This is a genomic window from Paracoccus sp. MKU1, from assembly GCF_001447385.1.
In the GTDB taxonomy this organism is placed as follows: domain Bacteria; phylum Pseudomonadota; class Alphaproteobacteria; order Rhodobacterales; family Rhodobacteraceae; genus Paracoccus.
The window spans coordinates 1-192,982 of sequence record NZ_LLWQ01000220.1 but is presented as its reverse complement, the minus strand read 5'-3'; the positions used below and the strand labels follow the sequence as shown (position 1 = coordinate 192,982).

173 protein-coding genes, 2 tRNA genes, 1 other RNA gene and 3 pseudogenes are annotated in these 192,982 nt (G+C 67.6%); 74 read left to right on the top strand and 105 right to left on the bottom strand.

The features are described from left to right. From AQY21_RS25465 to argE, 4 genes are all read right to left on the bottom strand, one after another. The coding region (locus AQY21_RS25465; RefSeq protein WP_058100387.1) for an ABC transporter permease at window positions 1–979 on the bottom strand (979 nt) is incomplete at its 3' end. Window positions 980–1,088: 109 nt separating this feature from the next. Next, on the bottom strand, window positions 1,089–2,159 hold the full coding sequence (locus tag AQY21_RS25460) for an ABC transporter substrate-binding protein (RefSeq protein WP_058100373.1): 1,071 nt from the start codon (window positions 2,157–2,159) through the stop codon (window positions 1,089–1,091). Window positions 2,160–2,251: 92 nt separating this feature from the next. Then, on the bottom strand, window positions 2,252–3,388 hold the full coding sequence (locus tag AQY21_RS25455; protein ID WP_203416661.1) for an ABC transporter ATP-binding protein: 1,137 nt from the start codon (window positions 3,386–3,388) through the stop codon (window positions 2,252–2,254). Window positions 3,389–3,607: 219 nt separating this feature from the next. Then, window positions 3,608–4,762 carry an acetylornithine deacetylase gene (gene argE / locus AQY21_RS25450; protein WP_058100372.1) on the bottom strand — a complete coding sequence of 385 codons (1,155 nt, stop codon included), beginning with the start codon at window positions 4,760–4,762 and terminating at the stop codon, window positions 3,608–3,610. Between the two features lie 239 nt (window positions 4,763–5,001). Between argE and AQY21_RS25445 the strand changes: the two genes are divergently transcribed. The 4 genes from AQY21_RS25445 (at window position 5,002) to AQY21_RS25430 (ending at window position 8,686) form a co-directional block, all read left to right on the top strand. Then, window positions 5,002–6,273 carry an NAD(P)/FAD-dependent oxidoreductase gene (locus AQY21_RS25445; RefSeq protein ID WP_058100371.1) on the top strand — a complete coding sequence of 424 codons (1,272 nt, stop codon included), beginning with the start codon at window positions 5,002–5,004 and terminating at the stop codon, window positions 6,271–6,273. A 94-nt stretch (window positions 6,274–6,367) separates the two neighbouring features. Further along, window positions 6,368–6,784, top strand: a complete 417-nt coding sequence (locus AQY21_RS25440) for a RidA family protein (RefSeq protein ID WP_058100385.1) — start codon at window positions 6,368–6,370, stop codon at window positions 6,782–6,784. 4 nt (window positions 6,785–6,788) lie between these two features. Beyond that, window positions 6,789–7,463 carry a DUF1028 domain-containing protein gene (locus AQY21_RS25435; protein WP_058100370.1) on the top strand — a complete coding sequence of 225 codons (675 nt, stop codon included), beginning with the start codon at window positions 6,789–6,791 and terminating at the stop codon, window positions 7,461–7,463. A gap of 287 nt (window positions 7,464–7,750) precedes the next feature. Continuing rightward, on the top strand, window positions 7,751–8,686 hold the full coding sequence (locus tag AQY21_RS25430; RefSeq protein ID WP_058100369.1) for a LysR substrate-binding domain-containing protein: 936 nt from the start codon (window positions 7,751–7,753) through the stop codon (window positions 8,684–8,686). A gap of 50 nt (window positions 8,687–8,736) precedes the next feature. On the opposite strand, the gene AQY21_RS29115 is transcribed toward AQY21_RS25430, so the two are convergent. The 5 genes from AQY21_RS29115 to AQY21_RS25410 form a co-directional block, all read right to left on the bottom strand. After that, window positions 8,737–8,886 carry a hypothetical protein gene (locus tag AQY21_RS29115; RefSeq protein WP_161906118.1) on the bottom strand — a complete coding sequence of 50 codons (150 nt, stop codon included), beginning with the start codon at window positions 8,884–8,886 and terminating at the stop codon, window positions 8,737–8,739. 70 nt (window positions 8,887–8,956) lie between these two features. Continuing rightward, window positions 8,957–9,589 carry a response regulator transcription factor gene (locus tag AQY21_RS25425; RefSeq protein WP_065169989.1) on the bottom strand — a complete coding sequence of 211 codons (633 nt, stop codon included), beginning with the start codon at window positions 9,587–9,589 and terminating at the stop codon, window positions 8,957–8,959. Then, entirely contained in the window at window positions 9,543–10,967 is a 1,425-nt protein-coding gene (locus AQY21_RS25420) for a sensor histidine kinase KdpD (protein WP_058100368.1), read from the bottom strand. Before AQY21_RS25420 ends, AQY21_RS25425 begins: the two co-directional genes overlap by 47 nt. After that, a complete protein-coding gene (locus AQY21_RS25415) occupies window positions 10,967–11,377 on the bottom strand; it encodes a hypothetical protein (protein ID WP_238986902.1) in 411 nt (136 codons plus the stop codon). The genes AQY21_RS25420 and AQY21_RS25415 overlap by 1 nt, the downstream gene beginning before the upstream one ends. A gap of 487 nt (window positions 11,378–11,864) precedes the next feature. Beyond that, window positions 11,865–14,312: an FAD-dependent oxidoreductase gene (locus AQY21_RS25410; RefSeq protein WP_058100366.1), complete on the bottom strand. Its 2,448-nt coding sequence runs from the start codon at window positions 14,310–14,312 to the stop codon at window positions 11,865–11,867. 148 nt (window positions 14,313–14,460) lie between these two features. On the opposite strand from AQY21_RS25410, the gene AQY21_RS25405 reads away from it, so the two are divergent. Next, window positions 14,461–15,012 carry a helix-turn-helix domain-containing protein gene (locus tag AQY21_RS25405; RefSeq protein ID WP_058100365.1) on the top strand — a complete coding sequence of 184 codons (552 nt, stop codon included), beginning with the start codon at window positions 14,461–14,463 and terminating at the stop codon, window positions 15,010–15,012. A gap of 176 nt (window positions 15,013–15,188) precedes the next feature. After that, window positions 15,189–16,808, top strand: coding sequence for a peptidoglycan-binding domain-containing protein (locus tag AQY21_RS25400; RefSeq protein ID WP_058100383.1), 1,620 nt, complete (start codon window positions 15,189–15,191; stop codon window positions 16,806–16,808). Window positions 16,809–16,811: 3 nt separating this feature from the next. Here the strand turns inward: AQY21_RS25400 and AQY21_RS25395 are convergent, their stop codons facing one another. The 6 genes from AQY21_RS25395 to AQY21_RS25370 form a co-directional block, all read right to left on the bottom strand. Further along, window positions 16,812–18,047 (bottom strand): hypothetical protein, encoded by a 1,236-nt coding sequence (locus AQY21_RS25395; RefSeq protein ID WP_058100364.1) that lies wholly within the window; start codon window positions 18,045–18,047, stop codon window positions 16,812–16,814. Next, complete coding sequence (locus AQY21_RS25390; protein ID WP_058100363.1) at window positions 18,044–19,609, bottom strand: hypothetical protein; 1,566 nt, start codon at window positions 19,607–19,609, stop codon at window positions 18,044–18,046. Before AQY21_RS25390 ends, AQY21_RS25395 begins: the two co-directional genes overlap by 4 nt. 206 nt (window positions 19,610–19,815) lie before the next feature. Beyond that, the gene (locus AQY21_RS25385; protein ID WP_058100362.1) at window positions 19,816–20,652 is read right to left on the bottom strand and encodes a proline/glycine betaine ABC transporter permease; all 837 of its coding nucleotides are present in this window, start codon (window positions 20,650–20,652) and stop codon (window positions 19,816–19,818) included. Continuing rightward, window positions 20,649–21,497: a proline/glycine betaine ABC transporter permease gene (locus AQY21_RS25380; RefSeq protein ID WP_058100361.1), complete on the bottom strand. Its 849-nt coding sequence runs from the start codon at window positions 21,495–21,497 to the stop codon at window positions 20,649–20,651. The genes AQY21_RS25385 and AQY21_RS25380 overlap by 4 nt, the downstream gene beginning before the upstream one ends. 12 nt (window positions 21,498–21,509) lie before the next feature. Continuing rightward, entirely contained in the window at window positions 21,510–22,589 is a 1,080-nt protein-coding gene (locus AQY21_RS25375) for a glycine betaine/L-proline ABC transporter ATP-binding protein (RefSeq protein WP_058100360.1), read from the bottom strand. A gap of 75 nt (window positions 22,590–22,664) precedes the next feature. Continuing rightward, entirely contained in the window at window positions 22,665–23,468 is an 804-nt protein-coding gene (locus AQY21_RS25370) for a glycine betaine ABC transporter substrate-binding protein (protein WP_058100359.1), read from the bottom strand. Window positions 23,469–23,700: 232 nt separating this feature from the next. Between AQY21_RS25370 and AQY21_RS25365 the strand changes: the two genes are divergently transcribed. The 8 genes and pseudogenes from AQY21_RS25365 (at window position 23,701) to AQY21_RS25335 (ending at window position 31,013) form a co-directional block, all read left to right on the top strand. After that, the gene (locus AQY21_RS25365) at window positions 23,701–24,417 is read left to right on the top strand and encodes a GntR family transcriptional regulator (protein ID WP_058100358.1); all 717 of its coding nucleotides are present in this window, start codon (window positions 23,701–23,703) and stop codon (window positions 24,415–24,417) included. A 20-nt stretch (window positions 24,418–24,437) separates the two neighbouring features. Beyond that, window positions 24,438–25,914 (top strand): annotated as a pseudogene (locus AQY21_RS25360) (aldehyde dehydrogenase). Window positions 25,915–25,925: 11 nt separating this feature from the next. Then, window positions 25,926–26,816, top strand: coding sequence for a dihydrodipicolinate synthase family protein (locus tag AQY21_RS25355; protein WP_058100357.1), 891 nt, complete (start codon window positions 25,926–25,928; stop codon window positions 26,814–26,816). Then, entirely contained in the window at window positions 26,813–28,150 is a 1,338-nt protein-coding gene (locus AQY21_RS25350; RefSeq protein ID WP_058100356.1) for an FAD-binding oxidoreductase, read from the top strand. The genes AQY21_RS25355 and AQY21_RS25350 overlap by 4 nt, the downstream gene beginning before the upstream one ends. 79 nt (window positions 28,151–28,229) lie before the next feature. Next, window positions 28,230–29,231 (top strand): 4-hydroxyproline epimerase, encoded by a 1,002-nt coding sequence (locus AQY21_RS25345; protein WP_058100355.1) that lies wholly within the window; start codon window positions 28,230–28,232, stop codon window positions 29,229–29,231. 23 nt (window positions 29,232–29,254) lie between these two features. After that, window positions 29,255–29,563: pseudogene (locus AQY21_RS29955) on the top strand (proline racemase family protein); the annotation flags it as partial. Window positions 29,564–29,621: 58 nt separating this feature from the next. After that, on the top strand, window positions 29,622–30,272 hold the full coding sequence (locus AQY21_RS29950; RefSeq protein ID WP_238986901.1) for a proline racemase family protein: 651 nt from the start codon (window positions 29,622–29,624) through the stop codon (window positions 30,270–30,272). Window positions 30,273–30,497: 225 nt separating this feature from the next. Beyond that, window positions 30,498–31,013: a GNAT family N-acetyltransferase gene (locus AQY21_RS25335; RefSeq protein WP_058100354.1), complete on the top strand. Its 516-nt coding sequence runs from the start codon at window positions 30,498–30,500 to the stop codon at window positions 31,011–31,013. 340 nt (window positions 31,014–31,353) lie between these two features. On the opposite strand, the gene AQY21_RS25330 is transcribed toward AQY21_RS25335, so the two are convergent. After that, the gene (locus AQY21_RS25330; RefSeq protein ID WP_058100353.1) at window positions 31,354–32,250 is read right to left on the bottom strand and encodes a LysR family transcriptional regulator; all 897 of its coding nucleotides are present in this window, start codon (window positions 32,248–32,250) and stop codon (window positions 31,354–31,356) included. Window positions 32,251–32,439: 189 nt separating this feature from the next. Here AQY21_RS25330 and AQY21_RS25325 point away from each other — a divergent pair, with 189 nt between their 5' ends. From AQY21_RS25325 to AQY21_RS25305, 5 genes are all read left to right on the top strand, one after another. Next, window positions 32,440–33,162, top strand: coding sequence for an isochorismatase family protein (locus AQY21_RS25325; protein ID WP_058100352.1), 723 nt, complete (start codon window positions 32,440–32,442; stop codon window positions 33,160–33,162). A gap of 90 nt (window positions 33,163–33,252) precedes the next feature. Continuing rightward, complete coding sequence (locus AQY21_RS25320) at window positions 33,253–35,331, top strand: hydantoinase/oxoprolinase family protein (RefSeq protein WP_058100351.1); 2,079 nt, start codon at window positions 33,253–33,255, stop codon at window positions 35,329–35,331. A gap of 12 nt (window positions 35,332–35,343) precedes the next feature. Continuing rightward, window positions 35,344–37,128: a hydantoinase B/oxoprolinase family protein gene (locus AQY21_RS25315; RefSeq protein WP_058100382.1), complete on the top strand. Its 1,785-nt coding sequence runs from the start codon at window positions 35,344–35,346 to the stop codon at window positions 37,126–37,128. 101 nt (window positions 37,129–37,229) lie between these two features. Then, window positions 37,230–38,729 carry an NCS1 family transporter gene (locus AQY21_RS25310; protein ID WP_058100350.1) on the top strand — a complete coding sequence of 500 codons (1,500 nt, stop codon included), beginning with the start codon at window positions 37,230–37,232 and terminating at the stop codon, window positions 38,727–38,729. Between the two features lie 239 nt (window positions 38,730–38,968). Next, complete coding sequence (locus AQY21_RS25305) at window positions 38,969–39,475, top strand: cell wall hydrolase (protein ID WP_058100349.1); 507 nt, start codon at window positions 38,969–38,971, stop codon at window positions 39,473–39,475. A gap of 96 nt (window positions 39,476–39,571) precedes the next feature. Here the strand turns inward: AQY21_RS25305 and AQY21_RS25300 are convergent, their stop codons facing one another. From AQY21_RS25300 to AQY21_RS25275, 6 genes are all read right to left on the bottom strand, one after another. Continuing rightward, on the bottom strand, window positions 39,572–40,498 hold the full coding sequence (locus AQY21_RS25300) for a LysR family transcriptional regulator (protein ID WP_058100348.1): 927 nt from the start codon (window positions 40,496–40,498) through the stop codon (window positions 39,572–39,574). Window positions 40,499–40,559: 61 nt separating this feature from the next. Further along, window positions 40,560–41,381: a sugar phosphate isomerase/epimerase gene (locus tag AQY21_RS25295; RefSeq protein WP_058100347.1), complete on the bottom strand. Its 822-nt coding sequence runs from the start codon at window positions 41,379–41,381 to the stop codon at window positions 40,560–40,562. A 7-nt stretch (window positions 41,382–41,388) separates the two neighbouring features. After that, the gene (locus AQY21_RS25290; RefSeq protein ID WP_058100346.1) at window positions 41,389–42,000 is read right to left on the bottom strand and encodes an NIPSNAP family protein; all 612 of its coding nucleotides are present in this window, start codon (window positions 41,998–42,000) and stop codon (window positions 41,389–41,391) included. After that, window positions 41,997–43,730: an FAD-dependent oxidoreductase gene (locus tag AQY21_RS25285; RefSeq protein ID WP_058100345.1), complete on the bottom strand. Its 1,734-nt coding sequence runs from the start codon at window positions 43,728–43,730 to the stop codon at window positions 41,997–41,999. The genes AQY21_RS25290 and AQY21_RS25285 overlap by 4 nt, the downstream gene beginning before the upstream one ends. 38 nt (window positions 43,731–43,768) lie before the next feature. Further along, entirely contained in the window at window positions 43,769–44,605 is an 837-nt protein-coding gene (locus tag AQY21_RS25280) for an IclR family transcriptional regulator (protein ID WP_058100344.1), read from the bottom strand. Then, a complete protein-coding gene (locus AQY21_RS25275; protein WP_058100343.1) occupies window positions 44,602–45,696 on the bottom strand; it encodes a Gfo/Idh/MocA family protein in 1,095 nt (364 codons plus the stop codon). The genes AQY21_RS25280 and AQY21_RS25275 overlap by 4 nt, the downstream gene beginning before the upstream one ends. A gap of 259 nt (window positions 45,697–45,955) precedes the next feature. On the opposite strand from AQY21_RS25275, the gene AQY21_RS25270 reads away from it, so the two are divergent. The 6 genes from AQY21_RS25270 (at window position 45,956) to AQY21_RS25245 (ending at window position 51,474) form a co-directional block, all read left to right on the top strand. Further along, the gene (locus AQY21_RS25270) at window positions 45,956–46,771 is read left to right on the top strand and encodes a shikimate dehydrogenase (protein WP_058100342.1); all 816 of its coding nucleotides are present in this window, start codon (window positions 45,956–45,958) and stop codon (window positions 46,769–46,771) included. Between the two features lie 177 nt (window positions 46,772–46,948). Next, entirely contained in the window at window positions 46,949–48,076 is a 1,128-nt protein-coding gene (locus AQY21_RS25265) for an ABC transporter substrate-binding protein (RefSeq protein ID WP_058100341.1), read from the top strand. 84 nt (window positions 48,077–48,160) lie between these two features. Beyond that, a complete protein-coding gene (locus tag AQY21_RS25260) occupies window positions 48,161–49,036 on the top strand; it encodes a branched-chain amino acid ABC transporter permease (protein WP_028716557.1) in 876 nt (291 codons plus the stop codon). Then, a complete protein-coding gene (locus tag AQY21_RS25255; protein WP_058100340.1) occupies window positions 49,033–50,007 on the top strand; it encodes a branched-chain amino acid ABC transporter permease in 975 nt (324 codons plus the stop codon). Before AQY21_RS25260 ends, AQY21_RS25255 begins: the two co-directional genes overlap by 4 nt. After that, window positions 50,004–50,750, top strand: coding sequence for an ABC transporter ATP-binding protein (locus tag AQY21_RS25250; protein ID WP_058100339.1), 747 nt, complete (start codon window positions 50,004–50,006; stop codon window positions 50,748–50,750). Before AQY21_RS25255 ends, AQY21_RS25250 begins: the two co-directional genes overlap by 4 nt. Window position 50,751: 1 nt before the next feature. Beyond that, window positions 50,752–51,474 carry an ABC transporter ATP-binding protein gene (locus AQY21_RS25245; RefSeq protein ID WP_058100338.1) on the top strand — a complete coding sequence of 241 codons (723 nt, stop codon included), beginning with the start codon at window positions 50,752–50,754 and terminating at the stop codon, window positions 51,472–51,474. Window positions 51,475–51,486: 12 nt separating this feature from the next. Here the strand turns inward: AQY21_RS25245 and AQY21_RS25240 are convergent, their stop codons facing one another. After that, entirely contained in the window at window positions 51,487–51,687 is a 201-nt protein-coding gene (locus AQY21_RS25240) for a hypothetical protein (RefSeq protein ID WP_058100337.1), read from the bottom strand. Window positions 51,688–51,987: 300 nt separating this feature from the next. On the opposite strand from AQY21_RS25240, the gene AQY21_RS25235 reads away from it, so the two are divergent. After that, the gene (locus AQY21_RS25235) at window positions 51,988–53,868 is read left to right on the top strand and encodes a bifunctional sugar phosphate isomerase/epimerase/4-hydroxyphenylpyruvate dioxygenase family protein (protein WP_058100336.1); all 1,881 of its coding nucleotides are present in this window, start codon (window positions 51,988–51,990) and stop codon (window positions 53,866–53,868) included. Between the two features lie 159 nt (window positions 53,869–54,027). Here the strand turns inward: AQY21_RS25235 and AQY21_RS25230 are convergent, their stop codons facing one another. From AQY21_RS25230 to AQY21_RS25190, 10 genes are all read right to left on the bottom strand, one after another. Beyond that, window positions 54,028–55,314 (bottom strand): glycosyltransferase, encoded by a 1,287-nt coding sequence (locus AQY21_RS25230; RefSeq protein ID WP_082658261.1) that lies wholly within the window; start codon window positions 55,312–55,314, stop codon window positions 54,028–54,030. A 30-nt stretch (window positions 55,315–55,344) separates the two neighbouring features. Further along, the gene (locus AQY21_RS25225; RefSeq protein ID WP_058100335.1) at window positions 55,345–56,082 is read right to left on the bottom strand and encodes an HAD family hydrolase; all 738 of its coding nucleotides are present in this window, start codon (window positions 56,080–56,082) and stop codon (window positions 55,345–55,347) included. Continuing rightward, on the bottom strand, window positions 56,079–57,626 hold the full coding sequence (locus AQY21_RS25220) for a glycosyl hydrolase (protein WP_058100380.1): 1,548 nt from the start codon (window positions 57,624–57,626) through the stop codon (window positions 56,079–56,081). The genes AQY21_RS25225 and AQY21_RS25220 overlap by 4 nt, the downstream gene beginning before the upstream one ends. Before the next feature lie 819 nt (window positions 57,627–58,445). Beyond that, an RNA gene (rnpB, locus tag AQY21_RS25470) (RNase P RNA component class A) lies at window positions 58,446–58,813 on the bottom strand. A 99-nt stretch (window positions 58,814–58,912) separates the two neighbouring features. Further along, window positions 58,913–61,324 (bottom strand): ATP-dependent helicase, encoded by a 2,412-nt coding sequence (locus AQY21_RS25215; RefSeq protein ID WP_058100334.1) that lies wholly within the window; start codon window positions 61,322–61,324, stop codon window positions 58,913–58,915. A 46-nt stretch (window positions 61,325–61,370) separates the two neighbouring features. Next, entirely contained in the window at window positions 61,371–61,682 is a 312-nt protein-coding gene (locus tag AQY21_RS25210) for a hypothetical protein (protein ID WP_058100333.1), read from the bottom strand. Beyond that, window positions 61,683–62,648, bottom strand: a complete 966-nt coding sequence (folE2, locus tag AQY21_RS25205; protein ID WP_058100332.1) for a GTP cyclohydrolase FolE2 — start codon at window positions 62,646–62,648, stop codon at window positions 61,683–61,685. It abuts the gene before it with no gap. Between the two features lie 87 nt (window positions 62,649–62,735). Beyond that, entirely contained in the window at window positions 62,736–63,917 is a 1,182-nt protein-coding gene (gene metZ, locus AQY21_RS25200) for an O-succinylhomoserine sulfhydrylase (RefSeq protein ID WP_058100331.1), read from the bottom strand. A gap of 69 nt (window positions 63,918–63,986) precedes the next feature. Beyond that, on the bottom strand, window positions 63,987–64,592 hold the full coding sequence (locus tag AQY21_RS25195) for an inner membrane-spanning protein YciB (RefSeq protein WP_058100330.1): 606 nt from the start codon (window positions 64,590–64,592) through the stop codon (window positions 63,987–63,989). Between the two features lie 83 nt (window positions 64,593–64,675). Next, the gene (locus AQY21_RS25190) at window positions 64,676–65,719 is read right to left on the bottom strand and encodes a thioredoxin family protein (protein ID WP_238986900.1); all 1,044 of its coding nucleotides are present in this window, start codon (window positions 65,717–65,719) and stop codon (window positions 64,676–64,678) included. Window positions 65,720–65,991: 272 nt separating this feature from the next. On the opposite strand from AQY21_RS25190, the gene acnA reads away from it, so the two are divergent. Continuing rightward, the gene (gene acnA, locus AQY21_RS25185) at window positions 65,992–68,751 is read left to right on the top strand and encodes an aconitate hydratase AcnA (protein WP_058100328.1); all 2,760 of its coding nucleotides are present in this window, start codon (window positions 65,992–65,994) and stop codon (window positions 68,749–68,751) included. A 122-nt stretch (window positions 68,752–68,873) separates the two neighbouring features. Here the strand turns inward: acnA and AQY21_RS25180 are convergent, their stop codons facing one another. Both AQY21_RS25180 and rpsD read right to left on the bottom strand, forming a co-directional pair. After that, on the bottom strand, window positions 68,874–69,479 hold the full coding sequence (locus tag AQY21_RS25180) for a hypothetical protein (RefSeq protein WP_058100327.1): 606 nt from the start codon (window positions 69,477–69,479) through the stop codon (window positions 68,874–68,876). A gap of 204 nt (window positions 69,480–69,683) precedes the next feature. After that, window positions 69,684–70,304: a 30S ribosomal protein S4 gene (rpsD, locus tag AQY21_RS25175; protein WP_011750529.1), complete on the bottom strand. Its 621-nt coding sequence runs from the start codon at window positions 70,302–70,304 to the stop codon at window positions 69,684–69,686. Window positions 70,305–70,495: 191 nt separating this feature from the next. Here rpsD and AQY21_RS25170 point away from each other — a divergent pair, with 191 nt between their 5' ends. The 5 genes from AQY21_RS25170 (at window position 70,496) to AQY21_RS25150 (ending at window position 74,345) form a co-directional block, all read left to right on the top strand. After that, a complete protein-coding gene (locus tag AQY21_RS25170) occupies window positions 70,496–70,867 on the top strand; it encodes an iron-sulfur cluster assembly accessory protein (protein ID WP_058100326.1) in 372 nt (123 codons plus the stop codon). Between the two features lie 101 nt (window positions 70,868–70,968). Then, window positions 70,969–71,703, top strand: a complete 735-nt coding sequence (gene tpiA, locus AQY21_RS25165; protein WP_058100325.1) for a triose-phosphate isomerase — start codon at window positions 70,969–70,971, stop codon at window positions 71,701–71,703. A gap of 132 nt (window positions 71,704–71,835) precedes the next feature. Further along, complete coding sequence (locus AQY21_RS25160; RefSeq protein ID WP_058100324.1) at window positions 71,836–72,882, top strand: methionine ABC transporter ATP-binding protein; 1,047 nt, start codon at window positions 71,836–71,838, stop codon at window positions 72,880–72,882. Then, complete coding sequence (locus tag AQY21_RS25155; RefSeq protein WP_058100323.1) at window positions 72,872–73,546, top strand: methionine ABC transporter permease; 675 nt, start codon at window positions 72,872–72,874, stop codon at window positions 73,544–73,546. The genes AQY21_RS25160 and AQY21_RS25155 overlap by 11 nt, the downstream gene beginning before the upstream one ends. Window positions 73,547–73,565: 19 nt before the next feature. Then, entirely contained in the window at window positions 73,566–74,345 is a 780-nt protein-coding gene (locus AQY21_RS25150) for a MetQ/NlpA family ABC transporter substrate-binding protein (protein ID WP_058100322.1), read from the top strand. A gap of 107 nt (window positions 74,346–74,452) precedes the next feature. Here AQY21_RS25150 and AQY21_RS25145 read toward each other — a convergent pair whose 3' ends face one another. Then, on the bottom strand, window positions 74,453–75,955 hold the full coding sequence (locus AQY21_RS25145) for an acetyl-CoA hydrolase/transferase family protein (protein ID WP_058100321.1): 1,503 nt from the start codon (window positions 75,953–75,955) through the stop codon (window positions 74,453–74,455). 124 nt (window positions 75,956–76,079) lie between these two features. Beyond that, complete coding sequence (locus AQY21_RS25140) at window positions 76,080–76,505, bottom strand: DoxX family protein (protein ID WP_058100320.1); 426 nt, start codon at window positions 76,503–76,505, stop codon at window positions 76,080–76,082. A gap of 111 nt (window positions 76,506–76,616) precedes the next feature. Between AQY21_RS25140 and AQY21_RS25135 the strand changes: the two genes are divergently transcribed. After that, the gene (locus AQY21_RS25135) at window positions 76,617–77,528 is read left to right on the top strand and encodes a LysR family transcriptional regulator (protein ID WP_058100319.1); all 912 of its coding nucleotides are present in this window, start codon (window positions 76,617–76,619) and stop codon (window positions 77,526–77,528) included. On the opposite strand, the gene AQY21_RS25130 is transcribed toward AQY21_RS25135, so the two are convergent. The 10 genes from AQY21_RS25130 to coxB all read right to left on the bottom strand — a co-directional run bounded on the left by AQY21_RS25130 (window position 77,491) and on the right by coxB (window position 86,401). Beyond that, on the bottom strand, window positions 77,491–78,891 hold the full coding sequence (locus tag AQY21_RS25130; RefSeq protein WP_058100318.1) for an FAD-binding oxidoreductase: 1,401 nt from the start codon (window positions 78,889–78,891) through the stop codon (window positions 77,491–77,493). The genes AQY21_RS25135 and AQY21_RS25130 overlap by 38 nt on opposite strands. Continuing rightward, entirely contained in the window at window positions 78,891–79,472 is a 582-nt protein-coding gene (locus AQY21_RS25125) for a GNAT family N-acetyltransferase (protein ID WP_058100317.1), read from the bottom strand. Before AQY21_RS25125 ends, AQY21_RS25130 begins: the two co-directional genes overlap by 1 nt. Continuing rightward, the gene (locus AQY21_RS25120) at window positions 79,472–80,737 is read right to left on the bottom strand and encodes a pitrilysin family protein (RefSeq protein WP_082658260.1); all 1,266 of its coding nucleotides are present in this window, start codon (window positions 80,735–80,737) and stop codon (window positions 79,472–79,474) included. Before AQY21_RS25120 ends, AQY21_RS25125 begins: the two co-directional genes overlap by 1 nt. Further along, entirely contained in the window at window positions 80,734–82,122 is a 1,389-nt protein-coding gene (gene thrC, locus AQY21_RS25115; RefSeq protein ID WP_058100316.1) for a threonine synthase, read from the bottom strand. The genes AQY21_RS25120 and thrC overlap by 4 nt, the downstream gene beginning before the upstream one ends. Window positions 82,123–82,131: 9 nt before the next feature. Continuing rightward, a complete protein-coding gene (locus tag AQY21_RS25110) occupies window positions 82,132–82,803 on the bottom strand; it encodes an SURF1 family protein (RefSeq protein ID WP_058100315.1) in 672 nt (223 codons plus the stop codon). 65 nt (window positions 82,804–82,868) lie between these two features. Beyond that, entirely contained in the window at window positions 82,869–83,693 is an 825-nt protein-coding gene (locus tag AQY21_RS25105) for a cytochrome c oxidase subunit 3 (protein WP_058100314.1), read from the bottom strand. Window positions 83,694–83,727: 34 nt separating this feature from the next. Next, window positions 83,728–84,312, bottom strand: coding sequence for a cytochrome c oxidase assembly protein (locus AQY21_RS25100; protein ID WP_058100313.1), 585 nt, complete (start codon window positions 84,310–84,312; stop codon window positions 83,728–83,730). Continuing rightward, on the bottom strand, window positions 84,309–84,578 hold the full coding sequence (locus AQY21_RS25095) for a hypothetical protein (protein ID WP_058100312.1): 270 nt from the start codon (window positions 84,576–84,578) through the stop codon (window positions 84,309–84,311). The genes AQY21_RS25100 and AQY21_RS25095 overlap by 4 nt, the downstream gene beginning before the upstream one ends. Continuing rightward, a complete protein-coding gene (gene cyoE, locus AQY21_RS25090; protein WP_058100311.1) occupies window positions 84,578–85,495 on the bottom strand; it encodes a heme o synthase in 918 nt (305 codons plus the stop codon). Before cyoE ends, AQY21_RS25095 begins: the two co-directional genes overlap by 1 nt. Window positions 85,496–85,504: 9 nt before the next feature. Then, on the bottom strand, window positions 85,505–86,401 hold the full coding sequence (coxB, locus tag AQY21_RS25085) for a cytochrome c oxidase subunit II (RefSeq protein WP_058100310.1): 897 nt from the start codon (window positions 86,399–86,401) through the stop codon (window positions 85,505–85,507). Window positions 86,402–86,561: 160 nt separating this feature from the next. Here coxB and tldD point away from each other — a divergent pair, with 160 nt between their 5' ends. From tldD to AQY21_RS25070, 3 genes are all read left to right on the top strand, one after another. Further along, window positions 86,562–87,983 (top strand): metalloprotease TldD, encoded by a 1,422-nt coding sequence (gene tldD / locus AQY21_RS25080; protein ID WP_058100309.1) that lies wholly within the window; start codon window positions 86,562–86,564, stop codon window positions 87,981–87,983. A gap of 104 nt (window positions 87,984–88,087) precedes the next feature. Then, window positions 88,088–89,353 carry a DNA-processing protein DprA gene (gene dprA, locus AQY21_RS25075; RefSeq protein WP_065169988.1) on the top strand — a complete coding sequence of 422 codons (1,266 nt, stop codon included), beginning with the start codon at window positions 88,088–88,090 and terminating at the stop codon, window positions 89,351–89,353. A 135-nt stretch (window positions 89,354–89,488) separates the two neighbouring features. Beyond that, a complete protein-coding gene (locus AQY21_RS25070) occupies window positions 89,489–91,711 on the top strand; it encodes an OmpA family protein (protein ID WP_058100308.1) in 2,223 nt (740 codons plus the stop codon). A 755-nt stretch (window positions 91,712–92,466) separates the two neighbouring features. Here the strand turns inward: AQY21_RS25070 and phoB are convergent. The 7 genes from phoB to aroC form a co-directional block, all read right to left on the bottom strand. Further along, window positions 92,467–93,156, bottom strand: coding sequence for a phosphate regulon transcriptional regulator PhoB (gene phoB / locus AQY21_RS25060; RefSeq protein ID WP_058100306.1), 690 nt, complete (start codon window positions 93,154–93,156; stop codon window positions 92,467–92,469). Between the two features lie 3 nt (window positions 93,157–93,159). Next, window positions 93,160–93,870, bottom strand: coding sequence for a phosphate signaling complex protein PhoU (phoU, locus tag AQY21_RS25055; protein ID WP_058100305.1), 711 nt, complete (start codon window positions 93,868–93,870; stop codon window positions 93,160–93,162). A 17-nt stretch (window positions 93,871–93,887) separates the two neighbouring features. Continuing rightward, complete coding sequence (gene pstB, locus AQY21_RS25050; protein ID WP_058100304.1) at window positions 93,888–94,685, bottom strand: phosphate ABC transporter ATP-binding protein PstB; 798 nt, start codon at window positions 94,683–94,685, stop codon at window positions 93,888–93,890. Window positions 94,686–94,705: 20 nt separating this feature from the next. Further along, window positions 94,706–96,049 (bottom strand): phosphate ABC transporter permease PstA, encoded by a 1,344-nt coding sequence (pstA, locus tag AQY21_RS25045; protein WP_058100303.1) that lies wholly within the window; start codon window positions 96,047–96,049, stop codon window positions 94,706–94,708. Then, window positions 96,046–97,236 carry a phosphate ABC transporter permease subunit PstC gene (gene pstC, locus AQY21_RS25040; RefSeq protein WP_058100302.1) on the bottom strand — a complete coding sequence of 397 codons (1,191 nt, stop codon included), beginning with the start codon at window positions 97,234–97,236 and terminating at the stop codon, window positions 96,046–96,048. The genes pstA and pstC overlap by 4 nt, the downstream gene beginning before the upstream one ends. A 61-nt stretch (window positions 97,237–97,297) precedes the next feature. Beyond that, complete coding sequence (locus AQY21_RS25035) at window positions 97,298–98,326, bottom strand: substrate-binding domain-containing protein (protein ID WP_058100301.1); 1,029 nt, start codon at window positions 98,324–98,326, stop codon at window positions 97,298–97,300. 253 nt (window positions 98,327–98,579) lie between these two features. Continuing rightward, on the bottom strand, window positions 98,580–99,680 hold the full coding sequence (gene aroC / locus AQY21_RS25030) for a chorismate synthase (protein WP_058100300.1): 1,101 nt from the start codon (window positions 99,678–99,680) through the stop codon (window positions 98,580–98,582). A 765-nt stretch (window positions 99,681–100,445) separates the two neighbouring features. On the opposite strand from aroC, the gene AQY21_RS25025 reads away from it, so the two are divergent. After that, entirely contained in the window at window positions 100,446–101,909 is a 1,464-nt protein-coding gene (locus AQY21_RS25025; RefSeq protein ID WP_058100299.1) for an APC family permease, read from the top strand. A 196-nt stretch (window positions 101,910–102,105) separates the two neighbouring features. Here the strand turns inward: AQY21_RS25025 and AQY21_RS25020 are convergent, their stop codons facing one another. Together AQY21_RS25020 and AQY21_RS25015 are read right to left on the bottom strand one after the other, a co-directional pair. After that, on the bottom strand, window positions 102,106–102,879 hold the full coding sequence (locus AQY21_RS25020) for an RlmE family RNA methyltransferase (protein WP_058100298.1): 774 nt from the start codon (window positions 102,877–102,879) through the stop codon (window positions 102,106–102,108). Window position 102,880: 1 nt separating this feature from the next. Next, window positions 102,881–104,005, bottom strand: a complete 1,125-nt coding sequence (locus tag AQY21_RS25015; protein ID WP_058100297.1) for a Ppx/GppA phosphatase family protein — start codon at window positions 104,003–104,005, stop codon at window positions 102,881–102,883. Window positions 104,006–104,112: 107 nt separating this feature from the next. Here AQY21_RS25015 and AQY21_RS29455 point away from each other — a divergent pair, with 107 nt between their 5' ends. The 6 genes from AQY21_RS29455 (at window position 104,113) to AQY21_RS24990 (ending at window position 110,384) form a co-directional block, all read left to right on the top strand. Continuing rightward, entirely contained in the window at window positions 104,113–104,277 is a 165-nt protein-coding gene (locus AQY21_RS29455) for a hypothetical protein (protein ID WP_203416659.1), read from the top strand. After that, on the top strand, window positions 104,277–105,458 hold the full coding sequence (locus AQY21_RS25010; protein WP_058100296.1) for a VWA domain-containing protein: 1,182 nt from the start codon (window positions 104,277–104,279) through the stop codon (window positions 105,456–105,458). Before AQY21_RS29455 ends, AQY21_RS25010 begins: the two co-directional genes overlap by 1 nt. A gap of 27 nt (window positions 105,459–105,485) precedes the next feature. Beyond that, entirely contained in the window at window positions 105,486–106,172 is a 687-nt protein-coding gene (locus AQY21_RS25005; protein ID WP_058100295.1) for a M48 family metallopeptidase, read from the top strand. Between the two features lie 54 nt (window positions 106,173–106,226). Continuing rightward, window positions 106,227–107,426, top strand: coding sequence for a hypothetical protein (locus tag AQY21_RS25000; protein ID WP_058100294.1), 1,200 nt, complete (start codon window positions 106,227–106,229; stop codon window positions 107,424–107,426). Then, entirely contained in the window at window positions 107,423–108,778 is a 1,356-nt protein-coding gene (locus AQY21_RS24995) for a cytochrome P450 (RefSeq protein ID WP_058100293.1), read from the top strand. Before AQY21_RS25000 ends, AQY21_RS24995 begins: the two co-directional genes overlap by 4 nt. A 244-nt stretch (window positions 108,779–109,022) precedes the next feature. Next, complete coding sequence (locus AQY21_RS24990) at window positions 109,023–110,384, top strand: aminotransferase (protein WP_058100292.1); 1,362 nt, start codon at window positions 109,023–109,025, stop codon at window positions 110,382–110,384. Between the two features lie 15 nt (window positions 110,385–110,399). Here AQY21_RS24990 and AQY21_RS24985 read toward each other — a convergent pair whose 3' ends face one another. Then, the gene (locus AQY21_RS24985; RefSeq protein WP_058100291.1) at window positions 110,400–110,669 is read right to left on the bottom strand and encodes a DUF3572 domain-containing protein; all 270 of its coding nucleotides are present in this window, start codon (window positions 110,667–110,669) and stop codon (window positions 110,400–110,402) included. Between the two features lie 114 nt (window positions 110,670–110,783). Between AQY21_RS24985 and AQY21_RS24980 the strand changes: the two genes are divergently transcribed. The 3 genes from AQY21_RS24980 to AQY21_RS24970 all read left to right on the top strand — a co-directional run bounded on the left by AQY21_RS24980 (window position 110,784) and on the right by AQY21_RS24970 (window position 113,411). Continuing rightward, window positions 110,784–112,172, top strand: a complete 1,389-nt coding sequence (locus AQY21_RS24980) for a diguanylate cyclase (protein ID WP_058100290.1) — start codon at window positions 110,784–110,786, stop codon at window positions 112,170–112,172. 97 nt (window positions 112,173–112,269) lie between these two features. Next, window positions 112,270–112,689, top strand: coding sequence for a DUF983 domain-containing protein (locus AQY21_RS24975; RefSeq protein ID WP_058100289.1), 420 nt, complete (start codon window positions 112,270–112,272; stop codon window positions 112,687–112,689). 5 nt (window positions 112,690–112,694) lie between these two features. Continuing rightward, window positions 112,695–113,411 (top strand): DNA mismatch repair protein MutT, encoded by a 717-nt coding sequence (locus AQY21_RS24970; protein ID WP_058100288.1) that lies wholly within the window; start codon window positions 112,695–112,697, stop codon window positions 113,409–113,411. 20 nt (window positions 113,412–113,431) lie between these two features. Here the strand turns inward: AQY21_RS24970 and AQY21_RS24965 are convergent, their stop codons facing one another. The 7 genes from AQY21_RS24965 to AQY21_RS24935 all read right to left on the bottom strand — a co-directional run bounded on the left by AQY21_RS24965 (window position 113,432) and on the right by AQY21_RS24935 (window position 119,266). Beyond that, window positions 113,432–114,202 (bottom strand): enoyl-CoA hydratase-related protein, encoded by a 771-nt coding sequence (locus tag AQY21_RS24965; RefSeq protein WP_058100287.1) that lies wholly within the window; start codon window positions 114,200–114,202, stop codon window positions 113,432–113,434. Between the two features lie 69 nt (window positions 114,203–114,271). After that, window positions 114,272–114,724 (bottom strand): cytochrome c-type biogenesis protein, encoded by a 453-nt coding sequence (locus AQY21_RS24960; RefSeq protein ID WP_058100286.1) that lies wholly within the window; start codon window positions 114,722–114,724, stop codon window positions 114,272–114,274. A gap of 3 nt (window positions 114,725–114,727) precedes the next feature. Continuing rightward, entirely contained in the window at window positions 114,728–116,689 is a 1,962-nt protein-coding gene (locus AQY21_RS24955) for a heme lyase CcmF/NrfE family subunit (protein ID WP_058100285.1), read from the bottom strand. Between the two features lie 88 nt (window positions 116,690–116,777). Beyond that, the gene (locus AQY21_RS24950; RefSeq protein ID WP_058100284.1) at window positions 116,778–117,314 is read right to left on the bottom strand and encodes a holin family protein; all 537 of its coding nucleotides are present in this window, start codon (window positions 117,312–117,314) and stop codon (window positions 116,778–116,780) included. After that, entirely contained in the window at window positions 117,305–117,916 is a 612-nt protein-coding gene (locus AQY21_RS24945) for a holin-associated N-acetylmuramidase (protein WP_058100283.1), read from the bottom strand. Before AQY21_RS24945 ends, AQY21_RS24950 begins: the two co-directional genes overlap by 10 nt. Before the next feature lie 75 nt (window positions 117,917–117,991). Then, complete coding sequence (gene ccmE, locus AQY21_RS24940; RefSeq protein ID WP_058100282.1) at window positions 117,992–118,435, bottom strand: cytochrome c maturation protein CcmE; 444 nt, start codon at window positions 118,433–118,435, stop codon at window positions 117,992–117,994. Between the two features lie 18 nt (window positions 118,436–118,453). Further along, on the bottom strand, window positions 118,454–119,266 hold the full coding sequence (locus AQY21_RS24935) for a glutamate racemase (protein ID WP_058100281.1): 813 nt from the start codon (window positions 119,264–119,266) through the stop codon (window positions 118,454–118,456). A gap of 547 nt (window positions 119,267–119,813) precedes the next feature. Between AQY21_RS24935 and AQY21_RS24930 the strand changes: the two genes are divergently transcribed. Then, window positions 119,814–120,734, top strand: coding sequence for a LysR family transcriptional regulator (locus AQY21_RS24930; RefSeq protein WP_058100280.1), 921 nt, complete (start codon window positions 119,814–119,816; stop codon window positions 120,732–120,734). Window positions 120,735–121,039: 305 nt separating this feature from the next. Further along, window positions 121,040–123,211, top strand: a complete 2,172-nt coding sequence (gene purL, locus AQY21_RS24925) for a phosphoribosylformylglycinamidine synthase subunit PurL (RefSeq protein WP_058100279.1) — start codon at window positions 121,040–121,042, stop codon at window positions 123,209–123,211. A gap of 310 nt (window positions 123,212–123,521) precedes the next feature. Here the strand turns inward: purL and AQY21_RS24920 are convergent. The 10 genes from AQY21_RS24920 to coaBC all read right to left on the bottom strand — a co-directional run bounded on the left by AQY21_RS24920 (window position 123,522) and on the right by coaBC (window position 132,207). After that, a tRNA-Arg gene (locus AQY21_RS24920) sits at window positions 123,522–123,598 on the bottom strand. 46 nt (window positions 123,599–123,644) lie between these two features. Continuing rightward, entirely contained in the window at window positions 123,645–124,856 is a 1,212-nt protein-coding gene (locus AQY21_RS24915; RefSeq protein WP_058100278.1) for a cysteine desulfurase, read from the bottom strand. After that, a complete protein-coding gene (locus AQY21_RS24910; RefSeq protein WP_058100277.1) occupies window positions 124,853–125,440 on the bottom strand; it encodes a YIP1 family protein in 588 nt (195 codons plus the stop codon). Before AQY21_RS24910 ends, AQY21_RS24915 begins: the two co-directional genes overlap by 4 nt. Then, window positions 125,437–125,925, bottom strand: a complete 489-nt coding sequence (locus AQY21_RS24905; protein ID WP_058100276.1) for a hypothetical protein — start codon at window positions 125,923–125,925, stop codon at window positions 125,437–125,439. The genes AQY21_RS24910 and AQY21_RS24905 overlap by 4 nt, the downstream gene beginning before the upstream one ends. Beyond that, on the bottom strand, window positions 125,922–127,268 hold the full coding sequence (locus AQY21_RS24900; protein WP_152988338.1) for a SufD family Fe-S cluster assembly protein: 1,347 nt from the start codon (window positions 127,266–127,268) through the stop codon (window positions 125,922–125,924). Before AQY21_RS24900 ends, AQY21_RS24905 begins: the two co-directional genes overlap by 4 nt. Further along, on the bottom strand, window positions 127,268–128,023 hold the full coding sequence (sufC, locus tag AQY21_RS24895; protein WP_058100275.1) for a Fe-S cluster assembly ATPase SufC: 756 nt from the start codon (window positions 128,021–128,023) through the stop codon (window positions 127,268–127,270). Before sufC ends, AQY21_RS24900 begins: the two co-directional genes overlap by 1 nt. 9 nt (window positions 128,024–128,032) lie before the next feature. Continuing rightward, entirely contained in the window at window positions 128,033–128,344 is a 312-nt protein-coding gene (locus AQY21_RS24890; protein WP_058100274.1) for a heavy metal-binding domain-containing protein, read from the bottom strand. Continuing rightward, entirely contained in the window at window positions 128,341–129,867 is a 1,527-nt protein-coding gene (gene sufB, locus AQY21_RS24885) for a Fe-S cluster assembly protein SufB (protein ID WP_058100273.1), read from the bottom strand. The genes AQY21_RS24890 and sufB overlap by 4 nt, the downstream gene beginning before the upstream one ends. A gap of 1 nt (window position 129,868) precedes the next feature. After that, the gene (locus tag AQY21_RS24880; protein WP_058100272.1) at window positions 129,869–130,936 is read right to left on the bottom strand and encodes a cysteine desulfurase family protein; all 1,068 of its coding nucleotides are present in this window, start codon (window positions 130,934–130,936) and stop codon (window positions 129,869–129,871) included. Next, window positions 130,933–132,207, bottom strand: a complete 1,275-nt coding sequence (gene coaBC / locus AQY21_RS24875; protein WP_058100271.1) for a bifunctional phosphopantothenoylcysteine decarboxylase/phosphopantothenate--cysteine ligase CoaBC — start codon at window positions 132,205–132,207, stop codon at window positions 130,933–130,935. The genes AQY21_RS24880 and coaBC overlap by 4 nt, the downstream gene beginning before the upstream one ends. A gap of 133 nt (window positions 132,208–132,340) precedes the next feature. Here coaBC and AQY21_RS24870 point away from each other — a divergent pair, with 133 nt between their 5' ends. Beyond that, the gene (locus tag AQY21_RS24870) at window positions 132,341–133,855 is read left to right on the top strand and encodes a YifB family Mg chelatase-like AAA ATPase (protein ID WP_058100270.1); all 1,515 of its coding nucleotides are present in this window, start codon (window positions 132,341–132,343) and stop codon (window positions 133,853–133,855) included. 170 nt (window positions 133,856–134,025) lie between these two features. On the opposite strand, the gene gshB is transcribed toward AQY21_RS24870, so the two are convergent. The 5 genes from gshB to AQY21_RS24845 all read right to left on the bottom strand — a co-directional run bounded on the left by gshB (window position 134,026) and on the right by AQY21_RS24845 (window position 139,736). Continuing rightward, on the bottom strand, window positions 134,026–134,976 hold the full coding sequence (gshB, locus tag AQY21_RS24865) for a glutathione synthase (RefSeq protein ID WP_058100269.1): 951 nt from the start codon (window positions 134,974–134,976) through the stop codon (window positions 134,026–134,028). 575 nt (window positions 134,977–135,551) lie between these two features. Next, a tRNA-Thr gene (locus AQY21_RS24860) sits at window positions 135,552–135,627 on the bottom strand. Between the two features lie 52 nt (window positions 135,628–135,679). Then, entirely contained in the window at window positions 135,680–137,428 is a 1,749-nt protein-coding gene (locus AQY21_RS24855) for a heme biosynthesis protein HemY (protein WP_238986899.1), read from the bottom strand. A gap of 10 nt (window positions 137,429–137,438) precedes the next feature. Beyond that, the gene (locus tag AQY21_RS24850) at window positions 137,439–138,935 is read right to left on the bottom strand and encodes a hypothetical protein (RefSeq protein WP_058100267.1); all 1,497 of its coding nucleotides are present in this window, start codon (window positions 138,933–138,935) and stop codon (window positions 137,439–137,441) included. A gap of 126 nt (window positions 138,936–139,061) precedes the next feature. Beyond that, entirely contained in the window at window positions 139,062–139,736 is a 675-nt protein-coding gene (locus AQY21_RS24845; RefSeq protein WP_058100266.1) for a uroporphyrinogen-III synthase, read from the bottom strand. A 64-nt stretch (window positions 139,737–139,800) separates the two neighbouring features. Between AQY21_RS24845 and tsaD the strand changes: the two genes are divergently transcribed. Genes tsaD through AQY21_RS24820 form a run of 5 tightly spaced genes read left to right on the top strand, consistent with a single transcriptional unit; the run spans window position 139,801 to window position 144,364 of the window. Continuing rightward, window positions 139,801–140,871, top strand: coding sequence for a tRNA (adenosine(37)-N6)-threonylcarbamoyltransferase complex transferase subunit TsaD (gene tsaD / locus AQY21_RS24840; protein WP_058100265.1), 1,071 nt, complete (start codon window positions 139,801–139,803; stop codon window positions 140,869–140,871). After that, on the top strand, window positions 140,868–141,812 hold the full coding sequence (locus tag AQY21_RS24835; protein WP_058100264.1) for an NAD(P)H-dependent glycerol-3-phosphate dehydrogenase: 945 nt from the start codon (window positions 140,868–140,870) through the stop codon (window positions 141,810–141,812). The genes tsaD and AQY21_RS24835 overlap by 4 nt, the downstream gene beginning before the upstream one ends. Then, complete coding sequence (locus AQY21_RS24830) at window positions 141,812–142,084, top strand: YciI family protein (protein ID WP_058100263.1); 273 nt, start codon at window positions 141,812–141,814, stop codon at window positions 142,082–142,084. The genes AQY21_RS24835 and AQY21_RS24830 overlap by 1 nt, the downstream gene beginning before the upstream one ends. Then, on the top strand, window positions 142,084–142,509 hold the full coding sequence (locus tag AQY21_RS24825) for an EVE domain-containing protein (RefSeq protein WP_058100262.1): 426 nt from the start codon (window positions 142,084–142,086) through the stop codon (window positions 142,507–142,509). Before AQY21_RS24830 ends, AQY21_RS24825 begins: the two co-directional genes overlap by 1 nt. A gap of 43 nt (window positions 142,510–142,552) precedes the next feature. Then, window positions 142,553–144,364, top strand: a complete 1,812-nt coding sequence (locus AQY21_RS24820; protein ID WP_058100261.1) for an ABC transporter transmembrane domain-containing protein — start codon at window positions 142,553–142,555, stop codon at window positions 144,362–144,364. Window positions 144,365–144,496: 132 nt separating this feature from the next. Here the strand turns inward: AQY21_RS24820 and AQY21_RS24815 are convergent, their stop codons facing one another. Further along, window positions 144,497–144,865 carry a CAP domain-containing protein gene (locus AQY21_RS24815; protein WP_238986898.1) on the bottom strand — a complete coding sequence of 123 codons (369 nt, stop codon included), beginning with the start codon at window positions 144,863–144,865 and terminating at the stop codon, window positions 144,497–144,499. A gap of 305 nt (window positions 144,866–145,170) precedes the next feature. Here AQY21_RS24815 and lysM point away from each other — a divergent pair, with 305 nt between their 5' ends. The 3 genes from lysM to AQY21_RS24800 all read left to right on the top strand — a co-directional run bounded on the left by lysM (window position 145,171) and on the right by AQY21_RS24800 (window position 148,928). Beyond that, window positions 145,171–145,659, top strand: a complete 489-nt coding sequence (gene lysM / locus AQY21_RS24810) for a peptidoglycan-binding protein LysM (protein WP_058100260.1) — start codon at window positions 145,171–145,173, stop codon at window positions 145,657–145,659. 128 nt (window positions 145,660–145,787) lie between these two features. Further along, window positions 145,788–147,674 (top strand): acyl-CoA synthetase, encoded by a 1,887-nt coding sequence (locus AQY21_RS24805; protein ID WP_058100259.1) that lies wholly within the window; start codon window positions 145,788–145,790, stop codon window positions 147,672–147,674. Window positions 147,675–147,776: 102 nt separating this feature from the next. Beyond that, window positions 147,777–148,928 carry a glycosyltransferase 61 family protein gene (locus AQY21_RS24800; RefSeq protein ID WP_058100258.1) on the top strand — a complete coding sequence of 384 codons (1,152 nt, stop codon included), beginning with the start codon at window positions 147,777–147,779 and terminating at the stop codon, window positions 148,926–148,928. 35 nt (window positions 148,929–148,963) lie between these two features. Here the strand turns inward: AQY21_RS24800 and AQY21_RS24795 are convergent, their stop codons facing one another. From AQY21_RS24795 to rimO, 4 genes are all read right to left on the bottom strand, one after another. Further along, window positions 148,964–150,310: a glycosyltransferase 61 family protein gene (locus AQY21_RS24795; RefSeq protein WP_161906116.1), complete on the bottom strand. Its 1,347-nt coding sequence runs from the start codon at window positions 150,308–150,310 to the stop codon at window positions 148,964–148,966. Window positions 150,311–150,363: 53 nt separating this feature from the next. Then, on the bottom strand, window positions 150,364–152,019 hold the full coding sequence (ettA, locus tag AQY21_RS24790; protein WP_058100256.1) for an energy-dependent translational throttle protein EttA: 1,656 nt from the start codon (window positions 152,017–152,019) through the stop codon (window positions 150,364–150,366). A gap of 72 nt (window positions 152,020–152,091) precedes the next feature. Beyond that, window positions 152,092–152,949, bottom strand: a complete 858-nt coding sequence (locus AQY21_RS24785; protein WP_058100255.1) for a sulfotransferase — start codon at window positions 152,947–152,949, stop codon at window positions 152,092–152,094. A gap of 78 nt (window positions 152,950–153,027) precedes the next feature. Beyond that, window positions 153,028–154,395, bottom strand: a complete 1,368-nt coding sequence (gene rimO, locus AQY21_RS24780) for a 30S ribosomal protein S12 methylthiotransferase RimO (RefSeq protein ID WP_058100375.1) — start codon at window positions 154,393–154,395, stop codon at window positions 153,028–153,030. A gap of 106 nt (window positions 154,396–154,501) precedes the next feature. On the opposite strand from rimO, the gene AQY21_RS24775 reads away from it, so the two are divergent. Together AQY21_RS24775 and AQY21_RS24770 are read left to right on the top strand one after the other, a co-directional pair. Further along, window positions 154,502–154,969, top strand: a complete 468-nt coding sequence (locus AQY21_RS24775) for a hypothetical protein (protein ID WP_238986897.1) — start codon at window positions 154,502–154,504, stop codon at window positions 154,967–154,969. Between the two features lie 95 nt (window positions 154,970–155,064). After that, window positions 155,065–155,421: a hypothetical protein gene (locus tag AQY21_RS24770; protein WP_058100253.1), complete on the top strand. Its 357-nt coding sequence runs from the start codon at window positions 155,065–155,067 to the stop codon at window positions 155,419–155,421. 48 nt (window positions 155,422–155,469) lie between these two features. On the opposite strand, the gene AQY21_RS24765 is transcribed toward AQY21_RS24770, so the two are convergent. From AQY21_RS24765 to AQY21_RS24745, 5 genes are all read right to left on the bottom strand, one after another. After that, window positions 155,470–156,231, bottom strand: a complete 762-nt coding sequence (locus AQY21_RS24765; protein ID WP_058100252.1) for an ABC transporter permease — start codon at window positions 156,229–156,231, stop codon at window positions 155,470–155,472. Next, window positions 156,228–157,157 (bottom strand): ABC transporter ATP-binding protein, encoded by a 930-nt coding sequence (locus tag AQY21_RS24760; protein WP_058100251.1) that lies wholly within the window; start codon window positions 157,155–157,157, stop codon window positions 156,228–156,230. The genes AQY21_RS24765 and AQY21_RS24760 overlap by 4 nt, the downstream gene beginning before the upstream one ends. A 111-nt stretch (window positions 157,158–157,268) precedes the next feature. Further along, the gene (locus tag AQY21_RS24755) at window positions 157,269–158,048 is read right to left on the bottom strand and encodes a 1-acyl-sn-glycerol-3-phosphate acyltransferase (RefSeq protein WP_058100250.1); all 780 of its coding nucleotides are present in this window, start codon (window positions 158,046–158,048) and stop codon (window positions 157,269–157,271) included. After that, window positions 158,048–158,977 carry an ABC transporter permease gene (locus AQY21_RS24750; protein ID WP_058100249.1) on the bottom strand — a complete coding sequence of 310 codons (930 nt, stop codon included), beginning with the start codon at window positions 158,975–158,977 and terminating at the stop codon, window positions 158,048–158,050. The genes AQY21_RS24755 and AQY21_RS24750 overlap by 1 nt, the downstream gene beginning before the upstream one ends. Further along, window positions 158,974–159,648: a cell division ATP-binding protein FtsE gene (locus AQY21_RS24745; protein ID WP_058100248.1), complete on the bottom strand. Its 675-nt coding sequence runs from the start codon at window positions 159,646–159,648 to the stop codon at window positions 158,974–158,976. Before AQY21_RS24745 ends, AQY21_RS24750 begins: the two co-directional genes overlap by 4 nt. A 138-nt stretch (window positions 159,649–159,786) precedes the next feature. On the opposite strand from AQY21_RS24745, the gene AQY21_RS24740 reads away from it, so the two are divergent. Further along, entirely contained in the window at window positions 159,787–160,812 is a 1,026-nt protein-coding gene (locus tag AQY21_RS24740) for a zinc-ribbon domain-containing protein (protein WP_058100247.1), read from the top strand. Between the two features lie 102 nt (window positions 160,813–160,914). Here the strand turns inward: AQY21_RS24740 and AQY21_RS24735 are convergent, their stop codons facing one another. The 5 genes from AQY21_RS24735 to argH form a co-directional block, all read right to left on the bottom strand. Further along, the gene (locus AQY21_RS24735) at window positions 160,915–163,449 is read right to left on the bottom strand and encodes a DUF4175 domain-containing protein (RefSeq protein WP_058100246.1); all 2,535 of its coding nucleotides are present in this window, start codon (window positions 163,447–163,449) and stop codon (window positions 160,915–160,917) included. Window positions 163,450–163,539: 90 nt separating this feature from the next. Then, window positions 163,540–164,805, bottom strand: a complete 1,266-nt coding sequence (lysA, locus tag AQY21_RS24730) for a diaminopimelate decarboxylase (RefSeq protein ID WP_058100245.1) — start codon at window positions 164,803–164,805, stop codon at window positions 163,540–163,542. Then, the gene (locus AQY21_RS24725) at window positions 164,805–165,080 is read right to left on the bottom strand and encodes a DUF2834 domain-containing protein (protein WP_058100244.1); all 276 of its coding nucleotides are present in this window, start codon (window positions 165,078–165,080) and stop codon (window positions 164,805–164,807) included. Before AQY21_RS24725 ends, lysA begins: the two co-directional genes overlap by 1 nt. Then, window positions 165,061–165,228, bottom strand: coding sequence for a hypothetical protein (locus AQY21_RS29450; protein WP_203416655.1), 168 nt, complete (start codon window positions 165,226–165,228; stop codon window positions 165,061–165,063). The genes AQY21_RS24725 and AQY21_RS29450 overlap by 20 nt, the downstream gene beginning before the upstream one ends. Continuing rightward, complete coding sequence (gene argH / locus AQY21_RS24720; RefSeq protein WP_058100243.1) at window positions 165,225–166,634, bottom strand: argininosuccinate lyase; 1,410 nt, start codon at window positions 166,632–166,634, stop codon at window positions 165,225–165,227. Before argH ends, AQY21_RS29450 begins: the two co-directional genes overlap by 4 nt. Window positions 166,635–166,656: 22 nt before the next feature. Here argH and AQY21_RS24715 point away from each other — a divergent pair, with 22 nt between their 5' ends. Continuing rightward, window positions 166,657–167,211, top strand: coding sequence for a TlpA disulfide reductase family protein (locus AQY21_RS24715; RefSeq protein ID WP_058100242.1), 555 nt, complete (start codon window positions 166,657–166,659; stop codon window positions 167,209–167,211). Here the strand turns inward: AQY21_RS24715 and AQY21_RS24710 are convergent. Continuing rightward, window positions 167,189–167,764, bottom strand: a complete 576-nt coding sequence (locus AQY21_RS24710) for a DNA-3-methyladenine glycosylase I (protein WP_203416667.1) — start codon at window positions 167,762–167,764, stop codon at window positions 167,189–167,191. The two genes, AQY21_RS24715 and AQY21_RS24710, sit on opposite strands and share 23 nt — an antisense overlap. A gap of 101 nt (window positions 167,765–167,865) precedes the next feature. On the opposite strand from AQY21_RS24710, the gene AQY21_RS24705 reads away from it, so the two are divergent. The 3 genes from AQY21_RS24705 to AQY21_RS24690 all read left to right on the top strand — a co-directional run bounded on the left by AQY21_RS24705 (window position 167,866) and on the right by AQY21_RS24690 (window position 170,931). Next, window positions 167,866–168,660, top strand: coding sequence for an EAL domain-containing protein (locus AQY21_RS24705; RefSeq protein WP_058100240.1), 795 nt, complete (start codon window positions 167,866–167,868; stop codon window positions 168,658–168,660). A 282-nt stretch (window positions 168,661–168,942) separates the two neighbouring features. Further along, on the top strand, window positions 168,943–170,118 hold the full coding sequence (locus AQY21_RS24695; RefSeq protein WP_058100238.1) for an acetyl-CoA C-acetyltransferase: 1,176 nt from the start codon (window positions 168,943–168,945) through the stop codon (window positions 170,116–170,118). Between the two features lie 87 nt (window positions 170,119–170,205). Next, window positions 170,206–170,931: a beta-ketoacyl-ACP reductase gene (locus AQY21_RS24690; RefSeq protein WP_058100237.1), complete on the top strand. Its 726-nt coding sequence runs from the start codon at window positions 170,206–170,208 to the stop codon at window positions 170,929–170,931. A 112-nt stretch (window positions 170,932–171,043) separates the two neighbouring features. Here AQY21_RS24690 and AQY21_RS27230 read toward each other — a convergent pair whose 3' ends face one another. Genes AQY21_RS27230 through AQY21_RS24680 form a run of 3 tightly spaced genes read right to left on the bottom strand, consistent with a single transcriptional unit; the run spans window position 171,044 to window position 172,230 of the window. Next, window positions 171,044–171,208, bottom strand: a complete 165-nt coding sequence (locus AQY21_RS27230; protein WP_065169987.1) for a YdcH family protein — start codon at window positions 171,206–171,208, stop codon at window positions 171,044–171,046. Between the two features lie 58 nt (window positions 171,209–171,266). Continuing rightward, window positions 171,267–172,025 (bottom strand): tRNA1(Val) (adenine(37)-N6)-methyltransferase, encoded by a 759-nt coding sequence (locus AQY21_RS24685; RefSeq protein WP_058100236.1) that lies wholly within the window; start codon window positions 172,023–172,025, stop codon window positions 171,267–171,269. Continuing rightward, window positions 172,018–172,230 carry a DUF2007 domain-containing protein gene (locus AQY21_RS24680; protein ID WP_058100235.1) on the bottom strand — a complete coding sequence of 71 codons (213 nt, stop codon included), beginning with the start codon at window positions 172,228–172,230 and terminating at the stop codon, window positions 172,018–172,020. Before AQY21_RS24680 ends, AQY21_RS24685 begins: the two co-directional genes overlap by 8 nt. Before the next feature lie 75 nt (window positions 172,231–172,305). Here AQY21_RS24680 and AQY21_RS24675 point away from each other — a divergent pair, with 75 nt between their 5' ends. Continuing rightward, window positions 172,306–173,307 carry a polyprenyl synthetase family protein gene (locus AQY21_RS24675; protein WP_058100234.1) on the top strand — a complete coding sequence of 334 codons (1,002 nt, stop codon included), beginning with the start codon at window positions 172,306–172,308 and terminating at the stop codon, window positions 173,305–173,307. Between the two features lie 71 nt (window positions 173,308–173,378). Here AQY21_RS24675 and AQY21_RS24670 read toward each other — a convergent pair whose 3' ends face one another. After that, window positions 173,379–174,824: an ammonium transporter gene (locus AQY21_RS24670; protein WP_203416665.1), complete on the bottom strand. Its 1,446-nt coding sequence runs from the start codon at window positions 174,822–174,824 to the stop codon at window positions 173,379–173,381. A 259-nt stretch (window positions 174,825–175,083) separates the two neighbouring features. Between AQY21_RS24670 and AQY21_RS24665 the strand changes: the two genes are divergently transcribed. Further along, the gene (locus AQY21_RS24665) at window positions 175,084–177,435 is read left to right on the top strand and encodes a transglycosylase domain-containing protein (protein WP_058100232.1); all 2,352 of its coding nucleotides are present in this window, start codon (window positions 175,084–175,086) and stop codon (window positions 177,433–177,435) included. Between the two features lie 145 nt (window positions 177,436–177,580). Here the strand turns inward: AQY21_RS24665 and AQY21_RS24660 are convergent, their stop codons facing one another. Together AQY21_RS24660 and AQY21_RS24655 are read right to left on the bottom strand one after the other, a co-directional pair. Then, window positions 177,581–178,177, bottom strand: a complete 597-nt coding sequence (locus tag AQY21_RS24660) for a phospholipid-binding protein MlaC (RefSeq protein WP_058100231.1) — start codon at window positions 178,175–178,177, stop codon at window positions 177,581–177,583. Further along, on the bottom strand, window positions 178,167–178,898 hold the full coding sequence (locus AQY21_RS24655; protein ID WP_082658257.1) for a VacJ family lipoprotein: 732 nt from the start codon (window positions 178,896–178,898) through the stop codon (window positions 178,167–178,169). The genes AQY21_RS24660 and AQY21_RS24655 overlap by 11 nt, the downstream gene beginning before the upstream one ends. A 160-nt stretch (window positions 178,899–179,058) precedes the next feature. On the opposite strand from AQY21_RS24655, the gene AQY21_RS24650 reads away from it, so the two are divergent. Next, window positions 179,059–180,801, top strand: coding sequence for a type I secretion system permease/ATPase (locus AQY21_RS24650; protein ID WP_058100229.1), 1,743 nt, complete (start codon window positions 179,059–179,061; stop codon window positions 180,799–180,801). Further along, complete coding sequence (locus tag AQY21_RS24645; protein WP_082658256.1) at window positions 180,798–182,216, top strand: HlyD family type I secretion periplasmic adaptor subunit; 1,419 nt, start codon at window positions 180,798–180,800, stop codon at window positions 182,214–182,216. Before AQY21_RS24650 ends, AQY21_RS24645 begins: the two co-directional genes overlap by 4 nt. 159 nt (window positions 182,217–182,375) lie before the next feature. On the opposite strand, the gene argF is transcribed toward AQY21_RS24645, so the two are convergent. The 4 genes from argF to AQY21_RS24625 form a co-directional block, all read right to left on the bottom strand. Then, window positions 182,376–183,302: an ornithine carbamoyltransferase gene (gene argF, locus AQY21_RS24640; protein WP_058100228.1), complete on the bottom strand. Its 927-nt coding sequence runs from the start codon at window positions 183,300–183,302 to the stop codon at window positions 182,376–182,378. Window positions 183,303–183,399: 97 nt separating this feature from the next. After that, window positions 183,400–183,876 (bottom strand): GNAT family N-acetyltransferase, encoded by a 477-nt coding sequence (locus AQY21_RS24635; RefSeq protein WP_058100227.1) that lies wholly within the window; start codon window positions 183,874–183,876, stop codon window positions 183,400–183,402. After that, window positions 183,869–185,041 (bottom strand): aspartate aminotransferase family protein, encoded by a 1,173-nt coding sequence (locus tag AQY21_RS24630; protein WP_058100226.1) that lies wholly within the window; start codon window positions 185,039–185,041, stop codon window positions 183,869–183,871. The genes AQY21_RS24635 and AQY21_RS24630 overlap by 8 nt, the downstream gene beginning before the upstream one ends. A gap of 173 nt (window positions 185,042–185,214) precedes the next feature. After that, on the bottom strand, window positions 185,215–186,036 hold the full coding sequence (locus AQY21_RS24625; RefSeq protein ID WP_058100225.1) for an ABC transporter permease: 822 nt from the start codon (window positions 186,034–186,036) through the stop codon (window positions 185,215–185,217). A 131-nt stretch (window positions 186,037–186,167) separates the two neighbouring features. Between AQY21_RS24625 and AQY21_RS24620 the strand changes: the two genes are divergently transcribed. The 6 genes and pseudogenes from AQY21_RS24620 to AQY21_RS24595 form a co-directional block, all read left to right on the top strand. Beyond that, complete coding sequence (locus tag AQY21_RS24620) at window positions 186,168–186,779, top strand: GcrA family cell cycle regulator (protein ID WP_058100224.1); 612 nt, start codon at window positions 186,168–186,170, stop codon at window positions 186,777–186,779. Next, window positions 186,780–187,223 (top strand): NUDIX hydrolase, encoded by a 444-nt coding sequence (locus tag AQY21_RS24615; RefSeq protein WP_058100223.1) that lies wholly within the window; start codon window positions 186,780–186,782, stop codon window positions 187,221–187,223. Between the two features lie 54 nt (window positions 187,224–187,277). Beyond that, window positions 187,278–189,038 (top strand): methionine--tRNA ligase, encoded by a 1,761-nt coding sequence (gene metG / locus AQY21_RS24610; protein WP_369807842.1) that lies wholly within the window; start codon window positions 187,278–187,280, stop codon window positions 189,036–189,038. A gap of 294 nt (window positions 189,039–189,332) precedes the next feature. Beyond that, window positions 189,333–191,372 carry a TonB-dependent receptor domain-containing protein gene (locus AQY21_RS24605; RefSeq protein ID WP_238986896.1) on the top strand — a complete coding sequence of 680 codons (2,040 nt, stop codon included), beginning with the start codon at window positions 189,333–189,335 and terminating at the stop codon, window positions 191,370–191,372. Window positions 191,373–191,463: 91 nt separating this feature from the next. Further along, the gene (gene rocF / locus AQY21_RS24600) at window positions 191,464–192,384 is read left to right on the top strand and encodes an arginase (RefSeq protein WP_058100220.1); all 921 of its coding nucleotides are present in this window, start codon (window positions 191,464–191,466) and stop codon (window positions 192,382–192,384) included. 48 nt (window positions 192,385–192,432) lie between these two features. Continuing rightward, window positions 192,433–192,753 (top strand): annotated as a pseudogene (locus AQY21_RS24595) (IS5 family transposase); the annotation flags it as partial. Between the last annotated feature and the right edge of the window lie 229 nt (window positions 192,754–192,982).

Here is a 192,982-nt window from a genome sequence, read left to right as displayed (position 1 = left end):
AGCTGGGATTGATGGTGCGCATCACCGAATAGAGCGGCAGGATCATGAAGGGCAGCAGGATATGGGTCATGGCGATGATCGTGCCGGTCTGGTTGAAGATCATCTGCAGGCGCTGGTTGTTGCCGATCACCCCCAGCCAGACCAGCACGTCGTTGACCACGCCCTGCTGCTGCAACAGCACGATCCAGGCCGTGGTCCTGACCAGCAGCGAGGTCCAGAACGGCAGCAGCACCAGGATCATCAGCAGGTTCGACTGCCGCATCGGCAGGGTGGCCAGCAGATGCGCCACCGGAAAGCCCAGGAGGAAGGTGGTGGCGGTGATGACCAGCGACAGCCAGAAGGTGCGCAGGAACAGCTTGCCATAGATCTGCTGCTGCGCCGGGGCGGCGGTGATGTCGCCCTGCGCGTCCCGGGTGCGGTCCACCGCCGCGAGATAGAAATTCGCGGTATAGGGCGAGGCGGCCTCGCGCATCACCGACCACAGCCTGGGATCGCCCCATTTGGCGTCCATCTCCAGGATGGCCTCGCGATAGGGCGGCTCGATGCCGCCGCGGGCCTGGCGCCCGGCCGAGGTGAACAGCGAGCGCGTGCCCGGCATGTCGTAATTGATGCGGGTGCCGACCACGCCGATGCTGCGGGCCTGGGCGGCGGCGGTCAGGTCGGCGGCCAGCGCCGCCCAGGCCGCCTCGTCGGGCTCGGTGCCGCGCGGATTGTCGTGGAACCAGGCCGAGAGCTGCGGCATGTTGGCCGAGAACCCGTCGTTCTTGACCGAGCGCTGCAGCATCTGCCCGATCGGCACCACGAAGGTGACCAGGATGAACAGCAAGAGCGGCAGCACCAGGAAAAACGCCCGACGACGCGCCCGACGCGAACTCCGCGCAAGCGCAGACTTCAACGGACGGCCGTCCGATGTGGTAAGACCCGTTTGCCGCCGCCCCGCCGGAGCGAGCGCCGCGTCATTCGCCGAGATATCTGCCATATTGCTGCCTCTGCTTCGCTTCGAACGGGGCGGCGCGAGACCTGCGCCGCGCCCCCTTTGTCTTGGACGATGACCCCCTGCGCCGGCCGCCGGGGCCGGCGGCGACGGTTCAATCCGCAAGCCAGGTGCTGAACCGCTCGTTGATCTCGATGTCGCGATCGACCCAGAACTCGTAGGAAGAACGCAAGGCATTGGCGAGGTTGGCCTCTGCCGTGGGCATGTGCGGCGCCATCTCGGTCTTGTCGTCCTCGTAGAGCCCGACCAGCGGCAGCGAGGACTTGCGGGCCGGGCCATAGCTGATCCATTTCGTCTGATCGGCAAGGCGCTGGGTGTCGGTAGCGAACTTGATGTATTCCAGCGCCGTGTCCTTGTTCGGCGCACCCTTCGGGATCACGAACAGCTCGTATTCATAGACCTGCCCGTCCCAGACCATGGCAAAGGGCTTGTTCTCGGTGACCACGGCCGTGAACAGGCGGCCGTTATAGGCGGTGGTCATCGTCACCTCGCCATCGGCCAGCAATTGCGGCGGCTGGGCGCCCGCCTCCCACCAGACCACGTCGCGCTTGATGGTGTCGAGCTTGGCGAAGGCGCGGTCCAGGCCCTCCTCGGTCGCCAGGACGGCATAGACCTCTGCGGCGGGCACCCCGTCGGCCATCAGCGCCATTTCCAGATTGGCGCGGGCGCTCTTGCGCATTCCGCGCTTGCCGGGGAATTTCTCGATGTCGAAGAAATCGGCGATCGTGCTTGGCTTTTCGTCCGGGAACTTGGTCACGTCATAGCCATAGACGGTCGAAAACACCATCGAGCCGACCGCGCAGTCGGTAAGCGCCCCCGGCAGGAAATCCTCGGTCGCGGGCGTGCCGTCGGGCGCGGCCGGCAGGATCGCCGGGTCGATCTCCTCCAGCAACCCGTCGTCGCAGAGCCGGATCGCGTCGGTATATTCCACGTCGGCCACATCGACGCTGACATTGTTCGATTCCACCATCGACTTGATCGGGGCGGCTGGGTTGTCGGCCGCAAGCATCTTGACCGCGATGCCGGTCTTGGCGGCGAAGGGCCGGTTATAGGCCTCGACCTGCGATTTCTCATAGGCACCGCCCCAGCTCATGACGGTGATGTCGGCCTGCGCGGCGGATGCGGCCGCGGCAAGCGCGGTGGTCAGGATCAGCAATTTCTTCATCGTTGGGGACTCCCTGTTGGATTTCTGGCCGGTGGCCGCCTCTCGCGGCTCTTTCGGGCTGGTCTGCGGTCGATCCAGGCCAAGGATCGGCTTCAGATCGGATCGAGGGCGCGGGCATCCTCGGGATGCCAGCCGATCTCGATGGTCTCGCCGGGGATCAGCTTGCGCTGCCCCAGCGCGTTGCGGCACTTCATCACGAAGTCGCTGGTGCCCGCGACCTGCATGCGGATGCGGAGCACATCGCCCATATAGATCACCTCGAGCACCTGGGCAGAGATCCGGTGCGCGCCGGGCGGCATCATCTCGGGCTTGAACTCCACCCGCTCGGGGCGGATCGAGACCAGCGTCTTCTGCCCGCGCGCGCGGATGTTCACCGGGGTGGCGTCGATCAGCTCTCCTGTCGCCAGCCTCACCGTCGCTCTGGCGCCGTCGAAATCCTCGATGGTTCCAGACAGCGTGTTGTTTTCGCCGATGAATTGCGCGACGAAGCTGTTCTGCGGCCGCTCATACAGCTCGGCCGGCGGCGCGAGCTGCTGGATCCGCCCGTCGTTGAACACCGCCACCCGGTCGGACATGGTCAGCGCCTCGCCCTGGTCGTGGGTGACATAGACGACGGTGATGCCGATCTGGTCGTGCAGCCGCTTGATCTCGTATTGCATATGCTCGCGCAACTGCTTGTCCAGCGCGCCCAGCGGCTCGTCCATCAGCACCAGCTGGGGATCGAAGACCAGCGCCCGGGCCAGCGCGATCCGCTGCTGCTGGCCGCCGGAAAGCTGGGCGGGACGGCGGTTTGCGAAATGGCCCATCTGCACCATGTCCAGCGCCCGCATGATCCTGGCCTCGCGCTCGGCCTTGCCGAGCCCGCGCACCTTCAGCGGAAAGGCCAGGTTCTCGCCCACGCTCATATGCGGAAACAGCGCATAGTTCTGGAACACCATGCCGATGCCGCGCTTGTGCGGCGGCACCGAATTGATCGGCCGCCCGGCAAGCCGGATCTCGCCCGAGGTGGCGGTCTCGAACCCCGCCAGCATCATCAGGCTGGTGGTCTTGCCCGATCCCGAAGGTCCCAGCAGCGTCAGGAATTCGCCCTTGGCGATGGCCAGGTTCAGGTCCTTCACCACGAGGGTTTCCCCGTCGTAGCTTTTCTGGACGCGTTCAAAGGCGACGAACGCGTCGCTCGCGACGGCCGCGCCCGTCTTGATCCGGGCGGCTGCGGTAGCTTGGTTCAACTCTGGCTCCCTAGGTCTTGTCTGTGGCTGTCCCGACGGCAGAGCTGCGCCGGCATGGCCTCAAGCCCGGCCCGCGGCGCCGAATTGTCGGCCAACCATCCTGTTCGTTGCGTGTTCCAATCATCCGAAACGGCGGCGTCGCGTAAATTAAAGTTTTCCGCAACTTTGCTTCGGCGAATCCTAAGCCGCTGCGGCGTGCCGGGCCGGGGCCGGTCCGCATCACGCGCGAAGCTTGGCCAGCAACCCGTCCAGCATGCGGTCGCAGGCCGAAAGCTGCTGCACGGCCAGGAACTCGTCGGGCTTGTGGCCTTGCGCCTCCATGTCGCCGGGCCCGCAAACCACCGTCGGAATCCCCAGCGACAGGAAATACCCGGCCTCGGTGCCATAGGTGACCTTGATGCGCTGCGGATGGCCGCAGAGCCTGGCGACCTCCTCCACCGCCGGGTGGTCGGGCGCGATTTCCAGTCCCGGATAGGTGTTCGTCGTCGCGATGCGGATATCGGCCGCCGGGTCGGGGAATTGTCCAAGGATATCCCGGATCTCGGCCCGCAGCCGGCTTTGCAAATCGGGCAGCGCATCGTCCGGAAGGTGGCGGAACTCGAATTCGACGACGGCCCGGTCCGGGACGATGTTCAGCGCCGTGCCGCCCTGCAACCTGCCGGCATGGACGGTGGAATGGGGGATGTCATACGCGTCATCCGCAAGCGGCGATCCGGCGTATTCCGACTGGATGCGGCGCAGCGCGGCGATGAACTCGGCCGCGAGATGCAGCGCGTTGACATGGCGCGGCGCCAGCGAGGAATGCCCGGCCGTGCCGTGGCAGGTCGCGACCAGCGCCGCCTTGCCCTTGTGCCCGATGGCCGGCCGCATTCCGGTCGGCTCGCCCACGATGCAGAAGGCGGGCCGCCAGCCCAGGGCCTCGATGCCGGGCAGCATGTCGCGGATGCCGGCGCAGCCCAGCTCCTCGTCATAGGAAATCGCCAGCATGAGCGGTCGCGCCAGCTCCATTGCACCGGCGCGGCTGGCCGATGACAGCATTGCGGCCAGAAAGCCCTTCATGTCGGTGGTGCCCCGCCCGTAAAGGCTGTTCCCTTCCCTTGTCAGCCGGAACGGCGGCCGGCTCCAGCTCTGCCCGGTGACCGGAACGACATCGCTATGGGCCGAAAGCATCACCCCGCCCTGCCCCTCGCCCAGCCGGGCCATGAGCCCCGCCTTGGCCCCGTCCGGCGAAGGCAGGCGATGCGTGGCGAACCCGGCCTGCCGCAGATGGTGTTCGGCAAAATCGACCAAGGCGAGGTTGCTTTCGGCGCTGACGGTCGGAAAGGCGATCAGGCGCGCCAGCAGCGCCAGCGTCTCGGGATGCGGTTCGGTCATGTGCAACTCCTTCCGGGTGGTCCCGGACGGTTATGGCCGCTCGTCAGCGGGGCGAAATAAGCGTTTCCCGATCCATTGCTGCGGTCGAGCCTAATCGGTCCCGTCCCCGGCCAATTTAGGATCAGCCTAACCGTTGCTGCACGAAATCATAATTTTCGCCTTTTCGGCCTGACGGTAGACCGAGGGAAAGGCAAGGCCCGTGCTGCCAAAACCCCTGAAATCCACGGAAGGACGCAAGAATGTCAGTTGAGAAGATCGACACGCTGATTGTCGGCGCCGGTCAGGCCGGCGTGGCGATGAGCGAGCATCTGAGCGAGGCCGGTGTGCCGCATCTGGTCCTCGAACGCGGTCGGATCGCCGAACGCTGGCGTTCGGAACGCTGGGATGCCCTGGTCGCCAACGGCCCCGCCTGGCATGACCGCTTTCCCGGCATGGAGTTTCCGGGCGATCCCGACGGCTTCGTCGCCAAGGAGGACGTGGCGGATTACTTCGTGGCCTATGCCAGGAAGATCAACGCCCCGATCCGCTGCGGGGTCGAGGTGCGCGAGCTGCACCGGAACGCGGGCCGTGCCGGCTTCGCCGTCACCACCTCGCAGGGCGTGATCGAGGCCGAGCGCGTCGTCGCGGCCACCGGCCCGTTTCAGAAGCCGATCATTCCCCCGCTGATCCCCGACGCCGCCGGTCTCATGCAGATCCATTCCAGCGCCTATCGCAATCCGGGACAGTTGCCGGAGGGGGCGGTGCTGGTGATCGGAGCGGGCTCCTCGGGCGTGCAGATCGCCGATGAATTGCTGCGGGCGGGGCGCAAGGTCTATCTGTCGGTCGGTCCGCATGACCGGCCGCCGCGCGCCTATCGCGGCCGCGATTTCTGCTGGTGGCTGGGCGTGCTCGGCAAATGGGACATGGCCGCCCCGGCGCCGGGCACCGAGCATGTGACCATCGCCGTCAGCGGCGCGCGCGGCGGCGAGACGGTGGATTTCCGCCGCCTGGGCAATCAGGGCATGGTGCTGCTGGGCAGGACCGAAGCCTATCGCGACGGCCGCCTGCGCTTTGCCCCGGACCTGCGCCAGAACCTCGACCGGGGCGACGAGAACTACCTTTCCCTGCTGGACGAGGCCGATGCCTATATCCGGCGCAACGGCCTTGACCTGCCCGAGGAACCCGAAGCGCGCAGGCGCGAGCCCGACCCGGATTGCGTGACGGCGCCGATTCCGGACCTGGACCTTGCCGAAGCCGGGATCGCGACCGTCATCTGGGCCACCGGCTTTGCGGTGGATTTCGGCTGGATCAAGGCCGATGCCTTCGACGAACGCGGCCGCCCGATCCACCAGCGCGGCGTCTCGGTCGAGCCGGGGCTGTATTTCCTGGGGCTGCCTTGGCAGTCGCGGCGCGGCTCCAGCTTCATCTGGGGCGTCTGGCACGATGCCCGGCATATTGCCGAACAGATCACGATCCAGCGCAAATACAGCGATTACCAGGGCAAGCCCCAGCGGACGCTGCAAGAGGCCTGAGCATGCGATCCCCTCCGATCCCTTGCCGGCAGCAAGTCGGAGAGCCCCTTCAACCGGCGCCCTGACGATGCGCGCCGCAGCCATGGAGACCAGGATGACCCACACCCGCATCCGCAAATTCAATACCAAGGACACCTATCCCGAGCAGCGGCTCGACAACGACCTGTGCCAGGCGGTGGTCACCCAGGGGGGCCGCATCGTCTGGCTGCGCGGGCAGTGCCCGCAGGACCTGGACACGGCCGCGAACATCGACAGCCACGACCCGGTCGAGCAGACCCACAAGGTCATGCAGAACATCCGGCAGCTGATCGAGGAGGCCGGCGGCCGGATGGAGCATCTGGTCAAGGTCGTCGTCTATATCACCGACGTGCGGCACCGCGAGGCGGTCTATCGCACCATGGGCGAATATCTCCGCGGCGTGCATCCGGTCTCGACCGGGCTGGTGGTGCAGGCGCTGGCGCGGCCGGAATGGCTGGTCGAGATCGACGGCACCGCCGTCATCCCGGAGTGAGCCGATGACGTTCTCGCTGGTGGCGCGCTGCCCCGAGACCGGCATGTTCGGGATCGCCATATCCTCGTCCTCGCCGGCGGTGGCGGCGCGCTGTTCTTATGCCCGCGCGGGTGTGGGCGCGGTCGCCTCGCAGAACGTGACCGATCCCGCGCTCGGCCCTCTGGCGCTGGACCTGATGGCAGGCGGCCGCTCGGCGGCCGACGCCATTGCCGAACTGCGGCGCCGGGGGCGGTTCATCGACTACCGGCAGGTCCTGGCGGTGGACCGCAATGGCATGACGGCGATCCATTCCGGGCCGAACTCGCTGGGCATCTGGACGCAGGCGCAAGCGGAAAACGTCGCCTCCGGCGGCAATCTGCTGGCCAATGACGGCGTGCCGCAGGCCATCGTGGAGGGCTATCTGGCGGCTTCGGGCCATATCGGCGACCGGCTGATCGCCGCGCTGCGCGCCGGGCTCGCCGCCGGGGGCGAGGCGGGCCCGGTGCATTCGGCGGGCATGATGATCGTGGACAAGGTCAGCTGGCCCGTGGCCGACCTGCGCTGCGACTGGACCGAGGCGTGCCCCATCGAGGCCGTCGCCCGGTTGTGGGACATCTACAAGCCGCAGCTCGACGCCTATGTCCAGCGCGCGCTGGATCCGCGCGCGGCGCCGTCCTACGGGGTGCCGGGCGACGAATGAAGCCCTGCGGCTGGGCCTCGCGGTCGCCAGCCGTGCCGCATGACCGCCGCCGGTCCATCCGGTCGAAGCCCGCCGCCCCTTTCCCCGGCCGGGCTTTTCGGGCATTGCCCTTGGCGGCGCCGGGGGGATTTTCGCAGGCCCGGGCTGCGTCATCATGCCACATTGCTTGCGGCGCCGGCTGTTTTGGGGCAATACTCCGGCCACGTCTGCGCGGGTTCCCAGCCGGCGGCGTAAGGACGGGCGGCGAAGGCTTTCGCCGCGATGCCAACCACCGAGCCGGAAGAAACATGCCCCTTCGCTATACGTTGCGGCAACTGGAATATTTTGTCGCTGTGGGAGAAACCGGCAGCATCGCCGCCGCCTCGCAGCAGGTGAATGTCTCGTCGCCCTCGATCTCGGCCGGGATCTCTCAGCTCGAGGAAGAGCTGGGGGTCAAGCTTTTCGTCCGGTACCATGCGCAGGGGCTGACGCCGACGCTGGCGGGGCGCAAATTGCTGGATCATGCGCAGACGGTGCTGCGCCAGGCGGCGGCATTGCGCGATCTTGCCGGGGATTTGTCCGGCCTGGTCCGCGGCCCGCTGGCGATCGGCTGTCTCAGCACCTTCGCCCAGATCGTCCTGCCCGGCCTGCGGCGCAGCTTTGTCGAGCAGCACAGCGAGGTCCGCATCTCGCAGGTCGAGGCCGACCAAGCCGAGCTTTTCAGCCTGCTGCGCCAGGCCAAGATCGACCTGGCGCTGAGCTATGACCTCGACCTCCCGGTCGATCTGCACTTCTTGCCGATCGTCGCATTGCCGCCGCTGGTCGCGATCAGCGAGGATCATCCGCTGGCGGCGCTGTCCGAGGTCTCGGTCCAGCAGCTTGCGCCCTATCCGATGGTTCTGCTCGACCTGCCGCTGAGCTCGGATTATTTCCTGTCCTTCTTTGCCAAGGCCGGGCTGCGCGCCAATATCGCCGAGCGGACCCGGGACATGGCGGTGATGCGCAGCCTTGTCGCCAACGGCTTCGGCTATTCCATCGTGAATGTCCGGCCGCTGCATGACGTGGCGCCGGACGGCAAGCCCATGCGCTTCATCCCCCTTACTGGCAGACCGCGGCCGATGACGCTGGGCCTGATGATGGGCAAGGGAACCGAGCGGACGCAATTGCACCGCGCCTTCATCAGCCATGCCCGCGATTGGGTCGAGGCGCAGAGTTGCCGGCTGCTGGGTGCCGTGCCCGGATAGCCGAGGGGTTTTCCGCAGGGCGAAGGCGCCTCCGGCCTTGGCCGCGCGCGTCAATAGGCGGTCCAGCCTCCGTCGGTCGCGGGGATGCCGCCGGTGAAACTCGATGTCTCCTCCGACAAGAGGAACAGCCTCATCGAGACCTGCTCGGCCGCCTGCACCATGGCGCCGCAGACCGCGGTTTCCGAGATCTCGCCCCGCACGAGGACCGCCTTGCCGCCCTTGGACAGGATCGCCCCTCCCCGCCGCGCTGGCTGGAGCGGGAAGAGCGGGCTAGGGCCTGATCGTCGCCCCCAGTCCCAGCGAAATGGCCATTCGGGCGGCGTCGGCGCGATTGTTGATGCCGAGCTTGCGGTAAAGCTCCTTGATGTAGTGGCTGACCGTGTGCTCCGAGATTTCCAGCCGGGATGCGATGGCGCCGGTCCTTTCGCCCTGCCCCAGCAGCGACAGGACCTGCTGCTCGCGGCGGGACAGGTGAACGCCCGGCGGCTCTCCCGCTGGGACCATGCGTAGGCGATGCGCAAAGGCCAGCCGGTTCTCGATCTTGAGATGCAAGAGGTCGAGATCGATCGGCTTGGTGAGGTAATCGTCGGCGCCGGCGCGCAGCCCGGTCAGATGCGGTTCGCGATCCGACAAGGCGGTCAGAAAGATGAAGGCCGTGGTTTCCGCCAGCTTGCCCGACGCGCGCAGGTCGCTCAGCAATTCGAAACCGCTGCGTCCGGGCAGCATGACATCGCACAGAACGATATCCGGCCGGTTCCTGGACAGGATGGCCTCTGCCTCGTCGCCGTTCGAGGCGGTCAGGACCGCATAGCCTCGGGACGAGAGTTCCTCACCCAGCTCCTCGAGAATGAATTCCTCATCCTCGACACAGAGAATGGTTGCCGGTATGCGCCCCCGACTCATTGGCCTGTTCCCCCGCAGCAGGCACGGCGACGACGAATTCGGAGCCCTCGCCCATCCGCGAAGTGAAGGTGACCGTGCCGCCATGCAGTGAGACAATATCACGAACGAGGCTCAGGCCAACCCCGACCCCGGGCAATCTGTGCACGTTCGGGGCGCGATAGAACCTGTCGAAAACCGCGTCCTGCGCCGCCTCCGGGATGCCCAGCCCGCAATCCTTGACGCGGCAGAAGATCCGGTCGCCGTCCCGCCATGTGTCCAGACGCACCGGCGCCGGCGCGTCGGAATATTTCATGGCATTGGAGAGCAGGTTCAGCACCACCTGCTCCAGCAGCACCGGGTCGCCATCCGTCCTGAGCGGCGTTTCCGACAGGCCGATCTCCAGGATCCGGCCGGGATGGGCCTGCCTCGTCTGCTCCGCGGCGATCTCGGCGATCACGTTGAGATCCACGATCCGGCGCGAGAGCGAGATATCCTTGCCCTCGACGCTGGCCGAGGCCAGAAAGCCCCTCAGCAGCCGCTCGAGCCGTTTCGCCGCGTCCAGGATCCGGCTGAACTTGCGCTGAAGCGCCTCGTTGGAAAGCGTCTCCTCGCCGCGCAGCTGTCTTTGGGCGATCATGTGGATGATGGAGACCGGGGTGCGGAACTGATGCGAGACGGTGACGATGAAGCTGCGATAGACCTCCTTGGCCCGGCGCTCGACCTCGAGCGCCTCCTGCAACTCCCGGGTCCGGGCGACGACGGTCTTTTCCAGTTCCGCGCGATGGCGTTGCAGCTCGGCTTGCGCGCGCATGGACCGGCGCATGTTCCGCCACAGCAGGCCGGCCATGATGACGCCGCTCACGAAGGTGCCGCCGACCGAGAGCAGCAGCAGCTGGAACACGCGCAGCAGGGTCTCCCTGCGGGCATGGCGTTCGATCCGCTCCTTCAGTGCCGAGGCATTGGTGATCTCGCGCAGGATCATTGAAAGCTCGGCGACGCGCGGCATCAGCGCGCCGGCATCGGAGAAATCGAAATCGCTGGCCGAAATGGCTGTATCGAGTTCATCCAGCAGGGCCTTGGCTTGAACGACCTGCTCGCCGACGCCGATCGAGTGGAAATAGTCGATCTGCGGCCGGTCCGTCATCAGCGCGATGCGGCTGTAGAAGATGTCGAAGCGCAGCAGCACATCGTCGATATCCCGATCCAGACTGACGCGATATAGGGTCAGCATCAGGTTCTGGGCCTCGCGATCCGCCTGGGTCGCGGTCCACAGATTGCCTTCGACGATCTCCTTGCGGAAGGTATGGTCGATATGGATCAGCTGGGCGAGCGAATAGACGAACAGCAGCACGAAGCTTGCAATCGTCAGCAGCGCGAAATGAGGGCCGCGCAGGCGCATCAGAGCACGGTGATCTCGAACAATTGCCAGATCCAGCGTTCGTCCATGACGGCGTTTTGCAGTTCGGGCCGCTGGTCCCGCGGATAGACCAGCCAGAGCGGCCCCTTGTCGCGCACCCGCATGAGCTTGCCGTTCATCTCGCGGGCCAGGATGGGGTCGTAGTTCCAGGCATCGTCGGCGGGAACGACGATGCCGAAATCGTTCAGCGCCTTCATCAGCAGGTTGCGCCCGGCAAGATCCGACCGGGACATGCCGCCGCCGGTCAGCACGTCCTTCAGAAAGGGGCCGCGGAAGGTCTGAACACCTTCGGTCCAGCGGGTCCGCGTGGTGATCTCTTGCCAGGGCAGCGCCGCGATATCCGCCTCCTCCAGCGCCCGGACATTGCCGGAAGGTTCGGTAATGGTCAGCATCGCCCTGGCCGTGCGTGCAAAAACGGGCGAGACAGGTGCAAAGGCCGCGATAGAGCCAGACAGGACAAAGGTTCTTCTGCTGATGATCGACTCGGTCGCGCGATGCATACGGGCTGTCTCCGGGGCCAGGACCATGGCGGCGTGTTATGGCATGCGCGAACCCGGGTATAGCCCGCGCATGCCAATTCATTACCTCCGGCCCGAGGGCCGGTGCACTCGTTACGATTATGAATTATATAAATAAGCGTCCTTGGGCCTTCTCGTGGCAATTACACGAACCCGAGCGGACGGGACATTCTTCGCAGTTCCGGCTGATTGGCGCCATTCCCCAAAACAGGGGAATGGCGCCGGTCCTGCCTGCCCGTCAGACCGACTCGGATACGATTCGGCCGTCGCGGCCGACCGGGGAAGGCCGATCCGCTGCGTCCTGGTCACGCCAAGCGTGCGGCGGGCCGCCTGCCAGCCCCGCAATCGCTGCCTGGCCGGCTCATCCGGCGATCCGTTGCCCTGCCGGGTCGTAGAGCGGCTTCAGGCTGGCCTCGGCTGCGACCAGCCGGCCCGCGACCTCGATCTGCCAGTCCGATGCAAGCAGTTCCTCGGCGGTCTCGTCCGGGCGGCAGGGGGCATAGCCCAGGCCGATGGCGGCGCCGAGCGCGTGGCCGTAATTGCCCGAGGTCAATTGCCCGACGATGCGCCCGTCGCGCAGGATCGGCTCGTTATGGAACAGCAGCGGCTCGGGATCGCGCAGGCGGAATTGCAGCAGACGGCGTTCCAGCCCGGCCTCGCGCTTTTTCAGCACCGCGTCGCGGCCGATGAAACCGCCCTTGCCGGGTTTCACCGCGAAGCCCAGGCCGGCCTCCAGCACGTGATCCTCGTCGGTGATGTCATGGCCGAAATGGCGATAGGCCTTTTCGATGCGGCATGAATCCATGGCGTGCAGCCCGCAGAGCCGCAGGCCCAGATCCTCGCCCGCCTCGGCCAGCACCTCGAAGACATGCGCGGCCTGATCGGCGCTGACGTAAAGCTCCCATCCCAGCTCGCCCACGTAAGAGATGCGATGCGCGCGGCAAAGGCCCAGGCCGATCTCGATCTCGCGCGCCGTGCCGAAGGGGTGGCCCTCGTTCGAGAAATCACCGGGCGAGACGCGGGACAGAAGCTCGCGCGCGCGCGGCCCCATGACCGGGATCACCGCCTCGGCGGCGCTGAGATCGGTGACGGTGACGAATGCGTCGTCCAGATGCCGGCGCAGCCAGGCCAGGTCGCGCTGCAAGGTCGCGCCGGGTAGCACCAGCAGGAAGGCGGTCTCGGACAGCCGCGTCGCCGTCAGGTCGGACTCGACGCCGCCGCGCGCGTTCAGCATCTGCGTATAGACGATGCGCCCCGGCGCCACGTCCATGTCGTTCGCGCATAGCCGTTGCAGAAAGGCCAGCGCATCGCGCCCCTCGACCCGGATCTTGCCGAAGCTCGACATGTCCAGCAGCCCGACGCCCTCGCGCATCGCCATATGCTCGGCGCGCTGGTTGTCGAACCAGTTCTGCCGGCCCCAGGAATAGCGGTATTCGCGCTCCTGCCCGTCGGTGGCGAACCAGTTCGCGCGCTCCCAGCCCGCGACCTCGCCGAAGACCGCGCCGCGCGCCTTCAGATGCTCGTGCAGCGGCGAGCGGCGCAGCCCGCGCGCCGTCGCCACCTGGCGATAGGGGTAATGGTCGGCGTAAAGCAGGCCCAGCGTCTCGGTCACCCGTTCGCGCAAATAGCGGCGATTGCGTTGGAAGGGCTGGGCGCGGCGGATATCGACCTCCCACAGGTCGAAGGGCGGCTCGCCCTTGTCCATCCAGGCCGCCAGCGCCATGCCCGCCCCGCCGGACGACACGATGCCGATGGAATTGTAGCCCGCCGCCACCCAGTAGCCCTTCAGCTCCGGCGCCTCGCCCAGATAATAGCGGTCGTCGGGGGTAAAGCTTTCCGGGCCGTTGAAAAAGGTATGGATGCCGGTTTCCGCCAGGACCGGCATGCGGGCCACGGCTTTTTCAAGGATCGGCTCGAAATGGTCGAAATCCTCGGGCAGTTGGTCGAAGCAGAAATCCTCGCGGATACCGGCCATGCCCCAGGGCTTGGCGACGGGTTCGAAGGCGCCGAGCAGGATCTTGCCCGCGTCCTCCTTGTAATAGGCGCATTCGTCGGGCACGCGCAGCACCGGAAGCTGCGTCAGTCCGGGGATGGTCTCGGTGACGATGTAGAAATGCTCGCAGGCATGCAGCGGCAGGGTGACGCCGTTCTGCGCCGCAAGATCGCGGCCCCACATGCCGCCGCAATTCACCACATGGGCAGCGGCGATATGACCGCGCTCGTCGCCCGCCTGCCAGTCGACGCCGGTGACGCGGCCGCGGTCGGTGGTGACGCGGCTGACCTTGACGCCCTCGTGGATGCGGGCGCCGCGCATCCGCGCGCCCTTGGCCAGCGCCAGCGCGATATTGGCCGGGTCGGCCTGACCGTCGCCCGGCAGATGCACGCCGGAAACCACATCCGAAAGCTCAAGATGCGGGTAGAGCGCCTTGATCTCGCTTGGCGAAAGCTCGTTCACCTCGACGCCGAAGGCGCGGGCCATCGAGGCTTGCCGCAACAGTTCCTCGCGCCGCGCCTCGGTCAGCGCCACTGTCATCGAGCCGCGCTGGCTGAAGCCGGTGGCAAGCCCGGTCTCGGTCTCCAGCCGGCGGTAAAGGTCGGTGGAATATTTCGCCAGCCGGGTCATGTTGCGGCTGGCGCGCAATTGCCCGACCAGCCCGGCTGCGTGCCAGGTCGTGCCGCAGGTCAGCTGCCGGCGTTCCAGCAGCACGATATCGGTCCAGCCCAGCTCGGCCAGGTGATAGGCGACGGAACAGCCCGAAATGCCGCCGCCGATGATGACGACGCGGGCGGAACGGGGAAGATCGGGCATGCGGGACATCCGTGGCTGGAGCGAATTCTGGCCATACCCTGCCATGGTGAAATGAAAATTCAAATATATTTTTTCATTTTTATGATGAGATTTCCCTAATGCGTCATTCTGCTGGTCAAATCGCCGCCCATCCCCTAGCAAGGGCAGCATGGACAGGATCGGCCAGGACATCAGGGCTTTGCGCAAGGCGCGCGGCATGACCATCGCGGATTGCGCTGCGGCGCTGGACCGTTCGGTCGGCTGGCTGAGCCAGGTCGAGCGCGGCGTGACCGCGCCCTCGGTCCAAGACCTTGGCCGGATCGCGCGGCTTTTCGACCTGAACATCAGCTTCTTTTTCCGCTCGGCCGCGCGCCAGCCCGAGGAGCAAGGGCTGATCGTGCGCGCCGCCGATCGCAGCCGCATCGGCTCGCCCGGCACCGGCCTGGCCGAGGAGCTGCTTTCGCCCGGGCTGACCGGCGGGTTCGAGATGATCCGCTCGGTCTTTGCGCCCGGCTCGAAAAGCCAGGGCATCAGGCCCGCGCGCGAGAAGGAGGATGGCGGCGTGGTGATCGCGGGCCGGCTGGTGCTGCATATCGACGGCCGCCGCTTCGAGCTCGGCTCCGGCGACAGCTTCCAGTTCACTGGCGCGTCCTATGCCTGGGAAAACCCCGGCAACGAGCCGGCCGAGGTGATCTGGATCGTGTCGCCGCCGATCTATTGACGTTCGGGCCCTCGTGCCCGGCCCCGCTTCGGCAAAGCCCCGCCGAGAACACGCAATCCTCGCGCCCATGTGTCCCCGCCCGGCTTGTGAGGTCCGGGCGCCGCCGGTAACCGGGGGAACGATTCCCCCTGCCCGGCGCTTATGCGCAGGAAGCATCGCCGATGAAGGAGAAAGCCATGCGTCACCTGTCCCTTCTTCTGGCCGCCCTGGTCGCGGCGGGCCCGGCATTTGCCGAGAACCGCGGCGTGGTGATCGCCAATGCGCGCTATCAGAACGCGCCGGAACTGGCCGATGCCGATGCCAGCGCCGCCTCCGAGGCGATGAAGGCGGCCGGGTTCCGCACCGTGGCCGGCGCCGATCTGGCGGTCAAGGACGTGCGGCAGGCGCTGGCCGACCTGCTGCGGCCCGACGATTCCCCCGGCGCGCGGATCGTGCTGCTGAACGGCCGCTTCCTGCATGGCGGCAGCGATACCTGGTATATGGGCACCGATGCCGACAAGCCGGATCTGGTCGGCGCCGGCTCGCAAGGCGTGCCGCTGTCCATGGTGCTGGACCTGATGAAGCAGGCGCAGCCGGGCGCGGTGCTGCTGCTTGGCTCGGACGAGGCCGAGATGGAACATGCGGCGGGGCTGGAGAACGGCATCGGTCCGCTGACCCCGCCCGAAGGGGTGACGGTGATCTCGGGTCCGCCGGTGGCGACCAGCGCCGCGGCGGCGGCGCTGCTGCGGCCCGGCACATCGGTCGGGGACGTGGTCGGCGCCGACGACCGGCTGGCCATGGCCGAAGGCGGCGATGCGGAACTGGTGCTGGTCGCGGCCCAGGCCCAGGCCGACCGCCCTGCCGGCCCGCTGGACGAGGATCGCGATCTTTGGGCCCAGGCGGCGGCCGAGGACACCGCCGAAGCCTATCGCGGCTATCTCGACCGCTATCCCAGCGGCATCTACTCGGCCGCCGCCAAGGCGCGGCTGGATGCGCTGGGGGCGACGCAGAGCGACCGCGATCTTTGGGCAGAGGCGGCGGCGGCGAATACCGTCGCGGCCTATGAGGATTATCTGGCGCGCTATCCCCGGGGCGAGTTCGCCGAGGCCGCGCAACGGCGGCTGACCGAGCTGCGCCCGCCCGCCCCCGCCCCTGTCCCCGCGCCCGCACCGGTGCAGCCGCGCGAGCCCGAGATCCAGCAGCCGCGCCAGGTCACCCCGCCGCGCCAGGTCTCGCAGGCCGAACTGACCGAGAACCGGCTGAACCTGTCGCGCGGCGACCGCGTGGCGATCCAGCGCCGGCTGAACGCGCTTGGCTATTCGACCGGCGGCGCCGACGGGATCTTCGGCTCGCGCTCGCGCTCGGCCATCCGCGGCTGGCAGCAGCGCAACGGCTATGCCGTGACGGGCTATCTGACCTCGGCGCAGCTGGGCACGCTGCGGGCGCAGGCCGGGGCGGTGGCGCCCAGCCGCGACCAGCAGGACCGCGCCTATTGGCAGCAGACCGGCGCCCAGGGCGGCACACGCAACCTGCGCGCCTATCTGGACCGCTATCCCGACGGCATCTATGCGCAGACTGCGCGGCAGCGGCTGGCGGCGGCCGACAGGGATCTGCCGCGCGACGAGCGCGAGGATCGGGCCTGGGCACGGGCGCGGCAAGCGGATACCGTGCAGGCCTATACGCAATACCTTCAGACCTGGCCGCGCGGCGAACATGCCGAACAGGCCCGCCAGCGCCGCAACCGGCTGATCAACCAGGGCCAGATCGGCAATGGCGTGATCGGGCTGGACACGATCATCCGCGAGCTGGTGAAGTAGCCGTCAGTTCAGCATGACCATGGCCAGGAACGGCCCGGTCTCCAGCAGCATGTCCGAGAAGCGCCGGAAGTTTTCCGGGCTGACCGGCGGTGCGTCCGAGAAGTAATCCGCGAGCGCCCAGCCCTGGATCACCCCGTCGAGCGGCAGCGGCGCGGGGTTCTCCAGCCAGGCGGCCAGATCGATCCCCAGCGGCCCGCGCCAGAACGGGATGCTGCGTTCGCCGGCCAGCAGCGCCTCGCCATCGGCCAGCACCGCCTGCCAGGCCGTGCCGGTGCCGGGCGGGAAAGTGATGCCGGTGGCCGAGACCTGACGGTCGTTGGGAATCCATTCGCCGGCATTGTCGGTTTCCTGCCCGACCAGCGTCCAGAAGCGGCGGTTCTCGGTTATGGTCTGCTGCCAATGCCTGCGGACGGCGCGGGTGCGCCCGGCATCGGGTTGGTTGCGCAGCATGTCGATGGCGACGGCCAGCGGGTCGATGATCTCGTCCATCATCGGCGGCAGCGCACCCTCGCCCCCGGCCCGGCGGCTTTCGTCGATCCGGGCCCGCGTCGCAAAGACCTTGCGCAGGCTCGGCGTCGGATCGAAGGCCAGCAGCAACTCGGCCGTGCCCGAGACCAGATGCGTATAGGCCGACAGCCAGGCCGCATCGGCCCGGTCGAAGCGGATCACCGGCAGCGCGGGCGACACCGGCTCGCCGGTTTCGGGGTCGAGGGCCGGGACGCTGGACCAGACCATGCCGTCCAGCAGTTCCGCCGCGCCCTCGCCCGGGCTGCGCCGGCCATCGGCATCAAGGTCGAACCACAGATCGCCCAGCGAGATCGCCAGTCCGAAATCCTCCTCCCCGGCCAGCCCGTCCAGCGCGGCGCGGCTGCGCGCCATCGCAGCCAGCGTGGCCTCGGCCTGCTCGGCCAGCGCCTCGGGCGGCATCGGTTGCGGCGTCACGGTCGGGGGCAGTTCGGTGGCAAAGCCGAACAGCGCGGCGCCGAAGGGGGCGATGCCATAGGTCATGCGCCACTGCCAGGCCGCCTCGACCGCGCCCAGGAATTCCAGCCCGGCGATGGCGAACCGCTCCTCGGGCGCCGGTTTGTCCACTGCGTGCAGCCGCTCCAGCACCGGCGCGATGCCCTTGCCCGCGATTTCCCGCGACAGGGCCGAGGGCTCGACCGGCGGCGCCTCGGGCCGGGCCTGGGCCGGCAGCGCGGTCAGGGCGAGGGTCAGCGGAACGGCCAGCCGTCTCATGGCCGATCCCCGGCCAGGCGGCGCGGCAGATCCAGCCGCGTCCAATCGTCCAGCGCCAGATCCGCCGCCTTGTCGCGGGCCTCGACCCAGGCCGGATCGGCACCGAACCGGGCATCCAGCCGCGCCATCAGCGCCCGCGCCGGACCATCGCCCGCCGCCGCGGCCGAGGCGGCCAGCCGCCAGGCCAGCGCGTAGCTGCGGGGCGCGCCCTCGCCCTGCTCATGGGCCAGCGCCGCATCGCGCAGCGCGACGGGCGAGGCAAAGCTGGCCTCGGGCAGATCGGCTTCGGCCGGGCGCTGCGCCGCCAGCAGGTCGGCGGTGGCCAGCCGCGACTCGATCCGGTCGAGCGTCGCCGCCGCGCCCGCCGCCCCCTGCGCCGCCGCCCGCAGCGCATGGCCATAGGCCGCGGCGGGATCGGTGCCGGTCGTCAGCCGGGCAAGGGCCAGTGCCACCTCGGCATCCTCCTGCAAGGGCGTCAGCAGCGCGACGGCGCGGCGGGTATTCTGCGGGACCCCGCGCCCCTCGGCCAGCGCCAGACCCAGCGCGCGGGCATCCGACCGGTCCCCCGGATCGGCGATCAGCGCCACGGGCGGCGTCGGCAGCGCGTTCGAGAAGCGCGGCCGGAACTGCGCCGCCGCATCCTCGGGCCCGGCCCAAAGCGTGGTGTCGAAGGTGACCGGCTCGGCCGGGCGGATCTCGGCGGTGACGCGGCCCGGCCCGGCCATGAAGGTCCGCAGCGTGCGCACCAGCCCTTGCTGGGTCTGGTGCAGGGCGCTGCCCGGCTCGGCGGTCAGCAGCGCCTGCAAGGCCTCGGGACTGGCCGCCTCGGGCGGCAGGAGCGGCTTCAGCCGTTCCCAGACGCCCAGGTTCTCGGCCGACAGATGCGCGGCCCGCAGCGTGCCGCGCAGGCCGATCTGCGGGGTTTCACTGGCACCCGCGGCGGGATCGCCCTCCTCGCTCTCTCCGTCCTCGGTCCGGCTTGCTGCCGATACCTTCTCGAAGAAGTCGGGCGAGAACAATGAGACGTAATCGAAATTCGCGCTGGCCTCGATGCGGGCGATACCGGGGCTGATCGCCTCGATATCGGCGGTCAGCGCGCCGCTGCCCGAGGATTGCCGCAGATCGACCGACAGCGTGGCCAGGGGGATGCTGTGGCCGCCGGTGACCACGCCGATCATCGCGGCATTGGCGCCGAAGCAGTTGTTGGCGATCGTCAGGTCCGAGGCGTCGAAGCGCATCTGCGATTCCTCGTCGCCCCAGAGGCTGAGCCCGGACACCTGCAACCGACCCAGCGAAATGCGGCAGTTTTCGTGCTTGCCGAGCCCGGCGATGTGCAGGTCGCGCAGGATCAGCCCGCCGCGCGGCCCGTCGATGTCCAGCCCGCCATAGCGGATATCGGCCACCATCCGCGCGTAGGAGACCGCGCCGCGCACCAGCCCCGCCGCGATATTGGCGGGGGAAAGGATGCTGTTCGTCACCGGTGCGGGCTGGGCCTGCGGAGCGCCGGCCAGGGCCAGCGAAAGGGCGGTGCCGGCGGCCAGGCGTCGGGCAAGCGGGCTCATGGTCTATCTCCTCTTGCAGCTCCGGCAAGAAGGGAAAGCATCATCGCGGAAGTTGCAAGCCTTTGCCGCCCGCGCCGGCGGCTATCCGGCCAGCCCATGCCGGAGGTCGCCGCAGCCGCGGAGGCCGGGCCGGGCAGGATCGTCTGCCCCGCCCGGCCCTGATCGCATCGGCGCGCCGCCTTTCAGCCGGCGGCGCTGGGGCGCCGCTAGCGCCGGCCTTTCTCCAGCGCGCCCCTCGACACCCTGTCGAGCAGCAGTGCGACGGCGACGATGGCGAGGCCGGCGCGCAGGCCGAGGCCCATTTCCATGCGGGTCAGGCCGCGCGTGACCTCGGCCCCCAGGCCGCCGGCGCCGACCAGGCCCGCCAGCACCACCATGGCCAGCGACAGCAGGATGCACTGGTTCAGGCCGACCAGCAGCGTGGGCGTGGCCGCCGGAAACTCGATCTTCCACAGGATGGTGCGGGGCTTGGCGCCGATGGCCTGGCCCAGTTCCTTGAGATCCTTGGGCACGCCGCGAAAGGCCAGCGTGGTCAGCCGCAGCATCGGCGGGATGCCGTAGACGATGGTGGCGATGATCGCCGGCACCCGCCCGAGGCTGAAGATCATCACCGCCGGGATCAGATAGACCCAGGGCGGCACGGTCTGCATGATGTCCAGCACCGGACGCAGCGCCGCCTCGATGGCGGGGCGGCGCGCCGCCAGGATGCCCAGCGGGAAGGCGATGGCGACCGAGATCGCCACCGCGACCGCCACCAGCGCGATGGTCTGCATCGAGCCGGTCCACAGCCCGCTGAGCCAGCAGAAGCCCAGGCAACAGCCGGCCAGGATCGCCGCGCGCAGGTTGATGGCGACCAGCGCCGCCAGCACGGCAAGCCCGATCAGCGCAAAGGGCGGCAGCGCCAGCAGCGCGCCCTCGATGGCGCCCAGCACCGCCTCGATCACCCGGGTGATCAGCGCGAAGATCGGGTGGAAATTGGCGTTCAGCCAGTCGATGGCGGGCGCCAGGAAGGCCCCGGGAGAGAATTCGGTCGGCAGGCTCATGTCCGTGCTCCGTTGCGGGGCCGGGCGGCGCCCTGGGTCAGGCGGTCCAGCATCATGGTCAGGATGACGATGGCGATCGAGGCGTCGATCGAGGTGGCGATGTCCAGCGTGCGGATGGCGCCGTAGATGGTCTCGCCCAGCCCGCCCGAGCCGACGATGCCGGCGATGACCACCATGCCGAAGGCCATCATCAGGCTCTGGTTGATGCCGGCCATGATCGAGGGCACGGCAAAGGGCAGCCGGATCTTCCAGAACATCTGCGCCGGCGTCACGCCGGTCGCCTGGCCCAGCTCGATGAACTCGCGCGGGGTCTGGCGGATGCCGAGCGCGGTCAGCCGGATCGCCGGCGGCATGGCGACGATCACCGTGGCGACCAGCGCCGTCGCCGGCCCGTAGCCCAAGAGCGCGATGGCCGGCAGCAGGTAGATATAGGGCGGCAGGGTCTGGATCAGGTCCAGCACCGGGGTCAGCGCCCGGTCGAGCCGCGGCATCAGCCCGGCCAGCACGCCCAAGGGCAGGCTGATCGCCAGCGCGATGATGCTGGCGGCGATGACCAGCGCCAGCGTCTCCATGGTTTCGGGCCACAGCCCCATGGCGGCGCAGGCCAGCAGCGCCGCTGCGATGCCCAGGCCGAAGCCCCGGCCGACGATGCGCCAGCCCAGGAGCCCGGCGAGCAGCGCCACGACATAGAAGGGCGGCTGCTCCAGAAGCCACAGCGCCCCGTCATAGAGCCCCTCCAGCACGATGCGGAAGAAGTCGAACAGGAAGGCGGCGTGATCGGAAAGCCAGAACAGCGCGTTGTCGACCATTGCGTCGAAACGGGCGATGAGGGCGGACATCTCCATCGGCCGGCCCCCTCAAGCCGCCGCGGCGGGCGCGGGGGCGGCATCGCCGCGCACGCCCGACAGCAGGTTGCGGATGGTGACGATGCCGACCACCGCATCGCCCTCGGCGATGGCGACGGCGTCGCTGCCGGTCTCGGTGATCTGGCCGATCAGCGCGTCGATATCGGCCTCGGGCGAGCAGCGCGGCAAGCCGTCCACCGCACCCTGCCATTCGGCGGCCGGGATCATCACCGAATGCGCCTTGATCAGATGCAGCCGCGAGATGCCGGCGACGAAATCCGCGACATATTGGTCGGCCGGGTCCATCACGATCTCCTCGGCGGTGCCGGTCTGGATGATGACGCCGTCCTTCATGATGGCGATGCGGTCGCCGATGCGGATCGCCTCGTCGAGGTCATGGGTGATGAACACCGCCGACTTGCCGAGATCCTTGGTCAGCTGCCGGAACTCGTCCTGCAACTGGCGGCGGATCAGCGGGTCGAGCGCGGAAAACGGCTCGTCCATCAGGATGATCTCGGGGTCCGAGGTCAGGGCGCGCGCCAGCCCGACGCGCTGCTGCATGCCGCCCGAGAGTTCCGAGGGATAGCGCGCCGTCCAGTCCGACAGCCCCACCTTGGCCAGCGCCGCCTCGGCGGCGCGGTTGCGCTCGTCGCGCGACACGCCCTGCACCTCGAGGCCGAAGGCGGCATTTTCCAGCACCGTGCGCTGCGGCAGCAGGGCGACGGACTGGAACACCATGCCGATATGGCGCGCCCGCATCTGGCGCAGGGCGGCGGCGTCCAGCGTGGCGATGTCCTGGCCCTTGACCAGGACCTTGCCCAGGCTCGGCTCGATCAGCCGATTGAGCAGCCGGATCAGCGTGGACTTGCCGCTGCCCGACAGGCCCATGATGCAGAAGATCTCGCCGCGGCGCACTTGCAGCGTGGCATCCGAAACGCCGACGACGCAATTGTAGTCTTGCAGGACCTGCTGCTTGGACAGGCCGCGTTCCGTGATGGCGCGGATCGCCTCGCCGCTGCGGTCGCCGAAGACCTTCCATACCGACTGGCAGTCGATCAGAACCTCGGCCGTGTCTGTATTCGCCTTTTCCATCTTCCCTGTCGCGCCTTCTTGCTTGGGTTCCGTCGTGCCGGACGGCCCGCGGGCCGGGCCGCCCGTGCGGTGGGCTCAGTAGGACTTGATGGTTTCCCAGCGGCTCAGCCGGTCGCCATGCTCGCTGATCCAGCCGGCGATCGCCTCGTCCATGCTCTGGCCGTCGTTCACGGCGGCGTTGATCTGGGCGACTTCCTCGATCGGCACATAGACGCTGGCGATGACCTCGCGCGCCTCGGGATTGGCTTCGGCAAAGCCCTTCTGCGCGATCCAGTAATAGGTTTGCGGCGGCGCAAAGATGCCCTTGGGGTCGGCCAGGAACTTGGTGTCGAACTTCAGCGCCATCCAGGTCGGCTCCCACAGGGTGACGGCGATCCAGTCCTGGCGGTCCACGGCGGATTTCAGCGCCGCGGTCATGCCGGCGGTCGAGCCCTCGACCAGTTGCAGCTTCAGCCCGTATTCCGACACCGCGTCGGCGGCATCGCGCATCAGGCCCGAGCCGGGCTCGATGCCGACGATCTTGCCGCCGAACTTGTCGGCATTGTCGTTCAGCTGCTCCATCGAGTCGAGATCGACATAGCTGGGCACGGCGATGGCCTGGTAGAGCCCGTGCGACACCGGCGAGATCTTTTCCAGCCGGTTCTTGTTGCGCTGCCAGTAGTCCTGGGCGACGTAATCGGTCTGCGAGGCCAGGATCTGCACATCGCCCTTGGCCAGCGCCGCATAGGCGATGCCCCATTCGGAGAACTCGGTCAGTTCCACCGTATAGCCCTTGTCCTCAAGAACCTTCTTGGCCACCGCCGCGATGGGCACCATGTCCTGGGCGTTTGCGGCCAAGGCGCTCGCCCCCAGCACGGCCGCCGCCACGAGAGCTTTCATCAGTCATTTCATGTGCACTCCCTTGATGGTCCGACCGGGCTTCGTTGCTAGCCCGGTCTATGACGGAACGCCGCCTGGTCGGGTCGGCGGCCGGATCAAACCTTCGCCGAGGTCGCGAAGATTATATTGACATACTACAAATAATAGACATTCTGTCTATTATAAGTCCGGAAAGGACGGCATCAGACTTATGGCCTACAGATTGTCTACACATGATCGAGGAGGTCTTTCCATGGCGGTGCAAAAGTCGGGCGCGACCCAAGCGATGTCCGTAAATGTCGATAGGAAACAGGTGCTTGTGGATGCGCTGCGCCGCCGAATCATGACGATGGAAATCGCCCCCGGCGCCGTGATCGACGAGCAGGAGCTGGCCGAGGAATTCGGCCTCTCCCGCCCGCCGGTGCGCGAGCTGATGCGGCAGATGGCAGGTGAAGGCTATATCGAGCTGGAGGCGAATCGCCCCGCCCGCGCCACCGCGATGAGCTATCACGCGCTGCGCGACTTCTACCTGGTCGCGCCGATGATCTATGTCGCCACGACGAAGCTCGCGGCCGAAAACGCCCGGCCCGCCGACATCGCCGCTCTGCGGGCGATCCAGCGGGATTTCCGCGCCGCCGTCGATGACGGCGACCTCAACGCCCGGATCTTCGCCAATGACGCCTTCCACCTGGAAATCGGCAAGATCGCGCGGAACGCCTATCTGCTGCCCAGCCTGCGGCGGCTGCTGATCGACCATGCCCGGGTCGGCCGGACCTATTACCGCGACGACGTCTCGGACAAGGCGGAACTCGGCACCGCCGCCGCGCAGCACGACCAGATCATCGACGCCATCGAGCGCCGCGACCCCGAGACCGCCGGCCGCATCGTGCAGGCGCATCTGGAACTGTCGCGCCGCAACATGGCCGCCTATGCCGTCCCGGAAGGCATGGAGATGCCACCTGGGCTCTGACCAGCCGACAGGAAGAAAGCATGACCGACCTTCTCAGCAAAGACGACTATCGCAGGATCGCGGCGAACCTGTCGCGGCCGGAGTTCTGCTTCATCGACGGCGAGAGACGAGCCGCGCAATCGGGCCGCAGCTTCGCCACTGCGAACCCGGCGGACGGCACGGTGCTTGCGAACCTGCCCGCCTGCGACGCCGCCGATGTCGATGCCGCGGTCGCCGCCGCCCGCAGCGCCTTCGAGGACGGCCGCTGGTCGAAGCTGCATCCGGCCGAGCGCAAGGCAGCCATCTTGCGCCTGGCTACGCTGATCGAGCAGAACCTCGACGAACTTGCGGTGATGGTAAAGCCTCGACAGCGGCAAGGCCATTACGGATTGCGTGACCGTCGATCTGCCCGAGACGGTGAAGTGCCTGCGCTGGCATGCCGAGCTGATCGACAAGATCTACGACCAGGTCTCGCCTGCGTCGGACAGCCATGTCGCGCTGGTGGTCCGCGAGGCGGTGGGCGTGGTCGGCCAGGTGCTGCCCTGGAACTTTCCGCTGCTGATGCTGGCCTGGAAGATCGGCCCGGCGCTGGCCGCCGGCTGCACGCTGGTGGTGAAACCGGCCGAGGAAACCTCGCTGACCGCGCTTCGCGTCGCGGAACTGGCTGCGGAGGCAGGCATTCCCGCGGGCGTGCTGAACGTGGTTACCGGCACGGGCCCGGAGGTGGGCGAGCCCATCGGCCGCCATCCCGGCATCGACGCGCTGTCCTTTACCGGCTCGACCGAAACCGGCCGGCTGTTCCTGAAATTCTCGGCCGAGAGCAATCTCAAGGAAGTCACGCTGGAAATGGGCGGCAAGAACCCCTGCATCGTCATGGACGACGCCGAGGATCTCGACACCGTGGCCGAGCATGTGGTGAATGGCGCCTATTGGAACATGGGCGAAAACTGCTCGGCAATCTCGCGGCTGATCGTGCATCGCGACGTCAAGGATGCCCTGGTTGGGAAGCTGGTCGCCGCACTTGCGGGCTGGCCGGTCGGCGATCCGCTGGACCCGGCCAGCCGCATCGGACCGCTGGTCTCGGCCGAGCATTTCCGCAAGGTCGCCTCCTATCTGGACGGGGAGAAGGTGCTGCATGGCGGCACCACGGCCGAGGACCGCTATGTCCATCCGACCATCCTCGAGGTTCCGGGCAACGACGCCCGTCCCGCGCGCGAGGAGATCTTCGGCCCGGTGCTGTCGATCATCACCGTGGACAGCCTGGAGGAGGCCATCGCCATCGCGAACGATACCGATTACGGCCTTGCCGCCTCGGTCTTTACCGCGAACGGCAGACGGGCGCTGCGGACGGCCCGCGCCCTGCGGGCGGGCACCGTCACCGTGAACTCCTTTGGCGAGGGCGACAGCGCCACGCCTTTCGGCGGCTTCAAGCAATCCGGCTTCGGCGGGCGCGACAACGGCATCCACGCCCATGACCAGTATACCCAGCTCAAGACGATCTGGATCGACCTCAACTAAGGATCCCCGACATGTCCGACTTTCCCTTCCCCGGCCTTAACCTGGCCGTGACGACCCCCTTTGACTCGAACGGCCGGATCGCCTTCGACCGGCTGGAAGATCATCTGGAGCGTTACATCGCTGCCGGCATCCCCGGCTTCGTGCTGAGCTCGGGCACCGGCATGCATGTCTATCTGTCGCGCGAGGAATCCGACGAGCTGGTGGCGCGCGGCGCAAAGATCATCGGCGGCCGGGCGCGGGTCATCGTGCAGACCTCGGCGCTGCTGGTCGAGGACGTGGTCGCCCGCACCCGCCACGCCGCCGATTGCGGCGCCCAGGGCGTGATGGTGCTGCCGCCCTTCTTCGAGGGACCGACCAACGACGATGACATCGTCGCCTTCTACAGCGCCGTGGGCGAGGCCGGGCTGCCGATCATCGGCTACAACGTGCCCGGCGCGGTCGGCGTCACCATCACCCCCGAGCTGTTCCGCCGGCTGGCCGAAATCCCGAACTTCGTCACCGTCAAGGACAGCAGCGGCGACCTGGCGGCGCAGGCCGACCTGATCCGCACCGGCCTGCCCACGATGAACGGCGCCGATCCGCTGGTGCCCTATGCGCTTTACGCAGGCGCCGCGGGCCTGATCTGGGGCGGGGCCAATTTCGCGCCGAAGGCCTGCGCCGCGGTAGTCGAGGCGGCCGCGCGCGGCGAATGGGACCGTGTGCGCGAGCTGTGGCGGGCGCTGGAGCCGGCGATGAACCTGATCTGGCAGGGCGATTATGTGCAATCCGTCTATGCCGCCGCCGAGATGACCGGCTATGGCGCCGGCCTACCCCGCCGGCCGCTGAGCGCGCTCTCGGCCGAGAAGCGCGAAGTGTTGAAGGCCGCGCTTGACGGGCTAATCGAGGCCGAGGCGCAATCGTGACCAGCCACCGGATCAAACCGTCGGATCTGCCGCGGCATCCGGGCGTCTCGGGCTGGGTGGCGATGCTGCCGCCCCGGACCCCGGCGCCGCGTCTGACGCAGGCGATCCGGGCCGATATCGCCGTGATCGGCGCCGGCTTCGCGGGCCTTGCGGCGGCACGGCGGCTGGCGCAGATCGACCCCGACCTGCGCATCGCCGTATTGGAGGCCGGCATCGTGGGCGACGGCCCGGCGGGCCGCAATTCTGGCTTCATCATCGACCTGCCGCATGAGGTCTCGTCCGAGGATTACGGCGGCACCGCGCTGCAAAAGAGCCGCGACCACATCACCCTGCAACGGCGCGCGGTGGATTTCGCCGTCGAACTGGCACAGGAACAGGGCTGGCCGCGCGAGGTCTTGGACATGTGCGGCCGCTACAACGTCGCCATGTCGCCCGAGGGCGATCACCACATCCTCGACTACGCCAAGCAGCTCGACCAGCTGGGCGAAACCTACCGGCTGCTGGACCGCGCCGAGATCGCGAATGTCACGGGCTCGCAGGCGTTCAGCTCGGCGATCTTCATGCCGGGCACCGTCATCGTGCAGCCCGCCGCCTATATCCGCGGCCTGGCCGATGCGCTTGCCGGCAAGGTAACGCTTTACGAGCAATCCCCGGCCATGGCCTTCGAACCCAGGGACCATGGCTGGCTGGTGAACACGCCCGGCGGATCGGTCGAGGCGGGGCGGATCGTCCTGGCCAATAACGGCTATGCCGAGCGATTCGGCTTCTTCCGCGGCCGGCTGATGCATGTCTATACCTATGCCTCGATGACCGAGCCCTTCGCGCCGAACCGCCTTGGCGGGCTCAGGGACTGGGCGGCGACGCCGTCCTCACCGATGGGCACGACCCTGCGCCGCATCTCGGGACCCGACGGCGACCGGCTGCTGGTGCGCTCGCGCTATACCTATAACCCGAGCATGAATGTCGGCGAGGGGACGTTGCGCCGGGCCGGGCATGTCCATGACAGGAAATTCGCCCATCGCTTCCCCGGGCTGTCCGATGTGAAGATGCAATATCGCTGGGGCGGTGCCATGGCCCTGACGCTCAACAGCGTTCCGGCCTGGGGTGAGGTGGAAAACGGCATCTTCGCGGCTTGCGGCTGCTGCGGGTTGGGGGCTTCGAACGCCTCCGCCTCGGGCCTCGCCGCGGCCGAGGAAATCACGGGCATCCCGACCGACCTGACCCGCATCTATCACGACTTCCCGCAACCTGAAAAACTGCCACCGCAGCCCTTCATGCTGATTGGTGCCAAGGCCACGCTGGCAATCAGGGAACGAAGAGCCGGGATCGAGTGAACCACCCGGACGGCCTCACCGCCGGACGCCGGCCCCAATCGACAAGCTGAACGTCAAGCCATTTGCAAAGGTCCGATCCATGCGCCACCGCTTTTTCTGCATCGACAGCCATACCTGCGGCAACCCGGTCCGGGTCGTCGCCGGGGGTGCGCCGCTCTTGCCGCATCTGCCGATCTTCGAACGCCGCAACCTGTTCCTGCGCGACCACGACTGGGTGCGCACCGCGCTGATGTTCGAGCCGCGCGGCCATGACATCATGTCGGGCGCGATCCTCTATCCCGCCTTCCGCGAGGATTGCGACTTCGCGGCGCTGTTCATCGAGGTCTCGGGCTGCCTGCCGATGTGCGGCGCCGGCACCATCGGCCTTGCCACCGTCGCCATCGAGGAAGGGCTGGTCACACCGGAAACCCCCGGCAGGCTGGCCATCGAGACCCCCGCCGGCCGGGTCGACGTGGAATACAGGATGGAGGGCGAACGTGTCGCCTCGGTGCGGCTGTTCAACGTCCCGAGCTTCCTGCACAGCGCCGATATCCGGGTGGACGTGCCCGGCCTCGGTCCGCTGGTGGTGGACATCGCCTATGGCGGCAATTTCTACGCCGTGATCGAGCCGCAGGAGAGCTGGCCCGGCCTCGACGGCATGAGTGCGGCCGAGATCGTGACGCACAGCCGCGCCCTGCGCGAGGCGTTGGCCGAGATCGGCGAAACCGTCGTCCACCCCGAGGACGATCGCATCCGCGGCGTCCATCACGCGATCTGGTGCGACGGGCCGGACGGGTCGGATTGCGACGGGCGGGACGCGGTCTTTTACGGCGACAAGGCCATCGACCGCTCGCCCGGCGGCACCGGCACATCGGCACGCATGGCGCAGCTTCACGGCAAGGGCCGGCTGGCGGTCGGCGAAAGCTTCCGCAACAAGAGCCTGATCGGCACCGTCTTCGAAGGCCGGGCCGAGCAGGCGGTGACGGTGGGCGCCTATCCCGGCATCCTGCCCAGCATCGGCGGCTGGGCCCGGATCACCGGCCACAACACCATCCTGGTCGATGATGACGACCCGCTGCGCCACGGTTTCCAGATCGCCTGAACAACCGTAAGAGGAGAAAACACATGCGGCTGGACCGTATGATCACCGTTGTCGGCGCCCATGCCGAAGGCGACGTGGGACGGGTGATTACCGGAGGGTTCAATCCCCCTCGCGCAGCCTCCATGTTCGAGCGCATGGAGCTGATGGAGCAGGATCACGACTGGCTCCGCCGGCTGATGCTGCCGGACCCGCGCGGCAGCGTGAACTGTGCGGTCAACCTGCTCTCGGCTCCGATCCGGGCGGATGCCGATATCGGCATGATCGTCATGGAACCCGACTATTACGTGCCTATGTCGGGCGGCAACCTGATCTGCACCGTGACGGTCGCACTGGAAACCGGCTTCATCCCCATGCAGGAACCCCGGACCATCATCGATACCCCGGCGGGGTTTGGTCGAGGCGGTCTGCGAATGCTCGGATGGCCGGTGCCGCCGGCTGACCTTCCGCAATGTCGCGTCGTTCGTGATGCATCGCGACGCGCCGGTCGAGGGCATCGGCGCGCTCAAGGCCGACGTCGCCTATGGCGGGATGATCTATTGCATCGTCGATGCGCAAGGCCCGAGTTTCGACCTTGCCCGCGATGAGGCGCGGGACCTTGTCCGCATCGGCGAGCGGATCAAGGCCGCAGCGGCCGAGCAGCTTCCATCGGTGCATCCCGAAAATCCGGGCATCCATACGATCAACCAGACCCTGTTGGCCGGTCCGATCCGGGTGGAGCATGGCGTCAAGCGTTCGAAGAATGCCGTCGTCGCGTCCCCCGGACGGCTGGATCGCTGCCCCTGCGGCACCGGCACGTCGGCGCGGCTGGCGCTTCTTCATGCGCAGGGGGAAATCGTCACCGGCAAGCTGTTTGTCCTTGAATCGATCATAGACACGGAGTTTCGCAGCCGTGTGGTGGAAGCCACAGCCGTGGGCGGAGTTCCAGCCATGGTCCCCGAAGTATCCGGCCGGGCAAGGCTGACCGGGATTTCCCATTACGGCGTGGATCCAGAGGATCCCTTCCCGGAAGGTTATCGCCTGAACGATACCTGGTTTGCCTAGCACAGGGTCGCCTGCATGCCGGTGACTGGCCTGGTCGGACCGGTCGGCAACACCGCGGCGGGATGGTTCTGGAAAACATGGGATCGGCGGTGCCGTTCCTGATCGGGGGCCGGGTTGTCGCTGCTGGCGCCGCTCGGCCTCGCTGTCGGCAAGGAGGGGCATGCAATGGCGTCTTCGACCGAGTAGACAGAACGTTACGACAGCATCCGACGCTTCGGGGGCAGCATGGATATCCGCGACGCAGAAGACCAGCATATCAATGGCATCACCGCGATCTACAACGATGCCGTCGCCCATACGACGGCGATCTGGAACGAGACGCAGGTCGATGCCGCCAACCGCATGGCCTGGCTCCGAGATCGCCGCCGGGCCGGCTATCCGGTGCTGGTGGCGGTGGGTCGGAATGGCCAGGTGCTGGGCTACGCGTCCTTCGGCGATTGGCGGGCCTTCGACGGCTATCGCCATACCGTCGAGCATTCCGTCTATGTGCGCGGCGACCAGCGCGGCGCCGGGATCGGCCGCGCCCTCATGCTGGACCTGATCGAGCGCGCGCGAGACCTCGGCAAGCATGTGATGGTGGCCGGGATCGAGGCCGGCAATGCTGCCTCGATCCGGCTGCACGAAGAGCTGGGCTTCGAGCAGGTGGGCCACCTGAAACAGGTCGGCGCCAAGTTCGGCCGATGGCTCGACCTGGCATTTCTTCAACTGATGCTCGACGAGCGCGCCGTGCCGGAACGGTGAAGATCAAGAACCGCATGGCCGGTTCTAAACCGGCTTGGTGCCGCGCCTCGGAGGCCCGCGCCAGACGATCCGACAGGATCCGCCGCGCAGCTCCGCACCATGCCTCTGGCCTTGGCGCCGGCAAGCCGAAGCAGCGCAACCGGCAAGGGCGAATTCCCGCGCTCTCCGGTCGTGGCGGAAAGGCCCTTCGGCTGCCGAAGCCCTGCTTCGCGAACACTCGCATCCCGGGCCGCAAGAATCGGAACGGCCGGAAGAAAGGCCGGGACCGCGCTCCCTCGCACCTTTCCGGGCCACCGTCCTCAGGGTGAAAAGCGCCAGCTGACCGGGCCCAAAGGAACCCTCACCGCACGCCGGAAAGCTTCGCCACCTCGATGAAGTCGCGGACCTGTCGAGAGCGATTGGACCGCTTCCAGACCAGCACCGTGCGATTGCGGAATTGCGGATGCATGATCGGGCGCACCTCGACGTTGCGTCCCAGGAATCCGATCAGGCTTTCCGGATAGATGGTCACGCCCAGCCCCGCCGCGACCAGGCCGATCAGCGCCAGCGTATTCGACGCCTCCAGCGTCACCTTCAACGAAATCCCCTCGGTGCTGAAAAGATCGTTCAGCCGCCAACGATACTCGTCCCATTCCTGCATGTCCCCCAGGATCACCTGCTCATCCGCCAGATCCCCGGGTTTCACCACCGGCAGGCGCATCAGCGCGTGGCCGCGCGGGGTCACGACGTAAAGCGGCTCGGCAGAAAGCTGAAGGGTCTGGTAGTCCGAATGATCGAAGGGGCCGATCATGTAGCCCAGGTCGATCTCGTCATTGGCCAGCGCGATCTTTTGCCCCTGCGTGCGGATATAGCGGATCTTCAGGTCCACATGCGGGTGGCGCTGCCGGAAACGCGCCACGGCCGAGGGCATCAGCTCGGTCGCGGCAAAGGCCATGTAGCCCACGGAGAGCGATCCGGTCTTGCCTTCGGCGATCCGGCGGGCGGCCTGCACCGAGGCCTCGTAGCGATGCAGAAGATGGGCGTTGTCCTCGTAGAAGCGGCGCCCGGCCTGGGTCAGCGTGACCTCGCGCGTGGTGCGCTCCAGCAGGCGGAAGCCCAGCGTCGCCTCCAGCTTCTGGATGCGGCGGCTCAGCGCGGACTGGTCCAGGTGCAAGCGCTCGGCCGTGCGGCGGAAGTTCAATTCCTCGGCAAGGGTGATGAAGGAATGCACATTCTCGATGCCCAGAAACTCATTCATCGGTCGGTCCGATCCCATTGATGCATTTCGCGCATGAATAAATGCTGACATGCCATTTCTCTCTGGTCAACGCATCGCGGATCATGGGCATCAGAGCGGCGGATCCCAACCCTGGACAGGCTTGGCGACGGCTCGGAAACCCGGGTGCCCGCCAAGGCACCTTACATCAATGAGACGAGGAAGACTGATATGAGCGATGTCGACACCAAGGAACTGGACCGCCTGCTGCAGGAAGCCTTCGACACGGCGACCAAGCTTTACCAGGAGCGCGGCTTCCAGCGCCGCGTGGGCTTCGGCAAGCGTCCGGCCCTGGTCAGCGTCGACCTGGCCAACGCCTGGACGCGCCCCGGCAACCCCTTCACCTGCGACCAGGACAAGATGGACAACGAGATCATCCCTGGCATGCAGAAGCTGCTGAAGGCCTTCCGCGCCGCCAGCCTGCCGGTGGTCCATGTCACCACCGCCTATGAGATCACCGACCGCAATGCCGACTTCACCGACATGGGCCTGTGGCACAACAAGATCCCGGTGGATGTGGTCGAGCTGGCCAAGCCGGAGCTTTGGGCGATCGACAGCCGCATCGCCCCGGTCGAGGGGGAATACACGCTGCTGAAGAAGCGCGCCTCGTCCTTCCACGGCACCGAGCTGGCGGGCATCCTGCGGGCGAACAACGTGGACACCATCCTGGTCACCGGCGTGACCGCCTGCGCCTGCGTGCGCCAGACCATCTGCGACGGCATCGCCGACGGCTTCCGCACCATCGCGGTCAGGGAATGCATCGGCGACCGGGTGCCCGGCGCCGTGGCCTGGAACCTGTTCGATATCGACGCGAAATTCGGCGACGTGCACAGTGTCGATGAATGCGTGGCCTATATCGACGGCCTGGCCGCCCAGCGGATCGCCGCCGAGTGAACAGACGTCGCCCCGCCCGAAACGCTCGGGCGGGGCTTTCCAATCGAGCGGCAGCCCAGAAACGCCGCCGCCAGCAACAGGAGAGACGACATGGCCAGAATTGGCGTCGATGTGGGCGGGACGAATACCGATCTCGTCCTCGAATGCGGCAAGGGTGTATTCTATCACAAGGTCCCCACCACGCTGAAGAACCAGTCGATCGGCGTGGTCGAGGGGGTCCGGGGCATCTGTCGCAAGGCGGGGATCGACCCTTCCGAGGTCGAGACCATCGTCCATGGCACCACCACGGCGACGAACATCACCATCGAGCACAACGGCGCGGAATGCGGGATGATCACCACCCACGGCTTCCGCGACATCCTGCATATCGGCCGGCACAAGCGGCCCTATAATTTCTCGCTGCATTTCGACGTGCCCTGGCAGAGCCAGCCGCTGGTCAAGCGCCGCAACCGCATCGCCGTGCGCGAACGCATCCTGCCGCCCACCGGCGCAATCGCCGAGCCGCTGGACGAACAGGCCGTGCGCGACGCCTGCGCGCTGTTTCGCAAGCGCGGCATCGACTCGGTCGTGATCGGCTTCATGTTCGCCTTCCTGAACGATGCGCATGAGCGGCGCGCCAAGGAGATCGTGCTGGAGGAAATGCCCGACGCCTATGTCACGCTGTCCTCGGAAGTGGCGAATGTCATGCGGGAATACGAGCGGTTCTCGACGGCGGCGATGAATTCCTATGTCGGACCCAAGACCGCCTATTACCTGCGCGACCTCGACGCCCGGCTGCGCGAGGCCGGGGTGACCTCGAAGCTGCGCATCATGCAGTCGAATGGCGGCGTCTCGACCGTGGATGCTTGTGCCCGGCGGCCCATCCGCATCCTGATGTCGGGTCCGGCGGGCGGGGTGATCGGCGGCGCGTCCGAGGGCGAGATGGCCGGCACGCCGAACATCATCACCGTGGATATCGGCGGCACCTCGGCCGACGTCTCGACCATTCCCGGCGGCGCGGTCAAGATCATGAACCCGCGCGACACCTATGTCTCGGGCCATCCGGTGCTGACGCCGATGATCGACCTGGTGACCATCGGCGCCGGCGGCGGCTCGGTCGCCTATATCGACGAGGCGGGCGCCTTCCATGTCGGCCCGCGCTCGGCCGGATCCGAGCCGGGGCCGGCCTGCTATGGCCGCGGCGGCACCGAGCCCACGGTCACGGATGCCCAGATCGTGCTGGGCCGGCTCGATCCCGACATGGCCCTGGGAGGCGACCTGAAGCTGGACCCGGCCCTGTCCTTCAAGGCGGTCGAGGAGAAGATCGCCCGGCCGCTGGGCATGAGCGTCAAGGACGCCGCGCTGGGGATCATCAGGATCGTCAACAACAACATGGCGCTGGCGATCCGCTCGAACTCGGTGGCGCGCGGCATCGACCCGCGCGAATTCTCGATCATGCCCTTCGGCGGCGCCGGGCCGCTGCACGGCGTGGCGCTGGCCGAGGCCATGTCGGCCCGCGACGTGATCGTCCCGGTCGCGCCGGGCATCACCGCCGCCGTGGGCCTGCTCAAGACCGACCTGCAATACGAACACACCGAGGCGGTGATCGTCGAGCTGATGCAGGCCGGCACGGCCGAGTTCGACCGCATCAACGCCGCCGTCGCCAACCTGCGCGCGGCGGTGCAGGCGGAACTGGACGGCGACGGCATCCCGCGCGCGCAGCAGCAGATCACCGTGCTGGCCGAATGCCGCTATCACGGCCAGGGCTTCGAGCTGCGGGCGACCATGCCCGACGGGCCGGTCGGTGCCGAGAACCGGCATGTCATCACCGACAGCTTCCACAACCAGCACCAGCAGGATTACGGCTACAGCTATCGCAATGCCGAGGTGGAGCTGATCACCCTGCGCGCCATCGGCTCGGCCTCGGTGCCGCGCATCGAGATCCCGAAGATCGCGCCCAGCGACGGGTCCGGCATCGACCGGGCGCTGATGTTCGTGCGGCCGACGACCTTCGACGACGGGCGCACGCTGGAAACCCCGCGCTACGATCGCGGCAGGCTGCTGGCCGGCGACAGGGTTCCCGGCCCGGCGATCCTGCACCAGCACAACGCCACGACCCTGGTCCCGCCCGGCTATGTCGCCGAGACGCTGGATTACGGCAACACCCGCATCCGTCCCATCGGCGCCTGAAAGGGGATGACCATGAACCAGATGACGAAACTCAGCACCGCCGTCGATCCGATCACCCTTCAGGTCATTCGCGGCAGTCTCGAAACCATCGCCGAGGAAATGGGTCATGTGCTTTACCGCATGTCGTTTTCCTCGATCATCCGGGAAAGCCAGGATCTTGGCGCGGGCCTGTTCGACGTGGATTTCAACACGCTTTGCGAGTCGGAATCGACGCCCATGCATATCGGCTCGATCCCCGGCTATCTGCGCGGCATCGCCGAGACGCTGGAGGACGGCGAATGGTATGAGGGCGACGTGGTCGTCCACAACCACCCCTATCACGGCGCCAGCCACACGCCCGACCTGGCCATCGTCGTGCCGGTGTTCTTCCAGGGCCGTCTGGTCGGCTTCGCCGGCAATACCGCGCATCACGTCGATATCGGCGCGGCGACGCCCGGGCTGATCATCGACGTGCCCGACGTCTATGCCGAGGGGATGCTGTTCGCCGGCACCAAGCTTTATCGCAAGGGCGAGCCGAATAATGCGATGTGGAACTATATCCGCCGCAACTCGCGCGCGGCCGGGCAGCTCGTCGCCGATATCGAGGCGCAGATCGCCTCGGCGCGCCTGGGCGCCCGCCGCTTCGCCGAGCTGCTGGAGAAATACGGCGAGGAAACGGTCTTCGCCGCCGCCAACCAGCTGATGGACTATGCCGAGCGCATGACCCGCCAGCGCATCAGCGAGATCCCGGACGGCGATTATACCGCCGAGGGCTGGCTGGACGATGACGGGCGCAACCGCGATCAGCGGCTGAAGGTCAAGGTCACGGTCCGGGTGCGCGGCGACGAGGTCGAGGTGGACCTGACCGGCTCGGCCGACCAGACCCCTACCGCCTACAACGTGCCCTTCGAGGGCTCGACCAAGGTCGCGGCCTATGCGGGTTTCCGCAAGCTGCTGCTGGATGCCGCGACCTCCGAGACCCGCGTGCCCTCGAACGAGGGCTCGTTCCGGCCGATCAGGGTGACGGCGCCGCTGGGCTCGATCTTCAACCCGCGCCCGCCCGCCTCGGCCGAGGCGCGGTTCACGCAATGCAACCGCATGATCGACCTGATCATCCGGGCGCTGGCCCCGGTGATGCCCGAGCAGGTGATCGCGGGCTCCTCGGCCTCGATCAGCTTCGCGGCCTATTCCGGGGTGCGGCCCTCGGGCGATTACTGGGTGTTCCTGGAGGTGAACGAGGGCGCCTATGGTGGCCGGCCGCGCAGCGACGGGCCGGACAGCATCGACAACCTGATGGCCAACACCCGCAACAACCCGCTGGAAGACCTGGCCATGCATATCCCGATGATCTGCGACCGCTACGAGCTGCGCGACGACGCGCCGCCCGGGGCCGGCGAGTTCCGCGGCGGCATCGGCGTGGTCAAGGCGCAGCGGGTGCTGACCCCGGCCTTCATCACCCATGAATCCGAGCGCCATAGCGAGGCGCCCTGGGGCATCTTCGGCGGCCAGGACGGTGCGGTGGGCCGCTGCACGATCACCAATCCCAACCGCCCGGGCGAGACGCGCGAGATGCATTCCAAGTTCTCGGGCCTCGCGGTCGGGCCGGACGACGTGATGACCTATTACAGTCCCAATGGCGGCGGCTATGGCGACCCGCTGAACCGGCCGCCGGCAAAGGTGCTCGAGGACGTGCTGGACGGCTATTGCTCGGTCGCCCGGGCCCGCGAGGTCCATGGCGTGGTGGTCGATCCCGAGGCCGAGACGGTCGATCTGGCCGCCACCGAGACGCTGCGCCTCGCCATGCGAAAACACGACTGAGACAGGGGCCGCGCAAAGCGGCCCTTTTCGCAACCAGAAGGCCGCGCGCGAGCCCCGCTTTGCGCGACGGCTTCCTTCATCCATCAACAGGGATAAGAACCATGTCCATGACAGAACAGCTGGACGCGCGGCCCGAACGCAGCGCGCTGATCGAGGAAAGCATCCTGCCCACCCGCGCCGGCCAGCGCCCCATCGGCGCGCTCGGCTATGCCTGGATCTGGGTCGGCATCGCCGTCATCATCGCCACCTATTCGCTGGGTGCGACCGGCATCCAGGGCGGCTTCGGCCTGGGCACGGTGGTGCTGACCATCCTGCTGGCCAATCTTGCCATCGGCGCCTTCATGCTGCTGACCGCCGATATCGGCACCGAGCACGGCCTCTCCTTCGCAGTCTATCTGCGCGCACCCTTCGGCATCCACGGCACGCATCTGCCCGCCGTCTCGCGCGGGCTGGTCGCGGCGATGTGGTTCGGCATCCAGACCTATCTGGGGGCGCTGGCGCTGAACGGCATCGGCGAATATTTCCTGGGCTTCTCGAACTGGTTCCTATGGTATGCGGCCTTCGCCGCGGTGCAGGTAGGCAATACCATGCTGGGCATCAAGTCGGTCGAGCGGCTGGCGGCCCTGGCGGCGCCGGCGATCATCGCCATCTCGGTCTGGATGTATTTCACCCTGGAGGGGATCGCCGAGACCAAGGGGCTGAACATCTGGACCTTCCGGGCCGAGGGGCAGGCCTCGCTCATCGTGCTGTTCATCGCGAACATGAGCTTCTGGTCCACCATGGCCATCGACATTCCGAACCTGACGCGCTTCGTCCGCACCCGCACCGGCACGCGCAGCTTTCTGGCGCGCAATCGCAACATCTTCCTGGCGCAGCTGGTCGCGCTGCCGACCACCCAGGCGATGATCGCCGGCATCGGCGCCATCTCGTTCATCGCGACCGGCAACTGGAACCCGATCGAGGTCATCCAGGGCGATGCCCAGGGCTTCGCGCTGCTGGCCCTGCTGGTGCTGGTGGTGCTGGCGCAATGGTCCACCAACAACTCGGCCAACCTGATCCCGGCGGCGCTGACCTTCGTCAACCTGGCGCCGCGCGCCATCTCCTACCGCAGCGGCGTGGCATTGGCGGGGATCGTCGGGACGCTGTGCTTTCCCTGGCAGATCCTCGATAATCTGTTCCTGTTCCTGGGCTATTACGGCGCCTTCCTGTCGGCGATCGGCGGCATCATGGTGGCCGATTACTATGCGATCCGCCGCCGCCGGGTGAACGTGCCCGCCCTGTTCGATCCGCATGGGCAATACCGCTATGTTTCCGGCGTCAACCCGGCGGGGATGGCCGCTTGGCTGCTGGCGGGCGGCATCGCGGCCTGGTGGTCGGCCTATGCCTTCGTCATCGGCTTTCCGCTGGGCTTCCTGCTCTATGTCCTGCTGATGAAGATGCATGTGCTGCCCAAGCACCGGCAGGCCGAGCTGGAGAGCCGCCATTCCGACGCCTATCTGGCCGCTTCGGTCGGTGTCGATTGGGTCCATGTCTCGGCGGGGCGCTTTGCTCGAAGGCCCTGTCTTGCCGATCCGGACAGCACCGGACGCGAAGATCTCTGAGGCGGGGCACGAAAACCTTGGCGACCAGCGGTCGAGCATGCCGCATGCCGGGCCGCTGGCGACGCTGGCGACGCTGGCGACCGCGCGACCACTCCCCCGTGCTGCTGCAAATGGCAGCCGATCTCCGGCTGGGCGGAATGACGGCCGCGCGACGCGCATCGGTGTTGATGCCGCGCTGCGGCTGCTGTTAAGCATCCTGCCAAAGACAACAAACATTCCACGAGCGGCAGGACGAGCAGATGACGAAAATTCCGCATTCGAGATTGCGCCTTGGCGCCGTTTTAGCCTCGGCGCTGCTGGTGCTGACGGGCTGTTCGATGTTCCACCGGCATACCGAACTGGAATGCATGGAACGGGCGATGTATTTCGAAGCCAACCGTTCAAGCCGGGACGGGCTGATCGCCGTCGGCAGCGTGGTCATGAACCGCGTCCAGTCGAACCAGTTTCCGAACTCGGTTTGCGGCGTCGTCGGGCAGAAGGGCCAGTTCGCACCGGGGATCATGACGCGCCGGATGGACAAGGCCCCGCCGCAGGTCCGGGAAGCGGCGCGGGCCGTTCTGCGCGGCGAACGCCATCCCCTGATCGGGAACGCCATGTTCTTCCACACCGCGGGGCACAGGTTTTCCTATGACAATATGCACTATGTTCTCGTGGCGGGGGGCAACGCCTTCTACGAAAAGCGGAAAAACTACCTGGTCACGCAGCCGGTGCCACCGCGGCCCATCGAGGGAATGACCGGCCGATGAGGTCGCCGGACCAGCCGTCGATGCGCTGATGCCCCGCCCGCCGTTGCGGCAAAGGCGCCAGGCCGCCACGGCAAAGCCGGCAAGCGCGTTCGGCCGTCAGGCCGCCGGCGGATCCCAGCTTTCACGCGCCACGGCGGCGGCAAGCTCGCGGCGAAACCGGCCGATGGCATATTCGGCAAAGCTGGAAAGCTGGCGGTCCTTTTTCGTCACCACCCAGGCGGTGATGCCGGCACGCTCGGCCAGCGGGCGGCGCACCACGCCGGGCATATAGACCTCGGCCACGGAAAATTCGTCGATGATCGCCACCCCCAGCCGATGGCGCACCAGGCTGACCACGGTCTGCGCGAAACGGCCGCGCATGGAATAGCGCGGCTCGATCCCCGCCTCGCGGAACGGCTGGGCCAGGATCTCGCCATAGGGATCGGCGGGATCGACGCCGACAAAGGGCTCGCGCGCCAGATCATGCACCGAGATCATCGGCTTTTCCGCCAGCGGATGCCCCTCGGGGACGATGGCGACCAGCCGGCCATGCGCCAGCGGCGCGCTCGACAGCGCCGAATTGTCGATGGCCGAGCTCATCAGCACGAATTCGCCGCGTTCCAGCAGCAGATAGTCCGAGGTCTCCTCGATCTTCAGGATGTTCAGGTCGATGAACAGATCGGGAAAGCGGGTGCGGACACCACGGATCGCGCGCGCGGCGATGAATTGCGCGATGGAGGGCGCCGAGGCGAAGGACAGCCGCACATCCTCGCCCTTGCGCAATGATGCGACGGCGGCGTTCAGGTTCTCCATCTGGCGATGGACCTGATGCACCATCTCGAAGATCGCCGCCGCCTCGGTCGAGGGCACGAACAGCCCCGCCTTGCGCTCGAAGAGCCGGATGCCCAGCGATTCCTCGGTATGCTTGACCAGCCGGGAAATGCCGGGGGCCGAGACATTCAGCAGCTTGGCCGCACCCTGAATGGTGCCGGCCATCATCACGGCGCGGATCACCTCGACCTGGCGGAGAGTCAGTTCCTTCATGCGCCGATCCTAGCCGGGAACGCGGCGGATTTCTTGCAGAAATTCGCCGCGCCGATGCGTTTCAGGCCCGCCCCGCCGCGCGCAGGATCGCCATGGTCGCGGCATGGGCCATGGCGGCGCGGCCAAGCGCATCGAGCTTGCCGGCCAGCGCGCGATGCGGCACCTCGACGCTGACGGTGACGCCCTTCGGGATCGCCTGGGCCAGGCCGACCAGGTCGATACCGCCCTGCCCCGGAAACAGCCGCTCGCCCCGCGCCACCCGGATCAGGCCCTCGTCGCTGGGGTCATAGGGTACGGCGCCGTCGCAGAGCTGCACATAGTTCACCCTATGGCGCGGCAGCGCCGCGATCTGCGCCAGCGTGGTGGCCGAGCGGTCGTAATGCAGCGCATCGACCAGCACGCCGCCATTCGGCCGGCCGGCCGCCTCGACGATCCGCAGCGCCGCGATCAGGTCTGGCACGGCGGTCCAAGGCATGAACTCCAGATCCCCGGTCAGCCCGTGCGGTGCGGCAAGCTCGCAGAAACGCGCGAAGCTGTCGGTCAGCCGGCCAAGGTCCGCGTCATCGCCGGCGACAAGCACGTGGCGCGCCTCCAGCGCCTCGCAGCGGGCGCAGAACCGGGCGAACAGATCCCAATCGTTTTCCGGTTTCAGCCGGATGATCTCGACATCGCCGACCCGGATGCCGGTATCGGCCAGAGCCGCGCGCACCTCGGCCAGCAGCCGGTCGTCGGTCAGCAGCGGATAGTCCGGCTCGGCCCCCGGCGCGGCGGGCAGGATGCGCAGGCCGACCATCTGGTAGCCGGTGGCGGCGGCGATGCGGACGGCCTCGGCGGGGCCGACCTCGAATGTGGTCAGAAAGGCCAGCGAAAGCGGATGCGTCATCACAGCCTCACTTGAGCGGAGAGAAGCCGAGCGGCAGCGCGATCTGGCTGGTCATGTCGGGCGACAGCCAGTCCGGCCCGCCCTTGGGCGGCCATTTGCCGTCCGCAACCGATTTCGCCCGCGCCTCGCTGCGCGCGGCCAGGCTTTCATAGGGCCAGATCTGGGTCAGGCGCGGCTCGCCGTCCAGCCCATACATGGCGACGGTCAGCTTCGAATAGGCCTCGCGTTCCGGCACCGCGCTGCGCCATTTCTCCATGGTGGGCAGGATGCCGTTCACCTTGGTCCTGTAGGTGCGGAACTCGTAGACCGGGCCGAAGCTGCCGGGCTGGACCGGTGGCAGGAAATCCAGCGCCCGATAGCTCTCCATCGACAGCCGCACCAGCTCATCGGCGCAGCCGAAGGGGTTGTCCGAGCGCAGGGCGCGCTCGCGTTCCTCATGGAGCTGCGCGAGGCTGTCGAAGGCGCGCAGCACGAAGACCCGGTTCAGCGTGCCGATATCGGTGCCCCAGGCGCCGCACAGCCGGCCCTGCCCTTGCGCCACCCAGGCCTCGATGCCCGGCGCGGCCTTGCCGGCGCCGAAGATCACCGTGTCGAGGGTGGCGAGTTCGTAATAGCTCATGGCGTTTCCTCCTGTGAAAGCCCGGTCACGGGCTGGCCGGCCAGAACGCGGCCGGCGATATAGCCGAATGTCATGCCGGGCCCCAGCGTGATGCCGCCCGACGGGTAATGCCCGCCCATGACCGAGGCCATGTCGTTGCCCACGGCGTAGAGGCCGGAGATCGGCTGGCCGTCACGGTCCAGCGCCCGCGCCGCAGCATCGGTCCTGACCCCGGCAAAGGTGCCGAGCGAGCCGGGCACGATCCTGACCGCGTAGAACGGTCCTTGCAGCAGCGGGGCCAGCGAGGGGTTCGGCCCATGCTCCGCATCGCCCTGCACGCGGTTGTAGAGGCTTTCGCCGCGGTGGAAGTCGGGGTCTTCTCCGAGTTCGGCATGAGCGTTGAAGCGGGCGACGGTCTCGGCCAACGCCACGCCGGGAATGGTGCAGGCGCGGGCCAGCTCCTCCAGCGTGCGGCCACGCTTCAGATAGCCGCTGCGCAGCGCCGGCCCCAGCGGGAAGGGAAAGGGCTTCGACCAGCCCAGCCCCCAGCGGCGCTGCGCCTTGTGATCGGCGATCAGCCAGCAATGCGGCGGTGCGCCCGGCGGCGTGGCGGCGATCAGCGCCCGCATGAAATCGTGATAGCTGTCGGCCTCGCTGACGAAGCGCCGGCCTTGCGGCGTCACGGCGATGATGCCGGGCTTGGCGCGTTCGACCAGATGCGGGAAATGCGCGCACGTCCCGTCCCGGCGCGGCACCAGCGAAACCGGCGCCAGCGCGACGTTCGAGGCCAGCGCGCCATCGACCGTGGCGCCCGCACCCTCGGCCAGCCGCAGCCCGTCGCCGGCATTGGCGGGCGGTGCGGCCGAGAAATGCCCCGTCCCGCCGCCCGCCCGCGGCGCCAGCGCATCAAGCCGCGCCGGATCATGCGGGAAGCCGCCGGTGGCCAGCACCACGCCGCGCGCCGCCTCGACCAGCAAGTCGCCCCGCGGCGTCGAAAGCCGCGCGCCCGCGACGCGGCCGCCCTGCCGCTCCAACGCCAGCACCGGCGCGCTGTCGAGCAGCGTGACCCCCTTGTCCAGCGCCGAACGCAGCAGCCGCGCCACCAGCGCATTGCCGTTCACCAGCTGCATGCCGCGCCGGTGCAGCGCCAGATCGCGCAGATGCCGGGCGATCCGCCCCGTCGCGTAGAGCGCCGAGCGCGGGCTGCGGCTGGCGCGGAAGAAATGCCGCATGTCGGCGCCGCTGGCGATGCCCATGCCCCAAAGGCTCGCCACGTCCAGCGGCGGCCGCAGCTTGCCGATCCAGTCGCCCAGCTCGCGCCCGTCATAGGGCATGGCCGTGACCGAGCGTCCGCCTTTCGCGGCGCCCGGAGTCTCGTGGAAATCCGGGACCGCATTGCCGTCCATCCAGCGCATCGCGGTATGGTCCTGAAAGAAGGCCACCATCTCGGGGCCGTTTTCCAGGAACACCTCCACCCGCGGGTCGCTGGCGCGGTTGCCAAGTTCGCTGCGCAGATATTCACGGGGCGCTTCCGGCGGCTCGTCGATGCCGGCGGCGCGGGCGAGCGGATTGCGCGGGATCCACAGCCAGCCCCCGGACCAGGCCGAGGTGCCGCCGAAAACCGGCGCTTTCTCGGCCAGCACCACGCGCAGGCCGAAATGCGCCGCCGTGACCGCAGCCGCAAGGCCCGAGGCCCCCGAGCCAATAACCAGCACATCGCAGGCCAGCCTGCGTTCGGATGAAACGTCCATTCACTCCTGCCCGTCAGGGGCGCGAGCCGGGAAAAGGCCTAGGCGCTTTTCCGCCCGTCCTCGGCATCGGCGTCGATCGCCCTGACATTTGCCTGAAAATACTTGGTTCCCGCAGCGGCGGCGCCCAGTTCCCCGGCCGCGGCCTGAAGACGCGGCGCCAGTTCCGCCATCCGCTCGGGCGTCATGCGCACCGCCGGGCCGGCGATGGACAGGCAGCCCAGCACCGGCCCATCGCCGTGATAGCGCACCGGCACCGCCATGGCCGCCATGCCGGCGATATAGCTGTCCACCGCCGTGGCATAGCCGCGCGCCCGCGCCTCGGCCAATTGTTGCAGCAGCAAGGTGATGCTGGTCGGCGCATTCGGCCCCATGCCCTCAGCCTGACGCAGCAGGCCCTGCGCGCCGACGCGCGCCAGCGCCTCGTCGTCGCTCATGCTGGCGAGCCAGGCCTTGCCGCCGGCCGAGCTGGCAAGGTGCACGACCACGCCCTGCTCCTGCCCCGGATCATAGCGCAAGCCGCGCGTCGCGCCCTGCGCCACCGCCACCCAGATCAGCCGCTCGCCGTCGATCACCGACAGCCGGATCAACTCGCCGCTATCGGCGGCCAGCTGGTCCAGAACCGGCTGGGCGACATCGGTGATGCCGGCGCGGCCCATGAAACCCAAGCCCAGGGCCGGCAGCTTGATGGTCAGCGCGTAATCGCCGCCTGTCTGCAACTGGCGGACATAGCCGAGCCGCGCAAGCTCTTGCAGGGTGCGATGCACGCCGCTGGCCGGCTGTTCGGTCACCGCCGCGATGGTGGTGACCGGCAGGCCCATCGGGTGATCGACCAGAAGTTCGACGATGGCGAGGGCTTTTTCCAGAACGCTGCTCATGATCCGCTTCCGCTGTTGAAGGCGGTTTCAGGTTCGCGGTTCAGCACCGAAAGGTCAACCGCGACACGTTGCCCCGTCTCGGCCGCCGCGCGGATCGCGTCCAGCACGATCAGGTTGGCGGTGGCGTCGCGGGCCGAGACGCGCGGCGCGCCGCCGTGGCGGACCAGATCGGCGAAATGCGCCAGCTGCGCCTCATAGGGATCGCCATGGCGGACGGGCAGCGGCCGGGGCCGCAACTCCTGCGTCCAATCCGGCGTGCCCGGCGGCTGCCACAGCACCAGGTCGGGCAGCGACAGCCCGGCCCGGCTGCCGGCATAGTGATGCGCCGGGACGCGATGCGCCGGAAACCGCGCCATGTTCTCGCCCGCCGTCAGGTCCCAGGCCCAGGGCCCGACCGCCGCATCCGAGATGCACAGCGTCGCCAGCCCTCCGCCCGCAAAGCGCAGGCAGACCGCCGCCGTGTCCTCGACCGGGAAGCCACGGCGAGCATGGCTGGCAATGGCCTGCACCTCGGCGATCTCGCCGAAGAAATGCCGCAGCAGGTCGATCTCATGCACCAGATTGATCAGCAGCGGCCCACCGGCGCCCTTGCTGCGGCGCCATGGGGCCTGAAAATAATCGTCGGGCTTGGCCAGCGAACAGGTCACGGTCGCCATGACCAGATCGCCCAGCAGGCCGCCGCGGATCGCGTCATGCGCGGCGCGGATGATCGGATTGTGCCGGCGGTGATGGCCGACCAGCAGCGGCACCCCGGTCTTGTCCGCCACCGCGATCAGTTGCCGCGCCGAATCGAGGCTCTCGGCCACCGGCTTTTCCAGCAGCACCGGGATGCCGGCGCGCAGCAGCGCCGCCGAGACCGGCAGATGCGTCTCGTTCGGCGTCGCCACGATGGCGGCCTGCGCCAGGCCCGAATCGATCAGCGCCGCCACATCCGGCAGGCAAGGCACGCCCAGCGATCCGGCCAGCGCGCGACCAGAGGGCGCAGGATCGACCAGCGCCGCCAGCCGCAGCCCGGACATGCGCGCCAGCGTGTCGACATGCGTGCGCCCGATAGCACCAGCACCAATGACGGCGACCGCGATCTGATCCATGAGCATCCCTCCTTCCGGCCTTCGCTGGGCATCAAGCCAGAAGTTAAAACGGAAGTCAATTTTAATATTGAATGATATTCCATTTTCTGTAATCTTTCGTCTCGAACAGGATGAAGCGCAGGAATCACCCGGCAACGCCGAGGCGCAAATAATCCACGGTTCCGCCCCAGCACCGTTTTCCTGGCGACGGGGCGCTGATTGTTTCGAGGCGGCAGGCACGAGGGGGCCGTGCCGCAAGAGGGGAAGGGGAATCACAGCCATGGCTCAACCGCTGCGCATCGACGGAGAGACGGCATACTTTCCGATCATCGGCCATCCGATCGGCCAGGTGAAATCGCCGGCATCGCTCAGCCAGATCATGGCGGATCGCGGCTATAACGGCATGGTCGTGCCGATCCACGTCCTGCCCGGGGACCTGCCGGGCTGGCTGGCTCAGGCGGGCGTCGTGCAGAACTGCCCCGGCATCGTGGTGACGGTGCCGCACAAGGCACCCTGCCTGGCCTTCTGTAACCGCGTCACGGCGCGGGCGCGGGCCTCGGGCGCGGTGAACATCATGCTGCGCCGGAACGGGGGCTGGGTCGGCGACGCCACCGACGGCCAGGGCTACATGGACGGCATCGCCGCGCAGGGCTTCGACGTCGCCGGCAAGCCGGCGCTGCTGGTCGGAACCGGCGGCGCGGGCTCGGCCATCGCCTACGAGATCCTGGCGCGCGGCGCCTCGGAACTGGCGCTGCACGACATCGATGCGGCGCGGCGCGACGCGCTGATCGCCCGGCTGGACGCCGCCTTTCCCGGCCGGGTCCGCATCGGCGGCACCGATCCGCGTGGCTTTGCGCTGGTGGCGAATGCGACGCCGCTGGGCATGCGCGAGGGCGATCCTCTGCCGGTCGAGGCCGAGCGGCTGACCGCGGAGCAGTTCGTCGCCGATGTCGTCACCCGCCCCGCCATCCCGCCGCTGATCGCCGCCGCCCGCGCGAAAGGTTGCGGCACGATGCCGGGCTCGGGCATGTTCGAGGCGCAGGCGGTGCTGCTGGCCGAGCTGCTGATGGGGGTCAGGCAGATCGTGCTGGACTGACAGGGCACCGCAGATGCGCAGCCCCGGCAGCTGCCGGCAACCATGGCTCGATCCATAACCGCGTGATTATGTATCTCTGCGCGTTTTGCAATGTTCGGCCGGAACGCGCCATGGCAGATTATGGAGAGGAAGATGAGATCCCATGCAAAACAGGATCCGAACCAGGGAGGAAACGCAATGATCAGAACACTGACCGCCACCGCAGCCACCGCGCTGACACTGGCCGCCATGCCGGCGCAGGCCGAGCTGAAGATCGGCTCGATCATCGAGCTGTCGGGCCCCGGCGCCGCCGCGGGCACCAATTTCCGCGATGGCGTGCGGATGGGCTTCGAGGAGATCAACGCCGCCGGGGGCGTGCTGGGCGAGCCGGTCGCCATCACCGAATATGACAGCCAGACCGACCCGCAGGTCAGCCGCGCCATGGTGCAGAAGGCCATCGACGACGGGGTGGTGGCGATCACCGGCACGGTGTTCTCCTCCTCGACGGTGGTGAACATGCTGGTGGCGAAACAGGCCGGCATTCCGCAATTCACCGGCTCCGAGGCGCCCTCGATCACGGCGATGAACAACCCCTATATCTTCCGCACCGCCTTCGGCTCGCAGAAGGGCGTGCCCAAGATGGCCAGATACATGGCCGAGGAAATGGGGGTGAAGAAGGTCGCCGTGGTCTGGGCCAATACCGAGTTCGGCAAGGGCGGGCACGAATCCTTCCTGAAGGAGGCCGGGAATTACGGCTTCGAGATCGTCGCCGACCTGCCCACCGAGCAGGCGCAGACCGATTTCTCGGCCGATGTGGTCAAGCTGAAGGGCATCCAGGCCGATGCCGCCTTCGTCTACCTGACCGAGGAGGAAAGCGCCCGCTTCCTGCGCGAGGCGCGCAAGCAGGGCGTGACCCTGCCCTTGGTGGGCGAGACGACGCTGATCGGCCACAAGGTCATCGAGCTGGCCGGCGATGCCGCCAACGGCGCCATGGGCCATGTCGGCCTGACCCCCGATGCCAACATCCCGGCGATGACCGAGATGGTCGAGAGGTTCAAGGCCAAGTTCAACTACACGCCCGACCACAACGCCATCAAGGGTTACACGGCCGCCCATACCCTCAAATGCGTGACCGAGATGGTGGGCGAGGCCGACAGCCAGGCCATCGCCGACAAGATGCACGGGCTGACGCTGACGGTGGCCGAATGTCCCGGCGTGCTGATGGATGTCAGCTGGGACGAGACCGGCGAGATGTCGCGCGAAAGCTTCTTCGTCGAGGTCCAGGACGGCAAGCAGGTGGTCAAGGCCATCCTGCCGCCGAACTGATCGGCCCGCACAGCACGCGAGGCAGGCTGGCACCGGCATTCCGCCGGCCTGCCCCCGTATCCGTCAACCTGACGTGAGGCTCTCATGGCCGAGTTAATCCAGATCCTGATCTCCGGCCTTGCCGCCGGTTCCATCTATGCCCTTGCCGCGGTGGGCTTCACCCTGCTGTGGCAAGCGTCGCAGACCATCAACTTCGCGCAGGGCGAATTCGTCATGCTGCCGGCCTTCTTCGTGCTGGTCGGCATGGGGCTGGGGCTGCCGATGTGGCCCGCCATCGGCTTCTCGCTGCTGCTGTCGCTCCTGATCCTGGGCGTCGCCTTCAAGAAGCTGGTGGTCGAACCGATGCTGCCGCATGGCACCCTGCCGCTGGTCATCGCCACCATCGCGCTTGGCCTGCTGATGAAGGAAAGCGTCAAGGAATTCTACGGCGCCACCGCCCAGCCCTTCCCGGCGATCTTTCCGCAGAAGGTCTATCACTTCGCCGGCGCCAGCGTCTCGGCGCAGGATATCGGCAACCTGATCGTCTCGATGCTGGCCATCGGCGGGTTGCAGCTGTTTTTGAACCGCACCCGCACCGGGCGCTGCATGCAGGCCAGCGCCCAGAACCCCGCCGTGGCCGAGATCCTCGGCGTCGATGTGAAGCGGATGGTGATGTATACCTTCCTGATCAACGCGGCGCTGGCGACCATCGCCTCGGTGCTGATCTCGCCGATCTACCTGGCCAAGTTCTCGAATGGCGAGACGCTGGGCCTGGTGGCCTTCATCGCCGCCATCGTCGGCGGCTTCAACCAGATCCGCGGCGCGCTGGTGGGCGGGCTGCTGATCGGCGTCATCGACAACCTTTCGGCGGTCTATGTCTCGGCCGAATACCGCTCGGCCATGCCGCTGATCCTGCTCATCGCCATCATCCTGCTGCGCCCGCAGGGGCTGCTCGGCACCAAGGAGGGACGCGCCGTATGACCCGCACCCGCATCATCCTGATCGTCCTGGGCATCGCGGCGCTGGTCGCCGCGCCCATCGGCCAGGGCAATTACATCATCTATACGCTGACCTCCTGGCTGCTGTTCTCGATCTCGGCCATGGGGCTGAACCTGACGCTGGGCTATGCCGGGCAGGTCAGCCTGGCGCAGGCGGGCTTCATGGGCATCGGCGCCTATGTCACCGCGCTCTTGACCCTGGCGGGCGTGCCCTGGATCGCGGCGGCGCTGATCTCGATCACCTCCTGCTTCGCGGTCGGGCTGCTGCTCGGCTGGCCGGCGCTGCGCGTGCAGCACCATTTCCTGGCCTTCGTGACGCTGGCCTTCAACACGCTGCTGTTCCTGGTGCTGCGCAACGAGGAGGAGATCACCGGCGGTTCCTTCGGGCTGGTCGGCATGCCGCGCCCCTCGGTCCTTGGCATCGCCACCGACAGCAACCTGAACTTCTACTATTTCGCGCTGGCCTGCTTCCTGATCTCGGCCTTCGTGATGTGGTGGATCCTGCGCTCGCCCTGGGGCCGGGCCTTCAAGGCGCTGCGCGAGAACCCGATCCGCGCCGAGAGCCTGGGGCTGAAGATCCGCCGCCAGACGCTTCTGGCCTTCGCCATCGGCTCGGCCTTCGGCGGGCTCGCCGGGGCGCTGCAATCGCCGCTGGTGCAGTTCATCGAGCCGGGCAGCTTTGCGCTGATCCATTCGCTGAAGCTGCTTCTGATGGTGGTGGTGGGCGGCGCCGGCTTCTTCTTCGGCCCGATGCTGGGCGCGGCGGTAGTGATCCTGCTGCCGGAACTCCTGCGCTTTACCGAGGGCTATTACCTCATCATCTATTCGGCGCTGGTGATCGTGCTGATGGTGTTCTCGCCCCAGGGGCTGATCGGGCTGGGGCAGAAAATCTGGAACCAGTTCCGGCCCCGGCACGAGACGCGCCGCGACATGAAGAAGGGATTCCAGCTATGAACGCCCCCGTGCTTTCCGTCCGCAACATCTCGAAGCAGTTCGGCGGCATCCGCGCCGTGAACGATGTCAGCTTCGACGTGCAGAAGGGCGAGATCCTGGGCCTGATCGGGCCGAACGGCTCGGGCAAGTCGACGCTGTTCAACTGCATCCTCGGTCAGCTGCGCCCCAGTGCCGGCCATTGCAAGATCAACGGCCGCTCGACCGACGGCGTGCGGCCGGCCGACCTGTCGCTGATGGGGGTCGGACGCACCTTCCAGCAGCTGTCGGTCTTTCCGCGCATGACGGTGCTCGACAACGTCATCCTGGCCGGGCAGGAGCACGAGGGCTCGATGCTGAGCCGACTGTTCGGCAAATCCGACGCGGGCCTGACCGAAAAGGCCGAGCAGCTGATCGAGTTCTTCAACCTGACCCCCTATCGCGACACCGAGGCGGGCTCGCTCTCCTACGGCCAGCAAAAGCTGGTCGATGCCGCGATGGCCTTCATGGCCGGTCCCGGCATCGTGCTGCTGGACGAGCCGGCGGGCGGGGTGAACCTGACCATGCTGGCGCATCTGAAAGAGCGGCTGATGACCTATAACCGCGAGCACGGCACCACCTTCGTGGTGATCGAGCACAACATGGAATTCGTCATGTCGCTTTGCACCCGCATCATCGTGCTGGCGCAGGGCGAGATCATCGCCGAAGGCTCGCCCGAGGAGATCCGGGCGAACCAGATGGTCATCGACGCCTATCTGGGGGGCTGACATGCTGGAGCTTAGGGACCTCACCGGCGGCTATGGCCGCATCACCATCCTGAACGGCACCTCGTTCAGCATCCCCAAGGCCTCGATCACCACGGTGATCGGGCCGAACGGCGCCGGGAAATCCACCGTGTTCAAGGCGATCTTCGGGCTGCTGAACATCCATTCCGGCCAGATCCGGCTGGAGGGCGAGGACGTGACCCGCAAGCGCCCGGCCGAGATGATCGCCCGCGGCGTTACCTATGTGCCGCAGGGCCGCAACGTGGTGCCGCAGCTGTCGGTGTTCCACAATCTGGAGCTGGGCGGCATCACCGCCCGCGACCAGTCCCGGGTCCGGCAGCGGATGGAGCAGGTCATGGACCAGTTTCCCATGCTGCGCGAGCGCCGCGACCAGAAGGCCATCGAGCTGTCGGGCGGCCAGCAGAAGCAGCTGGAGATCGCCCGCGCCCTGCTTCTGGACCCCAAGCTGATCCTGATCGACGAGCCCTCGATCGGGCTTTCGCCCAACCTGGTGCAGGAGGTGTTCCAGACCCTGATCCGGCTGCGCGATCAGGGGGTGACGGTGCTGATGGTGGAACAAAATGCCAAGGCGGCGCTGGCCATGTCGGATTACGGGCTGGTGCTGGAACTGGGCCAGACCCGCCTGTTCGACAAGGCCGATATGCTGCTCAAGGATCCGCGCGTCGGCCAGCTGTTCCTGGGCGGCCATATCGAGGACGCGGCCTGAAGCGCCGCCCCGTCAGATGCTGCGCTCGCGGCGCAGCGTCTGGCAGGACCAGCGGGCGATGCGCCAGTTGGGATGGGTCTCGACCCATTGCGCCAGCGCAGGCTGCGCGCCATGCATGCAGACCAGGGGCGTGACCTCGGTATAGATCAGGCTGTGTTCCCGGCAATCGGCCGGGGCGCCGCCCATGCAGGCGATGAAGACCAGTTCGATCATGGCAAGCCCCCGTCGAATCGGACATGGCTTGTAATACAGCATCGCGCTTTTCGGGCTGGCCCGCCACCGCGCGGCGCCAAGCGTCCGATCCCCGGGGAACGCCTGCCTTTTCCCTGTGCAACAGGCGGCGTAACCGGCGAAACCGCGCCGGATAAAGGACCGCAGCTTGAAGGCGGAGCGGGCAACGATGCCGTCACCGCCTTAGAGAATTAACATCAGGTTATTCATGTCGAGAAATCGGCATTTGCCGTTACGGAGATTCTCTGCGATCTTCAGCGCATCAGGAAAGGGGTGTGCGGGATGAAGACCTCGATTGCCACCGTGTCGATTTCGGGCAGCTTTACCGAGAAACTCGCCGCGATCCAGCAGGCCGGATTCGACGGGATCGAGATCTTCGAGCAGGATTTCCTCGCCTCGGACTTCACCCCGCGCGAGGTCGGCCGCATGGTCCGCGACCATGGGCTGGAGATCACCCTGTTCCAGCCCTTCCGCGATTTCGAGGGCCTGCCCGAGCCCTTGCGCAGCCGCGCCCTTGCCCGCGCCGAGCGCAAGTTCGACCTGATGGCCGAGCTGGGCACCGACCTGGTGCTGTTCTGTTCCTCGACCCATCCCGAGGGGCTTGGCGGCATCGACCGCGCCGCCGCCGATTTCCGCGAATTGGGCGAGATCGCGGCCGGGCGCGGCATCCGCGTCGGCTACGAGGCGCTGTGCTGGGGCCGCCATGTCAACGACCACCGCGACGCCTGGGAGATCGTGCGCCGCGCCGATCACCCGAATGTCGGCCTGATCCTCGACAGTTTCCACACGCTGGGCCGCAAGCTCGACCCGGACAGCATCCGCCGCATTCCCGGCGATCGCATCTTCTTCGTGCAGCTGGCCGACGCGCCGCTGATCGAGATGGATCTGCTCTACTGGTCGCGGCATTTCCGCAACATGCCGGGCGAAGGCGACCTGGACATCGCCGGCTTCACCCGCGCGGTCATGGCCACCGGCTATGTCGGGCCGCTCAGCCTGGAAATCTTCAACGACCAGTTCCGCGCCGGGCTGCCGCGCCTGGTGGCCCGCGACGGCCATCGCAGCCTGGTGGCGCTGATGGACCGGGTGCGCCGGGCCGAGCCCGCGCTTTCCGTCGACCTGCCCGCCTTTCCCGCCCCGGCCCCGGTCGAGCGGGTCGAGTTCGTCGAATTCGCCACCTCACCCGAGGATGCCGGGCCGTTGGAGAACCTGCTCGCCGCGGCCGGCTTCGTGCGGGCCGGCCGGCACCTCAGCAAGCGGGTGACGCTGTGGCGGCAGGGCGGCGTCAACCTGCTGGTCAATGCCGAGCCCGAGGGCTTTGCCCATAGCGCCTGGGTCACGCATGGCACCGGCGTGTCCGAGGTGGCGCTGATGGTCCCCGATGCCCGCGCCGCCTTCGACCGCGCCCTGGCGCTGGGGGCCGAGCCGCATGTCGCGCCCCACGCCGCGCAAGAGCTGGAGATCCCCGGCATCCGCGGCGCCGGCAGCAACGTGATCCGGCTCTTGGACCGCAAAACCGACCTGGCACGGATCTGGGAGGTGGATTTCGCCATCGACGACCCCGCGCCGCAGGGCGCCGGGCTTGCCGGCGTCGATCACCTGGCCCAGACCATGGCCTATGACGAGATGCTCAGCTGGTCGCTGTTCTACACCACGCTGTTCACCGCGCAAAAGGCGCCGATGGTCGATGTGGTCGATCCCGACGGGCTGGTGCGCAGCCAGGCCATCGAGGCCGGCGGGCTGCGCATCACCCTGAACGGCGCCGAGGCGCGGCGCACGCTGGCCGGGCAGTTCCTGCAAGAGACCTTCGGCTCCTCGGTCCAGCACATCGCCTTCGCCAGCGACGACATCTTCGCCACCGCCGCAGAAATGGCGGCGCGCGGCTTTCCCTTCCTGCGGATCGGGGCGAATTACTACGACGATGTCGAGGCGCGCTTCGGGCTCGATCCGGATTTCACCGCCCGGCTGCGCGCACATCACATCATGTATGACGAGGATGCCGAGGGGCAGTTCATGCAATTCTACTCGACCGCCCTGCCCGGCGGCTTCTTCCTGGAAATCGTGCAGCGGCGCGGCGGTTACGCCGGCTATGGCGCGCCGAACGCGCCGTTCCGCATCGCCGCGCAAAAGCGGACCACGCGGCCCAAGGGCATGCCCAAGGCCTAGATATTTGCGCCGATGGTTCCATGGAGCGCTTCCTTCAGGGGGGCACGCCGGCGCGACCTGATCGCCCCCGTTGCCACCCGGCAGGGGCGGCGATTGCTGCATCGGGGGCGCCGCTGCGCCGATGAAACCGCGCGGGCCGGCCAAGCAGCCGGCACGCCGCTATAGCTGGAAATCGGGCTGATAGGCGTCGTAGCGGCCACGGAACTGCTCAAAGACGGCGATGGTCCGCCGGGCGATGCCGGTCCAGCCAAAGACGCGGCGGGCAAAGCGCGCACCCTCGACCGCCAGCACGTCGCGCAGCCAGGGATATTGCAGCGCCATGTTGATCATCGCGGCGAATTCCTCGGGCCGCTTCGGATCGGCCACCAGCGCGTGCCGGCCGAATTCCACCTGCTCGTGCAGCCCGCCATGGATGGTCATCACCGTGGGCGTGCCGCAGGCCATCGCCTCGACCGCCGTCATGCCGAAGGGCTCGTAGCGCGAGGGCAGCGCAAAGACCCCGGGCGCGCGGTAATGATCGACCAGTTCCTCGTCGGGGACATAGCCGCGCCAGTCGATGGCATCGGCGACACCCGCCTCGGCGGCCACCGCCTTCCACTCGTCGATCAGCGCCAGGTCGGCCTCGGAATTGCCGCCGGCCGCCAGGACCAGCCGCGCCTCGGGCTGGAGGATCTTCAGCGCCGGCAGCGCCTGGATGATCAGGTCATAGCCCTTGTTCTCGGCCGCCCGGCCGACGACATAGACATCGGTCGGCTGCATGTTCAGCCGCGCCCGCGCCGCCGCCACCTTGTCGGGCGGGGCCGGGGTAAAGCGGTTCTCGTCGATGCCGGGCGGAATCATGGTGATATGCTCGCGCGGCAGCGCGTATTCGGCCGCAATCAGCTCGACCTGCTGTTCCGAAGTGGCGATGATGTGGTCGCAATTGCGATAGAGCACGAATTCCTTCTGGATGCGCTCGTCGAAGCGATAGCCCGCCATCTCCTCGGCCGTGGCGCCGCGCATGTCGTGCTTTTTCCACCAGCCCAGGGAATGCGGGGTGTGGATATGCGGGATCTGCAATTCCTCGGCGATCTTCTGGCCGCAGACCCCGGCATCCCAGTAATGGCTGTTGACCACGTCATAGCGCAGCTCGCGGCGGCGGATGGCGGCCAGGGCGTTGGTGATGAAATCGCCATACCAGTCGTGCATGTCCTCCTTGCGGATGAAGTCCGGCCCGCCGAAGGGGATGCGCCAGATGCGCAGGTTGTCGTTGATGATATCCTCGGCCGGCTGGTCCTCGAAACGTCGGGTCATCACGTCGACCTTGTAGCCGAGCCTTGCGAAACGCTTGGCGAGTTCCAGGACGAAGACCACCTGGCCGCCGGTATCGGGCTTGCCCAGCTCGGGTGAGCCCGCGACATAGCCATGCAATGAAATCATCAACAGCGAACCCACGGATTGGGCCATGCTCTCGTCTCCTCTTGTCTTGCGGCAATGTCAGCCGGGCAGGATACCCAGCGCGATCAGCCCCTCGAGGACGCCCGCCGCATGGGGCGCCCGCGCGCGATAGCTCTTGCCCGGTGGCATGGCCTCGATCAGCTCCCGCCGCGCATTGCCGACGGCAATGGCGCGAGACCCAACGTCGAACAGGGCCAGATCGTTTCCGGAATCCCCCGCCACCACCATCCGGCCGGCCGGAATGCCAAGCCTTTCGGCAAGAAACCGCGCCGCCGCGTCCTTCCCGGCGCCGGGGGCAAGCAGGTCCAGGTCGCTTTCCCCCGAGAACACCGCCCGCACCGGCAGTCCCGCCGCGGCCAGCGCCTCCAGCACCCGGGCGCGGGCCTCGGGGTCGGGCACCGCGAAGCTGAGCTTGCCGGCGGTCAGGAACTCGGCGGGATGCGGGGCAAAGCCCATGCCGGTGACAAGGGCGAAGACGGCCTCGGACGGCCAATGCTCGAAACGGGCGGCCCAGTCCGCAAGCCAGGCGCCGCCGATGCGGATCTCGGTGCCCATGCCGGTGATGATGGCATCCGGTGCGAAATCCGCGGGAAATTCGCGCGCCAGGGTGGCATCGACGCTGGCCGCCGGCCGCGACGAGTTCAGCGCCAGCCGCAGCCGGTCGGGATGGCGCCGGACCACCGCCCAGAGCCGCTCCAGCGCCGCCCGGTCGCCGGTCAGCGTGTCATCGACATCGCTGACCAGAAGCCAGGGCTTGCTGTCGGTCCCGCCGCTCACTCGCCTGCCGCCCCGGCGGCGGCAAGAAGGTCGGGCGCCTGGGTCGCGGTATAGACCATCTCGGCCGCATGTTCGCTTACCGGCCGGCTCAGGGTTTCGAGCGTGACGCCGCACAGGCCGAGCGTCGCGGATTCGACATAGAACCCCACCGCGCCGCAGATGAAGCTGTCATCGACCAGGCTGAGGACCACATAGCCGTCGATGGAGAGTTCCAGATAGGTGCCATGCGCCACCACCTCGATCTGCCAGGGACCATGCGCCGAGCTGCGGAAACGCGCCTCCTGCAAGGACTTGTAGCGGAAGGCATGTTCGAACTCGGGCGTGGGATTGGCGCCCCAGGCACGCATCTGGGCGATGCCGTTCATGCAGTCGAGCGACAGGTAGTAGCCGTCGCCCTCCTCGCTCGCCCGCAGGATCAGGCCGGTCTTGCCCGGCCCTTCCAGCGTCATCTCGGCCCGCAGGCGGAATTCGTCGTGCTGGCCGGGCAGCAGGAAAGCCTCGAAACCGCTGCGGGTGCCGAGGGACAGGCTGTCGTCGCGGGTCTCGGCCCGGGCGGTGGGATTGCCGCAGAGCATCCGGCACTCGGCCGTGCTGGCAAGCGCCAGCCTGGCGGTCACCAGCCCGTCGAAGCCCCGGTAGGATTTCAGCCGCAGCCGCCCGTCGGCAAGGGCCACGATCTCCTTGGGCGGCGGCAGCAGCCGCTTGATGAATTCATGGCCGTTGATGAGCAGTTCGGTCTTGCTGAAGAAGCTGAACAGCAGCAGCCGATCTCCGGCCCGGCAGATGCGGCCGGCATAATTGCCATGCGGCAGAAGCACGTCGTCGCAGAAATTCTCGTAAGGCCCCTCGATGCGGTCGGAATACCAGTAATGGATCTTGGTATCCTCGCGGATCGACCCCATCAGGTAATAGCGGTCGTGGAAATGAAAGAGGTTCGGCACCTCGATGTCGTCATAGAGGCCGGGCCGATGCAGCGGCGGGCCGAATTCGAAGCGGTCGGGCGCGACCTCGCGGGCCAGGCCGACGCAACCGCGGCGGATCACCGGCCCGTCCTTGGCCCGTGCCGCGGCCAGCAGCAGGCGCGTACCCGTCTCGGGCTCGTGGAAGAAGAACGGGTCGCGGAAGCTGACCCAGCGGCGCCCCTCGTCGATGCCGGATTCGTAATGCGGACCGCCGATCTCCAGCGGATAGGGCGCCCCGCAGCGCGTCCAGGCATAGAGATCCGGGGACCGCGCCAGACCGACCCGCTGGACGCGGCCGAATTCCGCGCGTGTCAGACCGGTATAGAACATCCGCCACTGGCCCGGCCGGTCCGGGTCCGGGGTGACATGCATGGTCCAGAGCATGTCGTCGTCCCACGCGCCCGGGTCACCGACGAAGAACGCATTCTTGACCCGCCGCCAGGAAAGCCCGTCGGAACTGACCGCATGGGCGATGAAGTCATGGTTCGGCAGGACGAGGTGAAAGAGGTGATAGATGCCCTCGTGGAAGACCACGTCGACGTCGCCGATATCCGAGCGCAGGAAGCCGTGCGAAGCATACATGCCCCGAAACTTGCCCATCCCGGGGCCAAAGGTAAACCCGTTTTCTGCCGCCTGTCCGGATCTGCGGCGGAATCCGGGGCCGGCATGGGGTGCCGGAACCCGGCCCGGCGCCGCGCCGACGCCGGCCGGCAAGCCGACGCGGAGACAGGCACTCTCCGGGCCGCCTTCGTCGCGCCGCCGGGGAAGGGCTTGATCTTGCCGGCGTTATCGCGATCCCGTCATGCGACCTGGATTGCCTCGGGGCCACGCTCACGCAGAAACGCGCATGCGGTCACCACAACTGGCAAGAACCCGCAAACGCCCCATGCGCTAGCCCAGGAGAGCGCCCCCGCAGCAGGGCGCGCCCGTGCGGCGAGCGGACGAGAGCCGTCGCGCCTGCCTCGCCACCGGACCAGCACGGCGGATTTTCTCACGGAGATCGCAGCTTCGGCGCCTATCTGCCTGCGATCCGGTGCGGTGCCTGATCCTTCACAGTCCGCGGGAGGGCGAAGCTCCGGTCGGGTTGGACGGGGTGATCCTTGAACCCGGGCGCGACGACTCGCTGCGGCCGATTCCAGACGATGCAAGCCCTTCTTCTCTCAGTCGGGCCGATGCCCGGCGGGCCGGACAGGGGTGCTAAAGCAAGGGTCGGCAGGGATTCGGATAGCGTCTCCGCGCCTTTCGCGCTGACGTGCCGGTATCAGCCGGATCGTCCGAATTCCGGGAAAACCATCCTTGCGGCCTCGGTTGCGGCATGGGGTTGCCGGTGCATAACCCCGCGCAAAGCACGGTTGTGAGGCCGGATCCTTTCTGGCCACCGCCCTGCTCGTTGAAAATGATTTGCGCGGATGGCCTGTAAGCCGGATTTTGTTCCGGGGTTGCCCCCTTCGATGACCATTCCTCTGGCCCCGCCATTGCTGACGGGATCTAGCTGCCAACCCGGACCTGCTGGGGCAAAGGCGGCCCTGTCTTGCGACGCGCGGTCCCTATTCGGCATTGCTCCCGGTGGGGCTTGCCGTGCCGGGACTGTTGCCAGCCCCGCGGTGGGCTCTTACCCCACCGTTTCACCCTTGCCCATGCCTGCATGGGCGGTCTTTTCTCTGTGGCGCTTTCCCTGGGGTTGCCCCCGCCGGGCGTTACCCGGCACCGTGCCTTCATGGAGTCCGGACTTTCCTCGACGTCGCCGCCGCGGTCATCCGGCCATCCGCGCAAGGGTCAGATAGGGCGCCGCGCGCCCGGGGTCAAGCGCCGCGCCAGCCGCCCGGCCGCAGGAGTATTTGGGAAACGGTGAAAGCAGCGGGGGCCGGCTAGAACGGCACGTCGTCCGCCGGGCCGCCGGGGCCGGATTGCGCGGCGGGCTGCACATAGCCCGCCTTGATGGTCTTGAAGCCGGTCGGGAATTCGACGGTCAGCGTATCCTCGGCAATGCCCATGATGATGCCATTGCCGAATTTCTGGTGGAACACCCGGTCGCCGACCGCAAACCGCGCCGCCGGCTCGGCATCGATCACCACCGGGGTGCGGTGGACGGGCTGGGCCCGCTGGGCGGAGCGTTCCTGCATGCGTTTCCAGCCCGGCGAGTTATAGACATCCGCCCGCGCCGCGCGTTCATGCATCACCGATTGCGCGAAAGGCTGCCCGAAAGACTGAGCGGCCGCGCCGTAGCCGCCGCCGTAAAGGCCGGGCGGCGTCAGCACCTCGACATGATCTTCGGGCAGTTCGTCGATGAAGCGCGAGGGCAGCGAGGACTGCCATTGCCCATACATGCGGCGATTGCCGGCGAAGCTGATCGTCACCAGCTCCTCGCCGCGGGTGATGCCGACATAGGCGAGGCGGCGCTCTTCCTCGAGCCCCTTCATGCCGCTTTCGTCCATGCTGCGCTGGCTGGGAAACAGCCCGTCCTCCCAGCCCGGCAGGAAGACGATGGGATATTCCAGCCCCTTGGCGGCATGCAGCGTCATGATCGAGACCTCCTCGGACTGCTCGCCCTTGTCATTGTCCATGACCAGCGCGACATGTTCGAGGAAACCCTGAAGGTTTTCAAATTCTTCCAGTGCCTTTATCAATTCCTTCAGGTTGTCGAGCCGCCCCGGCGCGTCGGGCGACTTGTCGTTCTGCCACATGGCGGTATAGCCGGATTCGTCCAGGATCCGCTCGGCCAGCTCGACATGGTTCACGCGGCTGTCCAGCGCATCGGCATGCCAGCGGCCCATGGCCTCGGTGAACTGCCGCAGCGCCCCCGCCCCCTTGCCGCCAAGCGCGCCGGTGGCGACAGCCGAGGCCGCGCCTTCCAGAAGCGACAGCCCGCGTTCCCGCGCCTCGATCTGGATCTTCTGCACCGCCTTGTCGCCCAAGCCGCGCTTGGGCACGTTCACGATGCGCTCGAAGGCCAGGTCGTCGGTCGGGCTGACCGCCAGCCGGAAATAGGCCATGGCGTCGCGGATCTCGGCCCGCTCGTAGAAGCGCGGACCGCCGATCACCCGATAGGGCAGGCCGATGGTCATGAAACGGTCCTCGAAGGCCCGCATCTGGTGGCTGGCCCGCACCAGGATGGCGATGTCGTTCAGGCTGCGCTGGCCGATGCTGTGGCGATGGCCGCCATGGAAGGCCTCGATCTCCTCGCCGATCCAGCGCGCCTCGGCCTCGCTGTCCCAATGGCCGATCAGGCGCAGGCGCTCGCCCTCCTCGGCCTCGGTCCACAGCGTCTTGCCCAGCCGGCCCTTGTTCGCCGCGATCAGCCCGGAGGCGGCGGCGAGGATATGCGGGGTCGAGCGGTAGTTCTGTTCCAGCCGGATCACCTGCGCGCCGGGGAAATCACTCTCGAAGCGCAGGATGTTGCCGACCTCGGCGCCGCGCCAGCCATAGATCGACTGGTCGTCGTCGCCCACGCAGCAGATGTTGCGATGCGCCTGCGCCAGCAGCCGCAGCCACATGTATTGCGCGACGTTGGTGTCCTGGTATTCGTCCACGAGGATATAGCGGAAACGGTCCTGCCAGGTCCGCAGCACGTCGGGATGCGCCTGGAACAGGTTGACGCAATGCATCAGCAGGTCGCCGAAATCGACCGCGTTCAGCTCCAGCAGCCGGCGCTGATAGGCGGCGTAAAGCCGCCCGCCCCAGCTGTCGAAGGCGCGCTCCTCGCCCTTGGGCAGCTTTGCCGGGGAGAGGCAGCGGTTCTTCCAGCCGTCGATCAGATGCGCGAGCTGCCGCGCCGGCCAGCGCTTCTCGTCGATATTCTCGGCCTGGATCAGCTGTTTCAGCAGCCGGATCTGGTCGTCGGTGTCGAGGATGGTGAAGCTGGGCTTCAGGTGCAGCTCGCCATCGCCGATGAGTTCGGCATGGCGGCGCAGGATCTTGACGCTGATCGAGTGGAAGGTGCCGAGCCAGGGCATGCCCTCGACCATCTCGCCCAGAAGCCGGCCGATGCGGTCCTTCATCTCGCGCGCGGCCTTGTTGGTGAAGGTCACGGCCAGGATCTGACCCGGACGCGCACGGCCGAGGTTCAGCAGATGCGCGATGCGGGTGGTCAGGGCGCGGGTCTTGCCGGTGCCGGCGCCGGCCAGCAGCAGCACGGGCCCGTCCAGCGCCTCGACCGCGTCGCGCTGCGCCGGGTTCAGCCCGTCCAGATAGGGCGTCGGCCGTGCGCCCATGGCACGCTGGGAAAGCGGCACCGGGGCGGCTGCGGCCTCGAAGGCGGCGGAATCGTCGAAATCGCTCATGCCACGAACATAGTCCGGACATCGCAGCCTTGGAAGCCTATCGTTCCTATTTCGTTCCAAAGGCGGCGAGGATGGCAAAAACCATCCACAGAAACAGCAGGATCAGGGTGAAAAAGACCGCAGAAACCAAGCTGACCCGCCCCGGGGCGCCCATGCCGCGCCGATGCAAATATTCCGAGAACCCGCCAGGATCCCACAAAAGGCTGCCATAGGAAAAAAGAAAGGCTGAATAGCCGGCAGCCCGCTGCTCGCGCAGCCGGCGGGCGCGCCATTGCGGGAACAACTCTCCGGCGCAAATGTGCACGCCAAACGCGCCGCCAAGCCAGTACGCGACGACAAGCGACATCAGCCAGAGCATTCACGCCCTGAGGCCGGCGAAGATCGCGGGATCGAGGCTGGCATGGGCGAAGGTCTCGCCCTGGGTCAGCACCGAAACCGCGTCATGCGAATGCAGCGATTCCTGGTGGCTGGCGACGACGCGGAAATCGCCGATGCGGGGCTCGGCCATCAGTTCGGCGGCAAAGGCGCGCACCGCATCCTCCACGAAGATCGGATTGGCGGCGTTCAGCTCGGCAAAGGCCTGCTCGTCCTCGCGCTTGACCATGACCTGGGTTTCGGTGGCGACGGCGCGGCGGCACAGCGCCACCATGTCCTCGAACCACAGCGTATCGCCCTGCATCACCACCGAGATCCGCGCCACCGATCGCTGCGAATGCGGCGTCGCCAGTTGCCCGCGCATCTGCCGGGCATGCTCGGCCAGCTCCAGCGAGCAGGGGCAGGTCGAGCTATAGACATAGTCGAAATGCATGATCCGCAGCCGCTGCCCGGCCTTTTCGGCCAGTTCCAGCGCAATGTCGTAATATTGCCAGCCCGACAGGCCCGAGCGCAGCGATTCGACCCGCATCGGATAGCTGAGCCGCATCATGATGCGGGCGTCGAAGCTGTCCAGGTCGGATTTGTAATCCTCCAGCGCCGCTTCGAGCACACCCATCGAAAACTGCTTGTCGGCATGGGCATAGAACGAGCGCATGATGCGGCTCATGTTGATGCCCTTGCGGTCGGCCTCCAGGCTGACGGTGCCGGTGACGCTGGTCTCCAGCGCGATCTCGCCGCCCTCCTGCGTCAGGTAGCGGATCGGCAGGCGGAAATTCGAGATGCCGACATGCTGGATCGGGGCGCGGGCACCGACGATCAGGCTGGCCGGGCCATTCTGAAGATCGGGCAGGCTGGCCTTGTAGCGGTCGTCCACGCGGAAATCGGCCGGATATTCGCGGCTCAGCGCCGGATAGGCGCGTTCGGTGGCGACGGGGCGGGCCTCGGTCATGGTCGTCTCCCTGGCAGGACGGCAACTATTTGGGGGCTCGGGGCCGGAAAGGAAAGGGGCGCCCGGCAGGTTCCGGGCACCGGCATGTTAGGCCAGCGACTGGCGAATGTCAGCAACCAGGTCGCCGGCATCCTCCAGCCCGATGGACAGCCGCAGCAGGCCCGGGGTGATGCCGAGGCTTGCGCGCGTTTCCTCGGACAGCCGCTGATGCGTCGTGGTCGAGGGATGGGTGACGATGGATTTCGCATCGCCCAGGTTGTTCGAGATCTGAAAGATGCGCATGCGGTTCATCGCCGCGAAGGCCGCGTCCTTGCTGCCCAGGTCGATGGCGACCATGGTGCCGCCCGCGCCCATCTGGCGCTGCACCAGATCATACTGCGGATGCTGGGGCAGGCCCGGATAGATCACGCGGGCAAGCCTCGGCTCGTCCTTCAGCGCGGTCGCCAGATGCAGGGCGCCGTCGGTCTGGGCGCGCACGCGCAGCTCCATCGTCGCGAGCCCCCCCAGCATCATCCAGGCGTTGAAGGGGCTGATCGCGCCGCCGGTATGTTTCAGATAGGGCTCGGCCACCTCGCGCACGAACTGGCGCGTGCCGCAGATCACCCCGCCCAGGCAGCGGCCCGAGCCGTCGATATGCTTGGTCGCGGAATAGACGACCACATCGGCGCCCTGTTCGACCGCGCGGGAATAGACCGGGGTGGCAAAGACATTGTCCACGACCACCAGCGCGCCGACCGCATGGGCCAGTTCCGCCACGCCGGCGATGTCCACCACCTCCAGCGTCGGGTTCGACACCGACTCGAAGAACACGGCCTTGGTATCCGGCCGGATCGCCGCGCGCCATTGGTCAAGGTCGGTGCCGTCGACGTAAGAGACCTCGACCCCGAAGCGGGCCAGCACGTCGAGCACATAGAGGCAGGAGCCGAACAGCGCCCGCGACGAGACGATGTGATCGCCCGGCTTGACCAAGCACATCAGCGCGCCGTTGACCGCCGCCATGCCGCTGGCGGTGGCGAAGGCGTCCTCGGTGCCTTCGAGATTGGCGATGCGATCCTCGAACATGCGCGAGGTCGGATTGCCATAGCGGGCATAGATGAATTCGTCCGGGCCGGTCTGGAGGAAGCGGGCCTCGGCCTGTTCGGCGCTGTCATAGGAAAAGCCCTGGGTCATGAACAGGGCCTCGGCCATCTCGCCATACTGGCTGCGGCGAATGCCGTGATGGACGGCGCGCGTACGCGGATGCAGAGGCTGGTTCGACTCCTGGGACATGGCTCGCTCCTGATGGTCCGGGATTCGGGTTACCCTCGCCCGGCCAGCCATGCAAGTGTCCCGGGCCGGCTATTCGCCGTCGCGGGGCTGGGCGTGGCGCTCGAACAGGCGGGCGTTGGCGATGAAGAACACCACCATGATCGCCGGCAGGCCGAAGGTCTTGAAGTTCACCCAGGCGGTTTCCGACATCAGCCGCCAGACCGCCTCGTTCGCCGCGGCCAGGCCCAGGAACAGCAGCCCCATGCGCAGGGTCAGGATGCGCCAGCCCTCGGCATTCATCGGCAGGGCCTCGGACATGACCAGTTCCAGCCAGTTCCGGCGCAGGGCCAGGCTGACGCCCAGAAGCGCGGCGAAGATCAGGTAGATGATCGTCGGCTTCATCTTGAAGAATTTCGGATCGTTCAGCCAGACCGACAGCCCGCCGAAGATCACCACCAGCACCAGCGTGGCGATCTGCATGGGCGAGAGCCTGCCGGTCAGCCGCCACAGCGCCAGCGTGCTGAGCGCCAGAACCGGCACGAAGGCCAGCGTGGCCAGGATGAAGCCGGAATAGTCGCGGCCCGCCAGCGTGACCGTCTGGTCGCGAAAGCGCATGAAGACCAGAAAGAACAGGATCAGCGGGCCGAATTCCAGCGCGGCCTTGAGCCAGGGGTTGATCTTGCGCGATTCGGTCAAGGCGGGCTCCTCTATGCAGCGGTGGCGGGGTTTTGCCCCGGCCGGGACGGCGGCGCAAGCGGCGGGCTGGCCTCCCGGCCGGATCAGTCCAGCCGGATCGCCGCCAGGATCGGGCCGCTGGCCGAGCGCGGATCGCCCCGGCCCAGTTCCTGCGCCAGGATGGCATGGCGGGTATCGGCCGGGAAATCGGCGCTGTTCTGGGTGTCGCGGCGCACGGTCATGCGCAGCGGGGTGCGGCCGTCCCATTCGGCAATGCGCTCGGCCGCCAGCACCACGTTGCGATAGTCCAGGGCGATGCCGCGGTTCTCGCCGGCCTTGATCGCCACCCGCCGCTGCGGCGCATAGCGCACCAGGATGATCGCCACCCGGTCGGCGATGGCGCCGCGCGGCGTCAGTTCGATGCGATAGCCGTCCTTGTCCTGGCTGGACGAGACCATGACCATGGCCGGCCGGGCCATCTGGGTCTGCAACAGGCCCATCAGCTCGGCCGGGCGCAGCGCGATCAGCGTATCGGTGCCGCCGACGATGATCTGCGGCGTATAGATCGCCCGCTCGCCCGTCTGATGGGCATAGGCCTGCTGCCGGCGGGTGAACTCGGGCCGGGCGAATTCATCGGCCCAGCCGAGATAATCCCAGTAATCGACATGCCAAGACAGCGCCAGCACGTCCTCGCGGTCGGCCAGGTCGGCCAGCAACTCGTCGGCGGGCGGACAGGACGAGCAGCCCTGCGAGGTGAACAGCTCGACCACCACCGGCGGATGGCCGACCGGCCCCATCATGCGCGGCTGCACCTCGGCAAAGGAGACCATGGCCGAGGCGGCCAGCGCATCGGGATCCACCACCGGCGGCATCCCCTCGACCGGCACGCCCGGCTCGCCCTCGGGCGCCTCGATCAGGCCGATGACGCCGTCATCGGACTCGTCCTCGAAAAAGGACGGCAGGCCGGACTCGGCCCCGCCGGGCGCGGGCGTGGCCGCCGGGGCCGTGGCCGCGGAAGGCGCCGGGTCGACCGCGGCATCCTGGGCCCAGGCCGGCGCGGCAAATCCGCTCAGCAGCACCCACAGGGCGCAGGCCAGGCCCGGCAGGATCGTCGTCTTCCGTCCCCGCCCGCGGGCCGTCGTCTTCATGCGCCTTGCCGCCATGTCATCCGTTTTCCCGGCTTTTCCGATCCGCAACAGCTAAACCGCCCGGCAGGGGAACGACAAATCAATGCTTTGTTAGCGCGCCGTGCCCGGCTTGTGACCGTGATGCAAAACCCACATCTTGCAGCCGCAGCAAAAAGTTGGCATACAATTGCATACAAACCCTGCCCGCCCCCCTTGATCCCCATCCCGAAAAAGGGGCAAATGGCAGGCAGCACCGCCATTCAGCCACCTTTTCAAGGATAGGGAGCCGAGTCATGCCCATCGAAACCGGAACAGACACCGCCAAGACGCGCCGCCAGCTTCAGGTGGGCTCTCAGCGCTATGCCTATTACTCGATCGACGCCGCGACCCAGGCCGGCCTGGGCGATTTCTCGAAACTGCCGGCCTCGCTCAAGGTCGTGCTGGAGAATCTGCTGCGCTTCGAGGATGGCGGCCGCACGGTCAGCGTCGAGGACATCAGGGCCTTCGCCGAATGGGCGCAGCAAGGCGGCCAGAACCCGCGCGAGATCGCCTACCGCCCGGCCCGCGTGCTGATGCAGGACTTCACCGGCGTGCCCGCCGTGGTGGACCTTGCCGCGATGCGCGACGGCATCAAGGCGCTTGGCGGCGATGCGCAAAAGATCAACCCGCTGAACCCGGTCGATCTGGTCATCGACCATTCGGTGATGATCGACGATTTCGGCAATCCCCGCGCCTTCCAGCGCAATGTCGAGCTGGAATATGAACGCAACATGGAACGCTACACCTTCCTGAAATGGGGGCAGAAGGCGTTCAACAACTTCCGCGTGGTGCCGCCCGGCACCGGCATCTGCCACCAGGTGAACCTGGAATACCTGGCCCAGACCGTCTGGACCGACACCGACCAGAAAGGCGAGACCGTCGCCTATCCCGACACGCTGGTCGGCACCGACAGCCACACCACCATGGTCAACGGCCTGGCCGTGCTGGGCTGGGGCGTCGGCGGGATCGAGGCCGAGGCGGCGATGCTGGGCCAGCCGGTCTCGATGCTGATCCCCGAGGTCGTGGGCTTCAAGCTGACCGGCAAGATGATGGAAGGCACCACCGCCACCGACCTGGTGCTGAAGGTGGTTTCCATGCTGCGCAAGAAGGGCGTGGTCGGCAAGTTCGTCGAATTCTACGGCGAGGGGCTCGACCACCTGCCGCTGGCGGACCGCGCCACCATCGCCAACATGGCGCCGGAATACGGCGCGACCTGCGGCTTCTTCCCGATCGACAACGAGACGCTGCGCTACCTGCGCAATACCGGCCGCGACGAGGACCGCATCGCCCTGGTCGAGGCCTATGCCAAAGAGAACGGCTTCTGGCGCGGCGCGGATTACGCGCCGGTCTATACCGATACGCTGCATCTGGACATGAGCGACATCGTTCCGGCGATCTCGGGCCCGAAACGCCCGCAGGACTACACGCCGCTGAACCTCGCCGCCCGCGCCTTCTACAAGACCGTGGCCGAATATCGCGGCATCGACATGTCGGCCGCGGCCGAGGAAATGGTCGAGGAAGGCGGCGGCGTGGTCGCCACCTCGGGCACCGACGTGCGCAAGACCGTGGCGGTCGAGGGCAAGGACTACACCATCCGCGACGGTTCGGTGGTGATCGCCGCGATCACCTCCTGCACCAACACCTCGAACCCCTATGTGATGATCGGCGCCGGCCTGGTGGCCCGCAAGGCGCGCGCGCTCGGCCTGACCCGCAAGCCCTGGGTCAAGACCTCGCTGGCCCCCGGCTCGCAGGTGGTGGGAGAATATCTCGAAGCGGCCGGCTTGCAGGAGGACCTGGACGCCATCGGCTTCAACCTGGTCGGCTACGGCTGCACCACCTGCATCGGCAACTCGGGCCCGCTGGGCGATGCGGCGATCTCCAAGGCGATCAACGACAACGACCTGGTCGCCACCGCCGTGCTGTCGGGCAACCGCAACTTCGAGGGCCGCATCTCGCCCGACGTGCGGGCGAACTACCTGGCTTCGCCGCCGCTGGTCGTGGCCTATGCCATCGCCGGCGACGTGAACATCAACCTGACCAAGGATCCGATCGGCCAGACGCCCGAAGGCAAGGACGTCTACCTCAAGGACATCTGGCCGACATCGCAGGAGGTCGCGGAACTGGTCGAGGCCACCGTCACCCGCGAAGCCTTCCAGAAGAAATACGCCGACGTGTTCAAGGGCGACGAACGCTGGCAGGCGGTCGAGGTCACCGACAGCGAGACCTATGACTGGCCCCCGACCTCGACCTATATCCAGAACCCGCCCTATTTCCGCGGCATGTCCAAGGATCCGGGCCAGATCAGCGATATCGAGGGGGCGCGCATTCTGGCGATCCTGGGCGACATGATCACCACCGACCACATCTCGCCCGCGGGTTCGTTCAAGCCGACCACCCCGGCCGGCAAATACCTGACCGAGCGGCAGGTCGCGCCCAAGGACTTCAACAGCTACGGCTCGCGCCGCGGCAACCACGAAGTGATGATGCGCGGCACCTTCGCCAATATCCGCATCAAGAACGAGATGCTGGACGGGGTCGAGGGCGGCTATACCCTGGGCCCGGACGGCGAGCAGACCTCGATCTTCGACGCCTCGATGGCCTATCAGGCGCAAGGCACGCCGCTGGTCATCTTCGGCGGCGTCGAATACGGCGCCGGCTCGTCGCGCGACTGGGCGGCCAAGGGCACCAACCTGCTGGGCGTCAAGGCGGTCATCGCCGAGAGCTTTGAGCGCATCCACCGCTCGAACCTGGTCGGCATGGGCGTGATCCCCTTCGAGTTCACGGGCGGCGAGAACCGCAAGACCCTGGGGCTCAAGGGCGACGAGGTGATCTCGATCGGCGGGCTGGCGGGCGCGTTCAAGCCGCTGTCGCTGGTGCCCTGCACCATCCGCTATGCCGATGGCAGCGAGAAGGTGATCCAGCTCAAGGCCCGCGTCGATACCGAGGTCGAGATCGAATATCTCGAGAACGGCGGCGTGCTGCATTACGTGCTGCGCAACCTCGCCAAGGCCTGAGCCGCATCACAGGGCAAGCTTCGCGGGCCGTCCCTTCGGGGGCGGCCTTTTCGCTTGTGGCGCCGTAACGGTGAGTATTTGGAAAACGGTGAAGGCTGATGCCGCGCCGGCGGCAGCCTGGCCTATTCCTCGGCGCAATACCACATGGTGCCACCCACGGCAGCCGAGCCGATCACCAGCGAGCCGACCGCCACCGGCGAGGCGGCCACGCCCATGGCCGCCGCCCCCGCCGCCTCGAGCGTGCCGACCATCTGGCCCGAGCTCGCCGCCAGGATCGCGGCGCCGGGCCGCTGCGTCACCGCGTCATAGCCCGCCACCGCCAGCGCGTTGGCGTTGCGGAAGGTCGCCTGCCGCGCCGAGTTCACCCGCTCGCAGAAGGTCTTGCGGCACAGCGCATTACCCTTGCGCGGGCCTTTCTGCGCGCCGATATAGGTGTCGTTCTGCTTGTCCCAGAGCAGGCAATAGCTGCCGTCGTCGGCCATCTGGTTGCGCCGCAGGATCTCACGCAGGGTGATATAGCCGGGACACGAGATCCGCCCCCAGCCCGAAAAGTTCTTTTCCATCCGCCCGACATTCCGGCGAAATTCGGCATCGCGGACATAGTTGATCTCAGTCTTTTCGCCCGCGATGGAGGTCTCGCAGGTCCAGAGCCGCTCGTCCCTGGCGGGCTTCTCCTGCGCCGCAACCGGCAGCGCCAGCACCACCATCAAAACCGCCACAAGCCGCATCGCATCCTCCGAGATTTGCCCGTGGAGCTCTCATTCCAGACCGCAGGCAGGCGCTGCAATCCACAGGATCGTTACCGGCCCCGGTTGTGGCCTTGGGGGCACGGCCCTCGCCTTCTCTGTTGTCCAAATACCCCTGCGGCCGCGCCGCAAAGGAAAAGGCCGCCCCCGAAGGGACGGCCCTGAAGCCCAGCGATCCCGAAAGGATCAGTTCTTCGCGTAGAATTCGACGACCAGGTTCGGCTCCATCTGCACGGCATAGGGCACGTCGCCCAGGGCCGGAGTGCGCACGAAGGTCGCGGTCATCTTGTTGTGGTCCACTTCCAGGTAGTCCGGCACGTCACGCTCGGCCAGGCCAACCGATTCCAGCACGATGGCCAGCTGGCGCGACCGCTCGCGGATCGAGACGACATCGCCCTCTTTCACGCGATAGGAGGCGATGTTCACGCGCTTGCCGTTCACCTCGACATGGCCGTGGTTCACGAACTGGCGGGCGGCAAAGATGGTCGGCACGAACTTGGCGCGATAGATCACCGCGTCCAGGCGGCGCTCCAGCAGGCCGATCAGGTTCTCGCCGGTGTCGCCCTTGACACGCTCGGCTTCGGCATAGATGCGGCGGAACTGCTTTTCGGTCAGGTCGCCGTAATAGCCCTTGAGCTTCTGCTTGGCGCGCAGCTGGGTGCCGAAATCCGACAGCTTGCCCTTGCGGCGCTGGCCGTGCTGGCCCGGGCCGTATTCGCGGCGGTTGAGCGGCGACTTGGCGCGGCCCCAGATGTTCTCGCCCATGCGGCGGTCGATCTTGTACTTGGCAGCGGTGCGTTTGGTCATCGCTGATCTCCTTCTTTCACGTTGTCGAAGGGCGTTGTCCTCTGGCAAGATGCCTGACAGGGTTCCCCTTGCGGGGTCCACCAACACCAATGAAGCGGCGCTTATAGCCGCCCCGCGCCCGGAGTCAAGCACCCCTTGAGCGGCGGCCCCGTTGCTCCTAAATGAGAGACAGCGAACAGAAAAGGCCCGAGATGTTTTCGATCCCCGGCAAATCCCCCGTGACCATCACCCAGGCGGCCGAGCGGCAGATCGCCCGGCTGATGGCCCAGAAATCCGCCAGCGGCCTGCGCATCGGCCTGAAGAAGGGCGGCTGCGCCGGCATGGAATACACCATGGAGCTGGCCGAGACCGCCTCGCCCGGCGACGAGGTGGTCGAACAGGGCGAGGCGCGGGTGCTGATCGCCCCCACCGCGCAGATGTTCCTGTTCGGGACCGAGATCGACTATGAGACCGGCCTCTTGGAATCCGGCTTCAGGTTCCGCAACCCCAATGTCACCGACAGCTGCGGCTGCGGCGAATCGGTCAACTTCGCGCCGCTCGAAGGCTCGCGCGCCAAGGCCTGAGGGTTTTTCCGGCGCGTTAGCGCCCACATCGCCCTGCCCGTCTTGATCGCGCGAAATCCCCGGCCTAATCCCCTGTCAGACCAAGACAGAGGGAGAGGCTGATGGCCCCGCGCAAACTCGCCGCCGGCAACTGGAAGATGAACGGAACCCTGGCCTCGCTGGCCGAGATCGATCGGCTGCTGGCCGATCACCCGGCGTCCGGCTGCGACGTGCTGATCTGCCCGCCCGCAACGCTGATCCAGGCCATGGCGGCCAAGGGCATCGCCACCGGCGGCCAGGATTGCCATGCGAAAGCCTCGGGCGCCCATACCGGCGACATCGCCGCCCAGCAGCTGAAGGACGTGGGCGCAAGCCATGTCATCCTCGGCCATTCCGAGCGCCGCACCGACCATGGCGAGACCGACGCCCAGGTCGCCGCCAAATCCGTCGCCGCGCATGAGGCGGGCCTGGTCGCGGTGATCTGCGTCGGCGAGACCGAGGCGCAGCGCGATGCCGGCGAGACCCTCGATGTGATCGCGGCCCAGCTTGCCGGCTCGGTTCCGGATGGCGCCACGGCGGCGAACACGGTGATCGCCTATGAACCGGTCTGGGCCATCGGCACCGGCCGCACGCCGACCTCCGACCAGATCGCCGAGGTCCACGCCCTGATGCACGAGCGCCTGTCCGCGCGCTTTGCCGACGGCGCCGACATGGCCCTGCTCTATGGCGGCTCGGTCAAGCCCGGCAATGCGGCCGAGGTCTTCGCCATCCCGCATGTGAACGGCGCGCTGGTCGGCGGTGCCAGCCTCAAGGCGGCCGATTTCGGCCCGATCATCGCCGCGCTTTCCGCAGCGTAACGCCCGCGACAAGAACGCCATTCCATCCGGCCGGCCCGGTTTGGAATGGCATCGCCCTTTTGCGGGCTACCTGCCCCTTGCCAAGCCCGGCCCGCCGGGCATAGGTCTCGCCTGACATTCAAGGCAAGGGCGATGACAGGGTCGGCAATCTCATTTCAGGGCGTGACGCGCCGCTATCCGCAAAAGGGCGGCAGCGACGTGGTGGCGCTGCACGACATCTGGCTGGACGTGCCGCAGGGCGCGATCACCGGCATCATCGGCCGGTCCGGCGCCGGCAAATCGACGCTTCTGCGCATGGTGAACGGGCTGGAGCGTCCCAGCGCCGGCAAGGTGATCGTGAACGAGCGCGACGTGGGCGCCGCCTCGGACGCCAGCCTGCGCCGCATCCGGCGCGAGGTCGGCATGATCTTCCAGCATTTCAACCTGCTGGCCAGCCGCACCGTTGCCGAGAACATCGCCCTGCCGCTGGAGATCGCCGGAGAGGACCGCGCAAAGATCGCGCCCCGTGTCACAGAGCTGATCGAGCGCGTCGGCCTGACCGCGCAGGCCGGGCGCTATCCGGCCGAGCTGTCTGGCGGGCAAAAGCAGCGCGTCGGCATCGCCCGGGCGCTCGCCACCGGCCCGCGCGTGCTCTTGTCGGACGAGGCCACCTCGGCCTTGGACCCCGACACTACCCGGCAGGTGCTGGAGCTTTTGCAGCGCATCAACCGCGATCTTGGCCTGACCATCCTGCTTATCACCCATGAAATGGCGGTGGTGCGCGACATCTGCTCGCATGTGGCGGTGATCGAGGGCGGCCGCATCGTCGAGACGGGCGAAACCTACGAGGTGTTCTCGAAACCCGCGCATCCCACCACGCGCTCCTTCCTGACCGGGGTGACCGGCGTCGCGGTGCCGCAATTCGTCGCCGGCCAGATGCGGGACGCGCCGCAGGGCGCCGAGGCCGAGGCGGTGGTGCAGATCACCTTCATCGGCAGCCATGCCACCGACCCGATGCTGGCGCGGCTGACCTCGGAACGCGGGGTCAGCGTCAACATCCTGGCCGGCGCCATCGAGGAGATCGGGACGAAACCCTTCGGCAGCCTGATCGTCGCCCTGCCCGCCGCGCGGCTCGAGGAATCGCGCCGCTTCCTGGAAGAACACGGGCTTCTGACCGAGGTGCTTGGCTATGTCGGCTAACCTGATCCCGATCCTCTGGCAGGCGACGCTGCAAACCCTCTACATGGTCGCCCTGTCCACCCTGCTCGGCACGCTGATCGGCGGGCCGCTGGGCGTGTTCCTCGCCACCTCGCGCCGGGGCGAGCTGCTCTCGGCACCCTGGCTGAACACGGTGCTGGGCCTCGTCGTCAACGCGGCGCGCTCGACGCCCTTCATCATCCTGGTGGTGGCGATCATCCCCTTCACACGGCTGATCGCCGGCACCTCGATCGGCACCACCGCCGCCATCGTGCCCTTGACCATCGCCGCCGCCCCCTTCATCGCCCGGCTGATCGAGACCGCCATCCGCGAGGTCGATGCCGGCCTGATCGAGGCCGCCCGGGCCATGGGCGCCACGCCCATGCAGATCGTGCGCAAGGTGCTGATCCCCGAGGCCATGCCCGGCATCATCCTGGGCCTGACGCTCGCCGTGGTCAGCCTGATCGGCTATTCGGCCATGGTCGGCGCGGTGGGCGGCGAGGGCTTGGGCGATCTCGGCATCCGCTACGGCTACCAACGCTTCATGCCCGAGGTGATGCTCGCCGTCGTGGTGATCCTGATCGTGCTGGTGCAACTGGTGCAATCGGCCGGCGAATGGATCGCCGCCCGTTTCGACAAGCGCGCGCCCCGCAACCGGGGCCGATAACCTGAAAGGACCAAGACCCATGCGCAAATTCAGCCTCGCGCTCACCTCGGCGCTCGCCCTCGCCGCCGGCATGGCCGCGGCCGAGGAAATCAAGGTCGGCGTCTCGCCCGGCGAGCATGGCGAGATCATGGAAGAGGTCGCCAAGGTCGCCAAGGACAAGGGCCTGACCATCGACATCGTGGAATTCACCGATTACGTGGTGCCGAACCAGGCGCTGGCCGATGGCGACCTGCAAGCCAACAGCTTCCAGCACCAGCCCTATCTGGACAACCAGATCAAGGACCGCGGCTTCGCGCTGGTCAGCATCGCCAAGACCATCACCACCCCGATGGGCGTCTATTCGCAAAAGCTGAAATCGCTGGACGAGCTGCCCGACGGCGCCGGGGTCGCGATCCCGAACGACCCGACCAATGGCGGCCGCGCGTTGTTGCTTTTGCAGGACAAGGGCATCGTCACGCTGGCCGACGGCACCGGGCTGACCCCCTCACCGCTGGACGTGACCGGCAACCCGAAGAACCTCAAGTTCCTGGAACTCGACGCCGCGCAATTGCCGCGCGCGCTGGCCGATGCCGACATCGCCGTGATCAACACCAATTACGCGCTGGATGCCGGCCTCAACCCGAACCAGGACGCCATCGCCATGGAAAAGGCCGACAGCCCCTATGCCAACATCATCGTGGTGCGCCAGGGCGACGAAGACGCCGCTTGGGCCAAGCAACTGGTCGAGGCCTATCACGACCCGGCGGTGAAGCAGTTCATCGAGGAGAAATACCAGGGCGCCGTCATCCCGGCCTGGTGATCTTCACCGTTTTCCAAATACTCCGGGGGAGTCGCGGCACGCGACGGGGGCAGAGCCCCCACCCCGCGCCACAAGGAAACGCCCCGCCGGTCAAGCGGGGCGTTTGCTCATTCCGGCCTCATGCTGCCGGTCCGGCGCAGCCGGTCGTGCCAGGACAGCGCCTCCTCGATCAGATGCGGCGTATGCCCGCCGCGCGCCAGCGCCCGGTCGTGGTAATCCGCCAGCCCGTCGCGCCATTCCGGCGCCACGCAATTCTGCAAGACCAACCGCGCCCGCTCGCGCGGCGCAAGGCCACGCAGATCGGCCAGGCCCTGCTCGGTCACCAGGATATCCACGTCATGCTCGGTATGGTCGACATGGCTGACCATCGGCACCACCGAGGAGACGGCCCCGCCCTTGGCCATGGATTTCGTCACGAAGACCGACAGATAGGCGTTCCTCGCGAAATCGCCCGAGCCGCCGATGCCGTTCATCATCTGCGTGCCCATGACATGGGTCGAGTTCACGTTGCCGTAAAGATCGAATTCCAGCGCCGTGTTGATGCAGATCAGGCCCAGCCGCCGCACCACCTCGGGATGGTTCGAGATCTCTTGCGGGCGGAGCACCAGCCGGGGCTTGAACTCGTGGAACCGCGCCATGACGTCGCGGTATTTCGGCGCCGACAGCGTGATCGAGGAACCCGAGGCAAAGACCATCTTGCCGGCATCCATCAGGTCGAAGGTCGAATCCTGCAGGACTTCCGAATACATCGTCAGGTCGTGGAACGGGCTGTCGATGAAGCCGTGCAGCACCGCATTGGCGATGGTGCCGATGCCGGCCTGCAGCGGGTGCAGGTGGCTGGGCAGCCGGGACTGCGCCACCTCATGCTTCAGGAATTCGGTCAGGTGGCCGGCGATGGCCCGGGTCTCGGCATCCGGATCCAGCACGGTCGAGGAACTGTCCAGCTTGGTCGAGACGACGATGGCCGCGATGCGTTCGGGCGGCACCGGGATGAAGGGAAAGCCGACCCGGCTTTCCGGCGTCACCACCGGGATCGGCGTGCGGGTCGGGCGATAGGTGGGGATATAGATGTCGTGCAGCCCCTCCAGCGCCTCGGGCTGGCTCAGGTTGATCTCGACGATCACCTTTTCCGCCAGCAGCGCGAAGCTGGCGGAATTGCCGACCGAGGTGGTAGGGACGATGCCGCCGGTCTCGGTGATCGCCACCGCCTCGACGATGGCGATGTCCACCGGCGGCAACTGTCCGGTGCGCAGCTGCTCGACCGTCTCGGACAGGTGCTGGTCGATATACATCACCTCGCCGGCATTGATCGCCCGCCGCAACGCCGGGTCGGACATGAACGGGATGCGGCGCGACAGCACCCTGGCCTCGGCCAGCGTCTTGTCGAGATCGTTGCCCAGCGACGCCCCGGTCATCAGCGTCACCTTCAGCGGCTGGGCCTTGGCGCGCTCGGCCAGCGCCAGGGGCACCGCCTTGGCCTCGCCGGCGCGGGTAAAGCCCGACATGCCCAGCACCATGCCGTCGCGGATCAGGCTGGCGGCCTGCTCGGCGCTGACCACGCGCTCGCGCAGGGCCTTGTGGCGGATGCGGTGAAGGTAATCCTCGGTCATGGCTGTCTCCCTCAACTCCCGCGAGGATTAGAGGCATCGTGCAGAACTGACAAATCAACCCTGCCATGCACGCAAGGAAAGGCCGGCCCAAGGGCCGGCCGTCGCAAGATCGTTTCGCGCGGGATCAGTGGCGCCGGCCCACCGACCAGGCCCCGTCGCCCAGCAATGCCAGCGACACCATGGTCACGGCCCAGAGCACCGGATATTCCCAGCCGCCACCCGGATTGCTGAAGGTGAAGCCCGCGCCGCCATGGCCGAACCAGGCCGCGCCCAGCAGCACGGCGGCCAGCGCCAGGGCGACCTGCCGGGTAAAGATGCCGGCGATCAGCGCCAGCCCGCCCAGGATCTCGGCCAGCATGGTCAGCGGGCCAAGGATGCCCGGCAGGCCGATAGACTGGAAATAGCCGGCGGTGCCCGAGGGCGTGAAGACCAGCAGCTTGATCAGGCCGTGGACCAGGAACCAGATCCCGGTCGAGACCCGCAGGATGAAGGCGGCGATATCGGCATTGCGCTCGGCCAGGGCCGGGGCGCTTTGGCTAAGGTCGGTCATGATGTGTTTCCTTGCAACTGTTCGCGTGTTCGTTGCCCGACAGATAGCCCTTGGCGATTGTCGCGAAAATTGCCATATTTATGGAAATATTATCGCCAATTCGAGGATGGAATGGACAGGATCGACGGCATCCGCGCCTTTGTCGCCGTGGTCGATGCCGGCTCGTTCACCCGGGCGGGCGAGCGGCTGGGGATCTCGAACAAGCTGGTCAGCAAATATGTCGCGGCGCTGGAGGGGCAGCAGGGCATCACGCTGCTGAACCGCACCACCCGCGCCCTGTCGCTGACCCCCGCGGGCGAGCGTTACCTTTCGGCGGCGCGCCGGGTGCTGGCGGCGGTCGAGGAACTCGACGCCCAGGCCCATGCCGAGGAAGGCGTCCTGACCGGGCGGCTGCGCCTCACCGCCCCGGTGGCCTTCGGCGAGATGTTCGCCACCACCCTGACCCGAGACTTCACCGCCGGCCATCCGGGGATCGAGATCGACCTGAACCTGACCGACCGCTATGTCGATCTGGCGGCCGAGGGCTTCGACCTGGCGCTACGCATCGGCCAGCTTGCCGATTCCAGCCTGATCGCCCGCCGCATCGGCCAGGCCGAGGCCTGGGCGGTGGCGAGCCCCGCCTATCTGGACAGGCATCCGCGCCCCGCCCGCCCCGAGGACCTACGCGAGCATGTGAACATCCGCGACAGCAATACGCAGAATCCCGGCCGGGCGATCTTCCTGATCGAGGGCAAGGCGGTCAGCATCCCCCTGCCCGGCCGCATCACCGTGAACAGCGCCCAGGCCGTGCGGCAACTGGTGCTGGAGGGCGAGGGCGTGGCGCTGATCCCCAGCTTCGTCGTGGCGCAGGACGTGGCCCAGGGCCGGCTGCAACGGCTGCTGCCGGATTTCCTGCGGCCGCAGCTGGATATCCAGGCGCTTTACCTGCCGCAGCCCTTCATGCCGCCGCGGCTCTCGGCCTATCTGGACCACCTGCGGACGGCGCTCAGCCCGCTGCTGAAAGCACCACGCCCGGATTCATGATGCCCAGCGGGTCCAGCGTGGCCTTGATCGCCCGCATCGCCTTGAGCCGCGCCGGATCGCCCCAGCGTGCCAGATCGCCGGTCTTCAGCCGCCCGACCCCGTGCTCGGCCGAGAAGGAACCGCCGCGATCCACCACCATCTGATGCACCAGTTGCGACAGCGCCTTGCGCCGGTCGTCGTAATCCGCGCGATTGCGGCCCGGCGCCGGGAACAGGTTGTAATGCAAGTTGCCGTCGCCCAGATGGCCGAAACAGTTGATCCGCACCCCCTCGCCCGCAAGCCGCTCGCCGGCATCGCGGATGAAGCCGGCGATTTCCGACAGCGGCAGGCTGATGTCGTGGCTGGCGACGGCGCCGATGCGGCGGTTCGCCTCGGGGATATGTTCGCGCAGGTGCCAGAAACCGGCCGCCTGCGCCCCCGATTGCGCGATCACACCGTCGGTGACCAGGCCGCGCTCCATGGCGTCCACCAGCAGCCCCTCCAGCGCCGCCTCGGGGGCCAGTCCCTCGGGCAGGCCGACCTCGATCAGCACCGACCATTCCGCGCCGGGCAAGGGCTGGCGGATCTCGGGCAGCATTTCGGCCAGGAAGGCCAGCCCCTGCCCGCCGATCAGCTCGAAGGCGGTGACGCCGCCGGCCATGCGCCCCTCGGCCAGCGACAAGAGCGTCAGCGCCGCCTCGGGCGAGGGCACCTGAAGCATGGCGGTGCCGATCCCCGGCGGCGGCACCACCAGCTTGAGGCTGGCCGCGGTGACGATGCCCAGCGTGCCTTCGGCCCCGATCAGCAGGTCGCGCAGGTCGTAGCCGGTATTGTCCTTGCGCAGCCGCTTCAGGTCGTGGACGACCGAGCCGTCGGGCAGCACCGCCTCGATGCCCAGGCACAGCGCGCGGGCCGTGCCATAGCGCAGCGCGGTGACGCCGCCGGCATTGGTCGCCAGGCAACCGCCGATAGCCGCCGTGCCCTGGCTCGCCAGCGACAGCGGGAACAGCCGGCCCGCAGCCTCGGCCGCGTCGCGCACGGCTTGCAGGGTCATGCCGGACTCGGCCACCAGCACGTTCTCCTCGGGCCAGATGCCGCGCAATGCGGTCATCCGTTCCAGCGACAGGATCAGCGGCGGCGGCCCCTCGGGCATCACCTGGCCCGCAACCAGCCCGGTGCCGCCGCCGCGCGGCACGATGGCGACGCGGGCCTCGGCGCAGGCGCGGACCACGGCGGCGACCTCATCCGTGCTGCGCGGCGCGGCGACCAACCCCGCCCGGCCGAGATAGCGCCCGCGCGGTTCCTCCAGATAGGCGGGGGTCACCTCGCGCAGCACGCCGTCGGGCAGCGTCGCGGCCAGGCTGTCATCGGCGGGATTCAGCATCAGCGCACCTCGGTCTTGCCGCGCCGGTCGTGGCGCAGGTTGGCGTAGAGCACATGGTTGCGCCAGCGGCCGTTGATTTGCAGATAGCTTTGCGCCACGCCTTCATACTTGAACCCGGAACGTTCCAGCACCCCGCGAGAGGGGGTGTTCTCGGGCAGACAGGCAGCCTCGATCCGGCTCAGGTCCATCTCGCCGAATGCGTGCTGCACCAGGGTTCCGATAGCCTCGCGCATATAGCCCTGCCGGGCGAAGGGCTGGCCGATCCAATAGCCGATGGTCGCCGATTGCGCCGGGCCGCGGCGGATGTTGTCCAGCGTGATCGCGCCCAAAAACGTGCCGTCGCGCCGGATCAGGAACAAGGGCAGCGCCGTGCCGTTGCGGCTGGCGCGCTGCGCCCAATAGACCCGGTTGGTGAAGCTGCGCTTGGTCAGGTGATCGGGCGCCCAGACCGGCTCCCACGGGGTCAGGAAGGCGCGACTTTCGACGCGCAGCGCCACCCAGGACCCGAAATCCGCATGCGCCGGCAGGCGCAGCACCATCCGCTCGGTTTCCAGGCGCGGCGGACGGCGGCGCGAAAACATCAGGCGGCAAGCCTTTCGGCCAGAACCTCGCGCGTCGGCGCCCCGGCCACCGGCCCGTAAAGCGCCAAAGCCGGGCGGGCATGGGCGATCAGATGCTCGGCATGGGCGCGGATATGGGCGACGGTCACGGCGTCGATGCGCTCGGCCACCTCGGCGGGATCGGGCACCCGGCCCCAGATCGAGAGCGAGCGCGCCATGCGCTCGGCCTGGCCCGTCGGGCTTTCCAGCCCCATCAGCAGCCCGGCCTTGAGCTGCGCACGCGCGCGGGCCACCTCGGCCTCGGTCATGTCCTCGGCCGAGCGTTTCAGCTCGTCCACGGTCAGCATCGCCAGGTCGGCGATCTGCTCGCCCGAGGTGCCGGCATAGATCGTCACCATGCCGGTATCGTCGTGGAAACCGCTTTGCGCGAAGATCGAATAGCACAGGCCCTTTTCCTCGCGCAGCTTCTGGAACAGGCGCGAGGACATGCCGCCCCCCAGCGCCGAGGTCCAGATCTGCGCGGCATAGAAATCCGGCGCCTGATAGCCCGGCCCCTCGAAGGCCAGCGCGAAATGTGCCTGCTCCAGCCCCTTGACGCGGCGCGCCTCGGCGCCCTGCCAGCGGGCGGGCTCGCGCGTGGTCAGCTTGCGGGCGGCGAGACCGCCGAAGATCGCCTCGACCTGACGCAGGATGCGGTCGTGATCCACCGCACCGGCGGCGGCGATGATCATGCGTTCCGGGCCGTAATGCTCACCGATGAAGCCGGACAGGTCGGCGCGGTCGAAACGGCTGACCCGCTCGGCCGGGCCCAGGATGGTGCGGCCCATGGGCTGGTCGGGATAGGCCGCCTCTTGCAGCCAGTCGAAGATCACGTCGTCGGGCGTGTCCAGCGCCTGGCCGATCTCTTGCAGGATCACGCCGCGCTCGACCTCGATCTCGCGCTGGTCGAACACGGGGTTCATCACGATGTCCGAAATGACGTCCAACGCCAGTTCCACGTCCCCCGCCAGCACCCGCGCGTAATAGGAGGTCACGTCGCGCGAGGTATAGGCGTTGATATAGCCGCCGACATTCTCGATCGACTCGACGATTTCCAGCGCGCTGCGCCGCGCCGTGCCCTTGAAGGCCATATGCTCCAGGAAATGGGCGATGCCGTTCTGCTCGGCGCGCTCGTCGCGGCAGCCGGCATTGACCCAGATGCCGATGGCGGCGGAATGCAGGCCGGGCATGTCGCGGCTGACGACGCGCAGCCCGTTGGGCAGGGTGCTGATGCGGATCTGATTCAAGCTGTTCTCCGTTCAAGGATCAGCGATTTAATGGCCTCGGCGTCGTTTGCAATACGGGTGATGCGCTCGTCTCGCTCGAACAGGTCGGCCATATGCGGCGGCAGAGGCGGGCGGATGCCCACGGCCGCCTCGACCGCATCGGGGAATTTCGCCGGATGCGCGGTCGAAAGGCTGATCATCGGGACGCCGGGACGGATGTGCTCGCGCGCCACCTTCACGGCGACGGCGGTATGCGGGCAGATCACCTCGCCCGTTTCCTCGCGGATGGTGGCGATCATCGCCGTGGTCTCCGCCTCCGAGGCGCGGCCCGACACATAGGTCTCGCGCAGTTGCTGCAATGCGCCCTGGCTGATGGCGAAGCCGCCGGATTTCAGTTCCTCCATCAGCCGCGACACGGCGTTGCCGTCGTGGTCATAGGCCAGCCACAGCGCGCGCTCGAAATTCGAGCTGACCTGGATGTCCATCGAGGGGCTGATCGAGGGCTCGACCGTGCCGACGCGGTATTCGCCGCTGCTGAGCGCCCGGTGCAGGATGTCGTTCTGGTTGGTGGCGACGACCAGCCGGCCGATGGGCAGGCCCATGGTCTTGGCGATGGAGCCGGCGAAGACATCGCCGAAATTCCCGGTCGGCACGGTGAAATCCACCTCGCGCCGCGGCGCGCCCAGGCTGACGGCGGCGGTGAAGTAATAGACGATCTGCGCCAGTACCCGCGCCCAGTTGATCGAGTTCACGCCCGCGAGCCCCACCGTGTCCCGGAAATCGTGGTCGTTGAACAGATCCTTCAGCCGCGCCTGGCAGTCGTCGAACGTGCCGTCCACCGCCAGCGCGTGGACGTTGGCGTCGGCCGGCGTGGACATCTGCCGGCGCTGCACCTCGCTGACCCGGCCATGCGGATACATGATGAAGACATCGACGTTGGACAGGCCCCGGAACGCCTCGATCGCGGCCGAGCCGGTATCGCCCGATGTGGCGCCCAGGATCGTGACCCGCTGCCCCGAGCGCGCCAGCGCCAGCTGGAACAGCTGGCCGATCAGCTGCATGGCGAAGTCCTTGAAGGCCAGGGTGGGCCCGTGGAACAGCTCCAGCAGGTGATGGCCCGGCGCAAGCTGGACCAGCGGCGCGCGGGCGACATGATCGAAGCCCTGGTAGGCGCGGGCGATGGCATCGCGCAGCTCGGCATCGCTGAAGCTTTCGCCGACGAAGGGGCTGGTGACGCGCCGCGCGACCTCCTCATAGGGCAGGCCCTCGAGGCGGGCGATCTCCTCGGCCGAGAACATCGGGATCGCCTCGGGCAGATACAGGCCGCCGTCCCGCGCCAGCCCGGTCATCATCGCCTGTTCGAAGTCCAGGACCGGAGCCCGCCCCCGAGTCGAAACGTAACGCATCGCGTCCCCCTAGAATTGCCGCTGCCTGATACGCCAGATCAGCGCCACTGTCATCCCTGCCCAAACCGCAGCGATCATGAACCATTGCACGGCATAGCTCAGGTGGTTGTTCGGAATGCCCTCGACCGCGACCGGGATCGGCTGCACGCCCTGGGCGTCGCCGCGAACCTCGGCCGCGACGACGAGGATCGGTTCGGTCCCCAGCTGCGCGGCCATGGCGGGCACGTCGCGGGCGAACCAGACGTTCTCGGCCAGGTTGGGCTCGGGCGTGGCGCTGCCCTTCTCGTCGGGCCAGTGCAGGTTGCCCGCCACCTCCAGCCGCACCGGCGGGCGCGGATCGCGCTTGTGGTCCTGATCGACGAAGCCGCGGTCCAGCAGGATCTTGCGCCCGTCATCGGTGACGAAGCCCGAGACGACCTGATAGCCGCCGCCCGCCTCGCGCGTGCCCGACAGCACGTCGATCTCCTCGCCGGTGGTCTGGCCAGAGACCAGCACCGGCAGGTATTTCATCGACGGGTCCACCGCCGCCGGCAGGGGCACGGGCGCACCCTCGATCCTTTGCTGGATCTGCGCGATCAGCCCCTCTTTCCAGTCCAGCCGCTGAAGTTGCCACATGCCCAGCGAGATCAGGATGGCGCAGCCCAGCACGCCGAGGATCAGCGGGAACAGGTAACGGCGCATGGGCGGGCCTCCAAAGCAAACGGCGCGGGAACATCTGCCCCGCGCCGTGGAAATGTCTGTCGGGATCAGCGGCCCCAGATATAGATCACGACAAAGAGGAACAGCCAGACCACATCGACGAAGTGCCAGTACCAGGCGGCGGCCTCGAAGCCGACATGCTGCTGCTGGGTCATCTGGCCCTTGAGCAGCCGGATCAGGCAGACGAACAGGAAGATCGTGCCGATGATGACATGGGCGCCATGGAAGCCGGTGGCCATGTAGAAGGTGCCGGCATAGACCGTGTCGGCCAGGCCGAAGGCGGCGTGGCTGTATTCATAGGCTTGCAGCCCGGTGAAGCAGATGCCCAGGATCACCGCGACAATCAGGCCGTTGATCGTGGTCTTGCGGTCGCCCTCATGCACGAAGGCGTGGTGCGCCCAGGTCACCGCGACGCCCGAGAGCAGCAGGATCAGTGTGTTGATCAGCGGCAGGTGCCAGGGGTCGAAGGTGACGATGCCCTCCGGCGGCCAGACGCCGTCCTTGATCGGGCTGTCCGGCCCCATCGGATACATGGCATTCTTGATGAAGGCCCAGAACCAGGCGACGAAGAACATCACCTCGGACATGATGAACAGGATGAAGCCGTATTGCAGGCCGATGCGCACCACCGGGGTATGCTCGCCCGACTCGCCCTCTTTCACGACATCGACCCACCATCCGAACATGGTGTAGAGCACGCCGGCCAGACCGATCAGGAACATCCACGGCCCTTCGACCGGAAGCCCGAGGACCGTGATTCCCTTCATCCAGGCGACCGCGCCAGTCAGCATCACGAAGGCGCCGATCGCGCCGAGGAAGGGCCAGATCGAGGGCGGCAGGATCTGATAATCGTGGTTCTTTACATGGGCCATGGCTGCGTTCCCGGCTGTTGCTGGTTCTTGTTGCTCAGTTTACGGTCGGTTCCGTTTTCGCGTCCAACGCCGCCTGTTTCGGCGCGGGCGGATCGGTCCGGTGGAAGGTATAGGACAGGGTGATGTCGCGGATCCGGCCCGCGTCGCGGTCATTGACCAGATCGGCATCGACGAAGAAGCTGACCGGCATCTCGACCCGCTCACCCGGTTGCAGGGTCTGCTCGGTAAAGCAGAAACATTCGATCTTGTTGAAGAAATAGCCGGCGGCATCGGGCGCCACGTTATAGCTGGCGGTGCCGGTGACGGGCTGGTCGGTATTGTTGACCGCCTCGTAGAAGGCGATGGCGTTCTCGCCGATCTTCAGTTCCATCTCGCGCTGCATCGGCCGGAAGGTCCAGCCGAGATTGCTGTCCGCATTGGCGTCGAAGCGCACGCGGATCTTTTCGTCCAGCACCGTGTCCGAGGCGGCCTCGGCCACGTTGGTGGTGCCGGCAAAGCCGGTCACCTTGCAGAACCAGGAATAGAACGGCACCGCCGCCCAGCTCAGCGCGCCCATCAGCACCACGACACCGGCCAGCATGGCCACGGTGCGGGTGTTCGACCTCGGTTTCCCGCTCATTGGCTCCCCTCCTGCGCGGCGCCCTGCTCGGCCGCCGGCGTGCCCGGCGCGGCCACGGGCGCGTCGTTCGGCGCCGATGGGCTCGGATCCTTGGGCAGCATCGAGGCGCGCGGGCGATGGTCATAGCCCTGCATCATATCGCCCTGGGTGATCTTGACCACCGACAGGCCGAAGACCAGCACCACGAAGGCCAGCAGCACGACCAGCAGGCCGATATTGCGGCTGCGCCGACGCTTGTGCAGTTCATGTTCGACCGGGGGCAACATCACCATCCTCCGACCCAATGCTGCACCAGCAGCGCCAGGAAATGCAGGAAGGTGTAATAGAGCGACAGGCGGAAATACCGCTTCTCGACCTTGTAGCCATCGGCCTGGGCCTGATCCTCGCTGCGGCGCAGGATCTGCCAGCCGCCGGCGATGAACATCAGGTTCAGCACCGCTGAAACCGCGAGATAGAGCGGTCCGCCGACCGAGGTGAAGCCCAGCCAGATCGCAAAGGGCGCCAGCACCAGCGTATAGGCGAAGATGTGGCGGCGCGTCACCCTGCGACCATGGGTCACGGTCAGCATCGGCACGCCGGCCTTGGAATAATCGTCCTTCATGAACAGCGCCAGCGCCCAGAAATGCGGTGGCGTCCAGAAGAAGATCAACGCGAACATCAAGAGCGACTCGATGCCGATGCCGCCGGTGGCGCAGGCCCAGCCGATCATCGGCGGGAAGGCCCCGGCCGCGCCGCCGATGACGATGTTCTGCGGCGTCGAGCGTTTCAGCCAGATCGTATAGACCACGGCATAGAAGAAGATGGTGAAGGCCAGGAACCCGGCTGCGAACCAGTTCGCCGCCAGCCCCAGCATCATCACCGACAGACCGGAAAGCGCGATGCCGAGCGCCAGCGCCTCGTCCGAGGTCACACGGCCAGCGGGCACGGGACGGCCCGCGGTGCGCTTCATCACCGCGTCGATATCGGCGTCATACCACATGTTGAGGGCACCCGAGGCCCCGCCCCCCAGCGCGATGAACAGCACCGCGCAGAAGGCGACGAAGGGGTTGACCGGCTGCGGCGCGATCCACAGCCCGACGAAGGCCGTGAACACCACCAGCGACATGACGCGCGGCTTCAGAAGCGCGACATAGTCCCCGAAGCCCGCCTCTGCGGGCCCCTCATATGCGTTGATATCGGCCACGGCCCGACCTTACTCTGCCGAGGCCAGCTTGACGGGCTTGGCCGGCAGGTAGTCCGAGGCGTCGGCGGCGAATTCCTCTTTGGCGCCGGCAAGCCAGGCGTCGTATTTCTCCTGGCTGACGGCCTTCACCACGATGGGCATATAGGCGTGGTTGATGCCGCAAAGCTCGGAGCATTGGCCGAAATAGACGCCCTCCTGGTCGACCGAGAACCACAGCTGCGCGATGCGGCCCGGCACGGCATCCTGTTTGACGGCAAAGGCGGGCACGGTCCAGGCGTGGATCACGTCGGTCGCCGTCACCTGCACCAGGACCTTCTTGCCGACCGGGACCACGACCGGGTTGTCGGTGGCCAGCAGGTACTCGTCCTCGGAATAGCCGGCATCGGCCAGGGCCTCTTTCTCCAGCATCAGCGCATCGAAAGCGACGCCGTCATTGGGATATTCATAGGACCAGTACCACTGGTGGCCGATGGCCTTGATGACCAGGTCCGGGTCGTTGGGCATCTCCTGGCTGCGGAACAGGATCGGCAGCGAGAAGGCGCCAATGGCGACCAGGATCAGCACCGGGACCAGGGTCCAGATCACCTCGATCGGGGTATTGTGGGTAAAGCGCGCCGGCACCGGATTCGCCCGGCGGTTGAAGCGGACAATGCAGATCAGCAGCAGAAGGCAGACGAAGATCGTCACGGCCGTGATGATGTAGAGCACGAAATGATCCAGCCATTGCTGGTCATGCGCCAGCGGGCTGGAGGCCGGCTGGAAGCCCATCCCCCCGTTCACCGGCTTGCCGATCACCGGCAGGTCGCCCAGCACATCCTGCGCCAAGGCCGGCACGGCCGTCATCGTCGCAACTCCCAGGCTCATCACCGCCGCCACCCCGCGGCGCTTGGTCGCAATTGCCATCATCCCATCCCGTTGCCTATCATGCCACCGGCAGGCCCCTGTCGCGGAGCCCCCAGCATTCGGTCCTGCACCAGAACCATATCTTACCCCGACGGGCAAGCCATACCTATCGACTTCTTGTCAAAAAAGCCCTAGGCGGGACTTCATGACAAGGACCGGTTCCATGACAGACGCTTCGTTTTCGCCCTTTCGGACGCATCTCGATCAGGACCGCGCGCTGCGCATCCTGCGCGACGCCTTGGCCGGCGCGGATGATGGCGAGCTTTTCCTGGAACGCTCGCGCTCCGAGGCGCTGGTCTTCGACGACGGCCGGCTGCGCACCGCGAGCTACGATGCCGAACAGGGCTTCGGCCTGCGCGCCGTGCGCGGCGAGGTCACCGGCTATGCCCATTCGACCGAAATCGACGAGGCCGCGCTGAAGAAGGCCGCCGAGACGGTGCGGCTGGCCGTCGGCGCCGGCGGCGGCACGCTGGCCCTGCCACCGGAGGGCGAGATCCGGCCACTCTATGCTGCCATCGACCCGGCCGTGGACGTGCCCTTCGCCGCCCGCGTGGCGCTGCTGCGCGAGATCGACGCCTTCGCCCGCGGGCTGGACCCGCGCGTGGTGCAGGTCTCGGCCAGCATCGCCACCTCGGTGCAGGAGGTGGCGATCCTGCGCCCCGAAGGGGGGCTTGCCACCGACATCCGGCCGATGGCGCGGCTGAACGTCTCGGTCATCGTCGAATCGAACGCGCGACGCGAGTCCGGGACCGCCGGCGGCGGCGGGCGCATCGGCCTGGCCGGCCTGGTCGCGCCCGAGCACTGGCAGGAGCTGGTGCGCGAGGCGCTGCGCATCGCCCTGGTCAACCTGCGCTCGGTCCCGGCGCCCGCGGGGGTGATGGACGTGGTGCTTGGTCCCGGCTGGCCCGGCATCCTGCTGCACGAGGCCGTGGGCCATGGGCTCGAGGGCGATTTCAACCGCAAGGGCCATTCCGCCTTTGCCGGGCTGATGGGCCAGCGCGTCGCGGCGCCGGGCGTGACCGTGGTGGATGACGGCACCATCCCGGACCGGCGCGGCTCGATCTCGGTCGATGACGAGGGCACGGCGCCCGGCCGCAACGTGCTGATCGAGGACGGGATTCTGGTCGGTTACATGCAGGACCGGCAGAATGCCCGGCTGATGGGGGTCGCGCCGACCGGCAACGGGCGCCGGCAAAGCCATGCCCACGCCCCGATGCCGCGCATGACCAACACCTTCATGCTGGCAGGCTCCGAGGATCCGGCCTCGATCCTCGCCGGGCTCGAGGACGGCATCTATGCCGTCGGCTTCGGCGGCGGGCAGGTGGACATCACCAACGGCAAGTTCGTGTTCTCCTGCACCGAGGCCTATCGGGTCAGGAACGGCCAGGTCGGCGATCCGATCCGCGGCGCCACGCTGATCGGCGACGGCGCCACCGCCTTGCAGCAGATCCGCGCCATCGGCAACGACCTGTCGCTGGACCCGGGAATCGGCAATTGCGGCAAGCAGGGGCAATGGGTTCCGGTCGGCGTCGGCTTGCCCACCCTGCGCATCGGCGGGCTGACCATCGGCGGCTCCGCGGCCTGAACAGGCGCGATTCCGAGGGGTTGGAAGAATTCTTGGGCGGCTAACCCATTCTTAACCATTGTCATGCCATGACTCGGCCTGCGGATGAGGCAGAGGCATGGAACATGATGGCAAGACCGCTTTCTTCGGACCCCCACCATACCCCACCCAGCCCCAAAGGGGACGGGCTTGCCGCTCTGCGCCTCATCCGCTCGCGCCGGGTCGGGCCGGCGACCTTCCACCGGCTGCTCGGCGAGCATGGCTGCGCCGAGGCGGCGCTGGCCGCCCTGCCCGGCATCGCCCGCGCCGCGGGGATCGAGGATTACAGCCCCTGCCCCGCCTTCGTGGCCGAGGCCGAGATCGCGGCCGGCCACCGCGCCGGCGCCCGGCTGCTGGCCTGGGACGACCCGGATTATCCCGCCCTGCTGCGCGAGGTGGCCGAGGCTCCGCCGGTGCTGTGGCTACGCGGCGACATGGCGGTTCTGGGACGCATGCCGGTGGCGGTGATCGGCGCGCGCAACGCCTCGTCCCTGGGCCTGCGCATGGCGCGGGGCATGGCCGCGGGCCTGTCGCAATCGGGCACGGCGGTCATCGCGGGACTGGCCCGCGGCATCGACACCATCGCGCATGAAGCGGCACTGCCTGGCGGCACCATCGCGGTCATGGCCGGCGGCATCGACATGATCTATCCCGCCGAGAACGCCGCCCTGGCCGAGGCGATCTGCGAAACCGGGCTGCTGGTGACCGAGCAGCCGCCGGGAACCGAGCCGGTGGCCCGGCATTTCCCGGCCCGCAACCGCATCATCTCGGGCCTGTCGCGCGCCGTGGTGGTGGTCGAGGCGGCCTATCGCTCCGGCAGCCTCATCACCGCGCGCTGCGCCCTCGACCAGGGTCGCGAGGTGATGGCGGTGCCCGGCCACCCGATGGACGCCCGCGCCGGCGGCTGCAACGCGCTGATCCGCGACGGCGCCTTGCTGGTGCGGAACTCGGCCGACGTGCTGGCAGCGCTGCAATCGAACAGCCCCACAACCGCAAGGCCGGTTCTGGCCGCGCAGCCCGTGCAGGCCGCTCCTGCCCCGGTCGCCCCCACCGCGCCAGCGCCGGCGGACGAGCGCGTCAGGCAGCCGGCCGCCGTCGCCCGGCGGCTCGCGGAGCTGGGCCACGGCAGCGCCCGCAGGCCGGGGACGGACCGGCCGCGCGACGCGGGGGGACCGGTGAACCTCGAGGGGCGGATCCTGGCCCGCCTCGGCCCCAGCCCGACCGAGGAAAACATGCTGATCCGCGATCTCGGGGTGCCCGCCGCCGTCCTCGCCCCCGCGATCCTGGCGCTGGAGCTCTCGGGTCGGGTGCAGCGCATGGCCGGCGGCAAGCTGGCGCTGAGCGGCGGCTGAGCGGCCTGGTCCTGCACCGGAGGCCCTGGCCCGCAGCGGCCGGACGATCACGGGGCAGTCACGCGCTTGTTGGGGAACCGCTCCCCCCGCCGAAGGTTGACGAACGATCACGCGACCATCGGAAAGAGGACCGACATGCGCCGCATCTACAAGACGACGACAGCGATCGTGACCTGCCTGTCCCTGATCGCCCCGCACCTGGCGGTGGCACAGGTGGCACAGGACGAACAGGTCCAAGGCGCTGACGGGCAGGTCATCCTGCCCCAGGACCAGCCCGGCGAGGCCGCGGCCGAGGCCGAGCAGGCACAGGAGCCCGGCCCCGACCAGGCCGAGGCCGCAAGGCCGGAGGCCCAGCCCCAGGCCGAGCAAGAGCAGCCCCGCGAACCGCAGCCCCAAGGCGGGGCACCCGAAACGACCGGAGAGCCCGCCGAGCAGCCACAAGCGCGACAAGGCGGCCAGCCCGCCGAAGCGCAGCAGGAACCCGGGCAACAACCCCGGAGCGAGGCCGCCCCCGAGGCACAGGACGCCGCGCCCGCTCCGCAGGCGCCCTCGCCCAAGCCGGAGGTGACGCAGGCCGAGGAACCCCGCGCCAAGCCGCCGGTGGTCGAGGCCGGCGAGCCGCCGGCCAAGCCCCAGGCCGCGCAGCCCGATCAGGCGGCTGGGCAAAGCGAGCTTCCCGCCTCCAAGCCCGACACGCCCGAAGCGGTCACCACAACCGACCCGGCCCCGACACAGCGGCCGCAACCGGACAACGCCGGTCCGCAGGACAGCCGCTCGGCCGCGCCGGCGGAATCGGCCGAGGATGCCGAGGCACTGAAAAAGGCGCTGGAGGCGGAGGCCGCGGCAGAAGCCGCCCCGCAAGACCCGCAGCCCGAACAGGCCGGCGAGCCGCAGACGGCGGCGCCCGACCAGCAGCAGGACGATGCCGCGCAACGGCAAGTGCAAGAGGCAGAGCCGGCCCAGCCCGCGGAGCAGCGTAGCGATGACGCGCGGCCCTCCGATTCGCCGGATGCGCAGGAACTCGAACGCCGGCTCCAGGAACAGGCGCAAGGCGCCGGGACCGAGGCTGACGCGCAACGCCCCGCAGACGGGGAGCGCCCGGACGCGCAGGAGTTGGAGCGCCGCTTGCAGGAACAGGCGGATGGCCAGGCGCAGCCGGAACCCGGCCAGGCGCAACCGGAACAACCCGGCCAGGCGCAGCCCGAGCAGGCCGCGGAGGTGCAGGCGCCCGAAGCCCAGGCCCAGCCGAACGCCGTGGCGCAACGCGCCGCCGAGGAGGTTGCGCCTGCCGCGGCCGCCGCGCTGGCGGCCGGCGAGGAGGAGAATGAAGGCCAGGGCGAGCTGAACGAGGTGCAGATCACCGACGAGAACGCCCGCAGCTCGGCCGAGGAATTCGCCACCTCGGTCGCCCAGGGCCTGCAACAGCAGCAAACCGCCGCCGATCCCCAGGCCGAGCAAGCCGGTCGCGATGACGACGACGACACGGTCAAGGACATCGCCAAGCTGCTGCTTGCCGGCGCGGCCGGCATGGCGGTCGGCAAGATGCTGTCGAACGACCGGCAGGTGGCGCTGAACACCGGCGACCGGGTCGTGGTCACGCTGCCCGACGGCAGCCAGCAGGTCATCAAGGACGACAATGCCCTGCTATACCGGCCCGGCTCGAACGTGCGCACCGAAACCTTCGAGGACGGCTCGACCCGGACCACGGTGCTGCGCGAGGATGGCAGCCGCGTCGTCACCATCCGCGATGCGAACATGAACATCCTGCGCCGCACCCTCCTGCGCGCCGATGGCAGCGAGACCCGGCTCATCGACGATACCGAGGCGCAGCCGGTGCAGATCTCGACCCTGCCCGCACCGCCGCCGGTCCGCATCAACCGCGAGCGGCTGGACGAGGCCGCGCTGCGCGAGGCGCTGCGCCGCGAGGCGGCCATCGACCGCCGCTTCAGCCTGGGCCAGATCCGCAACATCCCCGAAGTGCGCGCCCTGGTCGCGCCGGTGAACGTGCCCGAGATCACCTTCGACACCGGCTCCTCGGCCATCACCCCGGACCAGGCGCAGCAACTGGCGACGCTGGGCAAGGTGATCCGCGACAGCATCGACCAGAACCCGCGCGAGATCTACATGATCGAGGGCTATACCGATGCCGTCGGCTCGGACGCCGCCAATCTGGCCCTGTCGGACCGCCGCGCGGAATCGGTGGCGCTGGCGCTGACGGAATATTTCCAGGTGCCGCCCGAGAACATGGTGGTGCAGGGCTATGGCGAGCAGTTCCTGCTGGTGCCGACCGACGGGCCCGAGCGACAGAACCGCCGCGTCGCCGTGCGCCGCATCACCGATCTGCTGGCGCAGAACTGACTGCCGGGCCTTGCGAGCCCGGGTCGTCAAGCCCGCAGCCGCGGGATCGGAAGAGAAGCAAGCCGCGGGGCCCGTCCCCGCGGCTGACGGCTGCTTTCTGCACGACCCCGCGCAAATCGAAAGGGCACCCACGAATCGCCAGGACCCGCATCGGAGAGACGATGGCTTGGCGCTTCAAGCAATCTTCCTCGCCCGAGAAGCGATACTCTCCTCCGTGCATATGCCGGCAGTAGCGGTGCGACCAGCCGGGACCGGCCGAGGCAGAAGACCCTCGGCCAGGGCATAGCCGACCTCCATAAGCATCAGGCGGCAACGCGCGGCATCCCGCAGCCGGGCGAGGCGCGCCGCACGCTCGCCGTGCCGGTTCCGCGGCCGGAAAACGTGACGGACTTGATCGTCCGGCAACGAACCGTCCGCGATGCGCTGAAGGTCGTGTCGTCCAAGGAGGAGACTCGGGCTTGCCATGCGGCGGATTAGCTGCCCGACGCCGCTCTTCTGCCTAGGGAACCCAAGGCGAACCGCCGGCGCCCCCTGCGGGGGCGCGGCCCGCCGCGGGTCCGCCGGGCATCCGCCGGTTCAGGAACGGGACAGATCCTCGGCCCCGGGGTTTCGCGGCTCGGAACTCCCCGGCGGGAGGGGTGAATCCGGAAATCCTCCGCCCCGTGCTGCGAAGCGGCCACACCAGCCCCCACATGCAGGCCGGGACGCGCCGGCAAAGGGCCGGACACGGCGGCTGACCGGTTCCGGCCGGGCGTTCAGCCCAGCGAATAGCCGGTGCCTCGCACCGTGCGCACCGGATTGTCGCCGCCATGCGCCATCAGCGCCTTGCGCAACCGCCCGACATGGACGTCGATGGTGCGCGTGTCGACATAGATGTCGCGGCCCCAGACCCGGTCCAGCAATTGCTCGCGCGTCCAGACCCGGCCGGGTTTTTCCATCAGCGTCGAGAGCAGGCGGAACTCGGTCGGGCCCAGGTGCAGCGGCTGGCCGCCGCGAAACACCCGATGCTCGCCCGCGTCCAGGATGATGTCGCCGAAACTGAGCCTTTCGCCCATCGAGGCCGGGCGGGTGCGGCGCAGCTGGGTGCGCAGCCGCGCCATCAGCTCGACCACCGAATAGGGCTTGACCACGTAATCGTCGGCCCCCGTCTCGAGCCCGCGCACCCGGTCCACCTCCTCGGAGCGGGCGGACAGCATGATGATCGGGATCTGGCGCGTCGAGGGATCGGCCTTGACCCGGCGGCAGACCTCGATGCCGCTGACATTGGGCAGCATCCAGTCCAGCACGATCAGGTCGGGCTGCTCCTCGGCGACCAGCAGCATCGCCTCGTCGCCGTTCTCGGCCAGCACCACGTCGAAACCCTCGGCCTCGAGGTTGTATTTCAGCACCTCGCGCTGTGCGCCTTCGTCCTCGACGACCAGGACACAGGGTTGGGTCTGCGCCATGGATCAGGCCCCCTCCATGCGCGGCACGCTTTCGCCCTTGGGCCGCGGCTCCTCGGGCAGCTCGCCCGTGGCCAGATAGATCACCTGCTCGGCGATGCCGGTGGCGTGGTCGCCCATGCGCTCGATGTTCTTGGCGATGAAATGCAGGTGCATGCAGGCGGTGATGTTGCGCGGATCCTCCATCATGTAGGTCAGGAACTCGCGGAACAGCGCGTTATACATCTGGTCCACTTCCAGGTCGCGCTTGCGCACGTCGCCGGCCAGCGCCGCGTCGCGTTGGATATAGCTGTCCAGCGCGTCCTTCATCATCGCCTCGACCGTGGCTGACATGCGGCGCAGCGCCATGCCGGCGCCTTCGATGGCCGGCATCTCGGCCAGGACATGGCTGCGCTTGGCGATGTTCTTGGCGTAATCGCCGACACGTTCCAGGATATGCGAGATTTTGATGACCGACAGCACCATGCGCAGGTCGGTGGCCCGCGGCGCGCGCAGCGCGATCAGCCGCGCCGCCTCCTCGTTGATCTGATGCTCCAGCGCGTCGATGGCCTTGTCGCGGCGGCGGATCTCGTCGGCCAGTTCGCCGTCGCGGGTTTCCAGCGCGGTGGCGGCGTCGTGGATGGCGCTTTCGACCATGCCGCCCATCTTGACGACCAGCGCCTGCACGGTTTCCAGATCGCGGTCGAAGGCCGAGAGGATATGGCGTTCGTTGTTCATGTCAGCTCCTGTCCGGCTCAGCCGATGCGGCCCGAGATATAGCTTTCGGTGCGCGGATCGCGCGGATTGGTGAAGATGTCGTCGGTATTGCCGTATTCCACCAGATTGCCGAGGTGGAAGAAGGCGGTCTTCTGGCTGACGCGTGCGGCCTGCTGCATGGAATGGGTCACGATCACCACCGAGAATTCGGCGCGCAGCTGGTCGATCAGCTCCTCGATCTGGCTGGTGGCGATGGGATCCAGCGCCGAGCAGGGCTCGTCCATCAACAGCACCTCGGGCTGGGTCGCCACGGCGCGGGCGATGCAGAGCCGCTGCTGCTGGCCGCCGGACAGGCCGGTGCCGGGATCGCTCAGCCGGTCCTTGACCTCGTTCCACAGCGCCGCGCCGCGCAGCGATTTCTCGACGATCTCGTCCAGCTCGGCGCGGTTGCGCGCCAGGCCGTGGATGCGCGGGCCATAGGCCACGTTGTCATAGATCGACTTCGGAAAGGGATTCGGCTTCTGGAACACCATGCCGACGCGGGCGCGCAGCTGCACCGGGTCCACGCGCCTGTCATAGATGTCCTCGCCGTCGAGCGTGATCTTGCCCTCGACGCGGCTGATGTCGATGGTGTCGTTCATGCGGTTCAGGCAGCGCAGGAAGGTCGATTTCCCGCAGCCCGAAGGACCGATGAAGGCGGTCACGGTCTTGTCCAGCAGATCGACGTTCACGTCCTTGATCGCGTGCTTTTCGCCATACCAGACCTGCACGTCCCGCGCCGAGATCTTGATTTCCGTCTGGTCCACGCTGCGCTCCAGAAGTCTCATGTCGTTCATATCGGGTCTCCTTCCCGAGATTACCACCGGCGCTCGAACTTGCGGCGCAGGAGGATGGCAAGCAGGTTCATGCAGAGCAGGAACACCAGAAGCACGATGATGGCGCCCGAGGCGCGCTCGATAAAGGCGGGATCGGCGCGCTGGGTCCAGTTATAGACCTGCACCGGCAGGGCCGAGGCGGGTTCGAACAGCCCGTCCGGTGGGGCCGAGGGGAAGTTCTTGACGAAGGCCACCATGCCGATCAGCAGCAGCGGCGCGGTTTCGCCCAGGGCCTGGGCCAGGCCGATGATGGTGCCGGTCAGGATGCCCGGCATGGCCAGCGGCAGGACGTGGTGGAACACCGACTGCATCCTCGATGCCCCCACCCCCAGCGCCGCGTCGCGGATCGAGGGCGGCACCGCCTTCAGCGCGGCGCGGGTGGCGATGATGATGGTGGGCAGCGTCATCAGCGTCAGCACCAGGCCGCCGACGATGGGCGCCGATTGCGGCAGGCCGGCGAAGTTGATGAAGGCGGCAAGGCCCAGGATGCCGAAGACGATGGAGGGCACCGCGGCGAGGTTCGAGATATTGACCTCGATGATGTCGGTCCAGCGGTTCCTGGGCGCGAACTCCTCGAGATAGATCGAGGCGGCGACGCCGATCGGCACCGCAAGCACCAGCACCACCAGCATCATGTAGAGCGAGCCGAGGATGGCGATGCCCACGCCCGCGGCCTCGGGGCGCTGATCCGAGGCATCGGGGCTGGTCAGGAAGGACCAGTTCCATTGCGTCGCCAGCATCCCCTGCGCCTTGAGCGCATCGGCCAGCTGCAACTGCGCCGGCGAGGTATTGGCGTCGCGGGCCGCGCTCTCCATGCTGACACGGCCCTTGTAATAGCCGTCCACCCGGCCGTTCACCAGCACGCGGGCCTCGACGGTCTGGCCGATCAGTTCGGGATCGGCCAGCACGCGGTTGCGCAACTGCGCCGAAGCCTCCTTGGAGATCAGGTTCGAGACGTCCTTGGCCGACAGGTCGGCGATGGCGATGCCCTTGTCGGCAATGGCCTGTTCCAGCGATTGTTGCAGGATCTTGCCATAGGTCAGGGTCAGGACCTTGCGCAGATCGGCAGGGTCGCGGTTGCCGGTCTTGTCCAGTTGCGCGGCGTCCAGCGTCACCGGGATTTCCAGATAGGTCTGGCGAAAGGCGCCGAGGCCGCCGGTCAGGATGGTGAACAGCAGGATCACCAGCATGACCATCGAGATCACGATGGCGCCCAGCCCATAGGCGCGGAACCGCGCCTCGGCGGCGTTGCGCTTGCGGGTGCGCGGATCGGCGACTAGAAGCGAGGGCCGGGGCTGTGCGCCGTGAAGGGTTGCGTCGCTCATTCGTATTGCTCCCGGTATTTGCGCACGACGTAGAGGGCGACGATGTTCAGCCCCAGGGTGATGACGAAAAGGGTCAGCCCCAGCGCAAAGGCGACCAGCGTCTCGGGCGCCGCGAAATCGTTGTCGCCGGTCAGCTGGCTGACGATCTTGACGGTGATCGTGGTCATGGCCTCGAACGGGTTCATGTCCATGCGGGCGGCGGCCCCCGCGCCCAGCACGACGATCATCGTCTCGCCGATGGCACGCGAGGCGGCCAGCAGGATGGCCCCGACGATGCCGGGCAGCGCGGCGGGCAGCACCACCTTGCGGATGGTCTCGGATTGCGTCGAGCCCAGCCCCAGCGCGCCGTCGCGCAAGCTTTGCGGCACGGCGTTGATGATGTCATCCGACAGCGAGCTGACGAAGGGGATCAGCATGATGCCCATCACCAGCCCCGCGGTCATCACCGACGCGCCGGAATTGCCCAGGCCCAGCGGCTGGGCGAAATAGTCGCGCAGCATCGGCCCGACGGTGATCAGCGCGAAAAGGCCGTAGACGATGGTCGGGATGCCGGCGAGCACCTCGATCGCCGGCTTGGCCACGCTGCGCAGCTTGGCCGAGGCGTATTCGGACATGTAGATCGCCGCGAACAGCCCGATCGGCACCGAGACCGCCAGCGCGATCAGCGAGATGTAGATTGTCCCCCACAGCAGCGGCAGGATGCCCAGCTGCGAGCCGCCGCCGAAGCGCGGCGACCAGGTCGTGCCGAAGAAGAAATCCTGCCACGGGTATTGCTGGAAGAAATGCCCGGTCTCGAACAGCATCGAAAAGACGATCCCGGCGGTGGTCAGGATGGCGATGCTGGAGCACAGGATCAGCAGGCCCTTGACCATGCTTTCGACCGCATTGCGGGCGCGGAAGCCCGGCGCGCTGCGGCTGAGCGCGACGCCGAGGCCGGCGGCGGCCAGGATCAGCGCCAGCACCGCGACCGGCGTCGCATTCGCGGCCGGCAGCAGGAAGCGCCAGATCGCAATCAGGAACAGCGCCGGCAGCGCCGTCAGCAGCGCCGCGTTCCAGCCGTGATAGCTGGGCCGCGAATGCAGCCGCCGGGTATCGCCCCCGGCCAGCGCGACGACGCGCGCGCGGGTGACAAGATAGCCCGCGCCGGCAAGGACAAGGACGATCAGCAAGGTCCATGAGACAGGCATGTGAGCCCTCGAGACAGGGAAAACGAAATGGGCGCGGGGTCCCTCCCCCGCGCCCGGCAGATCATTGGGCGATGGTCGCTTCTTCGGCGACGGCTGCCTGGGTCGCCGCCAGTTCCGGATCCGCCACCAGGCCATAGGCGGCCAGCGGCCCCTCTGGCCCGGCCAGTTCGTCCGAGACGAAGAATTCCGCGAACTCCTTCAGCCCCGGCACGGTGCCGACATGCTGTTTCTTGACATAGAAGAACAGCGGCCGCGAAACCGGATACTCGCCCGAGGCGATGGTCTCGGTCGAGGGCGTGACGCCCGCGATGGTCGCGACCTTCAGCTTGTCGGTGTTGTTTTCATAGAAGGACAGGCCGAAGACGCCGATGCCGTTCTTGGCCGACTGGATGCGGGCCAGGGTCTCGGTATAGTCGCCGTCGATGTCGATGGACTTGCCGTCGGTGCGCAGCGCCATGCAGGCCGAGGCGCCCTCTTCCTCGCCCTTTTCGGCCTTCAGAACCTCGGCCGCGCCCGATTCCTCGCAACCCGCGGCGATCACCTTTTCCTCGAAGACCTCGCGGGTGCCGTGCTTGGTGCCGGGCACGAAGGCCAGGATCTCCTGGTCCGGCAGCTCGGCGCGGATATCGCTCCATTTGGCATAGGGGTTCGGGACCACCTTGCCGTCGACCACGACCTCGGCGGCCAGCGCGTTGAACCAGTCGGCCGGGGTGAAGGCGAAGTCGTTGCCGGCGATGTCGCTGGCGAAGACGATGCCGTCATAGCCGATGCGGACCTCCATGATATCGGTCACGCCGGCGGCCTTGCAGGCCTCGATCTCGCTGTCCTTGATCGGGCGGCTGGCATTGGCGATGTCGATGGTATTCTCGCCCACGCCCTCGCAGAACTTCTTCAGACCGGCCGAGGAACCGCCCGATTCCACCACCGGGGTCGGGAAATCGGTATTCTCGCCAAAGGCCTCGGCGACGATGGTCGAATAGGGCAGCACCGTGGACGAGCCCGAAACCTGGATCTGGTCGCGGGCGGCGGCAGCCGTGGCCGAAGCAGCGATCACGGCCAGCGCCGACACGGTGAATTTCGCGGATTTCATAGGATCACTCCTGACATTTCCATGGGGCCGGATTCGGCCTGCGCGTTCTCTAGAACGCCGGTGCGACGGTTATGCGAAAGCAATGTAACAGTTGCGTAACAAAGCAGGAGTATTTGCAAAACGGTGAAAGGCGGAAACCCGCCGCGCCCGGGCCTTCTCCGTTTTCCAAATACTCCATGGGGTGAATTGGCCCGGAACGGGCCAAGAGGGGAACAGCGTTCCCCTCCCCTTCCCCGCCCATCGCGCGCCTTGCCTAGCCGATCCGGCCGCGCTGCCCGCCGGTCTGCGCCCGGTCGAGCAGCAGATGGTCCAGAACCACGCAGGCCGCCATGGCCTCGGCGATGGGCACGGCGCGGATGCCGACGCAGGGGTCGTGCCGGCCCTTGGTGATCAGCTCGATCTCCTCGCCCTTCTGGTTGATGGTGCGGCGCGGGGTCAGGATCGAGCTGGTCGGCTTGACCGCAAATCGCACCACGATGTCCTGCCCGGTCGAAATGCCGCCCAGAATCCCGCCGGCATGGTTCGAAAGGTAGCGCGGTCCCTCATTGCCCATGCGGATCTCGTCGGCATTCGCGGTCCCTGTCAGGGCGGCCGCCGCCATGCCCTCGCCGATCTCGACGCCTTTCACCGCATTGATCGACATCATCGCGGCGGCAAGGTCGGTGTCGAGCTTGGCATAGACCGGGGCGCCAAGGCCGGGCGGGCACCCCTGGATCAGCACCTCGACGGCGGCGCCGACACTGTCCTGCGCCTTGCGTATCGCGTTCAGGTAGTCCTCCCATGCCGGCACGGCCGAGGCATCGGGCAGGAAGAACGGGTTATTGCCGATCTCGGCCGCATCGAATTTCGTCCGGTCCAGGTGCAGCTCGCCCATCTGCACCATGTAGCCGGTGATCTTCAGCCCCGGCACCAGGTCGCGCAGCACCGCTTGCGCCACGCCACCCGCCGCCACGCGCGCCGCCGTCTCCCGCGCGCTGGAGCGCCCGCCGCCGCGATAGTCGCGGAGGCCGTATTTCAGGTGATAGGCGATGTCGGCATGGCCGGGCCGAAAGGCCTGGGCGATCTCGCCGTAATCCTTGCTGCGCTGGTCGGTGTTCTCGATCATCAACTGGATCGGCGTGCCGGTGGTCCTGCACTCGAAGGTGCCCGAGAGGATGCGCACCTGGTCCGGCTCCTGGCGCTGGGTGGTAAATTTCGAGCTGCCGGGGCGGCGGCGATCCAGGAATTGCTGGATCCAGCCCTCGTCCAGCGCCACGCCGGGCGGGCAGCCGTCCACCGTGGCGCCCAGCGCCGGGCCGTGGCTTTCGCCCCAGGTGGTGAAGGTGAAGACGCGACCGAAGGTGTTGAAGCTCATGGTTCCCGGACCCCCTTTTTGCCTGCGATAGCCGCAGGCCGGGCAAGGGGCAATGCCCGGCCGCGATTCGGCTGCGAAGAAGCACCGCCGCCAGTCGCATCGCGAATCGGAAATTTCAAGAAAGTTATCCTTTTTCTATAAGGATTAGGAGCGTTTCACACGACGATCACGCCCGCCGGCGCATTATGATGGTCGCAAGGCAGACCGACCATCCGCAACATCGGGACGCCAAGAGGACGGAACCGATGACGATGGCCCGGCCAACTGGCCGCAGGGGCAGTGGGTTATACTGACGAACGCTTTTCTGGACCCGGGACCCCCTCCTCGGGCTTGGGGAACGATATGCCTTATGGCGCCGACGGTGCCGACATGCATGAGAATGGTGGTAACGATTATGTCCAAGGTTGTGCCGGCAACGACTGCATTTCAGCCAAGGCCGGCACGATCACCCGCAACGACGACTCCAAGCCGGGCCGGAACCGACAGGATCCGGCCCGGCAACGGGCGTGACATGCCTCGCGGGTGACAGGGCAACGATTCTTGGGCCGCCGAAGTGCTGGCGGCCCGAAAACCTGCCTGCAATGGCGAGGGAAACGGGGGCGCGGCCGGCAAGGCTGCGCCCCTGCCTGTCCCTTGGGCGGGAACCCGCCGGCCCCTGCGGCGATTGGGAAACAGGGCGGCGGCTTGCAACCAAGGCGGGTTGCCCTGAAGGGGTGATCGGATCACCCTTTCCGTCACGAGCCCGGAAACCAGGGGGGATCACAAATGACGACCGCTACAGGAACCAGGACGGAACCCGAGCAGCACGCGCTCAGGCGGGTCATCGGACCGAAGCTGCTTTTGCTTTTCATCGTAGGCGACATTCTCGGCACCGGGGTCTATGCGCTGACCGGCACCGTGGCGGGCGAGGTGGGCGGCGCGGCCTGGGCGCCGTTCCTGGTCGCCTTTCTCGTCGCCACCATCACCGCGCTGTCCTATCTGGAACTGGTCACGCGCTATCCGCAGGCGGCGGGCGCGGCGCTTTACACCCATCGCGCCTTCGGCATCCATTTCCTGACCTTCCTGGTGGCCTTCACCGTGATGTGCTCGGGGATCACCTCGGCCTCGACGGCGTCGAACGCCTTCGCCGGCTTTCTGAACGACGGCTTCGGCCTGGGCTTCAGCAAGGACGGCAACGGCATCCTGGTCATCGCGCTGGGGTTCATGGCGCTGGTGGCCGCGATCAACTTCCGCGGCGTCGGCGAGAGCGTAAAGGCCAATGTGGTGCTGACCTGCATCGAGCTTTCCGGCCTGCTGATGATCATCTTCATCGGCTTTTACGCCATGGGCCAGGGCCGGGCGGATTTCAGCGAAGTGATGATCTTCCGCTCGTCCGACGAAAAGGGCGCCTTCCTGGCGCTGACCGCCGCGACGGCTCTGGCCTTCTTTGCCATGGTCGGTTTCGAGGATTCGGTGAACATGGCCGAGGAGGTCACGGACCCGGTCCGCATCTTTCCGCGCATCATGCTGACCGGCCTGGGCATTACCGGCGCGATCTATGTGCTGGTGGCGATCTGCGCCGTGGCGCTGGTGCCGGTGGGCGATCTGTCGGACCCCGACAAGGGTTCGGCCCTGACGCAGGTGGTGCGGGCGGGGGCGCCGAACTTCCCCTTCGACAAGATCTTTCCCTTCATCGGCATGTTCGCGGTGGCGAATTCGGCGCTGATCAACATGCTGATGGCCAGCCGGCTGCTTTACGGCCTGGCCCGGCAGGGGGTGCTGCCGCATGGGCTGGGGCTGGTGCATCGCGAACGGCGCACGCCCTGGGTGGCGATCATCTTCACCACGCTGCTGGCCTTCGGGCTGATCTATTTCGTCGTCACCCGCTCGGACCTGCCGGCGGTCAGCCTGCTGGGCGGCACCACGGCCCTGCTGCTGCTATGCGTCTTTACCGTGGTGAACATCTCGCTGCTGGTGCTGCGCAAGCGCCCGGTCGAGCGGCAGCATTTCAAGGCGCCGGGCTGGGTGCCCTGGGTCGGCGCGGTGACCTGCGCCTTCCTTGCCGGGCCCTGGGCGCGCTCGGCCGCGCAGATGGACCAATACAAGGTGGCGGGTTGGCTGATCGGCATCGGCGTGATTCTGTGGGCTGCGACCTATCTGTGGAACCGCGCCACCCACCATCACGTGCCGGGCGGCCTGGAGCATATCGAGGAACTGGCCGAGCATCACGGCGATTCGACCCGGAACTGACCTTCCCGGGACCGGCCGGCAGCCAGCGCGCCGGCCGGTCGAGCGCGCGCTCGGCGCTCGGCGCCCGGTGTTCGCCGCCGCGGTTGCATGAGTATTTGGGAAACGGTGAAGGCAAGGGCGCGGCAGGGCGCGGCGGAGGCGAAGGTTGCATGGCATCGCCCCCGCCAGCGCTGTCGGCCGGGGCGATGCCGCTGCCTCAGTCCTGGCCGCCGTCCTCGACTCCGGCGACGCGCTCTGCATCCTCGCGGCCGCGGAACCCCTGCGCCACCACGAATTTCTCGGAGGAATCCGAGCGGCTGGCCGGCGGCTTCACATTCGCCACCTTGCGGAAATTGCGCTTGAGCATGGCCTGCATCTCGTTCTCGGCCCCGCCGGCCAGCACCTTGGCGACGAAGGTGCCGCCGGGCTCCAGCACGTCGAAGGCCAGCTGCGCCGCCGCCTCGACCAACGCCACGATGCGCAGATGGTCGGTGCCCTTGTGCCCGGAGGAGGCCGCCGCCATGTCGGACATCACCACATCGGCCCGCCCCCCCAGCCAGGCCTTGACCTGTTCGTCGGCGCCGTCCGACAGGAAATCCAGCTGATGGATCTCGGCCCCCGGAATCGGATCGACCTCTTGCAGGTCCACGCCCAGCACCCGGCCGATCCTCTTGCCGGGCTTATCGCCCAGCGCGTTGACGCGCGCGACCGCCACCTGGCACCAACCGCCCGGCGCGCAGCCCAGGTCGACCACGCGCGCGCCGGGCACCAGGAAGCGATACTTGTCGTCCAGCTCCAGGATCTTGTAGGCGGCGCGGCCGCGATAACCCTCGCGTTTCGCCCTGGCGACGTAAGGGTCGTTCAACTGCCGCTCCAGCCAGAGCGTGCTGGAAAGCTTGCGCCCCTTGGCCGATTTGACCCGCACCCGCAGGTCGCGCTGGCCGCGGCCCGAGCTCTTGCGCCCGGAGCCCGGCTTCTTGTCTTCGCTCATCTCATGCCACCCCGTTCATTCCGTCCGGGGCCAGCACCCCGTCCTTGACCATCTGCGCATAAAGCAGCCCCTCGCGCAGGCCGCGATCGGCGACCGACAGCCGCGTCGTCGGCCAGACCCGCATCAGCGTTTGCAGGATCGCGGCGCCCGACATGATCAGCGCATGCCGCTCGCGCCCGATGCGGGGGTCGGCACGCCGCCCCTCGGGGCCCAGCGCCAGGTAGTCGCGGATCACCCGGTCGATCTGGGCCGAGCTCATGATCAACCCGTCCACCTTGGTCCGGTCATAGCGGCGCAGGCCCAGATGGCTGGCCGCCACCGTGGTCACCGTGCCCGAGGTGCCGATGATCTGGAACCCCTCCTCCATGGTCTGGGCCAGGGCATAGGGGGCGAAATCCGCCAGCATCTCCTCGAAATGCCAGGACATCAGCGCGAAGCGACCCTGATCGTCCTCGACATCCTCGAACTGGTCGCGCAGCGTGGCGACGCCCAACGGCACGCTGATCCAGTCCACCACCCGGGCCCCGCCCGGCTGCGGATCGCGGAAGCCGTCGCCCAGCCGCATGATCGCCCGCGACCGCTCCTTGGGATCGACATCCTCCAGGTCGATCCAGACCAGCTCGGTCGAGCCGCCGCCGATATCGACGACCAGCAATTGCTCGGTGCGCTGGCTGACCAGCGGCGCGCAGGAGATCACGGCCAGCCGCGCCTCCTCCTCGGCGTCGATGATCTCGACCGGCAGGCCGGTCTCGCGCCGGATCATGCGCAGGAAATCGCGGCTGTTGCGCGCGCGCCGGCAAGCCTCGGTCGCGACCAGCCGCATACGCGTGACCTCATGCGCCTCGAGCTTGCGCCGGCACACCTGCAAGGCATGCACCGTCCGCGCCATCGAGGGACGCGACAGCCTGCCTGATGCCTCGAGGCCGTGCCCCAGCTGGACCGGCTTCGAGAAACTGTCGACCACCTGGAACTGGCTGCCCGCGGGACGGGCAATCAGCATCCGGCAGCTGTTCGTGCCAAGATCCAGAGCCGCGTAAAGCGGCCCGTCCTCGGCCGGGCGGGTGGCGAAAGGCTCGACCGTTTTTCTCGGGAACGCGTCCGCACCCGCAGGACGCCTGGGCGCCATGGTCACGCCCTCCGATAACAAGTTGGTCCGAAAGTAACCTGCGCCCGGCGGTCGTTCAAGGGGGCGCGCCTCTCGACAGGGACGCGGGGGCGGGCTATGCCCTGCCCATGATCGTGATCGCCGCATTCATCCTTGGCGCAGCGATCGGCTGGATGCGCGCCGCGAAAGCCGGCGGCAACCGCGCCGACAAGCTGCAATATGCCGCCGCCCATGCCCTGGCGCTGACCGTGCTGGGGGTGTTCCTGACCATATTGCTCAGCCGGATGGGCTGATGTTCCGGCCGTTCCTCGACAGTCTGCGCAGGCATGGGGTGCCAGCCAGCCTGCGGGAATATCTGGACCTGCTGGCGGGGCTGCAAGCCGGGCTGTCGGATTGGTCGCCCGAGGGCTTCTATCACCTCGCCCGCGCCACGCTGGTCAAGAACGAGGCGCATATCGACCGATTCGACCGCGCCTTTGCCGAAGCCTTCTCGGGCCTCGACGAGATCCCGGTCGAGGCGCTGGTGAACGAGGTCTCGATCCCGCGCGACTGGCTGGAAAAGCTGGCCGAGAAGCTGCTCACGCCCGAGGAACGCGCCGCCATCGAGGGCGCCGGTTCTTTCGAGGAACTGATGAAGCGCCTGCGCGAGCGGCTGGCCGAGCAGCAGGGCCGCCACCAGGGCGGCAACAAGTGGATCGGCACCGCCGGCACTTCGCCCTTCGGCGCCTATGGCTACAATCCCGAGGGCGTGCGCATCGGGCAAGCCGAAAGCCGTCACCGCCGCGCCGTCAAGGTCTGGGACAAGCGCGAGTTCCGCGACTTCGACGATTCGGTCGAACTGGGCACCCGCAACATCAAGGTGGCGCTCAAGCGGCTGCGGCAATGGGCGCGGCACGGCGCACTGGAGGAGCTGGACCTGCCCGGCACCATCCGCGCCAGCGCCGAGCACGGCTATATCGACGTCCAGACCCGGCCCGAGCGGCACAATGCCGTGAAGGTGCTGCTGTTCCTCGACGCCGGCGGCAGCATGGACGACCATTCCCGGCTGGTGGACGAGCTGTTCTCGGCCACCCGCGCCGAGTTCAAGCACCTGGAGCATTTCTACTTCCACAATTGCGTCTACGAGGCCTTGTGGAAGGACAACCGCCGCCGCTGGACCGAGACCACGCCCACCTGGGAGGTCATCAACCGCTTCGGTCGCGACTACAAGGCGATCTTCGTCGGCGACGCCTCGATGTCGCCCTATGAGATCGCCATCCCCGGCGGCGCCAACGAGCATTGGAACCCCGAATCGGGCGAGACCTGGCTCAGACGCCTGCGGGAGGCCTGGCCCGACCACGTCTGGCTGAACCCGGTGCCGCGCGCGCATTGGGGCCATACCCGGTCCATCACCATGGTCCGCGAGATCTTCGAGGACCGCATGCAGCCCCTGACGCTGGAGGGGCTGACCCAGGCCATGCGCATCCTTGGCTGACCGCCGCTCGATGCCCATATTGCGCTTATGCTGAAGCTGACGCCGATCCTGCTGATCCTGCTCTATGCCGCCGCAATGTGGTTCTTTTCCGCATGGCGGCTGAAGGCCGAGCTGAACGCCAAATCCACGCCGCTGCGCCATCCCCGGCTGGTGCCGATGCTGGAGCGGCTGGGCCGGGCCATGGACCTGCCCTCGGTGCGGGCGCATGTCTACGAGGTCGGGCATGTGAACGGGCTGGCCGCGCCGGACGGCCGCATCTTCCTGACCCGCGGTTTCCTCGACCGGCTGGACCAGGGCGAAGTGACCGAGGCCGAGCTGGCTTCGGTCATCGCGCATGAGCTGGGCCATGTCGCCCATGGCCATACCCGCCGCCGCATGGTGGACTTTGCCGGCCAGAACGTGGTGCGCATGGTGCTGGCGGGCGTGCTGGGCCGCTTCCTGCCCGGCATCGGCGTCTGGATCGCCAATCTCGCCGCCAGCGCCATCGCCGCCCGGCTGTCGCGCCAAGATGAATTCGAGGCCGACGCCTTCGCCAGCGCGCTGATGGTCAAGGCCGGACTGGGCACCGCGCCGCAGAAAAGCCTGTTTCGCAAGCTCGACCGGCTGGCGGGCGCGGGCCGGGCGGGCGCGCCGGCCTGGCTGCTCTCGCATCCGCCGGCCGAGGCGCGCATCGCCGCCATCGAAAAGCTCGAGGCGCGCTGGGGCGCGGCCTGACTTGCCGGCCGGCGCGGATGGGCTATTCTGCCTGCGCAAGCAAACGTTTATTTCATGACCCGCCCCTTTCGCCGCCGCGTGCTCTACATCCCGGGCTATGACCCGATCCCGCCCCGCCGCTATCGCGAGCTTTACAAGCGCGAGGGGGCGGAACAGGCCCGCATCTCGGGCTACGAGCTGCGCTTCGGCCCGCGCCGCGACCGCAAGGGCTTTGGCTGGGGCGTTCTCGGCGATTTCGCCGGCCGGCAGGCCGAGGCCGAGGTCGAGGTGCTGGTCTGGGCCGATATCGTACAGGGCTCGATGGGCCAGGGCATTCTGGCGACCTATGGCCAGCTGTTCCGCACCGCCTGGGCCTATATCGGCTCGGGCGCGCTGTTCCGGCTGATGCGGCTGCGCCGCGGCCCGGTGATCGCGGCGCTCTACCCGGTGGTGGTGCTGCTGGCGCAACTGCTGTCAGCGGCCCTGGCCGGGGCGCTGATCGGCTGGGCGCTGGGGCGGCTGACTGGGCTCGGCTGGTGGCTGGGCGGGCCTGTCATGCTGGGGCTGACCTGGGCCGGGCTGCATCTATGGCGGCGCATCGACGGCAAGATCTTCGCCTGGTATCTGATGCACGACTATGCCTTCACCGCCCAAGGCCAGGGCGCCTATCCCCCGGCATTGGAAGCGCGGCTGGCGCAATTCGCCGACCGCATCGCCGAGGTGCTGGCGGGCGACTGGGACGAGGTGCTGGTGATCGGCCACAGCTCCGGGGCCTATCTGGGCGTCTCGGTGCTGGCGGACCTGATCCGCTCCGGCCGGGTGCCGGCGTCAGGGCCGCGCCTCTCCTACCTGTCGCTCGGCCATGTCGTGCCGATGGCGTCGTTCCTGCCGCGCGCCAACCGGCTGCGCGCCGACCTGCGCGATCTCGCGGCGCGCGAGGAGCTCGACTGGATCGATGTCACCGCCCCTGGCGACGCCTGCTCGTTCGGCCTCTGCGATCCGGTCGCCGTCTCCGGCGTCGAGCCGCCCGGCCGCCGGCATCCGCTGGTGCTTTCCGCTGCCTTCACCCGGACGCTTTCGCCCGAAAAGCGGCGGGAATTGCGCGGGCGCTGGTTCCGGCTGCATTTCCAGTATCTCTGCGCCTTCGACCGGCCGGGCGACTACGACTACTTCGCCATCACCGCGGGACCGTTGACGCTGGGCCAGCGTTTCGCCGGGCGCGGCCATTCGCCGGGCCGCATCGCACGCGCCGTGAACCGCTGGGTCGCGACATGATCCCGCCCAAACCGCCCGCCCGGCCGGGAAAAGCCTCGGTCTGGCGCTTCATCCGCGACTTCCGCCGCGACATCCTGTCGGCGCAATCCGACCGGCTCTATCGCGCCTGGATGGCCGAGTTCCGCGGCCCCTTCATCCACAGCTTCACCTGCAACGACCCGGCGCTGGTCGAGCTGATCCTGAAGAAGCGGCCGATGGATTTCCCGAAATCGCCGCGCATGGCTGCCGGGCTGCAACCGCTGCTGGGCAATTCCAGCTTCATCTCGAACGGCGAGACCTGGCTGCACCAGCGCCGCATCATCGACCCCGCCTTCGAGGGCGGAAGGCTGCGTGAGGTCTTCCCGGCGATGTGGGACGCGGCCCTGGCCGGCGTCGCCCGGCTGGCGCCGCTGGCCGACGGGACCGAAATCGACATCGAACCCCAGACCAGCCACATCGCCGCCGACGTGATCTTCCGCACCCTGTTCTCGATCCCGATCGAGGACGCGACCGCCGCCCAGGTCTTCCAGGCCTTCCGCGACCATCAGGACGCGCAGCCGATGGTGAACCTGGGCGGGCTGATGGCCCTGCCCCGCTGGGCGCGGCTGCACACCCGCCGGGTGCGCCAGACCGCGCGCCGCATCCGCGCCCTGATCCGCCAGCTGGTCTCGGCCCGCGCCGCCGAGATCGCCGCCGGCACCGCGCCGCAGGATCTCGCCACCAAGATCATGACCACCCCCGACCCGCAGACCGGCCGGATCTTCGGCGAAGCCGAGATGATCGACGAGGTCGCGACCTTCTTCCTCGCCGGGCACGAAACCGGCGCCTCGGCCCTGGCCTGGGCGCTCTATCTGCTGGCGGAAAGCCCGGACTGGCAGGACCGGCTGGCCAAGGAGGCGCGGCAGAACCTCGCCGCCGATTTCGCCGCGATCCGCAACCTGCCGCTGGCCCGCGCCGTCTTTCGCGAGGCGCTGCGGCTCTACCCGCCCGTCGCCATGACCGTGCGGCAATGCCGGCAGACCGAAACCCTGCGCGACCGCAAGGCCCCCAGGGGCGCGCAACTCGTGCTGTCGCCCTGGCACCTGCACCGCCACGAGCGGCTCTGGGACGACCCCGACCGCTTCGACCCGTCGCGCTGGGAGACCGAGAACGGCAAGGCCTGCCAGCGCGACGCCTTCATCCCCTTCTCGGCCGGCCCCCGCGCCTGCCCCGGCGCCGGCTTCGCGATGATCGAGGGACCGCTGATCCTCGCGGCCTTGGTCCGCGCCTATCGCCTCGAACCCGGCCGCGAACGCCCGGTCCCGATCATGCGGCTGACGCTGCGGGGCAAGGAGGGCATCCGCCTGTGCCTTTCCCCAAGGCAAACCTGCTGACCCGCGCCCGCCCCACCCCCAAAGCACCGCCGCCAAGGCATTTCTTCGTTGCCCAAATACCCATGCAACGCCGGAAGCCGGCGCAAACCCCGCCGCCCCGCGCTGGCATTTCCACCGCCCGCCCCGGCAATTCGCCAACCGACCCCGGCGCAGCCCGGCACTTGGCCAAAGCCGCTACGGCGCCCCATTGAACCGCCCCCGGCGCCCGGCTAGCCTGCCTCCAAAGCAGATGGAGGCTGACGTCATGAACCAACCGCAAAGCTGGGAAGCCCGGGCCGAGACCTATTCGCTCTATGGTTTCACCGACATGCCCTCGGTCCATCAGCGGGGCACGGTCGTCGTGACCCATGGCGAGGGCCCCTATATCGTCGATGTGCATGGCCGCCGCTATCTGGACGCCAATTCCGGGCTGTGGAACATGGTCGCCGGCTTCGACCACAAGGGCCTGATCGAGGCCGCCAAGGCGCAATACGACCGCTTTCCCGGCTATCACGCGTTTTTCGGCCGCATGTCCGACCAGACGGTGATGCTGTCGGAAAAGCTGGTCGAGGTCTCGCCCTTCGCCAGCGGCCGGGTCTTCTATACCAATTCCGGCTCCGAGGCGAACGACACCATGGTCAAGATGCTGTGGTTCCTGCATGCCGCCGAGGGCAAGCCGCAAAAGCGCAAGATCCTGACGCGCTGGAACGCCTATCACGGCGTGACCGCGGTTTCGGCCTCGATGACCGGCAAGCCCTATAACGCGGTCTTCGGCCTGCCGCTGCCCGGCTTCATCCACCTGACCTGCCCGCATTACTGGCGCTATGGCGAGGAGGGCGAGACCGAAGAACAATTCGTCGCCCGCCTGGCCCGCGAGTTGGAGGACACCATCGCCCGCGAGGGCGCCGACACCATCGCCGGCTTCTTCGCCGAGCCGGTGATGGGCGCGGGGGGCGTGATCCCGCCGGCCCAGGGCTATTTCCAGGCCATCCTGCCGATCTTGCGCAAGCACGACATCCCGATGATCTCGGACGAGGTGATCTGCGGCTTTGGCCGCACCGGCAGCACCTGGGGCTGCCTGACCTATGACTTCATGCCCGATGCGATCATCTCGTCCAAGAACCTGACCGCGGGCTTCTTCCCGATGGGCGCGGTGATCCTCGGCCCGGACCTGGCGAAGCGGGTCGAGGCCGCCGTCGAGGCGATCGAGGAATTCCCGCACGGCTTCACCGCCTCGGGCCATCCGGTCGGCTGCGCCATCGCGCTGAAGGCCATCGACGTGGTGATGAACGAGGGGCTGGCCGAGAACGTGCGCCGCCTCGCCCCCCGCTTCGAGGCCGGGCTGAAGCGCATCGCCGGCCGGCCGAACATCGGCGAATATCGTGGCATCGGCTTCATGTGGGCGCTGGAGGCGGTCAAGGACAAGCCGAGCAAGACGCCCTTCGACGCCAATCTCTCGGTCAGCGAGCGCATCGCCAATACCTGCACCGATCTGGGGCTGATCTGCCGGCCGCTGGGCCAGTCCATCGTGCTCTGCCCGCCCTTCATCCTGACCGAGGCGCAGATGGACGAGATGTTCGAAAAGCTGGAAAAGGCGCTCGACAAGGTCTTCGCCGAGGTAGCCTGAGCCCTCGGGCGGCCCCTACCAGGGGTCGCCCCCGCCCAGCACCGCCCGCGCCATCTGCACCCGCTGCGGCGCGATATGCGCGGCCTGCGCGAAATCCAGCACGCGCTGGTCCTGCTCCAGCAGGAAATCCAGCACGAAGACGGCGAATTCCGGCCGCGCCGCCATGACGCGCAAGCCGGCCACGTCGCTGCCCGATTGCGCCAGCAACGTCCCCACCAGTTCGGGATCCGCGGCGATATGGACAAAACCCGCATCGGCAATGTCGCGCGCTTCGTTTCGTGTCATTTCCTTCTCGCTTTCGTGACGACCGGGGCGGATTTCTTCGCACCCGGAAAGGATTTGTTAACCATTCCCGCACAAGATGCGGCTCTGGGCTCGGGGTGTAAAGCAGGCGTAACCATGGCAGGGCGCATTCTTGTCGTCGACGGCGTGCCGACGAATCGCATCACCATGAAGGTGCGGCTGGTTTCGGCCTGCTACGAAGTCTCGACCGCCAGTTCGGGGGCCGAGGCGCTGCGCATGGCGCGGCTGATCCATCCGCAGATCGTGCTGGTCGGCGCCAGCCTGCCCGATATGGACGCCCCCGCGCTTTGCACCGCGTTGCGCGACCTGCCTTGCGCCGCCGACCTGCCGGTGCTGGTCCAGGCCAGCGGCGCGGATCGCGTGGCGGCGCTCAGGGCGGGGGCGACCGCGCTGATCGACGCCGGAAACGACGAGCTGACGCTGCTGGCGCGCATTCGCGGGCTGATGCGGCACGAACTCGGCGAACTGGACGGTCCAGCGCCCGGCCTGGCCGAGGCCGCGGCCGGCTTTGCCGCGGACGGCCGGCCGCGCGCGGTCTTTGTCGCCGATCGGCCCGCCACGGCGCTGGGCTGGCGCCTGGCGCTGCGGGACCGGGTGGATTTCTCCATCTCGGTCTGCGAGCCCGAACAGGCTCTGGCCGAGGCAGGCTCGAACCGGGTGGCCGATCTTTACCTGATCGCCGCCGATATCCACCAGCCCGGCGACGGGCTGCGGCTGCTCTCCGAACTGCGCTCGCGCCCGCGCTCGCGCGAGGCGGCGGTGGCGATCGCCCTGCGCCCCGAGCGGGCCGAGATGATGCCCGTGGCGCTGGACCTGGGGGCCGGGGACGTGCTGCCCTGGGATCTGGCCCGCCCCGATGCCGCGCCCGAGACGGCGATGCGCCTGCAAGCCCAGCTGGCCCGCAAGCACGAGGCCGACCGCCGCCGGCACGAGACCCAGCGCAACATGCGCTGGGCGATGACCGATCCGCTGACCGGGCTGCACAATCGCCGCTTCGCTCTGCCGCGCCTGGCCGAACTGGCCGCCGAGGCGCAGGAGCACCAGGGCGATCTGGCGGTCATGCTGCTGGACCTCGACCGTTTCAAGCAGGTGAACGACCTGCACGGCCATCCCGCCGGCGATGCCGTGCTGGCCGAGATCGCCGCCCGCCTGGCCGTCACCCTGCCCGAGGGCGCCCTGCTCGCCCGCATCGGCGGCGAGGAATTCCTGGCCGTGCTGCCCGATTGCCCGGCCCGCACCGCCCGCCGCGTGGCCGAGGAGCTGCGCCAGACGGTGATGGCCGCGCCGGTCATCCTGCCGCAGGGCTGCAAGAGCGCCGAGCTGCGCGTCACCATCTCGGTCGGCGTGGCCCTGGGGCATGGCGGGCCGCATCTTCTGCCGCTCGACCCCGAGGCGCTGCTGGCCAGCGCCGACCGGGCATTGCTCAATGCCAAATCCTCGGGGCGCAACCGGATCGTCATGGCCTCGCCGGTGATCGCGGCATGAGCCGCCGCCTCTGGCCACCCCTGGCCGGACTTAAGCCGTGCTTTTCTTTGCGGGTCGCTTGCCCTAGATAGAAGCGGAACAGGAAAGGAACGCGCCCATGCCCCATGCCTATTCCGACGGGACCCAGCCCGAGCGCCCGATCAAGCCGGCCATGCTGCGCGGCGCCCTTGGGCGCTGCCCCTCTTGCGGCCAGGGGCGGCTGTTCCAGGGCTATTTGACGGTCCGCCCGGCCTGCCCGCATTGCGGCGAGGAGCTGCATCATCAGCGCGCCGACGACGGCCCGGCCTATCTGACCATCCTGCTGGTGTCGCATCTGGGCGCGCCGTTGTTGCTGGCGGTCTACATGATGTATCGCCCCTCCGCCATGGCCATGCTGATCGGCTTCGGCCTCGGCGCGGTGGTGCTGTCGCTGGCGCTGCTGCCGCGGATCAAGGGCGGGATGATCGGCTTCCAATGGGCGCGCCGGATGCATGGTTTCGGTGCCGAGCCCGCAGCGATCGAGGCAGCCGCGTCGTGAGCGCCATGGCCGGAACCACCCCCGCGAACCGCGATGCCGCCGAGCAGCCGATCCGCGATGCCGCCACCGTCGTCGTGCTGGACCGCAACGCCCGGGGCGGACCTTCGGTGCTGATGGGGCAAAGGGGCGCCTCGGCGGTGTTCATGCCCTCGAAATACGTCTTTCCCGGCGGTGCGGTGGATGCGGCCGATGCGCAGGTGCGGCTGGCCGGCGACCTGCCACCCCGGGCCTCGGCCCTGCTGGCCGCCGAGCCGCGCGCCGAGTCGCAGGTGACGCCCCGGGCGCTGGCCGCCGCCGCCCTGCGCGAACTGGCCGAGGAGACCGGCCTGCTGACCGGCCCGCCTGGCCTCGCGCCCGAGGGCTGGGACCATTACGCCGGCGCCGGGCTGGCACCGGATGCCTCGGCCCTGATCTACATGTTCCGCGCCGTCACCCCGCCGGGCCGCCCACGCCGCTTCGACGCACGCTTCCTGCTTCTGGATGCCGAGCGGCTGCATGGCGACCGCAACGATTTCAGCGCCGCCTGCGACGAGCTTTCGCATCTGCATTGGGTGCCGTTGACCGAGGCACGGGCGCTGGACCTGCCCTTCATCACCGAAGTGGTGCTGGCCGAGGTGGCAAGCCTGCTGGCGGCGGCCGGCGACGGGCCGCTGGCCCTGCCGCCGACGGTGCCCTTCTTCGACAACCGGACGACGGTGCCGCGCTTCATGCGCATCGCTTAGGCCCGGTCAGCGCCCTCAACTCAGCATCCCTTGAACCGGGGCGCTCGCTTTTCCAGGAAGGCCGCGACGCCTTCGGCGAAATCCCCGGTCCGGGCCATCTCGCCTTGCAGCCGCGCCTCCAGCCGCAGCTGCGCGGCCATGTCATTGCCACCCGAGGCGCGCAGCGCCTGGCGGATCGCCAGGAAAGCCGCCGTCGGCCCCTCGGCCAGGGCCTTGGCCCGCGCAGCCACCACGGTTTCGAAATCCGCGTCCGGCACCGCCTCCCAGATCAGCCCCCATTCCGCCGCCTGGGCGGCCGGGATGCGGTCGGCGAACAGCATCATTCCCATGGCGCGCGGCACCCCGACCGAGCGCGGCACGATGAACGTCCCGCCCGCATCCGGGATCAGTCCGATGCGGCTGAAAGCCTGCACGAAACTGGCGCTTTCCGCGGCGATCACCACGTCGGCAGCCAGCGCCAGGTTGGCCCCTGCCCCCGCCGCGATGCCGTTCACCGCGGCGATAACCGGCACCGGCGCCTCGGCGATGGCGGCCAGCATCGGCTCGTATTCCTCGCGCAGGATGGTTTCGACGTCGAAGCCGCCGCCGGCATCGGTCAGGTCCTGGCCCGAGCAGAAGCCGCGCCCGTTCCCGGTCAGCACCACGCAGCGCGTACCCGGCGGCAGGTTCGTCAGCGCTGCGACGATCTCGGCCCGCATGGTGCGGTTGAGCGCGTTCACCACATCGGGCCGGTTCAGCGCCAGCCTCGCAATGCCGTCCCGATGCGTGGATTCGATGGTCTGAAAGCTCATCCCTGCCCCCTCTCGTGCTTGCGGTCATCCTGCCGGGGTGCTGCGGGACAGGAAAGCCCCGACCCTGCGTCAGTCGCGCAGGATCCTGTCCAGCCGGGCCTTTTCCTCGTCGCTGAGCTTTTCCGGCCCTTCCTCGGCCAGGCTGCGCGAACGGACGAAGCGCCAGCCCAGGAACAGGCCCAGCAGGGCCATGATCGGCCCGGCCAGATAAAGCAGCCAGTTCGCCCCGCGCGCCGGAGGCTCGAACAGGACATATTCGCCGAAGCGGTCGGCGACGGCCTGCACCGCCTCGGCATTGCTGTCCCCCGCGACCAGCCGCTCGCGCAGATAAAGCCGCAGGTCGCGGCTGATCGGCGCATTGGATTCGTCGATGGTCTCGCCCTGGCAGACCGGGCAGCGCAGCGTCTTGGAAATCTCGCGCGCCCGCGCCTCCAGCGCCGGGTCGGACAGCACCTCGTCGGGCTGGACGGCCAGGGCGGGAAGGGCAAGCAGCAGCGACAGGCAGAGGATCAAGGCGCGCATGGGCTATTCCGCCGGCTGGGGGGCGACGCGGGTCTGGCGGGCCCCGGCGGCGACGCGATAGCGCCGGTCCGACAGGCTGATGAGCCCCCCCAGCGCCATCAGCGCCGAACCCAGCCAGATCCAGCTGGCAAAGGGCTTGATATAGCTGCGCACCGCCCAGCCGCCATCCTGTTGCTCGTCGCCGATGACCAGATAGAGGTCGCGGAACAGCCCGTTCTGGATCGCCGCCTCGGTGGTGGGCATGGATTGCACCGGATAGACCCGCTTCTCGGGATGCAGCACCGCGACCTGCCGCCCGTCGCGGCTGACGGTCATCGCGGCGATGATCGAGTTGTAGTTGGGGCCGGGGTGCTCTTCGACGCTGTCCAGGGTGATCTCATAGCCGGCGACGGCGAAGCTCTGGCCGATCCGGGCCACGCGGATGTCCTCGACCTGCCAGGCCATCAGCAGGCTGATGCCGATGAAGGTGACGCCCAGCCCGGCATGGGCAACGGCCTTGCCCCAATCGGCACGCGGCAGCCGGCGCAGGCGGGACAGGCCGGAATTGCCGGTGCGCAGCCACAGGTCCACGGCAGCGCCGGCGACCAGCCAGGCGCCCAGCCCGGCACCGATCACCGCCAGCGCCGAATGGCCGGTCGAGACGGCAAAGACCAGCGCCATCACCGCCCCGGCAAAGACCAGCGCGCCGCGCAGCGGGTAAAGCGCGCGCCTGAGCTTGCCGCGCTTCCACGGCAGGATCGCGCCGACCGGCAGGACGATGGCCAGCGCCACCATGAAGGGCGTGAAGGCCTGTTCGAAGAAGGGCGCGCCCACCGACAGCCTGCGGTCCCACAGCATCTCGGCCACCAACGGCCAGACGGTGCCGATGAAGACCACGAAGGTCGAAACCGCCAGCAGGATGTTGTTGAGCACCAGCGCCCCTTCGCGCGAGACCGGGGCGAAGGCCCCCCGCGCCTGCATCGAGGCGGCGCGGAAGGTGAAAAGCAGCAGCGCGCCGCCCACGAAGAACGCCAGGATCGCCAGGATGAACACGCCACGCTCGGGGTCGCTGGCGAAGCTGTGGACCGAGGTGATGACGCCCGAGCGCACGATGAAGGTGCCGATCAGCGAAAAGCCGAAGGCCATGATCGCCAGGAGGATGGTCCAGCTTTTCAGCACCTCGCGCTTTTCGACCACGATGGCGGAATGCAGGAGTGCGGCGGCGATCAGCCAGGGCATGAAGCTGGCATTCTCGACCGGGTCCCAGAACCAGAACCCGCCCCAGCCCAGCTCGTAATAGGCCCACCAGGACCCCAGCGCGATGCCGATGGTCAGGAAGACCCAGGCCGCCAGCGTCCAGGGCCTGACCCAGCGCGCCCAGGCGGCGTCGACCCGCCCCTCGATCAGCGCGGCCACGGCAAAGCTGAAGGCCATGCTGAGCCCGACATAGCCGAGGTAGAGGAAGGGCGGATGGAAGGCGAGGCCCGGATCCTGCAAGAGCGGGTTCAGGTCGCGCCCGTCGAAGGGCGGGCTCGCCATGCGCAGGAAGGGGTTCGAGGTGAACAGGATGAAGCCCAGGAAGGCCGCGCCGATCGAGCCCTGCACCCCCAGCACCCGCGCCCGCAGCTTGGGCGGCAGGTTCGCGTCGAACGCGGCCGCCATGGCGCCGAACAGCGCCACGATCAGCACCCAGAGCAGCATCGAGCCCTCATGGTTGCCCCAGACGCCGCTGATCTTGTAGATCATCGGCTTGGCGGTATGCGAGTTCTGATAGACCAGAGCGACCGAGAAGTCCGAGGTCACGAAGGCGATGGTCAGCGCCGCGAAGGAAATGCCGACCAGCCCGAACTGCGCCAGCGCGGCGGGACGCGCGGAGTCGATCCAGCCGCTCCAGCCCTTGCTGGCGCCGATCATCGGCACGATCATCTGGAAGATGGCCACGGCAAAGGCGAGGATCAGGGCGAAATGGCCAAGTTCAGCGATCATGGGCTCCCTCCGGGTGGCTGCCCCACAGGATAACCGCGGCGCGGGCGGCAAGCCAGCCCCCCGCGCCTGCCAGATTGTCACAGCATTGCTAGCGCGCAGCCGTCGCCGCCGCCCAGTCCCGCAAGGCAGCGTTGTCCTCGAAAGGCTCCGCCGCCATCAGCGGCAACGAGGCCGCGGGCGCGGCCGCGGGATCGGCCGGCCCGCTGCGGGACGGGATGCCCAGGACCGGCCGGGTGCGAAAGTAATGCGCCTCGCGCGCGCCGAAATAGAAGCTGATGATGGCGCCCAGCAGCCACCAGAGCGGCTCGGGCACCAGGTTCAGGTTCTCCATGCGCAGGCCGAAGCCCTCGGGATCGATCATGGCATAGGCGAACAGCCCCAGCGTCCCCAATGTCATCAGCGGTCGCGGCAGGCGGTTCAGCCCGTTCATCATCCCGTCGAACCAGCCCCGCGGTGCGGCGACGAATTCGTCGCCGTGCTGGGTGATGGCGCGGGCATAGGCCTGCTCGTCCAGCTCCATGCGGCGGGTGGCGTTCTCGCGAAACACCTCGGCCATGCCGGTCGCGGCATTGGCCACGGTGGTGACGGCACCGCTGGCGCCCAGAAGGCGGTCCATCAGCCCCATTTCGCCACCCTCGCCCGATGCTCGGCCGGCGACAGGTGATAGCGGGGCGAGATGAACTCCTCGGCCCGCAGGATCCAGCCGCCCTTTCCGCCCGCCTGCGTGCGGGCATATTTGCGGCTGGCCGGGCGCGCATCGCCCAGCGCGTAATAGTAGTTCCGCCGCGCGATCCCGTAGGCATCGGCGAAATAGCCCGGCGCCGCCGCATCGGCCTGGCGCGCCGCCAGGATGGTGCGCGGCCCCACCACGCCGTCGTCGGTCGCCGCAAAGCCCATCCGCGTGACCAGCCGTTGCAGGATCTTCACCGCATTGGTGCCGGCATTGACATACATGTCGAAAACCGAGGCCTGCACCGAGGCGGGCAGTTCCGCCAGGCGCGGCCGGCGAAAATAATGCTCGACGAAGATGCGCTCGGCATCGGCGCGGGTCAGCGCCCTGACATCCGCCACATCGATGCGCCCGTCGCCGGTCCTGTCGATGCCCAGCCGCTGCAATGTCGCCAGCGTGACGCCGTAATTCGTCGCGCCGCCCGGGTCGTCCGGGTCGTTGACGTAGCCCCCCTCACGCGCGACGATCTCGGCCGCGATCTGTTCCACTGTCTTCATGCCAGCCCCCAATCCTGAAGCGGATCGAGGCTGGAGAAATCCGGTTAACCGGCCGTTAACCCGGCGCGCGTTGCGTCAGGAGTTGGGGTCCTCGTAGACGCCCTGCTCCTTCAGCGAATCCATGACCTCGCGCGGCATGTAGTTTTCATCGTGCTTGGCCAGAATCTCGGTGGCGACGAAGGTCTCGCCCTCCATGCGCCCGGTGCCGATCATGCCTTGGCCTTCCGAGAAAAGGTCGGGCAGCACGCCGGTAAAGCGCACCGGGACGGTGGCGCCGCCGTCGGTCACGCGGAAGGTCACCGTCTCGCTGGCGCCGCGCACCAGGCTGCCGTCCTCGACCAGCCCGCCCAGGCGGAAGACCTCGCCGGCCTCGGGCGGGCTCTCGGCCATCTGGCTGGGCGAGCGATAGAGGTTGATGCCGTCGCGGAAGCCGTAGCCGATCAGCCCGGCCGCCAGCACAAGCGCCACGGCGGCGGCGACGAGGATCTGGATCCGGCGTTTTTTCTTCAATGACTTCATGGTGCAAGCTTTCCAGTTTCAGGCACTTTCGAACCTGATCGGATGGCGGAGGAACTGCGTGGCCTTGCCCGATACCCGCTCGGGGTCGCCGGTGGTCAGGAAACGCGAGACATTGCCCGCGCCCAGCATCTCGGGATGGCGCTTGAGGTAGTCCTCGAGGCTCTCGGCGACGAGGTCGGGCTGCGAATAGACCGCGACCTTCGGCCCCAGCGCCTTCTGGAAGGCCGCCTGCATCAGCGGGTAATGCGTGCAGCCCAGGATCGCCGCCTCGGGATGCGGCATGCGGCGCAGCAGCGCCTCGACATGGGAGGTCACCAGCGCCTCGGCCAGGATCTCGTCGCCCATCTCGATCGCATCGACCACGCCGCCGCAGGGCTGGGCCTCGACATCGACGCCGATGGCGCGAAAGGCCAGTTCGCGCTGGAAGGCGCGGCTGGCGACGGTGGCGGGGGTGGCGAACAGCGCCACATGCTTCACCGCCACCTCGCGCGGCGGCGAGTTGTCGCCCCAGCGGCGCTCGGTCAGCGCCTCTATCATCGGCACGAAGACCCCCAGCACGCGCTTGTCCTCGGGCAGCCAGGTTTCCTGCATGCGCTTGAGCGCGGCGGCCGAGGCGGTGTTGCAGGCCAGGATCACCAGATCGCAGCCTTCGGCCCAAAGCCGCTCGACCCCGGAGCAGGTCAGATCGAAGATGTCGTCGGCATCGCGCACCCCGTAGGGGGTATGGGCATTGTCCCCCAGATAGACCAGCGGCAGTTCGGGCATGCGGGCGGCAATCGCGGCCAGAACCGTCAGACCGCCCAGACCCGAATCGAATACGCCCACCGCCATGACTAGCCTCCTGCTCGCGACACGTCTTTTTAGGATGCGCCGCGCCGGAACGCCATGATTTATGTCACGCCGCGCCGGCGGGTCGGAAGCAGTCTCGCGACGGAAGACATACGCGGGCATGGGCCTGCGAGCCGCGGTTTTCTCTGCGGATTCCAGCCTGGCCACGGGATAGCGGCCGTCAGCGGCAGCCCGGCCCGTTCCAGGACCAGACTGGGACGGTTTGCGGCAGAAGGTCGCGCATGATCGCATTGGATGACGACGGTACGCTCGGGCGGTTCCCGGACCGGCGCGCCCGGGTTCATGCCGCAGCAGCGCCTCGGTTCCGTTCAAAAGCACGTGACGCCCGGGCGGCGCGAATCGGTCTGCGCGGTTGTATTCCTGCACGCTCCTCCGGCCTGCGCTCGTTCGATGGCTGTTCGGCAGGCATTGTAGGTAAGCAACACTGACGGATAAAGGGTTTTCTTGGCGTTTTGCAGGCTTGTTCCGCTAACCTTCTGTGATAAGGGTTGCACGGATTGCATGGCTGATGCCGCAAGAAAGCACTGTTATGGATTGGGATAAGTTAAGAATATTTCATGCCGTCGCCGACGCGGGCAGCCTGACCCACGCGGGCGATGTTTTGCACCTGTCCCAATCCGCCGTCAGCCGCCAGATCCGCGCGCTGGAGGATTCGCTGGGCACCACCCTTTTTCACCGCCATGCCCGCGGGCTGATCCTGACCGAACAGGGAGAGCTGCTGTTCGAGGCGACCTCCTCCATGGTCCGCAAGCTCGACACCACCGCCGCCCGTATCCGCGACAGCGAGGAAAGCGTCTTCGGCGAGCTGAAGGTCACCACCACCACCGGCTTCGGCACCATGTGGCTGGTGCCGCGGCTGGCCAAGCTTTACGACCGCTATCCCGATCTCAAGATCGACCTGATGCTGGAAGAACGCGTGCTGGACCTGCCCATGCGCGAGGCCGATGTCGCCATCCGCATGAAGGAGCCCAACCAGCAGGATCTGATCCGCCGCCGGCTGCTCAACATCCGCATGCGACTTTACGCCACACCGGAATACCTGGCCAAGGCCGGAGTGCCCGAGACGCTGGACGATCTGGGGCCGCACCGGCTGATCTGCCAGAACCCGCAGACGCCGCAGGTCAGCTCGGGCGCGGTGCTGTCGCAGATGCTGCTGGCGCGCAACATCAGCTCGACCCTGATGGTGAACAATTACTTCGGCGTCTTGCAGGGGGTGCTGAACCATGTCGGCATCGGCGTCCTGCCGGACTACCTTTCGGCGGATTTTCCCAGCCTGACCCGCGTCTTGCCGGACATCCAGTCGGGCGAGGTGCCGGTCTTCCTGGCCTTCCCCGAGGAATTGCGCGCCTCGCGCCGCGTCGCCGCCTTCCGCGATTTCGTGCTCGAGGAAATCCAGTCGCTGCGCCGCCAGCAGACCGAAGAACAGGCCGCCGACCCGTCCGCCGGATGAGCGCCGGACGGGCAGATGCCGCAGGGTTTTGCCCGAGGCATTCGCAGAATGCATATCGGCCATGTGCCGCAATGCGGAAATGATCCTTGAACCGTTCGCCGACTGCACATATTTCCGATCTCGAAGGGGATGATTTGAAGAAATTCTCATCACCTTCAACCTCCCTGTTGGACTTGAGCCGGGCTTCATGCCCGGCTTTTTTTTGCCCGCTGCACTGCGGTTTTTCCCGGCCCCGCGCGCGGCCCCTTTCCTAACCCTTCGCCGCCGCTTAAAAGGCCGCAAAACCGGGGAAAAGGGCGCCAGACATGAACGAACCGCAGATCACCGAGGAACTGATCGCCGCGCACGGGCTCAAGCCCGACGAATACCAGCGCATCCTCGAGATCATCGGGCGCGAGCCGAGCTTTACGGAGCTGGGCATCTTCTCGGCCATGTGGAACGAGCATTGCTCCTACAAGTCGTCCAAGAAATGGCTGCGCACCCTGCCGACCACTGGCCCGCAGGTCATCTGCGGCCCGGGCGAGAACGCGGGCGTGGTGGACATCGGCGACGGCCAGGCCGTGGTCTTCAAGATGGAGAGCCACAACCACCCCTCCTATATCGAGCCGCATCAGGGCGCCGCGACCGGCGTCGGCGGCATCCTGCGCGATGTCTTTACCATGGGTGCCCGCCCCATCGCCGCCATGGACGCGCTGTCCTTCGGCCGGCCCGAGCACCCCAAGACCGCGCATCTGGTCAAGGGCGTGGTCGAAGGGATCGGCGCCTATGGCAATGCTTTCGGCGTGCCGAACGTCGGCGGCGAGGTACGCTTCCACCGCAGCTATGACGGCAACTGCCTGGTGAACGCCTTTGCGGCGGGCTTGGCCGACAGCGACAAGATCTTCTATTCCGCCGCCTCGGGCGTCGGCATGCCGGTGGTCTATCTGGGCGCCAAGACCGGTCGCGACGGCGTCGGCGGCGCCACCATGGCCAGCGCCGAGTTCGACGACACGATCGAAGAAAAGCGCCCCACCGTGCAGGTCGGCGACCCCTTCACCGAGAAATGCCTGCTGGAAGCCTGCCTGGAGCTGATGCAGACCGACAGCGTCATCTCGATCCAGGACATGGGCGCCGCCGGCCTGACCTGCTCGGCAGTCGAGATGGGCGACAAGGGCGGGCTGGGCATCAAGCTGGTGCTGGATGCCGTGCCGCAACGCGAAACCAACATGACCGCCTATGAGATGATGCTGTCCGAGTCGCAGGAACGCATGCTCATGGTGCTGAAGCCCGAGAAGGAGGCCGAGGCGCGGGCGATCTTCGAAAAATGGGATCTGGACTTCGCCATCGTCGGCGAGACCATCGCCGAGGACCGTTTCCTGATCGTCCACGGCAACGAGGTCAAGGCCGACCTGCCGCTGTCCAAGCTCAGCTCCAGCGCCCCGGAATACGACCGTCCCTGGATCGAGACCCCGGCTGCGGGTGAGATGCCCGCCCTGCCCGCCATCGCCCCCATCGCGGCGCTGAAATCGCTGATCGGCAGCCCAAACCATGCCCATAAGGGCTGGGTCTGGGAGCAATACGACACCCAGGTCGGCGCCGATACCGTCCGCCGGCCCGGCCTTGGCGCCGGCGTGGTGCGCGTGCATGGCACCCGCAAGGCGCTGGCCTTCACCAGCGACGTGACCCCGCGCTATGTCCGCGCCAACCCCTATGAGGGCGGCAAGCAGGCGGTGGCCGAAGCCTATCGCAACCTCATCGCCTGCGGCGCCCTGCCGCTGGCCACCACCGACAACCTGAACTTCGGCAACCCGGAAAAGCCCGAGATCATGGGCCAGCTCGTCGGCGCCATCAAAGGCATCGGCGAGGCTTGCGCGGCTCTCGACTTCCCCATCGTCTCGGGCAATGTCTCGCTTTACAACGAGACCGACGGCAAGGGTATCCTGCCCACGCCCACCATCGGCGGCGTCGGGCTGATCGCCGATCTGGACGACCTCATCGCCGGCCTGCCGGCCGAGGGCGATATCGCGCTGGTCATCGGCGAGACCCGCGGCCATCTCGGCCAGTCGGCCCTGGCCGCCGAGGCTTTCGGCATCGAGGCGGGCGATGCGCCGCATGTGGACCTGACCGCCGAGCGCCGCAACGGAGAGTTCCTGCGCGCGCAGGGCAAGCTGGTCTCGGCCGCGACCGACCTGTCGGATGGTGGGCTGGCACTCGCCGCCTTCGAACTGGCTGAGGCCGCCGGTCTGGGCGTCACGCTGGACAGCGCCGAGATCGCCCAGCTTTTCGGCGAGGACCAGGCGCGCTACCTGGTGGCCTGCTCCGAGGAGAATGCCGCGCAACTGATCGAAGCTGCCCAAGCGGCGGGCGTGCCCCTGGCGCGCGTGGGCCGGTTTGGCGGCGAGACGGTGGCTTTTGGCGGCGATGCCGCGTCGCTGGCCGAATTGTCGCAGCTTTACCGCTGCGCCTTCGAGAAAAGCCTGAACCTGGAACTGGCCTGAGCCTTTTCCTGGATCGGCCCTTGCGCACCCGGCATTCGCATCTGCGATTGCCGGGTTTTTCCTGCTCCGAAAGCCGGTGCGAAACCCCATTGGCGACGCCGCGTCACGGATGAACCCGCCATTCCCCTCTGCCGCGACTGTCCCCAGATGGGACCGCATGGGCCGGTGCCCGGTTCAGTCACCCGAAGGCTGCGGATAAATCTCGCAACCAAACTCAAGCCCCGCTCCTGCCATGAGCGGGGCTTTGTTCCATTCCGACGCGATGCGCGGCAACGGATCGCCACGGCAAGGAGGGCAACAAAGGAGAAAATGGCGCACCCGACACGATTCGAACGTGTGGCCTTTGCCTTCGGAGGGCAACGCTCTATCCAGCTGAGCTACGGGTGCAACGCATGGGCTGCATAGCCGCAAACGCGCGGCTCTGCAATGGGGTTCAGGCGAAAAGCTCGCGGCAGAAGGACAATCCGTCGATCAGCGCGTCGACCTCGGCGCGGGTGTTGTACATGGCGAAGCTGGCGCGCGCCGTGGCGCTGACACCGAAGAAATCCAGGAGCGGCATGGCGCAATGCGTCCCCGCCCGCACCGCGATGCCGCGCTTGTCGAGGATAGTCGAGATGTCATGCGCATGCGCGCCCTGCATGGTCATCGAGAAGATCGCGCCTTTCTCGGCCGCGTCGCCCTGCACCGACAGCCAGTTCAGGCTGCGCAGTCGCTCGCGGGCATAGTCGCGCAGATCCCGCTCATGCGCGGCGATGTTCTCCATGCCGAACGCCATCAGGTATTCCAGCGCCGCGCCCAGGCCGATCTGGTTGGCGATGCCGGGGGTGCCAGCCTCGAAACGCAGCGGCGGGTCGGCATAGTCCACACTCTCGCGCGTCACCGTGCGGATCATGTCGCCGCCGCCCATGAAGGGCCGCATCTCGGCCTGGCGCTCGGCCCGGATCCAGATCGCGCCCGAACCCGAGGGACCATAGAGCTTGTGCCCGGTGATGCAGTAGAAATCGACGCCGAGCGCGGACAGGTCCACCGGCATATGCACTGCGGCCTGCGACCCATCGGCAAGCACCGGCACGTCGGTCCCGCGCGCGATGGCGCCGACATCGACCACGGTGCCGGTCACGTTCGACATATGGGTGACGGCGATCAGCTTGGTCCTCGGCCCCACCGCCGCCAGCACCTTTTCCGGCGGCAGCGAGCCGTCGGGCTCGGGCTCGACCCATTTCAGCGCCACGCCCTGGCGTTCGCGCAGGAAATGCCAGGGCACGATATTGGCGTGATGCTCCAGCACCGACAGCACGATCTCGTCACCGGCCTTCAGGCGCGGCCCGGCCCAGCCATAGGAGACGAGGTTGATCCCCTCGGTCGCGCCCGAGGTGAAGATCACCTCGTCCTCGCGCGGGACGTTCAGGAAGCGGGCGATGATGGCGCGGACCCGCTCGTAATTCTCGGTCGCGAGGTTGGAGAGGAAATGCAACCCGCGATGGACATTGGCATATTCCGCCTCATAGGCGCGGGTAATGGCGTCGATCACCACGCGCGGTTTCTGCGCGGAGGCGCCGTTGTCCAGATAGACCAGCGGCCGGCCGTTCACCTGCCGCGACAGGATCGGGAAATCGGCGCGGACCTTTTCAATGTCGAAGCTCATGGTGTCACCTCGGGGACGATGCCGAATGCCGCCGCGATCAGCGACAGCACGAAGCCAAGCAGGAAAATGCTGCCGATCAGGCCCAGCACCACCTTGCCGGTGCTGGTGAAGCCGTGCAGCGCCTTGGTCATGGTCACGGCGAGATAGAGGAACAGGCCGAAGGCCAGCATCGAGAGCAGCGTGGCCGTGGCCGGGAACAGCGCCATCATCACCACCTGCACCGCTTGCAGCCCGACCAGCATCAACTCGACCCAGCCGACGATCAGCAGCGCATCGGGAAAGATGCCGTGGCCGCCGAACAGCCGGCCGATCTGCGCCACGAACAGCGCCGACAGCACCATGGCGCCGAACTGGATGCCGGCCAGCGTCATCGGTTCGGACAGCATGCGCGAGACGGGGTTGTCCACCTCGACCGGGAACAGCAGCAGCGACAGCCCGGCGAGCAGCGTGGACAGCGTCACGGCCAGAAGCAGCACCATCCAGCGCGCCGCCATCGGCAGGTCCAGGTCGCGCAACACGCGCACCGCGGCCTCCGGGTCCCGCAAGGTCAGGACCATCAGATCGCCAAGATCGCCCAGTTTCATCTGTTCCCCGCCAATGCGCGCAGCCCCGCGCTCCATATCACGAGAAAGCCGAGCCCCGCCACCGCCCGCGTCACGCCAAGCGCCGGGCCGGGACCGACCAGGCCGGCGGTGAGCCCGGCGAGCAACATCGCCGGCGCCACCGCCAGCAGCGCCCAGAACAGCGCCAGCCGCGAATCCTGTGGCGCCACCGGCCAGGGCGTCAGCCGCGACAGCGCCGAGACCAGCGCCGCCAGCCCATAGGCCAGCAGCGGCATCATGAACATCACCGCCAGCAGCGCCCCGCCCATGCGCGCGCCCAGGGGCACCTCGGGCTGCAATTGCGCATCCCGGGCATGGCCCGGGGCCTGCGCGACCAGAAAGACCAGCATCGCCGCCATCAGCACGACGATCAGCGCCCGGTCGGGCATGCCGCGCAGGGACCTGACCACCCTGCCCGGCGCCCACCAGCTTTCCAGGATGCGCGGGACGATGCCGGCCCGGCTCATGCCTTGCCCGGATTGCCCGCGCGCGCCGTCAGCCAGTCTTCCAGCCGGCCGAGGATGTCGTCGCGCAGCCGCTGGTCCTCGATCTCGTCCAGCGCATCGGCCAGGAAGGACAGCACCAGCAGCACGATGGCGCGTTCCTTCGGCACCCCGCGCGAGCGCAGGTAGAACAGCGCCGTCTCGTCCAGCGCCCCCGTGGTCGAGCCATGCGAGCATTTCACGTCGTCGGCATAGATTTCCAACTCGGGTTTGGCGAGGAACTGGCTGCCCTCGTCCAGCAAAAGCCCCTGGCTGATCTGGTAGCCGTCGGTCTTCTGCGCGCCGGGCTTGACCAGGATCTTGCCCTGGAACACGCCCTCGGCACCGTTCTTCAGCACCTTCTTGAACACCTGCCGGCTTTCGCACCGCTCGGCGGCATGGGTGATGAAGACGGTGTCGTCATGGTGGAAGCGGCCGATATCGCCGTCGCCCAGCACCGCGGCGGCGATATGGGCCACCGCATCATCGCCGGCAATCTCGATCACCGCCTCGTTGCGCATCATCAGCCCGTTGACCGTGAGCGTGAAGGACTTGAACAGCGCCTCGGCGGCGACGCGGACGAAGATATGGCCCAGCCCCAGCTTGGGATCATTGGCGCGCTTGGCGCTGATGTGGTGGAAGCGGGCGCCCTGGCCCAGATCGGTCTCGATCACCACGTTCGAGCGCGCGCCGATCGAGCCGGTTTCCAGCAGCGTCAGCTCGGCCCCGTCCTCGAGCTTGACGACATGATGCAGACAGACGTCCGCATCGGCGGCCGAGCGGCGATAGGTGATGTGCACCGGCCGTGACGGCTTGCCGGTGACGCGGATCAACACGCCCTCGGCGGCGGCCAGCGTGTTCAGCACCGCGAAGGGACGCTTGACCGGCACCTGCCCGGAGGCTTCCAACCGGCCATAGAGCCCGGCCGCCCAGTGATCGGTCTTGGCATCGGCCGCGGCAAGGCTTTCGATCTGCACGCCCTCGGCTTCCAGAGCGTCCGAGGCGGCAGCATCGAAACGCCCGTCCATGAAGACAATGTTCAGCCGCTCGATGCCGGTGAACAGGGTGGTGGCATCGGCAGCCAGCTCGACCGGCTGCGGCCGGGCGGCGTTGAAGGGGGCCGGATCGGTATAGCGCCAGTATTCGTCACGCGCGCCGGGCAGCCCCATCGCGTGCAGCCGCTGCGCCGCATCCTCGCGCGCAGAACGGGTGAAGCCGCCGCGCGGCAGGTCCAGCGCCTCCAGGCGAGCGGCCAGCGCCGCATCGCCGGGACGGGCCTTGCCCTCGACCGCGGGAACCTGCGCGGCAAGAACAGCCGTATCCGCCATCATCCGACCTCCGCCAGCAGATCGCCGTAACCGTTCTGCTCGACCTCCAGCGCCAGCTCGGGGCCGCCGGTGCGCACGATGCGGCCATCGGCCATGATATGCACCACGTCCGGCTTGATATGGTCCAGAAGCCGCTGGTAATGCGTGATCACAAGAAAGGCGCGGTCGGGCGAGCGCAGCGCGTTCACGCCCTCGGCCACCAGCCGCATCGCGTCCACGTCGAGGCCGGAATCGGTCTCGTCCAGGATGCACATGCGCGGCTCCAGCATGGCCATCTGGAGGATCTCGTTGCGCTTCTTCTCGCCGCCCGAGAAGCCGACGTTGACCGGGCGCTTCAGCATCTCGCTGTCGATCTTCAGCGTCGCGGCCTTCTGGCGGATCAGCTTGAGGAACTCGGCCGAGGACAGCTCTTCCTCGCCGCGCGCCTTGCGCTGCGCGTTCACGGCGGTGCGCAGGAAGGTCATGTTGCCGACGCCGGGGATCTCGACCGGATACTGGAAGGCCAGGAACAGGCCCGCGGCCGCACGCTCCTCGGGCTCCATCTCCAGCAGGCTTTCGCCGTCCAGCGACGCCTCGCCCTCGGTCACCTCATAGCCGTCGCGGCCCGAAAGCACATAGGACAGCGTCGACTTGCCCGAGCCATTCGGCCCCATGATGGCATGGACCTCGCCAGCCGGGACGGTCAGATCGACGCCTTTGAGGATCTGCTTGTCCTCATCCTCAAGCTTGACGTGCAGATTCTTGATTTCCAGCATGGTTCGTTCCTATTCGACACTTACGGCGGTGCCCGAGGCGGACACCATCAGCATGTTGTTGATGACTTCATAGTCCAGATCGACGCCGACCACGGCATTGCCGCCCATCTGGCGGGCGCGGTCCTGCATCTCGGACAGGGCGGTTTCGCGGGCCGAGGCCAGCGCGGATTCATAGGCGCCGGAACGGCCGCCCACGATGTCGCGAATCCCGGCGAAGATGTCGCGGAAGATGTTGGCGCCGATGATGGTCTCGCCCGTCACCACGCCGTGATAGGCGCTGATGCGGCGGCCATCGATGCCGGGGGTGGTGGTGACGATCATCCCACCGACCCTTCCAGCGAGATGGCGACCAGCGACTGCGCCTCCATGGCGAACTCCATCGGCAGGGCCTGCAAGACCTCGCGGCAGAAGCCGTTCACCACCAGCGCGACCGCCTCTTCCTCGTCCATGCCGCGCTGGCGGCAATAGAACAGCTGGTCGTCATCCACCTTCGAGGTTGTCGCCTCATGCTCCACGCGGGACGAGGTATTCTTCACCTCGATATAGGGCACGGTATGGGCGCCGCATTTGTCGCCGATCAGCAGGCTGTCGCATTGCGTATAGTTGCGGCTGTTCTTGGCGCGCGGGTGCATGGACACCAGGCCGCGATAGGTATTCTGCGCTTGACCGGCAGAAATGCCTTTGGAAACAATGCGAGAGCGGGTGTTCTTGCCAAGGTGGATCATCTTGGTGCCGGTATCGGCCTGCTGGTGGTTGTTGGCGATGGCGATGGAATAGAACTCGCCTTGGCTCTCGTCGCCGCGCAGAATGCAGGAGGGGTATTTCCAGGTGATGGCCGAGCCGGTCTCGACCTGGGTCCACATCACCTTGGCCCGCGCCTCGCGGCAATCGGCACGCTTGGTGACGAAGTTGTAGATGCCGCCCTTGCCTTCCTCGTCGCCGGGGAACCAGTTCTGCACGGTCGAATACTTGACCTCGGCATCCTCGAGGATGACGATCTCGACCACCGCCGCATGCAGCTGCGCCACGTCGCGCTTGGGCGCGGTGCAGCCCTCCAGATAGCTGACATAGGAACCCTTGTCGGCGATGATCAGCGTGCGCTCGAACTGGCCGGTATTCTCGGCATTGATGCGGAAATAGGTGGACAGCTCCATCGGGCAGCGCACCCCCGGCGGCACATAGACGAAGCTGCCGTCCGAAAAGACCGCCGAGTTCAGCGTGGCGAAGAAATTGTCCGATTGCGGCACGACCGAGCCCAGGTATTTCTTCACCAGCTCGGGATGTTCGCGGATGGCTTCCGAGATCGAACAGAAGATCACCCCGGCCTTGGCCAGCTCGTCCTTGAAGGTGGTGCCGACGCTGACGCTGTCGAAGACCGCATCGACCGCGACCTTGCGCCCTTCGGCCGGCGCGCCCTCGGCACCCTCGATCCCGGCCAGGATCATCTGCTCCTTCAGCGGGATACCCAGCTTTTCATAGGTGGCCAGCAGCTTGGGATCGACCTCGTCCAGCGACTTGGGCTTTTCGGCCATGCTCTTGGGGCGGGCGTAGTAATACTGGTCCTGATAGTCGATCACAGGATAGTTGAGCATCGCCCATTTCGGCTCGGTCATGGTCTGCCAGCGGCGGAAGGCTTGCAGCCGCCATTCGGTCATCCATTCCGGTTCCTCGTTCTTCTTCGAGATCAGCCGGACGATATCCTCGTTGATGCCCTTGGGGGCATATTCCATCTCGATCTCGGTGTCCCAGCCGTATTTGTAGGACCCCATGCTCTGGACGGTCTCGACGGTTTCGCGGTCCACGCCCTCGCGGATTTCGATTGCCTCGCCGGTCTCTACACTCATCTCAAACCCTTCCCGCGGTCGCCCGCCCATCATTCCTCTGCCGCCAGCGGCCATGGGCCGCGAGCCAGGCATCCGCAAAACGCATCACGTCCCGAGGTTCCGTCGTCGGTCCGATCGAGACGCGGATCGCATCGCCCGCCCATTCCGGCGCGATTCCCATGGCCGTCAGAACCGAACTTGGCCGGACCTTGCCCGAGGAACAGGCCGAGCCTGCCGAGACGGCAAATCCGGCCAGGTCCATCTGCATCACCTGCGTCTCTCCGCGCCAACCCGGCGTCAGGATCGACAATGTATTGGGCAGGCGGCGGGCCTCGCGCCCCGGGAATGTAACCATTTCCGCCCCGGATTCCAGAGCGGCCATCAGGGAATCGCGCAGTTGCGACACTTTTTCCCCGATTCCTTGATCCAGATCATTCTGCGCCGCTTTTGCCGCCGCTGCAAAGCCCATGATGCCGATCAGATTCTCGGTCCCGGCGCGGCGGCCCTGTTCCTGTCCGCCGCCCTTGATCCGTGCCTCGACCTCGGTGCCGCGCTTCACCACCAGCGCGCCGATACCGCGCGGCCCGCCCAGCTTGTGGGCGCTGACGAAGCCGGCCTCGATGCCCAGCCAGTTGAAGGCGAACGGGATCTTTCCGAAGGCCTGGGTCAGATCGCTGACCGCCAGCCCCTGCGGCAGATCCTGGATCACGCCGGTCTCGGCATTGGCGAGTTGCAGCGTCGCGCGGCCGGGATCGGGAATCGCGACCTGCCCCGCCTGATCCGTCGGCAGCGAGGCCTCGCACCAGGCCAGGACGGCGGCATGCTCGACCGCCGAACAAGCCAGTCCCCGGCCCTGCAACACCAGCGCCGCCGACTCGGTCGCGCCCGAGGTGAAGATCACATCCGCCCCCTCGGCGCCCAACGCCGCGGCGATCTCCTCGCGCGCCCGTTCCAGCGCCGATTTCGCCGCCCGGCCCTCGGCATGGACCGAGGACGGGTTGCCGACGATCTCGGTCGCCGCCAGCATCGCCTCGCGCGCCTCGGGGCGCAGCGGCGCGGTGGCGTTCCAGTCCAGATAGACCCGGTTCATGCGCGACCCTCCCGCAGGCTGTCCTCGGCATGGTCCAGCGCCTCGGCGATGCGCTCGGCCAGGCGGCGGGCGACTTCGTCCTTCGACAGGCGCGGCCAGCTTTCCGCCCCTTCCGCAGAGATCAGGGTCACGGCATTCTCGGTCCCGCCCATGATCCCGGTGGCGGGGCTCACGTCATTGGCCACGATCCAGTCGCAGCCCTTGCGCCGGCGCTTGCGGGTGGCGTTGTCCAGCACGTCGTCGGTCTCGGCGGCAAAGCCCACCACCAGCGTCGGCCGATTCTGCGGCAATTGGCTGATCCAGGCCAGAATATCGGGATTCTCGGCGAATTGCAGCTCGGGCAGCTTGCCAGAACCGTCCTTCTTGATCTTGCCAGCCTTGGCATTGGCGACGTGCCAGTCGGCCACGGCGGCGGCCATCACCGCGGCATCGGCGGGCAACGCCGCCTCAACCGCCTCGCGCATCTCGCGCGCCGTCTCGACCGCGATCACCTCGACGCCCTCGGGCGGCGGCACCTCGGCCGGGCCGGTCACGAAACTGACGCGGGCGCCCATGTCGCGCAGCGCCGCGGCGATGGCCGCGCCCTGCGCACCGCTGGAGCGGTTGGCGATATAGCGCACCGGGTCGATGGGCTCATGCGTGGGCCCCGAGGTCACGATGACATGCCGCCCGGCCAGCACCCGCGCCGGCAGAGAGATCGCCGCCTCGGGCGGCAGGCGCAGCGGCCGCTCGCGCCCCAGCGCCGCACGGATCGCCTGAAGGATCGCCTCGGGCTCGGCCATGCGGCCGGGACCGTATTCGCCGCAGGCCATGTCGCCCTCGTCCGGGCCGACAAAGCGGATGCCGTCGTTTTCCAGCATGTCGAGGTTTCGCTGCGTCGCCGGGTGCTGCCACATGCGCACGTTCATCGCCGGCGCGGCCAGGACCGGCTTGTCCGTCGCGAGCAGCAGGGTCGTGGCCAGGTCGTCCGCCATCCCCGCCGCCATCCGCGCCAGCAGATTGGCGGTCGCTGGCGCGACCACCACCAGATCGGCCGCCCGCGACAGCTGGATATGGCCCATCTCGGATTCGCGGGTCAGGTCGAACAGTTCGGTATGGCAGGGCGCCTCGGCCAGCGCCGACAGCGTCAGCGGCGTGACGAACTCCGCCCCCGCCCGCGTCAGCACCGGCACGACCGAGCCGCCCTCGCGCCGGATCAAGCGGATCAGCTCGGGGATCTTGAAGGCGGCGATCCCCCCGCCGACGATCAGCAATATGCGGCTGCCTTGCATGGTCGCTTCCTCTGCCTTGACGCTCGCCCTGCACATAGGCCGAAGCGGGCCGCGGAACAAGCAAGCCGCGCCCGTTAACCAATCTTTAAGCTCCGGCGGGTTAACCAGAGCTCCTGTGACATGGGGAGAGGTGATGGCGGCGATTGCCTATACCGTGGCCTTCGACGGGGTCGAGGCGCGGCTGGCCGAGGTGCAATGCTCGGTTTCGCCGGGCCTGCCGGGATTCGGCATCGTCGGCCTGCCCGACAAATCGGTCAGCGAGGCACGCGAGCGGGTCAAGGCCGCCTTCGGCGCCTTGTCCATCGCCATGCCCTCGCGGCGGGTGACGGTGAACCTGTCACCCGCCGACCTGCCCAAGGAGGGCTCGCATTTCGACCTGCCCATCGCGCTTGCCGTGCTGGCCGCGCTGGAGATCGTGCCGGCCGAGGCGCTGGAGCGCGTGGTGGCGCTGGGGGAACTGGCACTGGACGGGCGTCTCTCGCCGGTCGCGGGCGCCCTGCCCGCCGCCATGGCCGCGGCCGAGGAAAGCCGGGCGCTGCTGGTGCCGCGCGCCTGCGGGGCCGAGGCCGCCTGGGTCGGCGCGGTGCCTGTCTTTGCGCCGCGCACCCTGCGAGAGGCGGTCGATCACCTGACCGACCGCGCGCCCTTGGCCCGCGCCGCGCCGGGCGAGCTGGCCGAAACCGTCTTCGAGGCCGATCTGGCCGAGGTGAAGGGCCAGGAACGCGCGCGCCGCGCGCTGGAGATCGCCGCCGCCGGCCGGCATCACCTGTTGATGGTCGGCCCGCCCGGCGCCAGCAAATCCATGCTTGCGACCCGCCTGCCCGGCATCCTGCCGCCGCTGAGCCCGCAGGAGGCGCTGGAAACCTCAGTAATCCATTCCGTCGCCGGCCTGCTGGACGGGGGCGGCATCTCCCGCGTCGCGCCTTTCCGGCAGCCGCATCACACCGCCTCGATGGCCGCCATGGTCGGCGGCGGCCGCAACGCCCGGCCCGGCCAGGCCAGCCTCGCGCATAACGGCGTGCTGTTCCTGGACGAACTGCCGGAATTCGAGCGCCGCGTCATCGACGCCTTGCGCGAACCGATCGAGACCGGCGAGATCCATGTCTCGCGCGCCAATGCCCATATCCGCTACCCGGCGCGCTTCCTGCTGGTCGCCGCCGCCAATCCCTGCCGCTGCGGCGAGATCGCCGATGCCGCGCGCGCCTGTTCCAAGGCCCCGCGCTGCGGCTCGGACTATCTGGGCCGGGTCTCGGGACCGATGATGGACCGCTTCGACCTGCGCATCGAGGTGCCGCAGGTCGCCATCGAGGACCTGGGCCTGCCGGCGACCGGCGAAAGCTCGGCCAGCGTCGCCGCCCGCGTCGCCGAGGCGCGCGCCGTGCAGGCCCGGCGCTTCGCCGAGCATCCGACAGCCCGGGTGAACGCGGATGCCTCGGGCCGGCTGCTGGAGGAGATCGCGCCGCTCGACGGCGAATGCCGCTCGCTGCTGGCCTTGGCGGCCGAGCGGCTGGGGCTGACGCCGCGCGGCTATCACCGCATCCTGCGCAGCGCGCGGACCATCGCCGACCTGGACGCTTCGCCCGCCATCCGCCAGCCGCATCTGGCCGAGGCGCTGTCCTATCGGCTGCCCTTCGGCCGGCCGGATTGAGACCCGCCCGTTCCTGCCGCCCTTATCCGCAATGCGGTGCCCGGGCAGCCACCGTCGGCCCCGGAATACCAGGCGGACCCGAGATTCGTGCCGATGGGCCATCGCCGAAATCCCGCTCCCGGTCAGTGCGCGCCGCCAGGCGAGGCCGCTCCCCCTCCTCCCGGAACGGTTCAACCCCGCTCGGCCAGCCGCCGCTCGACCGCGTCCCAGATCAGCGCAGCGGCGTTGATGCCGTCGAAACGCTCAAGCTCCTGGATGCCGGTCGGCGAGGTCACGTTGATCTCGGTCAGCCAGCCGTCGATCACGTCGATGCCGGTGAAAAGCAGCCCCTTCTCGCGCAGGGCGGGGCCGATGTGGGCGCAGATCTCAAATTCGCGCTCGGTCAGGCCGATCTTTTCGGGCCGGCCGCCGACATGCATGTTCGACCGCGCCTCGCCTTCGGCCGGCACGCGGTTGATCGCGCCGACCGGCTCGCCATCGACCAGGATGATGCGCTTGTCGCCCCTGACCACGGCGGGCAGGTATTTCTGCGCGATGATCGGCTCGCGGCTGTTGGCCAGGAAGGTCTCGACCAGCGAGGACAGGTTCGGATCGTCGGGCCGCATGTGAAAGATCCCGACCCCGCCATTGCCGTAGAGCGGCTTGAGGATGAAATCGCCGTGCCGCTCGCGAAAGGCGCGGATCTGCGCCAGCTCGCGGGTGATCAGCGTCGGCGGCGTCAGTTCGGGGAAATCCAGCACCAACAGCTTCTCGGGGCTGTTGCGCACCCAGAACGGATCGTTGACGACATAGGTCGAGGGATGCACCCGGTCCAGCAGGTGGGTGGTGGTGATATAGCCCATGTCGAAGGGCGGATCCTGGCGCAGCCAGACCACGTCGAATTCCGACAGATCGACATCGGCCCACTCGCCGAAACTCACATGATTGCCCTGTTCGCGCCGCAGGCTGACGGGCCGCCCGCGGGCCATGACCCGCCCTTCGCAATAGCTCAGCCGGTCGGCGGTGTATTGGAACAGCCGGTGGCCGCGGGCCTCGGCCTCGAGCCCCAGCCGGAACGTACTGTCGCCGTCGATCGAGACATGCTCGATCGGATCCATTTGCAGGGCCACGTAAAGACTCATGCTATCATTCCCAGCCAGTTTCGGACGAAGTTCTCGCGCGCATGGGCCGGGTTTGCAAGCCGCAGCCCTGAACCGGCGCGATATTCATGTTTTTCCGGCCGTCCGGTCCCGGTCACCGACGGATCGGGGTGACGAGGACCGGCTGCCGCCGTCCCGATCTTGCAGATCTCGGCGCAGGGCGCGAGGCCGTTCGGGCCCTGGGATTGGGGGCGAGAACCGCGGCGGGTAAAGCGGGACAGCGGATAGGGCCGACAAGTTTTCGCTGGTCATTTGCCGCTCGGCCCATAGCCGCGTCGAGCCCCTCTGCCCCAAAAGCCCTGGCGACCGGAAAGCCCCGGCGACCGGGCCAGAGCCATGCTCCCAGCACCACGCATGGCCCAGAACAGCCGCTCCTGACCCCGGACTTGCTGGACAGCCGGGCGGTATGGCTGACAGTCACCGATCCATGACGCAGCATCCCCTCCCGTCAGAAGGCAGATGGCAGATGGCAGATGGCAGATGGCAGATGGCAAGCGGATCGAGAAAAAGAGAAGCCCACGCAACCCATTGAAGTTGCGTGGGTTTTCGCTGGTTCATGGTGCCGGTGAAGGGACTCGAACCCCCGACCCCATCATTACGAATGACGTGCTCTACCAGCTGAGCTACACCGGCATCTCATGTGCCGCGCCGGATAACAGGTTCCGGCGCGGGCGAAAAGGGGGGATCAGCGATTTTTCCCCGCAATCTTCACCTCATCCTGTTCGGGCGGCTCGACATCGGGGCGCACCGGCAGGATATCGCCCTGCTCGGCAACCACCGAGGGACGGGCGGGCTGAGGCGGCGCGGCAACCGCCGGCTCGGGATCGGTGACGGTCATCGCCGGCTCGGCCCCGCCCACTCCGGGAGAGACGCGGCGATAATCCGATTCGCGCGGCACCATCCCGGGCGAGACATCCGGGATCTCGACCGCAGCCCGACCGGCTTCGGCCTCCGGCGCCTCGGCTTGCGGACCGACCATGCCGGGCGCGGCTGGTTGCGGCCGCGGCGCAGCCACGGGAGCCGGCATATCGGAGGCCGCCCCTTCCCCATGCCCCGTGCCGACCAGCAGCGGCAGCATCTCGACCCCGTTCGAGGCGGCCGCGCTCCAGGCGGGCGTGTCCGGCTCGCGCCAAGTCAGCGTGTCGAAGCCGCCGCAGCTGTCGCAGGTCGGGGACCAGTCGGCCATGACATTATGGCACTTGTCGCAGACCCATTGCGGGCCACGGCTGGCGACCAGCGCCTTGGCCAGGATGCCGCGCACGACCGCGTCGTCCGAGCCCTCGCCGCGCTCGACGGCGGCCAGGATCGACAGCGAGCGCACCGTCGGATGCTTCTCGGCCAAATCGCCGAGCGCGCGGCGGGCGCCGGGGAAATCCTCGGCCGCCAGAAGCAGCTCGGCGCGCAGCAGCCGGGTTTCCTCCTGATCCGGGTTCTGCCGCATCAGGTCCTCGAAACGGCGCAGCCGCGCCGCCGGCTTCTCGTCCGGCACGATCTCGGCATAGGTCGCTGCGATCGCGGGATGCGGGCGCACGCTCCAGGTCTTTTGCAGCACCCGGCTGGCGTTGCGGGGATCGTTCTGGGCGATATAGCTGCGTGCGGCCAGGACCGCGGCCGGGATCAGGTCGGGACTGGCCCGGTTGGCCGAGATCGCCGCCTCGCGCGCGCTGATCGAATTGCCATGCGCCAGCACCTCGGAGGCCTCCTTCAGCGCCAGGACCGCATCGCGGCGGATATGCACGTCCTTGGGCAGCTGGCCCTGCTGGCGCTTGTCCTTGAGCACCGCGCGCGCGCCCTTCCAGTCGCCCTGGCGGGTTTGCAGTTGCAGCAGAGTGTCCTGCACCTCGGTATGCTTAGGCTTCAGCGCATAGGCTTTCTCGGCCAGTTTCAATGCGGTAGCCGTATCACCCTCATCCAGTTTCTGGCGCATCAGGCCACGGATGCCGACAAAGCGCGTGCGCGGGTCCGACAGCAGACGGCGATAGACCTCGCCGGCCTTGCGGCTGTCGCCCGCCACCTCGGCGGCCTGCGCGGCCAGAAGGTCGGTGACATGCGGCTTGTCGAGGAACTTCGCCGCCTTCGCCGCCTTGTCCTGCGCCAGCTTCCCCTCGCCCGAGGCGACGGCCAGCATGCCTTCGGACAGCGCATCATAGCCCTTGCGCTCGCGCGAGCGGGCGAAATAGCGGTTGATCGCCGTCTCGTCGCCCAGCAGGAAGCGCAGGAAGGCCAGAAGCAGCGCCAGCAGGCGCACGATGATCCAGCCCAACAGCACGATGACCAGCGCCGCGATCACCAGTTGCACCGGCCCCAGTGTGTATTCGGTACCGCCATAGACCATGCTCAGGCCCTGGCCGGTTTCCGAAAGCTGCATCGCACCCAGCGTCAGGACCAGAACGATGGCGAAGAAGATCAGGATTTTCAGTGCCGAAAGCAGCATGGCGCGCCCCTTACCTGCTGCCCGCGGCCAAGATGGCCAGCGCGGCATTGGCTTCGACCCAGGTCTGGGCTTTGGCTGTCCAGTCGGCGATCGCCGCCTGGCCGGCTTGCGGCAAGGTGGCGATCTCGGCCAGCGCGCCTTTGATGTCACCGGCATTCACCGCGGCATCGGCACGCGACAGGACGGCGTCGGGATCGTTGCCCTCGCGCGGCTCGACCGAGCGGGCGCCGGTCTGCACGCGCAGGAAGTTGCCGATGGCTCCCAGCGCGCCCTCGTTTTCCGGCGCCTCTTTCAGCGCGGCGGCCAGCGCTTCGCGCGCGGCGGCAGGGAAGCTGCTGCGCAGCTGGGCCAGGGTCGGCACGTCGCCGGCCAGCACGGCCGGCGGCTCGACCCCGGCGGCGCGCAGATCGGCCAGCGCCTGATCGCGGGCGCCGCCGGTCTCGATCGCGGCTTGCAGCGCGGCGGCAGCGGCAGCGGCCTGGGCGCGGCGGTTCGCCGCTTCGGCGGTCTCCTGCAAGGCGGATGCCTGCGCCTCGGCGGCAGCGATGCGCTTTTCAGCATCCTCGGCCGCGGTGGCGATCCGGGCTTGCAGGGCTTCGGCCTGCGCCGCGAGGTCCTGGACCTGCTCGGCGCTGGTCGCATCGGCCGCCGGGCGTGCCGCGAGCTCGTCGATACGGCTCTGCTGCGCGGCCAGCCGCGCGGTAAGCTCGTTCAGCACCTGCTGAAGCCCCTCGCTGTTTTCGCCCGAGACCACCGGCGCCACCACGGGACGCGCGGCCAGATCGGCCACGGCCTTTTCCAGCGCAGCCAGCTTTTCCTCCTGCGCCTTCAGCGCCTCGGCATCGCCGTCCTGGACCTGTGCATCGGCCAGCGCCTGGCGCGCCGCATCCGCCCCGGCCTCGGAGGCGCGGTTGGCAAAGGCGTCGGCCTGGGTCTGGATCTCCTCGCGCGCCGCCTCGACGGCCGCCTCGCGGGCGGCGGCGATCTGCGCCTCGGTCGGGGCGGCATCGGTGCCGACCGGCTGCCAGGCCGGCGGCAGATGCGGAATCGCCCACCAGGCGGCCGCGGCGCCCAGGCCGGCGGCGACGACACCGCCCAGGAAGGTCGGCGCGAAGCCGGCCTTGCGCACCTCGACCACGCGGGTTTCGGCCTTGGCCGGCTGTGTCTGCGCGGGGGCGGGTTTCGGCGTCCCGGCCGGAGCGGCATCCGCCTTGGCGACCGGCGGCACATTGCCCGGTTTCGCCTCGGCGGCAGGCGGCGGCTCGGCGGTTTTCGATTCGGCAGCCGGCTTGCCGGCGCCCGGCTTCGGCGCGGCGGCATCGGGTCCGGTGCCGCTGCCAACCAGCCTCGATTCGACCTGCGGCTTGGCTTCGGGCTTCGCCGCCGGGGCCCCCTCGCCGGCGCTGATCGGGTGGCTGTCGATGACGGAACCCGAGACCGCTTTCTTTTTACTGTCTTTTCCGGGGCTTGCCTTGTTATCGCTGGAATTGGTTTCTGGCTTCTTCACAATTCTTCCCCGTTCCCTTTCGTGTCGCAGCCCGGCTGCCGGGGCAGGTCCTGCCCCTTCCGCCCGCGATCATGCCTGGCTCCCGCCGGCAGTCTAGTCGCGGGGGCGTGGCGCCTCAACCCGCCCTCATGCGGATTGTTCCGTGTCCAGCAGGCGCTCGACGGCCCAAAGCACGCCCTCGGCATCCGGCGTCGGCGCCGGCGCGATGCGCGCGGCCGGGCCCTGCCAGGCGTCCCGCGCCGCCGGGCTGATCGGCGCCAGCCACAGCGGCGCCCGCGCCCCCGCCGCCTGATCGGACAGGATCCGCGCCGAGCGGGGCGAGAACAGCGGCAGGATCACCGGCACCGGACCCGCCAGCGCCGACTGCGCCGCCGCGTTCAGCGGCTCGGGCAATTGGTCATAGACCACCATGCCCGGCACCGGCAGCACCTTGGCGACATGGGCGCCATGCGGATGCAGCCAGCCCTCGCCCAGCCCGTCCAGCAGCGGCAGCATCCGCGCGGCATCGCCCGGCCCTTCGGTCACGTCGAAACCCGCCGCCCGCGCCGCCTCGGCCGTGGCCGGACCGACGCAGATCGCCGGCCGCCCGCGCCCCGGCCCCGCCGCCGGCACCGCATTGACCGAGGTGAAGACCAGCCCCCGCGCCGCCGCCAGCCGGCCGGCGTCATGCGCCACCGGCCGGATGCTCAGCACCGGCGCGATCAGCACCTCCACCCCCAGATGCCCGAGCCCTGCGGCAAATCGCCGCGAGGCCGGTTCGGGCCGGGTCAGAAGCAGGATGGGCGCGGGGTTCGGCGGCATGGCAATCGGCCTGACAAGATGTTACTCCCCCTCTGCCTAGGCCGTTGGCGGCGCGGGAACAAGGATGAGCATGGGACTGACCTTTCTGGGCATCGAAAGCAGCTGCGACGATACTGCGGCAGCCGTGGTGCGCGACGACCGCAGCATCCTCGCCTCGGTGGTGGCGGGGCAGGCGGCGCTGCATGCCGATTTCGGCGGCGTCGTGCCCGAGATCGCCGCCCGCGCCCATGCCGAGAAGCTGGACCTGTGTGTCGAGGAGGCGCTGGCCCAGGCCGGGCTGCGGCTGTCGGAGCTGGACGGGATCGCCGTCACCGCCGGGCCGGGCCTGATCGGCGGCGTGCTGTCGGGGGTCATGCTGGCCAAGGGGCTGGCGGCGGGCAGCGGGCTGCCGCTGGTCGGCGTCAACCATTTGGCTGGCCATGCGCTGACGCCGCGCCTGACCGACGGCATTCCCTATCCCTATCTGATGCTGCTGGTCTCGGGCGGGCATTGCCAGTTCCTGCGCGTGGACGGCCCCGAGGACTTCACCCGGCTCGGCGGCACCATCGACGATGCGCCGGGCGAGGCCTTCGACAAGGTGGCGAAGCTGCTGGGCCTGCCGCAACCGGGCGGTCCCCCGGTCGAGGCGGCGGCACGGGCAGGCGATGCGCGCCGCTTCGCCCTGCCCCGGCCGCTGCTGGACCGGCCGGGCTGCGACCTCAGCTTTTCCGGGCTCAAGACCGCCGTGCTGCGCCAGCGCGACGAGCTGGTGGCGGAACAGGGCGGGCTGCACGAACAGGACCGCGCCGATCTATGCGCCGGCTTCCAGGCGGCCGTGGCCGAGGTGCTGGCCGAAAAGACCCGCCGCGCCCTGGCGCTGGCCCCCGCCCCGGTCCTGGCCGTGGCCGGCGGCGTTGCGGCCAATCAAACGCTGCGCGCGGCCTTGCAGGCGGTCGCGGCCGAGGCGGGCACGTCCTTCCTCGCCCCGCCGCTTCGGCTTTGCACCGACAATGCCGCGATGATCGCCTGGGCCGGGATCGAGGCTTACCAAGCCGGCCGGCGCGACGGCATGGATCTGGCCGCGCGCCCGCGCTGGCCGCTGGACCAAAAGGCCGCGCCGATGCTGGGCGCCGGCAAGCGGGGGGCAAAGGCATGAGCGTGGCGATCATCGGCGCGGGCGCCTTCGGCACGGCGCTGGCGGTTTCGCTGGCAGGCAAGGGGCCGGTGACGCTCTGGGGCCGCGACACCGGCTGGGCCGAGACGCGGGAAAACCCGCGCCTGCCCGGCGTGACGCTGCCGCCGGCGCTGCGTGTCACCGACCGGCTGGACGAGGTCACGGCCGAAACCGTGCTGCTGGCGCTGCCCGCGCAGGTGCTGGGCGGCTTCCTCACCGAGCACGGCGCACGCTTCGACCACCGCAATCTGGTCAGTTGCGCCAAGGGCATCGACCTGGCCACGCTGACCGGTCCCTCGGCGCTGATCGCCACCGCCTGCCCACAGGCCAACGTGGCGGTGCTGACCGGGCCCAGCTTTGCCGCCGACATCGCCCGCGGCCTGCCCACGGCGCTGACACTGGCCTGCGCCGATGCCGGCGTGGCCGAGTCACTGCAACGCCAGCTTTCGACGGCCACGCTGCGGCTTTACCGCACCACCGACGTAACCGGAGCGGAGCTGGGCGGGGCTCTGAAGAACATCATCGCCATCGCCGCCGGGGCCGCCATCGGCGCGGGCTATGGCGACAGCGCGCGGGCCAGCATCGTCACCCGCGGCTTTGCCGAGATGCTGCGGCTGGCCACCGCGCTCGGCGCCCGGCCCGAGACCTTGCCCGGCCTGTCAGGCCTTGGCGATCTGGTGCTGACCTGCACCTCGGAGCAGTCGCGCAATTTCCGCTATGGCCTGGCGCTGGGATCGCGCCGCCCCTTTGCCGCCGGCACCACGGTCGAGGGCGCCGCCACCGCCCGCGCCGTCACCCAGCTGGCCGAAAGGCTGGGGATCGAGATGCCGATCTCGAATCTGGTGGCGGGCCTTGCCCAAGGCAGCATCGCCATGGAACATGCGCTGGATTTTTTGCTGAACCGCCCGCTCAAGGAGGAATGATGCCCCTTTTCGCCGTGATCTGCCGCGACCATCCCGGCAAGCTGCAAACCCGTCTCGACACCCGCGAAAAGCATCTGGCCTTCCTGAAGGACCAGCCCGGCCTGAAGATGGCCGGCCCGCTGATCGAGGACGGCGAGATGCGCGGCTCACTGCTGGTGGTCGAGGCCGATGGGTTGACCCAGGTCAAGGAATGGGCGGCGCAGGACCCATACAAGGCAGCGGACCTGTTCGCCTCGGTCGAGGTGATCGAATGGAAAAAGGTAATCGGCTGATGGCGTATTGGCTGTTCAAATCCGAGCCGGACGTCTTCAGCTTCGACGACCTGATCGCCAAGGGCGAGACGGGCGAGCAATGGGACGGCGTGCGCAACTATCAGGCCCGCAACAACATGCGCGCCATGAAAAAGGGCGAGCGCGGCTTCTTTTATCACTCGAACATCGGCAAGGAGATCGTCGGCATCTGCGAGGTGGTGGCCGAGGCGCATCCCGACTCGACCGCCGCCGACCCGAAATGGGAATGCGTCGATCTCCGCGCCGTCGCCCGTATCCGGCGCCCTGTCTCGCTGGACGAGGCCAAGGCCGAGCCGCGGCTCAAGGACATGGTGCTGGTCAACAATTCGCGCCTGTCGGTGCAGCCGGTCTCGGATGCGGAATGGGAGATCATTCTGGAACTAGCCGGCGGCACCGAGACGCTCTGAACGCACCACCAGGCGCCCATCCGGGCGACCCAGAGAGGGATATATGGCACGCGGACCCAAACCCATCGTGGACCGTCCGACGACGAAACGCATCGGCGCGCTCGGGGCGCTCTGGCCCTTCATCCGCCCCTATCGCGGGCTGCTGGGGGCGGCGCTGCTGGCGCTGACAGTGACGGCGGGGATCAGTCTGGTCCTGCCGCTGGCGGTGCGCCGGGTGGTGGACGGGTTCGATGCCGGCGCGCATCTGCTCGACCAGTATTTCGGCGCGGCGCTGGCCATCGTGGCGCTGCTCGCGCTGGGGACGGGGATGCGCTACTACCTCGTCACCCGGCTGGGCGAGCGGGTGGTCGCCGATATCCGCAAGGCCGTGTTCGAGCGCGTCATCGCCATGAGCCCGGCCTTCTACGAGCGGGTGCTGACCGGCGAGATCATCAGCCGCATCACCACCGACACCACGCTGATCCAGTCGGTGATCGGCTCGTCGGTCTCGATCGCGCTGCGCAACTTCCTGATCCTGGCCGGCGGCATGGTGATGCTGGTCTGGACCTCGGCCAAGCTGTCCGGCCTCGTGCTGCTGCTGGTGCCGCTGATCGTGGTGCCCATCGTGGTGCTGGGCCGGCGGCTGCGGAAACTGTCGCGCGAGAACCAGGACTGGATCGCGCTGTCCTCGGGCGCGGCCTCGGAAAGCCTGCTTTCGGCACAGACCGTGCAGGCCTTCACACAAGAGGGGCCGACGCGCGCGCGCTTCGACGACGTGACCGAGCGGTCCTTCGATTCGGCGCTGAGCCGGGTCAGGACGCGGACGGTGATGACGGTGATCGTCATCTTCCTGATCTTCTCGGGCGTGCTGGGCGTGCTCTGGGTCGGGGCCCGCGACGTGCGGCTGGAGATGATGACCGTGGGCGAACTGGTTCAGTTCGTCATCTATGCGGTGCTGGTCGCCGGCGCCGTGGGCGCGCTGTCCGAGATCTGGGGCGAGTTGCAGCGCGCGGCCGGGGCGACCGAGCGGCTGACCGAGCTGCTGACGGCGCAGGACCTGCTGACCGATCCGGCCCAGCCCAGGTCCTTGCCCCGCCCGGTCCAGGGCGCGATCCGGCTTGACGACGTGACCTTCCATTATCCCTCGCGCCCCGACCGTTCGGCGCTGGAAGGGGTCACGCTGGATATCCGTCCGGGCGAGACGGTGGCCCTGGTCGGGCCTTCGGGCGCGGGCAAGACCACGGTGATCCAGCTGCTGTTGCGGTTCTGGGATCCCGATTCCGGCACGGTGCGCATCGACGGCATCGATCTGCGCGACATGGCGCGGGCCGATTTCCGCCAGGCCATCGCGCTGGTGCCCCAGGACCCGGTGATCTTTGCCGCCACGGCGCGCGAGAACATCCGTTTCGGCCGTCCTGACGCCTCGGATGCCGAGGTCGAGGCGGCCGCCCGCGCCGCCCATGCCGACGAATTCCTGCGCCTGCTGCCCGAAGGCTATGACAGCTATGTCGGCGAGCGCGGCGTCATGCTGTCGGGCGGGCAGAAGCAGCGCATCGCCATCGCCCGCGCCATCCTGCGCGATGCGCCGATCCTGCTGCTGGACGAGGCGACTTCGGCGCTGGATGCGGAATCCGAACGGCTGGTACAGCATGCCGTGGACGAACTGGCCCGGACTCGCACCACGATCATCATCGCGCATCGCCTGGCCACGGTGAAAAAGGCCGACCGGATCGTGGTCTTTGACCATGGCCGCGTGGTGGCCCAGGGGCGGCACGAGGAACTGGTGGCGCAGGGCGGGCTCTACGCCCGGCTGGCACGGCTGCAATTCACCGAAGGCGCGGCGGAAGCCGTGGAGGCGGCGGAACGCATCGCCTGACGGCAGCGGCGGCCCGACTGTGTTGACCCGGCCGCAACGGGCGGTTCAGGGACAGGCCGCGCAAGGCCGCATGGTTGCCGGGGTTCCAGCCAAATGCGCCGCTCGGGCCGTGCTGGCCGAAATGTGGCGCGCTTAGCGCGGCGCGCTATAGACCGCCGCCCAATAGACGGTCTTGCCATCCGCCCCCACGGCCTTGCCGATGCCATAATGCCGGACCTGCGGGATCAGGATATTGGCCAGATGGCCGCTGGAGCGCGCCCATTCCACCAGCACGCGATCCTGCCCCCAGGGGCCGGCGGCGATGTTCTCGGCCGCGATGCTGGGCCTGTAGCCTTCCTTCTTCAGCCGCTGCATCGGCCCCTTGCTCTTGCTGCCGTTATGCGACATCACCCCGCGCTTGGCCATGTCGCAGGCATGGCGCGCCGCCGCCGCGGCAAGGTCCGGATTCGGCTTCAGCGGCGACAGACCGCGCGCCTGGCGCGTGGCATTGGTGGCACGCACCGCTGCCTCATTTTCACGCATCGATGTCTGGTAGCAGGTGACGGTTCCCGACCGAACCGCATTCCCCGAAACCGATTTCGTCGAGATTCGCGCGCCCTCATCGGCAAGGGCGGGCGCCGCCAGGAACCCAAGAAAAGCCCCCAAAACCAGTGATTTGTAATATTTGCTCAACTTTGTCATCCTATAGCCCCGGCAGAAATTAGGGGCCGGGCCCCCGCTTCTCAACCCTGGATTGCTGAAATTTGTCTGGAACCGCCGTTTCGGCGAAACGTTGCCGCCCGAGACGCAGCCTGAAAGGAGAGGTCATGGCTATCTGGGATTTCGTGAAGGACGCCGGCAAATCGCTTTTCGGATCCGAGGCCCAGGCGCAGGAAGCGCCGGCCCAAACCCCGCAAAGCGATACCGACCGCAAGGTGGCCGCGCTCAAGGCCGAGCTGTCCGCCCTCGGCCTGACCGGCAAGGACGTGCACCTGACCCTGCGCGGCGACACCGTGGTGATCTCGGGCAAGGCGCGCGACCAGGAGACCCTGGAAAAGCTGATCCTGGCGGTCGGCAACATCCAGGGCATCGCCCATGTCGAACTGGCCGAGGGCGCCGGCACCGAAGCCCCTGCTCCCTCTGCGGCGCAGCCCCTGTTCCATACCGTGCAGAAGGGCGAGACACTTTCGGCCATCGCGCAGAAATACCTGGGCAAGGCCGGCCGCTATCCCGAGATCTTCGAGGCCAACAAACCCATGCTCAGCCACCCCGACAAGATCTATCCCGGCCAGACCCTGCGCATTCCCCAGGAGTGAACCGCGACGCGACGCTGCGTTTTGCCGCCGGCGTGGCGTCGCGGAATGCTTGCCAGCATGCTGATTGTTGGACCATTCTGCCCGTCAAAGGGGCATGAGCCCCGAAAGGGAGAACGGGAGGTAAAGGAATGGCCAGGTTCGCAAGCGTCGCAGATCGCGATGCCGTCGAGGCGGAAATACCCTATGCGCAGCGTCAGATGCCGCGCACGGTCTATCAAGCCCTGACCGAGACCCGCGACCGCCATCCGCAGCGCCCGGCGATCAGCTTCCAGCTGTTCTCGGACCCCAAGGCGCCGGCCCGCAGCCTGACCTGGACCGAGCTGCACGAGCGGGTGACCGAGACGGCCAATCTGTTCCGCAGCCTGGGCGTCGGGCCGCAGGACGTGGTGGCCTATCTGCTGCCCAACTGCCTCGAGGCCCCGATCGTGCTGCTGGCCGGCGCGACGGCGGGAGTCGTGAACCCGATCAACCCGCTGCTCGAACCCGACCACATCGCCGCCATCCTGCGCGAGACCAACGCCAAGGTGCTGGTGACGCTGAAAAGCTTTCCCAAATCCGAGGTCGCCCAGAAAGCCGCCGAGGCGGTGGCGCAGGCTCCGAACGTGCAGACCGTGCTGGAGGTCGATCTGCGCGGCTACCTGACCGGGCTCAAGCGCCTGCTGGTGCCGCTGATGCGGCCCAAGGTTCCCACCCGGCACCATGCGAAGGTGATGGATTTCGAGGCCGCCGCCAGCGCCCAGAAGCACAACCGCCTGACCTTCGACGAGCCGGGGGAGGACCGCGTTGCCGCCTTCTTCCATACCGGCGGCACCACCGGCATGCCCAAGGTGGCCCAGCACAAGCAATCGGGCATGATCTACAACGGCTGGCTGGGCGGCACACTGCTGTTCACCGAGACCGACGTGCTGATGTGCCCCTTGCCGATGTTCCACGTCTTCGCCGCCTATCCGGTGCTGATGTCCTGCCTGATGTCGGGGGCACAACTGGTCATGCCGACACCTGCCGGCTATCGCGGCGAAGGGGTATTCGACAATTTCTGGAAGCTGATCGAACGCTGGCAGGCCACCTTCCTCATCACCGTGCCCACCGCCATCGCCGCGCTGATGCAGCGCCCGGTGAATGCCGATGTCTCCTCGCTCAAGACCGCGATCTCGGGCTCGGCACCCTTGCCGATCGAGCTTTACAACCGCTTCAAGGCGGCGACCGGGGTCGAGATCGCCGAGGGCTATGGGCTGACCGAGGCGACCTGCCTGGTGTCCTGCAACCCGATCGACGGGCTGAAGAAGGTCGGTTCGGTCGGCATCCCCCTGCCCTATACCCATGTCCGCATCCTGCAACGCCGGAACGGCGGCTTCCGCGAATGCGCCACCGACGAGATCGGCGAGATCTGCGTGGCCAATCCGGGGGTCTTCGAGGGCTCGACCTATACCGAGGCCGACAAGAACCACGATCTTTTCGCCGAAAGCCGCTTCCTGCGCACCGGCGACCTGGGCCGGATGGACGGCGACGGCTATCTGTGGATCACCGGGCGTGCCAAGGACCTCATCATCCGCGGCGGCCACAACATCGACCCCGCCGAGATCGAGGATGCGCTGCTGTCGCATCCCAAGGTCGCCGCGGTGGCCGCCATCGGCCAGCCCGACGCCTTTGCCGGCGAGCTGCCCTGCGCCTATGTCGAACTGGTCGCGGGGGCCGAGGTCGGGCTGGACGCGCTGATGGACCATGCCCGGACCCATATCCACGAACGCGCCGCCGTTCCGAAACATGTCGAGATCCTGCCCGAACTGCCCAAGACCGCGGTCGGCAAGATCTTCAAGCCCGATTTGCGCAAGCTGGCGATCAAGCGCGTCTATGACGGGGCATTGGCCGAAGCCGGCCTGGCGGCCGAGGTCGGCGAGGTGATCGACGACAGAAAGCGCGGGCTGGTCGCGCGGATCCGGCCCAAGGGCGAAGCCGACAGGAATGCCGTCGAACAGCTTCTGGGCCAATACGCCTTGCCTTGGGAATGGGCGTAAGCCCCTGATCCCACGCGCCCGGAGAATGGCCTTGGCGGGTTGCAGTTGACAGCGGCCACCCGCCCGCTACAGCAGAAGGCGGTATCCCGTGAAAGGCTGATCATGTTGAATTTGGATGACGAAAGCGACGATCTGGTTCTTGTCGAAAACGCGATTGTCGTGCCGCCCGGACCCAAAGGTCAGGGAAAATGGCAGCCTTCGGGCGTTCTGGACAGCGACGGCAGGTTCGTCGCGAACTCGATCAGTTGGTCGGCGACGGATGACCGCATCAACTCCGAGCCCGCAATCCCCGATGCCAGGGATATCACCGACCTGCCCGGCACGCATATGTTCGCCGGGATCAGCTATGGCCATTTCGGGCATTTCATCACCGAAAGCATGACCCGGATCTGGGCGCTGGACGAGCTGCGCGACAAGATCGACGGCGTCGTCTTTACGCCGAAGAACCAGATGAAGGACAACCTTCGCCCGTTCGAGGTCTATGCCGATCTGATCAACAACCTGGGGCTTGCCGAGGTTCCGATCATCTGCCCGGCCGGGCCGATCAGGGTCGAACAGCTCTATGTGCCGAAACAGGGTTTCGGGCTGGGCGATCTGACCGGCGGCAGCCGCAAGTTCAGGGACTATATCAGCCGCCATGCGGGTGTGAATGTCGAACCGGCAGGGGCCAGCAAGATCTATATCTCGCGCTCGCTATTGCCGCCCGAGCGCGGCGGCATCCTGGGCGAGAAGAAGCTGGAGCAATACCTGATCGAGGAAGGCTATGCGATCTTCCACCCGCAAAGGGAATCGAAGCTGGACCAGCTTGCGCAATACAAGGCGGCCGAAAAGATCATCTCGGTCGATTGCTCGCCCTTGCACCTTGTCGGCTATGTCGGGAATGCCCGCCAGCATGTCGCCATCCTGCGGCGGCGCAGCATGGCCTTCGGGGAACTGTTCTCGCGCCAGCTTGGCGAATTCAAGGGCATTACCTGCCATCAGGTCGATGCGCTGGTGAATGACTGGCTGCCGGAAAACACCAATCGGCCGAGCAGAAGCTCGTTCGGCGAGGTCCGGCTGAGCCAGATCTATCGGATGCTCAAGGACGCCGGCATGATCGAATCCGAAACGCCTTGGGAAGATCTGACCTTGGCTGAGCGGAACGAGGATCTGCACCGGCTTGAAAAATCGCACGAATTGCGATTCAAGCCGTTCCGGCCCGACGACAGCTTCGAAACCAGCTTCGCCATGGATGCCGGAAACGGACAATCCTGATTGCGAAACGGCGCGGCCGGACTTGTCCGGCTGCGCTAGTCGAACTGCCCTGCTTCCGCCAGGCGGCAAATCAGGTCGATCGCCCTGTCGCCGATGCGCACACCGATAAGCCCCTGCTTGATCGAGCAGATTTCCGAAGGATCGTCCTGCGCCGTATCCGCGAACACGACCGAATAGCGGCATCCGGAGGCATGAGCATTGCCGAGGAAATCGCCCCAACGGTGAAACTGGGTTTGCACCGATCCGACCTCGATGAAATGCGCATTCGGATTGGCGAATATCATGTTGCCAAAAAATGCCCCATGTGCCGCACCCACGACCTCGGCTGCATGAACCGCTGCAATCTGTTCAAGCGGCTCCATGTTCTCAAAAAACATCTGCTCAAAACCAAGCTCGCGCAGCCGGGCCACCAGCCTTTCCTCTCCGACAAGCGGGCGCTGGTTCACATTGGCATTGTGATTGTTCCGGCTGATCCAGATGCGCTTGGGCATCTTGTCCAGGTCAGCCTTGCTGATCATGGACAAGGCCCGCTCGCGCAGCAGGCGCAGCGATACGTCATAGGTATTCTTCAGGATGAATTTGCGGCGCTGCACATGCGCCGAAATCCTCTGCCATTCGGGATCCGCATTCTCGATATGCTGCTGAATTCGCATATCGCCGTTGGCATAGATCATGTGCCGGAAATTGAGCGGGATGCTGACACGCTCATAGCTGGCCGCCCGCGCGGTAAACGACACCCTGTCGCAAATCTCCGGAAAAATCGCGCGGATGAAACGATCCGAAAAACCCGATGGATCGTCATTGCGGCAGTGAAAGGTGATCCGCTCGGCCTCCGTATTCACATGGTGAACCAGAAGCGGCAGGGTTTCGGTCATGAAGTGATAAAAATTCGTCCGGTTCCGGCATTCGATGCCAACCGGAATACGCCGTGCTTCGAATGGCCAGACCGGCAGATTCATGTCCGTTTCCTGCTTCGCCGCGGCAAAAAAGCGATTTGCCTGGCGAAACCGCCGCACACCGGGATTCTGCTTCAGGTAGCGAGAGAAGCTGCGGTCGCCCGAGGCGCCGTTGGGCAGGAATTTTCCTTGCACCTGCGCCGTTCCGCCGCGGAACGCGACGTCCTGGGCGATCACCGGCACGGTATTCGTTTCCAGCACGATCGGCGCGTGCTCGCGCCAGCGGGATTCGAGATTCTTTTCGATGACCTCCTGGACATTCGCGTAGTCGCTGCATGCATATTGCCGCACGCGCGCACCGGGAACGCGACGGACGAACCATTCGGGCGGCTCGGAAAACCACAAACCTTGGTCACGCCCGACGATAAAGAAATATTCATCGGCGGGCCTTGTCCAAGGCCCAGCCGATTGATCCGTCTCTTGCATGATACCCATTAGCTCTGCCGGCCTTCTGGTTTCGATGCCGATAAGGAAAACCCCTAGCGCGTGAATTTCTTGTATTTCACCCGTTTCGGCTCGACCGAATCGGGGCCGAGGCGGCGGATCTTGTCGGCCTCGTAATCCTCGAAGTTGCCTTCGAACCATTCCACATGCGCATCGCCCTCGAAGGCAAGGATATGCGTGCAGAGCCGGTCGAGGAAGAAACGGTCGTGCGAGATGATGACCGCGCAGCCGGCGAAATCTTCCAGCGCGGCCTCCAGCGCCTGCAAGGTTTCCACGTCGAGGTCGTTGGTCGGCTCGTCGAGCAGCAGCACGTTGCCGCCGGATTTCAGCAGCTTGGCCATATGCACGCGGTTGCGCTCGCCGCCCGAGAGCAGCCCGACCTTCTTCTGCTGATCGCCGCCCTTGAAGTTGAAGGCCGAGCAATAGGCGCGGCTGTTCATGGTGGCATCGCCCAGCTCGATCTGCTCAGCACCGCCCGAGATCTCCTCCCAGACGGTCTTGTTCGGGTCCAGCGCATCGCGCGACTGGTCGACATAGGACAGTTTCACCGTATCGCCATAGGTGATCTCGCCGGCATCGGGCTGCTCCTGCCCGGTCAGCATCTTGAACAGCGTCGATTTGCCGGCGCCGTTGGGGCCGATCACGCCGACGATGCCGCCCGGCGGCAGGCTGAAGGACAGGTCCTCGATCAGCAGCTTGTCGCCCATGGCCTTTTTCAGCCCGTCGACCTCGATCACCTTGCTGCCCAGCCGCTCGCCGTTCGGGATGATGATCTGGGCGCGGGTCAGCTTTTCACGCTCCGATTGGCTGGCCAGTTCGTTATAGGCGTTGATCCGGGCCTTCTGCTTGGCCTGCCGCGCCTTGGCACCGGCGCGGATCCATTCCAGTTCCCGCTCCAGCGTCTTCTGCTTGGCCTTGTCCTCGCGGGCTTCCTGCTCCAGCCGCTTGGCCTTCTGCTCCAGCCAGGCCGAGTAATTGCCTTCGTAGGGGATGCCGCGGCCGCGATCCAACTCGAGAATCCAGCCGGTGATGTCATCGAGGAAATAGCGGTCGTGGGTGACGATCAGGATGGTGCCGGGATATTCGATCAGGTGCTTTTGCAGCCAGGCAATGGTCTCGGCGTCCAGGTGGTTGGTCGGTTCGTCCAGAAGCAGCATGTCGGGCTGTTCCAGCAACAGCTTGCACAGCGCCACCCGGCGGCGTTCGCCGCCCGAGAGGCTTTCGACATCGGCATCGTCCGGCGGGCAGCGCAGCGCCTCCATGGCCACGTCGATCTGGCTGTCGAGATCCCAGAGATTCTCGGCGTCGATCTCGTCCTGAAGCTTCGCCATCTCCTCGGCGGTCTCGTCCGAATAGTTCATGGCAAGCTCGTTATAGCGGTCCAGCTTGGCCTGCTTGGCCTTGACGCCCTCCATGACGTTGCCGCGCACGTTTAGCGCCGGGTCGAGCTGCGGCTCCTGCGGCAGGTAGCCGACGGTTGCGCCCTTGGCCGCCCAGGCCTCACCGGTGAAATCCTTGTCGATGCCGGCCATGATACGCAGCAGCGTCGATTTGCCGGCACCGTTGACACCGACGACGCCGATCTTGACGCCGGGCAGGAAGTTCAGGCGGATGTTCTCGAAGGTCTTCTTGCCGCCCGGATAGGTCTTGGACACCCCGTCCATGTGGTAAACGAACTGGTAGGAGGCCATGATCTTTCCCCGTCTCTGAAATCCGTGTGAACTTGGCCGCTATGTAGTCGAGCAGGGGCGAAAGGGGAAGGCTCAGCGGAAAGCCTTGGTGAATTCGGGGCCAAAGGTCCGGTCGAGAAAGCCGAATTGCGGCTCCAGCTTCTCGCGCAGCCGGGCGCGGGCCTTGTCCGGCACCACCAGCCTATTGTCGGAGGCGAAGACCTTCTTGCCCGGGTCACGGTAGTCATGGGGTTTCAGGCCCAGGAAATCCTCGACCCGGCGCAGGAAGCCCAGGGGATCGCGGGCGATCATGCCGAAGGGCAGGTAAAGCAGCCGGTCGGGGCCGAAATGCGCGCTCCAGCGCGGCACATAGGTCATGTAATCGCCGCGATCCAACAGCACGGGATCCTCGACCTCGACCAGCCAGTCCTCGACGGTCTTCGGTTTGCGGCGCGCGCGGGTCAGGTTCATCTTGAGCTGCGAGATGGCGCGATCGACCGGGTGGCGAATGATGTAGACGAACTTCGCTTGCGGCAGGAATTTCGCCACGAAATCGACGCCTTCCGGCGGCAGGGTCGAATATTCCGGGGTCACGTCGATGGCCTTGGCTCCCTCGGGCGCCGGGGCGAAGACCAGCTTGTACCAATGGTTGGTGAACATCGGCTCGCGGGTGACGCGGTCGAGATAGCGCACCATCTCGCACGGCACCTCCTCGCCGCGGGCGGCCCAGCGTTTCTCGATGTTCTGGCGGCCGCGGCGGTAATGCCAGGGCAGCCATTTGCGATGTTCCTCGATGAATCGGTGGTTGAAGAACTGCACCTCCTTGAACGGCGGCGTCCAGACGTCCGGGTGCTGGCCGAGCATCTGCGACAGCCATGTGGTGCCGGCCTTCTGCGCGCCGATGCCCAGGAAATCGGGTTTGCGGGGCTTGCCTTCGGGATCCCAGTTCATCCATGCCGCCTTGTTGCCTGGCTGCCGCCCTGCTTAAGCCAGCGGCCCGGGCGCTACAACCGGCGCGATTGTCGCCGCCTAGAGCCGGCCCCAGAGATCGTATTCGCCCGCCTCGTCCACGGTGACGGTGACGATGTCGCCGGGCGCAAGGTGCTCGAATCCCTCGTCGATGAACAGGTTGCCGTCGATTTCGGGCGCATCCGCCTTGGTGCGGCAGGTCGCGCCGTCGCCGTCCACGGCATCCACGATCACCTCGATGCGGCTGCCGACCTTGGCCGCCAGCTTCGCCTCGGAGATCGCCTGCGCCTTCTGCATGAAGCGATCCCAGCGGTCCTGCTTGACCTCGTCCGGGACGTGGTCGGGCAGCTCGTTCGCCCGTGCGCCCTTGACGTTTTCGTATTGGAAGCAGCCGACGCGATCCAGTTGCGCCTCGTCCAGCCAGTCCAGCAGGGTCTGGAACTCGGCCTCGGTCTCGCCCGGATAGCCGACGATGAAGGTCGAGCGCAGGGTGATCTCGGGGCAGGCGGCGCGCCAAGCGGCGATCTCGTCCAGGGTCTTTGCTGCCGCTGCCGGCCGGGCCATGCGCTTCAGCGTGTCGGGATGGGCGTGCTGGAAGGGAATGTCCAGATAGGGCAGCACCAGTCCCTCGGCCATCAAGGGGATCAGGTCGCGCACATGCGGATAGGGATAGACGTAGTGCAGCCGCACCCAGGCACCCAATCCGCCCAGGTCGCGGGCCAGATCGGTGATATGCGCCCGGTGCCCGCGCTCGGTCGCGAACTTGCGGTCGAGCCCGTAGGCCGAGGTATCCTGCGAGATCACCAGCAGTTCGCGCACCCCGGCCTCGACCAATTTCTCGGCCTCGCGGATCACCGCATGGGCGGGGCGGCTGACGAGCTTGCCGCGCATGTCAGGGATGATGCAGAACTTGCAGGCGTGGTTGCAGCCCTCGGAAATCTTCAGATAGCTGTAATGGCGCGGCGTCAGCCTGACGCCCGAGGCGGGCAGCAGGTCGATGAACGGATCGGGCGACGGCGGCACCGCGTGGTGCACCGCATCCAGCACCTGTTCGTATTGCTGCGGCCCCGTCACGGCCAGCACCGACGGATGCGCGCCGGTGATATATTCCGGCTCGGCCCCCAGGCAGCCGGTCACGATCACCTTGCCGTTTTCCGCCAGCGCCTCGCCGATGGCTTGCAGCGATTCCGCCTTGGCGCTGTCCAGGAAACCGCAGGTGTTCACGATCACCGCGCCGGCGCCCTTGTAGTCCGGGCTGATGGCATAGCCCTCGGCCCGCAGACGCGTCAGGATGCGTTCGCTGTCCACCAGCGCCTTGGGACAGCCGAGGCTGACCATGCCGATGGTGGGCTGGCCCTCTCTCCGGCTGGTGTCGAAGAGGGGCGCGGGGGCTAGATCGGGGCGCAACAGGGGCGGGTTCTGGCTCATGCGCGGCATATAATGCGGGGCGCGGCGCTTGTTAAGCGGCAAGCGCGGCTCGCCGGAACGTCATTTGGCCTTGCGCGTTCGGCGAGGCATAGCAAAGGACATGAGCATGCGTTCCATTCTGACCCATCTTTCCTCGGCCCTGGTCCTGTCTCTGGGGCTGGCCGCCGGCATTGCCGCCATCCCCGCCACGGCCGAGGCCCAGCCGCGCGGCAAGCCCATCGTCATCATGCACAATCGCGGCGGCAATGTCGTCGAGGCGATCCGCTATCGCAACAAGCTGGCCGCCAGCGGCCGCCCGGTCGAGGTCAGGGGCTATTGCCGCTCGGCCTGCACGATCTACATCACCCTGCCCAATGCCTGCCTGGGACCGAACGCGACCGTGGGCTTTCACGCGCCGCGCATCCCGGGTACCAACTTCATCCCGCCCATCGTGGACGAGCTGATGGCGCAATATTACCGGAACGGCATCCTGCGCATGTGGAACACACGCTGGAAGCATTCGCTGAAGATGCACAAGATCTCGGCCCGGGAATATGTCAGGCTGGACCCGCAGACCCGGCTGTGCCGGGGCTGAGGCGGCGCGGTTGCGCCGGCGGGGTGCGCCAAAGCGCACCCACGGGATGACCGGGACGCGGTTTCATGGCAGGCTTGGCGCAAAGGAGGACAGCCATGTCGGGACAACGATGGGCCGCAGCCGCCGTGGCCATGATCTGGGCGAGCGCCGCCGGCGCACAGACGCCGTGGTTCGACGCCGGCAATCAGGCGATGATCATGCATCAGGGCGACCTGCTGGAGCAGCAGACCGCGCCGAACGGCGGCGCCTCCGCCGGCAAGGCCGGCAAGAAGCCGGTGCGGACGGCCGATTGCTCGATCTCGGCCAGCCGCGAGCGGCTGCGGCCGGAATACCACCGGCGGGTGCAGGCGCAGGGGCGCAAGGCGGCGGATGCCTGGCTGCAGCAGCAGGCGGCGGCACTTGGCCGGCACGCGGCGCAGATGGCCAAGGCCGGGACGCCGTGCCGGCCGTGAGTGGGCGGCGCCTATTAGGGTGCCCCTGAACGCACCCTGTAGGCGCGGTCACTCGCGCAGCCGCCAGCCGGTCAGGAAGATCCAGCGGATCGCGCCCATGCAGACCAGGATCATCAGCGCGACCGCCGCGAGCGACAGCCCGACTGGCACGTCGGCAAAGCCGAAAAAGCTCCAGCGGAAGCCCGAGATCAGGTAGAGCACCGGATTGAGCTTGGCGACACCCTCCCAGAAGGGCGGCAACATCGAGGCCGAGTAGAAGGCGCCGCCCAGGAACACCAGCGGCGTGATGACCATCATCGGCACGATCTGCAACTGCTCGAAATTCTTCGCCCAAAGGCCGATGATGAAGCCCAGAAGCGAAAAGGCGATGGCCGTCAGCAGCAGAAAGGCCAGCATCCAGAACGGATGCGCGATATGGACCCCGGTGAACCAGAAGCTGGTCAGGAGGATCACCAGCGCGATCATCACCGCCTTGGCGGCGGCGGCGCCGACGAAGCCCAGCGTGACCTCGATCCAGCCGGTCGGCGCGACGAGGATCTCATAGATCGTGCCGGCGAATTTGGGAAAATAGATACCGAAGCTGGCATTGGCCACCGATTGCTGCAACACGGTCAGCATCATCAGCCCCGGCACGATGAAGGCGCCGTAGGCCACGCCCTCGACCGCCTGGATGCGCCCGCCGATGGCCGCGCCGAACACGACGAAGTAAAGCACCGTGGACAGCACCGGCGAGGCCAGAGACTGCCAGATCGTGCGGAAAAACCGCGCCATCTCATGCTCGAAGACGGCGCGGGCGGAACGCCAGTTCATGCGGTTTCCTCCTCGACCAGCGACATGAAGATCTCTTCGAGGCTGCTCTGCTTGGTCGAGACGTCGCGCACGGCGATGCCGCGTTCGGCCAGTTCGGCCAGCAGATGCGCGATGCCGGTGCGCTCGGCCCGGGTGTCGTAGGCATAGCCCAGCTCTCGCCCGTCGGCGGACAACGTCAGCCCGCGCCCGGCCAGTTCGGCGGGCAGCGTCGCCAGCGGTTCGTAAAGCGAGACGGTCAGGTGCTTCTTGCCGAATTCGCCCATCAGCTCGTTCTTGGATTTGACCAGCAGCAACTCGCCCCGGTTGATGACGCCGATGCGGTCGGCCATGTCCTCGGCTTCTTCCAGGTAATGCGTGGTCAGGATGATGGTCACGCCCTCGGCGCGCAATGCGCGCACCACCTGCCACATCTCGCGCCGCAGCGCGACATCCACTCCAGCGGTGGGTTCGTCCAGGAACAGCACCTTGGGGCGGTGCGACAGCGCCTTGGCGATCAGCACCCGCCGCTTCATGCCGCCCGACAGCTCGCGCGTCTTGGCCTCGCGCTTGTCCCACAGCGCCAGGCTGCGCAGCAACTGCTCGATATAGGCATCGTCCGGGGGCTCGCCATAGAGCCCGCGGGTAAAGCGCACGCAGTCGATGACCTTCTCGAAGGGCTCCAGCGCGATCTCCTGCGGGACGAGGCCGATGAGCTTTCTGGCCGCGCGCCAGTCCTTGCGGATGTCATGGCCGCCGACGCGCACCGTGCCATCGGTCGGAACCACCAGGCCGCAGATGATCGAGATCAGCGTGGTCTTGCCCGCGCCGTTCGGACCCAGCAGCGCCAGGATCTCGCCCTCCTCGATTTGCAGCGACACGTGATTCAGCGCCACCGTGCCGCTGCCGTAGCGTTTGGAAACTTGGTCGATGTCGATGATCGGACGCATCCCGTCCTCCTGTTTCGGCCCCCAAGGCCCGCGAATCCGCCGGGCAGGTTGGACCGCAACCGCAGGCGGGTGCAATGCCGAAAACGCCGTCTCCGCGCGCCTGCCCTTGCGTCACGCCGCCGGCGCGGCCGTCGCGGGCAGGCCGCCGGCCTCGGCCAGCAGGCGGTCGCTGGCGGCCTCGATCCGCTCCTCCAGCAGGTCCATCACCGCGCCCGAACGCTGACCGGCGGAGATCGGCGGCAGGAACTCGACCACCGCCGTGCCGCCGCGGATCGGGATGCCGCGCTTGGGCCAGAACAGCCCGCAATTCACCGCCACCGGATGGATCGGCAGGCCGGTCGCGCGCTGGATCGTGCCGGCGCCGTGCTTGTAGGGCAGCTTATGGCCCGGCCGCGTGCGGGTACCCTCGGGATAGATGATGAGCTGGCCAAGACCTTCGGGACGGGCGCGGGCAGCCTCGATGCCGGCGATGATCTGCTTCATCGCCTCCTTGCCGCGTGCGCGGTCGATGGGGATGCAGCCGACCTTGCGGGCGAACCAGCCCATGATCGGCACGCGCAGCACCTCGCGCTTCATCACGAAGGCACGGCGCGGGCAGGCGCGGGCCAGCGCCAGGATGTCGAGAAAGCTGTGATGTTTCGAGGCGACGATGCAGTCGCCGGCAGGCGGAGTGCCGCGATATTCGATGCGCACGCCCAGGATGACCCGCGCCGCGCCCAGCATCTGGTCCAGCCACAGGCTGGCCACGCGATGCGCGCGCTCGGGATGGACCAGCACCTGCGGCAGGCCCCACAGTCCCAGCACGAAGGTCACCAGCGCCGCGTAAAGGTAATAGGCCACCGCGCGCGGCCAATCGAGGACCGAGCCCGGGCGCGGGTGATAGGCGCTCATCAGCGCACCTCGCGCAGCATCTTCAGCGCCGCCCAGCGGGTGGCGCCGAAACCGATCGCCGCGGCAACCGGCGGAATCAGCAGCGGCCAGAGCCAGCCCCAGCCCTGAAACCCCAGCCCGGTCAGGAAGCTTCCCGCCTGATCCATCGAGGGCAGCGCCCAGATCGCCCCCATCCCCAGCGCCGTGCCCCCGGCCGCACCCATGGCGGCGCGGCGGGTGAAGCGGCGCACGAAGGCGGTGGCGATGGTGATGTCGCGCGCCCCGATCAGGCGCAGGACGCGGATCACCTGCCCGTTCGCCGCCAGCGCCGCCTTGGCCGCCAGCGTGATCATGGCGCCAGAAGCCGCGCCGATCAGCAGCAGCGAGACGAGGCCCAGCACCCGCAGCCGGTTCGCCGCCGAGACCAGCGGCTGGCGCCAGCGGGTATGGTCGTCCAGCACCGCGCCCGGCGCCTCGCCCTGAAGCCGCAGGCGCAGCGCCTCGGCGTCGAAGCCCTCGGTGGCCTCGGTGATCTCGATCAGGCGCGGCACCGGCAGCGCCTCGACCGGGACATCCGGGCCGAACCAGGGTTCCAGCAGTTTTTCCACCTCGTCATCGGGCAAGAGCCGGGCCTCGACGATGCCGGGGGTGGTCTTCAGCGCCTCCATCACCGTCACGGTCTGCTCGTCGATCTGGTCCTCGGGGGCCGAGATGCGCACGGTCACGGTCTGGGCCAGCTCGGTCGACCAGCGCTCCGCCAGCCGGCCGGTGGCCAGCGCCAGGGCCAGCGCAAAGACCGCCAGGAAGGCCATGGCAGCGGCCGAGAACACCGTCAGCTGCGCGGTGAAGCCGGTCGGCGGCACCACGCGGTCCGTTCCCGCCGGGTCGGGCCGGGTCAGCCCGCGCCACAGAGTCGCCAGGTCGAGCGATTTCAGATCGGCTTTCTTCACAGGTCCGCCCCCGCCAGTTGCAGCCTCTTGCCCGCGATGCGCAGCACCCGCGCCTGCACCTGCTGCTTGGCGGCGCGGATCAGGTTCAGGTCATGCGTCGCGATCAGCACCGCCTTGCCCGAGCGGTTCAGCTCGATCAACAGTTGCAGCAGCCGCATCGACATGTCCCAGTCCAGGTTGCCGGTCGGCTCGTCCGCCAGGATCAGGTCGGGCGACATGATGACGGCGCGGGCCAGCGCGGCGCGCTGCCGTTCGCCCCCCGACAGTTCCGGCGGCATGGCACGGGCATGGCCAGAGAGCTGCACCCAGGCCAGCAGCTCGCCCAAAGCCGGCATGTCCACCTGCTCGCCCGAGACCAGCAGCGGCAGGGCGATGTTCTCCGCCACCGGCAGGTGGTCGAGGAATTGCGTGTCCTGATGCACCACCCCCACCCGGCGGCGCAGCCCGGCGATGCCGTCGCGCGACAGCCCCCGCACGTCCTGGCCGAAGGCCGTCATCCGCCCGGCGCTCGGCAGCAGGTCGGCATAGCAGAGCCGCAGGAAGGTGGTCTTGCCCGCACCCGAGGGACCGGTCAGGAAATGGAAGGAACCCGGCTGAAGCGTCAGCGACATATCGGCCAGCAGCGGATCATTGCCGCTGTAACCGAAGGACAGGTTCTGCATCTCGATCACTGGTCGTCCCCTTCTGAACGGGTCTTTCCGAGCGGGCTGCTTGGCGCGCGGTTCGTGGCTTGATAGAACAGTCGCGCGGCGAATGCGAGACGCCCGCATGATCGAAACCACCCCCGACCGGAGCCGAAAGACCTGCCCATGCGCCTGACCTGCCCCCGCTGCGCAGCCCAATACGAGATCGCGGAATCCGCCATTCCCGCCTCGGGGCGCGAGGTCGAATGCTCGGCCTGCGGCCATGTCTGGCGCCAGCCGGGGCTGGAAAAATCCGCCTCGCCGGCCGGAGCCGGCCCGCGCAGCCCCTACGACCCCGAGGCGCGTCCGGTGCTGAGCCGGCCTCTGGACGAATCGGTGCTGGCCATCCTGCGCGAAGAAGCCGCCCGCGAATTGCGCGCCCGCGAGACGGAAGCGCGCCCGCCCGCCGCCGATCACATTCCCGCGACGCCGGTGGCCGAAACGCCGCCGCCGGCCCCGGACGACGCGCGGCAGCCCAGCGAGCCGGCGCCCGCCGGTGACGGCGATGCGGCGCCCCGGCCCGCAATCGACTGGCCCGCGACCACGGTGACCGAAACCTCCGCCCCGGCAGAGCCGGTTCACGCCCACGCCCAGACGCCCTCACCGGCCGCGACCGATGCCAAGGCGGCGTCCTCCGGCAGTCCGCCCCCGCAGCCCGAGCCCGAAGCGCCCGAGGCTGTGGCCACTCGGCCTGGTCCGCTGCCCGGCACGACGGAGGAATCCTCGCCGCCCGACCGGCCCGAGCCGATCATCCCCGCCCTCCCCGATGCCGAGGAACTGGCGGCGACGTTGACGCGCGCGGCCCCGCCGCGGCCCGATCCCGCGCCCGAAGCCGAGGAATCGCCCGCACCCGCCGCCGCGCTGATCCGTCCCGCCGCACCGGAAGCGGCACCAGAGGGCCAGCCGCCTCGCAAGGCCGCCGACGCCCCGCCCCGCGAGGCACCGGTGCCCGCCCTCGTGCCGTCGTCACCGCGGCGGACGGGCTATGCCTCGGGCTTCGGCCTTGCCGCCATGCTGGCGCTGGGGGTGGTCGTCCTCTATGCGCTGGCACCGCAGATCCCCGCCGAAGAGGGCGGCAGCTGGCTCGCCGAATGGCGCCGGCAGATCGACCTCGGCCGGCTCTGGCTGCATGACCGCATCCTGGGCGAATAGGCCCGCGGGCCTATTCGGAAACCCTTGCCGCGCCGCACCGCTGTCATGCCGCTCCCCAAGCCGCTCCGCTCCGGGACCGGTTTTCGGCCGCAGGGGTCGGGATCAGAAATTCTCCAGCAGCCGGCCCAGATAATCGCGCTCGTCGCGCGGCCGTTCGCGTTCGCCGCTGCGCCGGCGAATCTCGTCCTGCAATTCGCGGGCCTTGCGCGAGGGATCGCCGCCCTCGGCCAGCGGATCGCCCGAGGTGATCGAGCCGCCGTCGCCCGACAGCGCCCGGCCCAGCGGATCGGTCTGCGGCCGCCGGTCATAGGGCTGCGCCAGCCCGCGCTGGCCACGCGGATCGCCCGAAGGCCCCTCGGGGCCGCTCTCCTGCCCGCCCTGCTGCGGCTGGCCGTCCTGGCCCCGCTGCTGGTCCTGCGCCATCATGTCGCCTAGCGCCCGCATCCCCTCGCGCATGGACTGGATGGCCTGGGCCTGGCGCTCCATCGCGCCGGCGGCATCACCCTCGCGCAGCGCCTGCTCGGCCTCTTCCATGGCGCGGCCGGCCTCGTCGAGCTGGCGCCCCGCCTCCTCGCCCTGCGGCGTGCCGCGGCCGGGCAGCAACCCACGCTGGCGGCCCAGATCCTCGCGCAGCTCACGCTGGCGGTCGGCAAGTTGCTGGTTGCCCTGGCCCTCCTCGCCCTGGCCTTCCTGGTCCTGCTGGCCATCCGGCTGCCACTGGCCGAACCGATCCTGCATCTGGCGCATCGCCTCGTCGGCCAGCTTCTGCTGATCGCGCAGGGTCTCGGCCAGCCGGTTCATCGGCCGCTGGCGGCCGCCCTCGCCGCCTTCGGATTGCGTCACGCGCAGGTTCTGCATCATGCGGTTGAACTGCTCCAGCAGCTCCTGCGCCTCGGCCATGCGGCCTTCGTTCATCAGGCGCTGGATCTCGTCCATCATCTGCTGGATCTGGTCGCCGGTGATCTGCTGGCGGTTCTGGGGCGAGCGGTCGAAGCGCTCGGCCGGGTCCTCGCCCTGCTGCTGGGCCAGCATGTCCAGGTACTCGTCGGTGGCTTGTTTCAACTCGTCCATCAACCGCTGGATCTCGTCGGGACTGGCGCCGTTGCGGATCGCCTCGCTCAGCCGCTCCTGCGCCTGCTGCATCCGCTCCAGCGCATCGGCCAGCCCGCCATCCTCCAGCGCCACGGCGGCATCCCACAGCAACTGCGCCAGCTTGTTGCGCGCCTCTTCGTTCAGGTCTTCGTTCAGGTTGCCGGATTCCAGCGTGCCGATGGCGCCCCGCAAACCGTTGAAAAGCGCCTCGTCCATGAAACCCTCGGGCTGCCAGCTCGCCGCACGCAGCAGCTCGGCGCTGCGGGCGGCATTGTCGCGCGACCACAGCAGGTCGCGCCGGACCTCGATCAGCGCCGCCGCCAGCGGGTCGAAGAAGCGCCGCCCCGGCAAGACCATGCGCATCGGGGCCGAGACGCCCTGCTGCTCGATCCCGTCCTCGACCTTCAGCGAGATGGTCACCGGCAGGTTGGCCCAGGGGTGGCGCGACAGGTCGCCGACCAACCGGCCGCGGACCTGCTTGCGGCTGCCGGTCGCAGGCAACGGCAGGTCCAATTCCACCGCCTCGCGCGGCTCGGGGTCGAGGGCCAGGCCAAAGCGGCGGTCCACCGCATCCAGGTCCAGCATGATGACCGCCTGCCCCGCCGCGATGCCGTTATCGTCGCTGGCGGTGAATTCCTGCACCAGCCGGCCATCGGCGCGCCGCTCGGGCGCCTTGCCGGGCGCCACCACCGGCGCGGCATCGGGCAGCACGGTCACCTCGAAACGCCGCCCCGCGACCTCGATCACCCCGTCACGCTCGGCCATGAACTCCGGCGCCGAAGGCTCGCCGCCCGGCACCGCCGCGCCGATGTCCTGCGCGATCTCGGCGCCCTCGCCGTAAAGCCGGAAGCTCAGCTTCGAACCCTTGGGCAGCTCCAGCCGCTGCCCCTGGGGCAGGGCGTTCAGATAAAGCGTCGGGCGGCGGGTATAGGCGGGGGGCTCGGCCCAGCCCTCCCAGGAGGGACCGGCCTCGGCGCCGGACCGGGCCTCGGGCGTGGGGCGGAAGGTCGCACCCAGCGCGGCGAGGCCCTGTCCCAGCTGTCCCGCGGGCGCGAAAATCAGCGCCATGACCAGCGCCACCATGCCGACCAGCCGCAAGGCGACCGGATCGCGCCAGCGCAGCCGCGCATCCGGGGCGACCGGGCGCGCGGCTGCGGCCGCCCGCTCCATCCGCGCCAGATGCGCCCGCCACAGCGCATCCGCGCCGCCATCCCCGGCCCCCACGGCCAGACGGTCGCGCAGGGCCGAAAGCGGCCGCCCGGGCAGGGTCAGGTCGACCCGCAGCCGCGCCGCCGCGGCCGAGGGCCGGCGGAACCGCCGCACCCCCCAGCCGAAGGCCAGCACGGCGGCCAGGGCCACAAGGCCCATCAGCCAGATCAGCGCCCGCGAGGAGAAAAGATCGGTCACGCCAAAGGCCAGCGCCGCCAGCACCAGCGCCAGCAACACGCCCAAAGGCCAGAAGGCCGCGGCCAGCGCCTCCCACCACATGCCGGTGCGGGTCAGCCCGACCGCCCAGCGAATTCGGTGCGGCTCACCTGGGTCCACGGCCCCGCCCCTTCGTTCTTCCGTGGACAAATATCCCACGGGGGCCCGGGGGTGTGAAACCCCCGGCCGCGACGGCGCGGGAATGAGCGATCAGAGCCATTCCGGGATGGTATCGCGTCCCAGCATTTCCTCAAGCGTCGGCCGCGCCCGAATGACGGCGAATTGATCGCCGCTGACCAGAACCTCGGGCACCAGCGGCCGGGAATTGTATTCCGAGGCCATCACCGCCCCATAGGCCCCGGCCGAGCGCAGCGCCACCAGGTCGCCAGGCCCCAGCGCCGGCAGCTCGACCGCCTTCTGGAAGGTGTCGCCGGTCTCGCAGACCGGGCCGACCACGTCATGCGGCGCGACCTCCGCCCCCGGCGCCGGCTCGCGCACCGGGACGATGTCGTGATGCGCCGAATACATCGCCGGCCGGATCAGGTCGTTCATCGCCGCGTCGAGGATCAGGAAATCCCGCCCCTCGCCCTGCTTCAGATAGATCACCGAGGCAAGCAGGATCCCGGCATTGCCGGCGATGTTGCGGCCCGGCTCGATCTCGATCTCGCAGCCCAGGTCGCCCACCGCATCGCGAATCACCTGGCCGTATTCGATCGGCAAGGGCGGGGCGTTGTTGTCGCGCCGATAGGGAATCCCCAGGCCGCCGCCCATGTCGAGCCGGCTGATCGCATGCCCGTCGGCGCGCAGCGCCCGGGTCAGCTCGGCCATCTTGGCATAGGCCAGCCGATAGGGCTCCAGATCGGTCAACTGGCTGCCGATATGCATGTCGATGCCGACCACCCGGATGCCGGGCAGGCGCGCGGCATGGGCATAGACCTCGCGCGCCCGCGCGATGGGGATGCCGAACTTGTTCTCGGACTTGCCGGTGGCGATCTTTTCATGCGTCTTGGCGTCCACATCCGGGTTCACCCGCACGGCGATCGGCGCCTCGATCCCCATCGAGCTTGCCACGCGCGACAGCAGTTCCAGCTCGGGCTCGGATTCGACGTTGAACTGGCGGATGCCGCCCGCCAGCGCCATGCGCATCTCCGGCTCGGTCTTGCCGACGCCGGAAAACACGATCCGCTCGCCCGGCACGCCCGCCGCCCGCGCCCGGGCATATTCACCGGCCGAGACGATATCCATGCCCGCGCCCAGATCGCCAAGCAGCTTCAGCACCGCGATGTTCGAGTTCGCCTTGACCGCAAAGCAGACCAGGTGATCGGTCCATGCCAGCGCCTGCTGGAACAGCTTGAAATGCCGGGTCAGCGTGGCGGTGGAATAGACATAGACCGGGGTGCCGACCTCGGCCGCGATGCGGGCCAGCGGCACCTCCTCGGCATGCAGCCAGCCATCGACATAGTTGAAGTGATCCATCAGGTGATCCTGCGAGAGCGGATGAACAGATAAAGCGGCAGCGCAAAGCCGATCCCCAGCGCCAGCGCCGGCAAAGTCAGCAGGGCCGCCCAGTTGCGGCGCAGCATGGTCTCGATCAGGCACCAGAGCGCCAGCACGGCTTGCGCCACCAGTTCCGTTGCCCGGGCGCCCTGCCAAAGCGTCTCGCCCCGCCACAGCGCCAGAGCCAGGCCTGCCAGGGCAAGCCCCACCCAGACCAGCCGCAACGGCGTCAGCTCAGAGCTGCGTGATGACACCGAAACGCGCCTCGCCGCTGATATGCACGCCGGGTTCCGGGACGGTTTCGCGGGCGGGCTCGGGACGGGTCGGGGCGCCGTCGACGCCGCAGGCGGCAAGACTTGCCAGGATCAGTGCGAAAGCGGCCAGAAGCAGATGCTGCGTCATACGGATTTCTCCTCCAGTTTTTCTTTCCAGCGGGCGATCTGGGCCCGGACCTGCGCCGGCGCGGTGCCGCCATAGCTCATGCGCGAGGCGACCGAGTTATGCACGCCCAGCACGTTATAGACATCCGCCGTGATCGCCGGATGGACCGATTGCATCTGCTCCAGCGTCAATTCCGGCAGGTCGATCCCGGCCTTCTCGGCCAGGGCGACCAGCGCGCCGGTGACGTGATGCGCCTCGCGGAAGGGCAGTCCGGCCTCGCGCACCAGCCAGTCGGCCAGGTCGGTCGCGGTCGAGAAGCCCGAGCCCGCCGCCGCCTCCAGCCGCTCGCGGTTCGCGGTCAGATCCGACAGCATCCCGGTCATCGCCGCCAGCGCCAGCATCAGGTTGTCGGCGGCGTCGAAGACCTGCTCCTTGTCCTCCTGCATGTCCTTGGAATAGGCCAAGGGCAGGCCCTTCATCACCACGAACAGCGCCACCGCCGCACCCAGGATGCGGCCGATCTTGGCGCGGATCAGCTCGGCCGCGTCGGGGTTCTTCTTCTGCGGCATGATCGACGAGCCGGTCGAGAATCGGTCCGACATGGTCACGAAGCGGAACTGGGCCGAGGACCAGATCACCAGTTCCTCGGCCAGCCGCGACAGGTGGACGGCACAGATCGCGGCCGACGACAGGTATTCCAGCGCGAAATCCCGGTCGCTGACCGCATCCAGGCTGTTCGCCATCGGCCGCTCGAAACCCAGCGCCCGGGCCGTCGCCTCGCGGTCGATGGGAAAGCCGGTGCCTGCCAGCGCCGCCGCCCCCAGGGGCGATTCGTTCATCCGCTTGCGTGCGTCCTGGAAACGCGACAGATCGCGACCGAACATCTCGACATAGGCCATCATATGATGGCCCCAGGTCACCGGCTGGGCGGTTTGCAGATGGGTAAAGCCGGGCATGACCCAATCCGCGCCCCTCTCGGCCTGCGACAAAGTGGCGCGGATCAGCGCGTCCAGCCCGGCGATGGCCGCGTCGCATTGGTCGCGTACCCAGAGCCGGAAATCGGTCGCCACCTGGTCGTTGCGCGAACGCGCCGTGTGCAGCCGCCCCGCCGGCTCGCCGACGATCTCCTTCAGCCGCGATTCCACGTTCATGTGGATGTCTTCCAGCGCGGTCGAAAAGGGAAAGTCGCCCTTCTCGATCTCTGACAAGACCGTGAGCAGCCCTTCCCCGATGGCCTCGGCATCGCTAGTGCTGATGATGCCTTGTGCGGCGAGCATCGCCGCATGGGCGCGGCTGCCCCGGATGTCCTGGGCATAGAGCCGCTGGTCGAAGCCGATCGAGGCGTTGATCGCCTCCATGATCGCGTCCGGGCCTGCGGCGAAACGTCCGCCCCACATCTGGTTGGCGGTGCTGGGCTGCTCGGTCATGACTTGTCCTTCGGGGGGTGGAATGCGTTGGCTGGTTCTTTATACGGCGCTGCTGATCGGTGCAAATGCGGGTTTCGACCCGGCATTTGCCGGCGAAATCGACTGGCAGGCCGCGCATGACGGCGGGCTGGCCAAGCTGGTGCGGACCGATCCGACCCCGGTGCCGGCCACGACCTTCACCGATCCCGAGGGCGGCACGCATAGCCTGGCCGACTGGAAGGGCAAGGTGGTGCTGCTGAATTTCTGGGCGACCTGGTGCGCGCCCTGCCGCGAGGAAATGCCCTCGCTCGACGCCTTGCAGGCCGAGATGGGCGGCGAGGATTTCGCGGTGGTCGCCATCGCCGCCGGCCACAATCCCCCGCCAGCGGTGAAGAAATTCCTGGACGAGGAAAACATCACCCGCCTGCCCGTGCATCTCGACCCGCGCCAGCAACTGGCGCGCGAGATGGGCGTCATGGGCATGCCGGTCACCGTGCTGATCGACCGCGACGGCAACGAGATCGCCCGGCTGATCGGCGGCGCCGACTGGTCCTCGGAGGCGGCCAAGGAACTGATCAGGCAGGCGACAGCGCCTTGACGCGGGCGTGGCAGGGGCAATGGGTCATGTGGTCGTTGACCAACCCGCAGGCCTGCATGAACGCATAGGTGATCACCGGGCCGCAGAAGTTGAAGCCGCGCTTTTTCAAGGCCTTGGCCATGGCTTCGGATGCCGGCGTCTTGGCGGGGACCTGGCCCATGCTGGTGAAATGATTCTGGATCGGCCGGCCGCCGACGAAGGACCAGATGAAGGGCGAGAACCCCTCGCCCGCCTCGATCTCCAGAAACAGCCGGGCGCCCTTGACGGCGGCTTCGATCTTGCCGCGATGGCGGATGATGCCGGGGTTTTGCAGGGCGCGGGCGATCTCCGGCTCGCCCCAGGAGGCGACGCGCTCGGGGTCGAAGCCGTCGAAGACCTCGCGGAAGGCCTCGCGCTTGCGCAGGATGGTGATCCAGCTCAGCCCGGCCTGGAAACCGTCCAGCACCAGCTTTTCCCAAAGCGCACGCGGATCGTATTCCGGCACGCCCCATTCATGGTCGTGATAGGCGACATAAAGCGGGTCGGAGCCGCACCAGGCGCAGCGTTCGGTCATATCGGGCAAGGGTCGGTTAACCTCGAGTCGAGAAAGCGGGTCCAGTTTACGCGATCTTAGGACATGATCGCCAGAGTGCCGCCAATGACAGGAGTCTTGGCATGACCGACCATATTGATTCGCGACAGAAATTGGGTTCTCCGCTGGATTTCGCCGTCGATCAGCAGTCGCGGGTGACAATGGCAACGGTGCGGCGGGCGGTGACGCGCGGTGACGCCGTCCTGGCCTATCAGCCGGTGGTGCAGGCGGATCGCACCGACCATGCCGCCTTCCATGAGGGGCTGATCCGAATCATCGACGAAACCGGACGCATCGTGCCGCTGCGCGATTTCCTGCCGCTGGCCGAGACGACCGAACTGGGGCGGCAGATCGACTGCCTGTCGTTGTCGCTTGGCCTGAAATCGCTGGCCGAAGAACCCTCGCTGCGGCTGTCGGTCAACATGTCGGCGCGCTCCATCGGCTATCCCGCCTGGCTGCGGACATTGCGCGACGGCATTGCCGGGGACGTGAGCATTGCCGAGCGGCTGATCCTGGAGATCACCGAAAGCTCGGCCATGGGCATGCCCGAACTGGTCGGGCAATTCATGCAGGAGTTGCAGGCCCAGGGCGTCAGCTTCGCGCTGGACGATTTCGGCGCCGGCTATACGTCGTTCCGCTATCTGCGCGATTTCTGCTTCGACATGATCAAGATCGACGGCCAGTTCGTCCGGGACATCGCCATGCAGCGCGACAACCAGGTCCTGGCCCGCGCCCTGCAATCCATCGCGCATCATTTCGACATGTTCACGGTGGCGGAATCGGTCGAGACGGCAGATGACGCCGCCTTCCTGATCGACATGGGCATCGACTGCCTGCAAGGCTATTACTTCGGCGCGCCGACCATCGTGCCGCCCTAGAAATCCCCCAACTCGGCAGCCCGGCGGAGTTGAGCGCGATTCGCCCCAAGGTAGAAATCTCCCGCCGCCTCCCGCCCCCCTCTCCGGCGCCGCACCGGGAGGCCGCATCGCCGGGGCGGGCGGAATGCCTCGACCGTCCGGTCGGTCTGCGCGAGGCCCTGCACAAGCCGAACGACCTGGCCGGCCCCGCGCCCGGAATGCCGCCAAGTCCGCTTGACCTCGGGTAACGAAACGGCAAACGTCTGCGTGTACCGAGCGTCTCGGATCAGGAGGGAACCTGTCATGACCAAAGCCGTAATCGTTTCTGCCGCCCGCACCCCCGTCGGCAGTTTTCTGGGGTCTTATGCGAACCTGCCCGCGCATGAGCTTGGCGCCATCGTGCTGAAAGCCATTGTCGAACGGGCCGGCGTCGATCCTTCCGAAGTGTCCGAAACCATCCTGGGCCAGGTACTGACCGCCGGCCAGGGCCAGAACCCCGGCCGCCAGGCGCATATTAAGGCCGGCTATCCGCAGGAATCGGCGGCCTGGGTGCTCAACCAGGTCTGCGGCTCGGGCCTGCGCTCGGTCGCGCTGGCGGCGCAGCAGGTGCTGTTGGGCGACGCCAGGGTGGTCGCGGCAGGCGGCCAGGAATCGATGTCGCTGGCACCGCATGCCGCCTATATCCGCAGCGGGCAGAAGATGGGCGACATGAAGATGCTCGACACCATGATCAAGGACGGGCTCTGGGACGCCTTCCACGACTATCACATGGGCACTACGGCCGAGAACGTCGCCGGGAAATGGGGCATCACCCGGGCCGAGCAGGACGAATTCGCCGTGGCCTCGCAGAACAAGGCCGAAGCGGCGCAGAAGGCCGGGAAATTCGCCGACGAGATCGTGCCGGTGACGATCAAGACCCGCAAGGGCGACACCGTGGTCGATGCCGACGAATATATCCGTCACGGCGCCACGCTGGAGGCGATGGAAAAGCTGCGCCCAGCCTTCAGCAAGGACGGCACCGTCACTGCCGCCAACGCCTCGGGCCTGAACGACGGCGCCGCCGCCGTGCTGGTGATGACCGAGGACGAGGCCGCCCGCCGCGGCCTGACCCCGCTGGCCCGCATCGCCTCCTACGCGACCGCCGGCGTCGATCCGCAGATCATGGGCTCGGGCCCGATCCCGGCCAGCCGCAGGGCGCTGGAAAAGGCCGGCTGGTCGGTGGGCGACCTGAACCTGGTCGAGGCGAACGAGGCCTTTGCCGCCCAGGCCATCGCCGTCAACCGCGACATGGGCTGGGACCCCTCGATCGTGAACGTGAACGGCGGCGCCATCGCGATCGGCCATCCCATCGGCGCCTCGGGCTGCCGCATCCTGAACACGCTGCTGTTCGAAATGCAGCGCCGCGACGCGAAGAAGGGCCTGGCCACGCTGTGCATCGGCGGCGGCATGGGCGTCGCCATGTGCCTGGAACGTCCCTGATCGAAAAAGGCGCACGCAACTATCTTGCGCGCGCCGGCACGGTTCGGTAACACAATTTCAAGACCATTTTCAAAAGGGGGACGAGAAATGGCAAAAGTGGCCCTTGTGACCGGCGGCTCGCGCGGCATCGGTGCGGCGATTTCGAAAGCGCTGAAGGAGGCCGGCTTTACGGTCGCCGCGAACTATGCCGGCAATGATGATGCCGCCCGCGCCTTTACCGAGGAGACCGGCATCAAGACCTACAAATGGTCGGTGGCGGATTACGATGCCTGCGCGGCGGGCATCAAGCAGGTGGAGGAAGAACTCGGCCCCATCGCCGTGCTGGTCAACAATGCCGGCATCACCCGCGACGCGATGTTCCACAAGATGACCCCACAGCAGTGGAAAGAGGTCATCGACACCAACCTGACCGGCCTGTTCAACATGACCCATCCGGTCTGGTCGGGCATGCGCGACCGCAAATACGGCCGCATCGTCAACATCAGCTCAATCAACGGCCAGAAGGGCCAGGCCGGCCAGGCGAACTATTCGGCGGCCAAGGCGGGCGACCTGGGCTTCACCAAGGCCCTGGCCCAGGAAGGCGCGCGCGCCGGCATCACCGTGAACGCCATCTGCCCGGGCTATATCGGCACCGAGATGGTCCGCGCCATCGACGAGAAGGTGCTGAACGAGCGCATCATCCCCCAGATCCCGGTCGGCCGCCTGGGCGAGCCCGAGGAAATCGCGCGCTGCGTCGTCTTCCTGGCCTCGGAGGATGCCGGCTTCATCACCGGCTCGACCATCAGCGCGAATGGCGGCCAGTTCTTCGTCTGAGCCGAGACACCGGACGAGACCTTGAAATGGCAACGGCCCGCGAGATGTCGCGGGCCGTTTCTCATTCCATGAAGGTGGCCTTCGGGCGGGACGGGCCCGCCCGGGTCGCAGGTCAATGCGACAGGCGCGTGATCTCTTCCTTGAGGCGAAGTTTTTCCTTCTTCATCCGGGCGATGGTGAGGTCATCCGTGCCGGGGCTGCGATGCGCGGCCTCGATGGCGCTCGAAAGTGACTGATGTTTGCGGCGAAGCTCCTGCACATGGGATTCAACCGACATTTCGTCCTCCTCTTGGATTGATCGAACCAAGGGATTGCAGCACAGATTCGTCATATTGTCACCGAAAATTCGGCCCCCCGAGCGAAAGTGCCGCACCCCCGCGCAAAACCGCCTGCGCGGCCTCGGTCAGGTCCTCCTGATCGGCCGAATGTGACGGTTTTGCATGCATGACAAAGGGGAAAAGCAGGCGCAGCGGCGCCCGGGCGCCCTTGCGGGCAGAGACGATCACGCGCCCGGCCTCGCGCCCCTCGCGCGCCGCCACTGGCAGGATCGTGATCGCCCCGGCCGAGGCCGAAAGTGCGGCCAGAATCGCCGCCAGCCGTTCGGCGCGCTGGATCAGCGTGAGCCGGCCGCCGGGCCGCAGGCGGCGCAGCGCGGCCTCGATCCACAGCGGCAGCGGCGTCGCCTCGTGCCGGGCGCAGCCGCGGCCGGCATCCGGCGCCGGCGGACCACCGATGAAATAGGGCGGATTGGCGATGACATGGTCGAAACTCTGGCCGCGCAGCGCGGCCGGCATCCGCGCCAGGTCCCCCTCATGCAGCTCGGCCTCGATGGCATTGGCCGCGGCATTGCGCCGCGCCAGATCGGCATAGGCGGGCTGGAGTTCCAACCCCACCAGCCGCAGGCCCGGCACCCTTGCGCCCAGGCAAAGCATCGCCACCCCTGCCCCGCAACCCAGCTCCAGCACCGATTCACCCGCCCGCGCCGGGCAGGCCGCCGCCAGCATCACCGCATCGGCCCCCGCCCGATAGCCGCGCGCGGGCTGGGCAATGCGCAGCCGGCCGCCGAGGAACCCGTCCTCGCGCAACTCAGTCATGATGGATGCGATTGTCCCGCAGGATGGCGCGCGCCATGAACAGGTCGCGGTCCGCCACCATCAGCCGCCGCGGCAGGATGCCCAGCGACCCTTCCAGCACGCTCATATGCTGATCCAGCGGAAAAGAATGGATGCCCTCGGCCGCCAGAAGGTCCGCGGCGCGGGTGATGAGAAGCGGGTCGGTGGTGCGCAGAAGCTCTTTCATGACACGGGAAAGTTACGCGGCTGTTGCGCATGTGTCCATGGCATGGCAATGGCTGGCGGCGAAAGGGGATCGCTGATGGGCATGAACGAAAACGTCTCCAAGCCGCTCGACCGGCTTTCGGCCGAACTCGCCGGGGATATGGACCGGGTCAATGCGCTGATCTGCGAGCGCATGGCCAGCCGCCACGCCCCCCGCATTCCCGAGGTGACCGCGCATCTGGTCGAGGCCGGCGGCAAGCGGCTGCGGCCGATGCTGGTGCTGGCCGCATCGCGCCTGTGCGGCTATCAGGGCGACAGCCATGTGCTGCTGGCCGCGGCGGTCGAGTTCATCCATACCGCGACCCTGCTGCATGACGACGTGGTCGATGAAAGCCAGCAGCGCCGCGGCCGGCCGACGGCCAACCTGCTGTGGGACAACAAGTCCAGCGTGCTGGTCGGCGATTATCTGTTCGCGCGCAGCTTCCAGCTGATGGCCGATACCGGCAGCATGCAGGTCATGCGCATCCTGGCCAATGCCAGCGCCACCATCGCCGAGGGCGAGGTGCTGCAACTGACCGCCGCGCAGGACGTCTCGACCACCGAGGACACCTATATCCAGATCGTGCGCGGCAAGACCGCGGCGCTGTTCTCGGCCGCGACCGAGGCGGGCGCGGTGGTGGCCGGCGCCGATCCGGCGGTGCAGCGGGCGCTGTTCGACTATGGCGACGCGCTGGGGATCGCCTTCCAGATCGTCGATGACCTGCTGGATTACGGCGGCTCGACCACGACCATCGGCAAGAACGTGGGCGACGACTTCCGCGAGCGCAAGCTGACCCTGCCGGTCATCAAGGCCATCGCCCGAGCCGACGCGGTGGAGCGCGCCTTCTGGGAGCGGACCATCGGCCAGGGCCGGCAAGAGGAGGCCGACCTTGCCACCGCGCTGGAGATCCTGCGCCGCCGCGAGGCGCTGGAGGACGCACGCGCCGATGCCATCGCCTGGGCCGAGCGCGCCAAGGCGGCGCTGCGGGCCGCGCCCGACCAGCCCTTGCGCCGGATCCTGGCGGATCTGGCGGATTTCGTGGTCTCGCGCCTGTCCTGACCCGCCGGCCTGCGCGCAAATGAAAAAGCCCGGCGCATCTGCCGGGCTTTTCCTTTGCCTGACGTTCTGCCTCAGCTGTTATAGGCGTTCTCGCCATGGGTGGTGACGTCCAGACCCTGCCGCTCGTCATTGCCCGAGACGCGCAGGCCGATCACCGCCTTGACGATCATCAGCGCGATGAACGAGACCACCGCCGACCAGACCACCGCCACGATCACGCCCAGCGTCTGGGTCATCACCTGGCCGGCGATGTCATAGCCGGCCGCGACCGACTCGGTCGCATAGTCGTAGATGCCCGAGCCGCCCAGCGAGGGCGCCGCGAAGACGCCGGTCAGGATGGCGCCGACGATGCCGCCGATGCCGTGGATGCCGAAGACGTCCAGGCTCTCGTCCACGCCCAGCTTGGCCTTCAGGCTGACGACGAACCACATGCACAGGAAGCCCGCGGCCAGGCCGATGACGATGGCGCCCATCGGGCCGACGAAACCGGCGGCGGGCGTGATGCCGACGAGGCCGGCGATAGCCCCCGAGATCCCACCCAGAAGCGAGGGATGGCCGCGGAACAGCCATTCGCCAAAGGCCCAGGCCAGCGCGGCGGCGGCAGTGGCGACGGTGGTGTTCAGGATCGCCATGGCGGCCGTGCCGGTGGCCTCCATGTTCGAGCCGGCGTTGAAGCCGAACCAGCCGATCCACAGCAGGCAGCCGCCCAGGAAGGTAAAGGGCAGGTTGTGCGGCGCCATCAACTCCTTGCCGTAGCCGAGGCGCGGGCCGACGACCAGCGCGGCGACCAGCCCAGCGACTCCGGCGTTGATATGGATGACGGTGCCGCCGGCGAAGTCCAGGTCGCCATGGCCGAACAGGAAGCCGCCGGGCGCGTCATAGGCCGAGGGGCCGCCCCACCACCAGACCATATGGGCCATCGGCAGGTAGGAGAAGAAGAACCAGATCACCACGAAGGCCAGCACGGCCTGGAACTTCATCCGCTCGACCGTGGCGCCGACGATCAGCGCTGGCGCGATGCAGGCAAAGGCCATCTGGAAGATGATGAAGACATATTCCGGCACATAGACATTGGTGGTGAAGGTCTCGGCCAGCGACGAGGGATCGACGCCCGCCAGGAACGCCTTGGAGAAGCCGCCGATGAAGGGCGTGAGCCAGGTCGCCTCCTCGGCCGAGCCGGCGCCGGTAAAGGCCAGCGAATAGCCGAAACAGACCCACAGGATCGACATGACGCAGAAGATGGTAAAGACCTGCATCAGCACCGACAGCATGTTCTTGGCCCGGACCAGCCCGCCATAGAACAGCGCCAGCCCCGGGATGGACATGGCCATGACCAGGATGGCCGAAATCATCATCCAGGTCGTGTCGCCCTTGTCGACGATGGGCGCGACGGCCTCGACGACGGCTTCGACGGTCGCCGCGGGGGCTTCGGCGTCCTGCGCCAGGGCCGGGATCGCCAGCCCGATCAGCGGGAGGGCGAGCGCCGGGATCATGGGTTTGATCGCGGTAGGTCTCATCATGTTTCCTGCACCTTCTTTCTGCGTTGCAGCAGTTCCATGTCCCGGTCAGGAAACCCGGCGCCCCCACCCGGGCACAAGGTTTGTGCAGCTTTCGGCCGAGCCCGCGCCTCGTCTGCCCGAAATAAGGGCAGGGATGCCGCAGTTTGCGCCATGTCGCGGCAGTTCACTGATAGGTCATCTCGGTTCTCAAGCCCCGGGCTTTGCTGTATGTTGCGCGCCAACAGGCCGGAGTACTCGGCCGGGCAGGAAAGCAGGCATGAAGAAACCGACCGGCACGGGCCGCATTGTCGCAGACAAGCGCAATTTCGACCAAGCCCCTCAGAAAAAGCAGAAACAATCCGGCGGATCGCCCGCCAAGCCGCCCAAGCGGCCGCGCCGCGGCAATGTGGTGACGCGGGGAATCGCGGGATTCGTCTCGCTGGTCTGGCGGGTGATCTGGGGCTCGGTCTGGCGGCTGGGGCTGACGGTGGCGCTGATTCTCTTTGCCGCCAGCTTCTATTACTACACGACGCTGCCCGAACCTGCGGCGCTTTTCGACGGCCGTGCCCGCGGTTCGGTCACCATGCTGGACACCGAGGGCCGGGTTTTCGCCTGGCGTGGCGAAACTTTCGGCATGGTCAGCGCCGACAAGATCGCGCCGGTGCTGAAGAACGCGGTGGTCGCGACCGAGGACAAGCGATTCTATCGCCACCTGGGCGTGGATCCGCGCGGCATCGCCAGCGCCATCAAGATCAACATGGCTGCCGGCCGCGGCCCGCTGGAGGGCAACGGCGGCTCGACGATCACCCAGCAGGTCGCCAAGCTTCTGTGCCTGGGCGAGAGCTTCGACCCGATCCGCTGGAAGTCCGAGGCCGATTTCGAGGCGGAATGCCGCAAGTCCTCGATCTGGCGCAAGGTCAAGGAAGTGCCCTATGCGCTGGCGATGGAGGCGAAATACTCGAAAGAGGATATCCTCAACATCTACATGAACCGCTCCTATCTGGGCGCGGGGGCGCGCGGCTTCGAGGCGGCGGCGCAGCGTTACTTCGACAAGTCGGCGGCCGAGGTGAACGCGGCCGAGGCAGCGATGCTGGCCGGCCTGCTCAAGGCGCCCAGCTATTTCGCGCCGACCTCGAACCTGCAACGCGCGCAGGACCGGGCCACGGTGATCCTGGGGCTGATGCACGACCAGGGCTATCTGGACGACAAGCAACTCGCCGAGGCCAAGGCACAGCCGGCGGCGCTGTCCAAGGCGGCGGCGGCCCGGGCGGGCGGCTATTTCGCCGATTGGGTGATGGAATCCGGCCCCGGATTCCTGACCAGCGAGACGACCGAGGACGTCACCATCACCACCACCTTCGACCAGCGCGTGCAGCGCGCCGCCGAACGCGCCCTGAAGCGCATCTTCGACGAAAAGGTGGCGCCGGGCTCCAAGGCGCAGGCGGCCGTGGTGGTGATGTCGCCCGACGGCGCCGTGCGGGCGATGATCGGCGGACGCGACAATACCGCGACCGGCACCTTCAACCGGGCGACGCAGGCCAAGCGGCAGACCGGCTCCAGCTTCAAGCCCTTCGTCTTTGCGGCGGCGCTGGACCAGGGCTACAGCCCGAACGACATGGTGCAGGACGCGCCGCTGACCATCAATGTGCGCGGCTCGGGCCCCTGGTCGCCGCAGAACTACACCCGCCGCTATCTGGGCGAGGTGACGCTGACCCGCGCGCTGTCGCAATCGCTGAACACCGCCACGATCCGCCTGCAAGAGATCGCCGGGCGCGACGCCGTGCGCCGCGTGGCCCGCGATTTCGGCTTTGCCGACGACCTGGCCAGCGGCCCGTCGCTTGGCCTGGGCGTGTCCGAATCGACGCTCCTGAACATGACCGGCGCCTATGCCGGCATCCGCAACGGCGGCACCGCCGTCAACCCCTACGGCCTGGTCGAGCTGCGCATCAAGGGCGACGATCAGGCGCTGATCGGTCAGGCGGGCGGCATGGGCCAGCGTGTGATCTCGCAAAAGGCGGCCGGAGAGCTGATCGGCATGATGCAGCAGGTGATCGAACGCGGCACCGGCACCCGCGCGAAACTGCCGGGCCGTCCGGCGGCGGGCAAGACCGGCACAACCTCAAGCTATCGCGACGCCTGGTTCATCGGCTTCACCGGGCAATATGTCACCGGGGTGTGGATGGGCTATGACGACAACACGCCGCTCAAGGGCGTGACCGGCGGCGGGCTGCCGGCCGAGATCTGGCAGGCCGTGATGGCCGAGATCCACGACGGCCTGCCGGTCGAGCCGCTGGGCAATTTCGCCTTCGATCCCGACAGCGCCGTGCCGCAGGTGGTCAGCACTGGCGGCGATGGCGCGGCCGATCCCCTGGCTGCCGCGCTTTCCGAGGCGCTCGGCCAGCCCTCGCCGCAGGGACAGGCGAACGAGGCGCAGCCGCGGCAGTCAGGTGAGGCCGGGCATGCCCTGCCCGATCCCGGCGTGCAGACGCCCGGCGCTCCGCCCACCTTCCCGGCCGAGACCATCACCAGCGGCCCCGAGGCCGAGATGCCGCCGCCCGGCGCCGATGGCGGCACCGAGGATGCACTGACCCAGGCGCTACGCGGCATCGAAGGGGTCTATCAGCAATAGCAGGAAGGCCGGCCCCAGGAGGACCGGCCTTTTTCTTTCCTGGATGGGCTTGAGCCCTTTTCTGCCGTGCTTGTGCGGATTGCACCGTTGCGGCGGGTATTTAAGCAACGAAGAAGCGCTTCTTCATGCTCCGGGCGGCGGGGGCTCAGCCCGCCTGTTGCAGATCGGTGGTCAGCGCCGCCAGATCGCCCTTGCGCCGCGCCAGCATCGCCCCGATCTCGGCCCGCTCCGAGGCGAGCATGTTCACCCCCTCGATGATGATGTTGAAATAGCGGCTTTTCCCGGACTTGTCCGAGACGTGCCACTCCACCTCCATCGGGCTGCGCCCCTTGAGATGGGCGACCGAGGTCACGGCGAAGAAGGATTTCACCGGCTTCGCGCCCGTCACCTCGATCTTCGAGCCGATGAACTCGCGGAACCGCTTGCCGTATTTGCGGCCGATATAGCCCTGGAACGCCTGGCGATAGGCGGCGAACTCCGCCCCGCCCGCCTGACGCGCCGCCGGACCCAGCGCTGAGCGGGCGATGATCTCCACATCGGCATAGCGCGCGAAGATCGCCTCGAAGGCGCGATACATCTGCGCCGGAGGCTGGCCGGAATTGATCACCGCATAGACCTCGGCCAGCGAGGTCTCGATCAGCGCCCGCGCCTCGGCGGTGTCCAGCGCCCAGGCGGGCCGGGCGGCGACAGCCAGCCCCGCGCCGATCAGGGCCAGGAATCCGCGGCGGGTGTCATTCGGCATAAGGGTCAATGTGTTCTCCTTCCTCGCCCAGTTCGTGGCGGCGATGCTGCAACCAGATCAGCCGCGTCTGCGCATAACTATCGGCGCTTTCGTGCAGGATGGAATCGACGGAATCGCCGAAACGGCCCCGCTCACCGGCTTTTGAGGCCAGCCGCGCGCCCATGCCGATCAGATACTGGTCGCGGTTGAGCCAGCCCCGCATCGGGTCGATCACGATGTCGACCACGCGCCCCACCGCATCGCGTTCGGTCGAGGGACCGATCAGCGGCAGTTCCAGATAGGCCCCCTCGCCGACGCCCCAGGTGGCAAGCGTCTGGCCGAAATCCGTATCCTCCTCGGGCAGGGCGAAATCGCTGCTGGCCGGGTCCAGAAAGCCCGCCAGCCCGACCGTCGTGTTCACCAGAAAGCGCAGGGTCGTGCGCGCTGCCGGCCCCGGCCTGCCTTGCAGCAGATGGTTCACGACCTTGCCCGGCTGCGCCAGGTTCGAACCGAAATTGCCAGCCGCCGCAATGGCATGGCTGCCGGCGCCGTCCCCGTCCCCGCCCGACATGCCGGCGCCCAGCGGCTTGACGACGCGCGCATCGAGCCCGCGGTTGAAGGCATGGACCTTGCGGTTTAGCGGCTCATAGGGATCGTTGATGCCCCCGTCGCCGCGATCCGCCGAACAGGCCGCCAGCATCGCGGCCGCGACGAGAAGGATGGAAAAATTCCGCGCAGGCAAGCTTTTGATAACCTTCTGTAGCTAAGACTTGCCAGACCGGCGGCGATTCGCTTCGGCAGATAACGGGGATGGCAAGCGGACTGTTTCACGATTGCGCTTTGGGATATGCGCTAGGACGATTCCGGGCAAGCCCGGTCAGGTTGACGAGGAAGGAACCGGCATGGCCTTGCCGCCGATGCGACATGACGGCCGGCGCGAGCTGAAATCCGCGCGCGGCATGGCCTGGCAGCTTTATGCCATGGTCGGCCTGTTTTCGTTCGCGGTGAACCTGCTGATGCTGACCGGGCCGCTGTTCATGATGCAGGTCTATGACCGCGTGCTGGCCAGCCGCTCTGTCGAGACGCTGACGGCGCTGTTCCTGCTGGTCGTGTTCCTGTTCACGCTGATGGGGATCATCGACCTGGCGCGCAACCGCGTCATGTCCCGCATCGCCGCCCGGTTCCAGGAACGGATGGAGGGGCGGGTCTTTACCGCCGCGTTGCAGGATGGCCAGGCCGCCGGCTCGGAGCTGGTGGTGCGCGGCGGCATGCGCGATCTCGAGGCGGTGCAGCGACTGATCGCCTCGCCGGTGCTGATGGCGCTGTTCGACCTGCCCTGGGCGCCGTTCTTCCTGGCGGCGGTCTTCATCTTCCACCCGCTGCTCGGCGCGGTGGCGACGGCGGGCATGGCGGTCCTGGTCGTGGCGACGCTCATGAACCAATGGCTCAGCCGCGAGGTGCTGCAACAGGCCGCCATCGCCAGCCAATCGGCCGAGCGCATGTCCGACCTCTATCGCGACGAGGGCGAGCTGATCGGCTCGCTCGGCATGCGGGCAGCCGCCTTCCGGCGCTGGCAGGCGGCGCGCGATGCCGCAACCGAGGCAACGATGCGCGGCAATGACCGCGCCACCGGCTTCACCGTGTTCTCCCGCACCTTCCGGCTGTTTTTGCAAAGCGCGCTGCTGGCCGCCGGCGCCTGGCTGGTGCTGCGCCAGGAGGTGACGCCCGGCGCCATGATCGCCTCCTCGATCCTGATGGGCAGGGCGCTGGCCCCGGTCGAGCAGGTGGTGGGCGGCTGGTCCATCGTCCAGCGCGCCCAGGACGGCTGGAAGCGGCTGGCCGAACTGCTCTCGCGCCGCCCGCCTTTGGCGCAGCGCACACCCCTGCCCCGGCCCGAGGCCCGGCTCGAGGTGCGCAACCTGACCGTCGTGCCGCCGGGCCAGGGAGCCGCTGTGTTGCGCGGAGTCAGCTTCGACCTTGGTCCCGGCCAGGCGCTGGGGGTGATCGGCCCCTCGGGCGCCGGCAAGACCACGCTGGCGCGGGCACTGATCGCCGCCTGGCCCGTCGCCTCCGGCTCGATCCGGCTGGGCGGCGCGACGCTGGACCAATACGACCCGGACGCGCTCGGCAGGCTGATCGGCTATCTGCCGCAGCAGGTCACACTGTTCGACGGCACCATCGCCGAGAATATCGCCCGCCTCTCGCCCGAACCGGATCCGCAGCGCGTGGTCGCCGCGGCCATGGCCGCCGCCGCGCATCGTATGATCCTGGACCTGCCGCAGGGCTACGATACCCGCGTCAGCCAGGCCGGCGGACAGCTTTCCGGCGGCCAGATCCAGCGCATCGGCCTGGCCCGCGCGCTTTATGCCGACCCGGTCATCTTCGTTCTGGACGAACCGAACTCGAACCTGGACAACGAGGGATCGACGGCACTCAACTTGGCGATCCGCACCATCAAGGCGCGCGGCGGCGCGGTCATCATCATGGCCCACCGCCCGGCCGCAATCAGCGAATGCGAATTGCTGCTGGTGCTGGACCAGGGCCTGCGCCGCGCCTTCGGCCCCCGCGACGAGGTGCTGAGATCGCTGGTCAAGAATGCCGACCAGATTGTCCGCGCCCAGGGCCAAGGCGGAGGCGTGACATGACCGATTCCAACCAGCCCGGCCGCGCGCCGGTCGAGAGGCTCCCTATCGAGGCGGCAAGCCAGCCCGCCGATTGCGCGCCGCCGGCCCAGGCGCCCGCCGCGCCTGCGGCACCGGCTTACAAGCGCCCCGAATGGTCGGCCCGCGGCCCGGTCCTCCTGGGCCTGGTGGCAATGCTGGTGCTGATCGGCGGCTTCGGGCTTTGGTCCTGGACCGCACGGATCTCGGGCGCCGTCGTCGCGGCCGGCCAGGTCGAGGTCGAGCAGCGCCGCCAGATCGTGCAGCATCCCGATGGCGGGGTGGTGGCCGAGATCCTGACCCATGACGGCGAAAGCGTGACGGCCGGCCAGCCGCTGATCCGGCTGGACGGCGCGCTTCTGAACACGGAACTCGCCATCGTCGAGGGGCAGTATTTCGAGATCCTCGCCCGCCGCGGCCGGCTCGAGGCCGAGCGCGCCGATCGCAAGGAGATCGCCTTCCCGCAAGAGTTGATCGGGGCGGCCGCAAGCCGCCCCGAGCTCCGGGCGTTGATGGACGGCCAGGCAAGCCTGTTCCTGGCCCGGCTCGACACGCTCGACCAATCGCTGGGGCAACTGGTCAAGCAGGCCGAGCAGGTACAGTCCCAGATCGGCGGCGTCGATGCCCAGACCCGGGCGCTGGAGCAGCAGCGCCAGTTCATCGCGCAGGAATTGCGCGACCAGCGGTCGCTGCTGGAAAAGGGGCTGGCGCAAGCGCCGCGCGTGCTGGCGCTGGAGCGCGAGGCGGCGCGGCTCGACGGGCTCCTGGGCGAGGCGACGGCATCCCGCGCCCGCGCCGTGACGCAGCTGGCCGAAATCGACCTGTCACGGCTGGAAAAGACCGCGACCCGCCGCGAAGCCGCCGAAACCGAGCTGCGCGAGCTGGGCTATCGCGAGCTGGAGCTTGCCGAACGCCGCCGGTCGCTGATCGAACGCATCGCGCGACTGGAAATCCGCGCCCCGGTCTCGGGCGTGGTGCAGGAGTTGCAGGTCACCACGCCGCGCTCGGTGATTCGTCCGGCCGATCCGATCCTGTTCCTCATTCCGCAGGACCGGCCGCTGGTGGTCGCCGCCCGCATCGCCACCATCAATATCGACGAGGTCCATCCCGGGCAGGAGGTGGTGCTGCGCTTCTCGTCCTTCTCCTCGCGCACCACGCCCGAGATCGACGGGGTGCTGAGCCGCGTCTCGCCCGATACGCTGATCGACCAGGCCACGCAGGTGCCATATTACCGCGCCGAAGTCACCATCCCCGCTGCCGAGGTCGAAAAGCTGAAAGGGCTGGACCTGGTGCCCGGCATGCCGGTCGAGGTCTATGTCCAGACCGGCGAACGCAGCCCGATGGCCTATCTGCTCAAGCCGCTGTCGGATTATTTCACCCGCGCCTTCCGCGAGAACTGAGAAGCCCTCTCCGGTCCTGTCATTCTTCCGTGCCCAAATATCCCGGGGGAGTCGCGCCCCCGGCGCGACGGGGGCAGAGCCCCCGCCCGCATGCTGCCGGCACAAGGCCGCCATCCCTATCCCAGGCGCGCCGAAGGGCCCAGACGCCCGGCGGACGGATCAAAGCCCCAGGCACCAGCGCATGATGGCCTTTTGCGCATGCAGCCGGTTCTCGGCCTCGTCGAAGATGACCGAGTTCGGGCCGTCCATCACCGCGCTCGTCGCCTCGTCGTCGCGATGCGCGGGCAGGCAATGCATGAACAGCGCATCGGGCTTGGCGCCGGCCATCAGCGCCTCGTTGACCTGATAGGGGCGCAGCTGGTTGTGCCGCCGCTCGCGCGCCGATTGCGGGTCGTGCATCGACACCCAGGTATCGGTCACCACCAGATCCGCGCCCTCGACCGCCTTCATCGGATCGCGCTGGATCTGGACCTGCACGCCCTGGGCACGGGCAAATTCCAGCGCCTCGCGTTCGGGATCCAGCGTCGGCGGGCCGGTGAAGGTGAAATCGAAGCCGAACTGTCCGGCGGCATGGATCAGCGAGCAGCAGACATTGTTGCCGTCGCCCGACCAGACCACCTTGCGCCCGGCGATCGGACCGCGATGTTCCTCGAAGGTCATCACATCGGCCATGATCTGGCAGGGATGGGTGCGGTTCGTCAGCCCGTTGATCACCGGCACGCTGGCATGTTCGGCCATTTCCAGCAGCGTCGCCTCTTCGAAGGTGCGGATCATGATCAGGTCCACATAGCGCGACAGCACCCGGGCGGTGTCGGCGATGGTCTCGCCATGGCCCAGCTGCATCTCGCTGCCCGACAGCACCATGGTCTGGCCGCCCATCTGCCGCACGCCCAGGTCGAAGCTGACGCGGGTGCGGGTCGAGGGTTTTTCGAAGATCAGCGCCACCATGCGGTTCTTGAGCGGCAGGTCGGCATCGGGCGCCCCCTTGGGCTGGCCGTTGCGCGCATCCTTCATCCGGCGGGCGGAATCGATCATGCCGCGCAGATCGGACCGGTCGGTGGTATGGATGTCGAGGAAACTGTTCATTTGTCACTGTCTTTCGGATTGATCTGGCAAGCAAGCCGCTTTGCCCGGGAGAGGTCAAGGCCCAAGGCCCCGTATCGCGACGGAAATCGGCGTTCCCTCATCGGTGCCGGGTCATGATGCGCGCCAGGGTTCCATCCTCGGAAGGGCGCAACTCCTCGCCCCGGAAACCGGCCTTTTCATAGGCGCGGATCGCGCGCAGATTGTCGGGCTCGGGGTCGATGACCAGAATCGGCGCCTCGGCCAGCAAGGCATCGGACAGGGCGCGCAGCCAGAGCCCGCCGTGGCCGAAGCCTTCGGGTCCGGAAAAGCAGTCGATCGCCAGCGTCTCGGCCGGCAGGTCGGCGAAATGCGGCGCGCCCCAGTGATGCGCCGGATAGAACTGCGCATAGGCGATGGGCGCGCCGTCCATCACCGCCAGCCATTGCCGCATGGCCGGCTCGTCCAGGTCTTCCTCGATCCCGGCCAGCTCCTTTTCAGCCCCGCGCCACCAGCGCGCCACCTCGGGCTGGCGCAGCCAATCCGCCAGCAGGGGCAGATCGGCGCACGTGACCGGCCGGAAGCCGAACCTATCCATCCAGCCTGCCGGCCGCCCGGTCCAGCCGGACGACCGCCTCGGCGATCTCGTCATCGCTGATGGTCAGCGGCGGCAGCAGGCGCAGAGTATTGTCGGCCGCCGCCACGGTCAGGACATGCTCGGCATAGCCGGCATTGACCAGATCGCCCGCCGCGGCCTTGCATTTCAGGCCCAGCATCAGCCCCTGGCCGCGCACCGTTTCGAAGACCTCGGGATGCGCGGCGACCAGCCCTTCCAGCTTCTGCCGGAACAACGCGGCCTTGCGGTTCACCTCGGCCAGGAATTCGGGGCATGCGATGATCTGCATCACCCTGGCGCCGACCGCGCAGGCCAAAGGATTGCCGCCATAGGTCGAGCCATGCGTGCCCACCGCCATGCCCGAGGCGGCCTTTTCGGTCGCCACCACCGCGCCCAGCGGGAAGCCGCCGCCGATGCCCTTGGCGATCATCATGATGTCGGGGGTGATGCCGGCATATTCATGCGCGAACAGCTTGCCGGTCCGGCCCATGCCCGACTGCACCTCGTCCAGCACCAGAAGCGCGCCGGTCTTGTCGCAAAGCGCGCGGATCGCTGCCAGGTCGGCATCGGGCAGCGGACGGATGCCGCCTTCGCCCTGCACCGGCTCCAGCATGACGGCGGCGGTGCGGTCGGAAATCGCCGCCGTCAGCGCCTCCATGTCACCCCATGGCAACTGACGGAAGCCGGGCATCAGCGGACCGAAGCCCTTGACCATCTTTTCCGAACCCGCCGCCGCGATGGCGCCGGTCGAGCGGCCGTGGAAGGCGCCCTCGAAGGTCAGGATCTCGTAGCGGTCGGGATCGCCCGCCTCGTGCCAGTATTTGCGCACCATCTTGATCGCCAGCTCCGCGGCCTCGGTGCCAGAATTGGTGATGAAGGCGGTATCGGCGAAGGTATGCTCGACCAGCAGATCCGCCAGCTTCTCCTGCTCGGGGATCTGGTAGAGGTTCGAGACATGCCAGATCCGGTTCGCCTGCTCGGTCAGCGTGGCGACCAGATCGGGATTGGCGTGACCGAGGGCGTTCACGGCGATGCCGGCGCCCAGGTCCAGGTATCGCGTCCCGTCCGTCGCGATGGCCCAGGAGCCCTCGCCCCGCTCGAAGGCGATGGGCGCGCGGTTATAGGTCGGCAGGACGTGCGAAATCATGGAGTTACCCTCTCTGGGAACGGCCGCTTGGCGGCGCCATGGCTGACGGAAAGGCGGTAAGGCAGGCGGGATCGGTCGTTGACGGCGTCAACGTCGGGGACGGGCGATATGGGCGGTCCGAACGATCATGTCCCGTCGCATAGCGCGGAAGCGTGCGCCGTGCAACGGGGTTTTCAGGGCTTCATGCGATAGCCCGAAGCCAGCCAGCGCCATGCCGTGAACAGCACCAGCGCCACCGTCAGCCCGCAGACCGCCAGCCCGCGCAGCACCGGCGCGTCGGAAACCCCGGTGATGCCGTAGCGCGCGCCGTCGATCAGGTAGAAGATCGGGTTCCAATGCGCCAGCACCCGGAACGGCTCGGGCAGCGCCTCGACCGAATAGAAGGTGCCCGACAGGAAGGACAGCGGCGTGACGATGAAATTGGTGATGACCGCCATCTGGTCGAATTTCTGCGCCACAATCGCGGCCAGCAGCCCCAGACCGCCCATCAGCAAGGCGCCCAGCACGATGAATGTCAGCGCCCAGAGCGGATGCGCCACCCCCTGCCCGATGACCAGCGCCATGCCGGCGGCGATGGCGGCGGCGACGATCAGCGCCCGCGTCACGGCTCCGGTCAGATAGCCGGCCAGGATCTCGCCCGCCGACAGGGGCGGCATCAGCGTATCGACGATATTGCCCTGCATCTTGGCCGAGATGATGCTGGACGAGGTATTGGCGAAGGCGTTCTGGATCACCGTCATCATCAGGATGCCGGGGCCCAGGAAGGCCAGGTAAGGCAGGCCCATCACCTCGCCCCGGTTTTGCCCCAGCGCCAGCGCGAAGACGATCACGAACAGCGCCGAGGTCATCAGCGGCGCGAAGATGGTCTGTTGCCACACGCTCATGAAGCGCATGATCTCGCGTCGGCTGAGCGTATAGAGGCCCAGCCAGTTCACCCGCCCGAAGCGGCGCACACCCATCTGGCGGAATCCGGGGCTGGTCGGGTCTGGCTGCATCGGGGCTCCTTGAATTTGCGGGCTCGGATGGGTAAATCTGGCTATCCCCGGATTTAAGCCCGGGTCTTGCGGAATTGAAGCCACTAGCACGAAGAGCGCCGGGACGCATCCCGGCGCAGGAAAGGCAAGCCATGTCCTGGACCGACGAGCGCGTCGAGACGTTGAAACGCATGTGGGCCGAGGGCCAGTCGGCCAGCCAGATCGCCAAGGAGCTGGGCGGCGTGACCCGCAACGCGGTGATCGGCAAGGTCCATCGCCTGGGCCTGTCGAATCGCGCCGAGGACGGCGCCGACCCGGCGCCCGAACCCATCGCGAAACCCGCTGTCGCGGCAGCGGCCCCCGCGCCCGAACCGAAGCCCGCCCCCGAACCGGCCGCGGCGCCCCAGCCGAAACCCGCCGCGGCGGCGGCTCCCACGCCGGAACCCGTGCCCGAGCCCGCGCCGCAGCCGGCGAGCTTCAACCGCAGGCCCATCGTGCCGGCCGGCCAGCCGCTGCCGCCGCAGCCCTCGGCCAACGAGATCAGCCCCGAGGCGCTGGCCTCGGTGCGCGAGGTCGAGAAGCGCGCCCGCAAGCTGACGCTGATGGAGCTGACCGAGCGCACCTGCAAATGGCCGATCGGCGACCCGGCGACCGACAAGTTCTGGTTCTGCGGCCTGCCCTCGGTCCCCGGCAAGCCCTATTGCGAGGCACATGTCGGCGTGGCCTTCCAGCCGATGAGCTCGCGCCGGGACCGCAGGCGCTAGGTGCCCGATTTTCCCCGGCTCGCGGCGCTGGCCGTCACGCTGGACGGCTTCGGCGACGCGGCCCGCGCGCTGCTGGTCCGGCGCCGCAACCCGCCCGATGCCGGTCTTTGGGGCTTTCCCGGCGGCCATGTCGAGCCGGGCGAGACCGCGCTTGACGCCGCCGTCCGCGAACTGGCCGAGGAAACCGGCGTCATCGGCCGGCCACGCGCCTATCTGGACAATATCGACGTGATCGAGCGCGGCGCGGATGGCGCGCTGCGCTTTCACTTCCTGCTGGCGGCGGTGCTCTGCGACCACGTCGCGGGCGAGCCGGTGGCAGCGGACGATGCGCTGGACGCACGCTGGGTGGCGGTCGGGGACATCCTGGCCGGCCGGCTGCCGCTCAGCGCCAGCGTGCCCGATGTGATCCGCAAGGCGCTGGCCTGCCGGCAGGCGGCCTGCTGATCCCGCGATCCAGGCCGCGACGGCAAACCCCCGAACCGCTGGCCTTCGCCGTCCGTGCTGGATAAAGAAGCGCAAGAAACCCAACAGGATCCGAACATGGCGCGGCATCTCATCACCTCGGCAATCCCCTATATCAACGGGATCAAGCATCTCGGCAATCTTGTCGGCTCGCAGCTTCCGGCGGACCTTTACGCCCGCTATCTGCGCAGCCGGGGGCATGAGGTGATGTTCATCTGCGCCACCGACGAACACGGCACCCCCGCCGAGCTTGCCGCCGCCAAGGCCGGCAAGCCAGTCCCGGTCTATTGCGCCGAGATGCATGAGATCCAGGCGGAAATCGCGCGCAATTTCGGCCTGTCCTTCGACCATTTCGGCCGCTCCTCCAGCGAGCGCAACCATGTGCTGACCCAGCATTTCGCCGGCAAGCTGGACGAGAACGGCTATATCGCCGAGGTCGAGGAGCGGCAGGTCTATTCCATCGACGACAGCCGCTTCCTGCCCGACCGCTATATCGAGGGCACCTGTCCCAATTGCGGCTACGACAAGGCGCGCGGCGACCAGTGCGAGAACTGCACCAAGCAGCTGGACCCGACCGACCTGATCGAACCGCGCTCGGCGATTTCCGGCTCGACCAATCTGGAGGTGCGGGCGACCAAGCATCTCTATCTGCGTCAGCGCTCGCTGAAGGACCAGATCGCGGCCTGGATCGACAGCAAGGCCGACTGGCCGATCCTGACCACTTCGATCGCGAAGAAATGGCTGAACGACGGCGACGGCTTGCAGGATCGCGGCATCACCCGCGACCTCGACTGGGGCATCCCGGTGAAGAAAGGCGACAAGCCCTGGCCGGGGATGGAGGGCAAGGTCTTCTACGTCTGGTTCGACGCGCCCATCGAATATATCGCCGCCACCGCCGAGGGCGCCGATGCGCGGGCCGAGCCCGACAGCGCCTGGCGCCGCTGGTGGCGCCTGGACGAGGGCGCCGAGGACGTGACCTATACCCAGTTCATGGGCAAGGACAACGTGCCCTTCCACACGCTTTCCTTCCCGGCCACGATCATCGGCTCGGGCGAGCCGTGGAAGCTGGTCGATTACATCAAGAGCTTCAACTACCTGACCTATGACGGCGGCCAGTTCAGCACCTCGCAGGGGCGCGGCGTGTTCATGGACCAGGCGCTGTCGATCCTGCCCGCCGATTACTGGCGCTGGTGGCTGCTGTCGCACGCCCCCGAATCGGGCGACAGCGAATTCACCTGGGACAATTTCCAGCAATCGGTGAACAAGGACCTGGCCGACGTGCTGGGCAATTTCGTCAGCCGCATCACCAAGTTCTGCCGCAGCAAGTTCGGCGAGACCATCCCCGAAGGCGGCAGCTACGGCCCCGAGGAAGAGGCGCTGATCGAGGCGCTGACCACCCGCATCCGCGCCTATGAAGGCTTCATGGACCATGTCGAGGTCCGCAAGTCGGCGGCCGAACTGCGCGCGATCTGGGTGCTCGGCAACGAATACCTGCAATCGGCGGCGCCCTGGTCGACCTTCAAGACCGACCCCGACAAGGCCGCGATGCAGGTGAGGTTGGGGCTGAACCTGATCCGGCTTTACGCGGTTCTGTCTGCGCCCTTCATCCCCTTCGCGGCGGATGCGATGCTGGCGGCGATGCGGACCGAGGATCGCACCTGGCCCGACGATGTCCGCGCCGCGCTGGAGGCCCTGCCCCCCGGCCATGGCTTCACCGTGCCCGACGTGCTGTTCGCCAAGATCAGCGACGAAAGCCGCGACGAGTGGCAAGACCGCTTCAAGGGCATCCGCGACTGACCCCGGCCCCTACCTTGCGGCAAAATGACGCGATTCTGTGGCATTCGCGCCACAGAACCCTCCCCGAACAGGATGATCCCTTGTCCCGCGAAAGGGGGGCTGGTTAACCGCCGGCAGCTACCCAGGTCACGGCACTCCCCTCTCGCCCTCTCGGCCCAGGCAACAATCTGTTTTTGTTGTCGAGAGGTGACGATGCCGTCCTTCCCTATTAACTCCCCTACCCGCGCGCGCGGTCATCGCAACATTCGCGCGGCCCTGCTGTCGCTGACGGCACTTTGCGCGCCTGCCCTAGCCTTGGCGCAGGAAGAAAATACCGATGTCGTCGTCCTCGACAACATCGTCATCACCGCCGCCGGTTTCGAGCAGAACATCAAGGAGGCGCCCGCCAGCATCTCGGTCATCACCGCCGAGGAACTGCAAAAGGGCAATTTCACCAGCCTAACCGATGCGCTGAAAGAGGTGCAGGGCGTCGTCACCACCGGCACCGCCAATGAGTCGGATATCTTCATCCGCGGCCTGCCGGGGCAATACACTCTGATCCTCGTGGACGGAAAGCGTCAGAGCACCCGCGATTCGCGCACCAACGGCAATGCCGGCTATGAGCAGAGCTTCATCCCGCCGATTGCCGCCATCGACCGGATCGAGGTCGTGCGCGGGCCGATGTCCTCGCTTTACGGCTCGGACGCTATGGGCGGCGTGATCAACATCATCACCAAGCCGGTCGCCGACACCTGGACCGGCTCGGTTTCGGTCGAGACCGTCATCCAGGACGAGGAAGGCTTCGAAAACAGCCGGCAGACCTCGTTCTACGCCTCGGGTCCGCTGATCGCCGACACGCTTGGCCTGCAAGTCTGGGGCCGGAAGTTCGATCAGGACGCCTCGTCGATCTCGGGCGGGCCCAGCGGCTCGGACGACTACGACCTGGGCGCGCGGCTGACCTGGCATGCGGACGATCAGAATCAGGTGCTGCTGGAGGCCGGCCGCACCCGGATCACCGCCGAGGATTATGGCGACCTGGGCTATCGCGACCATGACCGCGACCACTGGTCGCTGACCCACAAGGGCAGCTTTGCGGATCTGGATACCGAGCTCAGCTTCTCGCAGGAAACCGGCGAACGCACCTCCTACAGCCGGACCGCACCGGGCACGGAGTTCGTCGAGAACCTGCGCTCGCCCGAAGTGCGCAACTCGGTTCTGGACGGCAAGGCGACCCGGACCCTGTCCTGGAACGGCGAACACAGGCTGACCGTCGGCGGCCAGTTCCTGCGCACCGAGATCTTCGACCAGAACCCCGGCGCCGTTGCACCGGGCGAAGAGCCCCGCGACGAGAAGTTCCAGGGCGACGAATGGTCGCTTTATGTCGAGGACGAATGGCGCCTGCGCGACGATTTCGCCCTGACCCTGGGCGTGCGCTATACCGACAACGAATTCTATGGCGGCCATGTCGCGCCCCGTATCTACGGGGTTTGGAACGCGACGGAGAACCTGACCGTGAAAGGCGGCATCTCGACCGGCTATAAGACGCCCGAGCTGCGTTCGATCATTCCAGGTTACGCCTATACCAGCGGCGGCGCGGGCTGCGCCAGCAATACGCCGCCCTCCTGCGCCGTGATCCTGGGCAACCCGGATCTGAAGCCAGAGGAAACTCTGAACTTCGAGCTGTCCACGGTCTATGAGGCCGATACCTTCACCCTCAGCGCCACGGCCTTCCACACCAAGTTCGACAACAAGCTTCAGCAGAAAAGCCTGGGCACCGATACCGATGGCGACGGGGTGATCGACGAATACGAATACTGGACGGACGGTCCGCAGTATCTGGGCTCGGACGGCGAGCTGTATTACCGCCGCATCATCCAAAACTTCAACGTCGATGAGGCCGAGATCAGCGGGCTGGAACTGGCCGGGGATTGGGACATCACCCCAACCCTGTCGGCGCGTGCGTCCTATACCTATACGAAATCCGAACAGAAGACCGGCGACTTTGCGGGCTTCCCGCTGGCGCGCACGCCCGAGCATATGGCCAGCCTGCGCTTCGACTGGATGACCCCGGTCGAAGGGCTGGATAGCTGGCTTTCCGCCAATTACCACGGCTCGGAAATCGCCTCGGGCCTGCGTATCGGCACCAATGGTCGCGAGATCGAGATCAACGGCCAGACCGGGCGCAAATATTCACCCTACACGACCGTCGATATCGGCGCGAACTATCGGATCAGCGAGATGGCGACCTTCAACGCGGCCGTCTACAACGTATTCAACGAAGAGGTTCTCGAGGCCGACTTCAACACGGTCCAGGAAGGCCGCCGCCTCTGGCTGGGCCTGACGGCGAGTTTCTAAGCCGCCTGCCCCGACCCTCGACTGCCCGGCTGTGGACTTTCCGCGGCCGGGCATGTTCTTTTCAGGGGCAGGAGAACAGGAAGGAACGCGCATGACCCATTGCATCCTGATCGGCGCCCCGGTGGACGAGGGGCAGCGCAGGCCCGGCTGCCTGATGGGCCCGGCGGCCTATCGCGTGGCCGGGCTGGCCTCGACCCTGACCCGGCTGGGTCATACGGTCGAGGACCGCGGCGATCTGGTGCCCGCGCCCGGCCGCGGCCAGACCTGCGCCAACCCCGCCGTGCATCACCTGCCCGAGGTCATCGCCTGGACCGAGGCGCTGCGGGCCGCCGGCTGCGCGGCGATGGAGGAGGGGATGCCGATCTTCCTGGGCGGCGATCACGCGCTGGCGCTTGGCACGCTCGCCGGGGTGGCGGCGCATGCCCGGGCGGCGGGTCGGCCGCAATTCGTGCTGTGGCTGGACGCGCATAGCGATTTCCACACCGTCGAGACCACCAGCTCCGGCAACCTGCACGGCACGCCGCTGGCCTATGCCTCGGGCCTGGCGGGTTTCGACCCCTTCCCGGCCTTTCCGGCCCCGATCCCGGGCCGGAACATCTGCATGTTCGGCATCCGCAGCGTGGACAGCGCCGAATCCGCCGCGCTGCGCGAGACCGAGATCATCGTGAACGACATGCGCGTGCTGGACGAGCGCGGCATCGTCGCCCCCCTGCGCGAATTCCTCGACCGGGTGCGCGCGGAAAACGGCATGCTGCATGTGTCGCTGGACGTGGATTTCCTCGACCCCTCGATCGCGCCGGCCGTCGGCACCACCGTCCCCGGCGGCACCACCTTCCGCGAGGCGCATCTGGTCTGCGAGCTGCTGCACGAAAGCGGCCTGATGACCTCGCTGGACCTGGTCGAGTTGAACCCGTTCCTGGACGAGCGCGGCCGCACTGCCAAGCTGATGGTGGATCTGGTCGGCTCGCTGATGGGGCGCAAGGTCTTCGACCGGCCGACCCGCAGCTACTAGGGCGTGTGGGGATTCACAAACTGGGGCTGATGTGATTCATGACTTCGGATGGATCGCGATGTTCTGACGGATGCCCAATGGGCGAGGATCGAGCCGCACTGTCTGGGTAAGCCAAGCGACCCTGGACGCAGCGGGAAGGACAACCGGCTGTTTCTGGAGGCGGTGCTCTGGATCGTGCGCGCTGGCAGTCCGTGGCGCGACCTGCCGGAGCGGTTCGGCAACTGGAACACGGCGTTCCGGCGGTTCCGCGATTGGCGGGAAGCCGATGTTTTCAGGCGCATATTCGATGTGCTGTCAGATGAGCCTGATCTGGAATATGCCATGGTCGATGCGACGATCGTCAAGGTCCACCGCCATGGTCAGGGCGCAAACGTATGGCCCGCCCCGGTTGCAAGCGCCGATTGGGTGATGGTGTGAGCAGTCTGCACAAACGTATCCGGCATGTCGGCTCTTCGGCCGCTGCCAAGATGGAGATCCGCGCATCCCGATCCTCATAAAGGGGCCGGCCTCGTCGGGCCATTTTGCGCCAGAGGCTTTCGGGACACCGGTCGACTGTCAGGCCATCTTCCTATCACCACTCGCAGCTTGAAGCGCTTGG

Coding starts and splice junctions, on each gene's coding strand:
- AQY21_RS24660 (WP_058100231.1), bottom strand. CDS start 178,177: ATGCCGAATGACACCCGCCGCGGATTCCTGGCCCTGATCGGCGCGGGG.
- AQY21_RS25220 (WP_058100380.1), bottom strand. CDS start 57,626: ATGTATGCTTCGCACGGCTTCCTGCGCTCGGATATCGGCGACGTCGAC.
- lysA (WP_058100245.1), bottom strand. CDS start 164,805: ATGGATCACTTCAACTATGTCGATGGCTGGCTGCATGCCGAGGAGGTG.
- AQY21_RS25305 (WP_058100349.1), top strand. CDS start 38,969: ATGACGAAAATTCCGCATTCGAGATTGCGCCTTGGCGCCGTTTTAGCC.
- AQY21_RS24945 (WP_058100283.1), bottom strand. CDS start 117,916: ATGAAGACAGTGGAACAGATCGCGGCCGAGATCGTCGCGCGTGAGGGG.
- rocF (WP_058100220.1), top strand. CDS start 191,464: ATGACCCATTGCATCCTGATCGGCGCCCCGGTGGACGAGGGGCAGCGC.
- AQY21_RS25190 (WP_238986900.1), bottom strand. CDS start 65,719: ATGAAGACGACGGCCCGCGGGCGGGGACGGAAGACGACGATCCTGCCG.
- AQY21_RS25405 (WP_058100365.1), top strand. CDS start 14,461: ATGGACAGGATCGGCCAGGACATCAGGGCTTTGCGCAAGGCGCGCGGC.
- AQY21_RS24625 (WP_058100225.1), bottom strand. CDS start 186,036: ATGCAGCCAGACCCGACCAGCCCCGGATTCCGCCAGATGGGTGTGCGC.
- AQY21_RS25445 (WP_058100371.1), top strand. CDS start 5,002: ATGTCAGTTGAGAAGATCGACACGCTGATTGTCGGCGCCGGTCAGGCC.
- AQY21_RS24935 (WP_058100281.1), bottom strand. CDS start 119,266: ATGGCGGTGGGCGTATTCGATTCGGGTCTGGGCGGTCTGACGGTTCTG.
- coaBC (WP_058100271.1), bottom strand. CDS start 132,207: ATGCAAGGCAGCCGCATATTGCTGATCGTCGGCGGGGGGATCGCCGCC.
- AQY21_RS24835 (WP_058100264.1), top strand. CDS start 140,868: ATGAGCGTGGCGATCATCGGCGCGGGCGCCTTCGGCACGGCGCTGGCG.
- AQY21_RS24955 (WP_058100285.1), bottom strand. CDS start 116,689: ATGATCGCTGAACTTGGCCATTTCGCCCTGATCCTCGCCTTTGCCGTG.
- AQY21_RS25380 (WP_058100361.1), bottom strand. CDS start 21,497: ATGGAGATGTCCGCCCTCATCGCCCGTTTCGACGCAATGGTCGACAAC.
- AQY21_RS24630 (WP_058100226.1), bottom strand. CDS start 185,041: ATGATTTCGCACGTCCTGCCGACCTATAACCGCGCGCCCATCGCCTTC.
- phoB (WP_058100306.1), bottom strand. CDS start 93,156: ATGGCGCAGACCCAACCCTGTGTCCTGGTCGTCGAGGACGAAGGCGCA.
- AQY21_RS24830 (WP_058100263.1), top strand. CDS start 141,812: ATGCCCCTTTTCGCCGTGATCTGCCGCGACCATCCCGGCAAGCTGCAA.
- AQY21_RS25235 (WP_058100336.1), top strand. CDS start 51,988: ATGAAGACCTCGATTGCCACCGTGTCGATTTCGGGCAGCTTTACCGAG.
- ettA (WP_058100256.1), bottom strand. CDS start 152,019: ATGGCCTCCTACCAGTTCGTTTACCACATGGACGGGGTGTCCAAGACC.
- aroC (WP_058100300.1), bottom strand. CDS start 99,680: ATGAGCTTCAACACCTTCGGTCGCGTCTTCACCTTCACCACCTGGGGC.
- AQY21_RS25395 (WP_058100364.1), bottom strand. CDS start 18,047: ATGAGACGGCTGGCCGTTCCGCTGACCCTCGCCCTGACCGCGCTGCCG.
- AQY21_RS25285 (WP_058100345.1), bottom strand. CDS start 43,730: ATGGACGTTTCATCCGAACGCAGGCTGGCCTGCGATGTGCTGGTTATT.
- AQY21_RS25110 (WP_058100315.1), bottom strand. CDS start 82,803: ATGCGCCGTTACCTGTTCCCGCTGATCCTCGGCGTGCTGGGCTGCGCC.
- AQY21_RS25325 (WP_058100352.1), top strand. CDS start 32,440: ATGAGCGATGTCGACACCAAGGAACTGGACCGCCTGCTGCAGGAAGCC.
- AQY21_RS24800 (WP_058100258.1), top strand. CDS start 147,777: ATGTTGAATTTGGATGACGAAAGCGACGATCTGGTTCTTGTCGAAAAC.
- AQY21_RS24950 (WP_058100284.1), bottom strand. CDS start 117,314: ATGGGGCTGATGGACCGCCTTCTGGGCGCCAGCGGTGCCGTCACCACC.
- AQY21_RS24985 (WP_058100291.1), bottom strand. CDS start 110,669: ATGACACGAAACGAAGCGCGCGACATTGCCGATGCGGGTTTTGTCCAT.
- AQY21_RS25310 (WP_058100350.1), top strand. CDS start 37,230: ATGTCCATGACAGAACAGCTGGACGCGCGGCCCGAACGCAGCGCGCTG.
- AQY21_RS25460 (WP_058100373.1), bottom strand. CDS start 2,159: ATGAAGAAATTGCTGATCCTGACCACCGCGCTTGCCGCGGCCGCATCC.
- AQY21_RS24650 (WP_058100229.1), top strand. CDS start 179,059: ATGGCCTTGCCGCCGATGCGACATGACGGCCGGCGCGAGCTGAAATCC.
- AQY21_RS25410 (WP_058100366.1), bottom strand. CDS start 14,312: ATGCCCGATCTTCCCCGTTCCGCCCGCGTCGTCATCATCGGCGGCGGC.
- AQY21_RS25015 (WP_058100297.1), bottom strand. CDS start 104,005: ATGGCGCCCAGGCGTCCTGCGGGTGCGGACGCGTTCCCGAGAAAAACG.
- AQY21_RS25420 (WP_058100368.1), bottom strand. CDS start 10,967: ATGCGCCTGCGCGGCCCTCATTTCGCGCTGCTGACGATTGCAAGCTTC.
- AQY21_RS25255 (WP_058100340.1), top strand. CDS start 49,033: ATGACCCGCACCCGCATCATCCTGATCGTCCTGGGCATCGCGGCGCTG.
- AQY21_RS25330 (WP_058100353.1), bottom strand. CDS start 32,250: ATGAATGAGTTTCTGGGCATCGAGAATGTGCATTCCTTCATCACCCTT.
- pstB (WP_058100304.1), bottom strand. CDS start 94,685: ATGAACGACATGAGACTTCTGGAGCGCAGCGTGGACCAGACGGAAATC.
- argE (WP_058100372.1), bottom strand. CDS start 4,762: ATGACCGAACCGCATCCCGAGACGCTGGCGCTGCTGGCGCGCCTGATC.
- AQY21_RS25275 (WP_058100343.1), bottom strand. CDS start 45,696: ATGGATCAGATCGCGGTCGCCGTCATTGGTGCTGGTGCTATCGGGCGC.
- AQY21_RS24825 (WP_058100262.1), top strand. CDS start 142,084: ATGGCGTATTGGCTGTTCAAATCCGAGCCGGACGTCTTCAGCTTCGAC.
- AQY21_RS24795 (WP_161906116.1), bottom strand. CDS start 150,310: ATGCAAGAGACGGATCAATCGGCTGGGCCTTGGACAAGGCCCGCCGAT.
- AQY21_RS25385 (WP_058100362.1), bottom strand. CDS start 20,652: ATGAGCCTGCCGACCGAATTCTCTCCCGGGGCCTTCCTGGCGCCCGCC.
- AQY21_RS24690 (WP_058100237.1), top strand. CDS start 170,206: ATGGCAAAAGTGGCCCTTGTGACCGGCGGCTCGCGCGGCATCGGTGCG.
- AQY21_RS25400 (WP_058100383.1), top strand. CDS start 15,189: ATGCGTCACCTGTCCCTTCTTCTGGCCGCCCTGGTCGCGGCGGGCCCG.
- AQY21_RS25440 (WP_058100385.1), top strand. CDS start 6,368: ATGACCCACACCCGCATCCGCAAATTCAATACCAAGGACACCTATCCC.
- argH (WP_058100243.1), bottom strand. CDS start 166,634: ATGACCGAGCAGCCCAGCACCGCCAACCAGATGTGGGGCGGACGTTTC.
- tsaD (WP_058100265.1), top strand. CDS start 139,801: ATGAGCATGGGACTGACCTTTCTGGGCATCGAAAGCAGCTGCGACGAT.
- AQY21_RS25035 (WP_058100301.1), bottom strand. CDS start 98,326: ATGAAATCCGCGAAATTCACCGTGTCGGCGCTGGCCGTGATCGCTGCT.
- AQY21_RS25240 (WP_058100337.1), bottom strand. CDS start 51,687: ATGATCGAACTGGTCTTCATCGCCTGCATGGGCGGCGCCCCGGCCGAT.
- AQY21_RS25375 (WP_058100360.1), bottom strand. CDS start 22,589: ATGGAAAAGGCGAATACAGACACGGCCGAGGTTCTGATCGACTGCCAG.
- AQY21_RS25150 (WP_058100322.1), top strand. CDS start 73,566: ATGCGCAAATTCAGCCTCGCGCTCACCTCGGCGCTCGCCCTCGCCGCC.
- AQY21_RS25095 (WP_058100312.1), bottom strand. CDS start 84,578: ATGTTGCCCCCGGTCGAACATGAACTGCACAAGCGTCGGCGCAGCCGC.
- folE2 (WP_058100332.1), bottom strand. CDS start 62,648: ATGACCGAGGCCCGCCCCGTCGCCACCGAACGCGCCTATCCGGCGCTG.
- AQY21_RS25105 (WP_058100314.1), bottom strand. CDS start 83,693: ATGGCCCATGTAAAGAACCACGATTATCAGATCCTGCCGCCCTCGATC.
- AQY21_RS24990 (WP_058100292.1), top strand. CDS start 109,023: ATGAACCAACCGCAAAGCTGGGAAGCCCGGGCCGAGACCTATTCGCTC.
- argF (WP_058100228.1), bottom strand. CDS start 183,302: ATGAACAGTTTCCTCGACATCCATACCACCGACCGGTCCGATCTGCGC.
- AQY21_RS24995 (WP_058100293.1), top strand. CDS start 107,423: ATGATCCCGCCCAAACCGCCCGCCCGGCCGGGAAAAGCCTCGGTCTGG.
- AQY21_RS24770 (WP_058100253.1), top strand. CDS start 155,065: ATGTCGGGACAACGATGGGCCGCAGCCGCCGTGGCCATGATCTGGGCG.
- AQY21_RS24785 (WP_058100255.1), bottom strand. CDS start 152,949: ATGAACTGGGATCCCGAAGGCAAGCCCCGCAAACCCGATTTCCTGGGC.
- AQY21_RS25425 (WP_065169989.1), bottom strand. CDS start 9,589: ATGAGTCGGGGGCGCATACCGGCAACCATTCTCTGTGTCGAGGATGAG.
- AQY21_RS24685 (WP_058100236.1), bottom strand. CDS start 172,025: ATGACTGAGTTGCGCGAGGACGGGTTCCTCGGCGGCCGGCTGCGCATT.
- sufB (WP_058100273.1), bottom strand. CDS start 129,867: ATGAGTGTAGAGACCGGCGAGGCAATCGAAATCCGCGAGGGCGTGGAC.
- metZ (WP_058100331.1), bottom strand. CDS start 63,917: ATGTCCCAGGAGTCGAACCAGCCTCTGCATCCGCGTACGCGCGCCGTC.
- AQY21_RS25300 (WP_058100348.1), bottom strand. CDS start 40,498: ATGAAGGAACTGACTCTCCGCCAGGTCGAGGTGATCCGCGCCGTGATG.
- AQY21_RS24975 (WP_058100289.1), top strand. CDS start 112,270: ATGCCCCATGCCTATTCCGACGGGACCCAGCCCGAGCGCCCGATCAAG.
- phoU (WP_058100305.1), bottom strand. CDS start 93,870: ATGAACAACGAACGCCATATCCTCTCGGCCTTCGACCGCGATCTGGAA.
- AQY21_RS24965 (WP_058100287.1), bottom strand. CDS start 114,202: ATGAGCTTTCAGACCATCGAATCCACGCATCGGGACGGCATTGCGAGG.
- AQY21_RS25070 (WP_058100308.1), top strand. CDS start 89,489: ATGCGCCGCATCTACAAGACGACGACAGCGATCGTGACCTGCCTGTCC.
- AQY21_RS25320 (WP_058100351.1), top strand. CDS start 33,253: ATGGCCAGAATTGGCGTCGATGTGGGCGGGACGAATACCGATCTCGTC.
- AQY21_RS25335 (WP_058100354.1), top strand. CDS start 30,498: ATGGATATCCGCGACGCAGAAGACCAGCATATCAATGGCATCACCGCG.
- rpsD (WP_011750529.1), bottom strand. CDS start 70,304: ATGACCAAACGCACCGCTGCCAAGTACAAGATCGACCGCCGCATGGGC.
- AQY21_RS24915 (WP_058100278.1), bottom strand. CDS start 124,856: ATGAGCTTCGACATTGAAAAGGTCCGCGCCGATTTCCCGATCCTGTCG.
- coxB (WP_058100310.1), bottom strand. CDS start 86,401: ATGATGGCAATTGCGACCAAGCGCCGCGGGGTGGCGGCGGTGATGAGC.
- AQY21_RS25125 (WP_058100317.1), bottom strand. CDS start 79,472: ATGTTTTCGCGCCGCCGTCCGCCGCGCCTGGAAACCGAGCGGATGGTG.
- AQY21_RS25160 (WP_058100324.1), top strand. CDS start 71,836: ATGACAGGGTCGGCAATCTCATTTCAGGGCGTGACGCGCCGCTATCCG.
- pstA (WP_058100303.1), bottom strand. CDS start 96,049: ATGAGCGACGCAACCCTTCACGGCGCACAGCCCCGGCCCTCGCTTCTA.
- AQY21_RS25415 (WP_238986902.1), bottom strand. CDS start 11,377: ATGCTGACCATTACCGAACCTTCCGGCAATGTCCGGGCGCTGGAGGAG.
- rimO (WP_058100375.1), bottom strand. CDS start 154,395: ATGAGCCAGAACCCGCCCCTGTTGCGCCCCGATCTAGCCCCCGCGCCC.
- AQY21_RS25170 (WP_058100326.1), top strand. CDS start 70,496: ATGTTTTCGATCCCCGGCAAATCCCCCGTGACCATCACCCAGGCGGCC.
- AQY21_RS25010 (WP_058100296.1), top strand. CDS start 104,277: ATGTTCCGGCCGTTCCTCGACAGTCTGCGCAGGCATGGGGTGCCAGCC.
- AQY21_RS25005 (WP_058100295.1), top strand. CDS start 105,486: ATGCTGAAGCTGACGCCGATCCTGCTGATCCTGCTCTATGCCGCCGCA.
- AQY21_RS25215 (WP_058100334.1), bottom strand. CDS start 61,324: ATGAGCGATTTCGACGATTCCGCCGCCTTCGAGGCCGCAGCCGCCCCG.
- AQY21_RS24620 (WP_058100224.1), top strand. CDS start 186,168: ATGTCCTGGACCGACGAGCGCGTCGAGACGTTGAAACGCATGTGGGCC.
- AQY21_RS24635 (WP_058100227.1), bottom strand. CDS start 183,876: ATGGATAGGTTCGGCTTCCGGCCGGTCACGTGCGCCGATCTGCCCCTG.
- AQY21_RS25345 (WP_058100355.1), top strand. CDS start 28,230: ATGCGCCACCGCTTTTTCTGCATCGACAGCCATACCTGCGGCAACCCG.
- AQY21_RS24740 (WP_058100247.1), top strand. CDS start 159,787: ATGCGCCTGACCTGCCCCCGCTGCGCAGCCCAATACGAGATCGCGGAA.
- AQY21_RS25270 (WP_058100342.1), top strand. CDS start 45,956: ATGGCTCAACCGCTGCGCATCGACGGAGAGACGGCATACTTTCCGATC.
- AQY21_RS24765 (WP_058100252.1), bottom strand. CDS start 156,231: ATGAACTGGCGTTCCGCCCGCGCCGTCTTCGAGCATGAGATGGCGCGG.
- AQY21_RS25315 (WP_058100382.1), top strand. CDS start 35,344: ATGAACCAGATGACGAAACTCAGCACCGCCGTCGATCCGATCACCCTT.
- AQY21_RS25100 (WP_058100313.1), bottom strand. CDS start 84,312: ATGAGCGGGAAACCGAGGTCGAACACCCGCACCGTGGCCATGCTGGCC.
- AQY21_RS24715 (WP_058100242.1), top strand. CDS start 166,657: ATGCGTTGGCTGGTTCTTTATACGGCGCTGCTGATCGGTGCAAATGCG.
- AQY21_RS25130 (WP_058100318.1), bottom strand. CDS start 78,891: ATGCTGAATCCCGCCGATGACAGCCTGGCCGCGACGCTGCCCGACGGC.
- AQY21_RS24670 (WP_203416665.1), bottom strand. CDS start 174,824: ATGAGACCTACCGCGATCAAACCCATGATCCCGGCGCTCGCCCTCCCG.
- AQY21_RS24645 (WP_082658256.1), top strand. CDS start 180,798: ATGACCGATTCCAACCAGCCCGGCCGCGCGCCGGTCGAGAGGCTCCCT.
- AQY21_RS24680 (WP_058100235.1), bottom strand. CDS start 172,230: ATGAAAGAGCTTCTGCGCACCACCGACCCGCTTCTCATCACCCGCGCC.
- AQY21_RS25140 (WP_058100320.1), bottom strand. CDS start 76,505: ATGACCGACCTTAGCCAAAGCGCCCCGGCCCTGGCCGAGCGCAATGCC.
- AQY21_RS25155 (WP_058100323.1), top strand. CDS start 72,872: ATGTCGGCTAACCTGATCCCGATCCTCTGGCAGGCGACGCTGCAAACC.
- AQY21_RS24805 (WP_058100259.1), top strand. CDS start 145,788: ATGGCCAGGTTCGCAAGCGTCGCAGATCGCGATGCCGTCGAGGCGGAA.
- AQY21_RS25365 (WP_058100358.1), top strand. CDS start 23,701: ATGGCGGTGCAAAAGTCGGGCGCGACCCAAGCGATGTCCGTAAATGTC.
- AQY21_RS24845 (WP_058100266.1), bottom strand. CDS start 139,736: ATGCCGCCGAACCCCGCGCCCATCCTGCTTCTGACCCGGCCCGAACCG.
- AQY21_RS24855 (WP_238986899.1), bottom strand. CDS start 137,428: ATGCTGCTTTCGGCACTGAAAATCCTGATCTTCTTCGCCATCGTTCTG.
- AQY21_RS24980 (WP_058100290.1), top strand. CDS start 110,784: ATGGCAGGGCGCATTCTTGTCGTCGACGGCGTGCCGACGAATCGCATC.
- AQY21_RS25180 (WP_058100327.1), bottom strand. CDS start 69,479: ATGCGGCTTGTGGCGGTTTTGATGGTGGTGCTGGCGCTGCCGGTTGCG.
- AQY21_RS25370 (WP_058100359.1), bottom strand. CDS start 23,468: ATGAAAGCTCTCGTGGCGGCGGCCGTGCTGGGGGCGAGCGCCTTGGCC.
- pstC (WP_058100302.1), bottom strand. CDS start 97,236: ATGCCTGTCTCATGGACCTTGCTGATCGTCCTTGTCCTTGCCGGCGCG.
- AQY21_RS24755 (WP_058100250.1), bottom strand. CDS start 158,048: ATGAGCGCCTATCACCCGCGCCCGGGCTCGGTCCTCGATTGGCCGCGC.
- purL (WP_058100279.1), top strand. CDS start 121,040: ATGAACGAACCGCAGATCACCGAGGAACTGATCGCCGCGCACGGGCTC.
- AQY21_RS29450 (WP_203416655.1), bottom strand. CDS start 165,228: ATGACGCAGCATCTGCTTCTGGCCGCTTTCGCACTGATCCTGGCAAGT.
- AQY21_RS25260 (WP_028716557.1), top strand. CDS start 48,161: ATGGCCGAGTTAATCCAGATCCTGATCTCCGGCCTTGCCGCCGGTTCC.
- AQY21_RS25435 (WP_058100370.1), top strand. CDS start 6,789: ATGACGTTCTCGCTGGTGGCGCGCTGCCCCGAGACCGGCATGTTCGGG.
- dprA (WP_065169988.1), top strand. CDS start 88,088: ATGATGGCAAGACCGCTTTCTTCGGACCCCCACCATACCCCACCCAGC.
- AQY21_RS25135 (WP_058100319.1), top strand. CDS start 76,617: ATGGACAGGATCGACGGCATCCGCGCCTTTGTCGCCGTGGTCGATGCC.
- AQY21_RS24820 (WP_058100261.1), top strand. CDS start 142,553: ATGGCACGCGGACCCAAACCCATCGTGGACCGTCCGACGACGAAACGC.
- AQY21_RS24960 (WP_058100286.1), bottom strand. CDS start 114,724: ATGCGCGCCTTGATCCTCTGCCTGTCGCTGCTGCTTGCCCTTCCCGCC.
- AQY21_RS24890 (WP_058100274.1), bottom strand. CDS start 128,344: ATGATCGTCACCACCACCCCCGGCATCGATGGCCGCCGCATCAGCGCC.
- gshB (WP_058100269.1), bottom strand. CDS start 134,976: ATGAGTCTTTACGTGGCCCTGCAAATGGATCCGATCGAGCATGTCTCG.
- AQY21_RS24665 (WP_058100232.1), top strand. CDS start 175,084: ATGAAGAAACCGACCGGCACGGGCCGCATTGTCGCAGACAAGCGCAAT.
- AQY21_RS24695 (WP_058100238.1), top strand. CDS start 168,943: ATGACCAAAGCCGTAATCGTTTCTGCCGCCCGCACCCCCGTCGGCAGT.
- AQY21_RS25355 (WP_058100357.1), top strand. CDS start 25,926: ATGTCCGACTTTCCCTTCCCCGGCCTTAACCTGGCCGTGACGACCCCC.
- AQY21_RS25020 (WP_058100298.1), bottom strand. CDS start 102,879: ATGAGCGAAGACAAGAAGCCGGGCTCCGGGCGCAAGAGCTCGGGCCGC.
- AQY21_RS25390 (WP_058100363.1), bottom strand. CDS start 19,609: ATGAGCCCGCTTGCCCGACGCCTGGCCGCCGGCACCGCCCTTTCGCTG.
- tpiA (WP_058100325.1), top strand. CDS start 70,969: ATGGCCCCGCGCAAACTCGCCGCCGGCAACTGGAAGATGAACGGAACC.
- AQY21_RS24900 (WP_152988338.1), bottom strand. CDS start 127,268: ATGGCGGATACGGCTGTTCTTGCCGCGCAGGTTCCCGCGGTCGAGGGC.
- AQY21_RS25145 (WP_058100321.1), bottom strand. CDS start 75,955: ATGACCGAGGATTACCTTCACCGCATCCGCCACAAGGCCCTGCGCGAG.
- AQY21_RS24910 (WP_058100277.1), bottom strand. CDS start 125,440: ATGAAACTGGGCGATCTTGGCGATCTGATGGTCCTGACCTTGCGGGAC.
- AQY21_RS25265 (WP_058100341.1), top strand. CDS start 46,949: ATGATCAGAACACTGACCGCCACCGCAGCCACCGCGCTGACACTGGCC.
- AQY21_RS25430 (WP_058100369.1), top strand. CDS start 7,751: ATGCCCCTTCGCTATACGTTGCGGCAACTGGAATATTTTGTCGCTGTG.
- AQY21_RS25210 (WP_058100333.1), bottom strand. CDS start 61,682: ATGCTCTGGCTGATGTCGCTTGTCGTCGCGTACTGGCTTGGCGGCGCG.
- AQY21_RS27230 (WP_065169987.1), bottom strand. CDS start 171,208: ATGTCGGTTGAATCCCATGTGCAGGAGCTTCGCCGCAAACATCAGTCA.
- AQY21_RS24675 (WP_058100234.1), top strand. CDS start 172,306: ATGGGCATGAACGAAAACGTCTCCAAGCCGCTCGACCGGCTTTCGGCC.
- AQY21_RS24760 (WP_058100251.1), bottom strand. CDS start 157,157: ATGCGTCCGATCATCGACATCGACCAAGTTTCCAAACGCTACGGCAGC.
- lysM (WP_058100260.1), top strand. CDS start 145,171: ATGGCTATCTGGGATTTCGTGAAGGACGCCGGCAAATCGCTTTTCGGA.
- AQY21_RS24870 (WP_058100270.1), top strand. CDS start 132,341: ATGGCGGCGATTGCCTATACCGTGGCCTTCGACGGGGTCGAGGCGCGG.
- tldD (WP_058100309.1), top strand. CDS start 86,562: ATGACAGACGCTTCGTTTTCGCCCTTTCGGACGCATCTCGATCAGGAC.
- ccmE (WP_058100282.1), bottom strand. CDS start 118,435: ATGAAGTCATTGAAGAAAAAACGCCGGATCCAGATCCTCGTCGCCGCC.
- AQY21_RS25025 (WP_058100299.1), top strand. CDS start 100,446: ATGACGACCGCTACAGGAACCAGGACGGAACCCGAGCAGCACGCGCTC.
- AQY21_RS25250 (WP_058100339.1), top strand. CDS start 50,004: ATGAACGCCCCCGTGCTTTCCGTCCGCAACATCTCGAAGCAGTTCGGC.
- AQY21_RS24880 (WP_058100272.1), bottom strand. CDS start 130,936: ATGAACCGGGTCTATCTGGACTGGAACGCCACCGCGCCGCTGCGCCCC.
- AQY21_RS29455 (WP_203416659.1), top strand. CDS start 104,113: ATGATCGTGATCGCCGCATTCATCCTTGGCGCAGCGATCGGCTGGATG.
- AQY21_RS24930 (WP_058100280.1), top strand. CDS start 119,814: ATGGATTGGGATAAGTTAAGAATATTTCATGCCGTCGCCGACGCGGGC.
- AQY21_RS25000 (WP_058100294.1), top strand. CDS start 106,227: ATGACCCGCCCCTTTCGCCGCCGCGTGCTCTACATCCCGGGCTATGAC.
- thrC (WP_058100316.1), bottom strand. CDS start 82,122: ATGCGTTACGTTTCGACTCGGGGGCGGGCTCCGGTCCTGGACTTCGAA.
- AQY21_RS25295 (WP_058100347.1), bottom strand. CDS start 41,381: ATGACGCATCCGCTTTCGCTGGCCTTTCTGACCACATTCGAGGTCGGC.
- AQY21_RS25280 (WP_058100344.1), bottom strand. CDS start 44,605: ATGAGCAGCGTTCTGGAAAAAGCCCTCGCCATCGTCGAACTTCTGGTC.
- AQY21_RS24775 (WP_238986897.1), top strand. CDS start 154,502: ATGCGTTCCATTCTGACCCATCTTTCCTCGGCCCTGGTCCTGTCTCTG.
- AQY21_RS24970 (WP_058100288.1), top strand. CDS start 112,695: ATGGCCGGAACCACCCCCGCGAACCGCGATGCCGCCGAGCAGCCGATC.
- AQY21_RS24710 (WP_203416667.1), bottom strand. CDS start 167,764: ATGACCGAACGCTGCGCCTGGTGCGGCTCCGACCCGCTTTATGTCGCC.
- AQY21_RS24905 (WP_058100276.1), bottom strand. CDS start 125,925: ATGAGCCGGGCCGGCATCGTCCCGCGCATCCTGGAAAGCTGGTGGGCG.
- AQY21_RS25230 (WP_082658261.1), bottom strand. CDS start 55,314: ATGGCCCAATCCGTGGGTTCGCTGTTGATGATTTCATTGCATGGCTAT.
- sufC (WP_058100275.1), bottom strand. CDS start 128,023: ATGCTGGAAATCAAGAATCTGCACGTCAAGCTTGAGGATGAGGACAAG.
- AQY21_RS25245 (WP_058100338.1), top strand. CDS start 50,752: ATGCTGGAGCTTAGGGACCTCACCGGCGGCTATGGCCGCATCACCATC.
- AQY21_RS24705 (WP_058100240.1), top strand. CDS start 167,866: ATGACCGACCATATTGATTCGCGACAGAAATTGGGTTCTCCGCTGGAT.
- AQY21_RS25290 (WP_058100346.1), bottom strand. CDS start 42,000: ATGAGCTATTACGAACTCGCCACCCTCGACACGGTGATCTTCGGCGCC.
- acnA (WP_058100328.1), top strand. CDS start 65,992: ATGCCCATCGAAACCGGAACAGACACCGCCAAGACGCGCCGCCAGCTT.